The organism is Streptomyces sp. NPDC023481 (assembly GCF_055560195.1).
On sequence record NZ_JBVHJE010000018.1, the window covers coordinates 1 to 193,347 of the forward strand.

The following is a 193,347-nucleotide window of genomic DNA, read 5'->3' on the forward strand; positions in this document are numbered from 1 at the left end:
CGTCGCAATCCACACCGAACCGGAAGGCCCTCACCCGTTCAAGATCCCTCAGCCGAGATCTGACTCACCCGTCCACAACCTCCCCGGACAGAACAACTAGTCCTCGACGGCGACACCGTGCCGGACGACCTGGCCCGCCAGGCTCGGCACGGAACCGCTGACGTCATGGCCGCACCACCGCCGAACTCGCCCGGCGCCCGAGGGGTGGGTGTCAGCTCAGGTGTCGAGCGAGGAACCGGACCGCGCTGTCGGCCTCGAACCTGGGCAGCTCCTTGTGCTTGCCGGAGTTGACGTGCAAGGACTTCTCCTTCGAGGCGAAGGCGTCGAACAGCGCGAGTCCCTCCTCGCGCGAGATGTGCTCGTCGTCCCACTGCAGGTCGAACTCGATCGGGATGGTGATCTGCTTCGCCTTGTCGGCCAGGGCGTCGGGCCAGTGCTGACCGAAGACCGCGGCGGTGACCCTGGGTTCGACGGCCACGAACGGGACGCCGATCGCCGTGCCCATGTTGATGCCCCAGAAGCCGACCGGCCCGTCGTCGCCGATCTCCGGGAGTTCCTGGAGAGCGTCCAGCAGCGCCCGGTACTCGGGCACGGCGATCCCGGCCAGGTGGTCGTTGTAGCGCACGACGATCGGGCCTTCCGGCTCTCCCGCCGCCCTCGCCCGGAACAGCTCGGCGATCTCCGCCTCGTCGTGCGCCGTGCGCGGCCGGTCGCCGTGACCGGGTGCATCGATGACGGCGACGTGGAAGCCGCAGCCGGTCACGAGGAGCCGGGCGCGGCCGGACATCGCCGGGTGCTTCTTGTGGTTGCCGCCGCCGTGGGCCATCAGGACGAGGGGTGCACGAGCGGCCGGGCCGGAGGCCGGCGACCAGAGGACGCCGGGGACATCGCCCAGGGTGAAGTCGCGTTCGAGTACGCCGTTCGACGAGGACTCGGTGGTGAACTGCAGAGAGTGCACAGGTGGTGCCTTTCGGGAGTGCCTGGTGTCGAGGCGCTCCCGGCGGCACCTGTGTCAGTCGCCGGCCGTGACGGGAAGGGGGAGCACCCACGTGCATACAGCGTTCACGGGTCTCACCTCCTCGGGCGGTGTCACGGTCGGCTGAAAGCTACCCGCCCGGTGATCATCCGTACAACCTCTTTTTCTCCGGTACCTGTTCCGGCCTCCGCCGTGCGCCGCAGGCTGCGCCGGACCGTCCGCCGACTTCCGCTCGTTCGTTTCTGCGGTGACTTGCCGGTCCGGCACGCTTCGTCGAAGCGCATCGACTAGGGGTCGCGACTCCGTAGCCATGGCCACACCTCAGAAACCTCAGGGCTATTGATGTCCAAGCCCTTGTCTCGCGCATACCCCGCCGTTACCTTCCCCCCTGTCCATTGAAGCGCTTCGAAAGGACAGTTGGGGTGTCCCCTCCGCACCGGACCGCTCCCGCGGCCAACCCCGTGATCCCGGGCTTCCACCCCGATCCCAGCGTCTGCCGTGTGGGCGAGGACTACTATCTGGCGTGCTCCAGCTTCGAGTACTTCCCCGGCGTGCCCGTCTTCCACAGCCGTGACCTGGTGCACTGGACGCAGATCGGCAACGCCCTGGACCGGCCGAGCCAGCTGAGCCTGCCGGTGGACACTCCGTCCTCGGCCGGGATCTACGCCCCGACCCTGCGCCACCACGACGGACGTTTCTGGCTGATCGTCACGAACGTCAGCGAGGGCGGCGGCAACCTGCTCGTCACCGCCACCGACCCCGCCGGGCCGTGGTCCGATCCGGTCCGCCTGCCCGGCGTGCCCGGCATCGACCCGGACCTGGCCTGGGACGAGGACGGCACCTGCTGGTGCACGGTCGCCGGTGTCGCCCAGGTCCGCATCGACCCGTCCACCGGGCGGACGTACGGGCCGCCGCGCACGCTCTGGTCCGGCACCCCCGGCGCCAAGGCCCCCGAGGCCCCGCACCTGTACCGGATCGGCGGCTACTGGTACCTGCTCATCGCCGAGGGCGGCACCGAGCGCGGTCACGGCGTGTCCATCGCCCGCGGCCGCGCCCCCGACGGCCCGTTCGAGCCGTGCCCGGCCAACCCGGTCCTCACCCACCGCGGCACCGACCACTCCGTGCAGAACACCGGCCACGCGGACCTCGTGCAGGCTCCCGACGGCTCCTGGTGGATGGTGCTGCTCGGGGTACGGCCGCGCGGCGGCACCCCCGGCTGGCACGTGCTCGGCCGGGAGACCTTCCTGGCGCCTGTGACCTGGCAGGACGGCTGGCCGGTCGTCGGCGAGCCGGCCCTGCAGCCGCCCGCGCCCCCGCGGCCGCTCGTTCCCGGCCCCGCCGAGGAGCAGCGCGACGACTTCGACCTCGGCGAGCTGCGGCCGTACTGGATCTCGCTGCGCGACCGGCCCGCCGAGCACTGCACCACCAAGGAGCGCCCCGGTTGGCTGACGCTCCGCGCGCGGGGCGACTCACTGGACGCGCCCGACGCCGTCTTCACCGGGCGCCGCCAGCAGCACCTGGCCTGCCGGGCCCGCACCCTGGTCGACGCCCGGGAGGGCCGCGGTGGTCTCGCCGTACGGCTGGACGAGCGGCACCACTACGCCGTGGAGGCCACCGCCACCCAGGTACGGGTGATCGCGCGCGTCGGCGACCTGCGCACGGTCGTGGCGACCCGGCCCGTGCCCGCCGGGCCGCTGGTCCTCGGCGTGACGGTCACGAGCCCGCCGCTCCCGCACGGGCCGCGCACCGGGCCCGACATCGTCTCCCTCGGCGTCGAGGAAGCCGACGGCACGTTCACCGCGCTCGCCGCACTCGACGGCCGCTACCTGTCGACCGAGGTCGCCGGCGGCTTCACCGGCCGTGTCCTCGGCATGTACGCCACGGCGGCCACCGTCCACTTCGACTGGTTCGACTACGCACCCCTGCCCGACTGAGCCGCGCGAGAGCACGCCGGCGGCGCGGCCGCTCGCACCTCGTCGCCGCGCGCCCCCGGATCCGATCCCCCGCACGACCGACCGACCGAAAGGGACGACACGTGAAGGACACCGGTCAACCCGCGCGCCACCGCAGCCGTGGCCCCGGCCGCCTGGCGGCACTTCTGCTGGCGCTGCTCGTCACGCTCGGACTGTCCGCCGGCACCACGTTCGCCGCGACCGACGGCCACCGGAAACCGTCGCGGACGACGGCCGGGGTTCCGGCGCGCGCCATGGACGCCGTGGCCGCGATGCAGCCCGGCTGGAACCTGGGCAACACCCTGGACGCGATCCCCGACGAGACCTCCTGGGGCAACCCGGCGGTCACGAAGGCCCTGTTCGACCCCCTCCGCGCGCGGGGCTTCCACAGCGTCCGCATCCCGGTGACCTGGACCGACCACCAGTCCGCCACCGCGCCGTACACCATCGACGCCGCCTTCCTGAACCGCGTGAAGCAGGTGGTCGACTGGGCGCTCGCCGACGGCCTCTACGTCGTGCTCAACGTCCACCACGACTCCTGGCAGTGGATCGCGAACATGGCGACCGACCACGACACGGTGCTCGCCCGCTACAAGGCCACCTGGACCCAGATCGCCACGGCCTTCCGGGACGAGCCGCGCGGCCTGCTCTTCGAGAGCGTCAACGAGCCGCAGTTCAACAACGCCACGGACGCCCAGAAGACCGAGTTCCTCGACGAGCTGAACACCTCGTTCCACACCATCGTCCGCTCCTCGGGCGGCGGGAACACCACTCGCCTGCTCGTGCTGCCCACGCTGGGCTGCACGCCCTCCCAGGACCTGATGGACAACCTGGCCGGCACGATGAGCGCCCTGCACGACAGCAACCTGGTCGCCACCGTGCACTACTACGGCTGGTACCCGTTCAGCGTGAACATCGCCGGCGGCACCCACTTCGACGCCACCTCGCAACAGGACATGGCCGACGCCTTCGCCCGCATGCACGACACGTTCGTCGCCAAGGGCATCCCCGTCTACCTGGGCGAGTACGGCCTGCTGAGCTGGCCTGACTACACCCGTGTTGACGCCGTCGAACACGGTGAGGGGCTCAAGTACTTCGAGCAGCTCGGCTATCAGGCGCGCACCGCCAAGGTCACCACCGCACTGTGGGACGCCGGTTCGTTCCTGAACCGCTCCACGCTCCAGTGGCGCGACCCCGCCCTGTTCGCCGCGGTCAGGTCCAGCTGGACCACCCGCTCGGGCACCGCCTCCTCCGATCGGGTCTTCGTGGCGAAGTCCGCCCCGATCACCGCCCGGACGCTCACGCTCAACCCCAACGGCACCACGTTCCAGGGCCTGTGGCAGGGCGACACCCGGCTCGTCGCGGGCCGGGACTACACCCTCTCCGGCGACCAGCTCACCCTCACCGCCACCGCCCTCACCCGGCTGACCGGCGACCGTGCCTACGGCGTCGACGCGACCCTCCAGGCCCGCTTCTCCCGCGGGGTCCCCTGGCGGATCGACGTGCTCACGTACGACACCCCGGTGCTGTCGAACGCGACCGGCACGACCAGCTCGTTCGGCATTCCCACGCAGTACCGGGGTGACGTGCTGGCGACCATGGAGGCCAGGTACGCCGACGGCGGCAACGCCGGTCAGGCCGACTGGACGCCGTACCAGGAGTTCAACAGCGCCTTCACCCCCGACTACCCGGGCGGCAGGCTCGTCCTCACCGCCGACTTCCTGAACGCGCTGCACGACGGCGCACCGGTGACGCTCACCTTCCACTTCTGGAGCGGCGCCACCGTCACGTACCAGGTGACCAAGTCCGGCGGTGCGGTGACCGGCACGACGTCCTGACCGACCGGCCCCAAGCCCTGGTCGCCCCACCCGGGCGGCCAGGGTTCACCGGCACACCCTGAGGGCAGCCTCGGCCAGCACGACCCGCGCCGGGCGGCCGGCACCCGGAGGCCGCACCCCTGTGAATCGGCGGCACGGTCATTGACGGGGGCATGACCGCACACCTACGGTCCGACCGGACAACCGAACCGCGTTCGGCATACCGACCATCCTGGATCTCTCCGTCTCGCCCTGGAGCACCCATGACCCGCGGACCCCACCTCTCCCGGCGCTCCTTGCTCGGCATGGCCGCCGCCACCCCCCTCGCCGTCACCGGTGTGCTGGGCGCCGGAGCCGGCACCGCCCACGCGGCCGGCACGGCGTACGCGATGGCCTACTTCACCGAGTCGCCGAACGGCACCGGCAGCGACTACGGCCTCCACCTGGCCGTCAGCACCGACTCGCTCAACTGGATGCCACTGAACCAGAACAACCCCGTTCTCACCCCCACCGAGGGCGCGCTCGGGCTGCGCGACCCGTTCATCCTGCGCAAGCAGGACGGCACGTTCGTCGTCCTCGCCACCGACCTCAAGGGCACGGACTGGAACTACGTCAGCCAGTACGTGCACGTGTGGAACTCCACCGACCTGCGGACCTTCACCGGCTACCACCGGCTGAAGGTGCACGACATGAACACCCACGCCTGGGCCCCGGAAGCCTTCTGGGACGCGGGGCGGCGCCAGTACGCGCTCATCTACTCCGCCGTGAACTCCAGCGGCCACAACGTCATCATGGTGAACTACACCACCGACTTCGTCACCGCCTCCGCCCCGCAGGTCTTCTTCGACCCCGGCTACGACGTGATCGACGGGGACATGGCGGTGGGCGTGAACGGGGTCAACTACCTCTACTTCAAGAAGGACCAGACACTGGTCGGCGCCCGCTCCACCAGTCTCGCCCCGGGCAGCTTCACCGAGTTCAGCACCGGCGTCGCACACGGCGGCACGGAGGCACCCACCCTGGTCAAGGCGCCGAACGGCTGGTACCTCTGGGGAGACACCTACACGCCCAACGGCGTCTTCTACGCCTGGCAGACCGGCGATCTCGCCTCGGGCACCTGGACCGCCCTCGACCAGAAGGCCTACACCCAGCCGGTCAACTCCAAGCACTGCGGGATCACCCCCCTCACCACCACGGAGTACGACAACCTCGTGGCCCGGTGGGGCGCCCCCGCCTGGAACCGGCTCAAGTCCTACAACTACCCGGCCCGTTACGTCCGCCACGCCGACTACGTCGGCCGCATCGACGAGTACCCCTTCGACCCGTACCGCGACTCGCTGTGGCAGCTCGTTCCCGGCCTCGCCGACAGCGGCGGCGTCTCCTTCCGGTCGGTCGACCAGCCCACCCGCTATCTGCGCCACTACGACTACCAGCTGCGCCTGGACGTCAACGACGGCACGTCGACGTTCGCGGCGGACGCCACCTTCCACCGTACGGCGGGCCTGGCGGACGCGAGCTGGTCGTCGTTCCGCTCGCACAACTACCCCACCCGCTACCTCCGCCACTCCGACTACGTCCTGCGGATCGACCCGGTCGCGACGGCCACCGACCGGCAGGACGCGACGTTCCGCGTCGGCTACTGACCCGCCACCGGCGCCGGCAGGCCGATCCACGCCATCGCGCGCACGAGGGTGGCGGGCGCGCGATGCTGGGGAGCGGACGTCCCCGAGGAGGCCAGGAGGCTCGGCCGGTGATCGCCGTCAACCCGTTGGACAGCGCCTCGGTGCTGGCCGCCTTCGGCGCGCTGGGCGTGCTGGCGGTCGTCTTCGCCGAGTCGGGTCTGCTGGTCGTCGGCTTCTTCCTGCCCGGGGACACTCTGCTGTTCCCGGCCGGGGTGCTGTGCGCGGGCAGCGCCGACCAGCCCCCGCGGCTGGCGCTGTGGCAGGTGCTGGTGTGCGCGGCCGTCGGGGCGGTGGCGGGCGGACAGGTCGGCTATCTGATCGGGCGGCACGGCGGCCGGGCGCTGCTCGCGCGCACCTCCCACGGCCGGGTGAAGGCGGCTGTGGCCCGGGCCGAGCGGCTGCTGGCGCGCTACGGCCACGGCAAGGCGCTGGTGATCGGCCGCTTCGTACCGCTGCTGCGCTCGGTACTGCACCCGGTGGCCGGCGTCCTCGGCGTGCCGACCGGCATCTTCACCCTCTGGCAGACGGTGGGCGGGGTGCTGTGGTCGCAGACCCTGGTGCTCGCCGGGTACACCCTGGGCGCCTCGGTCCCCCACATCGACGACTACCTGCTGCCGCTGGTCGCCCTGGTGGTCGTCGTGTCGCTGCTCCCCCTGCTCCCGGCGGCCCTGCGCGCCCGCCGCGAGCGACGCGACTCCCCGCGCTGAACCGGTCGGCCCGGCCACGGCCCACCGCAGGCCGACGCCTGCCGGGGCTCGGCCGGCTCGGCGGTCCACGGCCAGGCGGCCTCGCGGCCGGCCTCCGCGAGGACGACCATCCGGAACGCGGCGTCCGTCAGACCGCCGAACGTGTGCCGGTGGGGGCCCGTGGGGCCGTGGGCCGGCCGGTACCCCGCCAGGTTCCACGTGTAGACGGGGACGTCGGCCGGGACCGGGTCGGCCGGTCCGCCGGGGTGGTCGGGGGCGGCCTGTTCGTCGGTGACGATCAGGACCCGGTCGTGTCCCCGGTAGTGCGTCCGCACCGCCTTGGTGGTGCATGTGCCCCCGAGGGCGTGGAACCGTTGCAGTACCTCCAGCACCGGCTCACCCGGCTCGAACGGCACCTGTGCGCTGTTCCAGCCGAACTCCACCAGGTCCGCGTGCTCGGCCCGCAGGGCCGGCGCGGTGCCGAACACGGCCGCCGCGTCCGCCCGGGTGAGCCGGGAGCGCTCGGAGACGGTGTCCCAGAACATCGAGTCGGACCGGTCCACCAGGATCAGGGTCCGGCCGGGGAGGGACGGCACATTGGCCAGGGAGTGGCCCAGGGCCCGTTCCAGCGCGGCGGCCCAGCGCGGCGACGGCGCGTGCCGGTGGGCGGCCAGGTAGCGGAAGGGGAACTGCGCGCCGACGAACCCGGCGAACTGCTCGCCCACGAGGGCGGCGGCGTCACTTGGTCGTCAGAAGGAAGTAGCCGCAGCCGGGCGCACCGCGGGCGCGGTCGCGCCGCCCACCGTACAAGGGCCACCGGGCCGCCCACCAGCGATTAACGGCCGGCGACTTGACGACGGGCACGGCCCCGCCGGCATCCGGCGCCCCGGCGCCGCCGCGGTGTCGCGTCGCAGGCACCCGAGGGGGTGCGTTTTCTCACCCGTTCCGGCGTCATCATCTCCGGAACGGCCACCCGGCCACCCGAGTCTGGTGCACTGCCCCTGCGGACAGATCAGCTGACGAGACTTCAGGGGACAGGGTGACGAGACGTCGAAGGCGTTCGGCAGCGGGCAGAACGGTTCTCACGGTGGCCACGGCGTTCGGTGTGCTGGCCGGCGCGTCCCTGGCGGGTGCGGCACCGGCCGGTGCCGCACTCGCGGGCAGACGGCTCGCGCCCGGCGTCACCTACCGGCAGTTCGACGTCCCCGCGGCCGCGGGCACGGCCCGCGGCCACCTGGTCACGGTGGACCTCGCCGATCCGCACGTGCGCGTGGACCTGCTGCACCCGGGCGCGGTGGCGGCCCGGGCGACGGTCTCCCGGATGGCGGACGCGGCCGGGGCGGTCGCCGGGGTGAACGGGGACTTCTTCGACATCACCGAGACGCAGCACCCGGGGGTGGAGGCCACCGGCGCCCCCGTCGGACCGGCGGTGGCCGGCGGAGAGGTGCTCAAGGCGGCGGTGCCGAACGGCCAGCGGTTCGGGCCCGCGCTGCCCACGGGCGGCAGCACCCGGGACGTGTTCGGGGTGGGCAGCGACGGCCGGGCCCGGCTGGACCGCCTCTCCCTCACCGGCTCGGTCGGCACGCCGCAGGGACGGCTGCCGCTCAGGGGGCTGAACCAGTACGCGCTCCCCGTGGGCTCCGTCGGCGCCTTCACCGCCCGCTGGGGCAGCGCCTCCCGGGTGCGGGCCGTGTGCGGCACCGACAGCCGGCGGTCGGCGCCGTGCAGCGATGACACGTACGAGGTGAAGGTGCGCGGCGGCAGGGTGGTCTCCGCCTCCGACGCCCCGGGAAGCGGCACGATCCCGGCGGGCACCACGGTCCTGCTGGGCCGCGAGGCGGGCGCGCGGGAGCTGCGCGAGCTGTCGGTCGGTGACCCGGTGGACGTCGCGCACACCCTGGTGGCGTCCTCGTCCGCGACGCCGTACACGTTCGCGATCGGCGGCTTCCCGATCCTGCGCGCCGGCACTCCGCTGTCGGGCCTGGACACCGCCTCCTCGGCGGTGCGCACGGCCGTCGGCTTCAAGGACGGTGGCCGGCGGTTGCTGCTCCTGGTACTGGACGGCGCGGCGGCCTACCGTACCGGGCTGACCGTCGCGGAGGAGGCGCGGACCATGCGGTCCCTGGGTGCCACCGACGCCTTCAACCTCGACGGGGGCGGCTCGGCGGAGCTGGTCACCCGCGGCTCCGGCGCGTCCGCCGTGTCGGTGCGCAACCACCCGAGCGGCGGCGCCGAACGCCCGGTGCCCGACGGCATCGGCGTCTTCTCGACCCCGTGAGACCCGCCGAGAGCCCCTGAGACCGGGCGCGCGGGGCGGGCGCGGGGGTTGTTCAGGGGCGCAGGCCGCTCACCAGGTCGGCGGTGGCGGTGAGCCCGCTGTGGATGGTGGGCGCCATGCTCGTGCTGGCGAGGTAGAAGCCGAGCAGCATGCATACCAGGGCGTGGGAGACCTTCAGCGCGCCGTTGCGCATGAAGATCACGGCCAGGATCAGGAGCAGCAGCACCACAGAGATGGAAATCGCCATCGGAACCTCCTCCGCCACGCCCCGTGTGCGGCGTTCGGCCGCAAGTGTGGCGTAGCGGAGGGTTCGTCCGGGCGGCTGGCGTGTCCTCCGAACGTGTGGTGTCGCCGCCGGCGGTCAGGGAGCCTGGAGGTCGGCCAGTTCGGCCAGGATCTCGCGGTGGGCGCCCGCCGTGCCGTAGGCGATGGAGTCCGCCTTGGCCCGCTTCAGGTACAGGTGGACGGGGTGCTCCCAGGTCATGCCGATCCCGCCGTGCAGCTGCAGCGCCTCCTCCGTGGCGCGTACGGCGACGGGGGCGGCGTATGCCTGGGCGACGGCCACCGTGAGGTCGGTGTCCTCGCCGGAGGTGAGCGCGTCGGCGGCAGCGCGGGCGGCGGCCCGGAGATTGACGGTCTCCAGCCACAGCTGGGCGAGCCGGTGCTTGAGCGCCTGGAAGCCGCCGACCGGCCGGTTGAACTGCTTGCGCTCCTTCAGGTACCGGACCGTCTCCGTCAACGCCCAGTCGGCCACGCCCAGTTGCTCGGAGGCGAGCAGTCCGGCGGCGGCACGCAGGGCACGGCGTACGGCGGGCTCCGCGTCGCCGACACGGCGGCCCGCCGCGCCGGCGAGGGTGACGGTGGCGAGCGGGCGGGTCAGGTCCAGGGAGAGCTGCGGGGTGAGGGTGACGGCGTCGGCGGTGACGGCGTACAGGCCGCCGTCGTCGGCCGGGACGAGCAGCACGTCGGCGACGGCCGCGTCCGCGATCCCCGTCAACTCCCCGTGCAGGGTGCCGTTCTCGACCCGGACGGCCGTGACGTCGGCGCCCGGTGCCGTGGCGAGGCCGACCGCGAGCACGCCGATGGTGCGGCCGGAGGCGAGCTGCGCCGTCAGCTCCCGGTCGCCGCAGGCCAGCAGCGCCTCGGTGGCCACGACCGCGCTGGTCAGATACGGCAGCGGGGCGACCGCACGGCCCAGCTCCTCCAGTACGACGGCGACTTCGCGGTGGGTCGCGCCCTGGCCGCCCTGTTCCTCGGGCACCAGCAGGCCGGCCAGGCCCATGCCCTCGGCGAGGGACTTCCACAGGGCGCGGTCGAACGGGGTGCCCGACTCGCCGCGGGCGATCACGTCGGCCGGTGCGCAGTGGTCGGTGAGCAGGTCGCGGACGGCGGCCCGCAGCGCCTCTTCCTCCTCGGAGTACAGCAGATCCGTCATCGGGCGAGGTCCTTCCAGGCGACGTCCTTGTCGGTGCGCGGCTCGGCGGGCAGGCCCAGGACGCGCTCGGCGACGATGTTCAGCAGGACCTCGCTGGTCCCGCCCTCGATGCTGTTGCCCTTGGAGCGCAGATAGCGGTATCCGGCGTCCCGGCCGGTGAAGTCGACCAGCTCCGGGCGGCGCATGGTCCAGTCGTCGTACAACAGGCCCTCCTCGCCGCGGAGCTCGACCTCCAGGCCGCTGATCTCCTGGTTGAGGCGGGCGAAGGCGAGCTTCATGCCGGCGCCCTCGGGGCCGGGCTGGCCGACGGTGAGCTGCTGGCGCAGGCGTTCGGCGGTGAGCCGGGACACCTCGGCCTCGACCCACAGCTTCAGCAGCCGCTGGTGCAGGTCGTGGGTGCGCAGGTCCGGGCGTTCGCGCCAGGTCCGCGCGACCGGCCCGATCATGCCGCCCTCGCGGGGCAGGGCCATGCCGCCGATGGCGACACGTTCGTTGTTCAGCGTCGTCTGGGCGACGCGCCAGCCGTCACCGACCTCGCCGAGGCGGCGGGAGTCGGGGATGCGGACGTCGGTGAGGAAGACCTCGTTGAACTCGGCCTCGCCGGTGATCTGGCGCAGCGGCCGGACCTCGACGCCCGGGTCGGTCATGTCGCAGACGAAGTAGGTGATGCCCTGGTGCTTGGGCACGTCCGGGTCGGTGCGGGCGATGAGGATGGCCCAGCGGGCGATGTGGGCGCTGGAGGTCCACACCTTCTGCCCGTTGACCACCCAGCCGTCGCCCTCGCGTACGGCCCGGGTGCCGAGCGCGGCCAGGTCGGAGCCGGCGCCGGGCTCGCTGAACAGCTGGCACCAGACCTCCTCCCCGGTCCACAGGGGCCGCAGGAAGCGTCGCTTCTGCTCGTCGGTGCCGTACTTGAGGAGGGTCGGCGCGGCCATGCCGAGGCCGATGCCGATGCGCCGGGGGTCGTTGTCGGGGGCGCCGGCGGCCTCCAGTTCGGCGTCCACGACGCCTTGGAGGGATCGCGGGGCGCCGAGGCCGCCGAGGCCCTCCGGGTAGTGCACCCAGGCGAGGCCGGCGTCGAAGCGGGCCCGCAGGAAGTCCGCCCGGGCGGTGTCGGCGGGCGGATGCGCGGCCAGCAACTCCCGTGTGCGGCGGCGCAGTTCCTGGGCGTCGGTCATGCCGCTCCCTCCATCACCACGGTGATCCGGCCGGTGGAGTGGCCGTCCGCCACCTTCTGCACGGCCACGGCGGCCTCGCCCAGCGGCACCCGCTCGCTCACCAGTGGCGCGATCGCGCCCCGGGCGGCCATGTCGGTGAGCTGCTCGTGGCACTCCAGGACCAGCTTGGGGTTCCTGGTGTTGTACAGGCCCCAGTGCAGGCCGACGATCGAGTAGTTCTTCACCAGGGCGTGGTTGAGGGCGGGGCTCGGGATGGTGCCGCTGGCGAAGCCGACGACGACGATCCGGCCCTCGAAGGCGACCAGCTTGGCGGACTGGGTGTAGGCGGCGCCGCCTACGGGGTCGTAGACCACGTCGGCGCCCCGGCCGCCGGTGGCCTCCTTGACGGCGGCGACGACGTCCTCGGCGTGCCGGTCGACCACCACGTCGCAGCCCAGCCGCCGGGCGACGGCGGCCTTGTCCGCGCCGCCCACGACACCGATGACGGTGGCGCCGGCCGCCTTGCCGAGCTGTACGGCGGCGCTGCCCACGCCACCGGCGGCGGCGTGCACCAGCAGGGTCTCGCCGGCCTCCAGGCGGGCGCGGCGGTGCAGACCGAACCAGCCGGTCTGGTAGCCGATGTGCAGGGCGGCGGCCTCGGCGTCGTCCAGCGAATCGGGCGCGGGGAGCAGGGCACGGGCGTCGGCGAGGGCGTACTCGGCGAAACCGCCGTGGGGCAGCGCGGGGTTGGCGATCACCCGGCGGCCGTCCTCGGTCTCGCCGCAGATCTCCACGCCCGGCGTGAACGGCAGCGGCGGGCGGATCTGGTACTGGCCCCGGCACAGCAGCGCGTCCGGGAAGTTGACATTGGCGGCGCGCACCCGCAGCAGCACCTGGCCGTCGGCGGGCGTGGGCGGCTCCACCTCCGCCAGGCGCATCACCTCGCTCGGCTCGCCGTTCTCGTGCACTTGCCATGCCTGCATGCGGGGCCTCCACGGGACTGCTTCGTCTGACCGGGCTCGACGGCATACTAAGCGGTCGCTTGTCGTTCAGGGAACAGTTGCGTGGGTCACGTGCGGGCGGGTCGCGCCCTCACGTGCATCCGCTCGCCCTGCGGCCCGAACAGGCTCAGGTACTCCACCGGCCCCTCCCCCGCCGCCCCGAACCAGTGCGGCACCCGGGTGTCGAACTCGGCCGCCTCGCCCGCGGACAGCACGACATCGTGGGGGCCGAGCACCAGCCGCAGCCGCCCGGCCAGCACGTACAGCCACTCGTAGCCCTCGTGGGTGCGGGGGTCCGGCTCGCCCGTCCGCGGCTTCTCGATCACCTTGTAGGCCTGGAGCCCGCCGGGCTGCCGGGTGAGCGGGTACATCGTCCGCCCGTCGCGCACGATCGGCCTGGCCCGCACCCGGGGATCGCCGACCGGCGGCGCGCCGACCAGCTCGTCCAGCGGCACCTGGTGGGCCTGGGCGATCGGCAGCAGCAGTTCGAGGCTGGGTCTGCGCAGGCCGGACTCCAGCCGGGAGAGCGTGCTCACCGAGATTCCGGTGGCCTCGGACAGCGCGGCCAGGGTCACCTCCCGCTCCCTGCGGATCCGGCGCAGCCTCGGGCCCACGTCCGCCAGGACGTCGTCGGTACTCATGACCCCAGTTTGCGGGACTGGCAAACACGCTTGTCAATCCCGCACCGCTCGGACGACCGTCGTGCCATGACCGCACACCACACCTACGAAGTCGTCATCGTCGGCGGCGGGGCCGCCGGGCTGTCCGCCGCGCTGGTCCTGGGCCGCTCCCGGCGCCGGACTCTGGTCGTCGACGCGGGCGAGCCCCGCAACGCGCCGTCCGCGCACCTGCACGGCTATCTGTCCCGGGACGGCATGTCCCCGGCCGCGTTCCTGGCCGTCGGGCGGGAGGAGATCGCCCGGTACGGGGTGGAGCTGGTCCGGGGCCGGGTCGAGGACGCGGCCCGGGATGCGGACGGGGACTTCACCGTCCGCCTGGCCGGCGGCCGGGTCGTACGGGCCCGGCAGCTGGTGATCGCGACCGGTCTGAGGGACGAACTGCCGCCGCTGCCCGGCCTCGCCGAACGGTTCGGCCGGGACGTGCTCCACTGCCCCTACTGCCACGGCTGGGAGGCCCGCGACCTGCCCACCGGCGTCCTCGCCACCACACCGCTGAGCGTCCACCAGGCGCTCCTGGTCACCCGGTGGTCCAAGGACGTACGGCTCTTCCTGCACGAGCTCGGCGAGTCCGACCTGACCGACGAGGACCTGCGCCTGCTGGCCGCCGCCGGCGTCGGGGTCGTCCCCGGCGAGGTGGCGGAGCTGGTGATCACCGGCGACCGCCTCACCGGTGTCCGGCTCGCGGACGGCACGGTCCACGACCGCGAGGTCCTGTACGCCGCCCCGCGCGCGGTCCCGAACAACGAGCTGCTCGTGCGGCTGGGCGCGCGGCTGCGCGAGACGCCCTTCGGCAGCTACCCGGTGACCGACGAACGGGGCCTGACGAGCGTGCCCGGCCTGTGGGCGGCGGGCAACGCGAGCGGCTTCGCAGAGCAGGTGGTCAACGCGGCGAGCGGGGGACACCGGGCAGGGGTGGCCATCAACGGGGAGCTGCTGATGGACGACCTGGCGGCGCGGACGTCCTGAGGTCCGGTGTGGGCGCCGCCGCGCGGGCACCACCGGCCACCACGCACCCGGCGGGCCGCTGAGGCACCATGGCGGCATGCTGCTGACCCGGTTGGCCCAGGTGTCCCGGGAGGTCGCCGCGACGGCGGCCCGGTCCCGGAAGATCGCGCTGCTCGCGGAGCTGTTCCGGGACGCGGAGGCGGACGACGTGCCGATCGTCATCCCGTACCTGGCCGGACGCCTGCCGCAGGGGCGCCTCGGGGTCGGCTGGAAGGTGCTGGGCCGCCCGGTCCCGCCGGCCGCCGAACCGTCCCTCACCGTGCGCGAGGTCGACGCCCGGCTGAGCGAACTGGGCAAGGTGGGCGGCGCCGGCTCCCAGGCGGAGCGGGCCCGGCTGGTCGGCGCGCTGATGGGCGCGGCCACCGAGGAGGAGCAGCGCTTCCTGCTCGGCCTGCTCACCGGCGAGGTCCGGCAGGGCGCCCTGGACGCGGTCGCGGTGGAGGGCCTCGCCCGGGCGACCGGCGCCGACCCGGCGGACGTACGGCGGGCCGTGATGCTCGCGGGCTCGCTGCAGACGGTGGCCCAGGCCCTGCTCGGCGAGGGGCCCGGCGCGCTGGAGCGGTTCCGGCTCACGGTCGGCCGGCCCGTGCTGCCGATGCTGGCGCACAGCGCCTCCTCGGTCGCCGAGGCGGTGGAGAAGCTGGGCGCCTGCGCGGTGGAGGAGAAGCTGGACGGCATCCGGGTCCAGGTGCACCGGGACGGCGACACGGTACGGATCCACACCCGCACCCTGGACGACATCACCGACCGGCTGCCCGAAGTGACGGCGGCCGCGCTGGAGTTGCGGGGCGAGCGGTTCATCCTGGACGGGGAGGTGATCTCCTTCGACGCGGCGGGCCGGCCCCGGTCCTTCCAGGAGACGGCGGGCCGGGTCGGCTCGCGCACCGACGTGGCGAAGGCCGCCGGGCAGACCCCGGTCTCCCCCGTCTTCTTCGACGCCCTCGCGGTCGACGGCCGGGACCTGCTGGACCTGCCGTTCACCGAGCGGCACGCGGAACTGGCCCGGCTGGTGCCCGAGCCGATGCGGGTGCGGCGCACGCTGGTCCCGGGGGCGCAGGGCATCGCGGAGGCGGAACGGTTCCTCGCCGACACCCTGGCCCGGGGTCACGAGGGCGTGGTGGTCAAGGCGCTCGACGCGCCGTACAGCGCGGGCCGGCGCGGCGCCGCCTGGCTCAAGGTCAAGCCCGTGCACACCCTGGACCTGGTGGTGCTGGCCGCCGAATGGGGCCACGGCCGCCGCACCGGCAGGCTGTCCAACCTGCACCTGGGCGCCCGCACCCCGGACGGCGGTTTCACGATGCTCGGCAAGACCTTCAAGGGCATGACCGACGCGATGCTCGCCTGGCAGACCGGCCGGCTCCGTGAGCTGGCGGTCGAGGACGAGGGCTGGGGAGTCCGGGTCCGCCCCGAACTCGTCGTGGAGATCGCCTACGACGGCCTCCAGCGCTCCTCCCGCTACCCGGCCGGCGTCACCCTGCGCTTCGCCCGCGTGGTCCGCTACCGCGAGGACAAGCGCCCCGAGGACGCCGATACCGTGGAGACCCTGCTGGCAGCCCACCCGGAGGTCACGCCGTGACGGTGCGGACGACGAAGCGCAGCGCGGGACTGTTGCTGTTCCGGCACACCGATCAGGGTCTGGAGGTGTTGCTCGGCCATATGGGCGGCCCGCTGTGGGCGAAGAAGGAGGCCGGAGCCTGGACGGTGCCGAAGGGCGAGTACGACCCGGAGGAGCCCGCCTGGGAGGCGGCCCGGCGCGAGTTCCGGGAGGAGCTGGGGGTGGCGCCGCCCGACGGGGAGGCCGTACCGCTCGGCGAGGTGGCGCAGCGCAACGGCAAGATCGTCACGGCGTGGGCGGTGGCGGCGGACCTCGACCCGGAGACGATCACCCCGGGGACCTTCACGATGGAGTGGCCGCCGCGGTCCGGCCGGCTCCAGGAGTTCCCGGAGCTGGACCGGGTGGCGTGGTTCGCCCTGGACCGGGCCCGTGAGGTGATCGTCACGGCGCAGGCCGCGTTTCTCGACCGGCTGGCGGAGCACTCGGGCTAGGAACGCGCCCCGGAGGCGACCGTGAGGCCGCCCGAGGGACCGCCGCGTTGCGACGCGCGGGGTCGCGCGCGAAGGTCGAGACAAGCCCGCTCCCAGGGAGGTCAGCCATGCCCATCGCGACGGTGAACCCGGCGAACGGCGAGACGCTCAAGACGTACGAGCCCATGGACGAGGACGAGCTGGAACGCCGGCTCGAACTCGCCGAGGCCACCTTCCGCACGTACCGGACGACCTCCTTCGCCGACCGCGCCCGACTGCTGAACAAGGCCGCCGACCTGCTGGACGAGGACCAGCCGGAGATCGGCCGGATCATGACCACCGAGATGGGCAAGCCCGTCCGGCAGGCCCGCGCGGAGGCCGCGAAGTGCGCCAAGGCGATGCGCTGGTACGCCGAACGCGCCGAGGGGCTGCTGGCCGACGAGGAGCCCCCCGAGACGGACGTGCGCGACTCCGGCGCCTCCCGGGTCCGGGTCCGCTACCGGCCGCTCGGCCCGGTCCTCGCCGTGATGCCCTGGAACTTCCCGCTGTGGCAGGTGGTCCGGTTCGCCGCGCCCGCGCTGATGGCGGGCAACGTGGGCCTGCTCAAGCACGCCTCCAACGTCCCGCAGACGGCTTTGTACCTGGAGGACCTGTTCCACCGGGCCGGCTTCCCCGAGGGCTGCTTCCAGACGCTGCTCATCGGCTCCGGCGCGGTGGACGACCTCCTGCGCGACGACCGCGTGAAGGCGGCCACCCTGACCGGCAGCGAGCCCGCGGGCCGGGCGGTCGCGTCCACCTCCGGCCAGATGATCAAGAAGACGGTGCTGGAGCTGGGCGGCAGCGATCCCTACGTCGTCATGCCCTCGGCGGACCTGGACCGCGCGGCCGAGGTCGCGGTGACCGCGCGCGTGCAGAACAACGGGCAGTCCTGCATCGCCGCCAAGCGGTTCATCGTGCACACCGACGTCTACGACGCCTTCGCCGAGAAGTTCGTCGCGGGCATGAAGGCGCTCAGGACCGGCGACCCGCTCGCGGAGGACACCGAGATCGGGCCGCTCGCCAGCGAGCGGGGCAGGACCGACCTGGAGGAGCTGGTGGACGACGCCCGGCGCAGCGGGGCCGAGGTGCTGTGCGGCGGACAGCGGCCGGACGGACCCGGCTGGTACTACCCGCCGACCGTCCTCGCCGGCATCACCCGGGAGATGCGCATCCACCGCGAGGAGGCCTTCGGACCGGTCGCCACGCTGTACCGGGCGGACGACCTGGACGAGGCCGTGCTGATCGCCAACGACTCGCCGTTCGGCCTGAGTTCGAACGTCTGGACGCGGGACGACAGCGAGGTGGAGCGGTTCGCGCGGGACCTGGAGGCCGGCGCCGTGTACGTCAACGGGATGACCGCCTCCCATCCGGCGTTCCCGTTCGGCGGGGTGAAGCGGTCCGGGTACGGGCGTGAGCTGTCCGGGCACGGAATCCGGGAGTTCTGCAACATCACCACGGTTTGGCAGGGTGCGTGAGCACCGCGCGACTACCATCCCGTTCTGTGAACCGCGAAGTGACCCTGCCTCTGATCGTCGACGACCGCGGTACCTTGCAGGTGGCCGCGGCCGACGTGAGTAAGTTGTTGCGGACCGTGGGTGCGCGGTGGCTGCACCTGGTCGAGGCCGGGGAGCAGGCGCTGGACGAGGACACGGTCGCCGCGCTGACCATCGAGCTGGCGAAACTGGCGGACCGCATCGACGTCGCCTGCATCGCGCACAGCAGCGGGGCGCCGTAACGCCCGTTTCCCTGTTTTCCCTCGTCCGGCGGCATGAATCGCCCTGCGCGCCGGACCCCCGCGTCCCCGGTTCGGAGTAATCCAACGCGAGATCGTCGTCCTCCCGGGTGACGGTGGGTGGAGCACCCACAGAGGTGAACCCACCTTCTGGCCGGGGGCCCAGGCCCTTCGGAGAGCGGAAAGCAGGGACGGTTCATGGCGACTTTGTGCAGACCCTCGGTGTCGGTCCCGGAGCACGTGATCACGATGGAGGAGACGCTGGAGCTGGCGCGCTCCCGCCACGCGGGCCACCCCCAACTGCCACTCGCCCTGAGGCTGATCGAGAACACCGGCGTCAGGACGCGGCACATCGTGCAGCCCATCGAGGAGACCCTGAAGCATCCGGGTTTCGAGGAGCGCAACAAGCTCTACGAGGCCGAGGCCAAGGCCCGCGTGCCGGCGGTGATCCAGCGGGCGCTGGACGACGCGGAGCTGCTCACCAGCGACATCGACGTGATCATCTACGTGTCGTGCACCGGGTTCATGATGCCCTCGCTCACGGCGTGGCTGATCAACGAGATGGACTTCGACAGCACCACCCGCCAGCTCCCCATCGCCCAGCTGGGCTGCGCGGCCGGCGGTGCCGCGATCAACCGGGCGCACGACTTCTGCTCGGCCTATCCGCACGCCAACGCGCTGATCGTGGCCTGCGAGTTCTGCTCGCTGTGCTACCAGCCCACCGACATCGGCGTCGGCTCGCTGCTCTCGAACGGACTCTTCGGTGACGGCATCGCCGCCGCCGTGGTGCGCGGGCGCGGCGGCACGGGCGTCACCCTGGAGCGCAACGGCTCCTACCTGATCCCGAAGACCGAGGACTGGATCGCCTACGACGTCCGGGCCACCGGCTTCCACTTCCTGCTGGACAAGCGGGTGCCCGCGACCATGGAGCCGCTCGCCCCGGCGCTGAAGGACCTGGCGGGCAGCCACGGCTGGGACGCGTCCGACCTGGACTTCTACATCATCCACGCGGGCGGGCCCCGAATACTCGACGACCTCAGCAAGTTCCTGCAGGTCGACCCGCATGCCTTCCGGTTCAGCAGGGCCACGCTCACCGAGTACGGCAACATCGCCAGCGCCGTCGTCCTGGACGCGCTGCGCCGGCTCTTCGACGAGGGCGGCGCCGAGGACCACGCCCGTGGACTGCTCGCCGGCTTCGGCCCCGGCATCACCGCCGAGATGACGGTGGGCCGCTGGGTCAACGCCGACGGGGACAGCCGATGATCGAGCAGTCCACGCTCCCCGAGACCCGGCCCCCGGTCCGGCACTGGCCGGCGCTCGACCTCACCGGCACGGACTTCGACCCGGTGCTGGCGGAGCTGATGGCCGAGGGCCCGGTCACCCGGGTCCAGCTGCCCAACGGCGAGGGCTGGGCCTGGCTGGTCACCCGGTACGACGACGTACGCAAAGTGACCAATGACCCCGTCTTCAGCCGTGCCGCGGTCATGGACCGGCAGGTCACCCGGCTCGCCCCGCACTTCATCCCCGACCGGGACGCGGTCGGCTTCCTCGACCCGCCCGACCACACCCGGCTGCGCCGCTCGGTCGCCGCCGCCTTCACGGCGAAGGGCGTCGAGCGGGTCCGCGCCCGGGCCCGCGCCGTGCTGGCCGGCATGGTGGACGACCTGCTCCTGGGCGGTCCGCCCGCGGATCTCACGGCGGCGGTCCTCGGCCCGTTCCCGATCGCGGTGATCTGCGAGCTGATGGGCGTCCCGGCCGGCGACCGGCACGCCCTGCACACCTGGACCCAGCTGATCCTGTCCGCAGCGCACGGCAGGGACGTCAGCGAGAGAGCCAAGCGGGAGATGAGCGCCTACTTCGCCGACCTGATCGCCCTGCGCGCGGACAGCACCGGCGAGGACGTCACCTCGCTGCTCGGCGCCGCCGTGGGCCGGGGCGAGGTCACACCGAAGGAGGCCGCCGGCCTCGCCGTCCTGCTCCAGATCGGCGGCGAGGCGGTCACCCACAACAGCGGGCAGCTGTTCTACCTGCTGCTGACCCGCCCCGGCCTGCTGAGGCGGCTGCGCGCGGAGCCGGAGCTGCGCCCCCGGGCGATCGACGAACTCCTGCGCTGGATCCCGCACCGCAACGCGGTCGGCCTGTCCCGGATCGCCCTCGCGGACGTGGACGTCGGCGGCGTCCGCATCCGCGCCGGCGACCCGGTGTACGTCTCCTACCTGGCCGCCAACCGCGACCCGGCCGTCTTCACCGACCCCGACACCCTCGACCTCTCCCGCAGCCCGAACCCGCACGTGGCCTTCGGCTTCGGCCCGCACTACTGCCCCGGCGGCATGCTGGCCCGACTCGAGGAGGAACTGCTGATGAACGCCCTGCTGGACCGGATACCGGGCCTCAGACTGGCCGTACCACCGGATCAAGTGACGTTCCGCAAGGGCGCGTTGATCCGGGGGCCGGCGTGCCTCCCGGTGACCTGGTGAGCCGCTCATGACCGGGACCGAGGGACTGTACGTGCCGCCGGGCCACGGCCGTGTCGTGGCGACCCCGGCCCAGCGGGTGACGTTCAAGGTCACCGGCGTCCACTCGCGGATGGCGTCCACCTTCGAGGTGGAGGTGCCGCCCGGCTTCGACGTGGGCGCCCATGTGCACACGCGCAGCGAGGAGTTGTTCTACGTCCTCGAAGGCGAGCTGGACGTCCTCGCCTTCGAGCCGCGCGTGCGCACCCCCGACAACTGGCGCTCGTGGGAGTCGCGTTCGGGCAACCGGGTGGTCCGTGCGACACCGGGCACCGTCATCGTCGTACCGCCCGGCTGCCCGCACGCCTTCGCCAACCCGACGGAATCCCCGGCCAAGATGTTCTTCCAGGCCTCTCCCCCGCCGGATCACGAGCGCTACTTCGAGGAACTGCTGGAGATCCTGGCCGACGGCGGGCCGCCGGACCACGAGGCGATCGAGGCGCTCAGGGCCAAGTACGACATCGAGCAGCTCACACCGCTCAGACACCGCTGAGCGCCCGGAGGGGACCTAGCGGATCGGCATCCCGGACAGGGTCCGCGCGATGACGAGCCGCTGGATCTCGCTCGTGCCCTCGAAGATCGTGTAGATGGCCGCGTCGCGGTGCATGCGCTCGACCGGGTACTCGCGGGTGTATCCGTTGCCGCCCAGGATCTGGATGGCCTGGGCGGTCACCTTCTTCGCGGTCTCGCTGGCGAACAGCTTGGACATGGAGCCCTCGGCAGCGGTGAACGGCTTGCCGTTGACCGCCATCCAGGACGCCCGCCACACCAGCAGACGCGCGGCGTCGATCTGCGTCCGCATGTCCGCGAGCTGGAAGGCGACCCCCTGGTTGTCGATGATCGGCCGGCCGAACTGCTCCCGGGTCCTGGCGTAGTCGAGGGCGACCTCGTACGCGGCGCGGGCGGTGCCGACCGCCATGGCGCCGACGGCCGGGCGGGACGCCTCGAAGGTGGCCATCGCCGCGTTCTTCACCCGCTCGCCCCCGGCGGCCCTCGCCTTCTCCCGGGCGCGGGCCAGCCGCTGGTCCAGCTTCTCCTTGCCGCCGAGCAGGCAGGAGCCGGGCACCCGCACGTTGTCGAGGACGACCTCGGCGGTGTGCGAGGCGCGGATGCCGTGCTTCTTGAACTTCTGGCCCTGGGACAGCCCGGCCGTGCCCGGCGGGATGATGAAGGAGGCGTGGCCCTTGGAGCCCAGGTCCGGGTCGACCACGGCGACGACGACGTGGACGTTGGCGATGCCGCCGTTGGTGGCCCAGGTCTTCGTGCCGTTGATCACCCACTCGTCCTTGGCCTCGTCGTACACCGCACGGGTGCGCATGGAGGCGACGTCGGAGCCGGCGTCGGGCTCGGAGGAGCAGAACGCGGCGACCTTGACGTCGTTCGGGTCGCCGTACATCTGGGGAATCCAGGTGCCGATCTGTTCCTCGGTACCGTTGGCGAGGACGCCCACGGCGGCCAGGCCGGTGCCCACAATGGACAGGGCGATGCCCGCGTCGCCCCAGAACAGTTCCTCCATGGCCATCGGGATGCCGAGGCCGGTGGGGTCGAAGTACTGCTGCGCGTAGAAATCGAGGGAGTAGATGCCGACCTTCGCGGCCTCCTGGATGACCGGCCAGGGCGTCTCCTCGCGCTCGTCCCACTCGGCCGCCGCGGGGCGGATCACCTCCGCGGCGAAGCCGTGGAGCCAGTCGCGTACTTCCCTCTGTTCCTCGTTCAGCTCCATGGTGAACTCGGCCATGTCCCCTCCAGCGGCGGCAGTGCGATGTTACTAGCGGTAACGCGAGTCTGTTACTGATCGGTAGGAAAAGTCAACCGGTGATGACATCTCCGTATCCCGTTCGATGTCAGGGGCACGGTCAGTGTTAGTTTGCGCAGGCGTCACCGAATCAGCACGGGTGGGGAGAGCACATGGACACCACGCAGCGGACCGAGCAGCAGCGGTCCGCCGACCGCCGACGGCGCGAGCTGCTGGAGGCCGCCGACCGGGTGGTGCTGCGCGACGGCCCGCAGGCGTCGATGAACGCGATCGCGGCGGAGGCGGGTATCACGAAGCCGATCCTCTACCGGCACTTCGGCGACAAGGGCGGACTCTACGCCGCGCTCGCCAAGCGGCACACCGACGCGCTGCTCGACTCCCTGCGGGCGGCGCTGGACGCACCCGTCGACCGGCGCGAACGGGTCGAGTCGACGCTGGACACCTACCTCGCCGCGATAGAGGCGCGACCCCAGGTGTACCGGTTCCTGATGCACCCGGCGGACGGCAACACCGGCGGCGACCAGGGCTTCGACGTCGGCAAGCACAGCGTTCCGCTGCTCCGGCGGATGGGCGAGGAGCTGGCCCAGGTCATCGAGGAGCGGGTCGACCTGGGCCCGGGAAGCCAGCGGCTGGCCCGGGTCTGGGGGCACGGGATCGTCGGGATGATGCACGCGGCCGGGGACTGGTGGCTGGGTGAACGCCCCTGCTCCCGGGCCGAGTTGGTGCGCTCCCTCGCGGACCTGCTGTGGGGGCGGCTCGCGGCCGCGGGCGACCGGGTGGGGGGCCCGGGGTTCTGACCCCTCGGCCGGGCGCGCCTGTCCGGTTCCGGGACGCCGGGTTCCAGACGCCCGGCTCCAGGACGCCGGGTTTCAGGACGCCGGGTTTCAGGACGAGCGGTTCCAGGAGGCCCGGGAGACCTGCCGCGCCCATCGGCGCCTGCGCCACCCCGTGAGGTGGTCCGCGTACACCCGGCCCTCCAGGTGGTCGCACTCGTGCTGCAAGCACCTGGCGAAGAAGCCGGTGCCGTGGACGGTGACCGGTTCGCCCGCCACCGTGAAGCCCTCGACGACCGCGTGGTCGTAGCGCTCGGTTCCCGCTTCCAGGCCCGGCAGGGACAGACAGCCCTCCGGGCCCCGGACCACCACACCGTCGGCCTCGACCAGCCGTGGGTTCACCACATGGCCGAGGTGGCGGACGTCCTCGTCGTCGGGGCAGTCGTACACGAACACCCGCGAACCGACCCCGATCTGGTTGGCCGCCAGACCCACCCCCCGCGCCGCGTACATCGTGGCGAACAGGTCCTCCACGAGGGCCGCGAGGGCGGGGCCGAAGTCGGTGACGTCCCGGCAGGGCTCGCGCAACGCCGCGTCGCCGAGCAGGGTGAGAGGCCGGACGCGCCCGCGGGCGCCCGGAATGGAACCGTGTCGCATGGCGGCAAGGGTACGGTTCGTATCGCCCATGCCCGCCGCCCAGGGCCCGGACCGGGATTCGGGTGTGGGAACGGATCTCGATAGGCTGAGGTTCACACCACGTTGCCGGATGGCCCCAGGCGCGGCGCGTACGCAAGGAGGATCGAGATCTGATGGCAGGCAACTCGGACCCGCTCTCGCCGCGGGCCAAGCTGGCCGTGACCGCGGGCAAGGCGGTCGCTGCGGCATCGCGCGCAGCGGGACGCGGCAGCGGGTCGGTGATCGGTGGCCGGGTCGCGCTGAAACTCGACCCCGATCTGCTCGCCCGGCTCGCCCAGAACCTGGACGTCGTCCTGGTGTCGGCGACCAACGGCAAGACCACGACCACCCGGCTCATCGCGGAAGCCCTGCGCGCCGCGGGCCCGGTCGTGTCGAACGCGCTCGGCGCCAACATGCCGGCCGGTATCACCTCCGCCCTGGCGGGCGGCTCGGACGCCAAGTTCGGCGTCATCGAGGTCGACGAGAAGTACCTGGCCGGTGTGGCCCGGGACACCAGTCCCAAGTGCATCGCCCTGCTGAACCTCTCCCGCGACCAGCTCGACCGCGCCGCCGAGACGCGGATGCTCGCCGAGAACTGGCGGGAGGGCCTGGCCGGGTCCAAGGCCGTCGTCGTCGCCAACTGCGACGATCCGCTGGTGGTGTGGGCCGCGTCCTCGTCCCCGAACGTGATCTGGGTCGCCGCCGGACAGATGTGGCTGGACGACGCGTGGTCGTGCCCGGCGTGCGGTGGCGTGATGCAGCGCCCCGGCGACGACTGGTTCTGCGGTGAGTGCGGCTTCCGCCGGCCCACGCCGACCTGGGCTCTGTCCGGGGACCACGTGCTGGACCCGCACGGCTCCGCCTGGCCGATCCACCTGCAGCTGCCGGGCCGTGCCAACAAGGCGAACGCCGCCTCCTCCGCGGCCGTCGCCGCCGTCTTCGGGGTGCCGCCGCAGGTCGCCCTGGAGCGGATGTACCAGGTGCAGGCGGTGGCCGGCCGGTACGACGTCGTCCAGTTCCAGAACCGCGACCTGAGGCTGCTGCTGGCCAAGAACCCGGCCGGCTGGCTGGAGACGTTCTCCCTGATCGACCCGCCGCCCGCGCCGGTGATCCTGGCCGTGAACGCCCGCGGCGCCGACGGCACCGACACCTCCTGGCTGTGGGACGTCGACTACACCCGGCTGACCGGCCACCCGATCTTCGTCGTCGGTGACCGGAAGCTGGACCTCGCCGTGCGACTGGAGGTCGCGAACCAGCACTTCCAGGTCTGCGACAACCTCGACCAGGCCGTGCAGCTGTGCCCGCCGGGCCGGATCGAGGTCATCGCGAACTACACCGCGTTCCAGGACCTGCGCCGCCGCGTCGGCAACTGATCTTCTGATCCTCGAAGGGCGATCACCTCATGAGCGACAACCAACTGCGGCTGGTGTGGATCTACCCGGACCTGCTCAGCACCTACGGCGACCAGGGCAACGCCCTGGTCGTGGAGCGCCGGGCCCGGCAGCGCGGCCTGGACGTGGCCCGGCTCGACGTGCGCAGCGACCAGCCGATCCCGACCTCCGGCGACATCTACCTGATCGGCGGCGGCGAGGACCGTCCGCAGCGGCTCGCGGCCGAGCGGCTGCGCCGTGACGGGCACCTGCACCGGGCGGTGGAGAACGGCGCGATCGTCCTGTCGGTCTGCGCCGGCTACCAGATCCTCGGCCACGAGTTCATCAACGACCTCGGTCAGCGCGAGCCGGGCCTCGGCCTGCTCGACGTGGTGTCGGTGCGCGGCGAGGGCGAGCGGTGTGTCGGCGACGTGCTGGCCGACATCGACCCGCAGCTGGGTCTGCCCCCGCTGACCGGTTTCGAGAACCACCAGGGCGTCACCCACCTCGGCCCCACCGCCCGGCCCCTCGCCCGTGTGCAGATCGGCAAGGGCAACGGCACCGGGGACGGCACGGAGGGCGCGTACAACGGGACGGTCTTCGGCACGTACATGCACGGGCCGGTGCTCGCCCGCAACCCGCTGATCGCCGACCTGCTGCTGAAGCTGGCGCTGGACGTCAACGCCCTGCCGCCGATCGACGACCGCTGGTACGAGGCGCTCCGCAACGAGCGCATCGCGGCTGCGCAGCAGCCTGCGTAGACACTGTTGCGCAGCAGCCTGCGCGGAGAGCTGCTGCGCAGCAGCCTGCGTAACCTGTTCTTCAGCGGGATTTCAACGTGGTCCGGCAGACTCCCGGTGGGCCCGCCTGACGGCTCGTCCGCTCACATGTGCGGGCGCGTCCAGCAGGCGGACGCCCGCTACGGAGCCACCCCCTCGCGCCGGTAGGGTGACCGGGAATCCGCCGGACGACGTGGTCCGGTTACCCGGCCCACGTTGAGAAGGTATTCGGGCTATGCGCATTGGTGTCCTCACGTCCGGCGGCGACTGCCCCGGCCTGAACGCCGTCATCCGGTCCGTCGTGCACCGTGCCGTCGCCGACCACGGCGACGAGGTCATCGGTTTCCGGGACGGCTGGAAAGGCCTCCTGGAGTGCGACTACCTGAAGCTCGACCTCGACGCCGTCGGCGGCATCCTGGCCCGCGGCGGCACCATCCTCGGCTCCTCCCGGGTCCGCCCGGAGCACCTGCGGGACGGGGTGGAGCGGGCCAGGGGCCATGTCGCGGAACTCGGTCTGGACGCGATCATCCCGATCGGCGGCGAGGGCACGCTGAAGGCGGCCCGGCTGCTGTCGGACAACGGGCTGCCCATCGTGGGCGTGCCCAAGACCATCGACAACGACATCGCCGTCACCGATGTCACCTTCGGCTTCGACACCGCGGTGACCGTGGCGACGGAGGCCCTGGACCGGCTGAAGACCACCGCCGAGTCGCACCAGCGGGTGCTGATCGTGGAGGTCATGGGCCGGCACACCGGCTGGATCGCGCTGCACTCCGGCATGGCGGCCGGCGCGCACGCCGTCGTCGTGCCCGAGCGGCCCTTCGACATCGAGGAGTTGACGCGGAAGGTCGGCGAGCGGTTCGAGGCGGGCAAGCGGTTCGCCATCGTGGTCGCCGCGGAGGGGGCCAAGCCGCGGCCCGGTTCCATGGAGTTCGACGAGGGCGGCAAGGACGTCTACGGCCACGAGCGGTTCGCCGGTATCGCGCGGCAGCTGTCGGTCGAGCTGGAGCAGCGGCTCGGCAAGGAGGCCCGTCCGGTGATCCTCGGGCATGTGCAGCGAGGCGGCACGCCGACCGCGTACGACCGGGTGCTGGCGACCCGTTTCGGCTGGCACGCGGTGGAGGCCGTACACCGGGGCGAGTTCGGCCGGATGACGGCGCTGCGCGGGACGGACATCGTGATGGTGTCGCTGGCGGAGGCGGTGGAGACGCTGAAGACGGTGCCCACCGAGCGGTACGACGAGGCGGAGTGCGTCCTCTGACCCGGTGGTTCGGATGAGAACAAACCGGCCCCGGTCACCGTGGTGACCGGGGCCGGTTCTACTCTGGGTGCGGACACAGACAGCTGTGGACAGACACCGCACAACCCCCACGAACCAGGAGCCGCCGGATGGATCACAGCGGGCACGGCATGATGATGGATCTGCCGCCGTTCACGCTGGGGCGGGGTCTTCAGTGGTCGGCGGACCCGTTCTTCCTCGTGGCCTGCCTCGCCGGTCTGGCACTCTACGGCTGGGGTGTCGTGCGGCTGCGGCGGCGCGGGGACGCCTGGCCGGTGTCGCGTACGGTGTCGTACGCCGTCGGCGTGCTCACGGTCGCGCTGGTCATGTGCACCAGGCTCAACGACTACGGCATGGTCATGTTCAGCGTGCACATGGTGCAGCACATGGTGATCAGCATGCTGTCACCGATCCTGATCCTGCTCGGCGCCCCGGTCACCCTGGCCCTGCGCGCGCTGCCTGCGGCCGGCAAGGGCCGCAAGGGTCCGCGCGAGCTGCTGCTGATGCTGCTGCACAGCCGGTACATGCAGATCATCACGCACCCCGCGTTCACGATCCCGCTGTTCATCGCGAGCCTGTACGGCCTGTACTTCACCCCGCTGTTCGACTTCCTGATGGGCTCGAAGACCGGGCACGTCGCGATGATGGTGCACTTCCTCGCGGTCGGTGTCGTGTTCTTCTGGCCGATCATCGGTGTCGACCCCGGCCCGCACCGGCCCGGTCACCTGATGCGGATGCTGGAGCTGTTCGCGGGCATGCCGTTCCACGCGTTCTTCGGCATCGCGCTGATGATGGCCTCGACGCCGATGGTGGGGACCTTCCGGAACCCGCCCGCCTCGCTCGGCATCGACGCGCTGTCCGACCAGAACGCGGCGGGCGGTATCGCCTGGGCGTTCAGCGAGATCCCGTCGGTGCTGGTGCTCATCGCACTGCTGTTCCAGTGGTACCGGTCCGAGCAGCGGCAGGCCAAGCGCACGGACCGGGCCGCCGACCGGGACGGCGACAAGGAGCTGGAGGCGTACAACGCCTACCTGGCCTCGCTGAACGCGCGCCAGGGCTGAAGGCCGTCGCGTCCCGGGAGGCGCCGTGTGCCGGGATCCGGGGCACCATGGTCTGTGAGACGGACCATGAGGAGGGTGTCGCGATGCCCGGTTCCATGAACGGTTCCACGCACGCTTCCACCAGGGCGATGGGTGCGCTCACGGTCGGCGGTCTGGTCCTCGTGACCGCCTACACGGTCGCGCTCGGCAGCAACGGCTGGCTGTGGTTCGGCTGGGTGGTGCTGGGGCTGCTGACCCTCACCCTGCTCGTCACCCAGTCCTGAGCCGCGCGGCCCGGGCGGGGCTGGCTACAGTGCCCGCATGAACAGCAGGACGCCCTCGTTCGACGAGCTGGACCGGCAGATCATCACGGCGCTCATGGCGAACGCCCGGACCAGTTTCGCCGAGATAGGGGCGGCGATCGGGCTGTCCGCGACGGCGGTCAAACGGCGCGTGGACCGGCTGCGCGAGACCGGGGTGATCACCGGGTTCACGGCGACCGTCAAGCCGTCCGCGCTGGGCTGGCGCACGGAGGCGTACGTCGAGGTGTACTGCGAGGGCGCCGCCCCGCCCCGGCGGCTGGCGGAGGTCGTCCGCAACCATCCGGAGATCGCGGCGGCGATGACGGTGACCGGTGGCGCCGACGCGCTGCTGCACGTGCGGGCCCGGGACGTGGACCACTTCGAGGAGGTGCTGGAGCGGATCCGTGCCGAGCCGTTCATCCGGAAGACGATCAGCGTGATGGTGTTGTCCCATCTGCTCCCGGAAAGCCCGGAAGCCGGCGCCACCCATGCGGCCCCACAGTGACGGCGGAACGCGCAGGTAGCGTGCGCGCCACTCCGAGAGAACGCAGCGATGCTGCGCATGTACGCAGCTCTTCGCACTTGTCGTCCGCATTCCTCCCTTCCTACCGTGGTGTCACCTCTCAGTGACACACAGGAAAGCGGAGGAAACCCTCTGTGTCCGATCGTCGTGTGCCGCGTTCCCGGCGCTTCCTCGTCTGTGAACCCAGACACTTCGCCGTCCAGTACGCGATCAACCCCTGGATGCATCCCGACCGGCCCGTCGACGTGGACCTGGCCCAGGAGCAGTGGCAGTCGCTGATCCGCGCCTACCGCGCCCACGGCCACACCGTCGACGCCGTCGAGCCGGTCCCCGGCCTGCCGGACATGGTGTTCGCCGCGAACGCGGCGTTCGTCGTCGGCGGCCGGGTGTTCGGCTCCCTGTTCCACGCCCCGCAGCGCCGCCCGGAGTCCGAGCACTACGACACCTGGTTCAAGGCGGCCGGCTACGACGTCCACCGGCCCGAGTCGGTCACCGAGGGCGAGGGCGACCTGGTGTGGACGGGTCGTTACGTGCTCGCCGGCACCGGATTCCGCACCACCCGCGAGGCGCACCGGGAGGCGCAGGAGTTCCTCGGCCACCCGGTGATCGGCCTGACCCTGGTGGACCCGTACTTCTACCACCTGGACACGGCGCTGTTCGTCCTGGACGACGACAACGTCTGCTACTACCCGGAGGCGTTCTCCCCGGGCAGCCGGGAGGTCCTCAGGCGGCTTTACCCGGACGCGGTCCTCGCGACCCGCGAGGACGCGCTGGCGTTCGGCCTGAACTCCGTCTCCGACGGCCGGCACGTCTTCATCGCACCCCGCGCCGAGGCGCTCGCCGAACGCCTCGGCGACCACGGCTATGTCCCCGTCCCCGTCGACCTGTCCGAGTTCCACAAGGCCGGCGGCGGCATCAAGTGCTGCACCCAGGAGATCCGCTGATGACCGCACCCGCGCGCACGCGTACGTCCGCCGACCTGATCCGCGCGGAGGAGCCGGTTCTCGCGCACAACTACCACCCGCTGCCGGTGGTCGTGGCCCGGGCCGAGGGCACCTGGGTGGAGGACGTCGAGGGCAACCGCTACCTCGACATGCTGGCCGGCTACTCGGCCCTCAACTTCGGTCACCGGCACCCGGCGCTCGTCGAGGCGGCCCACCGCCAGCTCGACCAGCTGACGCTGACCTCCCGCGCCTTCCACAACGACCGGCTCGCCGGCTTCGCCGAGCGGCTCGCGGAGCTGACCGGCCTGGACATGGTGCTGCCGATGAACACCGGCGCGGAGGCGGTGGAGAGCGGCATCAAGGTGGCCCGCAAGTGGGCGTACGACGTGAAGGGCGTCCCGGCCGGGCAGGCGACGATCGTGGTCGCGGCGGAGAACTTCCACGGCCGGACGACGACCATCGTCGGCTTCTCCACGGACGAGACGGCCCGCGCCGGATTCGGCCCGTTCGCGCCGGGCTTCCGGGTCGTGCCGTACAACGACCTGGCCGCGCTGGAGGCGGCGGTCGACGACACGACGGCGGCGGTACTGATCGAGCCCATCCAGGGCGAGGCCGGCGTGATCATCCCGGACGACGGCTATCTCACCGGGGTACGCGAGCTGACCCGCCGCAAGGGCTGCCTGTTCCTCGCCGACGAGATCCAGTCGGGCCTCGGCCGCACCGGCCGTACCCTCGCCGTCGAGCACGAGGACGTCACACCGGACGTGCTGCTGCTCGGCAAGGCCCTGGGCGGCGGCATCGTGCCGGTGTCGGCGGTGGTGGCCCGGCGCGAGGTGCTGGGCGTGCTGCACCCGGGCGAGCACGGCTCGACGTTCGGCGGCAACCCGCTCGCGGCGGCGGTCGGCACGGCCGTGGTCGAGCTGCTGGAGACCGGCGAGTTCCAGCGCCGGGCGGCCGAGCTGGGCGTGGTCCTGCGGGACGGGCTGACCGAGCTGGTGGGCAGGGGCGTGACCGGGTTCCGCTCGCGCGGCCTGTGGGCCGGCGTGGACGTCGACCCGGCACTCGGCACCGGCCGCGAGATCAGTGAACGCCTGATGCGCGAGGGCGTCCTGGTCAAGGACACCCACCTCTCCACGATCCGGCTGGCGCCGCCGCTGACCATCACGGCGGAGGAGCTGCGGTCCGCGCTGGGCGCGTTGGAGAAGGTGCTGGGCTGAGGGACGGGCGGGCGGGGGCCGTAGCCGCACCGGCCCCCGCCCACCGTGCCGTCACTTCTCCCCGAGCAGCCGCCCCATCTCGTCGATCTCGGCGTTCTGCGCGGTGACGATGTCGTCGGCCATGGCCTTGGCGGCACCGGAGCGGCCCTTCGTGCGCTCGGTGGTGGCCATCGTGACGGCGCCCCGGTGGTGCTCGACCATCAGGGTCAGGAACCGGGTGTCGAAGTCCTTGCCGGTGGCCTTCTTCAGGGCCGTCATGTCGGCCTCGCTCATCATGCCGGGCATGTCCGGCATCCCGGCGTGGCCGGAATGGTCCATGCCGTCCATGGGGACGTCCTCGCCCCAGGACCGCAGCCAGCCGGTCATAGTGCGGATCTCCGGGTCCTGCGCCTTCTCGATGCGCGAGGCGAGGTCCTTCACCCGGGCCGACGCGGCCCGGTCGGCGGCCTGCTCCGCCATCTCCAGGGCCTGCCGGTGGTGCGGGATCATGCCCTGCGCGAAGGCGACGTCCTGCGCGTTGTGCGGGGCGACGTCCCGCGCGCCGTGGGAGGCGGCGGGGGCGCCCCGGGTGGCGGAGGTGCCGTGGCCCGTGCTGCCGCAGGCGGTGAGGGCAAGGGCGCCCACCACGGCGAACGCGGCACGGCGGATCGGGAAACGGGGGGTCATACGGGAACTCCTGGTGTTCCGAGAGGATGTGGGCACGCGTGAGCACGACCGCCGGGCGGTCGGCGCGGCCTCTAGATCCGCAGGAGTTGGAGTTCGGCCAGGTCGGGTGGGGCCCTGGCACTGTCCGGTGCCGGGAGCAGAGCGGACCGCGGGCAGGGCGCCGGCACGGAGGCCGCCACCGGTGCGGGCAGCTGCGGGGCGCCGTCCAGCGCGCCCGAGGCACAGCCGGCGTCGGCGTGGTGCAGCCGGTGGCCGGCGTCGTCCGGGCAGTCGTCCGCTGCGATGACGGCGGCCGAGGCGTGCGCGCCCCCGGCGTGTCCGCCGTGCGCCATCCCTCCGCGGGGTGCCATTCCCCCACCGGGTGCCAGGGCGTGCATGCCGAACACCCCGGCCAGCACCGCCAGCACGAGCAGCACGCGCCACAGGGGCGGTCGCGGGGCGTGCGCTCGGGTACCGGTCACCGGGCCATCGTACGGCGGCCGGAGCCGACCGCCGCACTGTCCGCCCGGAGGCGAAGGTCTCTTCGCCGAAGGACGCCTCGCCGCGGAAGGCCGCCACCCCGTGCGCCCGGCAGGGAGCGCCACCGTCACCGTGCCCCACCTCACCGGCGAGCACGTCGAACGCCTCCGCGCCGGCCTCCGCATCCGCTGACGGCCCATCAGCCGGCTCGGCGAGGTCAGCATGAGACCGCCCGGACCTGGCTACAGATGACGACAGGTACCGGTCGAGCGGAGGAGCGAGCCGTGTTCTACTACCTGCTCAAATACGTGTTCCTGGGTCCGCTGCTCAGGCTGGTGTTCCGGCCGCGGATCGAAGGGCTGGAGCATGTGCCCGCGTCGGGGGCGGCGATCGTCGCCGGGAACCATCTGTCCTTCTCCGACCACTTCCTGATGCCGGCGATCCTGAAGCGCCGTATCACCTTCCTCGCCAAGGCGGAGTACTTCACCGGGCCCGGGGTGAAGGGCCGGCTGACCGCGTTCTTCTTCCGCAGTGCCGGTCAGATCCCGGTGGACCGGTCGGGGAAGGAGGCGGGGCAGGCCGCGATCCGTGAGGGACTCGGGGTGCTGCGCAAGGGTGAACTGCTCGGCATCTATCCGGAGGGGACGCGGTCGCACGACGGCAGGCTGTACAAGGGCAAGGTCGGGGTCGCCGTGATGGCCCTCAGGGCCGGGGTGCCGGTGGTGCCCTGCGCGATGATCGGCACGTTCGAGGCGCAGCCGCCCGGCAGGGTCGTACCGCGGATCCACCCGGTGACCATCCGGTTCGGCGAGCCCCTGGACTTCTCCCGCTACGCCGGCATGGAGAACGAGAAGGCCGTGCTGCGGGCGGTCACGGACGAGATCGTCTACGCCATCCTGACGCTGTCGGGGCAGGAGTACGTCGACGAGTACGCGGCCGACGTGAAGGAGCGGCAGGCGGCACAGCAAGCGGTACGCGAGCGCAGGTTCCCGCGGGCGCCGCTCGGCTGACGTCCGGCCCGCGGCGAGGCGGCCGTACGGCGGAGGGGCGGCCGGAAAGGTCCGGCCGCCCCTCGTCACCGTGCCGGTGGGGTTACGGCTGGGGCGTGGCGTGCGGGGCGCACGTCACGTCCTTGCCGTCCAGCGTGCCGTCGAGCAGATAGGCGTCGACGCGCTGGTTGATGCAGGGGTTGACCAGGCCGGTCACGCCGTGGGAGCCCGCGTCCCTCTCGGTGATCAGGCGGGAGCCCTTGAAGCGCTTGTGCAGTTCGACGGCGCCGGCGTACGGGGTGGCGGCGTCGCGGGTGGACTGCACGATCAGGACCTTCGGCAGGCCCTTGTGGGTGGTGACCGCGACCGGGGTGAGCTGCCTTGTGGACCAGGTGGCGCACGGCAGGTTCATCCAGGCGTTGGCCCAGGTCAGGAAGGGGTAGTCCTTGTTGAGCCGGGTGTTGTCCCGATCCCACTTCCGCCAGCTGGTGGGCCACTTGGCGTCGGCGCACTCGACGGCCGTGTAGACGGCGTTGCTGTTCTCCGCGGCGATGTTGCCGGCGGTGTCCGACAGGTTCGGGGCGGCCGCGTCCACGAGCGCCTGGGTGTCACCGGCGAAGTACTTGCTGAACACGGTGGCGACCGGCACCCACGAGGAGTCGTAGTACGGAGCGCTCTGGAAGAAGGAGATCAGCTCGGCCGGGCCGACGACCCCGCCGATCGGGTGCTTCTTCGCGGTGGCCCGCAGCTGGAGCCACTTGGCCTGGACGGCGGCGCGGGTGGTGCCGAGGTGGAAGGCGGCGTCGTGGGCGGCGACCCAGTTCTGCCAGTCCTTCCAGCGGCCCTCGAAGGCGACGTCCTGGTCCAGGTTGGCCTGGTACCAGATGTTGTCCTGCCTGGGGTTGACGACGCTGTCCACGACCATGCGGCGCAGGTGGCCCGGGAAGAGGGTGCCGTAGACGGCGCCGAGGTAGGTGCCGTAGGAGACGCCGAGGTAGTTGAGCTTCCGCTCGCCCAGGGCGGCGCGGATGACGTCCATGTCGCGGGCGGTGTTCGGCGTGGTCATGTGCGGCAGCATCGCGCCGCTGCGCTCGGCGCAGCCGTCGGCGTACTGGCGGGCCAGCTTGCGCTGCGCGGTCTTGTCGGCGCGGCTGTCCGGCACCGGGTCCATCTTGGGTGCCTTGACGAACTCCTGCGGGTCGATGCAGGAGATGGGCGTGGAGTGGCCGACGCCACGCGGGTCGAAGCCGACGAAGTCGTAGGCCTTGGCGACGTTCGCCCAGATGGCGTTGTGGGTGGTGACGCGGCGCGGGAAGCGCAGGCCGGAGCCACCGGGGCCGCCCGGGTTGTAGACGAGCGCGCCCTGGCGCTCCTTCTTGGTGCCGGTGTTGCCGATGCGGTCCACGGCGAGCTTGATCTGCTTGCCGTAGGGGTGCGCGTAGTCGAGCGGCACGCTGACCCAGCCGCACTGGATGGGCTTCTCCAGCCCCCAGTCGGCCGGGCAGTCCTGCCACGTGACGCCCTCCTTGGCGGCGCGGGCGGCCGCGATCTCGGCGCCCTTGGCCTCCCGGTCCGGCACGGTCCGTGCGGCGGCACCGGCCGTGGGCGCCGACACGACGCCGGCGATCAGAGTCGCGGTGACGAGTGCTCCGGCGGAACCGAGTGCCAGCAGGCGGCTCTTCGGTCTGTTCTCCCTCAAGTGGGCCCCTCCCCCTACCTCGCTGTGAGTGGTCAGGCGGGATCCTCTCGGCTGTGAGGCCGCTGAGAACAGGGTTTGCCGGGCTTCTTTACCAATCCGATAACCGGATGATCATGTTCGTGCGCGGACCGTCCGCCCCGGTTCAGCCGAGCCTGGTCAGCGCCTCGTCCAGGATCCGCCGCAGCCGCAGGGCGTCGGGGGCGACGGCACTGACCAGGACCGCCGGGCCGGCCAGCGGCATCAGGGCAGCGCCCTCCCCCAGTACCCGCGCCTCGACCGGAGACTGCGCGAACGCGGGTCGCACGACGACCAGTTGGCCTACCGCCCGATGCCCGGCCAGCACCGCCGGCCCGTCCCAGCCGCCCGGGGCGCCGGGGCCGCAGGACAGCTCCTGGTCCAGTACGGTACGGCCGGCGACCCGCACGGTCAGCCGGCTGGTGAGCCGGCCGGGCTGCTCCCCGGTCCGCCCCAGCACCTGCTCCTCGCGCAGCACGAGCCGGGCGCCGGCGGCGAGTTCGGCCCGGGTGGCGACGTACAGGTCGCTGCCGCCGGCGGAGATCAACTGCTCGGGCAACCAGTGCAGTTCGGCCCCGTCGGCCACGTCGAGCCGGACGTCGTAGCGGGCTTCGCCCTTGGCCTGGCCCGGCAGGGCGAGGGTGGCGGCGGCGGATCCGACGTGCAGCCGGGCGCCCTCCTCCACCCGGGCGGACAGCGTGAAGCGGTCGCCGCCGAGCGGTCCGCTCATCGCGCCGACGACCATGACCTTCGTCCCGGGTCCGGTCGACCGGGTGCGGCGCAGCGCCAGCGGGCCCTCGCCGTCCAGGACGGGCAGGGCCGTACCGCCGCGGCCGTCGGCGCGCGCGACGATCCGGGCGCTCGCCCGGACCCCGGTGACGGTCACGCCGTCCACGCGGCGAGCCGTTCGCGGACCCAGGCGGCCACCTCCGCGACCCCGCTCTCACCGCGCAACGACTGCAGGATCACGGGGAGTTCGGCCCGCTGCGCCTTGGCGTCGGCGGCCATCCGGGCGAGGTCGGAGCCGACGTAGGGGGCGAGGTCGGTCTTGTTGACGACGAGCAGGTCGGCGGTGGTGACGCCGGGGCCGCCCTTGCGCGGGATGTCGTCGCCGCCGGCGACGTCGATGACGAAGATCTGGGCGTCCACGAGCCCCTTGGAGAAGGTGGCGGTGAGGTTGTCGCCGCCGGACTCCACGAGGATCAGATCGAGCGGGCCGACGGCGTCCTCCAGGTCCTCGACGGCCTCGAGGTTGGCGGAGATGTCGTCGCGGATCGCGGTGTGCGGGCAGGCGCCCGTCTCGACGGCGGTGATCCGCTCGGGCGGCAGGACGGCCTCCCGGAGCAGGAACTCGGCGTCCTCGCGGGTGTAGATGTCGTTGGTGACGACCGCGAGGGACAGCTCGTCGCGCAGCGCCCGGCAGAGCGCGGCGACGGTGGCGGTCTTGCCGGACCCGACGGGGCCGCCGAGCCCGATGCGCAGGGCGCGGCGGGTGCCGTCCGGACGGTGGGCGTCCGCGCTGACGGCGGCGGGGCCGGAGTGGGCGTGGTCGAGATGCATGTACGGCTCCTTGTGCGAGTGGTGGCCCGGGGCCGGCCGAAGCCACTCTTGGTCTGCGGGAGTTGGTCTCTACGGGTGGGTGGGGTCAGGACGCGGACAGCCGCACGGTTCAGGACGCGAACAGCCGCACGGGCCAGGCCGCGTGGGCCTCGGCCATGGCCTCCAGCAGCGGTGCCGAGGCCGCCGGCAGGGCGTCGGCGCCCTCGTCGGCCACCCTGAGCGCGGCCTCCACCGCGGCGTCCGCGACCCGGTCCAGTTCGGGGGTCAGCCGGGCGAGGACCCCGGTCGCGTCGAACGGGTCCAGGCTCAGCAGCCGCACGGTGGCCGTCGCCGGTCCGCTGACGCTCTCGTACGCCGCGCAGTGTGCCGCGTCCACGGGCCCGAGTCCGGCCGCCCGGGCGGCGAGCCCGAGCACCACCGGCTGATGAGCGCCCTTGGGGAACCGCCTTGCCAGGGCGTCGAGTTCGGCGGAAGGCCAGGTCGCCCGCGCGGCCCGTACCAGTTGCCGGCCGAGGCGCCGCGCGGCGGCCCGCAGGGCCGGGGACGGGGTGCGGGCGTCGGCCGCCGCGTCCAGCTCGGCGGGGTCGGCGCCGAGCACGGCCGCCGCCGCGAGGGCTCCCGCGACGAGCCCGGCGGTGTGCAGCCGGCCCCGGCAGAAGTCCTCCAGGCTCGCGGCGTCGGTGACGCGGCCGGCCTTGACGGCGGCCTCCGCTCCGCCGGAGTGCGCGTGCCCCCCGGCGGGGAAGCGGCCGTCGGCCAGGACGAGAAGCGCTGCCCGGCTCATCAGAACAGGAAGTAGCGCTGGGCCATGGGCAGTTCGGCGGCCGGTGTCGCCTCGACCAGTTCGCCGTCGATGTGCACGGCGAAGCTGTCGGGGTCGATGCGGACGTCCGGCAGGGCGTCGTTCTCCCGCATGTCGGCCTTGGTGACCGCGCGCGTGGACTCGATCGCCACGAACCGCTTGCCGAGTGCCAGCCGTTCCGGCAGCCCGTCCTCGATCGCCGACCGGCTCACGAAGTTCACCGAGTTGGCGGCCGGGGCCCGGCCGATCGCGCCGTACATCGGGCGGGGCAGGATCGGCTGCGGGGTGGGGATGGAGGCGTTGGCGTCACCCATCTGCGCGTACGCGATCTGCCCGCCCTTGATGACGAGGAGCGGCTTGACCCCGAAGAACGCGGGCTCCCACAGCACCAGGTCGGCGAGCTTGCCGGTCTCGACGGAGCCGATCTCGGCGGCGAGGCCCTGGGCGAGCGCCGGGTTGATCGTGTACTTGGCGACATAGCGCCGTACCCGGTGGTTGTCGGCGCGGCCGTCGCCGGGGAGCGCGCCGCGTCGGCGCTTCATGACGTGCGCGGTCTGCCAGGTCCGCAGGACGACCTCGCCCACCCGGCCCATGGCCTGGGAGTCGGAGGAGATGATCGAGATCGCGCCGAGGTCGTGCAGGATGTCCTCCGCGCCGATGGTCGACGGGCGGATCCGGGACTCGGCGAAGGCGAGGTCCTCGGGGACGGCCGGGTTGAGGTGGTGGCACACCATCAGCATGTCGAGGTGTTCCTCGGTCGTGTTGACGGTGAAGGGCCGGGTCGGGTTGGTGGAGCTGGGCAGCACGTTGGGTCGCGAGACGACCGTCATGATGTCGGGAGCGTGGCCGCCGCCGGCCCCCTCGGTGTGGTACGAGTGGATGCCCCGGCCCGCGATCGCGGCGAGGGTGTCGCCGACGAAGCCCGCCTCGTTCAGGGTGTCGGTGTGGATGGCGACCTGGATGCCGGTCCGGTCGGCCACGGTCAGCGCGGCGTCGATGACGGCCGGGGTCGAGCCCCAGTCCTCGTGCAGCTTCAGGCCGACGGCGCCGCCGCGGATCTGGGAGAGCATCGCCTCGTGGCTGACGGTGTTGCCCTTGCCGAGGAGGCCGACGTTGACCGGGTAGGCCTCCATCGCCTCCAGCATCCGGGCCAGGTGCCAGGGGCCGGGGGTGACGGTGGTGGCCTTGGAGCCCTCGGCGGGGCCGGTGCCGCCGCCGACCAGGGTGGTGATGCCGGAGGCCAGCGCCTCGTCGGCGACCTGCGGGCAGATGAAGTGGACGTGCGCGTCGATGGCACCGGCGGTGAGGATGCGCCCGTTGCCCGCGATGACCTCGGTCTCGGGGCCGATGACGAGGTCCGGGTGGACACCGTCCATGGTGTCCGGGTTGCCGGCCTTGCCGAGGGCGGTGATCCGGCCGTCGCGGATGCCGACGTCGGCCTTGACGACGCCCCAGTGGTCGACGACGACGGCACCGGTGATCACGGTGTCGGGGGTGCCCTCGGCGCGGGTGGCGCGGGACTGGCCCATGGACTCGCGGATGACCTTGCCGCCGCCGAAGACCGCCTCGTCGCCGGAGCTTCCGGGGCCGCCGGAGCGGTCCTCCTCGATCTCGATCAGCAGATCGGTGTCGGCGAGCCGGATCCGGTCGCCGGTGGTGGGGCCGAACAGGTCGGCGTAGGCGGCGCGGGAGATCTCAGGCATCGAGGGCTCCTCGGGTCTGGCCGCGCAGTCCGGGCACGATCCGGGCGCCGGTCAACGGGACGAGCTCGACGTCCACGGGGATGCCGGGCTCGAAGCGGACGGCGGTGCCCGCGGCGACGTTCAGCCGCTTGCCGTGCGCGGCGCCGCGGTCGAACTCCAGACCGGGGTTGGCCTCCGCGAAGTGGTAGTGGGAGCCGACCTGGACGGGCCGGTCGGCGGCGTTGAGGACGGTCAGCCGGGTGACCTCGCGGCCCGCGTTGCAGACGACGGGGTCGTCCGCGAACAGGATCTCTCCGGGAATCATCGCGGCCCCCTCAGATGATCGGCTCGTGGACGGTGACGAGCTTGGTGCCGTCCGGGAAGGTCGCCTCCACCTGCACGTCGTGGATCATCTCCGGGACGCCGTCCATGACGTCGTCCCTGGTCAGGATCTTGCGGCCGGAGGACATCAGTTCGGCGACGGTACGGCCGTCACGCGCGCCCTCCAGGATGTGCGACGTGATCAGGGCGACCGCTTCGGGGTGATTGAGCCTGAGCCCACGGGCCCTGCGCTTCTCGGCCACGTCGGCCGCCACGTGGATGAGCAGCCTCTCCTGCTCGTGCGGGGTCAGTTGCACGTCCCACCTCACCGTCCTTGCTCCGGACCGTGCGGGGTCCGGTTGCCGCAGCCACCGCGACGGGGACAGGTGTAACACACAGACAAATCCCCGGATCATCGTCAATCCGGGCAGAAAAACCCCTGGTGGCGTGGATCGGCAGGCTAGAACGCCGGAGTTTCAACGACGTTAACCAGACCTTGGGTGACGCATGACCGGTCGATGGGCTTCCGCAGAGGCGGGCGGCTCAGGGCGCGCCGGGCCCCCGGTGCTCCGCCGCGATGCCGAAGCGCCGCTGGTCGTGGCGTACGGAATCGGCCTCGTGGACCCGGGACACCGAGCTGACGACCTGCTCCTCGGCCGGCTCGTCCAGCGCGTCGAGCCGTTCCAGGTCGGCGGCCGAGACCAACGCCACCAGCGGCTTGCCGTGCCGGGTCACGACGACGCGCTCACCGCCGTACACGACGCGGTTGATCAGGTCGGCGAGCTCAGCCCTGGCTTGCGTCACCGGAATCTCGTAGGCCATGCCTCCATCATAACGTGACGTACGTCCTGTACATTTTTTACAGAAGCCGAGGCCTACGGGGCCTCGTCATGAGGAGGGGTATGTCCATGCACCGACCCGCCGCCCGCCATGTGCTGCCCGAGTTCAGCGAGCGCACCGGGAGCACCGTCCGCACGCTCGACCCGTACGCGAGGCTCTTCGAGGACCGGATCGTCTTCCTCGGTACGCCCGTCGACAACGCGGCGGCGAGCGATGTGACCGCGCAGCTGATGTACCTCGAACACGCGGCCCCGGACCGGGACATCACGCTGTACGTGAACTCGCCGGGCGGCTCCTTCGAGGCCATGACGGCCGTCTACGACACGATGCGGTACGTCGGTTGCGACGTGACGACCTACTGCCTGGGCCAGGCCGGCGGCTGCGCCGCGGTGCTGCTCGCGGCCGGCGCCCCCGGCAAGCGGTTCGCGCTGCCGGGCGCCCGCGTGGTGCTCGAACAGCCCGGGCTGCCCGAACCGGTGCGCGGCCGGCCCAGCGACCTGTTCGTCCAGGCCGAGGAGATGGCCCGCACCCGCGCGACCCTGGAGCGGATGCTCGTCGAGCACACAGGGCGCACGGCCGGACAGGTCCACGAGGATCTCGATCGTGACCTGATCCTGGACGCCACCGGAGCCGTCGCCTACGGTCTGGTGGACGGCATCGTGCCCGGCCGCCGGGGCACGCACGGCGCACCGGACGAGAGGTGAGCCGCCCGTGCTGCCGGACCTTCCGCCGCTGCCCGCGCTGACCCGCGCCGAGGGCGAGTTGATCGACTGCTACCTGGAGGCGGTCGACCTGCTGGGCCGCGTCAACCCGGCCCGCCCAGGGGACACCTACCGCGGGCTGCGTGCGGCCCAGGCCCTGGTGCGCAAGGCGGCGGAGCTGCGGGACGCGCTCGCGCTGATGCACCGGCGGGGCGAGACGGAGCTGCACGGGGACACGCTGGCACGGGCGCTGCGGGTGCTGGACGGTGAGCGCCGGGCCGCTCGCGTCGCGCTCCCGCCGGACGGCGTCGGCTGAGGCGGACGCCCGTCCGGCCCCGCGGGTCCCGGGCGTCGACGCGCGCCGCGCCGACGGGACAGGAAACGGCCCGAACGACGTACCGCCGACCGGTGTATATCCGGAGCGGTTTCCGGGCCTCCCGAGTTGCGCGGTGCGCGGGTCCATGGGTCGCCGGGAGGGGCTTCGGCCCAGGTCGCGGGCTACGCCCGGGACTTGACGGGGACTCGGGCGGAGCAGTGTCCACCCGAACGGCTGAGTGGTGAGTAACCCCACAAACACCCGCTTCCGTTGGGATTTTCGGACAGTCGTGAGTCAAGATCCCTGTCTGACGACAAGCCCCCGCCACCGCGGCGGGGCGGTCCGGGCGGACGCCGAGTCCTGCCGCCGCCCGGATGACCGGTCGACAGGAGTGGATCGGCAGGAGTGGAGGACCCAAGCAAGACGGGTCGCCGGACCGGATGCACGTCTGTTCGACACGGACGGGTGTCAGGCTCCGAGCAGCCCTTGGGGTGAAGCCGCGGCAACGCGGCCGGGCAACTTCGCCAGCCCGAATCCGACAGGTCATCCTTCACAGGCGGCTGACGAAGGGTTGCGCATGACTGCGCTCAATCGTGTCCCGTCGCTGATGGCCCGGGCCGGCACGGCCTCGGCTCTCACCCTCGCCGCCGTGGGCGGCTCGATCGCGGTGCCCGGCCTCGCCACCGACGCCTCCGCCGCGACCCTGGCGACGAAGGCGCTCCAGATCGCGGCGTCCAAGAAGGGCGCCCCCTACGCGTGGGGAGCGACCGGGCCGCGCAGGTTCGACTGCTCGGGGCTGACGCTCTACTCGTTCAAGAAGGCCGGCAAGAAGCTGCCGCGCACCGCCGCCCAGCAGTACAACAAGACGCACCACATCTCCGCCCGCAGCCGCAGGGCGGGCGACCTGGTCTTCTTCCACTCGGGTTCCAGCGTCTACCACGTCGGCATCTACGCCGGCCACGGGAAGATCTGGCACGCCCCGAGGACCGGGGACGTGGTGAGGCTCCAGAAGATCTGGACGAAGAGCGTCTGGTACGGCCGGGTCGGCTGACCCGTCCTCAGGCCGGGAGCGGCTCCAGCAGCAGGGCCGCTCCGAGCGCCGTCAGCGCCGCCCCGGTGGCCGCCTGGAGACCACGGGCGGCCCGGGGCCGACGCAGCTCCCCGCCGAGCCACTCCACCAGCAGGCCGACCGGCCGGAACCAGGTGAGCGCCGGCGCGCAGCGTGACGCACGCCTGCCGAAGCGGATGGGCGACCTCGGCCACGGTCCCCTCGACGGCCGGGGCTGACCGCCGTAGCGCCCACAGGGCAGGCACGCCCGGGTGCGGCACCACAGGCGCCGCCCAGCAGCCGGAGCGCCCCCTCTCGGCTGTCGCCGGTGCCGGTCCTCGGGCCCGTCGTCCGCAGGGCCACAGGTTTCCGACGTGGTCCGACGCCTCGGGGAAGCTGCCGTGCGCCACCTGTTCGGTGGGGCGGCGTGGTGCGTCGCGAGGGTTACGGCTCCTGTCGGCCCGCCGCCGGGACCGGTGCGGGCGGGATCGCCCAGGGGAGTTCGATGGAGACCGTCTTGCCACCTTCGCGGGTGGGGCGGATGCGGAGCCGGCCGCCGCACTCGGCGGTGAGACACCGGATGATGACCATGCCACGCCCGTTGTCCTGCTGGACGGCGGCGGGCAGTCTCTTCGGGAAGCGGGGGTGGCTGTCCGTGACGCCGATGCGCAGGTGTTCGTCATGGTGCAGCGCGATGTCGACCGTGAAGGTGGGTGACTGGCCGAAGGTGTGCTGTACGGCGTTCGTGGCGAGTTCGGAGACGATGAGCCGGACGGTGTCGGCCGTGTCGGTGTCCGCCGGCAGGCCCCACTCCGCCAGGGTGCCCACGACGTAGGAGCGGGCGGCGGCGACCGAGGCGGGATCGCTCGGCAGAGTGACGGATGCTTCCAGGTGGTCTGCCATGGCGACGTCGTCCCTTTCCCACGGGACCGCGGTCCGACAGACGGCGGGGGGTTCGAGTACGGTCCCGGACTGGTGCTTGTTCGCCAGACTGCCATCAACGGCTCGGGCACGCGGTGCGATCCACCAAGATATGCATATATCTGTCGCCCGAAGCGGTGAACTCTGCGACGCGAGACCGTATTCGGGTGGCCCGGAAGGAGTAGGGAGAAGCCCATGCAGAACGGTCCGGCGGTGCGGCGCCGCAAACTGGGCGCCGAACTGCGCACGCTGCGTACCGGCGCCGGACTCACGAGCGGCGACGCGGCCCGGCTGGTGGGCTGGCACCAGTCCAAGGTGAGCCGCATCGAGACCGGTGCCAGCGGGGTGAAACCGGCCGATCTGCGGTTACTGCTGGACGCCTACGGGGTGCGGGACAGACAGCTGCGCGAGTTGCTGCTGATGCTGGCGGGGTCGGAGGACGCGGGCGGCCGGCACCGCTGGTGGCACGCCTACCGCGGGGTGCTGCCGCCCACATACCGCGATTTCATCAGTCTGGAGTCGCAGGCCGGCGCCATGCGCACCCTGGAGACCACGGTCGTGCCCGGCCTGCTGCAGACCGCCGAGTACGCCCGCGCGGTGACCCGGGCGGCCGTGAAGGACCTGGACGAGGAGCGCCTGGACACGCTGGTGGAGGTGCGTCTGGCCAGGCAGGACGTGCTCCGAGCGGACCCGCCGCTGGTGCTGAGCGCCGTACTGGACGAGGCGGTGCTGCGCCGCGAGGTGGGCGGTCCGGAGGTGATGGCCCGGCAGCTGGAGCGGCTGACGGAGGCGGCGCGGCTGCCCCAGGTGCGGCTGCAGGTCCTGCCGTTCGCCGCGGGAGCGCATATCGGCCTCACCGGCCCTTTCGTTATCTTCTCATTTCCGCGCACTTCTGATCTGGACGTGGTTGTTCTAGACCAGTTGACGAGTAGCCTCTATCTGGAACGGAAAGAAGACCTGATGGCCTACTCCGAGGCCTTCGACACCCTTCAGTTCCACGCCCTTTCCCCCGAGGAATCGTTGGACTACATCGCCGGGATAGGTGACGGCGCGTAAGGAGGCACCATGTCAGCTCTGCCTCGGAACGTCCCTGCCAGTACCGACCTGCACGACGTGCGCTGGCTGCGCAGCAGCTACAGCACGGGAGCCAACAACTGCGTGGAGACGGCACGGCCGCGCTCCGGCCGCGCGGCCGGACTGCTCGCCGTGCGCGACTCGAAGCAGCCGGCCGGTCCCGCCCTGCTCTTCTCCCCCGCGAGCTGGACGGGCTTCCTGACCGCAGTCTGATCAAAATCGATCAATCTCTGACCGCTCTCGGGCGACGCACGGCCGTGTCACGCCGACTCATGGTCGCGTTTCGCCGATGACTCGTACAGCGCGTTCGATCTCCGCCCCGGAGAGGTCCGCGCGGGCGGTCAGCCGCAGCCGGGAGATGCCGTCGGGCACGGAGGGAGGGCGGAAACAGCCCACGGCCAGGCCCGCCGTACGGCAGTCGGCCGCCCAGCGAACCGCCTGCTCCGGGGACGGGGCCCGTACGGAGACCACCGCGGCGTCCGGACGCACCGCGTCCAGGCCCGCGGTGGTCAGCCGTGCGTGCAGCTCCGCGGCCACCTCGCGGGCCCGCGCCGCCCGGCCGGGCTCGCGCTCCAGCAGCCGCAGCGCCGCCAGCGCGGCACCGGCCGCCGCCGGGGCGAGACCCGTGTCGAAGATGAACGTCCGGGCCGCGTTGACCAGGTGGTCGATCACCCGGGCCGGGCCCAGCACCACGCCGCCCTGACTGCCCAGCGACTTGGACAGGGTGGCCGTGACGACCACGTCCTCGGCCCCGGCCAGCCCCGCCGCGTACGGCGCGCCCCGGCCGCCCTCGCCCAGGACGCCCAGTCCGTGCGCGTCGTCCACGACCAGTCCCGCGCCGTGCTCCCGGCAGGCCGCGGCCAGCCCGGCCAGCGGGGCCCGGTCCCCGTCGACGGAGAACACCGTGTCGGACACGACGATCGCCGGACCCTCGTGCGCCGCCAGGGCCTTGCGCACGGCCTCGGGATCGGCGTGGCCGACGACCTGCCGTTCGCCCCGGGCGAGCCGGCAGCCGTCGATGAGCGAGGCGTGGTTGCCCGCGTCGGAGACGATCAGCGAGCCGTACGGGCCGAGCGCGGTGACCGCGGCCAGGTTGGCGGCGTATCCGGAGGAGAACACCAGGGCCGCCTCGAAGCCGCAGAAGCCGGCGAGCGCGCGCTCCAGCTCCGTGTGCAGCCCGGTGGTGCCGGTGACCAGCCGGGAACCGGTGGCGCCGCCGCCCCAGGTCCGGGCGGCCGCGGCCGCGCCCTCGGTGACCTCCGGATGGCGGGTCAGGCCCAGGTAGTCGTTGCTCGCCAGGTCCAGCAGCGGCGAGCCGGCGGGGCGCGGGCGCAGGGTGCGCACGAGTCCGGCGCGGCGGCGCGCCTCGGCCTGCTCGTCGATCCAGCCGAACACCATGGGTCCTCCGGTGCTTTTGTAGGTAGCGGACAGACCCTAGCGGTACGACCTGCCACCCAGGGTGTGGCAATACCCACACGGTGAACCGGCTCTGTTGTGCGAAGTCTCCTTGGCCCGGGGCGGTCCCGTAGGACAGGATCAGGGCTCATGGACCTGCTGAACACGCTGGTGGACAAGGGGCTTCGGCGCGAGCTGCCGACCCGCGAGGAAGCACTCGCCGTGCTGGCCACCTCCGATGACGACCTGCTCGACGTGGTGGCCGCGGCCGGCAAGGTGCGCCGGCACTGGTTCGGGCGCCGGGTGAAACTCAACTATCTGGTCAACCTCAAGTCGGGCCTGTGCCCCGAGGACTGCTCGTACTGCTCCCAGCGGCTCGGCTCCAAGGCCGACATCCTGAAGTACACCTGGCTCAAGCCGGACGAGGCCTCCCAGGCCGCCGCGGCGGGCCTCGCGGGCGGCGCCAAGCGGGTCTGTCTGGTGGCCAGCGGGCGCGGCCCGACGGACCGGGACGTGGACCGGGTCTCGCAGACCATCAAGGCCATCAAGGAGCAGAACGAGGGCGTCGAGGTGTGCGCCTGTCTCGGCCTGCTCTCCGACGGCCAGGCCGAACGGCTGCGCGAGGCCGGCGCGGACGCCTACAACCACAACCTCAACACGTCCGAGGGGACGTACGGGGACATCACGACCACCCACACGTACGCCGACCGGGTGGACACCGTACAGAAGGCGCACGCGGCCGGCCTGTCCGCGTGTTCGGGTCTGATCGCGGGCATGGGCGAGACCGACGAGGACCTGGTCGACGTGGTGTTCTCGCTGCGGGCGCTGGACCCGGACTCGGTGCCGGTGAACTTCCTGATCCCGTTCGAGGGCACCCCGCTGGCCAAGGAATGGAACCTCACCCCGCAGCGCTGCCTGCGGATCCTGGCGATGGTCCGGTTCGTCTGCCCGGACGTGGAGGTCCGCATCGCGGGCGGCCGCGAGGTCCACCTGCGCTCGATGCAGCCGCTGGCGCTGCACCTGGCGAACTCCGTCTTCCTCGGCGACTACCTGACGAGCGAGGGCCAAGCCGGCAAGGCCGACCTGGAGATGATCGCGGACGCCGGCTTCGAGGTGGAGGGCGCCGACCAGGTGACGCTGCCGGAGCACCGGGCGGCGGCCGTCGGCGGCTGCGGGTCGCACGCGGAGGCGGGCTGCGGGTCGCACGAGGCCGGCGCCGGCTGCGGGTCGCACGCGGGTGGCGGCGTGTGCGGTACGGCGGCTGCCGGCACGGCTGCGGCCGCTACGCCGGCTGACGGTACGGCCGCTGCCGGTACGACTGCTGTCGCGGCGGCCGCCGAGCCGCGCACGGATCTGGTAGCGGTCCGCCGCCGAGGCGCCGGAACGGACCTCGCGCCCAATGCCTGACCTCGCCGTGCCGGAACTGCTGGAGCTGGACCGGCGGCATGTGTGGCATCCGTACGGTCCGATGCCCGGGCGCGTGGAACCGCTCGTCGTGGAGGCGGCGAGCGGGGTCCGGCTGCGGCTGGCCGACGGCTCCGGCGAACTGGTCGACGGCATGTCGTCGTGGTGGTCGGCCATCCACGGCTACCGCCACCCGGTCCTCGACGAGGCCGTGCGCGCGCAGTTGGGCCGGATGAGCCATGTCATGTTCGGCGGGCTCACGCACGAGCCCGCCGTCCGGCTCGCGAAACACCTTGTCGACATGTCGCCAGAGGGGCTGGAGCACGTGTTCCTGGCCGACTCGGGGTCGGTGTCCGTCGAGGTGGCGCTGAAGATGTGCCTGCAGTACTGGCGTTCGCTCGGCCGGCCGGGCAAGCGGCGGCTGCTGACCTGGCGCGGCGGCTACCACGGGGACACCTGGAACCCCATGTCGGTGTGCGACCCGGAGGGCGGGATGCACGAGCTGTGGAGCGGTGTGCTGCCGCGCCAGGTGTTCGCGGACGCGCCGCCGACCGCGTACGAGGAGTCGTACGCGGAGCATCTGCGCGAGATGGTCGGACGGCACGCGGACGAGCTGGCCGCGGTGATCGTGGAGCCGGTGGTGCAGGGCGCCGGCGGCATGCGCTTCCACTCCCCCGGCTATCTGCGGGTGCTGCGCCAGGCGTGCGACGCGCACGACGTGCTGCTCGTGTTCGACGAGATCGCCACCGGCTTCGGCCGCACCGGCGCGCTGTTCGCGGCGGAGCACGCGGCCGTCAGCCCGGATGTGATGTGCGTGGGCAAGGCGCTGACCGGCGGCTATCTGACGATGGCGGCCACCTTGTGCACCGCGCGGGTGGCCGACGGCATCTCGCGGGGCGAGGTGCCGGTGCTCGCGCACGGGCCCACGTTCATGGGCAACCCGCTGGCGGCGGCCGTGGCCTGCGCCTCCGTCGAGCTGCTGCTGGGGCAGGACTGGCTGTCCGAGGTCAAGCGGATCGAGGCGGGCCTGCGGGAGGGTCTGGCGCCGGCACGCGACCTGCCCGGGGTGCGCGATGTCCGCGTCCTCGGGGCCATCGGGGTGGTCCAGCTCGACCACGCGGTGGACATGAAGGCCGCGACCGACGCCGCCGTACGGGCGGGCGTGTGGCTGCGCCCGTTCCGGGACCTGATCTACACGATGCCGCCGTACGTCACCTCGGACGAGGACGTGGCACGGATCGCGCGCGCGGTGTGCGCCGCGACACAGGAGGGTTGACATGCCGGTACTGGTGATCACGGGGACGGGCACGGAGGTCGGCAAGACCGTCACCACGGCCGCCGTCGCCGCCGTGGCGCTCGCGGCCGGCCGTTCGGTGGCCGTGCTGAAGGCGGCCCAGACGGGTGTACGGCCGGACGAACGCGGGGACGCCGACGAGGTCGCGCGGCTCGCCGGTCCGGTGACGGCCACCGAACTCGCGCGGTTCCCGGAGCCGTTGGCGCCTGGTACGGCGGCCCGGCGGGCCGGGATGGCGCCGGTGCACCCGCACGAGGTGGCCGAGCGGGCCGCCAAGCTGGCCACCGAGCACGATCTGGTGCTGGTGGAGGGGGCCGGCGGGCTGCTCGTCCGGTTCGACGCGGCGGGCGGGACGCTGGCCGACACGGCCCGGCTGCTGAACGCGCCGGTGCTGGTCGTCGTGCAGGCCGGGCTCGGCACGCTCAACGCCACGGAACTGACCGCACGCGAACTGCGGCGCCGCGAGCTGGAGTTCGCCGGGGTGGTGATCGGCAGCTGGCCCGACGCCCCCGACCTGGCCACCCGCTGCAACGTGGCCGACCTCCCGGAGGTCGCCGACGCCCCCCTCCTGGGCGCACTCCCCGCCGGCGCCGGCTCCCTCACCCCCACGGCCTTCCGCGGCGCGGCCCCCACCTGGCTGGCCCCCCGCCTGGACGGCGTTTGGGACGCGGAGGCGTTCCGGGCACGGGAGGCGCGGTAGCGGTTCGGCCGCGCCGGGCCGGCCCGCTGCGCGGCAGGCGCCGTAGCGGCGGCCCGGTCCGGCGGACGCGGTCGCCTGCGGGAGTCGTTCCGTGGGGGTGGGCGGGCGTGTGCCGGGGGAGACTCCTTTCAGGACCGTGCTGTCCAGGGAGGTTGCCATGCGGCTGCTGTCCACCCGTTCCGGCCGGGTCGCGCGCAGTCCCGTCCACCATCCGGTGTTCGCCCGCTACTACGCCCGGATCAGCGTGGGCGCGGAGTCCCGGCTCGGGATGGCCGGGGTGCGCGAGCGGCTGCTCGCCGGGCTGTCCGGGCGGGTCGTCGAGATCGGCGCGGGCAACGGGCTGAACTTCCACCACTACCCCGGCACGGTCGCGGAGGTCGTCGCGATCGAACCGGAGCCCCGGCTCAGGCAGCTGGCGCTGGAGGCCGCGCTGCGCGCCGAGGTGCCGGTCGACGTGGTACCGGGCGCGGCGGAGGCCCTTCCGGTCAAGAGCGAGGCCTTCGACGCGGCCGTGCTGTCGCTGGTGCTGTGCAGTGTGCGGGATGTCGAGCGGGCGCTCGGCGAGGTACGGCGGGTGCTCCGGCCCGGCGGCGAGGTGCGGTTCTTCGAGCACGGGCGGGGCGGCGGACGGGCGATGACGCTGACCCAGCAGACCCTGGACCGCACCCTGTGGCCGGTCCTGAACGGCGGCTGCCACCTGTCCCGGGAGCCGCTCGCCGCGCTGCGCGCCGCCGGGTTCCACCTCGGCCCGCACCGGCGGGTGCTGTTGCCGGAGAAGGGACCGACGCTGCCGACGTCGTACTGCTCCCTCGGCGTCGCCTGGCGCCCGCCCGAACCGGACGCCCACTGACGCCGGGGGCGGCGCCGTGCGCCCACGCGGACGAACGGGTGGCGTACGCCGACCCGGGGTGGCGGGAGCCGGCGGAGCCGCACGCCCGCGGGCCGGAACAGGCCGAGCTCCCCGGGACGGACGAAGCCGCCCGCCCACCGGAACCGACCCGGCCGACTCCCCCGCCCCCGGTCCCAGGGAGCCGTACGCTCGTTCGTGGTGGCGTTTCGGTGATCGGGAGGCGGGCTTGTCGACACCTGCTGGGCAGCACGTACCGGACGGCGGGGTCGCGGCCCGGGCCCGGGGGCTGAGCAAGGCGTACGGCTCCGGAGAGGCGGCCGTGCTCGCCCTCGACGCGGTGGACGTGGACATCGCGCGGGGCGGGTTCACCGCCGTGATGGGCCCCTCGGGGTCCGGGAAGTCCACGCTGATGCACTGCCTCGCGGGCCTGGACACCGTGTCCGCCGGCCGGGTCTGGATCGGCGGCACCGAGATCACCGGGCTGCGGGAGCGGGAGCTGACCCGGCTGCGGCGGGACCGGATCGGGTTCGTGTTCCAGTCGTTCAACCTCGTCCCGACGCTGACCGCGGCCGAGAACATCACCCTGCCGATGGACATCGCGGGCCGCAGGCCGGACCCGCGGTGGCTGGACCAGGTCGTCGACCGGCTCGGGCTGCGGGACCGCCTCACGCACCGGCCGGCCCAGCTCTCCGGCGGCCAGCAGCAGCGGGTCGCGTGCGCGCGGGCGCTGGCCTCCCGGCCGGAGCTGATCTTCGCCGACGAGCCGACCGGCAACCTGGACTCGCGGGCCGGACTCGAGGTGCTGGGCTTTCTGCGCGCTGCCGTGGACGACCTCGGGCAGACCGTCGTCATGGTGACGCACGACCCCGGTGCCGCCGCCCACTCCGATCTGGTCCTCTTCCTCGCCGACGGGTGGATCGTGGACGGGATGCCCGAGCCGACGGCCGAGGCCGTACTGGAGCGCATGCGGGTCCTCCCCGGGGGACGGCCGCCGGGCCCCGAGGCCGACGCGGCCCGGGGCGCGGCCGGCGACGGCCGCTCCACCGGGGAGGGGTGAGGCGGTGCTCAAGGCGACCCTACGGAGTTTCCTGGCGCACAAGGGCCGGCTGGCGCTGTCCGCGCTGGCCGTGGTGTTGTCCGTGGCGTTCGTCGCGGGCAGCCTGATCTTCTCCGACACCGTCACCCGCACCTTCGACCGGCTGTTCGCCTCCACCGCCGCCGATGTGACGGTCCAGCCCCGGCAGGACCTCCGGTCGGCCGCGCGGGCCAGCGGCGCGGTGCAGACCGTGCCGGCCGCCCTGCGGGACCGGGTGGCCCGGGTCGACGGGGTGGCGGCGGCCCGCGCGCAGGTGTCGGTGCAGAACGTGGTGGTGGTCGACCGCCGCAACCGTTCCGTCGGCCCGACCACCGGCGCCCCCACCGTCGCCGCCGCCTGGTACGCCACCGGCCGCAGCCCGGTGCGGCTGACCTCCGGCCACGCGCCGCGCGGGCCCGGCGAGGCCCTGCTGGACGCGGACACGGCCGGCAGGAGGCACGTGCGGATCGGTGACACGCTGACCGTGCAGGCGCAGCCGGGCACCTTCCGGGTCCGGGTCGTCGGCATCGCGGGTTTCACCACGACCAATCCGGGCGCGGCCCTGCTGTACGTCGACCCGGCGGTGGCCGGCCGGGAACTGCTCGGCTCGTCCGCGCGGGCGACCGGCATCGCGGTGGACGCGGCACCGGGCGTGTCCGACGCGGAACTCAAGCGCCGGGTCGGCGCGGCGGTCGGCACCGGCACGTACGACCTGAAGACCGCCGGGGAGCAGGCCAAGTCGGCCGCGGCCGCGCTCGGGTCCTTCCTCGACGTGGTGAAGTACGTGATGCTGGGTTTCGCCGGTGTCGCCCTGCTGGTCGGCGTGTTCCTGATCGTCAACACCTTCTCCATGCTGATCGCCCAGCGCACCCGGGAACTGGGTCTGCTGCGGGCGCTGGGCGCGGACCGCCGCCAGGTGCGGCGCTCGGTGCTCACCGAGGCGCTGCTGCTGGGACTGGTCGGCTCGACGCTCGGGCTGGGCGCCGGGATCGGGCTGGCGTTCGGGCTGATCCGGCTGATGAGCGCGTTCGGGATGAACCTGCGCGCCACGGAGATGGTGATCGGCTGGGGGACGCCGGTGGCGGCCTATGTGGTCGGCCTCGGCGTGACCTTCGTGGCCGCCTACCTGCCCGCGCGGCGCGCGGCGGGCGTGTCGCCGATGGCGGCGCTCGCCGGTGACGGGGGTGGTGAAGTCGGCGGTGCGGACCGGCCGTTGCGGGTGCGGGCGGTCGCCGGCGCGGTGGTCGGGGCGGTCGGCGCGGCGGCGCTGGCCGGGTGCGCCACGGCGACGCGGACCGCGCAGGCCGCGACGCTGCTGGGTGTCGGTGTCGTGCTGACGCTGATCGCGACCGTGGTGGCCGGCCCGCTGCTGGTGCGGCCGGTGATCCGGGTGCTGGGCGCGGCCTTCCCCGCGCTGTTCGGTGCGGTCGGCCGGATGAGCCGGCGCAACGCGTTGCGCAATCCGCGCCGGACCGGTGCCACGGCCGCCGCGCTGATGGTGGGCCTGGCCCTGGTGGGCGGGATGTCGGTGGCGAGCGCCTCGATGTCCGCGTCGTTCGACCGGCAGATCGACCGCACGCTGGGCGCCGACTTCGTCGTCCAGAACGCCGGCTTCCTGCCGTTCACAGGGCAGATCGCGGACCGGGTGGCCGCGACGCCCGGGGTCGGGCTCGTCGTACGGCAGCGGATCACTCCCCTCGTCGTACGCCTGCCGGACGGCCGGCGGGTGACGACGTCGGCCGCCGGATACGACCCGCGGCTCGACGAGGTCGCGCACATCACGTACGCGCGGGGCGGCTCGGCGGCCGCCCTGGCCGACGGGCACCTCGCCCTGGACGCCGGCTACGCGCGGGACCACGGCGTACGGGTCGGCAGCGCGTTGCCGGTCGAGTTCCCGGGCGGGCGCCGGACGGAGCTGACCGTCGGGGCGCTGACCGACCAGGAGACGGCCGACGGCTTCGGCAACCAGGGCGGCCTCTTCCTGGGCCTGGCGACCCTGGAGAGGTACGTGCCGAACGGGCAGGACGCGGCCCTCTACGTCAACGCGGCCCCCGGCACCGGCCCGGCACGGCTGCGGCCCCGCCTGGAGGCGGCGCTGCGGCCCTTCCCGCAGGTCCAGGTGCGCGACCAGGCCGACTACAAGGACCTAATCCACGACCAGATCGCCGTGCTGCTGTACCTGGTGTACGCGCTGCTCGGGCTGGCCATCGTCATCGCCGTCCTCGGTGTGGTCAACACCCTCGCCCTGTCGGTGGTGGAGCGGACCCGGGAGATCGGGCTGCTGCGGGCGATCGGGCTGGGACGGCGGCAGTTGCGCCGGATGATCCGGCTGGAGTCGGTGGTGATCGCGGTGTTCGGGGCGGTCCTGGGGCTGGGCCTGGGCCTGGTGTGGGGGGTGTGCATGCAGCGGGTGCTGGCGCTGCGCGGTCTCACGGCGCTCGCGATCCCCTGGGGCACGATCGTCGCCGTGGTGGTCGGCTCGGCGGTGGTGGGTGTGGTGGCGGCCCTGCTGCCGGCGCTGCGGGCGTCCCGGATGAACGTGCTGGCGGCGATCGCCCACGAGTGAACGCGCCCCGCCGATCGGGGCGGCGCGGACGTGAGGGAGTCGGATCCGGCGCGCCCTGTGCCGTCGCGCCGGGGAACCGGGCTACGACGTGATCCTCGTCCCTGCGGGAGGAGTCCGCAGGATGGAATCCCGGGCGGTACCGGGGACCCGGCGATCACCATGGCGACATGACTGATCTGCGCGTACGTGCCGCCGGGCCCGACGATCTCGACGCCGTCCTCGCCTTCTGGAAGACGGCCGCCGAGGGGACGAGCATCAGCGACGACCGCGCCGGCGTGGAGCGGCTGGTCGACCGGGACGACGAGGCGCTCCTGCTGGCCGAGCTGGACGGTGCACTGGTGGGCACGGTGATCGCCGGTTTCGACGGCTGGCGGTGCCATCTGTACCGGCTCGCGGTTCACCCGGAGCGACGGCGCCGGGGCATCGGCTCGGCGCTGCTGGCCGCCGCGGAGGAGCGCTTCGCGCGGCTCGGCGGGCGGCGCGCGGACGCGATGGTGCTGGTGCGCAACGAGACCCCCGGGCAGCACGCCTGGCGGGCCGCCGGTTACGGGCCGGAGGAGCGGTGGCGGCGCTGGGTGAAGCCGCTCACCGACTGAGGGCGCTACGCCGGCGGCGAACCCCCTCGCGGACTTCTTTGCCCATCCTTTACCCTGGAGGGAGCACTCGGCCCTCTATGAAAGGTTGTGAGCGTCCGCCCATGGGCGAGCCTCCCAGTCCGCGGCACCGCGCGATCCGTCCCACCCTGTCCGATCATGGGACGGGGGTGACCCGATGACCGAAGTGCTCCTCCTCCTGGTGGCGATCCTGCTGTCGCTGGCCTGCGGCGCCTTCGTGGCGGCCGAGTTCTCGCTGACCACGGTGGAACGCGGTGAGCTGGAGCGGGCCGCCGCGCGTGGCGAGCGCGGCGCCGCGGGCGCCCTGAAAGCGGTACGGAACCTGACCTTCCAGCTGTCCGGCGCCCAGCTCGGCATCACCGTCACCAACCTGGTGGTCGGCATGCTCGCCGAGCCGTCGATCGCCAAGCTGCTCGCCGGCCCCTTCACCGCGCTGGGGCTGTCGCGGACCACCGCGAGTTCCGTCGCGCTGGTGCTGGGCACGGCCCTGTCGACGGTGTTCCTGATGGTCGTCGGCGAGCTGGTGCCGAAGAACTGGGCGATCTCATCGCCGCTGACCGTGGCCCGGCGGGTGGGCAGCGCGCAACGCTGGTTCAGCGCCGTCTTCCGGCCCTTCATCGCCCATCTGAACAGCACCGCCAACCGTTTCGTCCGCCGGCTCGGCATCGAGCCCGCCGAGGAGCTGGCCTCCGCGCGCGGGCCGCAGGAACTGGCCGCGCTCGCCCGGCACTCCGCCAAGGAGGGCGCCCTGGAGCCGGACACCGCCGAACTGTTCGTGCGGACGCTGAACCTGGCCGACCTCACGGCCGAGAACGTGATGACCCCGCGCGTCCAGGTCATCGCCCTGGACACGCAGGCGACCTGCGAGGACGTGGCCAACGCGACCCGGGCGACCGGGCTGAGCCGGTTCCCGGTCTACCGGGGCAGCCTGGACTCCGTCGTCGGCACCGCCCACATCAAGGACGTGCTGGCCGTCGCCGCGGACCAGCGGCGCCACCGCACGGTCGCGCAGATCATGCGCGAGCCGCTGCTGGTGCCCGAGTCCCTCAGCGTCGACCGGCTGCTGGACCGGCTCGGCGGCCGGCGCACCATGGCCGTCGTCATCGACGAGTACGGCGGTACGGCCGGCGTGGCCACCCTGGAGGACATCGTGGAGGAGGTCGTCGGCGAAGTGCGGGACGAGCACGACCCGCACGAGACACCCGACCTCGCCCCGGCCGGCGCGGACGAGCGGGGCCGGGCCCTGTACGAGGCGGATGGCGCCGCCCGCACCGACCAGCTCGCGCGCGTGGGGCTGCGCGTGCCCGAGGGGCCGTACGAGACACTGGCCGGCCTGGTCGCCACCGAGCTGGGCCGGATACCCGCCGTGGGCGACAGCGTCGAGGTCGCCGGCTGGCGGCTGGACGTGGTCGACGCCGCGGGCCGCCGGGCCGCGCGGGTGCTGCTGCACGCGCCGCTGGACGACGAGCGCACCCAGGGCACCGAGCCGGCCCGCGGGACTCGGGAGGGCACGCGATGACCGCCGTACAGCTGCTGATCGGACTGGCGACCCTTGTCGTCAACGCCTTCTTCGTGGGCGCCGAGTTCGCGCTGATCTCCGTGCGCCGCTCGCAGGTGGAGCCGCTGGCCCAGGAGGGCGACCGGCGCGCGAGGAGCGTGCTGTGGGGTCTTGAGCACGTGTCCGCGCTGCTGGCCGCCGCCCAGCTCGGCATCACGCTGTGCACGCTGGTGCTGGGCGTGGTCGCCGAGCCGGCGATCGCGCACCTGCTGGAGCCGGTGTTCCACACGCTGGGCGTGCCCGTGGGCGCCGGACACGCCGTGTCCTTCGTGATCGCGCTGGGCCTCGCCACCTATCTGCACATGCTGCTCGGCGAGATGGTCCCGAAGAACATCGCGCTGGCCGAACCGGTGCGCAGCGCGCTGCTGCTCGGCCCGCCGCTGGTCGCGCTCTCCCGGGCGCTGCGGCCGGTGATCTTCACGGTGAACGCGTTCGCGAACGGGCTGCTGAAGCTGCTGCGGGTGGAGGCGAAGGACGAGGTCGCGGCGACCTTCACGGACACCGAGCTGGCCGAGATCGTCAAGGACGCCAGCGAGGCGGGCCTGATCGACGACCGGGCGCAGGAACGGCTGCACGACGCCCTGGAGCTGGGCAGCCGGCCGGTGCGGGACGTGGTCGTACCGCTGCAACGTGTCGTCTACGCGCGCGTGGGCGTCACTCCCGAGCAGCTGGAGCGGTTGTCGGCCGAGTCGGGCTTCTCCCGGTTCCCGGTGGTCGACACCGGCCGCCGGATCGTGGGCTACCTGCACGTCAAGGACGCGCTGGACGCCTCACCGCGGGACATGGCGTTCCGGCTGCGGGACATGCGCCCCATCGCGCGGGTCCGCGAGGGCACCCCGCTGGACGACGTCCTCACCGCGATGCGCGGCAGCCGCACCCACCTGGCCGCCGTTCTCGGCGACGACGGCCGGCTGGCGGGCCTGGTGACGATGGAGGACGTGCTGCGCCAGCTCTTCGGCCAGCCGGCCCCGAGCTGAGAGCGGTGACGCGTCTCCCGGGGCTGACCGACCGGCTGGTATCGGCCCCGGGATACCATCGCTGTCGCCATGCAGACGAATCCCACACCTCCCGCCCACACCAGCCTGGTCGCGGTCGGCGACTCCTTCACCGAGGGCATGTCGGACCTGCTGCCCGACGGCTCCTACCGGGGCTGGGCCGATGTGCTCGCCGCTCGGATGGCCGCCCGTACACCCGGCTTCCGGTATGCCAACCTCGCCGTGCGGGGGAAGCTGATCGGGCAGATCGTCGACGAGCAGGTGGAGGTCGCGGCGGCCATGAACGCCGACGTCGTCACCCTGGTCGGCGGTCTCAACGACACCCTGCGCCCCAAGTGCGACATGGGCCGGGTCCGGGGACTGCTCACCGAGGCCGTGGAACGGCTGGCGCCCTCCTGCAAGCAGCTGGTGCTGATGCGCAGTCCCGGCCGGCAGGGCCCGGTGCTGGAGCGGTTCCGGCCGCGTATGGAGGAGCTGTTCGCCTGCGTGGACGAGCTGGCCGCCCGGCACGGCGCGGTCGTGGTCGACCTGTACGGGGCGCCCGCGCTGGCCGACCCGCGGCTGTGGGACGTGGACCGGCTGCACCTGACCGCCGAGGGGCACCGCCGGGTCGCCGAGGCGGTGTGGCAGACGCTCGGGTACGACCCGGAGGACACCGACTGGCACCTGCCGATGCCCGCGACGCTCCCCCCGGGCTGGCTGGCGCGGCGGGTCGCCGACGCGCGGTTCGCCCGACAGCACCTGCTCCCCTGGATAGGCCGGCGCCTGACCGGCCGCTCCTCGGGCGACGGCCGCCCGGCGAAGCGCCCGGACCTCCTGCCGTACGAGGACCCGGCGCGGCCCGGGCTGGACGGCGTGACGCGGCTCTCGTAGCTTCCGCCGAACCCACCCATGGCGTTGGCCTGCACGAACCGCCAGTAGACTCTGGACACGTGACTTCTGCGCCCGCCAAGCCCCGCATCCCGAACGTCCTCGCCGGACGCTACGCCTCCGCCCAGCTCGCCACGCTCTGGTCGCCCGACCAGAAGGTGAAGCTGGAGCGGCAGCTCTGGCTCGCCGTGCTGCGGGCCCAGAAGGACCTCGGCATCGACGTGCCGGACGAGGCGATCGCCGACTACGAGCGGGTCCTCGACACCGTCGACCTGGCCTCGATCGCCGAGCGCGAGAAGGTCACCCGGCACGACGTGAAGGCGCGGATCGAGGAGTTCAACGACCTCGCCGGGCACGAGCACGTGCACAAGGGCATGACCTCCCGTGACCTCACGGAGAACGTCGAGCAGCTGCAGATCCGCCTCTCGCTGGAGCTGATGCGGGACCGTACGGTGGCCGTGCTGGCCCGTCTCGGCAGGCTCGCGGGCGAGTACGCCGAGCTGGTCATGGCCGGCCGCTCGCACAACGTGGCCGCGCAGGCCACCACCCTCGGCAAGCGGTTCGCGACGGCCGCCGACGAGCTGCTGGTGGCCCACGGCCGCGTCGAGGAGCTGCTCGGCCGTTACCCGCTGCGCGGCATCAAGGGCCCGGTCGGCACCGCGCAGGACATGCTCGACCTGCTGGGCGGAGACGCGGGCAGGCTGGCCGAGCTGGAGAACCGGATCGCCCGGCACCTGGGCTTCTCGCAGGCCTTCACCTCCGTCGGCCAGGTCTACCCGCGCTCGCTGGACTACGAGGTCGTCACCGCCCTGGTGCAGCTCGCGGCGGCGCCCTCCTCGCTGGCCAAGACCATCCGGCTGATGGCCGGGCACGAGCTGGTCACCGAGGGCTTCAAGCCGGGCCAGGTCGGCTCCTCGGCGATGCCGCACAAGATGAACACCCGCTCCTGCGAGCGCGTCAACGGCCTGATGGTGATCCTGCGCGGCTACGCCTCGATGACGGGCGAGCTGGCGGGCGACCAGTGGAACGAGGGCGACGTGTCCTGCTCGGTGGTGCGCCGGGTGGCCCTGCCGGACGCCTTCTTCGCGCTGGACGGCCTGCTGGAGACCTTCCTGACGGTCCTCGACGAGTTCGGCGCCTTCCCGGCCGTCGTCGCCCGCGAGCTGGACCGCTACCTGCCCTTCCTCGCCACCACCAAGGTGCTCATGGGCGCCGTGCGGGCCGGGGTCGGCCGCGAGGTCGCGCACGAGGCGATCAAGGAGAACGCCGTGGCGACCGCGCTCGCGATGCGGGAGCAGGGCGCCGAGCGCAACGACCTGCTCGACAAGCTCGCCGCCGACGAGCGGCTGCCGCTGGACCGGGCGCGGCTGGGCGCGCTGATGGCCGACAAGCTGTCCTTCACCGGTGCCGCCGCCGACCAGGTCGGTGTGGTCCTCGCCCGGATCGAGGAGATCGTCAAGCAGCACCCGGAGGCCGCCGGCTACACCCCCGGAGCGATCCTCTGAGCCGCGCACCGCGCTCTCCCCGCCCCAGCCGGGCGGACCTGGAGGCCGCCCGCGACCGCCTCGTCCCGGACGTGGTCGCGGACGGTCTCCACGTGCTGTTCTGCGGCATCAACCCCGGCCTGATGACCGCCGCGACCGGCCACCACTTCGCCCGCCCCGGCAACCGGTTCTGGCCGGTGCTGCACCTGTCCGGCTTCACCCCCCGGCTGCTGCGGCCGGCCGAGCAGCAGGAGCTGCTGTCCTACGGCCTCGGCATCACCAACGTGGTCGCCCGGCCCACCGCGCGGGCGGACGAACTGAGCGCCGAGGAGTACGCCGAGGGCGGCCGGCTGCTGACCGCCAAGGTGGCGCGGCTGAGGCCGGGATGGCTGGCCGTGGTCGGTGTGACCGCCTACCGGGCCGCCTTCGCCGACCGCACCGCCCGGGTCGGCCCCCAGCAGCGCACGATCGGCGGCACCCGGGTCTGGGTCCTGCCCAACCCCAGCGGCCTGAACGCCCACTGGACCGCGGCGACGATGGCGCAGGAGTACGCCCGGCTGCGGGAGGCCGCGGGCCTGGACGGTCACCTGCCCGGATGACGTCCGCGGCGGCGCGGGTCAGGGCGGGTCCGTCCGCGTCACCACGCCGAGCAGCCGGAACGGCAGGTGCTCGTCCCACCGGAAGCCGCCGGGGGCGAGCCGGCGGTCCGTGCGCGGGAGTCGCCACAGCCGATGAGGGCCAGGCACTGCACGATCGGTGTCCATGCCGTCCACTAGAGCGGGCACCACTGACAACTGGCGGTCCGTCAGGCCGCCCTGCCCGGCGTCAGGCGTCCCTGCGGCACAGGCTCCACGCGCCCGCCAGCAGGGCCGCCGCCGTCCACAGCGCGGTCACCGCGAGGCCGGTCCAGGGGCCGAGGGCGCCGTCCCAGGTGCTGTGCAGGGCGACCTGGCCGGCCCGGTCGGGCAGGAAGTCGGCGACGCCGCCCGACAGGTCGCCGACGACGAAGGAGACGACCAGCAGGAACGGGATCAGCAGGGAGAGGGTCGCCACGCCGCTGCGCAGGACCGTGGCGAGGCCCGCGGCGAACAGGGCCATCAGCGTCAGGTGCACACCGCAGCCGACCGCGCCGCGCACCCCCTCGGCCCAGCCGGGCGCGGACGCTGCGAGGACCGACCGGCCCACCAGGAGCGTGACGAAGCCGGTGAGCAGCCCGACGGCCAGCGCCGGCAGGGCGATCGCCGTCGCCTTCGCCGCGAACCAGCGTCCCCGGTCGGGCACCGCGGCGAGCGTCAGCCGCAGCGCGCCGCCCCGGAACTCCGACGAGACGGCCGTCGTACCGAACGCGATCGCGGCGACCTGGCCGAAGCCGATGCCGAAGAACACCGAGAACAGCGGGTCGCGGTCGTCGGCGTCGGCCGCGGCGAGCGCCGAGAACGCGACGGTGCAGAGGAGGATCGCGGCGAGGGCGCCCAGCAGGGAACGCAGGGTACGGATCTTGATCCACTCGGCGTGGAGCACGGGTGCGAAGGGCATGGTCAGGCCTCCTGGCGGGGTGCGGTGAACTCGGCCTCGGCCGCGGTCAGATCGAGGTAGGCCTCCTCCAGGGTGGCCTCACCGGCGGCGAGTTCCAGGACGGGGACGCCCGCCTCGGACATCAGCCGGCCGAGGTCGTCCACGCGCGCGTGCCGCACGGTCCAGGTGCCGTCCTCGTCCCGGGAGGCGTCGTGACCGTGCCGGGCGAGGAGGTCGCCGAGGGCGGCGGGATCGCTGGTGCGGACGCGGACGTGGGGCCGTACACGCGCGTGGATGAAGTCTCGCACCGGTGTGTCGGCGAGCAGGCGGCCCCGGCCGAGGATCAGCAGGTGGTCGGCGAAGGCGGCGGTCTCGCCCATCAGATGGCTGGAGACCAGGACCGTGCGGCCCTCGGCGGCGAGCCGGCGCAGCAGGGTGCGGATCCACACGATGCCTTCGGGGTCGAGGCCGTTGGCGGGTTCGTCGAGCAGGACGACCTCGGGGTCGCCGAGCAGGGCCGCGGCGATGCCGAGCCGCTGGCGCATGCCGAGGGAGTACGTCCGTACCCGGCGCCGGGACACGGCGGCGAGGCCGGTCTCCTCCAGGACGGTGTCGACCCGGCGGGCCGGGATCCGGTTGCTCGTGGCGAGGGCGAGCAGGTGGTCGCGGGCGGTGCGGGAGCCGTGGGCGGCGCGCGCGTCGAGCAGGGCGCCCACCCGGCGCAGCGGTGCGCGGAGTTCGCCGTAGGCGTGGCCGCCGACGGTGGCGGTTCCGGCGGTGGGCCGGTCGAGGCCGAGGACGAGGCGGAAGGTGGTGGACTTGCCGGCGCCGTTGGGGCCGAGGAAGCCGGTGACCCGGCCGGGGTGCACCCGGAAGGTGAGCCGGTCCACGGCCCGCCGGCCGGCGTACTCCTTGGTGAGGTCTCGTACGTCGATGCTGGTCATGGCAACAGCCTGGCCGGGAGACGGAGTCGGCTCCTCCCCCGCCGGTGGAGACCGTCTCCCCCGTGCGGGGGAGGCCCGTTGTCGGTGCCGCCTGCGACGATGAGGTCATGGCCCGCTTCCTGCGCCCGCTGCTGAGCGGGACGACGTACACGCGCCTGCTGCATCTGTGGGTGCCGATGCTGGTGGTCAGCGTCTGGCTCTTCGTCGACCCGTCGACCCCGTGGGTGCCCGCGCTGCTGCTCGTCCCGCTCGGACTGGTGCCCGCGGTGCGGCGGGGCGAGGGCGTGCAGGCGCGGCTGCTGCTCACGCCCGGCGAGCCGGACCCGGGCATCTCCGAGGCGCCGGCGGCGACCTGGCGGGACCGGCTGCGCACGGTGCTGTGGCTGGAGCTGCGCATGGTGCTCGGCGCCGCGGCCGTGTTCGCGTCGGTGTGGCTGCCCGTCAGCTGCTTCGAGCTGGCCCGGAGCGCGTGGGACGCGGCGCCGGCCGGTACACCGCTGCTGGACCGGCTGCCGCCGCACCCCGCGTGGGCGCTGCTGGCACCGCTGCCGCTGCTCGCCCTGTACGGGGTGGTCGTCGGCCTCGGCGCGCTGCTCACCGCCGCCGCGCGCCGGCTCCTCGGGCCGTCGGCGGCCGAGCGGCTGGCCGCGCTGGAGGAGCGCACCGAGCAACTGCTGGAACGCACCCGGATCGCGCGGGAGTTGCACGACTCGATCGGGCACGCCCTGACGGTGGCGGTGGTGCAGGCCGGTGCCGCGCGCGCGGCCGGCGACCCGGAGTTCACCGACCGGGCGCTGGCCGCCGTCGAGGAGACCGGCCGGGCCGCGCTGGCGGACCTGGAGCGGGTGCTGGGCGTGCTGCGGGAGGCCGAGCGGCCGGTGAGCGCGCGGCCCACTCTGGCCGACGCCGGCCGGCTGCTGGAGTCGGCGCGGGCCTCCGGCGCCAAGGTCGACGCCGAGGTGACGGGCGCGGTCGAGGCCGTGCCGGGCCCGGTGTCCCGCGAGGGCTACCGGATCCTGCAGGAGGCGCTCACCAATGTGCTGCGGCACGCGGGGGCCGTCCCGGTCCGGGTCCGCGTCGCGGTCACCGGCGGGACGCTCACCCTGGAGGTCCGCAATCCGCTGCCGGGGGCGATAGCCGGCCCCGGGCGGGGCAGCGGCCTGCGGGGCATACGGGAGCGGGCCGCGCTGCTCGGCGGCAGCGCGCGGACCGGCCCGGACGAGGGCGACTGGCAGGTGCGCGCGGTGCTGCCCGCCGGCTGATCTACGCTGGCCGGATGCCGGTCACCGTACTCCTCGTCGACGACGAACCCCTGGTCCGCGCGGGTATGCGGGCCGTGCTGGCGGCGCAGCCCGACATCGAGGTGGTGGGCGAGGCGGCCGACGGCGCGGCGGTCATCCCGCTGGTACGGCGACTGCGGCCCGACGTGGTCGCGATGGACGTGCGGATGCCCCTGATGGACGGCATCGAGGCCACGCGCGCGGTGCTGCGCACGGTGCCGGAGCCGCCGAAGATCCTGGTCGTGACGACGTTCGAGGACGACGAGTACGTGTACGAGGCGCTGCGCGCGGGCGCCGACGGGTTCCTGCTGAAGCGGGCCCGTCCGGCCGAGATCGTGCACGCGGTGCGGCTGGTCGCGGAGGGCGAGTCGCTGCTGTTCCCGGCGTCGGTCCGGCGGCTCGCCGCCCGGTACGGCGACGGGGACCGCCCGGCGCGGGCCGTGCTGGAGCGGGCGCGGCTGACCGAGCGGGAGGCGGAGGTGCTGCGGCTCATGGCGCGGGGGCTGTCGAACGCCGAGATCGCCGCCGGGCTGGTGGTGGGCGCGGAGACGGTGAAGTCGCATGTGAGCGCCGTGCTGGCCAAGCTCGGCGCGCGGGACCGCACCCAGGCGGTGATCGCGGCCTACGAGTCGGGGTTCGTGGAGCCGGGCTGAGCCGGGGGTCGGGCCGCGGGCGCGGCCCGGCACTCGCCGGGGTGCGCCGGGCCGAGTACGATCCGGCCAACACGCCCGCGAGCTGGGAGGACGGACGGTGGGGCAGCTGACCGGTGGCGATCCCTCGCTGCTGCGAAGGATCAATTCCGCGGTGGTGCTGCACGCGCTGCGTGCCACGGACTGCGCGACGCTCACCGAGATCACCGGCGTCACCGGACTGTCCCGGCCGACCGTCGAGGGTGTCGTGGAGGGGCTCATCGAGGGTGGGCTGGTGGTGGAGGCGGTGGCCGACGACGGCGGCGTCCGCCGCCAGGGGCGGCCCGCCCGGCGGTTCCGGTTCCGGGCCGAGGCGGGGCATCTGCTGGGCCTGGAGGTCGGGCCGCACCGGGTCGCCGCGCTCCTGTCCGACCTGGACGGGCGGGTGCTGGGCGCACAGGCCAGGGAGGTCGACGAGTCGGCCCCGGCGGACGAGCGGCTCGACCGGCTGCGCGGCGCGGTCGCCGAGCTGCTGCGCCGGGCCGGGGTGGCGCGCAGCTCGCTGCGGGCGGTGGGCGTGGGCACGCCGGGCATCGTGGACGCGGACGGAACGGTACGGCTGAGCACGGCGCTGCCGCAGTGGACGGGGCTGCGACTCGGGGAGCGGTTGAGCCGTTCCTTCCGCTGTCCGGTGCTGGTGGAGAACGACGCCAACGCGGCGGCCGTCGCCGAGCACTGGAAGGGCGCGGCGACCGAGACGGACGACGTGGTGTTCGTCCTGGCCGGGCTGAGCCCCGGGGCCGGCGCACTGATCGGCGGGCGGCTGCACCGGGGCTACGGCGGCGCGGCCGGGGAGATCGGCGCGCTGCACCTGCTGGGCCGGGAGGCGACGCCGGAGGCGCTGCTGTCCACCACCGACGAGCCGCTGCACCCGCTGGACGAGCAGGCGGTCGCCGAGGTGTTCACGCTGGCCCGGAAGGGCGACCAGCGGGCCCGTGCAGCCGTGGAGCGGTTCCTCCAGCGGCTCGTGCACGATGTCGCCGCGCTGGTGCTGGCGCTCGATCCGGAGCTGGTCGTGATCGGGGGCTGGGCGGCGGGTCTGGACGGCGTCCTGGAGCCGTTGCGGCGGGAGCTGGCCCGCTACTGCCTGCGGCCGCCCCGGGTGACGTTGTCCCTGCTGGGCGAGGCGGCCGTCGCCACGGGGGCGCTGCGCCTGGCCCTGGACCGGGTAGAGGAGCAGTTGTTCGCCGTGGAGGGCACGGGGACGCGGCGCTGAGCCGCACGCGGACGCGGCGCTGAGCCGGACGCGGACGCGGCGCTGAGCCGGACACGGACGGGACACTGAGCCGGACGCGGAGAGGCCGCCGAGCCGCACGCGGACGGGGCACTGAGCCGCATGCGGAGGGGGCGCGGGTCGTCGTAGAGCCTGGTGACCGCTCGTGCCCGCGCGGCGGAGCCGCACATCGGGTGCGGCCCCGCGCCCGTGGCGGGGCCGGCCCGGTCCGCAGCCGGGAAGAGCCCGGTGTGCGGGCCGCCTCACGGCTCAGGAAGCCCGCTGCTCCGGGTCATGGTGTATCTCCACGCCCGCCGATTCGCCGAAGGTGAGCCGGCAGGTGTCGGCGCGGTAGGTCGCCACCGACAGTGCGGCGGTGCGGCCCTGGACGAGGAAGCGGGTGGTGACGACCAGGACGGGCGAGCCGGGGAGGCGGTCGAGTTCCCGGGCGTCGTCCGCGCGGGCGGAGCCCAGCTCGACGGCGCGCTCCTCGCCCTCCAGCGGCAGGTGCTGGAGCTCGCGCAGCACCGCACGCGCGCGTGCCGCGCCGGAGGGGGCGTCGATCGCGGTGAGGCCGGGCACCGAGGCCGCCGGGATGTAGAGCAGTTCGGTGGCGACCTGCTGGCCGTGCGACATGCGGGTGCGGCGGACGGTGTGGACGGGCTCGTCCGCGCCGGTCTCCAGGGCGGCGGCGACGACGGCCGGCGGTGTCGCCAGCTCACTGTCGGCGGGCTGCCAGGCGTCTCCGGCGGCGCCGGGCCAGGCGTGCTGCTCGGTACCGACGGCCACGCCCACGCGCGGGGGCGCGACGGTCGTACCGACACCGCGGCGGCGCTGGAGCCGGCCTTCCAGCTCCAGCTGTTCGAGGGCCTGGCGGAGCGTGGCCCGGGCCACGCCGAAGCGGGCGGCGAGGTCACGTTCGTTCGGCAGGATCTCGCCGACCGAGAACTCGGTGTCGAGTGCCTCGGTGAGCACGGTCTTGAGATGCCAGTACTTCGGTTCCGGCACCGGTTCCAGCTGCGTGGTCCCCACCCTGTCCTCCGCGAGTGCCGTCGTCCGGCGGTTTTTGGCGCCCTTGTTTATTAAAGGTTGTTGCACTTCTCTGCGACGATAGGGCGGCCGTCACCCTTGGTCAAGACCAATCCTCGGTCCGGTGCGCGGCGGAACGGCGGGCCGCGGCGGAGCGTTCACGAGGCGTTCGTGTGCGGCGCGGTGTGTGACATCGCGGCAAAGCCCCCGTCGCACGGCGAAGCCCCCGCCGTACGACGGGGGCTTCGGGCGGGGCGGTCGGGTCAGTGGGCGGCGAGGTGCCGGAGCTTGTCCGGGTTGCGGACGATGTAGACGGAGGTGATCCGGCCGTCGGCGATGTCCACCTGGACCAGGCTGTCGGGCTTGCCGCCGGACAGGATCAGCAGTGCGGGGCCGCCGTTGGCCTCCACGGGGCGGAGGGACAGGTCCGCCGGTGTGGTGCGCGCGGCGCCGACGAGGAAGCGGCCGACCTTGTCGGCGGTGTGCAGGACGCGCAGCGGAGCCTTGGCCTTGCCGCCGCTGTCGCCGATGAGCCGGACGTCCGGGTCGAGCAGGGACAGCAGGCCCGCCAGGTCGCCCCCGGCCGCGGCGGCGAGGAAACGCTCGGTCAGATCGCGGCGTCGGGCCGGGTCGACCTCGTACCGGGGGCGCTTTTCGGCCACGTGCCGGCGGGCCCGGCCGGCGAGTTGCCGTACCGCCGGTTCGGCCCGGTCGAGCAGCGCGGCGATCTCGGCGTAGGGGTAGCCGAAGGCCTCGCGGAGCACGAACACGGCGCGCTCCAGCGGGGAGAGCGACTCCAGGACGACCAGGACGGCGAGGGAGACCGTGTCGGCGAGCACGGCACGGTCGGCGGAGTCCGGCGCGGTGTCGGCGAATTCGGTGAGGTAGGGCTCCGGCAGCCACTGGCCGACGTACGCCTCGCCGCGGGCCTGCACCTGGCGCAGCCGGTCGATGGCCAGCCGGGTGGTGACGCGGACCAGGTAGGCGCGCGGTTCGCGGACCTCGGTGCGGTCGGCCTGGTACCAGCGCAGCCAGGCCTCCTGGACCACGTCCTCGGCGTCGGCGATCCGGCCGAGCATGCGGTACGCGACCCCCGTGAGCAGGGGCCGGTGTTCTTCGAAGACGTCGGTGGCGAGGTCGGCGGTCACGGGTCCATCCCAGCCGACACGCCTGCCGCTGTCCACCCGGAATGCCCGGCTCCGCGAGCGGTCCGGATCACAATGACGGCGGACCGCCGGGCGGCGGCGGCCGGTGACCGTGAGGTGGGCGATGCGGTACGCGGTGCTGGGCACGGGCGAGGTGGGCCGCACCCTGGCCGGCCGGCTGCTGGAGCTGGGGCACGAGGTGACCCTCGGTTCCCGCACCCGCGACAACCCGGTGGCGGCGGAGTGGGCGACGGCCGCCGCCGGGCGGGCGCACGCGGGGACGTTCGCGGACGCGGCCGCGGCGGGCGAGGTGGTCGTCAACGCGGTGGGCGGCCGGGTGGCGCTGGATGCGCTGCGGGCGGCGGGCGCCGAGCACCTGGACGGCAAGGTGCTGGTGGACGTCTCCAACCCGCTGGCGTTCGAGGACGGGCAGCCGCGGCTTGATCCGGTGGATTCGGACAGCGTGGCCGAGCAGATCCAGCGGGCGTACCCGCACACGCGCGTGGTGAAGACGCTGAACACCGTCAACTGCCGGGTGATGGTGGATCCGGGGCGGGTGCCGGGCGAGCACCACGTGTTCGTGTGCGGGGCGGACGCCCGGGCCAAGGAGCGGGTGGCCGGCCTGCTCGTGGAGTTCGGCTGGCCGGCCGGGCGGGTGCTGGACCTGGGCGGCATCCGGTCGGCACGCGCGATGGAGATGTACCTGCCGCTGTGGCTGACCCTGTTCCGCGGCTTCGGGCACGCCGACTTCAACATCGAGGTGCGCCGGGCGCGTTGAGGGGGCGGGCGGGACGCGCAAGGCGGACGGGGTGCTCGGCATCCGGGGGCTACCGGTCGGTAGCAATTGCTGACAAGCTGTCTACGGCGTCCGTCAGCAGCTCAGACGAGGAGCACCCATGTCCGCCACCGTCTCCTTCGAGGTCCCCACCGCGCACGGCCCGGGCGAGGTGACCGTGTCCTACGCGCGCGTGGGCCGCGGCGAACCGCTGGTCCTGCTGCACGGCATCGGCCACCACCGGCAGGCCTGGGACCCGGTCGTGGACATCCTGGCCACCGAGCGCGAGGTGATCGCCGTCGACCTGCCCGGCTTCGGCGCGTCCCCCTCCCTGCCGGACGGCCTGACCTACGACCTGCCCACCGCGAACTCCGTGCTGGGCGCCCTGTTCGAGGCACTGGAGCTGGACCGCCCGCACGTCGCCGGCAACTCGCTGGGCGGACTGTTCGCACTGGAGCTGGGCCGGGAGAAGCTCGTACGGTCCGTCACCGCCCTGTCCCCGGCCGGTTTCTGGAGCGAGGCCGAGCGGCGGTACGCGTTCACGCTGCTGCTCACCATGCGGGGCATCGCCCAGCGGATGCCGCTGCCCCTGGTGCAGCGGCTGGCCCGCACGGCGGCCGGCCGCACCGCGCTGACCAGCACCATCTACGCCCGCCCCGGTCGCCGTTCGCCGGAGGCGGTGGTCGCCGAGACGCTCGCCCTGGTCCACGCCACCGGCTTCGACGCGACCCTGCGGGCGGGCTCCGCCGTACGGTTCACCGACGAGCTGGCGGGCCTGCCGGTCACGGTGGCCTGGGGCACCCGGGACCGGATCCTCCTGCGCCGCCAGGGCGTCCGGGCCAAGCGGCTCATACCGCACGCCCGGCTGGTGCGGCTGCCCGGCTGCGGCCACTGCCCGATGAACGACGACCCGGCGCTGGTCGCGCGGGTCATCCTGGACGGCAGCCGCTGAGCACCGCCGGCCGCCCGCCGGAGTTCACCTCCGGTTCGGGTGCGCGCCGCGGCACCCCGGTAGGAGTGGCTGAGCACACCGGCCGGATCCCGTCCCTGGAGGCGCAGCCATGTCCCACCGTCCGCTCCCCGGTCGCCGCAGCGTTCTGCGCGGCTCCCTCGCCGCGTCGGCGGCCCTGACCCTGCCCGTGGGCCTCGGCGCGGCCCCGGCGTTCGCCCGCTCCGGACGCCCCGAGGCGGGCTGGGGCGTGCAGACCGGTGACGTGACCGCCGACTCCGGCCTGGTGTGGGTGCGCGCCGACCGGCCGGCCCGGATGATCGTGGAGACCGCGGCCACAGAGTCGTTCCGCGACCCGCGCCGGTGGCACGGCCCGCTGCTGGGCGCCGGCACCGACTTCACCGGCACCACCCGGCTGCACGGCCTGCCCTCCGGGGAGCAGATCCACTACCGGGTGCTGCTCGCCGACCCCGACGACCCGCGCCGCACCGGCGAGCCCGTGGCCGGCACCTTCCGTACCGTCTCCCGGCGCCGCCGGGACGGTGTGCGGTTCCTGTGGTCGGGCGACCTGGCCGGCCAGGGCTGGGGCATCAATCCCGACCGCGGCGGCTACCGCATCTACGACGCCATGGCGAAGCTGGACCCTGACTTCTTCCTGTGCAGCGGCGACAACATCTACGCCGACGGCCCGATCACGGCCACCCAGGCGCTGCCCGACGGCGGCACCTGGCGCAACGTCACCACCGAGGAGAAGGCGAAGGTCGCCGAGACCCTCGCCGAGTACCGGGGCAACTTCCGCTACAACCTGCTCGACGGGAACCTGCGGCGGTTCAACGCCCAGGTGCCCTCGGTCGTCCAGTGGGACGACCACGAAGTGCGCAACAACTGGTACCCGGGCGAGGTGATCGCCTCCAGCGACACCCGGTACACCGAGAAGAGCATCGACGTGCTCGCCGCGCGCGCCCGCCGGGCGTTCGGGGAGTACTTCCCCGTCTCCACACTGCGACCGGGCGCGAAGGAGGGCCGGGTCTACCGGGTGCTGCGCCAGGGTCCGCTGCTGGACGTGTTCGTGCTGGACATGCGCACCTACCGCAACGCCAACTCACCGGACGACCAGACCGTCGACCCGCAGGGCATCCTCGGCCGGGAGCAGCTGGAGTGGCTCAAGCGGGAGCTGGCCCGGTCGCGCGCGGTGTGGAAGGTGATCGCCGCCGACATGCCGCTCGGTCTCGTCGTACCGGACCCGATGGAGAACAAGCCGGACTTCGAGGCCGTGGCCCAGGGCGACCCGGGTGCCCCGCTCGGCCGTGAGCTGCAGATCGCCGAGCTGCTGCGGTTCGTCAAGCACCGGCGGATCACCGGCACGCTGTGGCTGACGGCGGACGTGCACCACACCTCCGCGCAGCACTACCACCCCTCCCGGGCCGCGTTCACCGACTTCGAGCCGTTCTGGGAGTTCGTCTCCGGGCCGCTGAACGCCGGCGCCTTCCCGGCGAGCGCGCTGGACGGCACCTTCGGGCCGGAGCGGGTGTTCGTGAAGGCGCCGACCGCGCAGAACGTCTCGCCCGCGGGCGGCTACCAGTTCTTCGGCGAGGTCGACATCGACGGGGACAGCGGGGAACTGACGGTACGGCTGCGGGAGCAGGACGGCACGGTACTGTTCACGCGGACGCTGCGGCCGGGGCGGGTCGGCCAGTGAGGGCGCCGGCGTGAAGAGGCCGGGCGGTCGGCCGTAGAATATGCAACAAATGGGACGGAGCATACTTTACCCATCGGTCACAATCAGTTCGTGATCACGCAACACCCTTCGTCCACAGTGGCAGCATGACTTTGGACATGCCTGATGTGACCCGCGCCAAGCACGGGCGCCCCGTGCACCACTGGCGGCGCGACATCGTCGAACTCGCCGCGCTCTTCACGGCCGTGGCCGTCGCCGACGCGGTGGCGAACCTGGTCGGACACGGGCCCGACGGCCCGGCCCTGCTGGTGATCTCGGCGATCGTGCTGGCCGCGACGGCGGGATTCCACGTGTGGTGGTCACGCCGCCACGGACACGCGCCGCCGGTCAGCGATACCGGTGCCCGGCCGGCCGTCGAGCCGCGGCCGGCCGGGCCCTCCGAGCAGAGCGCCGCCTACGGGATCGGCGGCACGCTGTGGCGGATGCGGACGACCGTGAAGGACGAACCGGGCTCGCTGGCCGCCCTGTGCACGGCGCTCGCCGAACACCGGGTGGACATCCTCAGCCTGCAGACGCACCCGCTGGCCGACGGCACGGTGGACGAGTTCCTGCTGCGGGCGCCGGGCGCGCTCCCGGCGGCCGAGATCACCCGGGCGGTCGCGCTGGCCGGGGGCACGGCCACCTGGATCGAGCGGGCCGACGCGCACGACCTGGTCGACGTGCCCACCCGAGTGCTCGGCCTGGCCGCCCGCACCGCCCTGGACACCGCCGAACTGCCGCTGGCGCTACGTCAGTTGCTGGGTCGCTGCACGATCCGGTCGCTGCCCGGCCGGCCGGCCGGCGGCGGCCACGGCCCGGAGCCGGTGCCGGTCGAGGGGGTCCTGGACGACACGGTGATGCGGTTGCCGGCGCCCGAGGGCGGTGTGCTCACCGTGGAGCGGCCGTATCTGCCGTTCACCCCCACGGAGTTCGCCCGCGCGCGGGCGCTGGTGGCGTTGGACAGCCGGCTCGGGCCGCGCATCCCAGACGGCGAGGACGTGCTGACGCTGCCCGAGGGCGCCGACATCACCGTGCGCCGGGTCGACACCGGGGACCTGCCCGCGGCCCGGGCGATGCACGACCGGTGCTCGCCGGGCACCCTCGGCCTGCGCTACCACGGCCCGGTCGGCGACGCGGACCGCTACCTCAACCACCTGCTCAGCCCCCGCTACGGCCGCACCCTGGCCGCGTGGACCGCCTCCGGGCGGATCGTCGGCCTCGGGCACCTGCTGTGGGACGGCGACGAGACGGAGGTCGCGCTGCTGGTCGAGGACGAGTGGCAGCAGCGCGGCATCGGCGGCGAACTGCTCGGCCGGCTGGTGGCGATGGCGGCGGAGGCCGGCTGCGCGAGCGTGTACGCGGTGACCAAGGCGTCCAACACCGGCATGGTGGCCGCGATGCGCGGCCTCGGCCTGCCGCTGGACTACCAGGTCGAGGAGGGCACGCTGGTGATCACGGCCCGGCTGGACCCGACCCCGGTCACCGCCACGACCGTCCCGCCCCACCTCGGCTGAACGGCACGGGCGACGGGGCCGCACGGCCGAAAGCCTCGTGGCCGAGGGCACCCCACGGCCGAGGGCACCCCACGGCCGAGGGCACCGCTCAGGTGCGGGCGCCTCGAAGGCCAAGGCGCCCGCCCCGCACCGCCGGGAAGACCGCTCGGCACCGCCGCCGGTCGGGGTGGCAGTGCCGGTCCCTCAGCGCACCGCCTCCCGCAGTGCCGTCACCCGCGGTTCGCGCCCGGCGCCCAGGGCCTGGTCCAGGTCGGCCCACAGGTCGTCCACGTCCTCCAGGCCCACCGACAGCCGCAGCAGCCGGTCGCTCACCCCGGCCCCCCGCCGGTCCTCGGCGTCCACGATGCGGTGGCTGATGGACGCGGGGTGCTGGATGAGCGTGTCGACGCTGCCCAGGCTCACCGCGGGAGTGACGAGCCGGACCCGGGAGATCACCTCGTGCGGATCACCGTGCACCTCGAAGGCGATCATCGCGCCGCCGAGCCGCGGGTAGCGGACCCGGGCCACGCGCGGGTCGGCGGCGAGCCGGCGGGCCAGCTCGGCGGCGTTCGCGGAGGCGGCCCGCACCCGCACGGGCAGTGTGGACAGCCCGCGCAGCAGCAGATAGCCGGCGAGCGGATGCAGGACTCCCCCGGTGGCGAACCGTATCCGACGCAGCCGGCCCGCGAACTCCTCGTCGCAGGCGACCACCCCGGCCAGCACATCGCCGTGTCCGCCCAGGTACTTGGTCGCGCTGTGCAGCACCAGCCGGGCGCCCTGCTCGGCCGGGCGCTGGAGCACGGGTGTGGCGAAGGTGTTGTCGGCCAGCAGCGGCACGGAGCCGCAGGCGTGCGCGAGGGCCCGCAGGTCGAGTTCGGCGAGGGTCGGGTTGGCCGGGGACTCGACCATCACCAGGCCCGTGTCGGGGCGCAGCGCCTCGGTGACGCCGGCCGGGTCGGTCCAGGTGACCTCCGTGCCGAGCAGCCCGGCGGTCAGCAGGTGGTCGCTGCATCCGTACAGCGGCCGTACCGCCACGACGTGCCGCAGGCCCATGGCGGACCGGGCGAGCAGGACCGCGCTGAGGGCGGCCATGCCGCTGGCGAAGGCGACCGCGGACTCGGTGCCCTCCAGGCGGGCGAGGGCGGTCTCGAAGCGGGCGACGGTCGGGTTGCCGAGGCGGCCGTAGACCGGCGGTCCGACCGGGTCGGCGCCGTCGGCGGCGAAGGCGTCGATGCGGGCGGCCTCGGCGCGGCTGTCGTAGGAGGGGTAGGTGGTGGACAGGTCGATCGGCGGGGCGTGCAGACCCTGGCGGGCGAGGTCGTCGCGGCCGGCGTGCACGGCCTCGGTGGCCAGGGCTCTCGTCGCGGTGCGTACGTCGTCGTAGGCACCGGTGCTCGCTGTGTCCATGGGCGGAAGGGTGAACATCGAACGGTTCACCGGAGTCGAACACCGTGCTACGTTCGGCTCATGGCCGAATCCGTCGTACTGGATCCGGTCGATCTGCATCTGCTGCGGCTGTTGCAGAACGACGCCCGGACCACCTACCGCGACCTCGCCGCGCAGGTGGGCGTGGCGCCGTCGACCTGTCTGGACCGGGTGACCCGGCTGCGCCGCTCGGGCGTGATCCTCGGCCACCGGCTGCGGCTCGATCCGGCCAGGCTGGGGCGCGGACTCCAGGCGCTGCTGTCGGTGCAGGTACGGCCGCACCGGCGGGAGCTGGTGGGACCGTTCGTGGAGCGGATCCGGGCGCTGCCGGAGGCGCGGTCGGTGTTCCACCTGACCGGGCCGGACGACTACCTCGTGCATGTGGCGGTCGCGGACATGGCCGACCTCCAGCGGCTGGTGCTGGACGAGTTCACGGCGCGGCGCGAGGTGGCCCGGGTGGAGACCCGGCTGATCTTCCAGCAGTGGGAGTGCGGGCCGCTGCTGCCGCCCGGCCACGCCCAGAGCTGAATCCCCTTATTCCCGGGTGACGCGGAGATCCTCCGCGTACGAGGATGGGCCGCATGTCTGAGACCCAGAGCCCCCTGCCCCGACAGGTCGCCGACGCGTACGTGGACGGCCTCATCGCCCTCGACCCGGTCACCGGTACGTACCTCGGTGTGAAGGAGAGTTCGAGCAGGCTGCCCGACTACTCTCCGGCCGGTCAGGAAGCCCTCGCGGAGCTGGCGCGGGCGACCCTCGCGAAGCTGGACGAGGCGGAGCGGCGGCCCGGTGCCGACACCGACGTGGAGCGCCGCTGCGCACGCCTGCTGCGGGAGCGGCTCACCGCGGAACTCGCCGTCCACGACACGGAGGAGCACCTGCGCCGGGTCGGCAACATGGACACCCCCGGCCACGCGGTGCGGGAGATCTTCACGGTCACCCCGGCGGACACGGAGGAGGACTGGGCGGCGATCGCGGAGCGGCTGCGCGCGGTGCCGGGCGCGCTCGCGGGCTACCGTGCCTCGCTCGAACTCGGCCTGGAACGCAAGCTGTTCGCGGCGCCCCGGCCCACGACGACCTTCGTCGACCAGCTCACCGAGTGGACGGACACGGACGGTGAGGGCCGCGGCTGGTACGAGGACTTCGCCGCCGCCGGACCCGAGTCGCTGCGCGCGGAGCTGGACGAGGCGGCGCGGGAGGCGACCGGCGCCCTGGTGGAACTGCGGGACTGGATGCGGGACGTGTACGCGCCGGCGATCGAGGGCGCCCCGGACGTCGTCGGCCGCGAGCGGTACGCGCGCTGGTCCCGCTACTTCAACGGCACGGACCTGGACCTGGACGAGGCGTACGCGTACGGCTGGGCCGAATTCCACCGCATCCTGGGCGAGATGAGGCGGGAGGCGGAGAAGATCCTGCCCGGCGCCGAGACGCCCTGGGCGGCGCTCGCGCACCTGGACGAGCACGGCCGGCACATCGAGGGCGTGGACGAGGTCCGTGAGTGGCTCCAGGGCCTGATGGACCAGGCGATCGAGGAGCTGGACGGCACCCACTTCGACCTCGCCGAGCGGGTGCGCCGGGTGGAGTCGCGCATCGCCCCGCCCGGCGGCGCGGCGGCCCCCTACTACACGCCCCCGTCGGAGGACTTCTCCCGGCCCGGCCGCACCTGGCTGCCCACGATGGGCCAGACCCGCTTCCCGGTCTACGACCTCGTCTCGACCTGGTACCACGAGGGCGTGCCCGGTCACCACCTCCAGCTCGCGCAGTGGACGCACGTCGCCGAGGACCTCTCCCGCTACCAGGCGACGGTCGGCATCGTCAGCGCCAACGCGGAGGGCTGGGCGTTGTACGCGGAGCGGCTGATGGACGAGCTGGGCTATCTCACCGGCCCGGAGGAGCGGCTCGGCTACCTGGACGCGCAGATGATGCGGGCGACCCGGGTGATCGTGGACATCGGTATGCACCTGGAGCTGGAGATTCCGGCGGACTCGCCGTTCCACCCCGGTGAGCGGTGGACGCCCGAGCTGGCACAGGAGTTCTTCGGCGCGCACAGCAGCCGGCCGGCGGACTTCGTGGAGAGCGAGCTGACCCGCTACCTGACGATCCCGGGCCAGGCGATCGGCTACAAGCTGGGCGAGCGGGCCTGGCTGCTGGGCCGGGACAAGGCGCGTGAGCGGCGCGGCGAGGCGTTCGACCTGAAGGCCTGGCACATGGCGGCGCTGTCACAGGGTTCGCTGGGCCTGGACGACCTGGTGGACGAGCTGTCCCGGCTCTGACGGCCTGCCGCGGGGAGGCTTCCCTCGGCCGTACGGGCGTCTCCCGGTGGCGGGGGGCCGGGGCGGGCGGCTAGCTGGTGCCCAGGGTCGATGCGGAAGGCGGGCCGGGCATGCGGGAGCAGCAACCGGGACGGCGGGTACTTCGGACACCGGGCGCCGCGGGGCTGGCCGGGGTGGTCTTCGCGCTGCTCCTGGCGGCGGCGATGGTGCTGTTCCGGGTGGCGCTTCCGGAAGGCGGCGGCGCGGGCGCCGCGCAGGCGTTCACGGACTCCGGGCGGCGCGGCGCGCTGCGCGCGGCCCTCGCGCTGGTGCCGTTCGCCGGCATCTTCTTCCTGTGGTTCGTGGGCGCGGTCCGCACGCACGTCGGCGCGGGTGAGGACAAGTTCCTCGCCACCGTCTTCCTCGGCAGCGGGCTGGTCTTCACGGCGACGCTGTTCGGTGCCGCCGCGGCGGCGGAGGCCGTGCTCGCGGTGGCCCACCGGGCCGGCCTGCCGCCGCCGCCGGCCGCCTGGGACTTCGGCCGCCACTTCGCGTACACGCTGATGACGGAGTACGCCACGCGGATGGCGGCCGTCTTCGTGTCGTCCATGTCGGTCATCGGCCGCCGCCTCGGGGTGCTGCCGCGCTGGCTCACCACGCTGGGCTTCCTCGCCGCCCTGACGCTGCTGGTCGCCTCGTCCAACGTGCCCTGGGCGGAGCTCGTCTTCCCCGCCTGGTCGCTGCTGCTGGGCGTGCACATCCTCGTGGCGAACCGGGGCGGCCCGGCCCGGCCGGACGAGGCGTAGACCGCCGGCGCTCACGTCACTCGATCGGCGTGCCCGACGCGCGGGCGCCTCGCCCCGGCTCGCATGCTGGCCTGCGGGGGGACGACCGCCGTCCGGACCCGTGCCGCTCGCGCCGCGCGGGACGACCGGACCTGGCCAGTGGAAGGGCGGAGCGTCGATGAGGATCGTCGTCGATCTCAACAAGTGTCAGGGGTACGCGCAGTGCGTGTTCCTCGCGCCGGACGTCTTCGCCCTGCACGGCGAGGAAGCGCTGATCTACAGCCCGCGCGCGGACGACGAGCAGCGCGAACGGGTGGCGCGGGCCGTCGCCGCCTGCCCGGTGCAGGCGATCACCGCCGACGCGACGGACCGTACGGCCGAGGCCCGGGAGGCGTCCGATGGCCGCTGACTACGTGGAGTGGCTCAGGCGCGAGGGCCGGATCGTGATCGTCGGTGCCTCGCTGGCCGGTCTGCGGGCCGCCGAGACGCTGCGCGCCGAGGGCTTCGCCGGCGAGCTGACGCTGATCGGGGACGAGCCGTACGAGCCGTACGACCGGCCGCCGCTGTCCAAGTCCGTGCTGCTGGGCATGGCGTCCCCGCACCACACCGACCTGCCCCGGCGCTGGGAGATCGACGCCAAGTGGCGTCTCGGTGTCGCGGCGAGCGGGCTGGACCTGACGGCCCGGCGGGTCCGGCTGGCCGACGGTGACGAGGTGGAGTACGACCGGCTGCTCATCGCCACCGGGGTGCGCGCCCGGCCCTGGCCGAAGCCGGAGGAGGCCCGGCTGGACGGCGTGTGCCTGCTGCGCACGCGGGAGGACGCGGCCGATCTGTACCGGCGGCTGAAGGCGGGGCCGCGCCGGGTGTTCGTCATCGGCGCCGGGTTCGCCGGTTCGGAGGTGGCCTCGGCGTGCCGGGAGATGGGGTTGCCGGTCACCGTGGCGGAGCGGGCGGGGGCGCCGCTGGTGGGGGCGCTCGGCGGGGTCGTCGGCGCGGTCGCGGCGGACCTGCAGACCGAGAACGGCGTGGACCTGCGCACCCATGTGACGGTGACCGCGCTGGAGGGCGACACGGCGGGCCGCGTGCGGGCCGTCCACCTGTCGGACGAGAGCGTCGTCGAGGCGGACGTGGTCGTGGTCTCGCTGGGGTCGCTGCGGAACACCGAGTGGCTGAACGGGTCGGGGCTGGGCGCCGGGCCCCGGGGCATCGCCTGCGACGCGGGCTGCCGGGCCTTCGACTTCCGGGGCATCGTCACGGACGACGTCTTCGTGGCCGGTGACGTCGCGCGCTCCCCGCACGCGCTCTTCGGCTACCAGTTCCTGTCGCTGGAGCACTGGGGCAACGCCGTCGCCCAGGCGGAGACCGCCGCGCACAACATGATCTGCCACGGCGCCGACCGGCGCCCGCACCTGTGGATGCCGGCCTTCTGGTCCTCGATGTTCGGTGTGAACATCAAGTCGGTCGGGGTGCCCCCCATGGGCGAGGAAATCATGATCACGCAGGGTTCGCTGGCCGAGCGCCGGTTCGCCTGCGTCTACGGCTACCAGGGCCGGATCGTGGCCGCCGTGACCTTCGACAACACACGGTGGCTGGAGTTCTACCAGGCACAGATCGAGCGGGGCGCGCCGTTCCCGGTGGAGTTCCCGACGATGGACCGCCGTCCGGAGAACCGGCAGCCGGTGCCGGCCGGCTTCCCGGACCCGTCCCTGCCGACGCACGGCCCCATGGTGACCCTCAGCGGTTACTCGCCGGCCGACCAGCAGCTGGTCTTCCACCCCGCCCGCCACTGACCGCCGCCCGCGGCCCGCACGCCCGAAGGACCCGCCATGCCGCACGCCTCGATGTTGAGCCAGATCACCGACTTCGCCAACCGTGCCAACCCCTATCCGGTGTACGCGGAACTCCGCCGGACGCCGGTGCTCCACGAGGAGGAGGACGGCCCGTACATCATCAGCTCGTACTACGACATCAAGGCGCTCCTCCACGATCCGCGGATCAGCTCCGACGCCACCAACCTGGCCGCCGCCGGGGTGGACGAGCTGGACCAGGCGGAGGAGACGGGAGGGCTGCCGCCGTCGTTCCTGCGCCTCGACCCGCCCGAGCACGACCGGCTGCGGCGCATCGCGAACAGCGCCTTCGGGCCGCCGCACCGGCCCCGGCGGATCGACGGCCTGCGCGGCGAGATGCGGGAGATCGTCACCGCCCTGATCGACGGCTTCGGGGACGCGCGCCGGATCGACCTGGTCGACCAGTTCGCCTACCCCTTCCCGGTCACCGTGATCTGCCGGCTGCTCGGGGTGCCCCGGGAGGACGAGCCGCGCTTCCGGGCCTGGGTCGATCCGCTGGTCGCGACCCTCGACCCCGAGGTGCGGCAGGGCGCGGACGACGAGTTCCGCAAAAAGGCGCAGGAAGCACGGATGCAGCTCGGCATGTACCTGGCCGGGCTGGTCGAGCAGCGCACCAGGGAACCGCGCGACGACCTGTTGTCCGACCTGGTCGACAGCCGGGGCCCGGAGGGCTCGATGACCATGATGGAGGTGCTCAGCACCTCGGTGCTGCTGCTGATCGCCGGTCACGAGACGACGGTCAACCTGATCACCAACGGCATGCTCACCCTGCTGCGCCACCCGGAGGTCCTGGAGCGGCTGCGCACCGACCCGGGTCTGTCCGTCAACATCGTGGAGGAGCTGCTGCGGTACGAACCGCCGGTGCAGCTGGTACCGCAGCGCACCTGCATCGCCGACATCGAGGTGCGCGGGGTCACCATCCCCAAGGGCTCGCGGATCTGGCTGGTGCTCGCCGCCGGCAACCGGGACCCGGAGCGGTTCAAGGACCCCGAGCGGTTCGACCCGGACCGCGGGGACATCCAGCACCTCGGGTTCGGCAGCGGCATCCACAGCTGCTTCGGCGCGCCGCTGGCCCGGCTGGAGACGCAGCTGGCCCTGTCCGAGCTGGCCCGGCGGCTGGAGGGCCCCCGGCTGGTCGAGGACCCGCCGCCGTACCGGCAGAACGCGGTGCTGCGCGGCCCCCGGCATCTGGAGATCGCCTTCGACGGGCTGCGCTGAGCCGTCACGCGCGGCCGGGCGGCGGCCGGGGTCTCCACCTGGCTGCGGGCTGCCGCCCGGCTATGGGGTGGACGGGGTGCCGCCCGGCTGTGGGCTGCCGCCCGGCTAGCCGGTGCGGTTGGCCGGCAGCACCACGCAGACCTCGTAGCCGCCGTCGTCCGTGGGACCGGAGGTCATGGTGCCGCCGAGGAGTTCGGCGCGCTGGCGCAGGCCGATCAGGCCGTGGTGCGCGCCGGGCAGCGGCAGGGGCGGCTGGGTCGGCGCGGTGTTGGTGACCCGGACTCGTACGGAACCGCCCGTGTGCAGCAGGTCGATGCTCGCGGTGGCGCCGGGGGCGTGTTTGCGGGTGTTGGTCAGCGCCTCCTGGACGGTGCGGTAGACGGCGCGCTGCACGGTGGCCGGAAGTCCCTCGGGCAGGTCCATCGTCAGCCGGGTCTCGATGCCGCAGTTGTCGGCCAGCCGCCGGATGTCGGCGAGCGCCGGCTGCGGGGTCAGTTCCGTCGGGTGGCCGCCGGAGGCACGCAGGACGCCGACCATGTGGCGCAGCTCGTCCAGCGTCTGCACGCTCAGCCGCCGGATCGTCGCCGCCGCGTCCTTGGTGTCGGCGTCGCGCGCGCCGACCTGGAGCGCCCCGGCCCGTACGGCGATCAGGCTGACCTGGTGGGAGACGACGTCGTGCATCTCGCGGGCCAGCTGGGCGCGCTCCTTGGCCAGGACGGCCTGGGCCGTCAGCAGCTGCTGGTGGTCGCGCGCCTCGGAGATCTCGGTCAGCCTCAGCGACAGGTCGCGCCGGGTCCGCACCAGCTGGCCCAGGAAGATGGCGGCGGCCGCCGTGGCGGCGCTGTAGCCGAACGAGATCAGTTTCCGGGGGTCGGTCAGGTCCAGGTGCGGTGACGGCAGGGACGCCGTGTCGCAGAACGCGAAGACGAGGGCGCACAGCGGCAGCAGCGCCCTGAGGCGGCTGAGCGAGGCGAGTGTGTACAGCGCGGCCAGGCAGGCGACGACCGCGTCGGACAGCAGGACGGCCGGGAGGGTGAGGAGGTAGGTGAGCATGGGCTGCCGCCGGCGCAGCAGCAGGACGACGGCGGCGCCCAGGCCGCAGGCCATCCGCAGCGGCTCGGTGATGTCCCAGTGGGCCCACACGTCGAGGAGGGCCAGGGCCACGGCCGCGCCATCCAGCAGCAGCGGGGGTGGGCGGCGGGTCATCCGGTCTCCTCCGTGAGGAGGCCAGCCCGCTGGGCGAAGAGGGCGGCCTGGACCCGGCCGCTGACCTCCAGCTTGGTGAGGATCGCGCTGACGTGGTCCTTGACCGTGCCGGTGCTCAGGTGCATCCGGGCCGCGATGTCGGCGTTCGACAGGCCCTCGGCGATGAGGACGAGCACCTCGCGCTCCCGGCCGGTCAGCCGGCCCAGGGCCTTGGGCGGGCGCTCCTGCGGCCCGGCGCTCAGGTAGCCGTCCACCACCGCGCGGGTGACCTTGGGCGAGAGGACGGTGCCGCCGCGGGCCAGGCTCTGCACCGCCAGCGGCAGCGCCTCGGGGTCGGTGTCCTTGAGGAGGAAGCCGGCGGCGCCCGAGCGCAGGGCCGTCTCGACGTACTCGTCCATGTCGAACGTGGTCAGCATGGCCACCACGGGTGGCTGCGGCAGCCGGCGGATGTCACCGAGGACGGTGAGGCCGTCGACGTCCGGCATGCGGATGTCCAGCAGCACCACGTCGGGGTGCTGCTCGCGCACCGTCCGCAGGGCCTGCCCGCCCGACACCGCCCCGACGACCTCGATACCGTCGGCGGCGGCCAGGATGCGCTGGAAACCCGTGCGGATCAGGGCTTCGTCGTCGACCACCAGTACCCGGATCACGTGCGCTCCAGCCTCGACGGAACCACTGTCCGATTCGTACCACGCCCGGGGCGGCTTCGCCGCCGGGCGCCGTGGTCGTGGCAGCGCGATCCGGTCCTGTCCGGTCAGGGCCGGCCGGTGAGGCACAGATGCCGGCGCGTGACCGGCATGGCCGGCACCGCGACGGTCTCGGAGCCGTCGGCCGGGGGCCGGTGCCGCGGGGCGGCCGGCGCGGCGGGCCGGACGTTCCACCGGCCTTCGCGCAACGTCAGGGTGACGGCGGGTGGCACGTCCAGGTAGCGGAACGCGCGGGCGGGCAGGGACAGCGCGTGGACCAGCGCCGCCCGGACGACGGACTCCTCGGCGATCACGAGGACGGCCCCCGGGCCACCGGGCAGCGCCTCCAGCCAGTCGGCCGTCCGACGGCACAGCCCGCGGACGCTCTCGCCGCCGTGCGGTGCGGCGTCGGGATCCGTCAGCCAGACGGAGAGGGCATGGGGGGCCACGGCCGCGATGTCGGCGGCCGGGCGGCCCTCCCACGTGCCGTGGTCCAGGCCGCGCAGGGCTTCCTCGGGCGTGGCGTCGACCCCGAGGGCCTCGGCGGTCCGCGCGCAGCGGGCGGAGGGGCCCCGCAGGGTCAGGGCGTACGGCGGCGGGGCCGCTGTGACGGGCACGCCCGGGGTGCCGTCCCCGAGGACCCGGTCCTGGCCGCCGTGCACGGCGGTCGCGCAGAACATCGTCAGTCGCACCGTCACCGTCCGACCTCCTTCTCCGATCGGGAGGACCACTCCACCGGGGCGGAGGAGTTTCCCTTGGACACCACATTCCAGGAAGGGTGCCCCGCGAACCTCCAGCAGGTGGCCGGAGCACCCCCGCCGGTCGGCGGGACTTGTGGGCGGGAGGGTCGGGGGTCGGGGCCGCTCGTGTCCTACGACCGCGGTCCAAGGTCGCACTGGTACCAGGTGCCCCGCTCACCGCCCAGGTCGGCCGGGTCGGCCGGTCCGACCGGGATGAACCCGGATTTGACCAGCACCCGGTGGGACGCGGCGTTCCGGTGGCTGGTGGCCGCCCGCAGGGTGCGCAGTCCGTACCGCTGCGCCGCCAGCCGGCACACCTCCCGGACCGTCTCGGTGGCCACACCCCGGCCGGCGACGTGCTCGGCGACCCGGTAGCCGAGTTCCGCCGTGTGGTCGCGGATGTTGACCAGGTTGAACCTGCCGAGCACCGCGCCGTCCTCGCCGACGAGTACGTAGCAGGCGCAGGTGCCGGTCTCCTGCTCGGCCAGCAGGTCGTTGTACCGGTCGGTGAACCGGTCGAAGTACTCGTCCCCGCGGTCGGAGATCGAGGCGGCGAAATAGGCGCGGTTCGACAGCTCGAAGGCCAGGACCGCGTGGGCGTGGCTGGCGTGCAGCCGCTTCAGCTCGGGCACCGCCCGACTGTACCCGGACGGGCAGCCCGGTCCGCGTGTTGTCCACCGACCGGGTGCCGCGGCGCCCGGGTTGCGGCGCGGGAGGCCGGGACGATCCGGAGGAGAGGGCTTAGGTCCGGCCGTATCTCCGTGGCACTCCATGACGGGAGGGCCTGAATGACAGCGACTGCAGCTGGAGGGACCAGTTCTGTACGGGGTAGGCGTATACCGCCTCGAGGGCGGCCTGGCCGCGTCGGCGACGGCGAGGACCCTGCCGCCGCTTCCGGAGGAAAGTGGAACTTCTCCGTCAGCGTTGCTGTCTCAGCCCTGAGCGCTCGCGGCTCTTTGTGCTGGGCCAGCCATGTCGCGGGAAGTTGGGGAAGTCGGGAAGTTGGGGAAGCGGAGGGACACTACGCTGCAAGCCATGACCGAAGGGACAGAGGGACGCCAGGTCCGGGACGCCTGGCGCCGGATCGAGGCGTGGCTGGAACAGTACGCGCCGGCCACGTACGCGGCACTCGGCCCCGGAGCGGACCCTGAGCAGATCGACGCGGTTGAGAGCGCCTTGGGGCTGCTCGTTCCCGTTGGGCTGCGTACCCTGTGGGGGCTCGTCTCCGCCGGCAATGTCGGAGAATTCGGAATGCTGCGTGAAAACAACGCGCTGATCCCCCTGGAAGAGGTCGTCCCGCTCTACCAGATGATGATGAGCGTCCAGGAAGAACTGGACGCTGGCTACTCTTCTCCGGGCGCACCCGGGCAAGGCGACGTGATTGCCTGGCAGCGTTCCTGGATACCGGTCTTCTCCCTCGGGCCGCACGATACCGTCCACGGAACCTTTCTCGACAGCGCGACCGGCCTGATGTGGAAGTGGACGAAGACCGCCTACCAGCCCCCCGGTGATGACGATCCGCAGGATTCCCTCGTGACGTATTTGGAAGACCTGGCCGACTCCCTCGAATATCCCGGTCTGGGGCAGGAGCGGCCCGGCACGGTGAACGGTGCCCTCGTGTGGCAGTCCCGCACGTACGAGGATCTGGACTGGCGGCCAGCTGGTAACTGAGAACGGAAGCGGGGAGAGGCCAGTGCTGAGGGCGCGCGAGCGTGGTACCAGCAGCTGGAGTACGGCTTGTACGCCCTGGGAATCACGCCGTTTCTCACTGTGATCTACGATCCGGGTCGCCATCGGAGGCCGACGACCGGCGACGGTCTCACCAGCTGACCCACCGACGCCGCAATAATGCCGGGATCCGCCATACTGCCCGGCCCGATGGCCACCGTACTCCTGTGGTCCTCGAGCCGGGTGAGGCAGCTCTGCGCAGGTTGTCAGATCCCCACGGTCCCGGCTCCGAGGTCGCGACGCGGCGGTCCTGGAAGCGGAGGTTGGAGCAGGCAACCTGGAGGCCTTCATCGAGGGGGCGATTGTCGGCGGTGAGCTGCCGGGCTCCCTATTCGAGGGCGCGCGTGCGCGCCAGGTTGCCCCGTGTTCGTTGTTCTGGTCGACGAGCACCCCCGACCGACGTTCGCCGGCCTCCGTCCTCGACGCAGCGATGGCAGCCCGGGCATACAAATCCATCCCCCACGGGCCGCAGCATTGAGGCGACAGGTGGAGGTTCACACGCCCTCAGACCCCCCGCTGCCGCACGGTCGACCCCGCCCTTCCCTTGACGACCTCCAGCTGGGCGTGGATGCGGCGGCGCAGGTCCGGGACGTGGCTGACGATGCCGACGCTGCGGTCGCGTTCGCGCAGGGAGTCGAGGACGTCCAGGACCTCGTCCAGGGTCTGGTCGTCGAGGCTGCCGAAGCCCTCGTCGATGAAGAGGGTGTCCAGGCGGACGCCGCCCGCCTCGTCGGTGACGACGTCGGCGAGGCCGAGGGCGAGCGCCAGGGAGGCGAAGAAGGTCTCGCCGCCGGAGAGGGTGGCGGTGTCCCGCTCCCGTCCGGTCCAGGCGTCGACCACGTGCAGCCCGAGGCCGCTCCTGCCGCGGCCGGTGCGGTCGTCGGAGTGGACGAGGGTGTAGCGGCCGGACGACATGCGCTGCAGGCGTACGGTCGCGGCGGCGGCGACCTGTTCGAGTCGGGCCGCCAGGACGTACGACTCCAGGCGCATCCGGCGTTCGTTGTCGGCCGAGGTGCCCGCGGTGAGGGTGGCGAGCCGGGCCACCCGGTCGTACTCCTCGCGCAGCGGGCCCAGCCGGCGTACGGCCCCGGTGGCGCGGGCGGAGAGGCGGTCCAGCTCGGTGCCGCAGCGGGCGGTGGCGTCGCGCGCGGAGGCGGCCTCGCGCAGCCGGCGTTCCGCGTCGGCCGCGGCGCGCTCGGCCGCGGCCGGGTCGGCGGGCGGCTGCTGGGCGGCGGCCGCGGTGCCGGGCTCGGTGAGGACCGCGCGGACGGCGGCCTCCTCCTGCTGCCAGGCGTCCAGCCGGTGCTGGAGCTCGCGGTGGGCGGCGGGGTCCAGCAGGGCGTCGGCGGCGGCCTGCGGGGTGTCGAAGCCGGCCCGGTAGGCGGCGTCGGCGAGCCGGGCGTCGGCGTCCTTCAGCCGCTGGGCGGCGTCCTCGGCGGCGCGCACGGCGTCGGCGGCGTCGGTCAGCCGGGCCGCCTGCCGCTCCAGTTGCGCGGCGCGCGCGGCCACGCTGTCGGCCGTGCCCCGCGCCTGCGCCAACTCGGCTTCCAGCTGAGCCTGTTCGCGCTCCAGGGTCTCGCGCCGGGTGAGCCGGGAGGCGGCCCGTACGGCGGCCTGCTGGCGGTCGGCGAGGCGCTGCTCGCGTTCCCGCTCGGCGCCCCGCAGCTCCTCCTGGGCGGCGTGCAGGCCGGAGGCCGCACGGCGGGCGCGGGTGTACTCCTGCTCCAGTGCACCGGCCTCGGCGGCGAGCCGGTCGGTGGGCGTGTCGCCGGCCTCGGCGGTGGCGGCGGCCACGGCCTCGCGGACCTCGCCGAGGCGCCGTTCGTCCTCGGTGTGCCGGTCCTCTGCCCGCTGGTACGCGGCGAGGGCGGTGTCCTCGGTCTCGCGGTCGACGTGTCCGGCGACCTTGCGGGCGGGGGCGGGGTGTTCGGTGGCTCCGCAGACCGCGCAGGGCTCGCCGGCGGTGAGGTGGGCGGCCAGTTCGGCGGCGATGCCGTTCAGGCGCTGTTCCTTCAGGTCCAGCCAGTGGGTGCGGGCGTCGAGGGCGCGCTGCCGGGACTCCTCGGCGCGCTGCCGGGCCTGTGCCAGGTCGGCGGCGAGCCGGTCGCGGGTGCGGGCCGCGTCGAGCCGGCGCTGCATGGGGGCGCGCTGGACGGCGAGTTGCTCGGCGCGGGTGGCGGCCTCCTGGGCGGCGTCGACGCGGGTCTGGAGGGCGGCGCGGGTGCTGTCCCAGTCGGCGAGCCAGGTGTCGGCCTCGCGCAGGACGTCGTCGTCGGCGCGCTCCTGCCGGTCGAGTCCGGTGCGTTCCTCGGTGAGTTCGGCGAGCCGGCGTTCGGCGCGCCGGGCCGCGTCCAGGCCGCCCAGTTCCTCGGCGGCCCGGCGGGCGGCGGCGGCGAGTCCGCTCGCGTCGGCGCCGGCATGGGAGTCGGGCAGCAGGGCGCGCGCCCGGGCTTCGGCCGCGGCGGCCCGGTGGTGTTCCGTCTCGGCGGCCTCCCGCAGTTCCAGCGCGGGGGCGACGGCCTCCGCCTTGCGGCCCCGCTGCATGCGTTCCTGTGCCTCGCGGTGGGCGCCGGCCCGTTCCCGGAGGCGCTCGGCGCGCTGCCGGGCCTCGGCGAATCTGCCCTGGAGGCGGGCGAGTTCGCGCGCCTCCTCCAGGGCGCGGCGGGCCGCGGCGTGGGCGGACTCGGCGGCGGAGAGCCGGCAGTGGGCGACGGTGAGGCGTTCCCGGGCGGTGCTGCGGGCGACGGCGGCGGCGGCGAGGACGGCCTCGGCCAGGCCCGGGTCGCCCGCGGCCAGCTCGGGCAGCTCCATGGCGTCGCCGGCCTCCTGCTGCATGCGGTGGGCGTCGGCGAGCAGGGCCGTGTCGCCCTCGCGTACGCGTGCCTCGGTGGTGCGGCGGCGTTCGGCGAGGCGTTTCTCGACGTCGGTGAAGCGCTGGGTGTCGAAGAGGCGGCCGAGGAGCCTGCCGCGGGCCTCGGCGTCGGCGCGCAGGAAGCGGGCGAAGTCGCCCTGAGGCAGCAGGACGACCTGGCAGAACTGCTCGCGGCTCATGCCGAGCAACTGCTCGATCTCGGTGCCGGTCTCCTGGTGGGAGCGGCTGAGGTCCTTCCAGGCGCCGGCCCGGGCGTCGTACTCGCGCAGCCAGGTCTGCGCCTTGTCGACCGTGGTGCCCTTGCCGCGCAGCTTGCGGCGCTCCCACGGGGGCTGGCGGGTGATCTCCAGCCGGCGTCCGGCGACGGTGAGTTCGAGGCGGACCTCGGTGCGGGTGCCCGGCTGGGCGTGGTCGCTGCGCAGGTGCGTGCCCTGGCTGCTGTGCCGGGCGCCGGGGACGGAGCCGTACAGGGCGTAGCAGACGGCGTCCAGGACGGAGGTCTTGCCGGCGCCGGTGGGGCCGTGCAGCAGGAACAGCCCGGCGGTGGACAGCGCGTCGAAGTCGACGCTCTGGGCGCCGCCGAAGGGACCGAAGGCGGTGATGTCGAGCCGGTGCAGCCTCACCGGGCCACCTCCCGCACGGCGTGGTCGGCACGCACGCCGTCGAACGCCTCGCGCAGCACGGCCGTCTCGTGCTCGTCGGGTCCGGTGCCGCGCACATGGGCGACGAAGTCCTGGGCGATCTGCTGGTCGCTGCGGCCCGCGAGCCGCCGGGCGTACGACACCTGGGGGTCGTCCGGGGCCCGTTCCGGGGCGAAGACCAGGCTGAGGGTGTGCGGGAAGCGCTCGGTGAGCCGGGCCATGGGGTCGGCCGGGCGGACCGGGTCGGTGAGGGTGGCCTCGACCCAGGCGTCCTCGTGGCGGGTCAGCGCCGGGTCGGCGAGGAGGTCGTCCAGGGTGCCGCTGATCCGGGCGAGCGGGCGGGGCACCGGGCAGTCGAGGCGTTCGGCGGTGACCGCGCCGTCCGCGTCCAGGTCGATCAGCCACATGCTCTTGCGGTGGCCGGCCTCGGAGAAAGAGTAGGCGAGCGGCGAGCCGGAGTACCGCACGCGTTCGGTGATGGTCTGGCAGCCGTGCAGGTGCCCGAGCGCCGCGTAGTCGACGCCGTCGAAGACTCCGGCCGGTACGGCGGCGACCCCGCCGACGGTGATGTCCCGCTCGCTGTCGCTGGCCTGGCCGCCGGTGACGAAGGCGTGGGCGAGGACGACGGAACGCGTGCCCCGCGCACGCGTGGCGAGGTCGGCGCGGACGCGGTCCATGGCGGCGCCGAGCACGGTCTCGTGGCCGGCCTTGTCGACGCCGAACTCGTCCTTCACCAGGGCGGGTTCGAGGTACGGCAGCCCGTAGAAGGCGACGTCCCCATGGGTGTCCCGGAGCACGACCGGGGTGCCTGCGGCGGCCGGTTCGGTACGCAGGTGGATGCCGGCGCGGCCGATGAGTCCGGCGCCGACACCGAGGCGGCGGCCCGAGTCGTGGTTCCCTGAGATCATCACCGTGGGCACGCCGAGGTCCGCGAGCCGGTGCAGCGCGTCGTCGAACAGCTCGACCGCGGCGAGCGGCGGCACCGCGCGGTCGTACACGTCGCCCGACACGACCACCGCGTCGACCTCGCGCTCACGCACGGTGGTGACGAGGTGACCGATGAACTCGGACTGGGCCCCGAGCAGGTTCACCCGGTGGAAGGCCCGGCCGAGGTGCCAGTCGGACGTGTGCAGGAGTCTCATGAGCCCCGAGACTAACGGCCGGATCTGACATCACGGGCGGTTGCTCCCGTATCGCCACCACGGCCGGGGCGTTACCCGGGAGATATGCCCGATACACGGCAATAGTCAGGCGTCTCCGTAGGCTTCGCCGCCGAGTTGGAAGCCGGCCGTGCCCGCCGTCACATCGGCGAGCCAGGCGCGGAAGGCGTCCACCTCGGTGTCCGGCAGGCCGATCTCCAGGGTGACGGCCTCGCCGTAGCGGACGTCGCGCACCTGGCGCCCCGTGGCGCGCAGGTCGTTCTCGACCTTGCCGGCGCGCTGGTGGTCGACGGTCACCGTGGCCAGCCGGAAGCGGCGCCGGGTGATCGTGCCGAGCGCGTCCAGGGCCTCGCCGACCGAGCCGCCGTAGGCGCGGATCAGCCCGCCGGCGCCGAGCTTGACACCGCCGTAGTAGCGGGTGACTACGGCCACCACGTACCGCATGTCGCGGCGCAGCAGCATCTGGAGCATGGGCACGCCGGCGGTACCGCCCGGTTCGCCGTCGTCACTGGCCTTCTGCACGGAGGCGTCGGCGCCGACGACGTACGCCCAGCAGTTGTGACTGGCGTCGGCGTGCTCCTTGCGCACGGCGGCGACGAAGTCCTGCGCCTCCTGCTCGCTGGCGGCCGGGGCGAGGGCGCACAGGAAGCGGGAACGGTTGACCTCGGTCTCGTACACACCGGCGCGGGCGACTGTGCGGTACTCGTCCTGCATCACGCCAGCCTAATCCAGGGTGTAGGCGGTTCGGTCTGGTCCTCACAAGGGGCTGACGGGCGGCTTTCGACGGACGGCGGAACGCCTTCGGCCCTCACCCGAGCCTCCGGCAAGAAACGCTTCGTCGGCCGCCGCTTCGTCAAGAACAACCGGCTCATGCACGCCGGCTTCCTCTGGGCATTCTCAGCTCTCCAGGCCTCACCCGGAGCCAACGCCCCCTACCGCCCGCCGGCGCGAGCACGGCGACTGGCACAACGCCGCCCAATGCCACCTGCTCAACCGCTTCCTCGGACAACTCCACCGCTGCCTCCAGACCCGGCTCGGGAGATGGGCACAGGCTGCGTCAGCGAGTGCCTGACACCCCTCCTTGCGGGGCTGCGCCATCCGAACGCTGAGATTCGGTGAAGGTGCGAAGGTCAGCGTCCAGCATGCGGATCAACTCGCCGACCCGTCCCCCGCCATCCGGCGCCGTCGGGAAGCGTTTGAGCACGTCAACGACGACCGGTGTGGCACGATGCATCATCCGCTTGAGGTGTTCAGCACCGACGCTCCGATCGTCGTCGGCGACGATTTCGGCCGCTCGGGCTGCGTAAGCGCCGGCTCCGAGAATGTGCTTGACCTGGGTGGCCTTGGCCAACGGATGCAGATAGGCGGCGCCTGCCGCAGACATCGCTGCCCACGCTGCCTGGCGCGCGGCCGCGGTTTCCGCGCTCTTGGCTGCCTTGAGAGCCGCCGACGCTGTCTCGCGCAAGGATTTCCCCCGCTCGCCGCCCCGGGCGAATGCCCACGCGGCACTGATGGCGTCTCGAGGTCGCGAGTCGTCCGGCTGATCAGCCTCGAATACGTCCAAAACGACCTCCGCGCATGCCGCAGCGAACGCGGTGACCTCACGAAGATCCTGCTTGCTCAGAACGATCTCGCTCGCTTCCCCTGTCATGCCCACATCCTCGATGATGCCCACCGGACAACGCGGCGGGACGGCCGTCTTGGCCGCTCCTGCTACCTGGCCTCCGAAGCAGACAGGATCGTCGGACTTGACTTCTCAACCACCTGAGACGTCATCCGAGCGCGTCAGCCGTGCTTCCTCCCGCGTGGGACCGTGAAGGAGGTGAGCAGGGCCGTGCCGGGGCGGAGGGCCGGCCAGTGTGCGCCGTGCCAGGCGAGTACGGCGAACGCGGCGGTCGGGAACTTCACGCGCACGCGCTCCAGTGTGTCGTCGAGGCCGTCCGCGGCCAGCGTCAGCACCAGGTCCTCCAGGCCCGGGTTGTGCCCGACCAGCAGGAGCGTGCGCACCTGCTCGGGTGCCTCGTGCGCCACCTCCAGCAGTTCCGGTACACCGGCCGCGTACAGCCTCCGGTCGTAGCGCACCGGCGGTGGCGTGGCCCACTCGGCGGAGGCCAGCTCCCAGGTACGGCGGGCCCGTACGGCGGTGGAGCACAGGGCGAGGTCGGGCAGCGAACCGGCGGCGAGGGCCCGCCCGGCGGCCGGCGCGTCCCGCAGCCCGCGCGGCGCGAGCGGCCTGCGGTGGTCCTCGACCCCCTCGGGCCACGCGGACTTGGCATGCCGCAACACCACCAGCCGCCGCAGGGGCCCGGCACCGGCCACCGGGCTCACCGGCCGCTCCGGTCCATCGGGCAGCGCCCGGGCCGCCGCGTCCCGGGACCGAGTGCCACCGGCCGGCCGCCGGCGGCCGACGCGCCCCCTGGGGCGCCGGGCCCGCGCTCCGCGTCGCCCCGGGCACCCCCGACCCCGACGCCGGGCCCGCGCTCCGCGTCACGGACGACACCGCGTACCGCGGGCACACCCGGACCGCCCCCCGCCCCCCTCACACCGGCCCCCCGACATCCAGCGTCAGGCCCAGGGCCAGCAAGCGGTCGGCATAGGCGAACGTCTCGAACCGGGCGCCCTCCGGGACGTCCGGCGCGCTCTCCACGTCCCGCAGGACGCCGAGCACCGCGGGGAGATCCAGGTCGTCGTCCCAGGCGGCGCGCAGCCGTTCCCGTACCTCGCCGGGGACCGGCCGCGAGGGCCGCCGCGCCCAGTCGGCGACGGACCGCCGCCATCGGGCGAGGCTCCGCGCGGCGTCCTCCAGCACGGCCGCGTCCAGCCGCACGGGTTCGCTCCGCGGGACGGCGAGCAGGGCGAGCCGGAGGGCCGCCGGGTCGGAGAGCAGCGCCGGAAGCGGGGAGGGGTCGGCGGGCTCTTCCGCCGCTTCCGGGGCGTCACCGGTGGCGCGCCCACCGACGCCGGCGCCCGCGTCAGCACCCGGTCTCGCTTCGGCCGCTCCGCCTGCGCGCCCGGTCTCCCCGACCGCCCGCCCCCGGCCGTCTCCGGCCGGTCCCGGCTCCTGCGGCCCCGGCTCCTCCTCCCACTCCACCGCCCCCACGGAAACCACCGGCCCCTCCCCGACCCTGTTCTCCGATCCCCGTTGCGCCACATGGATGGCCTGGGACTCGCCGAGGCCCGAGGCGAGGTCGTGGGCGTCTTCGAAGGGGCGGATGGCGAGGCGGGTCGCGGCGGTGCGGAGCTCCGGATGGTCGCGGGGGGAGGTGAGGATCGTCCAGACGGGGGTGCCGCCCAGTTCCAGCGCGCGCACGAGCAGGTCGGCGGTGAGCAGCACCCGCAGGGCCGTCGGGTCGAGACGCCAGGCGTGGGCCTCGATGCGGGTCAGGCCGCGGCGGGCGGGCGCGGCGGGGACGGGCTCACCGGTTCGGGCGTCGAGGATGCGCAGCACGGGCTGAGCGTAGGCGGGCGAGCGGCCGTATGCAGCGGCTTGCACCGATTCCGGACAGCGTGGCGGAGTACGGCGGGAATCCGCACCCGCCGGGCCGCTGTTGCCCGGATGCACAGATCCCCGCAGCCCGAGGAGGCGGCCGATGTACGGCGACGAGGCGACGATCCGCAGGATTCTGACCGAGCTGGGCGACACCTGGGCGGTGGTCGGCCTGTCCTCGAACCGGCACCGGGCCGCCTACGGGGTGGCGCGGGTGCTGCAGCGGTTCGGCAAGCGGATCGTGCCGGTGCACCCGAAGGCCGAGACGGTGCACGGCGAGCAGGGCTACGCCTCCCTCGCGGACATCCCGTTCGGCGTGGACGTGGTCGACGTGTTCGTCAACAGCGAGCTGGCCGGACCGGTCGCGGACGAGGCCGTGGCGAAGGGCGCGCGGGCGGTGTGGTTCCAGCTGGGCGTCGTGGACGAGGCCGCGTACGCGCGGACCCGGGCGGCCGGTCTGGAGATGGTGATGGACCGGTGCCCGGCGATCGAGATCCCCCTCCTCGGCTGACCGCGTACCGGCCCGGCTCCGTCGCGTGCGGTGTTCCGCCGCTCCTCCGGCCCACGGGACACCGCCGTCCCCGGCCGACGGGACACCGCCGGCCCCGGCTGACGGGACACCGTCATAATTGCCCGTGTGACGTTTCCCTCCCCCCACCCCCACTCCCCCACCGCTGCCCGCTTCCCGGTCGTCGTCGTGGGCGCCGGGCCGGCCGGCCTGACCGTCGGGAACATCCTGCGGGCCGCCGGTGTCGACTGCCTGGTCCTGGAGACCGAGAGCAGGGCGTTCATCGAACAGCGGCCGCGCGCCGGTGTCATCGAGGAGTGGGCCGTACGCGCCCTGGAACAACGCGGCCTGGCCGGTGGCCTGCTGGAGCGGGCCGAGCGGCAGTCCGTGTGCGAGTTCCGCTTCGACGGTCAGGGCTACGGCTTCGCGTACACGGAACTGACGGGACGTCACCACTGGGTCTACCCACAGCCGTTGCTGGTGACCGACCTGGTGCGCGAGTACGCCGACGTGCGCGGCGGCGAGATCCGCTTCGGGGTACGGGACGTACGCCTGCACGACCTGGACTCGGACCGGCCCGCGGTCTCCTACACCGACCCGGACAGCGGTGAACGGGTGCTGGCGCACTGCGACTTCGTGGCCGGCTGCGACGGGGCGCGCGGGACGAGCCGGGCCGCGCTGCCGCCGCGGGCGCGGATATCCCGGCACGACTACGGCATCGGCTGGCTGGCCCTGCTGGCCGAGGCCCCGCCGTCCGCCGACCGGGTCCTGTTCGGCATGCACCCCGACGGGTTCGCCGGGCACATGCCCCGCGGTGCCGGGATGACCCGCTACTACCTCCAGTGCCCGCCCGGCGACGACCCGGACGCCTGGTCGCACGAGCGCGTCTGGGACCAGCTCCAGCGGCGCCTGGAGGCCGCGGACCGGCCGCCGTTGACGGAGGGGCCGCTGCTGGAGAAGCGGGTGCTGGACATGCACACCTACGTGGTCGAGCCCATGGTCTTCGGCCGGCTCCTCCTGGCCGGCGACGCCGCGCACCTCGTCGCACCGATCGCCGCGAAGGGCATGAACCTGGCGCTGAACGACGCGTTCCTGCTCGGCGACGCCCTGGCCGCGTATCTGACCAAGGAGGACCCCGCGGGCCTGGACGGCTACTCGGCCGCCTGTCTGCGCCGGGTGTGGGAGTACCAGGAGTTCTCGGAGTGGCTCTCCGAGATCTACCACGGCGCCTCGCACGGTGACCCCTACCGCGCGGGCACCGCGCTGGCCCGGCTGCGCCGGCTGTTCACCTCGCCCGCGGCGGCGGCCGCGTTCGCCGAGCAGTACCTCGGGACGGCGGACACCTTCTGACCCGGCTCCCCGGCGGCCGGTACCGTCAGCGCGCCGCCGGGCCGTCCCGTTCGGCGAGACGGTGGTCGGCCGTCCTCAGCGCCTCCTCGACCAGCCGCCGCAGATGCCCGTGGCGCAGTGAGTAGATCACCCGGCGGCCCTCCTTGCGGGTGTCCACCAGGCCGGCCAGCCGCAGCCGGGCCAGGTGCTGGCTGACGGCCGGACGGGCGGCGCCGCACGCCTCGGTGAGCGTGCCGACGTCGGCCTCGCCGGCGGTCAGGGTGTGCAGAAGGGCGAGCCGGGTGCGGTCGCCCAGCAGGGCGAGCAGCTCGGCGGCGAGCGCGAACTGCTCCTCGCCGGGGCTGCGCTCGTGCGTATGGTGCGCAGGTGACAGGTGCATGCGTGCGCTCATACGCACATAATGGTCCGGTGGGCGCGGTGCGTCCACTCCCGTACCGGAAGGGGATCGACGTGACCGACGTGAGCGACCGGCACTCTCATCACCACCCCGAGGGTCTCCCCCACCGCCTCGCCCATCTCCTCACCCCGCACTCCCACGAGAGCGCCGGGAAGCTGGATCCGGCGCTGGAGTCGTCGGCGCGGGGCATGCGGGCGCTGTGGGTGTCGCTGGCCGTGCTCGGGGCGACCGCGTCGGCGCAGGCGGCCGTGGTGACCGTCTCCGGGTCGGTGGCGCTGCTCGGCGACTCGGTGCACAACGCCGCCGACGCGCTGACCGCCGTCCCCCTCGGCATCGCGTTCGTGCTGGGCCGCCGGGCGGCGACCCGCCGGTTCACCTACGGCTACGGCCGTGCCGAGGACCTCGCGGGGCTCGTCATCGTGCTGACCATCGCCGCCTCCGCGGCCTTCGCCGCGTGGGCGGCGGTCGGGCGGCTGCTGGAGCCGCGTCCGGTCGCGCACCTGCCGGCGGTCGCGCTGGCCGCGCTGCTCGGTTTCGCCGGCAACGAGTGGGTGGCCCGGTACCGGATCCGGGTGGGTCGTCGGATCGGCTCGGCCGCACTGGTCGCCGACGGGCTGCACGCCCGTACCGACGGCTTCACCTCGCTGGCCGTGCTGCTGGGCGCCGTCGGGTCGGCGCTGGGGTGGCGGTGGGCCGACCCGGTCGTGGGGCTGGCGATCACGGCGGCGATCGTGCTGGTGCTGCGGGACGCGGCGCGGGAGGTGTTCCGGCGGATGCTGGACGCCGTCGACCCGGCGCTGATGGACCGGGCCGAACAGGCGGTGCGCGCGGTGCCGGGGGTGCGCGGGGTGGGCGAGCTGCGGCTGCGCTGGATCGGGCACCGGCTGCGGGCCGAGCTCGCGGTGGTGGTGGACGGGGAGGCGACGCTCCGGCAGGCGCACGCGGTCGCCGTCGCGGCCGAACACGCCCTGCTGCACGCCGTGCCGCGGCTGACGGCCGCCCTGGTGCACGCCGATCCGGCTCCGGTGCCGGGTGAGGCGGACCCGCATCTGGCGCTCGCGCACCACACGGCGGCCTGAGGTCAGGCGGTGACGCCCAGTCCCTCCAGGACGATCGCGCCGGGCAGTTCGGCGAGGGCCTTGCCGGGCACCAGGAGCTTGCCGCGCCGGCGTCCGCTGCCGACCAGGACGTAGGGCAGGTCGACGACGGCGGAGTCCACCAGGACCGGCCAGCCGGTGGGCAGTCCGAGCGGGGTGATGCCGCCGTACTCCATGCCGGTCTCGCCGGTCGCCGTTTCCATCGGGGCGAACGAGGCCTTGCGGGCGCCCAGTTGACGGCGTACGGCCCCGTTGACGTCGACCCGGGTGGAGGACGGCACGACGCAGCCCGCCAGGGTGGTCTCGCCGGCCCGCTTGCCCACGACCACCACGCAGTTCGCCGAGCGCTCCAGCAGGTCCCGGCCGTAGTGCTCCACGAAGACGGCGGTGTCGGCCCACTGCGGCTCGGTGTCGACGTACAGGATCCGGTCGGCCGGGACCGCGCCCTGCCAGTGGCGTACGGCGTCGGCGACGGGGGCAGTCAGCTCGTCCAGGCAGTCCGGGGCGGGGGTGGCGGTGTCGAAGTCTCCGATGGGTGCGCGCATGGCCGCACGCTAGCAAGCCGCCCCGGCCCGCCGTAGCGGTGTCTCAGGGCACGGGCGGCACGGAGACGGCCATCACCATCTCCATCGGCTCGTCGCCCCGGTTGCCGTACCGGTGGGGGACGTTGGCCTCGAAGGAGACGCTCGCTCCGGCCGGGACGCGGTACTCCTCCCCCTCCACGGTGAGGGTCAGCTCACCCGCGGTGACGTGGACGAGTTCGACGGTGCCTCCGGGGTGCGGCTCGGAGGGGCTGCTCTCCCCCGGCATCAGCCGCCAGTCCCACATCTCCAGCGGTCCGGGGGCCTCGGTGCCGGCGAGCAGCCGGTTGTAGCTGCCGGCCTCGGTGTGCCAGAGCCGTACGGCGCGTTCGGCGGGGACCACGCGGACCCTGGGGCCCTGCTCGTAGTCGAGGAGGGTGGTGATGCTGACGCCGAGCGCGTCGCCGATCTTGACGACCGTGCCGATGCTGGGGTTGGTGCGGGCCTGCTCGATCTGGATGAGCATGCCGCGGCTGACACCGGCCCGGGCGGCGAGCACGTCCAGCGTGAAGCCGCGCACCGAGCGCCAGTGCCTGACGTTGCGCGCCAGGGACTGGGTCAGGAGGTCGAGGTCCGACACGTTGCGTCCATTGTCCGGAAAGTTCGGTATTCACGAGGGGGCGGTGCGGTGAACGGCACTACGGTGAGGTGCACCCGGGCGTTCACCGAACTGTACTGCGAGGCCCTGCCGGCCCGCGTCAGCCCTCGGGCTCCAGGGCGGCCAGCCGCGCCACCGCCGCCTCGTCCAGGTCTGCCAGCGCCCGCAGCTGCTGCGGAGTCGTACCGTCCGGGATCGGCACCGGGGCGGGCGTCCGCAGCGGCGGCTGCCAGCCGTCCTCCGCCGTCCAGCGCCGTACGACCCGGGCGGGCGCCCCCGCCACCACCGCGCGGTCCGGCACCGTGCCCCGGACCACCGCGCCGGCCGCCACGACCACGTTCCGGCCGATCCGCGCGCCCGGCAGGATCACCGCGCCGGTGCCGATCCAGCAGCCCGGGCCGATCTCGACCGGCTCCATCCGCGGCCACTGCCGGCCGATGGGCTCGTGCGGGTCGTCGTAGGAGTGGTTGGTGGAGGTGACGTAGACGTACGGCCCGAAGTAGCAGTCGCTGCCGATGGTGACCGTCGTGTCCGCGATGACATGGCTGCCGCGGCCGAGGACCACGCCGTCGCCGATGCGCAGGATCGGGTCCGGGCCGAGGTCCAGGCCGGGCATCAGGCCGGCGGTGAGGGTGACCTGCTCGGCGATGATGCAGTGGGAGCCGAGCCGGATCCAGGGCTCGCCGAAGACCGTGCCGAGCGGGAAGGCCAGCCGGGTGGCTTCGCCGATCGCGCCGAAACGCAGGCCCGCGGGGTGCTCGGCCGTGACGGAGCCGTTGCGCTGGACCCAGGACCAGGCGGCGTGTACGGCTCGCTGGGCCAGGCCCTGCCGCCAGGATGAGAACGTGTTCTTGCGCTTCGGCACGGGGTCACGTTACTCACCGGTCGCCTCCGGCGCAGAGGGCGGGCCGCTGTGATCTTTGCCCCACCCGGTGTCGTACCGTGCCGTGGACGGCCCGACACGAGGAGACGGTGATGAGGCGGAAGGCGCTGATCGTGGGTATAGGGGGCAGGGAGCCGCGGGTCGACCCGGAGGCGTTCGTGGCCCCTACGGCGTCCGTGATCGGGGACGTCACGCTGCACGCGGGGGCCAGTGTCTGGTACGGGGCGGTCGTGCGCGGGGACGTCGAGAAGATCACCGTGGGGGCGCAGGCCAATGTGCAGGACAACGTGACCCTGCACGCCGATCCCGGGTTCCCGGTGACCGTCGGGGAGCGGGTGTCCATCGGGCACAACGCGGTGGTGCACGGGGCGACCGTGGAGGACGACTGCCTCGTCGGGATGGGGGCGACCGTGCTGAACGGGGCGGTGATCGGAGCGGGGTCGCTGGTCGCGGCGCAGGCCCTGGTGCCGCAGGGGATGGTGGTGCCGCCGGGGTCTTTGGTGGCCGGGGTGCCGGCGAAGGTGAAACGGCCGCTGTCGCAGGAGGAGCGGGCGGGGGTGACCCTCAACGGCACGCTGTACGCCGAGCTGGCGAAGGCGCACGGCGAGGTGCACGAGCACGGGTAGGTCCGCCGGGCGGCTTCCGGGGGCTTCGGGCGGGCTTCAGTCCCCCGCGCCCACGGGTTCCGCTTCCCGGTGCTCCTGCTGGGCCTTCTTCGCCTTGCGCTTGATGATCAGCATGGAGGCCAGGCCGATCAGGACCGCCGCGGCCAGGCCCAGGTACGAGAAGCGCTTCAGCCAGTCCTCGGCGACCATACCGACGTAGTAGACGACGGCCGTGGTGCCGCCGGCCCAGCAGATGCCGCCGAGGACGTTGGCGATCAGGAACTTCCAGTACGGCATGCGGAGGACGCCGGCGAGGGGGCCGGCGAAGATGCGCAGGAGGGCGACGAAGCGGCCGAAGAAGACCGCCCACATGCCCCACTTCTGGAAGGAGCGCTCGGCGGTGGCCACATGGCCCGCGCCGAAGTGGCGCGGGAACCTCGCGCCGAGCCAGGCCAGCAGCGGGCGTCCGCCCTTGCGGCCGATGGCGTAGCCGATGGAGTCGCCGACCACGGCACCGGCGGTCGCGCAGACGCCGAGGACGACCGGGTTGACACCCGAGTGCTGGGAGGACATCAGCGCCGCGGAGACCAGGACGATCTCGCCCGGCAGCGGGATGCCCAGGCTCTCCAGGCCGATCACCAGGGCCACCACGGCGTAGACGGCGGCCGCCGGCACCGAGTCGAGCCATTCCTGGACGTGCACCGCCGGTTCCTCCCCTGTCGCTGTCGTGCCCTCCGGCCTGCCGGGCCGCCGCGTACGAAGCGGCCCTCAGGGAAGGCTACCTGGTCGGCGTTCCCTGCCCGCCCGCACGCGCCCTCCCCCGGCCTCGCGGACGGTGCCCGAGGCGTCACTCCCTGCGCGCGACCAGGCGGTAGGCGTTGGACAGGCCGAGGCGGTGGGAGAGCGGTCGTACGGCGAAGCGGTCGAGGAGGGTCGCGGTGAGCAGGGCGGGGACGCCCGCCAGGAGGAGGGCGGTGCGTGCGGTCCTGCGCAGGGGGCCGGGGCGGGCCGGGAGCCAGGGGGCGTCCTCGCGCGGGGCGGTGTGGTCGAGCGCGAGCCAGACGGCGGCGAGCAGGTCGACCGGGTCGTGCGCCTCGGCGTGCTGTTCGGCGACCACCGTGAAACCGAGGTCGGCGAGCCGCCGGCGCAGGTTGGCGACCGGTATGAAGTGCAGGTGCTGCGGCTGGAGCCAGGGCAGCCACCAGCGGCCGAGCAGCCGGGCGTAGCGGCTCTCCGGGTCCGGTACCTCGATCAGGAGGTGACCGCCGGGGCGTACGGCCTCGTGGGCGGCGCGGAGTTCGCGGTCGGGATCGGTGCTGTGCTCCAGGTAGTGGAACATGCTCACCACGTCGTAGTGGGCGGCGAGTTCGGGGGCCAGGTCGGGGAAGGCGCCACGGTAGGCGTGGTCCACGCGGCCCTCGCGGGCGCCCAGTTCGACGCCGTCCGTGAAGTCGAGGCCGTCGAAGACCGTGCCGGGCAGGACGGTGCGGGCGGTCGCGCAGAAGTGACCGTGTCCGGTGCCGACGTCCAGCCAGGTCTTCGGCGCGGGGTCGTGCGGCAGCATCGCCTCGGCACGCCCCCGGTACATCGCCGTACGCCCCCCGAAGGTGCCGCTCATCCGCTGCTCGCCGAGGCCGTCGTAGAAGTCCCGGTAGTAGAACTCCAGTCCTTCTTCGGTCAGTCGGGGGTTCTGGAAGACATGCCCGCAGTCGTCACACCGGTCCAGCGTGAACCGTCCCGGCTTGTGCTGGAGCAGATCGGCGGTCCGCAGCCGGGGGGACAGCCGACCGGAGGAGCACCAGGGGCAGGTGTCACGCCGGGGCGCGAGGAAGCGGTCGACACCGGCGCGGATGTCGGCCTGGTAGGCGGAACGGAGGGCGGCGATACGGGCTGTCCTGTCGTCGGCGGGCGGTGCGGGGGCGTCGGTGGTTCCGGAGGCGGTGTTCCGGCCGTCGGGTTCTCGCCCGTCGGCGTCCCGGCCGGCTCCCTTCGGGGTGCTTCGGTCGCCGTCGTCCTGGGGGTCGGGGGCTTTCGTGTCGGTCATGGGGGCTCCGCTGCCAGGTGTTCGAGGTGGGTCGCCGCGGTCCGGGCGCCGCCGGCCGCGTGGAACGCGGTGCCGACGCGGGCGGCGGCGGACCGGTGGGCGGGGTCGTGCAGGACGGTGTCGAGGGCCTCCCCCAGGCGGGGCGCGGTGACCCGGCCGAAGCGGACCCGGACTCCCGCGCCGGAGTCCACGACCTGGGCCGCCACCACCGGCTGGTCGTCCCGGATCGGCGCGACGACGAGGGGGACGCCGTGCCACAGCGCCTCGCAGACGGTGTTGTGGCCCGCGTGGCAGACGACGGCGTCCATCCGTGCCAGCAAGGGGAGTTGGGGAACGGACGGCAGGACCAGGACGTCCTTGTCGTCCGGCGCCACGGGCAGCGTGCCGTCCGGGTCGGCGATCACCGCCTGGATCCGGTCGGCGCGGTCCCGCAGCGCGGCCAGGCACATGGCGAGGAAGCGGCCGCCGGCGTCGGCGTTGGCCGTGCCGAGGGTCACCAGGACCTTGGCCCGGCCGTGGTCGAGCCGTTCCCAGGGGAAGTCCTCTCCGGCCGGGCGGCCGGCGAGCGAGGGGCCGACGTAGTGGATGTGCGCGGCCAACGGGGCCTGCGGGCCGATGAGTTCGGGGGTGCTGAACACCAGGAGCAGGTGGGGTGAGGAACGCGGGTCCGCGGTGCCGGCGGGGTCGCCGATGCGGGCGCGCAGCTCGGCCAGGCGCTGCCGGATCCAGTCGGCGACCTTGGGCAGGCCGTCGTAGGCGCCGCTGAACTCGGCGGACGTGGTCGCCGAGGTGGCCCACGGCAGTCCGAGCCGCTCGGCCACCAGCGCGCCGGCGAAGGCCTGCTGGTCGGCGACGACCACGTCCGGGCGGAACGCGGCGACCGCCTCGCGGACCCCCGGTGCCATCGCGTCGGCGAGCGGCAGCAGGTACCACTCCCACAGGAACCGCAAGGCCTCCGCGCCCCGCAGGCCGGGCGGCCGTACGGCGCCCGGGCCGCCCGGCACCGGCCCCGCGCACCCGAACACCTCGGTGTCCGCCCCCGCGAGCCGCCGCACCAGCGCCGGGTCGGCACACGCCCAGGCCACCCGGTGGCCGCGCGCCCCGAGTCGGGCGGCGACGCCCACGGCGGGGTTGATGTGGCCGGTCAGCGGCGGTACGACGAAGAGGAACCCGCTCACCGGACCGCCGCCCCCGCCGAGACCAGGTCGAGGATGTGCGCGCCGACCGTTCCGGGCGCCTCGACCAGCACCGAGTGCTCGTGCCCGGGCAGGACGACCGCCCGGAAGTCCGCCAGCAGCCGCCGCTGCACCGGCACCAGTTCCGCCAGGTCCGAGTCGCCGCCGTACACCCCGAGGACCGGGCAGCGTACGGTGCCGATCTCGGCCTCGGTGAGGACCCGGCTGGCGGGGATGTCCCGGCCCAGGGTGGTCTCGCGGGCCAGCCGGGCGGCGCCCTTGGCGAGGCGGGCGGTGTTGTGGCCGCGGTGAGCGGTGATCCAGGCGATCGCTTCGGGCTCGTTGTACGCGAGTTCGCTCACCACCCGGCGCAGGATGCCGCCGAGTTTCGCGGCCCAGGCGGCCGTCGCCGGCTCCGACTCGATCAGGGTCAGGCTGGCCACGCGGCCGGGGTGGCGGGCCGCGAAGCCGAAGGCGATCGTGCCGCCGTAGGAGTTGCCGACGAGGTGCACCGGACCGGTCACGGCCAGCCGGCCGAGGAGCGCCTCCAGGTCGGCGATGTTGTGGTCGAGGGTGTAGCCGTGCGGCGGGCGCTCGCTGCGGCCGTGGCCGCGCAGGTCGTACATGACGACGTCCAGCCCGGCCGCCGCGAACGCGGGTGCCACGGTGAAGTAGTAGCTGGCCAGGCTGTCGGTGAGCAGTCCGTGCACCAGGACGACGGTGGAGTGCGGGGTGCGGCCGTCCGTGGGGCCGGTGCGCTGGACGTGCAGCCGGATGCCGCCGGCGTCGACCATCGCCATCGTTCAGCCCGCCCGGGTGGCGCGCAGGCTCCCCACGACGTACTCCACGAGCCGGCCGACGGTCAGCTCGATGATCTCCTCGAACTCCATGCCGGCCAGGAACTCGGCGAGGCTGACCCGCTGCCCGTACCGCTCCTCCAGCAGTCCGGCCAGGGTGACGAGGTCGATGCTCTCCAGTTCCAGGTCGCGGTTGAAGGTGGTGGACATGTCGATCACCACGTCGTCGTCGCCGTACTCCGCCAGGACCGTGCGGAGCATGCCGGTGACGTCGGCGAGCACGGTCTCGGCGGTGGGGTCGGCGGTGGGCTGCGGCGGGGCCGGCTGGGTGGGGTTCATCGGGGGGACTCCTCGGCTGCTGAGTCGGCGGGTGCGGCGGCTTGTTCGGCGTGGGGTTCGGCGGGAGGTTCGGCGGGGGGCGCGCCGGCTGGTGCGTCTTGTGCCACTTGTGCGTCGGGTCCGGCGTCGGCGGGTTCGGTGTCCGGTCGGCCGGGTGGGTCGTCGTCGGCTGCGGGTCCGGTCGTCCAGGCCACCACGTAGGCGCGCCTGGGCAGGCCGGGCGGGTTGGCCGCCGGCGCGCAGTGCACGGTGTAGGCGCGTTCCAGACGCCCGGAGACCAGGAGCCGGCTGCCGTCCGGGGCGGCCTCCAGCACGGCGAAGTCCCGGGGGCGGCCGCCGAGTCCGACGCCCTCGGCCTTGGCGACGGCCTCCTTGGCGGCCCAGAAACGGGTGAACCACACCGCCCGCGCAGCACCGCCGTCCGCGCACAGGGCGTGCAGGAGCCGCAGTTCGGCCGGGCCGAGCGCGGTGGTCAGGGTCGCCGGGTCGCGGTCGGCGACCTCTTCGATGTCGATGCCGGGCCCGGGCTGCGGGCGGTGCGGCCGGACGATCGCCACGGCGGCCTCGGACCGGTGGGCGAGCGAGACGTCCAGCGGCGGCAGCTCGCGGCCGTGCACACCGGTGACGTAGGGGCGGCCGAGTTCGTCGTTGCCGACGCGCAGCTCCGCCGGGAAGACCGGCCCCTCGCCCCGCTGCCACAGCCAGTGCCGTACGGCGTCCTTGACCGCGATCCTGCCGAGCAGCCACTGCCGGCGCCCGCGAGGCGGGCGCTCGGCGTACTCCCAACGCTCCGCGCCGCCCAGCGAGTTGCGCATGATCAGCTCGCGGGAGGCGAGGTCCGGCCACCGCTCGTGCACCAGTGTCCGGCCGCCGGGCAGGGCCGTGGAGAGAGTGTGGCGTTCGGGGAAGCGTTCGACGGGCCGGGTGGTGGGGTCGTTGTCGAAACGGCGGTCCTGCCAGCCGGTCAGCCGGGCCCAGACCCGGCCGGCGACGGTCAGCTCGGCGTCCGCCTCCAGCACGGTGTCCGTGAGGGACGTGATCCGCAGCAGGCAGTGGACCTCGGTGCCGGGCTCGGGGTGCGGTCCGTGGAACCGCGCGCCGCCCAGTTGCACCGGGAAGACGACGGTCCGCCGGGTGCGGGTCGCCATGATCCAGTAGCCGAGCAGCTGGCCCACGTTGTCGAGCAGGGCGCCGGGGGCCGCGGGGGTGGTGATCACTCCGCGGATGTGCCGCTCGCCGAGCGCGGTCAGCTCGGTCAGGCCCTGGAACCGCGGGCCGTGGAACATCCAGCGGTCGCGGTAGAGCTGGGCGGCGCTGTGGTCGGGGACGCGTTCGGGCTCGGCCGCGAGGGGGTCGGGCGGGGGCGGTGCCGGGTGGTGCGGGGCGAGTTCGACCACGGCGCGGGCGGTGGGGCCGAAGGTGACGGTGACCCGGTCGTCCGGGCGGGCGGGGTCCGGTGCGACGGTGACCGGGACGTCGACGGCGGGTACGGCGGTGAGCCAGCGGTCGAACCGGGCGCCGTGCACGGCGACCGCGCGCAGGCCGGGGGCGGCCGCCTCCGCCGCGTCCATCATGTGCCGCACGATCGTGGTCGCCGGGACGACCGGCCAACGGTCCTCCAGGTCGGGCCAGTTGGCGCGCTGCGGGAAGAAGCAGTGGTCGAGGAGGTAGGGCATGGTGTGGGGGGAGACGTGGAGGACTGTGGTGGTGGGACCGGGGACCACAGGGGAGGCGCCCGAGGCGGCGCTGGTCGTTGCCGGTGCCGGAGGCCTGGCCGCTGCGGGGGATGTTCGGGGGGCGGCTCGGCGGCTCGCGGTGATCAGTTCCGCCGCCGTCGTGGCGGTGTCGCGCAGCAGGGCGGTGAGTTCGGCGGCGGCCGGGTGGTGGGCGGCGAGGGCGTCGAGGGCGGGGGCGCCGGAGGGTGCGGGCCCTGCTGGGGCCGGCGTCGGGCGTAGCTGGGCGCGCAGGGCCTCGCGGGTCGGGCCGTCCAGGGAGACCAGGGCGCTGCCGAGGTCGAGGCGGACGGGTGGCCGGGCGGGTGCCGGCCGGGCTGCCGGGGCCCGGGGTGGTGCGTACGGCGCCACGGCCGCTCCAGAGGTCCACAACGCGGTGGCCACGCGACGGAGTTGGGCCAGGCCGCTGTGGTGGGGCGCGTTGGCGGCGACGGCCAGGTGGTCGCGGTCGCCGAGGGTGTCGCCGATGAGGGAGGGCAGCCGGCCGGGGCCGGTCTGGACGAAGACGCGGTGTCCGGCGGCGTACAGGGCCTCGGTCAGCTCGCGGAAGCGGACGGGTTCCAGCAGGTGCCGTACGAACAGTTCGCGGACCGCCGGTTCGTCCCTGGGGAAGGGTGCCGCGGTCGTCCCCGACCACACGGGCACGGTCGGCGGGTGGAGCCGGAAGCGGTCGGCGGCCTCCTTGATGGGCGCGAGGTACGGTTCGAGCATCGGCGTGTGGAAGCCGGACCGGAACGGCAGTACCTGGCAGAGGACGCCCTCGGCGCGGAGGGCCCGTGCGAACTCCGCCACCGCCGGGCCGGGGCCGCAGACCATGGACTGGCGGGGCGCGTTGTCGTGGGAGAGGACGATCCCGGAGTCCGCCCAGGTGCCGGCGAGCGCGGCGCCGACGTGGTCGGCGGAGGTGCCGACGGCGGCGAAGGCGAGGCCGGGGACGGTGACCGAGTCCGGGTCGAACCCGGCCATGAACGCGTCCACCTGGGCCGCCGAGTAGAGCCCGGCCGCGGCCATGGCCGTCCATTCGCCGACGCTGTGCCCGGCGACCGCGTCCGGTACGACGCCCATGTGGCGCAGGGCCTGGTCCAGCAGGCGGCCCACGCCGACGACCCCGAAGCCGTGCCGGCCGACGTCGCCGACCCGCACGTCCGGACCGGCGCCGGCGACCGGGGGCAGGCCGAAGTGGGCGGCGATGTCGTCGGTGCGGGGCGTGAAGTCGGCCTCCAGGCCGGGGAAGACGAACACGGTCTTCCCGCGCAGCGGTCCCGGCCGGAACCACACGTCGCCCCGGCCGTGCCAGGCGCGGCCCTTGGCGACCGCGCGCCGGGCCAGGGCGAGCCGCTTCGCGGTGGGGTCCACGACCCCGAGCCGCACCGGCCCGGCGTCACCACCCGGCCGCGCGGGATCGAGCCCGGCATCGAGCACGGCCCCGTCCTCCGCATCGACAAGCGCGGCGAGACCGTCCACGTCATCGGCCGCGAGCAGCAGAACGCGCTCGGGTTCGGCGACGCGAGCGGGGTGCCGTCGGGCCGCGGTGCCGGGCGCGGGGCGGCCGCCGGTGGCCGCGATGCCGCGTACCGGGCCGACCTCGGGGGCCTCGGCGCCGGGCGCCGGACCAACCCCGGTGCCGGACTTCGAGGCACCGGCAGCGGGCGAGGCCGTAGCACCGCCCTCCGTCAGGAGCCCTGTGTCCGCCTCGGTCACCGTCGCTGCGCCGACTCCGACTCCGGCCAAGGGCGCCGTCCCCGCTCCACCGACCGCCCTCGCCCCGGTTCCCGCTGTACGCTCCGCCGCTCTCCCCCTCCGCGCGCCCCTGGAACGTTCGCCCGGCGCCTCCTCCAGCACCACGTGCGCGTTGATCCCCCCGAAGCCGAACGCGTTCACCGCGGCTCGGCGGATCCGGTGGGGGGTGTCGGTTTCCCAGGGGTGAGCGCGGTCCAGGGTGTGGAAGCGGGTGGCGGCGAGGGCGGGGTGGGGGTCGTCGCAGTGGAGGGTGGGCAGGAGGGTGCGGTGGTGGAGGGCGAGCGCGGCCTTGACCAGGCCGGCCGCTCCCGCCACCGGCATGGTGTGGCCGATCATCGACTTCACCGAACCGAGCACCGGCCGGCCCGCGTCCCCGACCCCGCCCGGGAGCGGCCCGAACACCTGGACCAGCGTCATGAGTTCGGCGGCGTCCCCGGCCGGCGTGGCGGTGCCGTGCGCCTCCAGCAGGCCGATCGAGTCCGGTGCGGCGGGGTCGAGTCCGGCGGCCCGCCAGGCCTGGCGCACGGCACGGGTCTGCCCGCCCGGGTCGGGGGTGACCAGTCCCGCCGTACGGCCGTCGCCGGCGACGCCCGTGCCGCGGATCACGGCGTACACGCGGTCGCCGTCGCGTTCGGCGTCCGCGAGCCGTTTCAGTACGACGACCCCGGTGCCCTCGCCGATGAGGATGCCGTCGGCGTCGCGGTGGAAGGGGCGGATGCGTTCCGTCGGGGACAGGGCGCGCAGCTGGGAGAAGACGCTCCACAGGGTGATGTCGTGGCAGTGGTGCACTCCCCCGGCCAGCATCAGGTCGCAGCGGCCGGTGGTGAGCGCGGTGACCGCCTGGTCGACGGCGACCAGGGAGGAGGCGCAGGCCGCGTCCACGGTGTAGGCGGGGCCGCGCAGGTCGAGGCGGTTGGCGATGCGTGAGGCGGCGAGGTTGGGGACGAGGCCGATCGCCGCGTCGGGGCTGTCGGGGCCGAGCCGTTCGGTGAACGCCGTCCTGACCCGGTCGAGTTGGCTGGGTGCCAAGTCGGGGAGCAACTCACCCAGCGTACGGGTGAGTTGGTGGGCGGTGCGCACTCGCTGGTCCAGCCGGGCGAGGCCGGGGGTGAGGTAGCCGCCGCGGCCGAGGACGACCCCGATCCGGTGCCGTTCGGGCAGCCGCCCTTCCGCGCCGCCCGCGTCGTCGAGCGCGGCAGCGGCCACCTCCAGGGCGATCAGCTGGTCGGGTTCGGTACCGGGCACCGAGGCGGGCATGATGCCGTGCCGGGTGACCTCCACCTCGGCCGACCCGTCCACGAATCCGCCGCGCCGGCAGTACACCTGGCCGGCGACGGCGGGTCCGGACGCCGCGCCGGGATGGTAGTAGTCGGCGTCCCAGCGGTCGGCGGGGACCTCGGTGATGGCGTCGGTGCCGTCCCGCAGGTTGCGCCAGTAGGCGTCCAGGTCCCGGGCGCCGGGCAGCAGCACCGCCATCCCGACCACGGCGACGGGTGTTTGACGTCCCGTCATGTCACCAGCCCGACGCGGTGTAGACGACGGCGCGGGCCGCCGGGTCGCCCCAGGCGAGTTCGCGGAGCAGGGCGGCGGTGCCCTCGTCCGGGTCGATCAGCGCGACCCCGCGCCGGGCGTAGGCGCGGCCGAGTTCGACGCCGACCATGCCGGGGTGGCCGTCTGCCGGTGCCCAGGGCCCCCAGTGGACGGTCAGTGCCCGTCGGCCGGTGCGGGCGGCCCAGTCGGCGCCGAGGGTCTGGAGGGCGTCGTTCGCTGCGGCGTAGTCGGCCTGGCCCCGGTTGCCCAGGACGGCGGCGACGCTGCCGAACAGCACGGTGAACGCCGGTGCGGCTGGCAGCTCGTCCAGCGCGGCGAAAAGCGCGCCGGCCCCGGCCGTCTTCGTGCCGTAGACCCGCTGGAAGGACTCGGGAGTCTTCTCGGCGATCAGCCGGTCCTCGATCACCCCGGCGGCGAAGACGGCACCGTCGAGCCGGCCGTGCTCGGCGTGGATCTCCTTGACGGCCTGGAGGACGGCGTCCCGTTCGCGGAAGTCCACCGAGCGGTAGCGGGCGGGGCTGCCGAGGGCGGTGAGTTCGGCGAGCGTGGTGGTGATCTCCCGCTGGGCGAGGATCAGTTCGGTGGCCCGGTTGATCTCGTCGGGTCTCGGGGCGCCGGGGCCGGCGGCGAGCGCGGCCCGCAGCTCCACGGGGGTGCGGGCGGCGGCGGTGTGCGGGGCCTCCGGTGCGGTGGGTGCGGGCGTACGGCCGAGCAGCTCGATCCGGCACCGGCAGGCGGCGGCCAGGGTGGCCGCGAACCGTGCCGTGATGCCCCGGGCCCCGCCGGCCAGCAGGACCACGGAGTCCCGGTCGAGCCCGAGCGCGGCGGCCTCGGCGGCGCCGTCCCCGGCGGGTCCGGCGCCGGTGCTGCCGAGGAGGCCGAGCGGCGCGGGCACCAGGTCGAGGCCCCGGCGCTGTCCGGGGGCGGTGTGCAGCACGACGGGGGCCGGGTCCGGGGCGCGCAGCTCGGCGAGCACCGCGTCGGCGACGGCCGCCGGGCCGGTGTCGCCCACCGCCAGCACGCGTGCCAGCAGGTCCGGGTACTCCCGGCCCACGCTGCGGATGAGGCCGTCCAGCCCCGCCGACCGCAGCGCCCCGGCGCCGTCGGCGGCGCGCACGGCCAGCAGTACGCGCGGCGCGCACGCCAGCGCCGCCCGGAGCACCGGGAAGGCGTCCGGCAGTACCGGGTGGTCCGGGCCGGGCAGCGCGCCCAGGTACAGCACGCCGTGGAGCGGGCCGTCGGCCGCGCCGAGGAGGTGGTCGCCGTCGCGGAGCAGGGTGTCGGCGCCGGACTCGGCGAGCCGCGTGGCGACCGCGGCCGCCGCGGCCGCGGTGCCGCCGAGGAGGACGAACCGCTTGCCGGTCAGGTCGGCGGCGGGGCCCGGGTCGGGCAGCGGGACCGGCCGCAGCTCGCAGCGCTGGGGGGCGACACCGGCGGCCGGCTCCGACTCCGTCTCGGGGGCGACCACGTGACCGTCTCCGGTGGGTGTTCCCGTCCGTGCGGTCAGCCACGCCGTGACGGCCGCCGCGGTGCGCGCCCTGGCCAGTTCCTCCAGTTCGGCGTCGTCCAGCAGTTCCGCGCCACCCGCGATGCCGAGGCGCCGGGCGAGTTCGCCGGCGATCTCGGCACGCTTGATCGAGTCGATGCTGAGGTCGGCTTCCAGGTCGAGGTCGGGTTCGATCATGTCGACGGGGTAGCCGGTGCGTTCGCTGATGATCTCCCGTACGACCCGTTCGACGTCGTCCGGCGAGACGGGCTCGGGAGCACCGGTCGGCGGTGCCGGGACGGGTGGTTGGCGCACGGCCTCCACCGGTGCCGACACCGACACGGGCCCGGTCTCCGACGGTTGCGAAACGGCCACCGGCGCCGTCTCCAGCGGCTCCGGCACCGACTCCGGCCCCCGAACCCGCCCGGGCGCCCCCGGCACGACGGGCCCCGGTGCCGTGGCGCCGAAGTAGGTCAGCAGCACATCGCGCTGCGCGGCGATCATCTCCCGGCTGGTGCGCAGGAATTCGGAGATCAGCGCGTCCCGGTCGGCGGGGGCGCCGTTCGGCTGGTCGGTCGTCACAGTCGTCTCCATGACGCGTCGGGCCGGCGCGAGCGCACCGGGCAGGAGGGCTCCGTCGGCCGTACGGACGAGGTGTCCGTCGACCGTCCAGCCGGGCCGCTTCGGCGCCGGGGTGCGCAGCGCGTCGACGGCGTCACGGCCCCGCAGGAGCCAGGCGGTGCGCACCGGTTGGCCGGAGACGGCGAGCTGGGCGAGGGCGTCGAGCCAGCCGGCCAGGCCGCTGTCCGCCCGGGGTTCGCAGGCGACCGTGCGGTGCGGGCGGTCGCCGAGGATCCGGCCGACGAGCCGGGTGAGGACCGTACCCGGGCCCGCCTCGACGAAGATCCGCGCCCCTGCCTGGTACATCGCCTCGATCTGCGCGGCGAAGGCCACCGGGGCGCCGATCTGGGCGGCGAGTCCGGCGCGGACGGCGTCGGGGTCCGGCGGGTACGGCGTGGCGGTGCGGTTGGCCCAGACGGGGAACTCGGGGGCACGGACCGGTTTGTCCGCGAGGACCTCGGCGAACCGCTCCCCCGCGGCGGCCACCAGCGGGCTGTGGAAGGCGCAGGCCACGGGGATGCGGCGGGCGCCGAGCCCGGTGGCGCGCAACGCCCGTACGGCGGCGTCGACATCCGCCGTGGGTCCGGAGATCACGGTCTGGTCGGGCGCGTTGACGTTCGCGACGACGACCGACTCGGGTGCCCCGGCCTCACGGAGGGCGCCTGTGACGGTGTCGGCGGGGGCGCCCACGGCGGCCATGGTGCCGGGCTCGTCGCCGGCCGCCGCGAGGATCGCCGCGGCCCGCTCGGCGCTCAGCTCCAGCAGGGTGTCCGGGTCCAGGGCGCCGGCCGCGGCGAGGGCGGCCAGTTCGCCGTAGCTGTGCCCGGCGGCGAGGTCCGGGTGGACGCCGGCCGAGGTGAGGAAGGCGTGGGCCGCGAGGCCGGTGATCCCGAGGGCGGGCTGGGCCGTCCGGGTGTCGGTGAGCGCGGCCCGGTGGCGGTCGCGGGTGGTGTCGTCGAAGGCGGCCGGCGGGAAGAGCCGGTCGGCGTGGGCGCGGCCGAGGTGCAGGTAGTGCCGCAGTTCGGGCAGGGTGACCAGCAGTTCGGCGAGCATGCCGGTGCGCTGGCTGCCCTGGCCGGGGAAGAGGAAGGCGATCTGTCCGGCGACCGGGTCCGCCAGGTGTGTGCCCGCGCCCGGGTCCGGTTCACCGGAGAGCACGCGCCGCAGGTGCGCGACCAGTTCTCCGGTGTCGCGGGCCACGAACGCGGCCTGGACGGGTTCGTGGGAGGTGTCGGCGCGGTGGGCCGCGGCGAGGGCGAGGTCGCGCAGCCGCCAGGGTCCGCCGTCGGACTCGGCGGCCCGGAGGAGGTCCTCGGCGCCGCGGCGGGCCGCCGCGAGGTCCCGGCCGCGCAGGAGGAACAGTTCGGCGGGCCAGGCGTCCAGGGCCTGCCGGGGCGGTGGCGCGTCCGGGTACGCGGCCAGTACGGCGTGGAAGTTGGTGCCGCCGAAGCCGAACGCGCTGACTCCGGCGAGCCGTTCGGCGGCCGGTGCCGGCCAGGGCTGGGCGCGGGTGTGGAAGACGAACGGGCCGGCGTCCTCCTCCCAGGCCGGGTTGGGCCGTTCCAGGTGCAGGGTGGGCGGCTTGACACCGGTGTACAGCGCCAGGGTGGCCTTGATGAGTCCGGCGAGTCCGGCGGCGCACTTGGTGTGCCCGATCTGCGACTTGACCGAGCCGAGCGCGCAGGCGCCGTTCGTGGCCCCGGCCTCGGCGAACACCTCGCTGAGTACGGCGAGTTCGGTGCGGTCGCCGACGACGGTCCCGGTGCCGTGCGCCTCCACCAGACCGACCGCGGCGGGCGGCACACCGGCGTTGCGGTACGCCCGCTGGAGCGCGGCCCGCTGGCCTTCGGGGCGGGGGGCGGTCAGGCCGAGGGAGCGGCCGTCGCTGGCGGAGCCGAGGCCCTTGACCACGCCGTAGATCCGGTCGCCGTCACGTTCGGCGTCCGCGAGCCGCTTGAGGACCACACAGGCCACGCCCTCGCCGAGGGCGATGCCGTCGGCGGAGGCGTCGAAGGCGCGGGACCGGCCGGTCGGGGAGAGCGCGTGGACGGAGGAGAACAGGACGTAGTCGTTGATGCCGTTGTGCAGGTCGGCGCCGCCGCACAGCACGAGGTCGCTGGTGCCGCAGACGAGTTCCTTGCAGGCGACGTCCAGTGCGGCGAGCGAGGAGGCGCAGGCGGCGTCGACGGTGTAGTTGGCGCCGCCGAGGTCGAGGCGGTTGGCGATCCGGCCGGAGATGACGTTGGCGAGCATGCCCGGGAAGGAGTCCTCGGTGAGCCGGGGCAGCTGCTCGTCCAGGGCGTCGGGGACCGTGCCGTAGTAGGACGGGAGGACGGCGCGCAGGGTGACGGCGTTGGACAGGTCGCTGCCGGCTTCGGCGCCGAAGACGACGGAGGTGCGGGAGCGGTCGAACTCCCGCCCCTGGCCGCCGTATCCGGCGTCGTCCAGTGCTCTGCTCGCCGCCTCCAGGGCCAGCAGCTGGACGGGTTCGATGCTGCCGAGGGAGGCGGGCGGGATGCCGTAGCGCAGCGGGTCGAAGGGGACGGGCGGCAGGAAGCCGCCCCATCGGGATGCCGTGTGGCCGGCGTCGTGGTGCACGGCGGGGTCCCAGCGGTCGGGCGGGACCTCGGTGACGGCGTCGCGTCCGGTGACGATGTTCGCCCAGAAGGCGGCGAGGTCGGGGGCCTGCGGGAACATGCACGCCATGCCGACGATCGCGATGTCGAGCGGCGGGGGCGGCGGGGGTTCGGGGGTGGCGTTGGGGCCGGGGGCGGCGCGGGGGCCGGAGTGTGCGGATCGGACCTGCGCGGCCTGCGCGGCCTGCGCGGCCTGTGCGGCCGGGGTCGCTTGGGTGTCCCCGCTGTCGTGTACGGTCCGTGCGGTCAGGAAGTCGGCCGCGCCGTCCGTCACCGCGTGGTGGAGGGCCGCCACGGTGGTGGGTGCCGAGCGCAGGACGGCGACCTGGCCCGCCATGAACAGCCCGTCGTTCAGTTGCCGTTCCTCGTCGACGTCCCGCAACTCGCCCCCGTCGGCGCGGGTCAGGCCCTTGCTGGCGAGGCGCAGCCGTCCGACGTTGAGTCGCTCCAGCCGCTCCCACACCTCCCGGTCGGGCAGGCCTTCGGCCCGTAACGCGGCCTCCCGGTCGCGGTAGTCGCGGGTGAACGGGCTGGGCACGCATCGGGTGGCGTGCCCGGGCGCGGTCTCCAGCAGGGCGGTCCCGGTGGCGGCGAGGACCTGGTGCTGGAACAGCGGTCGGACGGCCCCGTGGGTGACGGCCTCCTCGGTGAACAGGTAGGCGGTGCCCATGAGGACGCCGACGGCGGCGCCCCGGGCGGTGAGCGGGGCGGCCAGCGTGGCGACCATGGCCGCGGACCGCTCGTCGTGGACACCGCCGGCGAAGAACAGCTCGATCCGCCGCGCCGACTCGTCGCCGGTCCCGTCCAAGAAGTCCTCGATGACGGCGAGTTGGGCCTCCCAGAGCGGAAAGGAGGCCCGGGGGCCGACGTGTCCGCCGCATTCGGAGCCCTCGAACACGAACCTGCGCGCGCCCGCGTCGAGGAACTGGCGCAGCAGCCCCGGCGAGGGCACGTGCAGGAAGGTGCTGATCCCGGCCCGCTCCAGCGCCTCGGCCTGGGCGGGCCGGCCGCCCGCGATGATCGCGTGCGTGGGCCGCAGCTCCCGTACGGCGTCCAGCTGGGCGGCGCGGATCTCCTCGGGCGCGAAGCCGAGCACGCCCACGCCCCAGGGCCGGCCGTCGAGCGCGGCCCGCGCCTCGGTGAGCAGCGCCCGGGTCCGGGCGCCGTCGGCCAGGGCCAGCGCGAGGAACGGCAGCGCCCCGGCCGCGGCCACGGCGGCGGCGAATCCGGCCTGGTCGCTGACCCGTGTCATGGGCCCCTGCGCGACGGGCAGCCGGGTGCCGAGCGCCCGGCTCATGGCCGACCCGGGCCGCAGGGCCGTACCCGCCGGTGGCGCCCCGGACCCTACGGCCCCGTGGATCGCCGCCGTCAGCCCCCGCACGACTCCGCGTACGTCGCGCCACCGCTCGGCGAACCGGGCGGCGAGGCAGCCGTCCTGGCCCACCGGGAGCAGCCGGCCGCGTGGCTCGCGGGCGCCCAGCAGGGCGGCGACCGCCGCGGGGTCGTCGGCGGGCGGCTGGGGTGCGCCGGGGCCGCGGCGCCGCAGTACCCGGTGTCCGCCGAGCAGGACGGTCTCCGAGCCGTCCAGGGACCGCAGTACCGCCCGGGTCTCCTCGGGCAGCCCGGACTCGGCGAGCAGGGCCAGTTGACTGTCGAGGACGACGCCGGCCGCGCCGCCGGCCACGGCGGCCGCGGCCGTGCGCGGGCCGACGCCTCCGCAGGCCCAGACGGGCAGGCCGGTCAACTCCTCGTCCGCGAGCAGCTGTTGGAGGAGGACGAAGGTGCTCAGCTCACCGACCCGGCCGCCGCTCTCGCAGCCCCGGGCGATCAGTCCCCGGGCGCCCGCACGGGCGGCCGTACGGGCCTGGCCGAGGTCGGTCACCTCCGCCAACACCCGGCTGGACGGCGCGAGTTCGGCTGTCTGCCAGGGCGCGTCCGGGGTCAGGACCACGGTGTCGACGGCGCCGCCGAGGTCGGTGGGGCCGAGGGCACAGCGTCCGGTCACCCGTACGCCGAACGGGCCGGATGCGGCCTGTCTGAGCCGGGACAGCTGCTCGCGGGATCTTCGGTCTCCGGTGCCCAGGTCCAGGACGCCGAGCGCGCCGGCCGCGGTCGCGGCGGCGGCGAGAGCGGCGTCCGGCTCCCCGAACGGGGTGAGGCACAGGATCAGGTCATGGGCACGCACAGGGGAGGTCATGATGCTCCGGCACGATCGGCGGGGACGGCACGTGGGGGGTACGCGCGGCGAGACACTCTGGTGCGAGGGCAACGGAAACTAGCGAGGTCCTTACTCGCGGGTCAATAACGGTGCGTCCATTGCGCGCCCGGGGGCGCCGATCCGGCCAGCGCGCCGAATTCCCCGCAAGCGGCGGTAAAACCCGCGATTCCCTTCACGGGCGCGGGCGCGGAACCGCCCGGCCGTGCACGCGGCACCGGCACAAGCCCGGCAAACCGTCCGGCTTCCCCACCGCGCGGTCATCCCGCGCCGCGCGAGCGGTCAGACGGCCGCCTTCTGTAAATTCCGGATCACGTCGGCCCGGTGGCTCGAACCGGGCCGACGGGAAACGGACAAGGGGCACGGGGCGCCGTACGAGCGCGACGCCCCCGTGCCCCTCACCCTCGTCCGCAGGTCAGCCGAGCACCGCCCGCACGGCCCCCACCACGGCACCGCCGTCACCGGACCCCGCCAGAGCACCGCCGTCGCCGGCGACCGGCTCGGTCAGCGTGCCGACGACCGGGGCCACGAGGCCCTTCGCCTCCCGTACGGCCCCGGCTCCGGACCCGGCTCCGGCCGCGGGTGGCTCCGCCCGCGTGGCCCGGATCTGCACGACCCGCGTCCCGCCCCGCTCCCCCGAGGTCCCCGGCGTCCCGCGCGAGGTGCCGTGGCCCTCCGGCTCGCGCCCGGTCCCGCCCGCCGACGGCTCCGGCCGCCCGGCGCCGGGCCGGCCCTCCTCGGTGAGCGCGTCCGGTGCCGCGTCGGTGCGCGGCCGTCCGCCGGCCGCCGCCGGCTCCAGCTCCCAGCGCTGCCGGGCCGAGCCGTCGCGTTCCGCCACTTCGACCCGGGTGCCGGAACGGCCGGATCCGGTCGCGAGGGCCAGCCCCTGGTGCCAGCGCAGCAGGATCTCACCGCGGACCGTGAAGTCGTACGACACCTCCCCGGCGGCCACGACACAGCGGGCCAGCGCGACGCTCTTCGTACCGGGGTCGGCGGCGAGGCACAGGGTGGGGTCGGCGGCGCTGTGCAGCAGGCCGTCGTCCTGGTACGACCACTGCTGCGCGGGGGCGTCCGTGCACAGCGCGAGGCGGACACCGGCGCCCGCCTCGACGCGCCGGCCACGCACCTCCAGGCAGCGCCCGGAGGCCAGCGCGCGCAGGGTGCCGTGGGCCGAGACGACGGGCCCGCCGACGGAGGCGGTGGCCGGTGAGGGCGCGGGACGGGCGCCGCCGCCGCTCGACCGCGGGGTGCCGGCGGCGGGGGCGCCCCAGGTGGCGGCGGGGTCGGGGACACCGTTGTCATGGGAGCGGTCGCGGATCACGAGGACGGTGGCGAGCAGGGCCAGGGAGGTGAGTCCGACGCCGAGCGCGACGGCCTTGCGGTGGCGGTGCTCCGGTCCGGTGCGGTGCCGGCCGCCGGAGACCGGCGGTGCGCTCGGCGGCGTCTGCGGCGGCGGGGACGGAGTCGGCCACTCGTCGGGGGCGCCCCGGCCGGGCCGGGAGTCGAGGTAGCGGCGGGCGCCCCAGCCGAGCACGGTCTCGGCGAGCAGCAGCGGCAGGGCACCGTCGAAGTGGGCGAGTTGCTCGGCGGCGTACCGGCAGTGGCCGCAGTCCGTCAGATGGCGGCGCACGTCCGGCAGCAGGGTGCCGCCCCGGCGGATGGGCACGTCGATGAGCCGGTTGTAGAAGCGGCATTCCTGGGTGGGCGCGAGTTCGCGGTGGGCGCGTACGCAACCGGCGCGGAATTGCTCACGCGCTTGTTCGAGGGCCGTCGTGGCGTCGGCCGGGTCCATGCCCAGCAGAACGGCCGGTATGTTTATGGGTTCGGCCTCGACCTCGGTGTGCCAGAGAAGGCATTGCGCGGCGCCGGGAAGGGCCCGGAATGCGCGGGCGGCGAGCAGTCTGCTTTCCGGCGGCCCGGGCTTCGTGGCGCGCAGGCCGCGCCCTCCGGTGGTTTTGCGCAATTCCGGCAGGGCGATGCAGGCGACGTCGTCCGCGGCCCAGGCCCGGACGACGTCCCGGACGGCGACGAGCAGATGGGGGCGCAGGGCGCCGCCGGTCACTCCGCTCGGCATGCGGCCGAGCATGTGGTGGAAGGCCGCGGTGGCCACGAGTTGGGCGGTGGGCCCGGCGGCGGCGAGGCAGACCACGGCGTAGTCGCGGGTGGCCCGCCAGTGCCGGGCGAGCAGCAGCGCGACGGCGTGGTGGCGGCCGTCGTCCGGGCCGCTCAGCCGGGCGACGAGAGCGCGGTCGGGCTCCCCGGTCGGGCCGGGCAGCGGGGGGTGGGGCGGACGTGGGGGGTATGGGGACTGCACGGAACCATTTCCTTTCCAGCCGCAGGACCGCGTGCGCAATGAGATCCCGTCGGAAAGCAGTGCCTGATTGGTGCATACCTGAAGGGCCGGCCTCGACGTCGACGTCTGCCTTTGCCCTTCGCGTGGGGGTGGCTCACCTTGGCACACGCTGCTCACAGGAAACAAGAAGTGGGAATGCCCTCGGCGGCAAAGTCGGGGAATTACCCAATGGTTACCGCCGGTATCCCCTTCGGGGGAAGCCGGAAGGTGGTCAACTGCCGCCCCGCAAAAGCCGGATGCCGCCTTCCGGCGGCCCGGTGGGGTGGCGTGAACGCGGTGTGAAAGCGGTGTGGGGCGGCCCCGAAGGACCGCCCCACACCGGACAGGAGGAACGACGACCGTGGTCCCTCGGCTCACTTCCCCTGGTCGGTCGGCCGGAGCGTCCACAGGACGCTCATCTCGCCCGTGACGGCGCCGTCCGCGCGCCGGATCTCGATCGACACGGGGAACTCGGGGCGCTGCCCCGCGTCCAGTTCGGCGACGACCTCGGCGGCCGGGCGGCCGAGCGTGGCGGTGGCGGTGACGTCCCCCATCGCCAGCTTCCGGTAGGCGATCTCGGCCCGCACGGCGAGCGGTACGGCGCGCGAGAGCTGGTCCCCGAAGGCGGCCAGCACGATGGCGCCGCTGGCCGACTCCCCGAGGGTGAACATCGCACCGGCGTGCGGGCCGCCCACGTGGTTGTGGTACTCGCCCTGGTCCGGCAGGGACACCACGGCCTTGTCGGGAGTGGTCTCCAGGAACCGGAGGTTCAGCGTCCGGGCCATGGGCACGGTGGCGGCGAGCATCTCGCCGATCGACATCTGGTCTGCGCTCATACCCGACATGTTACTCACGAGTAGCGAAGGCTGGCCAGTGAGGGGACTAGGGTTACAGGCCATGTGGCCAGATCAGCAGCCGCCAGGGGGCGCGCAGAACCCGCAGCACAACCAGCAGAACAGTCCGCAGAACCCGTATCAGCAGCCGGGCTACCAGCAGCCGAACCCGTACCAGCAGCCCGGGTACCAGCAGTACCCGCAGGCCGGCGCGTACGGGCAGCAGGCGCAACCCGGTCCGTACGGGCAGCAGCAGTGGGGGCAGCCCCCGACGGCGCCCATGCCCGGGCCCCCGCAGGGCGGCGGCGGCCGTACCAAGCTGATCGCGATCATCGCGGCCACGGCCGTCGTGGTGACCGCCGCCGTGACCGGCTACCTGGTGCTGGGCGGCGGCAAGCACGACGAGGCGGACAACGGCAAGGGCGGACAGAGCACGAGCCCGTCGCCGACCGGTTCCGCGCCCGACTCGCCCACCTCGACCGCGACCGACAACCCGCGCTCCGGCGAGGCGGAGAAGCCGACCGTCCCCGGCTGGAAGGTCGTGGTCAACCCCAAGTACGGCACGGCGTTCGACGTGCCGGCCGACTGGGAGGTGGAGCGGCCCGGCACCTTCTCCTTCTTCGAGGACGAGAAGAAGGGCGACGGCTCGGCGTACATCGGCTTCTCCGGCGCCACGTTCCTGCAGCCGGACTACTGCACCTCCGACGCCGGCGGCTACAAGGAGTCGCACGCGCTCGCGGGCAGCGGCACCAAGGGCGAGAACGGCGCCAAGGACACCCCGAGCATCGCCCGCGGCGACTCGGCCACCTTCGCGTTCGGCGGGTACACCGACCAGTCGGACGCCGCCAAGAAGTACCTGCGGATCGGCAAGGCCAAGCCCTTCACGACGGCATCGGGCGTCAAGGGCAGCGTCGCGACGTCGTACGTCACCGGCGTGCCGAAGAAGAAGAAGTGCGACACCGACGGCAAGGCCGTCACCTTCGCCTTCAAGAACTCCACGGGCGACTTCGTCTCCTGGACGCTCTACGGCGCCAAGGGGGTCAAGGACGAACTGTCCGACGCGACCATCGACAAGATCCTCGCCACGGTACGGCTGCACGGCGACCCGACCGTGGACTGACCGCGTCCCGGGGCCGGCCCGGAGGGGTCAGCCGATGCCGAACGCCCCGGCGGGAGGTTCGGGCGAGGGCACCGCGTCCGTGTCCTCGACCGGCCGGGCCGAGCCGATGAACTCCCCTACCGCCGGCCCGTGTTCGACGCGCGCAGGGAAGGCGTCGGCAGCGGCCCGGCGGGCCACCGCGGCGACGTCCAGCGGCCGGTGCGAGGCCACGACCACCGCGTTGCCGAACCGCCGCCCGCGCAGCACCGCCGGCTCGGCGATCAGCGCCGTCTCCTCGAACACGGCGGCCAGGTTGGCCAGTTGGGAGCGGAGGAAGCCGAACGGCGCCGCGTCCGCGAGGTTCGCGACGTAGACCCCGCCGGGCCGCAGCACCCGCTCGGCCTGGCGGACGTAGGGCAGCGTGGTCAGATGGGCCGGCACCCGCGACCCGCCGAACACGTCGGCGACCAGCACGTCGGCGTGGTCGTCCGGCGCCTTCTCCAGCCAGGCCCGGGCGTCGCCCGCGTGCAGGACGACGCCCGAGCCCGCCGGCAGCGGCAGCCACTCGGCGACCAGTTCCAGCAGCCCCCGGTCGGCCTCCACCACGTCCTGCCGGGACCCGGGCCGGGTGGCGGCCACATAGCGGGGCAGCGTCAGCGCGCCCCCGCCGAGGTGCACCACGTCCAGCGGCGCACCCCGCGTGGCGACGGCGTCCAGGACGAAGCCCAGCCGCCGCGCGTACTCGAACTCCAGGTACTCCGGGTCGTCGAGATCGACGTACGACTGCGGCGCCCCGTCGACGGTGAGCAGCCAGGCCCGCTCCCGGTCCACATCGGGCATCAGCTTGGCGGTGCCGTGGTCGGTGGTGCGGGAAACGGGTATCTGCTCGGTCACCCGTTCATTGTGACGTGCGCGGAGACGGCGGGGAGACGGCACGGGGAGCCGCGGGGCCGGGCCGGGCCGGCCCCGCGGCTCCCCACGCGTCCCCGCCTCACTCCACCGTGATCACCGTTCCCGCTCCCACCGTGCGCCCGCCCTCGCGCACGGCGAACCCGAGCCCCGGCTCCAACGGCACCTCCCGCCCCAGCTCGACGGTCATCTCCACCGTCTGACCGGGCCGGGCGACCGCCGCCTCGCCGAGGTCGACCTCCCCGACGACGTCCGCCGTCCGGATGTAGAACTGCGGCCGGTAACCGGTGGAGACCGGCGTGGTACGGCCCCCCTCGCGCCCGGAGAGGACGTACACCCGCGCGGTGAAGCGGCGGCTCGGCACCACGCTCCCCGGCGCCGCGACCACGTGCCCGCGCCGCACGGCGTCCCGGGGCACGCCCCGCAGCAGCAGCGCCACGTTGTCCCCGGCCTGCGCCTCCTCCATCGGCTTGCCGAAGGTCTCCAGGCCGGTCACCACGCTCTGGACGTCCGCGCCGAGCACGTCGACCCGGTCGCCGACCCGGACCACCCCTCTCTCGACGGCACCGGTCACGACGGTCCCCCGCCCGGTGATGGTGAGCACGTTCTCGACGGGCAGCAGGAACGGCGCGTCGAGGTACCGCTCCGGCATCGGCACGTACGTGTCCACCGCGTCGAGCAGCGCCTCCACGGACGCCGTCCAGCGCGGATCGCCCTCCAGGGCCCTCAGCCCGGAGACCCGTACGACGGGTACGGCGTCACCCGGATAACCCTGGGCGGTGAGCAGGTCGCGGACCTCCAGCTCGACCAGGTCGGTCAGCTCCTCGTCCCCGGCGTCCGCCTTGTTCAGCGCGACCACGATGTGGTCGACGCCCACCTGCCGGGCGAGCAGCACGTGTTCGGCTGTCTGCGGCATGATCCCGTCGAGCGCGGAGACGACGAGGACGGCCCCGTCGAGTTGGGCCGCACCCGTGACCATGTTCTTGACGTAGTCGGCGTGACCGGGCATGTCGACGTGGGCGTAGTGCCGGGTGTCGGTCTCGTACTCGACGTGGGCGATGTTGATGGTGATACCGCGGGCGGCCTCCTCCGGGGCCCGGTCGATCCGGTCGAACGGCACGAAGGTGCCGGTGCCGCGCTCGGCGAGGACCTTGGTGATGGCGGCGGTCAGGGTCGTCTTGCCGTGGTCGACGTGACCCATGGTGCCGATGTTCAGGTGCGGCTTGGTGCGCACGTAGGCCGTTTTGGACATGGCTGTACCTCGAAGCCTCTTCAGGGTGATGAAGGACGCGGGACCCCGGGGACCGGCCGACCCTCCCCCTGCGGGGTCCGCCGGAGCAATCCGGAGAGGGTCAGCTTCGGGCGCCGTCGACAGCGGCCACGAGGAGGGGGACGGCAGCCTTCGGCGCATCCGCGACGGCGGATGCTGCGAGGAGGAAGGCGTACCGGAACATGGGGTCGATCATCGCCGACGGCCCGTCCGGCGTCGACTGGTTTTCGGGGCGGGTGAGTTCGGGCTCACGGCGCTCACACCCGATCGTCGGTTAGGGTCGCCGGATGCTCGATGCCAACCGCTCTGGCACCGCCGCGGCCTCTCCCCGGGCCGCCGCCACCCTGCTGTCCCCCTACGCCCGCCTGACACTGCTGCTCGTGCTGCTCGCCGGCGCCGCGGTCTGCGTGCTGCTGTTCGAGCCGCAACGGCTGCTGACGCACGGCCTGCCACCCGGGCTCGGCGGGGCCGCGGCGGCCCTCGTGTTCGGGGCGGCGTACGGGCTGTGCACGGTGGCGTTCGTGCCGCGCCCCCTGCTGAACCTGGCCGCGGGCGCCCTGTTCGGCTCCCAGCTGGGTCTGGCGACGGCGCTCGCGGGCACGGTGCTCGGTGCCGGGGTCGCGTTCGCACTGGGCCGGATGCTCGGGCAGGACGCGCTGCGCCCGCTGCTGCGGGGCCGCTGGCTGAAGGCGGCCGACGGGCAGCTCAGCCGGCACGGTTTCCGGTCCATGCTGGCCCTGCGGCTCTTCCCGGGCGTGCCGTTCTGGGCGGCGAACTACTGCGCGGCCGTCTCCCGCATGGGCTGGCTGCCGTTCCTGCTGGCGACGGGGCTCGGCTCGGTCCCCAACACGGCCGCCTACGCGGTCGCCGGCGCCCGCGCCTCGGCGCCGACCTCCCCCGCCTTCCTGGCCGCGATGGCCTGCATCGCCGTACCGGCGCTGGCGGGCACGGTGGTGGCCTGGCGCAAGCGCCACCAGCTGCGCGGCCGGTGACCGAGATGTGGTCCAGCGTCATCGCCGTGGCCGGCACGCTGCTCGGCGGGGCGTTCACCGCGCTGCTCCAGTCCCGTCGTGAGCGCACCGCCCGCGCCGAGCGGAGGGCGGAGGCGCTGCGGGTGGCACTGGGCGAGCTGGTCGCGGCCCTGGGCGATCACCGGCGGGCCCTGTGGCACCGCGAGGAGCTGCGGCTGAGCGGTGCGAGCGCGGAGGCCGTCGAGGCGGCGCGGGCCGCGTCGCACGCCACCCGGTCCGCCGTGACCGCGCCCCTGGTCGCGGTCTGCATCCTCGAACCCGCCCTGACCGAACCGGCCCGCCGGGCCGCCCTGGCCGCGTTCGGCCTGCGCGACGCCCCCGACCACACCTTTCTGGCCGACCGCCGCGAGGCCGCCATCACCGCGACCGACGACCTGGTGACCGCCGCCGGCCGCGCCATGGCCCGGTAGTCGTCCTCGGCTGTTCTCCTCGTCGGGGGCGTCCGGGGTGCGGTTGCCGCTCGGGGCGCATGCACGACTCCTGTGAGCGGACCGGCCTGATCCGTGAGTGGTGCGCGCTCACGCCGACGCTGCGGGGAGCGCGGCGAGGAACTCGCGTACGTGGCGGAGCCAGGTCGACCGGTCCGCCGGGCTCAGGATGTGAGCGGCGCCGGGCAGTTCGATCAGCTGGGCTCCCGGGATGCCGGCCGCCAGACGGTACGAGCTCTCGGGCAGCACCAGTCGGTCGCCGGTCGGCGCCAGCACCAGGGTGGGGGCGGACACCTTCGCAAGGTCGGCGCGGACGTCCACGCGGGACACCAGGTCGAAGTGGTCCAGCAAGCCCGGCGGCATCGCGGTCAGGGTATGGGCGACCCGTTCGTCGAGGGCGGCCGGTTCGAGATCCGCCAGGTCCGCCAGGTCCGCCGGGGACAGGCAGGACAGGAGGGCGAGCCGTGCCACGTCCTCCCACTGGTCCGCGGCCGCCAGGGATTTGATCAGCTGGGCGGCAAGCGCCAGGACGGGATCGGCGGCAGCGAAGCCGGCGGTGAGGACGAGGGCCCTGACACGGTCGGGGTGCCGTGTGGCGATCCGGACGGCCACGGCGCTGCCGAGGGACTCCCCGAGAACCGCGAACGAGTCCTGGCCGGCCGAGACGGCGGCCGCGACCAGGCGGTCGGTGAGGTCGTCGAGGTCCAGGGGTTCGACGGCCACGGGAGAGCCACCGGCCCCTGGGTAGTGCGGGCCGACGAGGGTGTGGTCCTGGGCGAGGTCGTCGAGCACGAGGCCGAAGTTCGCCTCGATGCCGCCGCCGGCGCCGTGAGCGAGCAGAAGTGCGGGGCCGCGCCCCCGCACGAGGACGTCGAGGTCGGCGGCGGAAAGCGGATGATCGGTGGTCATGACGCCGACGCTAAACTCCGACACCGGTGTCAGAGTCAAGTCACCGTATGGGCAGGAACGCGGCGATGGGGGAGCGGCATGCGCATGAAGGAGATGGTGCGGCGTACCGGAGTCCATGAGCGGCTGCTGCGCTACTACGAACAGCAAGGACTCCTGACGCCCGACAGACTGCCCAGCGGCTACCGCGTCTACAGCGAGTCGGACGTCCAGACGGTGCACCGCATCCGCTGTCTGCTGGCGGCGGGCCTTCCGACCGCGCGGATCGCCGAGGTCCTGCCGTGCGTCCGGACGGATGGCGAGCGCCTCGTACCCACCTGCCCGGACCTGCTCGCCCGACTGCGCCGGGAGCGCGAGCGGATCAACCGCGCCATCGAAGATCTGCAGACGTCGCGCGCGATCCTCGACACCGTCATCACCGCCGGGGCTGACCTGAGGGAACGCTCAACTCTCTCTGATCAGGGCGCGGAGGCCGGAGGAGGGCCTCGCCCTGGCCACGCCACGAGGTGTGCGCGCTGAGCTCCTCGAACACTGCGGACTGGAACTGCTCGACGTGGAGAATCTCCGCGAACACTTCGTACCGACCTGGCCAGCATGGCGGGAGAACCTCGAACGCCGCAGTAGCCGAGGCGGCAGGCCGGCCGCCTTCGGCCACGGCGCCCGCAAGCAGCGCAACACCGTCGAGCGGTGCTTCAACATGCTCAGGCGATGGCGAAGGAAACGGCCCAACCCAAGTGCCGCGCAGTCCGCGGGGACCGCTACGCTTCGTCCGTCACATGATCATCTCGTCTTCGAACAGCGCTTGGACGCCACACCTCCATGTCTTGGTTTGAATCCCTCGTCCTCGGACTCGTCCAGGGGCTGACCGAGTTCCTGCCCGTCTCCTCCAGCGCGCACCTGCGGCTGACCGCGGCGTTCTCGGGCTGGAAGGACCCGGGGGCGGCCTTCACGGCGATCACGCAGATCGGCACGGAGACCGCGGTCCTCATCTACTTCCGCAAGGACATCGGCCGGATCCTCTCGTCCTGGTTCCGCTCGCTGTTCGACAAGGCGCGGCGGCACGACCACGACGCGCAGATGGGCTGGCTGGTGATCGTCGGCTCCATCCCGATCGGGGTGCTGGGCGTGACGCTGAAGGACCAGATCGAGGGGCCGTTCCGCGATCTGCGGGTCACCGCCACCATGCTCATCGTCATCGGCCTGGTCATCGGCGTCGCCGACCGGCTGGCGGCCCGGGACGAGACCGGCGGCCGGCACCGGGCGCCCAAGCAGCGCAAGACGCTGGAGCACCTCGGGGTCAAGGACGGCCTGATCTTCGGCCTCTGCCAGGCCTGCGCCCTCATCCCCGGCGTCTCCCGCTCCGGCGCGACGATCAGCGGCGGCCTGTTCATGGGGTACAAGCGGGAGGCCGCGGCCCGCTACTCGTTCCTGCTCGCCATCCCGGCCGTCCTCGCGTCCGGCGCCTTCGAGGTGAAGGACTCGCTGGACGAGGGCCACGTGGACTGGCCGCCGACCCTGTTCGCGACGGTGATCGCGTTCGCCTCGGGATACGCGGTCATCTCGTGGTTCATGAAATGGATCTCCCAGAGGAGCTTCATGCCGTTCGTCTGGTACCGCGTCGCCCTCGGCATCGCGATCATCGCGCTGGTCGGCGCGGGCGTGCTGAGCCCGCACGCGGCGGAGTCGACGGGCTGAGGGCCGTCCACCCTCACGGTTTCGGACATCTTCCGCGCCCCGGCGGCCCGCCTATGACCTGGGCAACTTCCAGGAACCGCACGGCAGTTCGCCGATACGGACGGACGAGCGGGCGGCACCGGTGACCAACGCCGTACCTTCTGCGTAGCCACGCGGTAGCGCACCGTCAGTGCTTGCCCCTAGGCTGTGCCGCATGTCCCCCGAATCCCCGTCCCCTGGTTCCGTGCGGTCTGCCGCCGAGGTGAACGAGCAGATCCGGGCGCTGTGGCTGCGTGCGGGCGGCACCCTGTCGACCCAGGAACGCGCGGAGTACGAGCTGTTGGTGATCGAGTGGGCCGAGGCGATCCGCGTCCGGATCATCGAGGCGGCCTGACCCCGGCCACCCGCCGGCGCCCCGGCCAAGACCGGCACCGGTCAAGCCCCGTGGCACCGCTAGACCGGCACCGGTCAAGCCCCGTGGCACCGCTCACGCCGCCGGTTCCCGCGCAGCCCCTCACGCCCCCAGGTGCGCGAGCGCCCCGTCGGCCAGCGGATACGGCGGTTCCACCGGCAACAGCGCGCCCGCCCGCTCCCGTTCCCCCGCCCGCACCAGCGCGTGGATCTCGGTGGCCAGCGGGGTGACGTCCTCGATGCCGACGATCCACTCGTCGGCGTACCGCGCCGCCGCCTCCCCGGCGAGGCCGAGCTGCAGGGACCGGTGCGGCAGCGGGTTCAGGTGCAGGTCCCGCTCCGGGTCCCACTGCACACGGGCCGGGCTGCGCGCCAGTTCCCGCTTCCAGGCGGCCCGGTCCGCGTGCAGGGCGGCCACGTAGTGGGACAGGCAGGCGTGGCCGAGGGCCCACTCGAAGCCCTCGCGGCTGATCTCGACGGCGAGGACGGTCTCCTGCCCCTCCTTGGTGCCCCAGCCGCAGCGGTACATCATCCACAGGAAGGACGGCTTGATCCAGGTCATCCGCTCCCGCTTCCAGGCGGACGGGAACCGTCCGGTACGGGCGGCGGGGCGGCCGATCTCCGGGCGGTAGGCCTGGTACACGGTGACCGTGGCCGGCGTGTGCCGGGCGCGGACGCGGAACTCCGGCTCGGGGGTGGTCGTAGGGGGCGTGGTGGTCGTTTCCTCGTGCACGGGGACAGAATCGGCCGCCGCACGCGCCCCGCACCACCGAATATTCACCGCGCACACCACTTGGCTCCGCGCCCGCCGTGCCCAAGACTGTGCCGATGACGCAGCGTGCGGAGTTCGCGACCGTGAGAGACCGACTGGCCGTGGACGACCTGGTGACCGCGTACGCGGTGGCGGTGGACGACGGCGACTGGAGGGCTTACCGGGACCTGTTCACGGCGGACGGACGCGCCGACTACCGCTCGGCGGGCGGCATCGAGGGCGGCGCGGACCGGGTCGCCGCCTGGCTCGCCGAGAGCCTGGCCCTCTTCGCCATGCGCCAGCACCTGATCGTCAACCGGCAGGTGCGCTTCGGCGCCCTCGACCACGACACCGGCGACACCGCCCGGGTCCGCGCCGACTACGTCAACCCGCTGCGCCTCGCCGACGCGAACGGCTCCGCCGCACCGGACCTGGTGTGCGGCGGCCGGTACGACTTCGGGCTGCTGCGCACACCGGACGGCTGGCGGCTGAGCGAGGTCGTCGTCCACGAGAAGTGGCGCAGGGGCGGTGGCCCCCGGGAGCGCGAGGCGTAGGCGCGACCAGCCGCTTCGCCCCCGCGTGGCCGCCGGACGACCGGCCCCGCCCGGTCCGGAACGCGCGCGGCCGTCCCCTCACCACGCACACTGGAGCCATCGGTGGGTAGGGGAGGTCCTTATGAGGATGATCAACCGCTGGCTGGCCTCCCCGTGGCGCCGCTCGGCCGCCGCCGCTCTCGCCGGGGCCCTTCCCGTGCTCGCGTTCCCGGCCCCGTCGCTGTGGTGGTTCGCGTACGTCGCCCTGGTGCCATGGATCCTGCTGGCCCGCTCCGCGCCGACCGCGCGGCGGGCCGGGTACGACGGCTGGTGGGGCGGCATCGGCTTCCTGATCGCCGTACACCACTGGCTGCTGCCGAGCCTGCACGTGTTCATCTTCGCGATCGCCGCCCTGCTCGGCCTGCTCTGGATCCCGTGGGGCCGGCTGGTGCGCCGGTTCCTGGGCGGGGCACCGACACCGGGCCGGGCCGCCGCCGCGCTGCTGGTGCTGCCGTCGGCCTGGCTGGCGGTGGAACTGGTCCGGTCCTGGCAGGGCCTCGGCGGGCCGTGGGGCATGCTGGGCGCCAGCCAGTGGCAGGTGGGCCCGGCGCTGCGGCTGGCCTCGGTCGGCGGGGTGTGGCTGCTCAGTTTCCTGGTGGTGGCCGTCAACGTGGCGGTGGCCATGCTGCTCACCGTGCGCGGGACGCGGGTGCCGGCCGTGGCCGTGGCCTCGCTGGTCGCCACGGCCGCCGCGACCTCGGCCGCCTGGGTGTGGGCGCCGCGCCCCGGCGTCGACGGACGGGTGCGGATCGCCGTGGTGCAGCCGGGCATCGTGGCCGGGCAGGAAAGCGGCGACAGGCGGTTCGCCCGGGAGGAGCAGCTGACCCGGCGGCTCGCCGGGCAGGGCGCCGACCTGGTGGTGTGGGGCGAGTCCAGCGTCGGCTACGACCTGGACGACCGCCCCGACCTGGCCCGGCGGCTGGCCGCCCTGTCCCGCGACACCGGCGCCGACCTGCTGGTGAACGTGGACGCCCGACGCTCCGACCGGCCCGGCATCTACAAGAGTTCGGTGCTGGTCGGCCCGCACGGCCTGACCGGTGACCGGTACGACAAGATGCGGCTGGTCCCCTTCGGCGAGTACATACCGGCCCGCTCGCTGCTCGGCTGGGCCACCTCGGTGGGCCGGGCCGCGGGCGAGGACCGGCAGCGCGGCACCGCACAGACCGTGATGAACGTGGGCCACGGGCTGCGGGTCGGCCCGCTGGTCTGCTTCGAGACCGCGTTCCCGGACATGAGCCGGCACCTGGCCGCGGACGGCGCGGACGTCCTCCTCGGCCAGTCGTCCACCTCGTCCTTCCAGCACAGTTGGGCGCCCGAGCAGCACGCCTCGCTGGCCGCGCTGCGCGCCGCCGAGACCGGCCGCCCGATGGTGCACGCCACGCTCACGGGCGTCTCGGCGGTCTACGGCCCGGACGGGCAGCGCCTCGGCCCGTGGCTCGGCACCGGGGCGAGCACCGCGCGCGTGTACGACGTACCGCTCGCGCACGGCGTTACGCCGTACGTCCGCTACGGGGACTGGCCGGTGCAGGGCGCGCTGCTGGTGCTGGCGGCGCTGGCCGTGACGGAGGGGGTGCGGGCGCTCAGGCTGCGCCGCAGCGGTCCTGAACCGCTCGCACCACCCGTTCGCAGAGTTCGTGAGTCGCCAGCGCGTCCCGGGCGCTGAGCACCTGACCGGCCCGTACGGCGTCCAGGAACGCGAGGGCCGCCTGCTCGATGCCGCGCTGCCGGGCCACCGGCACCCAGTCGCCGCGCCGGCGCACGGTCGGCTGCCCCTTGTGGTCGATCACCTCGGCGAGGTTGACCACCTGGCGCTTGGTGTCCTGCCCGGACACCTCCAGGATCTCCTCGGTGGAGCCGCTGAGCCGGTTCATCAGCCCGATGGCGGTGAAGCCGTCGCCGCCGAGCTGGAGCACGACGTGGTGGAGCAGACCGTCCTCGACGCGGGCGCGCACCGTCACGTCGTCCACCGGGCCGGGCGCCAGGAAGCGCAGGGTGTCGACGACGTGGATGAAGTCATCCAGGATCATCGAGCGGGCCTCCTCGGGCAGCCCGATCCGGTTCTTCTGCATCAGGATCAGCTCGCGCGGGTGGTCCCGGCACTGGGTGTAGCCGGGGGCGTAGCGGCGGTTGAAGCCGACGAACAACGAGACCCCCCGGCGCTCGGCCAGGGCGACCAGCCGCTCGGAGTCGGCGAGCCGGTGGGCGAGCGGCTTGTCCACGTAGGTCGGCACGCCGGCCTCCAGCAGCCGGGTGACGATCTCGGGGTGGACGGCGGTGGGCGCGTGCACGAAGGCGGCGTCCAGGCCGGCGGCGAGCAGCGAGTCCAGGGTGGTGTGCCGCTGCTCGCGGGGCAGGTGCAGTATGTCCCCGACCCGGTCCAGGGTGGCGGGGGTGCGGGTCTGCAGGTGCAGGTCGACTCCCGGCTGGGTGCCGAGCACCGGCAGGTACGCCTTCTGCGCGATGTCCCCGAGTCCGATGCAGCCGACCTTCACGTGCTCTCCCCTACGGCTTGCCTGCGTGGTGCCTGCCGGAAGCATACGGGGGCCGCCAGTCGGCGATGCCGTCGAAGCCGCGCAGGAGGAGCGCGGGTCCGGCCGGCGACAGGGCCGTGACGGCGGTGTTCCGCAGGGCCACGACGGCCCGGCTGCCGGCCATGTTGAGGCGGGCGACCCGGACGGCCCGGCGGGCGAGGGCGGTCGTGCGCGGGAGGCGGTCCGCGGTGTAGGCGGGCAGGTCGCCGCCGTGGTGGGCGAGGACGACGGCGTCCTCGATGGCCTGGTTGCCGCCCTGCCCGAGGGTCGGGGGCATGGCGTGGGCGGCGTCGCCGAGGAGGGCGGTCCGGCCCGCGTGGTAGGCCGGCAGGGGCCGGTCGAGGTGGTGGACGTCGTGCCGGAGCACGTCCTCGGGGCGGGCGGCGGCCAGCACGGCGGGGACGGGGTGGTGCCAGTCGCCGTAGCGGCGCAGGAGTTCGGCCTTCTCGTCGTCCGGGGCGTGCTCCCCCGCCGGGACCCTGGCCGCCCCGTAGGCGTACACCCGGCCGTCCCGGAGGGGCTGGGTGCCCCAGATGTGGCCGCGGCCCCAGGTCTCGTGCGGGGCGAAGTCGGTGCCCGGCAGGGGGATCAGGACGCGCCAGGTGGTGAATCCGGCGTACACCGGTCCCGGGTGCGCGGGGAACAGGGCGGCACGGACCCGGGAGCCGACGCCGTCCGCGCCGACGACCAGGCCGGCCTCCAGCTCCTCCGCGCCCACCCTCACGCGGGCGGGGCGGTCGCGGTCGCCGGGGTCGGTGAGGGTGGCGGGCGTCCCGGTGCGGACGGCGCCGGGCGGGAGCAGGGCGGCGAGCCGGTCGACGAGGACGGCCCGGGGCAGCAGGACCAGGGGGCCGCCGAAGCGGGCCGCCGCGGCCTCGGCGTTCGAACGGGCCAGCCAGCGTCCCCCGGGGTGCGCAGTCCGCCGTCGCCCTGCCAGGCCGCCAGGTCGCGGATCTCCTCGCCGATACCGAGGACGTCCAGGGCCCGCAGGGCGTTCGGGGCGAGGGAGATGGCCGCGCCCACGGGCTTGAGGGCGGGAGCGCGCTCCAGCACGGTCACCGCCCGGCCCCGCTGGTGCAGGGCGGCCGCCGCGGCGAGTCCTCCGATCCCGCCGCCGATGACGATCACGCGGGCATCCTCTGCCATGACCCCTCCTTGACTACGGCTGTAGTACGCGTGACTGTACTACAGCCGTAGTGAGACGGATAGGGTTCCCCCATGGCCGCACACTCCCCCGGCGCCTCCCGCGCCGATCTCGTCGCCGACGCCGCCCTCGCCCTGCTCGCCGAGCGCGGCATGCGCGGACTGACGCACCGTGCGGTGGACGAGGCGGCCGGGCTGCCGCCGGGCTCGACGTCGAACGTGGCGCGCACCCGGCAGGCGCTGCTGGAACTGGCGGTGCGGCGGCACGCGGAGCGGGAGGCACGGGTGCTGGCGCTGACGGAGCTGCCGGACCCGCGCGGCGGCCCCGAGGCGCTGGCGGACGGGCTGGCGCTCGCGGTCCACCGCTCTCTGACCCGCCACCGCGCGTTGCTGATAGCCCGGTACGAACTGGCTCTGGAGGCCACCCGCCGCCCGGAACTGCGCGCCTACTACGACCGCACCGGCGCCGTCTTCAGGGAGCAGCTGACCGCGCTGCTCACGGCCGCGGGCTCACCCGAGCCGGACCGCCACGTGCTGTCCCTGGCCGCCTGGGCGGAAGGGCTGTTGTTCTCCTGCGCGGCCGGTTCCTTCAACAGCCGGACGCCGGACCTGGAGGAGATCCGCACGGGGCTGCGGGAACTGCTGGTGAGCCTGCTGGGATCGCGACCCGGCGGCTGCTGACGTCCCGCCCCGGCACGAACCCGGCCACCGGAGCCATACCACTGACGCGGCGGCACCCAGCCCTCGCCCCGACACCGCGGATGACCGGGACGGCGCGGGGATGTGGCCGGTGGTCGGCTGGGCGAGAAGGCCTGCTGGACCGCGGCACAGCGCAGCCGGCCGACGGCACGGCCCCGCACCGCACCGCACCGAGCACCCCACCCGACCCGCCGGAGACTAGCGCTGGCGCGGCGGCGTCCAGCCCTCGTCCCCCGGGCCGACGTCCTCCCCCAGCCGCGACGCCAGCCGGCCGATCGCCGACCGCACGCCCGCGCCGTAGCCGTCGTCCGCGAGGGCGCCCGCGGTGCTGCGGGCCCGGCGCAGGTGGCTGCGGGCGGCCTCGGCGCGGCCCAGCCTGTGATAGTCCGCGGCCAGGTTGAGATGGAGGGAGGGGAGGAAGCCCTGGACGCTCGACGGGTCGCCGGCCGCCCGGCCGTCGGCCAGTTCCTCCGCCGCGGACAGCGCCCGCAGGTCCCAGGCGAGTTCGTCCGCCGGGTCGTCCTGGGTGTCGGCCAGGTAGTGGGCCAGGGTGCAGCGGTGCAGCGGGTCGCCGTCCTCGCCGATCTCCGCCCACAGGTCCAGGAAGCGGCTGCGGGCCTCCTCGCGGTCGCCGCCGTGGTGCAGCATCACGACCTGCCCGATCCGCGTCAGCACGGCGTCCGGCGCCGCCTGTTCCTGTCGCTCCGCCACGGGGCCCTCCGGGCTGTCGACCGTTGTGTGCCTTCCGACGCTAGACGGCGCCGCCGGGATTCCCGAGGAGGCGGCGCCGTGGTGCGGTGCGCCGGTGGCCGGCCGGGTCGCGTCCGCGTGACCCGGTCCTGCACGGGTACGGCCCCGCGCCCCCGGGGAGTTGCGCCCGCGCCGGTGCGGGGGCGTCTGCCGCGCTCAGCCCAGGTTCGGGATCCGCCAGTCGACCGGCTCGTGCCCCTGCGCGGCGATCGCCTCGTTGATCTGCGTGAACGGACGCGAACCGAAGAACTTCCGCGCGGACAGCGGCGAGGGGTGCGCACCCTTGACCACCACGTGCCGGCTCTCGTCGATCAGCGGGAGCTTCTTCTGCGCGTAGTTGCCCCACAGGACGAAGACCGCCGGGTCGGGGCGGGAGGCCACCGCGCGGATCACCGCGTCCGTGAACTTCTCCCAGCCCTTGCCCTTGTGCGAGTTGGCCTCGCCGGCGCGGACGGTGAGGACCGCGTTGAGCAGCAGCACGCCCTGCCGGGCCCACGGCATCAGATAGCCGTTGTCCGGGACGGGCAGGCCCAGCTCGTCCTGCATCTCCTTGTAGATGTTGCGCAGCGAGGGCGGGGTCTTCACGCCCGGGCGGACCGAGAAGCACAGCCCGTGGCCCTGGCCCTCGCCGTGGTACGGGTCCTGGCCGAGGACGAGGACCTTCACCCGCTCGTACGGCGTCGCGTCCAGCGCGGCGAAGACCTCCTCGCGCGGCGGGTAGACGGGACCCTTCGCCCGCTCCTCCTCCACGAACTCCGTCAGCTCCTTGAAGTAGGGCTGCTGCAGTTCGTCGCCCAGAACCCCGCGCCAGGACTCGGGCAGCATGGCGATGTCGGTCACGTCAACGTCCTCACGGTGTCGATCAACTACGGCGTGCGGTCACTTCCCGGTTCCAGAACCTACAGGCGACCACTGACAACCGGTGCCGTGAGGGCCGTCCACCGGTCTCACCAGCTGGTTTTGCGGTGCAACGTCCACATCATCATGATCGTCGACGGGTCGAGGGCCTGCTCGCCGCCGGAGATGTCGACGCTGGCCGCCACGAACTGCCGGCCCTGCCAGAGCGGGATGAGCCGGGCGTCGTCCACCATGATCTGCTGCGCCGCCTCCATGTCCTTGACGGTCCGGGCGCGGTCGCTCTCCGCGCGCGCGTGGGGCAGCAGTTTCCCGGTGATCTCCTTGCGCGGGTAGGGCGTGCCGAGGGCGTTGTGCTCGCCGACGAACGGGGCGATGAAGTCGTCCGCGTCCGGGAAGTCGGGGAACCAGCCGCGCCCGAACACCGGGTACTCGCCCTTCTGGTAGCCGACCACGTAGGTCTTCCAGGGGCGGCTCCTGAGCGTGATGGTGAACAGGCCGGAGGCGTCCAGCTGTCGCTTCAGCTCCCGGAACATCAGGGCGGTCTCGGAGCCGTAGCGGTCGGTGGTGTACCAGAGGGTGAGCGGGACGGGGTGGGTGATGCCGGCGTCGGTGAGGATCTTGCGGGCCTTGGGGACGCTCGGTTCGCCGTAGTCGTCGAAGAAGCCGGTGGCGTGCCCGGTGAGGCCCTTGGGGACCATGGAGTACAGCGGGTCGACGGTGTCCTTGTAGACCTTGTGCGCGATCGCGCCCCGGTCCACGATCTGCGCGACGGCCTTGCGCACGGCGGGCTGCCGGGCCCAGGGGTCCGTGGGGTTGAAGACCAGGTAGCTGATGTCGGTGCCGGCGCCGTCGACCAGTTGCAGGTCCTCGCTCTCGTGTTCCTGCAGGGCGAGGATGTCGTCGGCGGCGAGCCCCCGGTAGGTGACGTCGATCCGCTTGTCCCTGAGCGCCTTGACCATCTGGGCGGAGTCCTTGAAGTAGCGGATGGTCACCGCGTCGTTCCGCGGTTCGGCGAAGCCCCGGTAGGTGCCGTTGCGGACCAGGACGGCCTGGGAGCCCTCCTCGTAGGAGCGCACCTGGTACGGCCCGGAGCCGTGCACCGAGGCGTCCTTGCGCAGCGAGGTGGCGGGGTAGTCGTCCGGGTCGACGATCGACATGGCGGGGGTGGCCAGCACGAACGGGAAGGTCGCGTCCGGCTGGTTGAGGTGGAAGACGATCCGGCGGTCGCCGGAGGTCTCGACGCGGTCCAGGCTGCCGAGCAGCCCGGCGGGACCGCCGGGGGCGTTGATGGTGCGGACGCGGTCGATCGAGTACCGGACGGCGTCGGCGGTCAGCGGGTCGCCGTCGGCGAACTTCAGGCCCGAGCGCAGCTCGCAGCGGTAGGTGCGGCTCGTGGAGTCGGTGAAGGAGCAGCTCTCGGCGGCGTCGGGCTGGGGGGTGGTGGCACCGCTCGGGTAGGCGAGGAGCGTCTGGAAGATGTTCCGGTACAGCTCCCAGGAGCCGTCCCAGGCGCCGGCCGGGTCCAGCGTGCTGGGGGCGCTGGTGGTGCCCACGACGATCGGCCCCTTGGCGCCGGGGCCGCCGTCGGACAGCAGACCGCATCCGGCCGCCAGCGAGATGGACGCGATCGCCGCGACTGGCCGCAGGAATCGGTTCCGGTTGAACACGCGCACGCTCCTCGATCCGCCGTACCAAGGGTCGGCAGACCATACCGCAGCGTCCGGGATACCGAACCTCTCCCGAAATCGGCCTTGTTGATCGTCGGAACCATGACGACGTTGTCAGTCCGCTGTGCGGATCCGGTACGGCCTTCCGGGCGCCGATCCGTCCGAAAACCGGCGCCCGGAAGAGATGCCCTTTCTCAGCCGACGCCGGCGTTGAGGAAGATGCCGCCGTCCACGACGAGAGTCTGACCGGTGATCCAGTCGGACTGCTCGGAGGTGAGGAACGCGGTGGCCCCGCCGATGTCGGAGGGCACCCCGAGCCGGCCGAGCGGGTAGGCGGCGGCCGCCTCCTCCTCCCGGCCCTCGTACAGGGCCTGCGCGAACTTCGTCTTGACCACGGCCGGGGCGATGGCGTTGACCCGTACCCTCGGCGCGAACTCGTGCGCCAGCTGCTGGGTCAGGTTGATCATCGCGGCCTTGCTGACGCCGTACGCGCCGATGAACGGCGAGGGCGCGAGGCCGGCCACCGAGGCGATGTTGACGATCGCGCCGCCGTTGTCCTTCTGCCAGGCGTGCCAGGTCTTCTGGGCGAAGCCGAGCGCGGAGATCACGTTGGTCTCGAAGACCTTGCGGGCGACGTTCAGGTCGAGGTCCGCGATCGGGCCGAACACCGGGTTGGTGCCCGCGTTGTTGACCAGGAAGTCGACCCGGCCGAAGGCCTCCATGGTGCGCCCGACGACCTCGGTCTGGTGGTCCAAGTCGTGCGCCTTGCCGGCGACGCCGATGACGCGCTCGGCGCCGAGCCGCTCGACGGCCTCCTTCAGGGCGTCCTCGCCCCGGCCGGTGATGCACACGCGGTCGCCGCGGGCGACCAGCGCCTCGGCGACGCCGTAGCCGATACCGCGGCTGGCGCCGGTGACGATCGCGACCCTGCCGGACGGCTCCGGGAGTTCAGTCATGTCCGTGTTACCCCTGAGTCCGTTAGTCGAGCGGTCCGCCGGCGACGTACAGCACCTGGCCGGAGACGAAGCCGGCCGCCTCGCCGGTGAAGAAGGCGATGGCGCCCGCGATGTCCTCGGGCTCACCGACGCGCTGTACCGGGATCTGGGTGGCGGCGGCCTTCTTGAAGTCGTCGAAGTCCATGCCGACGCGGTCCGCGGTGGCCTTGGTCATCTCGGTGGCGATGAAGCCGGGGGCGACCGCGTTGGCGGTGATGCCGAACTTGCCCAGCTCGATGGCGAGGGTCTTGGTGAAGCCCTGGAGACCGGCCTTGGCGGCGGAGTAGTTGGCCTGGCCGCGGTTGCCGAGCGCCGAGGAGGAGGAGAGGTTGACGATCCGGCCGAAGCCCGCGTCCACCATGTGCTTCTGGACGGCCTTGGTCATCAGGAACGAGCCGCGCAGGTGCACGTTCAGGACGGTGTCCCAGTCGGAGACGCTCATCTTGAACAGCAGGTTGTCGCGGAGCACCCCCGCGTTGTTGACCAGGATCGTCGGGGCGCCCAGCTCCTCGGTGATCCGGGCGACGGCGGCCTCGACCTGGGCCTCGTCGGAGACGTCCGCGCCGACGGCGATGGCCTTGCCGCCGGCCGCGGTGATCTTCTCGACGGTGTCCTTGCAGGCGGCCTCGTCCAGGTCGATCACGGCGACCGCACGGCCTTCGGCGGCCAGTCGTACGGCGGTGGCGGCGCCGATTCCGCGCGCCGCGCCGGTGACGACCGCGACCCGCTGTTCAGTGGTGGACATTGCTGCTTCTCCTCGCCCTTGAGAGAACCTGTCGGGCCCCTGGAGGGGCCCTCGATGCGGTGAGCGACCGCTTAGTACCTTCAGCACCCGTGACGCTAGAAGCCCTGGCACCCGGTGTCAACGGCACATCCGGCCGGTGTGATCCATTACCTCACCAGGAGGTCGAGCAACCGCTCCGTCTCGGCGGCCGGGTCGGCGGTCAGACCGGTGTGCACGGGACCGGGCTGGACCACGGTGGAGCGCGGCGCGACCAGCCAGCGGTAGCGGCGCCCCGCGTCGTCGCCGGCCGCTTGCCCGGCCTGCTCGCCGCCCGCACAGTGCCGCTCGATCGCAGTGAGCGCGGCACGCACCCCGGCCACGTCGGCGGCCGGGTCCAGCGCGAGCAGCCGGGCCTCGTCCAGGTGGGTGAGGGCGCCGACGTACCCCCGGGCGCGGCAGTACACGACCACGCCCGCGTTGATGCACTCCCCGCGCTCGACCCGGGGTACGACGCGCAGCACCGCGTACTCGAACACGTCCCGGTCGCCGCCCTGGCCGGCCCGGGTGATGTGTCGCTCGGTCACATGACCGGCCATGTGGATGTGGCGCTCGCTCACTTGCCCTCCTCGGTTCCGGAGCCGCCGGCGGCGTCGAGGCCGGTGATCCGCTCGGCGATGACGGCCGCCCGGGCGAGCAGCGGCCGCGCGTAGGCCCTGCGCAGCTCGTCGGGCGTGTCGAAGCCGGGCTCGTCGGCGAGCCAGGCCTCGGGGATCGCGGCGGTGACCTCGGCGAGCAGGTCCTCGGTGACCCGGGGTACCAGCTCGGCCGCGGCGGCGGCGACGTCCGGGGCGAACCGGGCGAGGGCGTGGTCGGAGGCGTCGTAGGGACGCGCGGCCGAGGCAGCGGCGGCGGGCCAGTTGTGGTGCCAGATCATGGTGGCGCCGTGGTCGATGAGCCACAGCTCGCCCCGGTGCACCAGCAGGTTGGGGTTGCGCCAGGAGCGGTCGACGTTGTTGATCAGCGCGTCGAACCAGACGATCCGGCCGGCCTCCGCCGCGTCCACCGGGAAGGCGAGCGGGTCGTAGCCGAGGGCGCCGGACAGGAAGTCCATGCCGAGGTTGGTGCCGCCGCTGGCCCGGAGCAGGTCCTGCACCTGCTGCTCGGGCTCGCCGAGCCCGAGGACGGGGTCCAGCCGGACCGTGACCAGCCGGGGCACGCGGAAGCCGAGGCGGCGGGCGAGTTCGCCGCACACCACCTCGGCGACCAGGGTCTTGCGGCCCTGCCCGGCACCCGTGAACTTCACGACGTAGGCCCCGAAGTCGTCGGCCTCGACCAGCCCCGGCAGCGAGCCCCCCTCACGCAGCGGCGTGACGTAGCGGGTCGCGGTGACCTCTTTCAGCATTTCTCCGGGCCGTCCATCTCTTCAGCCGTGCACGTGCGGCCGTCGGCGGCCGTCCGCCCCTCGGTGCCGGCCTCGGGCATGAAGAGAGAATAGTAACCGCGGGTGATCACAGGCGAGGAGCAGCGGGCCGACGCGCCAGGGGGCGGTCCCGGTCGGCCCGGTGGAGGGCGGAACGCGGTGCACCGGCCGCGCCGGGGCGCGCCACCCGGCTCACTGCGGCAGTGGGCGGACGCGCAGCGCGCGGCAGGCCGGACCGGAGATCTGCGTGCCGTCGTCGGTCAGGTCGAAGGACGAGTGGTGCAGCGGGCACACCAGGCGGGTCGCGGCGGCGTTCACGTGGGCGTGCCGCAGCAGGCCGCCCCGGTGCGGGCAGCGCGCCTCCACGAGCACGCCGTCCCGGCCGTCGGGGCCCTGCCGTTCCACGGCCACCGTGTCGGCGTCGAGTTGGCGCAGCCGTGGCCGCCCGGCCGCCCGCTCCGCGCCGCTCACCGGCCGGCCTCCGCGCGGGCCCGTCGTACCGCCGCCTCGGTGGCGCGGGCGATGGTCGCACTGGTCAGTTCGACACCGGCCCAGACCCGGTCCAGGTCCGCGCCGTGCTCCCGGTCCCAGGCGCGCAGCGCGGTCAGCATCTCACGGCTGTGGAACGCGTCGATGTGCAGGTGCTCGTCGTAGTACTGGCCGTTGGCGATGCCCAGCCGGGCGCAGGCCGTGGCGTAGCAGCGGAAGCCGAAGAGCACGCTGGACTCGAAGTAGGCGTAGGCGCCCAGGAAGTAGTCCGGGGTGGGCGCCCGGGAGGCCAGCCAGTGGAAGAGGTTGACATAGGCGAGCGTCTCCTCGCAGGCCCTGGCGGCGTGGTGGAAGGGATCGGTGGACAGCCCCAGCTCCACCATCAGCCGCTCGTACAGCCGGGCGTGCTCCTGCGCCTCGTTGCCGCACCCGAACTCGTCGATGAGCACCCGCATCACCGCCATGCGGGCCCGGGGCGTCAGCCGGGGCAGCACGCCCAGGTGGGACTGGGACTCCACCAGCCCGTCCACGGCGAACTGCCCAGCGACACAGGCGAACTCGGCCGCCGTCGCCCGCTCGGCCAGGTACCGCTCGCTGGGCGAGGGATCGTCCTCCTCGCGGCGCAGGCGCTGTTCCAGCGCGCCGAGGAGGTCGTCCAGCGAGCCGAAGGCGGGCGCCGCGTCCGCCAGCGCGTCCGCCTCCGCGCGCGGCCAGACCGCCTCCAGCGCGAGCAGTTCGGCGTATCCGGCGGCGTCGGGGACGGTGCGGTTGTGCCAGTACAGCCGTTGCTGCACGGTGGCGGACCGCGGCAGTGCGGGGGCCCCGCCCGTCCTCGCGGTCACGGCGCCGCCTCCCCGGCCGCGCGAGCGTCCCGGGCCGTGGTGTCCGTGCCGATGACGCCCCGCGCCACCAGGGCGCGTTTGACGTGCAGGTACCAGTCGTCGCGCAGGATGCCGTACGTCTCGCACGCGGTGTCGACCTCGGCCTGGAGCGCCGGCGTCGGGTGGCGCAGCAGTGCCGCGCACAGGGCCGGCTCCAGGTTGGCCAGCGGGCCGATGAACCCCGCCACGCCGGGGACCTGGAACAGCAGGTTCTCCCAGCCCTCGAAGACCGGCACGCCCAGGCCGGCCGCCACCAGCCGCCGGGTGAACGCCGGGTCCCCGCTGGACTCCTTCACCCCGACCACGCCCGGGAGCCGGCAGATCCGTGCCAGTGTCCCGGCCTCGATGCGGTTGCCGGACAGGGCCTCCTCGTTGTAGACGAGCACCGGCGGCCCCGCGTCGAGGACCCGCTCGTAGTGGGTCACGATGTCCTCCTGACCGACGCCCGCGCCGAAGGGCGTGGTGACCGCCACCGCGTCGGCGCCCAGCTCGGCGGCGAGCCGCGACCGGGCCACCACGGCCTCGGTGTCCGGCAGTTGGACGCCGGCGATGACCGGCAGACCACCGGCGCAGCGGACGGTGGCCGCCACCATGTCGCGCCACTGCGCCTCGGACAGCAGCCAGCCCTCGCCCGAGCTGAGGGTCGGCATCAGCGCGGTCACCTCGGCGCGGACCGAGTCGACCAGCCGTGCCACGTCGTCCGCGCGTACCCGGCCCTGCCGGTCGAGCGGGGTGACCAGCGGCACGACCACGCCGGACAGGGGGGCGCCCGCGCCCCGCGTCCGGCCGGTTTCCAGGGCGACGCCGGAGGCCGGCCGCGCCGGGGGGCTCTGCGGGGTCTCAGCGTTCGTCATGGGGAGTCCACATCGTCGTCGGGGCAGGAAAGGCGGTCCAGCGCGGCCAGGTCGACGCGCAGGGCCAGCGACCGGCGGTACAACTCCTCCAGCCGAGCGGGGAACGCCTCCTCCGGGCCGTCCGGGGGTGCGCTCAGGAGCGCCGTGGCACCGGGGCGTCCCCGCAGGCGCGGCGACACGCTGTGCAGCCGGCCGCCCCGGTGCACGGCCGGGGCCAGCAGCAGCGCGTCCGCGATCGGTACGTCCCTGAGCGCGGCGGCCTCCAGCGCGGTGCGCACGTCGCCGCGCCGCAGGCCGAAGCGGGCGATCCGCAGTTCGCTGTGCAGGTTGTCCATGAAGGGGTAGTAGGCGTCCTGTTCCGCGCGCGGCCGCCGCCAGATCAGGTCGTCGCACAGTCCCACCTGCTCCAGCGTCATGGCCAGCGGGCGGCGCGCCGCCAGCTGGCGGACGAAGAAGTTCTTGCAGGCGGTCCTGACCCTGTCGTCGGCGCTGTGCATGCCCATGAACAGCGAGGCGTCGATGAGCGTCCCGAGGCCCGGGACGGCCCCCGGGAGCGGGGCGCCCGTCCCACCGCTCGGCGGAGTGCCGGTCTCACCGCTCATGGGAGGCGGATTCCAGCGTCTCGCGGATGACCGTCGCGGCGGCGGCGAACTGCTCGGGCGGGCGCGCCAGCGCGATCCTCACGTACCGCTCGCCCCGGCCCGGGTTGTCCCAGTAGAAGTAGGTCCCCGGCAGCACGTAGACCTCGGCCTGGAGGAGCCGCGCGTGGACGTCCTTCGCGGTGAGGCCGGAGGGCAGGATGCGCAGCCAGGCGACGCTGGTGTCCACCCGCGCGTCCAGCAGTTCGAGGACGGAGCCGGGCAGTTCGCGCCGCAGGGTGGCCCGGTTGGTGTCGATCACCTCGCGCACCGAGGCGAAGGAGTCCGCGACGGAGTCCTCGACGTACTGGGTGAGGAAGTTCAGCACGAACGGGGAGACGTTGAGCAGCACCGAGGTGTGCAGGTTGTACACCTCCTCGTGGATGTCCGCGCTCGCCGTCAGCAGGGCGCACTTGGCGTCCTGGACCGGCCATGTCTTGCCCGTGTCCTCGATGGCGAGGTAGCTGACGCCGGACTCCTCCAGCATCCGGTACACGTCGGGGCGCTGGGCCAGGCCGTTGTGCAGGGCGAAGGAGGCGAAGCAGAAGTCCAGTACCAGCAGCTTGCGCTGGTCGCGGCAGAACCGCAGGACCTCCTCGAACCCGCGGCCGCCGTCGGTGAACAGCGTGAATCCGGTGGGGTTGTTGGGGTCGACCAGGTACAGCGCGTCCGTCCGGACCAGACGGGTCAGCTCCGCGTACACGGTGTCCGGGTCCGCCAGCGCGTCCTCGGGCAGCGCGGCGGGCGGCGCCCCGAGATACCTGAGGAGGTCCACCAGGTTGTCGAAGCAGGGTTCCACCAGGGAGACGGTGAGATCGTGCCGGCGCAGGTACATCGCCGCGACCATGGTGGACACGCTGGCCGCGTACGACAGCAGGGTGCGGCCCAGGGCGGGCGCGGTCGTCTGGCCGTGCAGGCGGAAGAACGCCTCGGTGAACTGCCGCTCGAAGTGCGCCTGCTGTCGTTCCTCCGACTCGTACCACAGCGTGGGCAGCCGCGAGACGATCTTGTCCTGGCTGCCGGACTGCCGCTGGTGCGTATGCGCGTCGGCCAGATTGTACCGAGTGCGCAGTGCCTTGATCTCGTGCTGGGTGAGGTCGATCAATTTCTGGGGTGACATATCCGCTCCTCGCACAGGACGGCATTCGTATGCTGATGAAGCCGATGACGCCTGGAATGGTAGGGAGCGCGAGCGGCCGGGACCACGCCAGAAATGATGAGGAACCATTGGCGGAGCCAAACGACGGGCTATCCGAAAGTACGCTGGTGGAATAGCGTGTTCCGCCAATAACCTGCCCGCATGACCTCAAGTGAATCGGGCGGGGCCGGACGGCCGGCGGCGGGAACGGCGCCTTCTCGGACCGTGGGGGCGCTTTACGCGGCGCTCGGCACCGCGCTGGCGGGCACCTCCTTCGTGGCCACGAGCCTGCTGACGGACTATCCGTTCCTGAGCGGCCAGACCCTGCGGTTCGCTCTGGGCGCGCTGAGCCTGTCGCTGCTGTCCGTCGTGGGGCGCGTGCGCTGGCCGCGGCCGACCGGACGGGAGTGGGCGCTGCTGGCGCTGCTGGCCGGGACCGGTCTGGTCGGCTTCAACCTGGCCTGCCTGGCCGCACTGGGTTCCGCCGAGCCCGCCGTACTCGGCGTGATCGTCGGCGCGACCCCGCTGCTGGTGGCGATCGCCGGTCCGCTGCTGAGCCGGCGCCGGGTGTCGGGGCGTCTGATCGCCTCGGCCGCCCTCGTGGTCGCCGGTGCCGCCGTGCTGGTCGGTTTCGGGCGCGGCAGCGCGGGCGGCTTCGGGTTCTCCCTGCTGGCCCTGCTGGGCGAGGTCTCCTTCACCCTGCTGGCGGTGCCGCTGCTGCCCCGGCTGGGGGCGATCCCGGTGGCGACCTACGTCTGCGTCCTGGCGACGGTCGAGATGGGCGCCCTGACCGCGGCGGTCGAACTGCCCGCCGGGGCGCTGCGCCGGCCGGACGCGCGCGAACTGGGCGCCCTGTGCTACCTGGCGGTGGCGGTGACCGCGGCGGCGTTCATCTTCTACTACCTCGGCCTGCGCGCCCTCGGCCCGGAGGCGACCAGCCTGTTCGCCGGGCTCATCCCGGTCATGGCGGCGTTCACCGCACCGATGGTCGGCAGCGGCACGCTCGGCGCGGCCCAGGTCACCGGCAGCATCCTGGTCGGTACGGGGCTCAGCGCGGGCCTGTCCGCGCCGGCCCGGGACGCCGTACCCGCGCCCGCGGCGCCCGCGTCCGAAGGGCCGCCGACCGGTCCGGCGGATCCGAAAGTGCCGGTACCGACGGCGGATGACGACGGCTGAACATTCGTCATTTCGCCTGGTACCGGGCCAGGAGCCGCATTTCTAGCATGAGGGGGCCAGGTCCTTTCTTCCGGCCGGCAGGATCCGCAAGAGAGGGCCCAGGCCCCGCAGGACCGCGTCCGGCACTTCCGGCGCCACCGCGCCGCATCTCCTTCCCTCTCCCGTGAGGATGCGAAATCCATGACCACCACGCATGTCGTCCTGAGCGCCGCAGACCTTCCGGACCACTGGTACAACATCGTTCCCGACCTGCCGGCGAGCCCGCCGCCCGCGCTGCACCCGCAGACGCTGGAGCCGCTGCGTCCCGAGGACCTCTCGGGGCTGCTGCCCCAGGGCGTCATCGAGCAGGAGTTCTCCGAGCAGCGCTGGATCGAGATCCCGGACCGGGTGCGCGAGCTGTACCAGATCTGGCGGCCCTCCCCGCTGCACCGGGCGACGCGGCTGGAGCGCGCGCTGGACACCCCGGCCCGGATCTACTTCAAGTACGAGGGCGTCTCACCCGCGGGGTCCCACAAGCCCAACACCGCCATCGCGCAGGCCTTCTACGCGGCCGAGGACGGGGTGCGCCGGCTGACCAGCGAGACCGGGGCCGGACAGTGGGGCTCTGCGCTGTCCTTCGCGGGCTCGCTGTTCGGTCTGGAGGTCACCGTCTACATGGTCCGCTCCTCCTTCCGGCAGAAGCCCTACCGGCGCATCCTGATGGAGACCTGGGGCGCCGAGGTGCACCCGTCGCCCAGTGCGCGCACCGAGGCGGGGCGCGCGGTGCTGGCGCAGACCCCCGACTCCCCGGGCTCGATCGGCATCGCCATCAGCGAGGCCGTGCAGGACGCGCTCAGCCGCGAGGACACCCGCTTCGCGCTCGGCTCCATCTCCAACAACGTACTGATCCACCAGTCGGTGATCGGCCTGGAAGCCAAGAAGCAGCTGGAGATCGCCGACGACTACCCGGACGTGGTGGTGGGCTGCGTCGGGGGCGGCTCCGGCTACGCCGGCCTGTCGTACCCGTTCCTGTACGACACCCTGACCGGCAAGCGCTCCGGCACCCGCTTCGTCGCCGTCGAGCCGGACGCCTGCCCCAGCCTCACCCGGGGCACCTACGCCTACGACTATCCCGACACCGCCTCGCTCGGCCCGGTGCTGCCCATGTTCACCCTCGGGCACAACTTCATGCCCGCCCCCATCCACGCCGGCGGTCTGCGCCACCACGGCAGCTCCCCGACCATGGGGACGCTGGTGCAGCACGGCCACGTGCAGGCGCGCTCGGTGTCGCAGACCGACATCTTCAGCGCGGCCGTGCTCTTCGCGCGCAACGAGGGCTTCGTGATGGCCCCGGAGTCCGCCCACGGCGTCCGCGGGGCCATCGACGAGGCGCTGGCCGCACGGGAGGCGGGCGAGGCGCGGGTGATCCTCGTCCACGTCTCCGGGCACGGCAACTTCGACATGGCGGCCTACGACTCCTACCTGGCCCAGACCCTGACCGACCACGAACCGGACCAGGCGGAGATCGAACGGGCCCTCGGTGAGCTGCCGTCGGCGAAGATCCCGGTCTGAGACGGGGCCGGGCCGCGCACCCGTGAGCGGGTGCGCGGCCCGGCCGTGGTCAGTCGACCAGCCCGGTCGCGGTCAGTCGACCAGCCCGGCCTCGACGGCGTACAGCGCCGCCTCCACGCGGTTGCGCAGCCCCAGCTTCGCCAGCAGGTTCTGCACATGGGACTTCACGGTGCTCTCGCTGAGCGTGAGTTGCGCGGAGATCTCGGCGTTGGTGCGGCCCCGGCCGAGCAGGCGCAGCACGTCGTGCTCCCGGGGCGTCAGCGAGTACGGCGTGCAGGCGGAGGCCTGCTTCGGCACCGTGGCGGAGGACAGGGCCGCCGGCGGGAGCCGGCGCTCGGCCGGCCCGGCCGCCGCGACCGGTGCCGGGAAGAGGGAGTAGCCGGCCACGAGCATGTGCAGCGCGGCGACCAGGTCGTCCACCTGCGCGCTGCGCAGCAGCGTTCCGTCGGCGTCCTTCCCGATGAGGCCGATCGTCGCGGAGTCGCACAGGGAGTCGCTGACCAGTGCCAGCACCTTGCCCTGCCAGCCCTCGGCCTGACGCAGCGTCGCCGAGCAGCAGCCGTTGGGGCTCTCGACGGTGTGGACGACGACGTGCGGCTTGGTCTCGGCCATCAGCGTCACCGCCTCGTGGTGGTCGCACGCCTCGGCCACGACGTCGATACCCGACTTGCAGCGCAGTACCGCCCGCAGGCCGCTGCGGGTGATCGGCGACGCGTCCAGAATGAGGACGCGAATAACAGTGATCTCCGGCGATTGTTGTGACTTTAAGTTCTCCATGTGCCCGATTCCCCCGTCTTTTCTGAAGAAATGGATCTTCACCTGCTCGAACGCGGTCGAAAGCGCTTTGGTGCGGGAACCCCGAGGTCGAAGGATAGACGACGAGCAGCCGAATCCCACGGGTGCAGCGGTAAACGGTCCCGAAAATCCCCGTGCGGCTCGTTGCCCGTAACCGCCGCCCGAGAAATGCGGGGCCCGCATCCGCGGGGAGGCGGCCCGGCAAGGTTCCGGACGCCCGTCTGAACGGCCGCGCTCCCCCGCCCGTACCCCATGGCGGACCAGGAGAAGCTCCGCGGAAGGGAATCCACACATGACCAGCGCATCGCTCCACCCCGCAGCCGGACCGGGCCGCCGTACCGTCGTGGCGGCGGCCGGAGCGGCGGGGCTCGCCGCCGCGCTGACCGCCTGCGGCTCGGGCGACGACTCCTCGGCCACCGGGTCGGGATCCACCGGGACCACGGGCACCGGGGCGACGGGCACCACCGGGGCCACGGGGTCCACCGGGTCGGCGCAGGGCGGCGGTTCCGCGGCCGGCGGCGCCGCGCTCGCCAAGACCGCGGACATCCCCGAGGGCGGCGGTAAGATCTTCAAGGACCAGGGTGTCGTGGTCACCCAGCCCACGGCCGGCACCTACAAGGCGTTCTCGTCCAAGTGCACCCACCAGGGCTGCGCGGTGGGCAGCGTGGCGGACGGCGTGATCCGGTGCCCCTGCCACAACAGCGAGTTCTCGGTGGCGGACGGCAGCGTGAAGAAGGGGCCCGCCACGCAGGCGCTTCCGGCGGCGCGGATCACCGTCTCCGGCGACGAGATCAAGCTGGCCTGAGCGGGCCTCAGCGCCGCTTCCGCGGCCCGGCGAGGCAGCCGAGCACCTCGTCGGTGGTCGTGATGGAGGCGACCAGCGCGAGGGTGTTGCGGATCATCGCGGGGGTGTACTCGGCGGGCACCCCCGCGACGGCGTCCGCCGGGACGACGGCGGTGTAGCCGAGGTTGACGGCGTCGAACACGGCGTTGGGGACGGCGACGTTCGCCGAGACACCGGTGACGACCAGCGTGCGGCAGCCCAGGTTGCGCAGCAGGGCGTCGACCTCGGTGCCGTGGATCGGGGACAGCCCGTGCAGCCGTCGTACGACGATGTCCTCCTCGGCGACCTCGATCGGGGGCGCGACCCGGACCGCCGTACTACCGGCCAACTGCTGCGCGGGGAGCCGTTCGGCGGCCCGGAACAGGCGGGCGTTGCGGTTGGCGCCCCGCCCGTCGGGCCGGCGCTCGGCGATCGCGTGGACGACCTGCATCCCGCTCTCGTGCGCGGCGGCGACCAGCCGGGCCACGTTGCGCAGGGCGCCCGAGGAGCGTGCCTCGCGGGCGAGTTCGGGCAGGGCGCTGTCCGGTCCGACGACTCCCCGCTGGCACTCCACGGTGAGCAGGACGGTGCTCGCGGGGTCGATGAGTGAGGGGAGTTGCTCGTACGACCGCATGGCGGGTGCCCCCTGGTGGACGACGGCTTCTCTTTTCTGACGTGATGTCAGAGGATCACCATAGTTTTCTGACACGACGTGGGAGAAGAGGGCCGCATGTCCGTCACTCAGCAGCGCCGGGGCCGGAAGATCATGATGACGCCCGGTGAGCTGGACGAGTTCCTGACCACCCAGCGCACCTGCCGGGTGGCGACCGTCTCCGGCGACGGCACACCGCACGTCAGCGCGCTGTGGTTCGCCTGGGACGGCACCTCGCTGTGGCTGTACTCGGTGGTGCGCAGCCGTCGTTGGGCCCAGCTGGGCCGGGACCCGCGGGTGGCCGTCGTGGTCGACTCCGGCGAGGAGTACGACCAGTTGCGCGGGGCCGAGCTGACCGGCCGGGTGGAGTTCGTGGGCGAGATACCGCGCCGGGGCGAGCTGTGCGCCGAACTCGACACCGCCGAGACGCTGTTCGCCCGCAAGAACTTCGGCCTGGACGAGATGCCGCACGACGGCCGGCACGCCTGGGCCCGGCTGACCCCGGACAAGATCGTGTCCTGGGACTTCCGGAAACTGGGCGGGACGTGACGGGGACCGGGGTCGTCAGCCCAGCTGCCGGGCGGCGCCGCGCAGCGCCTCCACCGCCGCGCGGATCGAAGGCCTGCGGTCCGCGTCCGCCCGCCAGACCACGTACACATGGCGGCGCACCCGCTGCCTGAGCGGCACCAGGACCACCCCCTCGGGCACCGGGTGCCGGCCCAGCAGTGGCGCGATGCACACACCCAACCCTGCTGCCACCAGGCCGAGTTGGGTGTGCGTCTCGCCCGCGCGGTGGCCGACGATCGGCTCGACGCCCTTGGACCGCAGGGTGAACATCAGCCACTCGTGGCAGAACTCGCCCTCGCCCCAGGTGATCCACTCGTCCTCGGCGAACTCGGTCAGCTCCACCTCGTCCCGGTCCGCGAGCCGGTGCCCGACGGGCATCGCGACATCGGCCGGGTCGTCCAGCAGGTGCGCCTTGACGAGGCCGTCGGGCAGCGGCATCGGCTTGTTGTACCAGTCCAGGACCACCGCGAGGTCGAGGTCGCCGCGGACGACACCGGCGATGCCGTTCTCCGGCTCCAGCTCGCTGGAGCGCACGCGCAGCCCCGGGTGCTCGGCGCGCAGCGCGCCCAGCGCGGCGGGGAAGAGACCCCGGGCGGCGGTCGGGAACGCCGAGAGCCGCAGTTCGCCGACGACCTGGCCGCGGTGCGCCTCCAGGTCGGACTCGGCCAGCTCGACCTGCGACAGGATGCGTGACGCGTGCTCCGACAGCAGCCGGCCGGCGTCCGTGAGTCGTACACCCCGGCCGTTCCTGGCCAGGAGCTGCTGGCCGATCTCCCGCTCCAGCTTGCCCAGCTGCTGCGAGACCGCGGACGTGGTGACGTGCAGCGCCTCGGCGGCGGCGCTGACCGAACCGTGCCGGGACAGTGCGTCGAGGGTGCGCAGGCGCTCCAGATTCAACATGTAAGTGATTCTAAGAGATACCAGGTGAGAAATCTCGATTGTGCTACGAGATCGCTTCCCGCACAGTGATGGGCATGAGCACGGTTACCACGTCATCCCCCACCCGGTCCCCCGCACCCGCCCGCCCCCGCGCCCGCCTCGACTGGCGGCTCCGCTTCGGCGCCCTCTCCATGATCTGGGGCTTCAGCTTCCTGTTGATCAAGGTGGGGACCCAGGGGTACGCCCCCTTCCAGGTCACCCTCGGACGCCTGGCGTTCGGTACGGCGGTCCTCGTGACGGCGATGGCGGTCAAACGCGAGCGGCTGCCGCGCGGGGCCCGGCTGTGGGGGCACATGGCGGTCGCCGCGTTCCTGCTGAACGCCCTGCCGTTCTCCCTCTTCGCCTACTCCGAGCTGACGATCCCGTCCACCCTGGCCGGCATCTGCAACGCGACCTCCCCTCTGTGGGGCATGGCCCTGTCCCTGGTCGCCCTCTCCGAGGACCGGCCCACCAGGGTGCGCGTGGCCGGGCTCGGCCTGGGCTTCCTGGGCGTCCTCACGGTGCTGGGAGCCTGGCAGGGCTTCCACGGCCTGGACGCGACGGGCACGGCGATGGCACTGCTGGCCTCGCTCAGCTACCCGGTGGGCTGGATCTACGTCCGCCGGACCCTGGCCGGCACGGGTAACTCCCATCTGTCGATGACCGGCGGCCAGTTGCTGCTCGCCACGGTGCAACTCGCCCTCGTCACCCCCTTTTTCACCCACGTGCCCGAGCACTTCGCGCTCGTCCCGCTGCTGGCCGTCGCCGGACTGGGCGTGCTGGGGACGGGGCTGGCGGTCCTCCTCCAGTACGGGCTGGTCGCCGAGGTCGGACCCACCACCGCCCAGATGGTCACGTACTTCATCCCGGTCATCGCGACGGCCGCGGGCGTGGCGATCCTCGGCGAGTCGCTGCGCTGGACGACCCCGGTGGGCGCGGTGATCGTACTGGCGGGGGCCGCGCTGACACAGGTGCGGGGCAAGGGGGCCTGAGGCGTCACGGCAGGGGCTCGTAAGGGGCGCCCGTCCCCTCCCCCGATCGCCGTCAGCCGTACACCCGCGCAGGAGACGGCCGTACCGCCGCCGCCACCGCGTCGGCCAGGGGAGGGATGTCCGCCACGGCGAGCGGTGAGACCGTGATGCGGACGGCCTGCGGGGAGGCCAGGCGGAACCGGGCTCCCGGGGCCACCGCCCAGCCCCTCTGCAGCAGGCGGGCGAGGGCGCCCGTCTCGTCGGGGACCGGCACCCAGACGTTCATGCCGCTGCGGCCGTGGGCGACGACCCCCCGCTCCGCCAGCGCGTCGACCAGCCCCGCCCTGCGGTCACGGTACGACCGCGCCACCGCCGCCCGGTCCACCGCGCCGTGCGTCCACAGGTGGGCCACGGTCCGCTGGAGGACGAGGCTGACCCAGCCGGGGCCCAGGCGCAGCCGGCCCCGGACCCGGTCGACGGTGACGGGGTCCCCGGCGAGGACGGCGAGGCGCAGGTCGGGGCCGTAGGCCTTGGCGGCGGAGCGGACGAAGGCCCAGTGCCGGGTGACGCCGGCGAGGGGGTGCAGGGGCAGATCGACGATGCCGTGGCCGTGGTCGTCCTCGATGAGCAGGGTCTCCGGGTGGTCACCCAGCACCGCGCGCAGGGCACGCGCTCGGGCGGCGGTCACCGAGGCGCCGGTGGGGTTCTGCGCCCGGCCGGTGACGATCAGGGCACGGGCGCCGGCATCCAGGGCACGGCGCAGGTCGTCGGCGCGCGGTCCGTCGTCGTCCACGCCGACCGGGGCGGTGTTCAGGCCCAGCGCGGGGACGAGGTCGAGGAGACTGCCCCAGCCCGGGTCCTCGACGGCGACCGTGTCACCGGGCCTGAGGTGGGCGGTGAGGACGCGTTCGATGGCGTCGAGGGAGCCGGAGGTCACGGTTAGCGGGCCCGCGGGAACGGAGTCGGCGTCGAGTTCGGCGCGGGCGACGCGGGCCAGGTCGGCGTCCACCGGGTCGTCGCCGTAGCGGACGGGTCGGCGGTCGCCCCGCTCGGCCGCCGCGGCGAGGGCCGGGGCCAGGCGGGGCAGCAGGGCCGGGTCGGGGTTGCCCGTGGAGAGGTCCCGGCCTCCGGGCGGCACCTCCACGCGCAGTTCCTCGCGGCCGGTGGTGGCCGGCCGGGGGCGGACACGGCTGCCCCGGCGGCCGGCCGTCTCGATCACCCCGCGCTCGCGCAGGATGCGGTAGGCGGCGGCCACCGTGTTCGGGTTCACGCCCAAGTGGACCGCCAACTCCCTGAGCGGAGGCAGGGCTTGGCCCGGCCGCAGCTCCCCGGCGCCGACCGCGCGCTCGACGCCGGCCGCGATGTCGGCTGCGCCCCGCCCTTCGATCCGATACTCTCCTAGCACAAAGCCAATTATGCACTAGTACAAACACCGCCGCAATGGAGGGATCGCCGTGCAGCGCACGACCGAGGACACCCGGGCCGCCGCCTACTCACCGACCGACCGGACCGTGCCCACGCGCTCCGCGGAACGGGCTTCGTACGACAAGGAGTTGGTGCACGCCATACTGGACGAGGGGTACGTCTGCCACCTCGGCTTCGTCCGCGACGGCGCCCCGGTGGTGCTGCCGACGCTGTACGGCCGGGTCGGCGAGCGGCTGTACGTGCACGGTTCCACCGGTTCCCGCCCGCTGCGGATGACCGGCGCGGCCGACCCGGGCCTGCCGGTGTGCCTGACGGTCACCCACGTCGACGGGCTGGTGCTGGCCCGTTCCGCCTTCCACCACTCGATCAACTATCGCTCGGTCGTGGTGCACGGCGTCGCGCACGAGGTCACCGACCCCGAGGAGCGGCGCATCGCCCTGGACGCGCTGGTCGACCACGTCGTCCCGGGCCGGGCCGCCGACTCCCGGCCCGCGAACAAGAAGGAGCTGGCCGCCACCGCGGTGATCCGCCTGGACCTGGAGGAGGTCTCCGCCAAGGTCCGCACCGGCGACGCCAGCGACGAGCCGGAGGACGTCTCCCTGCCGCACTGGGCCGGGGTCGTCCCCCTGCGCAAGGGCTACGACGCCCCGATCCGCAACGCCGACCTGGCACCCGGCATCGAACTGCCGGACTACCTGCGGACCCGCTGACGACACCGCCCCCACCGGAACGGGCCTCCCGCCGGACCGGTAGCCACGGGCGGACGAGGAGGACCGGCCGCCGAGGCCCGCGGAGCCGCCGCCCGGAATGCATGGCCGCTCTCGGCCGCCCGGGGGTGTCAGCCTTGGCGGCTGGGGAGCATGGCCAAGGCCCGGGAGCGCTGCGCGACGAGGTTGGCATAGGTGCCGTCGCGCTCGGCCCAGCGGTGCATGAGGACGCCCTTCACGAGGAGTGCGTCCTCAAGCGTGGCCCGGTCGGTGGCCCTGCCGAGGCCCTGCGCCTCGTGCCAGGCGGGGTCTTCCCCATCGGTTGGCCACACTTTGTTGTACGAGCGGCGCAGGGTGGGCCCGGCACCGCCGGCGTCCCGTCCCCCGCCCGTTCCCGGGGACGTCCCCGGTGTCCCACGGGACGGGGGAACGGCATTCTGACAGCTCGTCATGGAAACGCTTGCTGTCGTGATCACGGTGCGTGGTCACGAGAACGACAGCCCGGAGGTTTCCATGATCCGACGGACCCTGCAGAGCGGCATGCTGGCCGCGGTCGCGGTGCTCGCCATCCTGCCCACGGCGGCCGGCGCCGCCCCGACGGGCGGCACCACCCCGTACCCCACGCCCGCCACCGGCGTGCGGCACACCCTCCCCTCGCTGCTGCCCGCTCCCGCCCAGCACCAGTCGGCGAAGCACCGTACCGCCCGCCACCACAGCAGCGTCCACCGCGTGCACGGCAAGCACCACGCCGGGCGCCGCCTCCACTCGGCGCACAGCACCCACCGGCTCCGCCGCGTCATCGTGCACACCGCGTCGTATCGGCGTGGCATCCCCGCCGTGGGCCGTGTGGTCACGCACCGCCTCGCGTTGAACGTCCGCTCCGGCCCGGGCACCGGCTACCGGGTGGTCGGTCACCGGCACCACCGCCGGCTCGTGGCCCTCACCTGCAAGCGCTACGGCACCGGGGTGTACGGCAACCACACGTGGTACCGGCTGTCCCACCACCGGGGCTACGTCTCCGCCCACTACGTCAGGGTCGGCACCGCGCTCCCGTGGTGCTGACGGTCCCCCACCGCCGTACCCCTTGAACCACCGTCCACCCCTACCGTCGAGGCCTGTTCGGGACCACGTATCCCCGAACGGGCCTTCGACGCGCTCATGTGCCTCACCCTCCTCACACCTCACCGAGTGTTGCAACCGCCTTCCCCTCGGGAAGCCATTCCGACATCAAGGGCGAAATGCCCATAGTGGAAGAGGAGTCGAGGGACGCACCATGCCCCACCCCGAGAAACCGACCGCGCCCGACGAACCGTTGGTGGTCAGACTGCGGGAACTGAAGGACGGTACGGGGCTGAGCCTGGCGGCGCTGGCAGCGCGCACCCCGTACAGCAAGTCCGCCTGGCACCGCTACCTGACCGGTGCTCAGCGGCCGCCGCGCCCCGCCGTGGAGACGCTCACCCGGCTGGCCCGCGTCGATCCCGACGCGGTGCTGGCCCTGTGGGAGGCCACCGAGCACACCGCCGACGATCCGTCGCCCGCCCGCACCCCGGACAGGATCGAGCCCCGGCGCTCGCGCGGGCGGTGGCTGCCACTGTGTGCGCTCGCGCTGGCGGGGGTGGCGGCCGTGGTGGGCGCCGCCGTCTCCGCGCACGACCAGAGCGGTTCGACCGATACGCCGGTCGTGATGGCGGTCCCGCACTGCTACAGACCCTCCTGCCGGGGCGAGTTGCCCGACGTGACGGCCTGCGCCCGCGACGCGCGGACCACCAGCACCGTCACCGACCCCGCCTACACCGTCCGGCTGCGCTACTCCCCGGCCTGCGGTACCGCCTGGTCGGAGGTGCGGGTGCGCTCCCCGCACGCCCGCGAGGTCTCGGTACGCGCGGGCCGGGACGTCCTCTCCACGACCTACCCGGCCGACGACACCACCGGCTACACGAGCCCGATGCTCTCCGTGCGCTCCCCCCGGGGCGTCGAGGCCTGCGCAGAGGTGGCCGAACAACTGGCCTGCACCGGCATGGACGTACAGGATCCGGACGAGGGCTGAGCCCCTGCCCGGGGCGGGCGACGGTCCACCCGCCGGGCTCCCGCGATGCCCTCGGGCTGGCAGTCCCTCCTTCAGGAGCCGTCAGCCTGGACCGACGTCGTCCGTCCGCACGACTGCCCGTCATGCCACCGCGCCCTGTGACGGCGTCGACGAGGGCCTCGGTGATGACCCGCACTTGTCCTTCCGCCACAACCGAGCACCCCGACGTAGGGCTCGTCTGCGATGCCGGTCATGCGGTCACCCATCCGAACGCAGCCCGGAAGGTTCGGGTCACGCCCACCCACGTGATCCCCTCGATGGAGAGGTCCGCGGCGTGCCCGAACGTTTCGGCCCGACGGTTGAGATTGCGCTCCAGCGGCACCGGCATGGCACGCAGCCTGTGAACATGCCCCGTGTCTCGCGGAAGTAACTCCCACTTCGCGGGCTTGTCAGCGGCAGGTAAGGGCATCCGGTGGCCAGGAGGTTGATAACAATGGTTCCCCTGCTTCTGGTTCTTCTGCTGGCCCTGATCCTCTTCGGCGCGGGCTTCGCGCTCAAGGCGTTGTGGTGGATCGCGGTGATCGTGCTCATCGTGTGGCTGCTTGGCTTCGTCGTCCGCACAGCGGACAGCGGCGGCCGCAAGGGCCGCTGGTACCGCTGGTAGACGACAGACATGTCAGGCGCGAGGAACGCGCCACGCACGAGGTGATGGGGCCCGGCCGGATACGGCCGGGCCCCACTCACGTAAGAAGCGTTTTCGCGCGCCTGGCGGGGAGAGATCGGGCGTATCGGGCGCATCGCCGGGTACGTGAGTGATGCAGCGGCCCCGCAGGCCCAGCAGTGGAACCCTGCTCCTCCTGTCTGCGGGGCCGCTGCGCACATCTCTGTCGACGGGTCCCGATGCCGGCCGCCGCGCGCCGCCGCCCGGATGCCGTCGGACATCGGTCGCCGTTGGCGCGGTCGCTGCGGTCCGCGGTCCTGCCCCAGGCGGAGCGTCGCGCGCCGTCCGTGTCGCCGTGCAGGCCCGGCTGTGGGCGGGTTCGCCGGGCCGTTCCGGAGCGTCGGGCGAACTGCGCTCACACAAAGGCTTGTTGTGCTCGTTGACATGTCATCAGCACAGGCGTTTCACTCGACATCCATGCATGGCAACGTTGTCAGGCCGTGGAAGCGACCGGGAACCGTTGCCTGTCGCCGGCGTTCCGGGGTTCTTCGGCGCGTCGGCACCTGATGTCCGAGGCGCTGACCGCTGCGGAGGCAACCGATGGTGAAACCCCGAAGTTCAGATGTGCCACCCGACCGAAAGACATGCCGGCGACGCATGGCCGTGGTCTGCGTCCTGGGCATGGCCGTGCTCGCGGTTCCGCCGATCGAGAGCGCCCATGCCGCGAGCGCTACGACGCCGGCCTTCGTGAAGGATCCGGCATCCCTCGTCAACCCTCTCATCGGCACCTCCGGTGCGGTGGACACCTTTCCCGGTCCCGACATGCCGGCCGGAATGGTGCAGTGGGGTCCCGACACCACACCCCACCGCGCCGACGGCGGCGGATACGAGTACAAAGACAACAAGATCTCCGGCTTCAGCCTCACCCACCTTTCCGGACCCGGCTGCCCCGTCGCGGGCGACCTGCCCGTCCTGCCGGTGACCGGCGCGCTGTCGGGTGACCTCGGCAGCAGATCCGTCGGCTTCAGCCACGACGACGAGCAGGCCCGCATCGGGCACTACAAGGTCACCGACGCGGGCGGCGTCAGAACCGAGCTGACCGACACCAGCCGCGCCGGCCTGGGCACCTTCACCTTCCCCGCGGGCCGACAGGCGAACCTGTTGTTCAAGCTGAGCGGGGGCGCCACACAGGTCGACGGAACCCGCGTTCAGGTGGTGAACGACAAGGAGATCAGGGGCGCGATCGACAGCGGTCACTTCTGTGGCGCGAAGAACAGGTACACGCTGCACTTCGACGTCAAGTTCGACCAGCCGTTCACGGCGAGCGGCACCTGGGTGGGCAGCACCATCAACCCTGGTGCCAGGTCGCTGAAGGCGGGCACGGTGCGTCCGACCTCGCAGGCACCCAGGTCGGCCCCGCTGAAGGAAAGGCACTTCACCGTTCCGGCGAGGCCGTCCCCGACGATCCACGAGAGCGGTGACAAGGTCTCCGGCACACCCTCCCCGGTGCCGGGCTCCGGCGCGGTGCCCCGCTCGTCCACCGGTGGCAAGGCCGCCCAGCCTCCTACGACGGATGCGAACGGCATGTACCTGACTTTCGACACCTCGTCGGATCCGACGGTGAGCGCGAAGGTCGGCATCTCGTACACGAGCGACGCAGGCGCGGCAGACAACCTCACCAGCGAGATCAGGAACTGGAACTTCGACGCCGTCGAACAGGCGAACCACGACGCCTGGAACGCGGTGCTCGACAAGATCCGGATCGGCGGCGGGTCCCGTGACCAGCAGGTGCAGTTCTACACCGCGCTGTATCACGCACTGCTGCACCCGAACGTCTTCTCGGACCACAACGGCCGGTACATGGGCATGGACCACCAGGTCCACAAGCTGGCCAAGGGGCAGAAGGCCCAGTACGCCAACTATTCCGGCTGGGACACCTACCGTTCCCAGACCCAGCTGATGGCGATGGTCGAGCCCAAGGTCGCCGACGACGTCGTCACCTCGATGCTCAATGGCTACGACCAAACGGGCCTGCTGCCCAAGTGGGCCTCGAACAACGGCGAGAGCTACGTGATGGTCGGCGACCCGGCCGCCGGTATCATCGCCGGCGCCTACGCCTTCGGCGCGACTGACTTCGACACGGACAAGGCGCTCGCCGCCCTGCAGCACGAGGCCACCACGCCGAACAACGACCGTCCCGGTGAGCCGGTGCGGGACGCCAAGGGCTACCTCCCTCTGGACGAGAACGACTACGGCTGCTGCAACTTCTACGGCCCGGTCTCCACACAACTGGAGTACGACTCCGCCGACTACGCCCTCGCCGGCTTCGCGAAGTCGCTGGGCAAAACGGCCGCCTACAAGAAGTTCGCCACCCGCGCCCAGGACTGGATGAACGTCTTCAACCCGCAAACCGGCTACATGCAGGCAAAGAACAAGGACGGCCAGTTCGCGGGTGGTTTCACCCCGGGCACCTCGAACGGCTTCGTGGAGGGTACCTCCGCCCAGTACACGCCCATGGTCCCGTTCAACCTGCAACAGCTCATCCAGGCGCGCGGCGGCGCCAAGGCGTACTCGTCCTTCCTGGACAGCCTGCTCGACGACATCACCCACCCCGGCAACACCGACGCCGACCTGAGCAACGAGCCCAGCGTGGAGATCCCCTGGGAGTACGACTACACAGCCCAGCCCTGGAAGACCCAGAAGGCCGTCCGCGAGGTCCAGCAGAAGCTGTACTTCAATGCTCCCGTCGGTTCGTTCGGCAACGACGACCTCGGAGCCATGAGTTCCTGGTACGTCTGGTCCGAGCTCGGCGTGTATCCGGAGACCCCGGGCACCGACACCCTGGTGCTGGGCAGCCCGGTCTTTCCGGCGGCCGAGGTGAACTTCGGCCACGGCAGGACAGTGCGGATCAACGCGCCGCAGGCCGCGCCGAACGCACCGTACGTGCAGTCTCTCGATGTGAAGGGCAAGGAGTGGAAAACCTCCTGGCTGACGTACCAGCAGTTGAAGAACGCGGGCACGGTCGACTTCACCCTCGGCACCCGACCCGACACGTCCTGGGCGTCGGACCCGTCGGCGGTGCCGCCGTCGGACACCACCGGCGGCGACCGGGTGCTGGCCACAACAGGTCCCTCCAGCGATGGGCTGGTGCTGCAACCGGGAGCGTCCGGTGACAGCACGCTCGACGTGACCAACCTCGGCGGCAGGACCGTCACGGTCGACTGGAAGGCGACGGTACCCTCCGGCGTCACGCTGGACGCGGTGTCCGGCTCCCTGACGGTGCCCGCCTCGGGCTCCACCGAGGCGAAGGTGCACGTGACGGCGGGCGACCACGAGGGCACGTTCCCGGTCACCTTCGCGTTGACCGACCACAGCACTGGCGTGGCGCTGAGCGGCGCGACCCTCCGCGTCGCCGTGGCCAAAGCCGGTGCGCTGTGGCCGTACGACACCAACGAGGGCATCTACCCCGACGGCGTGAAGTTCTCGGGCGGCTTCGACGGCGGCGGTTGGGCGCTCTCGCAGAACGCGCTGTCGGCGGCGGGCGTCACGGGCGGCTCGACCCTCACCGCCGACGGCGTCTCCTACACATGGCCGGGCGTGACGTCCGGTCAGCTCGACAATCTGGAGATGGCCGGCCAGACCATCCCCATGCCGACGGGCACGTCGGGCGCGTCGCTGGGTCTGCTGGGCGCGGCGACCGACGCGCCGACGGACGGCAGCGGGGTCTCGGGGACAGTGACCGTCACCTACACCGACGGCACCGCCTCGAAGGCGACGGTCGGCTTCTCGGACTGGACGCTCAACGGCGGGTCCAGCAAGCCGCTCGCGGGTGACACGACGGCCGTCACGACGGCCTACCGGAACACCGGAAGCGGGGGCCGGGACAACGTCAAGACCTACGTCTTCGCCACGAAGGTCCCGCTGGATCCGTCCAAGCAGGTGGCGTCGATCACGCTACCGGTGACGGGCTCGTCGGGGACCGACCACCTGTTCGCCTACGGCTTCGGCCAGTGAGAGGCGGCGCACGGTAGGCGCTCACGACGGCTGAGCAGGCGGGCCTGCCGGCGCAGTGGGCGGTGGTCGTCGAGCCGGGAGACCCGGCACGTACCGGACGACTCGCCTTCCGCAGCCCCGACGGCCCGCCCGGCGCCGGGGGGGACGGTCTCGCCGAGTTCCAGGCCGCGCAGAGCGCCGGTGACGAGGTCCCCCGCGCTCATGCGGGGGACGGCGCTCAGGTCCATACCCTGGGCGGATGACCAGACCAACGATCGGATGATCGGAAAGACACCCTCTAGGCGGCGGTGCCTCGGGCGGACATCTCTCTTTCCGGGCCGCCGGAGGCGACCGGTTCCGGGGAGCCCTTGGCCGGGGCGGCGGACTGGGCGATGAACGCGCCGACCAGCACGACCGCGCCGCCGGCGACCTGCGGCGCGGACAGGTGCTCGCCGAGCAGCACCCAGGCCAGCACGGTCGCCACGACCGCCTCCAGGCAGGCGACCACCCCGGCGACCTGCGGCGACAGCCGGCGCACCGACAGCACGCCGGTGACGTACGCGATCACCGTGGCGACGAGCACGATCCAGACGAGCAGGGCGACGGCCGGTACGGAGGTGCCGTCCAGCCGTGCGGAGCCCGCCAGCACGGACCAGTCCATGCTCCAGGGGCGGGCCAGGGCGGTCAGCACGGCGGCGCCGACGAGGAGGCCGTAGGCGATGACACCGAGGGGGTCCGGTGCCGAGTCGCCCGCGTCGCTGCCCTGGTCGGACAGGACGAAGTAGCCGACCTGGCAGCAGGCGGCACCGAGGGCGAGCACGAGGCCGAGCGCGTCGAAGCTCAGCCCGGACCAGATCTCGACCACGCAGGCGAGACCGCCGGCCGCGAGGATCACGCCGAACGCGGCGGCGCGGGTGACGGGCCGCCGCTGCACGAACCGCACCCAGCCCAGCACCAGGGCGGGAGCCAGGTACTCGATGAGCAGGGCCACGCCGACCGGTATGCGGGACAGCGCGGCGAAGTAGCAGGCCTGGACCCCGGCGACGGCGAGCAGCCCGAACCCGGCGAGCAGGGCGGGCCGGCGGCGCGGCAGGTCCCGGTGCCGTACCGCGACGGGCAGCATCACCAGGGCGGCGCCCGCCACCCTCAGCCACACCACGTGCAGCGGGTCGAGCCCCGCCTCGATCAGCGGCTTGGCGGCCACTCCGGACCCGCCGAAGGCCAGCGCCGAGGCGAGTGCGAGGCCGAGCCCGGCTCCCTTGCCGGGGCTGTGGTGACTGCTCACAGACGTATGCACCGGCACATGATGACAGGCGTCGACAGGAGCGTCACTCCCGTTGACACCTGTCTCAGCTGGTGGACGGCACGGCGGGGGGCGGGCCGGGCTCGTCGGCCTGCCCGGCGGCGCCGGCCTCGATCCGTGCGATCAGCTCGTGGGCGGGGATGCCGGCGTGCTCCAGGACCTCGACGGCCCGGGACGCCGGGTCCGCGGCGAGCGCCGCGAGCAGATCGGTACCGCTCACCCGGGCCGCGCCCCGCCGCGCGGCCCGCGCCGCCGCGTCCGCGAGCGCGGCGGCCGCGGCCGGCGACCAGCGCTCGGGACCGCGGGCGGACTGGCACCGACCGCCGTGCAGGGCGGACGGTACGCCGGAGTCGGACCGTGCGGGCGGAACCGCCCCTACCCCAGGCTCGGAGCGGACGCCGGAGTCGGGGCACGCGGCGGAGTTCTCGACACCGGTCTGCCAGCGCAGGCCGTAGCCGATGCTGCGCTGCACGAGGTATCCGAGGAGTCGGGCGAGCCGCGGGCCGCCGACGGCGCCCCGGGCGTCGGGGTCGTGTTCCAGCAGGGCGTGGAGCAGATGGGCGGTGTCGGTCTGCCGGTCCCGGTCCCGGACGGCCCTGCGGCGGGCAGCGGCGACCACCGCCGCCAGCTCGGCACCGAGCCCGGCAGCGCCGTCCGCGTGCGGAACCGCTCCGTCGTGGGCGGCCCGGTGGGCTGTACGGGATTGCACATCCTCTACCTCACCAGCCCCAACGGCAGGGGACATCCACGAGGGGAACCATTTCGGCGTCCCACGCGGAGTGCACATCGCCGCCCCGGATCTCATCCTTACGGAGGAGATCCGGCCGATCCCGCGTATTGAATGTTCGCGCCCCCGCGGCTACGTTCCGCGCACCGTAGCCCGATACGCCCGATCCGAAGGGGTGGTCGCATGGCCGAAGTCAGCGCGGAGGCACGCATCCAGGCGCCGGCCGACAAGGTGTGGGCGCAGCTCACCGACTGGCCGTCGTACGGGGCGTGGAACGCGACCCACACCAGCTTCCCCCGGGGCGGTCCCGAGACGCTGGCGGTGGGCGGGACGTTCCAGGAGAACATGAAGCTGATGGGCTTCCCGGCGGAGGTCGACTGGACCATCGAGGAGCTGGAGCCGGCCCGGGTGTTCGCCATCCGCGGGAAGGGCCCGATGGCGGTGACCGTCGCCACCCGGTACACGCTGACCCCCGACGGGCACGCCACGACGGTCCGGATCGACGGCGAGTTCACCGGCGCCGCGGTGTCGTTGATGGCGGGCAGGCTCAGGGACTCGGCGACGGCAGCGCTGAACGAGTCGCTGCGCAGGCTCGACGGCCTGGTGACCTGAGCCGGACACGCGGAGGCGCCCCGCGCGATGGTCACGCGGGGCGCCCGGGCCGCCGTACGGGGACGGACGGCATCCGCCTACGGCTCAGTGCTCGTCGGCGAGGATGAGGTACAGCTTCTTGCGGGCGTCGTTGAGGACGGTCAGCGCCTTCTCCCGCTGTTCCTTGCTGCCGGTCTTCCAGACCTGGCCGAAGGCCTCCATCAGACCGAAGCCGGCCTGGCGGATCTCGGTGAGGGCCTCCCAGTCGACCCCGCGCGAGGCCTCCTCCCAGGGGGCGTCGGCACCCTCCTCGGCGGCGGCGCTTCCGGCCTCGGTGAGGGAGAACAGCTTCTTGCCGCCCTCGCTCTCGCTGGTGATCAGGCCCTCGTCCTCCAGCAGTTGGAGGGTCGGGTAGACCGATCCGGGGCTGGGCTTCCAGGCACCGCCGGTGCGTTCGGCGATCTCCTGGATCATCTCGTAACCGTGCATGGGCCGTTCCCTGAGCAGGGCGAGGAGGGAGGCGCGGACGTCACCGCGCCGCGCCCGTCCTCGCGGACCACCTCGCCCGCGCGGCCCCCAGGGCCCCGGCCCGAACCCGGGCCCGCCGGGCCCGAATCCCGGACCACCCGGCCCGAAGGGCCCGAACGCGCCGCGCCGCCCCTCTCCCCGCCGCCCGGGACCCTCATGCCGATGCCCACGCTCGAATCCGTGGCTGCGCATCTCGATCACTCCATTCCATCGCTGATCTGTCATATCAATATCACGTATCGTTCGCGATGCTTCAACGATATATCGCAACGACTGCCATGACAAGCCTGCCCCTGTGGATCGGATGCGCACCCCCAGCTACGCCTCGACCCGCGCCTCAACCCGGCCCCTGCCGGCTCTGCCGCAGCCCGTGCCGGAGGCCCCGTTACGGTTGCCGGGGTCGCGGACCTCGATGCGACGAACCCGGCCGACCACCTGTTGGAGGACGGGGTCCGGCTTGCCTCCGGCGCCCGGCTGGAGCAGTTCGCGCGGGCGGGTTCAGGGGACGCGTTCTGCTTCGTCGGCGAGGGCGGCGAGGAACGCCCGGTCGTGTACGTCAGCCTCGACGGCGAGGCCGGACTGCTCGCTCTTGGCCTGCTGGAGCTGGTGCGGCTGTGTCTGGTGGCACCATGGTGGCGGGATGCTCCCGGACGGACGGCCGGCGAACTCCAGAGGGTCGCCGACGAGTACCGGGAGGACATACCCGACCTCGACCAGCGACGCGACCGTGCGGCCCCCACCCGGCCGGCCCCCGCAGGCGAATTCAGTCCGACACCTCTCGATTGGCCTTGGTGCGGCGCCCGTCGCACCCGCTAGCGTCAGCCCATGCGCATTCGAATCGTGGACGCCTTCACCGACCGCCCCTTCGCCGGCAACCCGGCCGGAGTCCTGCTCCTGGACGACGTCTTCCCGGACGACGACTGGCTCCAGAACGTCGCCATGGAGGTGAACCACGCCGAGACGGCGTTCGCGCACCGGCTGCCCGGGGGCGGCGAGGCGGACTGGGCCCTGCGCTGGTTCACGCCCCTCACCGAGGTCGCGATGTGCGGGCACGCCACCCTCGCCACGGCCCACGTGCTGCACACCACCGGCGCCCACGAGGGCCCGGTGCGGTTCGCCACCCGCAGTGGCGTGCTGATCGCCACGCCCGCCGCGGACGGCTCGATCACCCTGGACTTCCCGACCGCCCCGCTCACCCCGGTGGAGATCCCGGCCGGGGTCGCCGAGGCGCTGGGCTCGCAGCCGGTTGCCGTCTTCGACACCGGCCCGAACGTCGGGGACCTGCTGGTGGAACTGCCCGACGAGAAGGCCGTCCTCGACCTCACCCCCGACCACCGGGCGCTGCGCGCCTACTCCTCCCGCGGTGTCATCGCCACCGCCCGCGCCGACGACCCGGACCGCGGCTACGACTTCGTCTCCCGCGGCTTCTTCCCGAACGTCGGCATCGACGAGGACCCGGTGACCGGCAGCGCCCACACCGCGCTCGCCCCGCACTGGTCCGCCCGCCTGGGCCGGGACGACCTCACCGGGCTCCAGGCCTCCCGCCGTACCGGCGTGGTCCGCACCCTGCTGCGGGGCGAGCGGACCCTGCTCACCGGCCGCGCGGTGACCGTGATCGAGGGCGAACTGCGCGCCTGAGGGCCCGTTCAGGCGGTCGGCAGCCAGCCCACCTTGCCGGCGAGGAGGGCGTAACCGACGAAGGCCCCGATGTCGAGCAGGGAGTGCGCGACGACCAGCGGCCCGACCCGGCCCCAGCGGCGGTACAGGTACACGAACACCACGCCCATCACCAGGTTGCCGAGGAAACCGCCGACGCCCTGGTAGAGGTGGTACGACCCGCGCAGGACCGCGCTGGCCACCAGTGCGGTCCCCGGGGTCCAGCCCAACCGGTCCAGCCTGCGCAGCAGATAGCCGACGACGATCACCTCTTCGAGGACCGCGTTCTGCACCGCGGACAGGATCAGCACCGGATACTTCCACCACACGGCCGGCAGTGCCTCGGGGACCACGGTGAGGTTGAAGCCGAGGCCGCGGGCGGCGAGGTAGAAGGCGATACCGGTGCTGCCGATCACGGCCGCGACACCCGCGCCCCGGGCCAGGTCGGGCCAGGGCCGGGTGCGGTCGAAGCCGAGGGTGCGCAGGCTGCCGCCCTCGCGCAGCAGCAGGTGGGCGACGAGGGCGACGGGGACCAGCGCGGTGGCGATGCCGAAGAGCTGCCAGGCCAGGTCGAGCCAGGGGCGGCCTGGGGCGGCCGAGGCGTTCAGGGTGGCCGCCTGGTCCTTGAGACCGCCCGGTTTGGTGACCGAGCCGATGAAGCTGATCAGCGCGGACACCCCGCTCGCGCCGAGCGAGAGCGCGAGGACGAGCAGTGTCTCGTCCCGCAGGATCCGCCGCGGGTCGCGCTCCCGCGCCGCGGAATCGGCCACCGAGTCAGCCTCCACCTGCACCCCTGCCTCCAGCCGGCTCACGGGCCCCTGGCCCACCTTCGCCTGGCAAGGATCGCAGACCGAGCCGTACGACCCGGGAACCGGTCCCGGCCCGTACGGCTCAGCCTCGGCGGCCGGCCCGCCTCACCCCAGCGGCACCGGATCCGGCAGCCCCACCGGCCACATGTGCACCGGCTCCCCCACATGCATCAGCTCGGCGTACCGGCGCGTGGTCGCGGCCAGGGCCGCCTCGCGGGACATCCCCTGTTCCAGCGCCCGGTGGAAGGTCGCCGCCTGCCAGGACGCCCCGTTCACCCGGCGCCGGCAGCGTTCCTCGATCACGCCGAGGTAGAGGTCGCGGTCGGCGGCCTCCACGCCCCACGCGTCGAGCCCGGCTGCCGCGAGCGGGAGCAGTTCGTCGCGGACCAGCGTGACCGCGTCGACCTCGCCCGTGCCGCCGTGGCGTCCGCGCCGGGGCCACAGGAAGCGGGCGTCGATGCCGTACCGGCACGCCGCGTCGAAGTTGGCCTCGGCCGCTTCGAACGGCAGCCGCGTCCACACCGGCCGGGGCTCCTCGGCGAGGGCACGGACGAGGCCGTAGTAGAAGGCCGAGTTCGCGATCACGTCGGTGATGGTCGGGCCGGCCGGCAGTACCCGGTTCTCCACCCTGAGGTGCGGGACGCCGTCCGCGATGCCGTACACCGGCCGGTTCCAGCGGTAGATCGTGCCGTTGTGCAGGACGAGTTCGGCGAGCTTGGGCACCCCGCCGGCCTCGATGACCTCCAGCGGATCCTCGTCGTCGCAGATCGGCAGCAGGGCCGGGAAGTAGCGCAGGTTCTCCTCGAACAGGTCGTACGCCGAGGTGATCCACCGCTCGCCGAACCAGGTGCGCGGCCGGACGCCCTGGGCCTGGAGTTCGGGCGGCCGGGTGTCGGTGGACTGGAGGAACAGCGGGGGCCGGGACTCGCGCCACAGCTCGTGCCCGAAGAGGAACGGTGAGTTCGCGCCGACGGCGATCTGCGCGGCGGAGGCCGCCTGGGCCGCGTTCCACACGTCGGCGAACCGGCCCGGCGTCACCTGCAGGTGCAGCTGTACGGAGGTGCACGCGGCCTCGGGCACGATCGACTTCGAGGTGCAGACGAGGTGCTCCACGCCCTCGATGTCGAGCCGGAAGTCCTCCCCGCGCGCGGCCACGATCTGGTCGTTGAGCAGGGTGTAGCGGTCGGCCTCCGAGAGGTTGGAGGAGACCAGGTCGTCCCGGCCGAGGGTGGGCAGGATGCCGATCATCACGATGCCCGCGTCCACCTCACCGGCCTTCCGGTCGGCGTAGGCGAGCGAGGTGCGCAGCTCTTCGGCGAGCCGGTCGAATACCCGGCCGCCCAGTCGGTGTGGGGCTATGTTGACTTCCAGGTTGAACATGGCGAGTTCTGTTTGGAAATCGCGGCTGGCGATCCGCTCCAGAACCTGCCCGTTCAACATTTTCGGCATACCGTCGGACCCGGCGAGATTCAATTCGATCTCGACGCCCATGAGGTTCTTGGGGCGATCGAACCGCTTCTCGCGCAGCAGCCGCTCCAGTCCCGTCAGGCACGACTGGAGCTTTTCTCGGTAGCGCTGGCGATCGGACAGGTCGAACTGGCCTGCCACGACCTTCTCCCCCATCGAAGTTTCCCTCCTCGGATGGGCGGGCCGACGATCCGGCCGCCGGGCTCCCGGGTCAGGGGGGATGATGCCCAGCCGAAGCGATCGATAACGTCCCGCGCGGGCGTGTGACCCGCTACTCTTACGTATGTTCCCTGCGGCACATTCACGGGGCATGCCGCATCGTGCACCTCCGGGTGCCCCGAACGCCTCGTGAAAAACGCCGATGACATTCGGCCGACCGCTACTGGCGCGTATGACGAGGTCAGAGCCGGGGTCCCGGCCCGGAAATCGGGATAATTTCCGCAAAACGACGCCTTAATTCGGCCTTGTCCGGCCGACCGGAATCGGATAGCCGAAACAACCGGCGAACACGCGTCGTATAAACTCCGTCCACAAGGCGGAAGGTTGGCGCCCTCGGTTCTGGTTTCCGCGGTGTTCCCGCCGTCCCGGTTGAGGGGCGGCATATCGAGCCGCAGTCTCTTCCCCGCCGAACCGGGCCCCCACCTCTCCGGCCTTCCCCGTGAGCTGACAGCGCCGTCCGCCCCACCCTCCTCGCGCCGCCGCGCCTGTCGAACGAGAGGCGACCCACATGCCGCTGCACGTGCCCCCTGCCCCCGCGCCCGCCCTGCGCTCCGTCCTGACAGCCCTCGCTTCCCCCACCGCGGTCCGTGAGGCCCGCACCCCCTCCCTGCGCGCCGCGCAGGGTCCCGCCACCGCGGAACTCCCGCTGCCCGTCCACGTACTGGACCGGATCACCGCGCAAGGCCTGTCCGCGACGCGGCTGACCGGCTGGCGCTTCCTGATCCGGTGCGGCGACCGCGCGGTGGCCGCGGCCGAGACCATGCTCACGCCCGACGGCTGGGCCTTCTCCCATTTCTTCGAGGGCCCCTACGTCGCCTCCACCGAGCGCGCCCTGCACCAGGCGGAGACGCTGCAACAGCCGTACCAGGCGCGTCTGCTGTCCGTGCCCGGTCTGTACATGCTCACCCTGTGGCTGCACGGCGACTGCTCCGGCGACGGCACCGAGGGGCATCCGGCCGCCGGCGACCTGCTCGTGCCGCTGGCGCCGGCGCCGCCCGGCATCCCGGCGCACCGTCCGTTCCGGGTCGCCGAGTTGCTTCCGGTGCTGACCCATCGGGCGACTCCTCTTCCCCTGCTCGGCTCACCGGTGCTCGGTTCGCCCGCCTGACCCCGCACGCGTACCCCGCTCCCCGGAAGGGAAGCGGGGTACGGCCATGCCGGGGGGTTTCTGCGCCCGGGGCCATCCGGCCTAGTCCCATCCGGCCACCGTGGACCACCCGGAGGGTCGCCGCGAACCATCCGAAGGGACCGTGCAGTTGGGCTGAACCGTCCGCGCGGGTGACGCGTCCTGAACCTGTGAGAAGCGGTGCCGTGAAATCCCTGCGGAACGACGCCCAGAGGACAACACTGGACTCCGACCGACTCACCACCACGGGGGACGGACATGATCACATCAGAGCGAAAGATCCCGCCCATGTGCCAGCACCAGCCGCCGTGCCCGCCAGCCGAATCCGCCGACCGGGAGTCCGCCCGTCTCGTGGCGCACCACCCGGAGCAGGGGTGGAGCCTGCTGTGCAACGGCGTCCTGCTCTTCGAGGACACCGGCGAGCTGCTGCCCGACGGCCGCATCATCGCCCCGCACCGCCCACTCGGTGCGGACCGGGTGATGACCGCCGCCTGAGCACGGCACAGTGACCCGAGGGGCCGGCCGCACGCACCCGGTGCGCACCGGCCCCGAAGCGCGTCCGGCACCGGCCGCGCAGCGTAGCGGGGTGCTAGCGCAGCGCTTCCCGCAGCGCCTGGTAGGCGGGCTTGGGGCGTAGCTCCTCGTCCCACGGCAGGGCGGCGCCCTCGCCCGGGAAGACCGCCGGTATCCAGGAGTACTTGTCGGTGTAGTCCCAGATGGTCACGCCCACGCAGCGGCGTACGGCCAGGCAGGCCCGGGTGAGGTTCCGGTACCAGGTCGCCTGCTCGGCGAGCTTCTCCTCGGTCGTGGGCAGCTGCATCCGTACGTCGACCTCGGTGAGCGCGGTGTCCAGGCCCAGCCGGGAGAAGCGGCGGAGGTTGTCCTCCAGGGTGGTGGGATAGCCGTACTGGAGCGCCAGATGGGCCTGGAAGCCGATGCCGTCGAGGGGCACGCCCCGGGCCCTGAGGTCCTTGGCCAGCCGGTAGTAGGCGTCGCTCTTCGGGCCGGTCGCCTCGATGTTGTAGTCGTTGAGGTAGAGCTTGGCGTGCGGGTCGGCCTGGTGGGCCCAGCGCAGCGCGTCGGCGATGTAGCCGGGGCCGAGGGTCCGGTACCAGAGGGTGTCGCGGTAGCTGCCGTCCTCGTTGAAGGCCTCGTTGACGACGTCCCAGGAGTACACCTTCCCCCGGTAGTGCCGTACCTCGGTGGTGATGTGCTTCTTCAGCACGGCCCGCAGGTCGCTCGCCGTCCACTGCCGCGAGGTGAGCCAGTCGGGCAGCTGGCTGTGCCAGACGAGGGTGTGCGCGCGGACCTTCTGGTGGTGCTCGCGGGCCAGGTCGACGATCTGGTCGCCGTTGGCCCAGTCGAAGACGCCCTGCCGCGGCTCGGTGGCGTACCACTTCATGCCGTTGCCGGGGGTGATCATGTCGAACTCGTCTCCGAGGAGCCGGGTGTAGGCGGTGTCGGTGAGTTCGGGATTGTCGGTGGCGCTGCCGAAGTAGCGGCCATGGCGTTCGGCGAGGGCGGCGAGGGTGGTCGGGTGTGCCCGGTCCGGTGCGGCCTGTGCGGTGGGTCCGGTGGCCAGGCCGGCGGTCACCAGCACGGCGGCGAGGGCGCCGGCGAGTCTCAGACGCATGGTGGGGCTCCTGTTCCGGGGTCGTGGAAGGGTGCGGTTCAGCCCTTGGTGGCGCCTGCGGTGAGGCCGCCGACGAGCTGGCGTTCGGCGACCGAGTAGAAGGCGAGGGCGGGGACCATGGCGAGCACGAGATAGGCGAAGACCCGGGCGTACTCGGCCGAGTACTGCCCCTGGAACTGCTGGACGCCGATGGGCAGGGTCCACCAGGTGCTGTCGGTGAACACCAGCAGCGGCAGGAGGAAGTTGTTCCAGCTGGTGACCACGGCGAGGACGGAGACGGTGCCGAGCGCCGGCCGGGCCATGGGCAGCAGGACCCGCCAGAAGAACCCGAAGGCGCTGCATCCGTCGAGCGTGGCGGCCTCCTCCAGTTCGCCGGGGATCTGCCGGAAGAAGCCGCGCAGGATGATGATCGTCATCGGCAGCCCGAACGCGGCCTGCGGGAGGATCACCCCGAGCGGGTTGTCCAGCAGGCCCAGGGAGCGCAGCAGCAGGAACAGCGGCAGGGCGGCCACCGCGAAGGGGAACATCAGTCCCATCGTGAAGACGGTGAACAGCACCTCACGCCCGCGGAAGGCGAACCGTGCGAAGGAGAAGGCCGCGAGCGCGGACACCGCGACCACGAGCACGGTGGTGCCCACCGCGATCAGGGTGCTGTTGCCGACCAGCCGCCAGAACCCGCCCGAGCCGAGGATGCCGGTGTAGTTGCCGGTCAGCCAGTGCTCGGGCAGCCCGAACGGGTTGCGGGACAGCTCGTCGGTGGACTTGAAGCCGGACAGGACGGCGTACAGCAGCGGTACGACCATCACCGCGCCGACCGCCAGGAGGATCAGGTGCAGCGGCAGCGTGCGGACGCCCCCGGTTCTGCGGGTCACGTGCCGTCCCCCCTCATGGTCGTGGTGGCCCCTTCGAGGTCGCGGCGGAGCACGAACCGCTGGTAGGCGAGGGCGAAGACGAGGCAGATGCCGAACATGACCACGCTGATCGCGCTGGCGTAGCCGACCTGGTAGCGCTTGAAGCCGTACTGGAACATGGTCACGGCCATCGTCTCGGAGTGGTGGTCGGGGCCGCCCTGGGTGATCACCCACACGAGGTCGAACAGCTGGATCGCCCCGATCACGGACAGGAAGACGCTGATGCGCAGGGTGGGCGCGAGCAGCGGCAGGGTGACGTTGCGGAACCGCTGCCAGGGCCCGGCGCCGTCGATCAGCGCCGCCTCCGTCAACTCGGCCGGGATGGACTGGAGTCCGGCCAGGTAGAGCATCATGTGGAAGCCGAAGTACTTCCAGGTCATGACGAGGAAGAGGGCGGCCATCACGGAGGAGGGGTCGGCGAACCACTCGCCGCCCAGGCCGTCCAGGCCGACGGCGCCCAGGACGTGGTCGGCCAGTCCGTCGTCCGGGGCGAAGACCATACCGAAGAGCACGCCGGTGATGGCCTCGGACAGCACGTACGGCGCGAAGAACAGCATCCGGTACACGGCCCTGCCGCGCAGCCGCTGGTTCAGCAGCACCGCCATGGCCAGCGCGAACGGCAGTTGGAGCACGAGCGAGAGCGCCACCAGCACCAGGCAGCGCCACAGGTCGCCGAGGAAGACGTCGTCCTGGAAGAGGCGGGTGAAGTTGTCGCCTCCGACGTAGTCGGAGGGCATGCCGAAGCCGCCCCAGCGGAAGAAGGCGGCGTACAGCGCGAACAGCATCGGCAGCAGCACCAGCCCGATGAACAGGGCTAGCGCGGGCAGTTGGAAGCCGACCGCGGTGAGCCAGTTCAGCGTGCGCCGCCGGGTCCGGCCGCGGTCCGCGCGGGCGGCCGGGAGCGGGGGGCCCGCGGCGGGGCCGCTGCGCTTGTCCGGGAGGAAGGTGGAGGTCATCGCCGGTTACTGCGCTTCCTTGGCGGTCCGGGTGATCGACTGCGCGACCTGTTCGGCGGACTTGGACCCGGCGATGAGCGCGGCCACGCTGTCGTTGATCTCCTGGCCGACGGCGGGCGCGTAGGCCTGGTCGAGGTAGAGCTGGAAGCCGGTGGCGGCCTTCAACTGAGCCTGAACGGCCTTGAGGTTGGGGTCGGTGAGGACGGACTCGGCGGCCGGGACGACCGGCAGGACCCCGGTCTTCTTCACCAGTTCCCGGTCGGTGGTCTGGGAGGCGAAGAACTCCAGGAAGTCGACGGCGGCCTGCGGGGCTCCTCGGCGCAGGGCGTGTCCGCCGCCTCCGCCGAACACCTCGGTGATCTTCCCGTTGCCGCCCTCGACCTCGGGGAACGGGAAGAAGCCCAGGTTCGCGCCGAGGCCCTTGCCGGCGTCGGCCTCCACGACGGGCGCCCACTGGCCCATGAGTTCCATGGCCGCCTTGCCGTTGCCGACGCTCGCGGCCTGGCCGGTCGGGGTGGAGTACGCGGCGCCGAGGTAGCCCTTCTGGAACGGCTGGAGGTCCACCAGCTCCTTCAGGTGCTGTCCGGCCCGCACGAAGCCGGCGCCGGTGAAGTCCTTGGTGTCGCTTGCCTTGCGGAGCGCGTCGACCCCGGCGGTGCGCATCGCCAGGTAGGCCCAGTAGTACATGCCGGGCCACTTCTCCTTGCCCGCCAGGGCGAGTGGTGTGACGCCGGCGGCCTTCAGCTTCCGCACGGAGTCCAGGAAGCCGCTCCAGGTGGTCGGGGGCGTGCCGATCCCGGCCTTCTTGAAGAGCGCCTTGTTGTACCAGAAGCCGATCATGCCGATGTCGAACGGGATGCCGTACACCTTGCCGTCCAATAGGTACGGATCCTTCGCCACCGGCAGCAGACCGTCGGCCCAGGGCTTGGTGCGGTCCGTGAGGTCCTCGACCAGTCCCGCGTCGACCTGTTGCTTCAGCACACCCCCGCCCCAGGTGTGGAAGATGTCCGGCAGCTTCCCGGAGGCGATGAGCGCGGTCATCTTCGACTTGTAGGCGTCGTTCTCCAGCTGGACGATCTTTATCCTGACCTTGGGGTTGTCGCTCTCGAACTTCCTGGCCAGGGCCGCCCACACGGTCTTGGCGGGCTGCGTGGTCGAGATGTTCCACCACTCGACCGTGGTCGTCCCCGAGGACGACCCTCCGTCCGAGTCGCCGCCGCAGCCGCTGAGCGCGGCCGCACCGAGGCCGGCGCCGACGGAGGCCGCCAGGAAACCGCGGCGGGACAGTGCAGGGTCGCCCATCATGCGCTCCTTCGAAACTTTCGAGTTGCTTCGGAGAGGGTCCCGGCTGAGAAAACCGGGCACCACCGAGAGTCGCCGACGCGTTCGCCGGTCACCGGTGAGCCGAAACATTCGAGTGATTCCTCGAACGTTCCGAACGGCGACTCTAGGAAGGCACATGGGGAGCGTCAAGGTGTCGTGCACGAGGTGACGGGCATACGGCCGAACCGACGGCAGACGGTACGCCCCTGGGAGAGATCGAATGTTTCGTTCGCGGGCCCGAATCCAGGCGGGCCGACGGAGACGGTCGTGCCCTCCGGCTGGTCGGATCCCCGGTGCGGGAGTGGGATGGAAGGGAGCGAGACCTTGCCCGGAACGGTGGAGTCATGTCCGGTAACGACGCCTCTTGCGTCGCCCGAGTGGTCGTCGGTGTGAGCGGCTCCCTGAACAGCGTCACGGCCCTGCGCCGGGCCACCGCGCTGGCCCGCCGGCTGGGAGCCGAGCTGTGGCCGGTGCTGGCCTGGGAGCCACCGGGCGGCGACCCCGCCGCGCGCCGCGCCCCCGCCGCCGGCCCGCTGCTGGAGGAGTGGCGGCGGCTGGCCAGGCAGCGGCTGGCCGCGGTCCTGTACGAGATCTTCAGCGCGGAGAGTCCCGGCGTACCGGTGCACGCCGTCGTCGTCCACGGCGCCCCGGGCCCGGCCCTGGTGGCGGTCGCCGACCGCGAGAGCGACGTCCTGGTCGTCGGCACGGGCCGGCGGGGCCTGCGCCGGCCCTTCGCGGCCCGGGTCTCCCGGCACTGCGTGTCCCACGCCCGCTGCCCGGTCCTGGCGGTCCCGCCGTCCCCGCTGGAGTCGGAACTGCTCTCCGTCCACCGCCGCAACACCTGGCACCTGCGGCTCGACACCCGGGAGCTGTGACTCCGGCGCGGCCCTGTCCACGGCCACCCCGCTACCGTCGCGTCAAGAACGCCCGCACCGCCGTCAGGGCGCCGTCAAGGTGCGGGGCGCCGCTCCGTCGGCGGTCTACCGTTTTCCCCATGGAGCACCGCGACCGCATCCGCCCTCGGCCGACCGGCTCGTACCCGTCCGGCACCGGGGCCGTGGCGTACGACCGGAACTGGGCCGGGGAGGGGCGCAGTGCGGGCCGGTGTGCCGGCGCGCTGTTCGGGCTGCTGCTGGGCGTGGACCAGGTGGCCGGCTCGCTGACCTGGGCGCGGGCCGCCCTGTGGCTGCTGCTGGCCCTGCTGCTGCTCCTCGTGCTGTACCCGGCGCGCGTCTCGGCCGGCCCGGGCTGGCTGGCGAGCCGCCGGCTGCTGCGCACCCGTCGCGTGCGCACCGATCTGCTGACCGCCGTGAGCCCGCTGGACGGCGTCACCCCGCGCCTGGTGCTGCACGACCTCCTCGGCAACCGGGTGGAGATCGACCCCGAGATCCTCGTCCGCAACCCGGACCTGTGGTACCGGCTGGACGAGGGCGCCCGCGCCGCCGAGGCGGCCGGCACCCTGCGGTGCGGCACGACCGCCCTGCACAGCCTGGCCCGCCGCGTGGACCGGGAGACGGCCCTGGGCGTGTTCCGGGCGTCGGGCCTGGAGTGACGCTCGGTGGTCGGCTCCCTCCCGGGAGCGGACCGGCCACGGCCCTTCTCCGCTACGGCCGCCCGCGCGGCCTTCCTGATGTGACCGCCCTCTCACCGGCCATTCTTAACGCAAGCTTGACGCCTCCCGAGCCCTGATCCACAGGCCCGGGCATCACGCTCTGTTTACGCTTGTGCCGCCGTCCGTGTGATGGCCGAGAACAGCTGAGCCGCACATCAGGAGCACGCCGATGGCCACGACCGAGCGCCCTCCCAGTACCAGCCGCCTGCGCGCCTGGATGCTGGAGGGACTGTCCGACATGGGCAAGGGCGGTGGCCACACGGGACCGCACGCCGAGCCGGAGCCGCCGCACCAGGGACAGCGCTGGTGGCGGGTGATGTGCCTGACCGGTGTCGACTACTTCTCCACCCTCGGCTACCAGCCGGGCATCGCGGCCCTGGCGGCCGGTCTGCTCTCCCCGGTGGCGACCATCGTGCTCGTCGTCGTGACCCTGGCCGGTGCCCTGCCGGTGTACCGCCGGGTGGCCGAGGAGAGCCCGCACGGCGAGGGCTCCATCGCGATGCTGGAGCGCCTGCTGTCCTTCTGGCAGGGCAAGCTCTTCGTGCTCACCCTGCTGGGCTTCGCGGCGACCGACTTCCTGATCACCATCACGCTCTCCGCCGCCGACGCCTCCACCCACCTGGTGGAGAACCCGCATCTGACGGACGCCCTGGCCGGCAAGCAGATGCTGATCACGCTGTTCCTCGTGGCGCTGCTCGGCGCGGTCTTCCTCAAGGGCTTCCTGGAGGCCATCGGGGTCGCGGTCGCCCTGGTGGGCGTGTACCTCGTCCTCAACCTCGTCGTCGTGTTCACCGGCCTGTGGCACGTGGCCACCGCCGGCCACGTGATCACCGACTGGAGCAGCGCGCTGACCACGCAGCACGGGAACGTCTTCGTGATGATCGGCGTGGCGCTCATCGTCTTCCCGAAGCTCGCCCTGGGCCTGTCCGGCTTCGAGACCGGCGTCGCCGTCATGCCGCACGTCAAGGGCGACCCGGGCGACACCGAGGAGCGGCCGAGGGGCCGTATCCGCGACACGAAGAAGCTGCTGACCACCGCCGCGCTGATCATGAGCTGCTTCCTGATCGCCACCAGCTTCATCACCACGCTGCTGATCCCGGAGAAGGAGTTCAAACCCGGCGGCCAGGCCAACGGCCGCGCGCTCGCCTACCTCGCGCACGAGTACCTGGGCAACGCCTTCGGCACGGTCTACGACGTCTCGACCATCGCCATCCTGTGGTTCGCCGGCGCCTCCGCCATGGCGGGCCTGCTCAACCTGATGCCGCGCTACCTGCCCCGCTACGGCATGGCCCCGCACTGGGCCCGCGCCGTACGCCCCATGGTCATCGTCTTCACCCTGATCGCGTTCCTGGTGACCTGGATCTTCGACGCCAACGTGGACGCCCAGGGCGGCGCCTACGCCACCGGCGTCCTGGTGCTGATCAGCTCGGCCGCGATCGCGGTGACCATCGCCGCGCGCAAGGCGGGGCAGCGCGGCTGGACCGTCGTCTTCGCGGTGATCTCGGCGGTGTTCCTCTACACCACCGTCGTGAACGTCATCGAGCGCCCGGACGGTGTGAAGATCGGTGCCTGTTTCATCGCGGGCATCATGCTGGTCTCGCTGCTGTCCCGGCTGGCCCGCGCCTTCGAGCTGCGGGTGACCAGTGTGTCGCTCGACCCGATGGCGGAACGATTCGTCCGGGACCTGGCCAGCCGTAGGATGCGGTTCATCGCCAACGAGCCGGACCGGCGCGACAACGCCGAGTACCGCGACAAGATCGAGCAGATCCGGGCCGACAACGACCTGCCCGAGCAGGAGGACTTCGTCTTCCTGGAGGTCACGGTCACCGACCCGTCCGAGTTCGAGGCGAGCCTGACCGCGCGCGGCGAGGTGCTGCACGGCCGCTACCGGGTGCTGACGCTGGAGTCGGCCTCCATCCCGAACGCCCTCGCCGCACTGCTGCTGCACGTGCGGGACCTCACGGGCTGCACCCCGCACATCTACTTCGAGTGGACCGAGGGCAACCCGTTCGCCAACTTCCTGCGCTTCTTCCTCTTCGGCCAGGGCGAGGTCGCCCCGGTCACCCGTGAGGTGCTCCGCGAGGCGGAACCGGACCGGGCCCGCCGGCCCCGCGTCCACACGGGCTGACGGCGGCCCGGGACGCGCGTCACGTCGTACCGGCGGTGGGTCCCGCCTGCACGGTCCGAGCCGCGTGGCCCTATCGTGACCGGCATGCAGTCCTACACGATCGGCCAGGCCGCCCGGCTGCTCGGTGTCAGCCCGGACACCGCCCGCCGCTGGGCCGACGCCGGCCGGGTGACCACCCACCGTGACGAGTCCGGGCGGCGGCTCATCGACGGCAGGGACCTCGCCGCGTTCTCCGTCGAACTGGCCAAGAGCGGCGCCACCGAGGAGGACGCCTCGCACACCTCCGTCCGCAACGCCTTCCCCGGCATCGTCACCGCGATCAAGCTCGGCGACGTCGCCGCCCAGGTGGAGGTCCAGGCCGGCCCGCACCGGCTGGTCTCCCTGCTCACCCGGGAGGCCGTGGAGGAGCTGGGCCTGGAGGTCGGCATGGAGGCCACCGCCCGCGTGAAGTCCACCAACGTGCACATCGACCGGGCCTGACCCGGATCCATCTCCCGCAGGGCCTACGCCTCCCCAGAGGCCCGTAGTAACGCACATGCGAGGCCCACATCACAACTGTGTGGCTCATGCGATGCGACAGCAGACCTACACCTCGCAGATGCGGCATTATCGTCGCCGCGGGCCGTCACCGGCCGTGCAGGGCGCGACACCTGTTCGACAGAACCGAGGAGTAGATCCGTGATGACCCGTTCCGTGCACCGGACCCGGCGGATGTGGCAGCTGGCCGGTGCGGGAGTCGCCGCCCTGACGGCCCTCAGCGCCTGCTCCTCCTCGTCGGACTCCCCCGACTCCTCCGGCAGCCCGGCCGGCTCGGGCGCGCCGGCCGACGCGAAGGTGTCCGGCACGGTCACCGTGTTCGCGGCGGCCTCCCTGCAGGAGAGCTTCACGGCCCTGGGCAAGAAGTTCGAGCAGGACCACCCGGGCACCAAGGTCAGCTTCAACTTCGGCGGCAGCGACAGCCTCGCCGCGAGCATCACCGGTGGTGCCCCGGCGGACGTGTTCGCCGCTGCCAGTCCCAAGACCATGGCCATCGTCACGGACAAGGAGGACGCGGCCGGCGCCCCGGCCACCTTCGTCCGCAACCAGCTGGAGATCGCCACCGTGCCGGGCAACCCGCACAAGGTGTCCTCCCTGAAGGACCTGACCAAGTCCGGTCTCAAGGTCGTCCTGTGCGACAGGACCGTGCCGTGCGGCGCCGCCGCCCAGAAGGCCCTGGACGCCAGCAAGCTGAAGCTCACCCCGGTCTCCTACGAGCAGGACGTCAAGGGCGCCCTGACCAAGGTGGAGCTGAAGGAGGCCGACGCCGCCGTCGTCTACAAGACCGACGTGCACGCCGCGGGTGGCAAGGTGGAGGGCGTGGAGTTCCCCGAGTCCGCCGACGCGATCAACGACTACCCGATCGCCCTGCTGAAGAACGCGCCGAACGCCCAGGCCGCCAAGGCGTTCATCGCCCTCGTCCGGTCCGCCCAGGGACAGCGGGTGCTGAGCGAGGCCGGGTTCCTCAAGCCGTGACCCGGCTCGACGAACCCGGCGCCGCGGCCGGCCCCCGCACGGGCCGCCCGCGGCGCCGCCGCGTCGGCACGAGGAGCCGGCCGGGGGCGCCGCTGCCGCTGCTGCTCCCGGGCGCGCTGGCCCTGGCGTTCCTGCTGCTGCCGCTGATCGCGCTGCTGGTCCGCGCGCCCTGGCGCAGCCTGCCGGCCGAGCTGACCAGCACCGGGGTGTGGCAGGCACTCCAGCTGTCCCTGACCAGCGCCACCGCGGCGACGGCCGTCAGCCTCGTCCTGGGCGTGCCGCTCGCCTGGCTACTGGCCCGTACGGAGTTTCCCGGCCGTGGGTTCGTACGGGCCCTGGTGACGCTGCCCCTCGTCCTGCCCCCGGTCGTCGGCGGAGTGGCCCTGCTGCTGGCCCTCGGCCGCAACGGGGTGGTCGGCCGGTGGCTGGACTCCTGGTTCGGGATCACCCTGCCGTTCACCACGGCCGGGGTCGTGATCGCGGAGGCGTTCGTCGCGATGCCGTTCCTGGTCATCAGCGTCGAGGGCACCCTGCGCGCCGCCGACCCGCGCTACGAGGAAGCGGCGACCACCCTCGGCGCCTCCCGCTTCACCGCGTTCCGCCGGGTCACGCTGCCGCTGGTCGCGCCGGGCATCGCGGCCGGTGCGGTGCTGGCCTGGGCCCGGGCGCTCGGCGAGTTCGGCGCGACGATCACGTTCGCGGGCAACTTCCCCGGCCGCACCCAGACCATGCCCCTCGCGGTCTATCTCGCCCTCCAGGACGACCCCGAGGCCGCCATCGCCCTCAGCCTGGTCCTCCTGGCCGTCTCGATCACGGTCCTGGCAGGTCTCAGGGACCGCTGGATGACACCATCATGACGAACGACGCCCAGCCCGCCCCGGCCCAGGACCGGTCCCCCGCCGCGCTCCCGCCCCCCGGGCTGCACGCCCGCCTCGTGGTCGACCGTCCCGGCTTCCGTCTGGACGTGACCCTCACCGCCGCCCCCGGCGACGTCCTGGCCCTGCTCGGCCCCAACGGCGCCGGCAAGACCACCGCCCTGCGCGCCCTCGCCGGCCTCACCCCCCTCACGGACGGCCACCTCCACCTGGACGGCACCCCGCTGGAGCACACGCCCCCCGAGTCACGCCCGGTCGGCGTGGTCTTCCAGGACTACCTGCTCTTCCCCCATCTGTCCGCCCTGGACAACGTCGCGTTCGGCCCCCGCTGCCGGGGCGCGAGCAGGGCCGAGGCCCGCGCCCGCGCCGCCGCCTGGCTGGAGCGCATGGGCCTGACGCAGCACGCGGGCGCCAGGCCGCGCCGGCTCTCCGGCGGCCAGGCCCAGCGCGTCGCGCTCGCCCGCGCGCTCGCCACCCGGCCCCGGCTGCTCCTGCTGGACGAGCCGCTGGCGGCACTGGATGCCCGTACCCGCCTGGAGGTCCGCGCACAACTGCGCCGCCACCTGGCCGAGTTCGAGGCCGTCTCCGTCCTGGTCACCCACGATCCGCTGGACGCCATGGTCCTCGCGGACCGGCTGGTGGTCGTGGAACACGGTCGGCTCGTCCAGGAGGGCACCCCGGCCGAGATCGCCCGCCGCCCGCGCACGGACTACATCGCCCAGCTCGTCGGCCTCAACCTCTACCGCGGACAGGCCGCCGGGCACACCGTACGACTGGACGCCGGGCCCGCGGTCACGACCACGGAGGAGCTGTCCGGCCCGGTATTCGTGGCGTTCCCGCCGTCCGCCGTGTCCCTGTTCGTGGACCGCCCCTCCGGCGCCAGCGCCCGCAACCTGTGGCGCTGCGAGGTCGCCGGGCTGGAGACGCACGGCGACCAGATCCGCGTCGACCTCACCGGTGAGCTGCCGCTCGCGGCGGACCTGACGACGGTGGCCGCCGCCGAGCTGGACCTGCGCCCGGGTGCACCGGTGTGGGCGACGGTCAAGGCGACGCAGACCCACGCGTACCCGGCCTGAGCACATCCGCGCTCTACGGTGGGTGCCCATGACTCTGAGCATCCGCAACCAGCTGCCGGGCACCGTCACCGAGGTACACCTCGGCCAGGTCATGGCCACCGTGAAGATCCGCCTCACCGGCGGTCAGGACCTCACCGCGGCCATCACCCTGGAGTCCGCCCGGGAACTCGCCCTGGCCGAGGGCGCCACGGTCCGCGCCCTGGTGAAGTCCACCGAGGTGTCCCTGGCCACCGCGCCGGTCCAGCACGTCTCCATCCGCAACCAGCTGCCCGGCACCGTCACGCGCGTGTCCTCGGGCGCCGCCATGGCCACCGTGAAGATCGGCATCGAGGGCGGCGAACTGACGTCGGCCATCACCCAGGAGTCCGCCGCCGACCTCGGCCTCACCCCCGGCTCCCCCGTGATCGCCCTGATCAAGTCCACCGAGGTCGCCCTGGCCACGGCCTGACGAGGGCCCGGGGGCCGGCCTGTCATCGGCTTGACGACGGCCTGACACGGTGAAGCCCCCTCCGGACGCGGAGTCCGGACGGGGCCCTTCACCGTTCGCTCAGTCCTCGTAGGCGTCCAGCGGCGGGCAGGAGCACACCAGGTTGCGGTCGCCGAAGGCCTGGTCGATGCGGCGCACCGGCGGCCAGTACTTGTCGGCGGCCGAGACACCGGCCGGGAAGACGGCCTCGTCGCGGCTGTAGGCGTGCGTCCACTCACCGGTGAGCGCGGCGGCGGTGTGCGGGGCGCCCCGCAGCGGGTTGTCCTCTGCGGGCCACTCGCCGGAGCCGACCTTCTCGATCTCCGCGCGGATGGCGATCAGCGCCTCGCAGAAACGGTCCAGCTCGGTGATGTCCTCCGACTCGGTCGGCTCGATCATCAGCGTGCCGGCCACCGGGAAGGACATGGTCGGCGCGTGGAAGCCGTAGTCGATCAGGCGCTTGGCCACGTCGTCCACGCTCACGCCGGTCGCCTTGGTCAGCGGGCGCAGGTCGATGATGCACTCGTGCGCGACCAGGTTGCCGGGGCCGGTGTAGAGGACCGGGTAGTGCGGCTCCAGGCGCTTGGCGATGTAGTTGGCGGAGAGCACGGCCACCTGGGTGGCCCGCTTGAGGCCCTCGCCGCCCATGAGGCGGACGTACGCCCACGAGATCGGCAGGATGCCCGCGCTGCCCCACGGGGCCGCCGAGATGGGGCCGACGCCCGTCTCCGGGCCGGCCTCCGGCTGGAGCGGGTGGTTGGGCAGGTACGGCGCCAGGTGCGAGCGGACCGCGACCGGGCCCACGCCCGGACCGCCGCCGCCGTGCGGGATGCAGAACGTCTTGTGCAGGTTCAGGTGGGAGACGTCACCACCGAAGTGGCCGGGCTTGGCGAGGCCGACCAGGGCGTTGAGGTTGGCGCCGTCGACGTACACCTGACCGCCGGCCTCGTGCACCTGGGCGCAGATGTCGGCGACGTGCTCCTCGAACACGCCGTGCGTCGACGGGTAGGTGATCATCAGCACCGACAGCTCGTCGCGGTACTGCTCGATCTTCGCCCTCAGGTCCTCGACGTCGATCTCGCCGTCCTCGGCGGTCTTCACGACGACGACCTTCATGCCGGCCATCACGGCGCTGGCCGCGTTGGTGCCGTGCGCGGAGGACGGGATGAGGCAGACGGTGCGCTGCTCGTCGCCGTTGGCCCGGTGGTAGCCGCGTACGGCGAGCAGGCCGGCCAGCTCGCCCTGCGAACCGGCGTTGGGCTGGAGCGAGACCTTGTCGTAGCCGGTGACCTCGGCGAGACGCTCTTCCAGCTCGCGGATGAGCGTGAGGTAGCCCTGCGCCTGCTCGGCGGGCGCGAACGGGTGCAGCTGCCCGAACTCGGGCCAGGTGACCGGCTCCATCTCCGTGGTCGCGTTGAGCTTCATGGTGCAGGAGCCCAGCGGGATCATGCCGCGGTCGAGCGCGTAGTCACGGTCGGCCAGCTTGCGCAGGTAGCGCAGCATGGCCGTTTCGGAGCGGTGCTGGTGGAAGACCGGGTGGGTCAGGTAGGCGTCGGTGCGCAGCAGCGCCTCGGGCAGGGTGTCCTCGGCGCTCGCGTCCAGCGCCTCGATGTTCCCCTCGACACCGAAGGCGGCGAAGACGGCCGCCAGCTGGGCCCGGCCGGTGGTCTCGTCGCAGGCGGCCGAGACGTGGTCGGCGTCGACCAGCCGCAGGTTGACCCCGTTGGCCCGCGCGGCGGCGACGACCTCGGCGGCCCTGCCGGGCACACGCGCGGTGACGGTGTCGAAGTAGGCGCCGTGGACGATCTCCACGCCGCCGGCCTTCAGCCCCTCGGCGAGGATCGTGGCGTACCGGTGGGTGCGCCGGGCGATGGTCCTGAGCCCGTCCGGGCCGTGGTAGACGGCGTACATGCCGGCCATCACGGCGAGCAGCACCTGCGCGGTGCAGATGTTGCTGGTGGCCTTCTCGCGGCGGATGTGCTGCTCACGGGTCTGCAGGGCGAGCCGGTAGGCCCTGTTCCCGTCGGCGTCCACGGAGACACCCACCAGCCGCCCGGGCAGGCTGCGGGCGAACTTCTCGTGTACGGCCATGTAGCCGGCGTGGGGTCCGCCGAAGCCCATCGGCACACCGAAGCGCTGGGTGGTGCCGACGGCGATGTCCGCGCCGAGCTCACCCGGCGAGGTGAGCAGGGTGAGCGCCAGCAGGTCGGCGGCGACGGTGACGAGGGCACCCAGCTCGTGGGCCTGGTCGATGACCGGCTTGATGTCGCGTACGGCACCGGAGGCGCCCGGGTACTGGATCAGCACGCCGTTGATCTCGCGCTCGGCGATCTCCGCCGGGATGCCGTCGCCGAGGTCGGCGACGACCACCTCGACGCCGGTCGGCTCGGCACGGGTCTCGATCACGGCGATGGTCTGCGGCAGCGTGTCCGCGTCGACCAGGAACAGGCCCTTCTTGTTCCTGCCCATCCGCCGGGACAGCGCCATGGCCTCGGCCGCGGCCGTGCCCTCGTCCAGCAGGGAGGCGCCGGAGGTGGGCAGACCGGCGAGGTCGGCGACCATGGTCTGGAAGTTCAGCAGGGCCTCGAGTCGCCCCTGGGAGATCTCCGGCTGGTACGGCGTGTAGGCCGTGTACCAGGCCGGGTTCTCCATGACGTTGCGCAGGATGACGGGCGGGGTGAACGTGCCGTAGTAGCCGAGCCCGATCATGGAGCCCAGCACCTGGTTGCGGTCGGCGAGCGAACGCAGCTCGGCGAGCACCTCGGCCTCCGTGCGGGCGCCCGGCAGGTCCAGGGCATCGGCGTTCTTGATCACATCCGGGACCGCGGCGGCGGTCAGCTCGTCGAGCGAGCCGTATCCGACCTGCGCGAGCATCTTGGCCCGCGCCTCCTGGTCGGGCCCGATGTGGCGCTGCTCGAACGGGATGCCGGCTTCGAGCTCGGAGAGCGGAGTGCGATGGACGGTCATTGCGGAGGCCTCCTGGTCTGACGCGACCTTCGAGGGGCACCCCGGTACGGATACCCCGACGGCCTCCCCCTCTGTCATCTCAACCTGAGAGCTTCACCGGCGACCCGCGGGCGCCGGCTTTCACCGTCGGTGAGGGCGGGAGCCGTCGACACCCGCCCTGCTTTCCAGAGTGACCTCGTCCGTGCGGTACGTGGGCCTGAGAGATTCCGGGGAGGATTTGCTCCTTCGGCGCCTCCGAGGTGGTCGGAGGACTCTCCCGCACGGGGTCAGCAGCCGCTGTCAGCCTACCAGCGAGGTCAACGCCGGGGCCTTCGAGTGGCCGCCTCGGTGAATGTGCTCTTTTGTAGTGCTTACGGATGAGTTGCGACCACGTGGAGGGAGAGGGACCGTGCAGACCGACATCGATCCGCGCAACCTGATCGGCCGCAAGGCGTTCGACCGCAATGGCACCAAGATCGGCACCATCGACGAGGTGTACCTGGACGACGCCACCGGCGTACCCGAGTGGGCCGCCATACGAACCGGCCTCTTCTCCCGGGACGCGTTCGTCCCCCTGGAGCCCAGCGAACTCGTCGACGGCTCCCTCCACGTCCCCTTCGACCGCGCCCTGATCAAGGACGCCCCCGACTTCGGCGTGGGCCGCCACCTCTCCCCCGCCCAGGAACTCCAGCTCTACCACCACTACGGCCTCGACGCAGGCCCACCCCCCACGGTCCCGGACCACACCTTCGGCAAACTGGCCGGCCCGGAGAACCCCTGACCCCACCCCGCCCCACGCCTCCCTCTCGACCGGCCCTCCACTCGCCGCCCGGCCTGTACGCCTGGCCTGTACGCCTGGCCCGCGGCGATTCGCCCTACCCCGCGTCCTGCCCCACCCCCTGGACCCGGCCCGCATCCACGGCCCGCTCCCCCTCCGAGTGACCGCCCAGGCGCTCCTCCGAGCCCAGACCCGTGTGCGAACCCCCGGTCCCGCCCAAGGGCTCCTCGGACCGGCTCTCCTGCGGGGCCGGGGGGCGGGGCGGAGCCTGGGGAGGGGGGCGGGTCGGGACCAGCGGCAGCGGCTCGGACTCCTCCAGCGCGGGGTCCGCGACGAAGAACGTCCGCACACGCCCCGGCAGGGACAGCGGCGTCTCGAACCGCACCGTCACCCGGCCCAGCCCACTGCCCTGCACCCACCCCGGCCCGTACTCCGCGTGCCGCACGTCCTGTCCGGCGCGCCAGTGCCGTTCCACCGGCTCGGGCCGCTCCACGACGCCCTCGGCCGCGGGCTCCTCCGGCACCTCCGCCACCTCCCGCGAGGGCATCGCCTGCGCGAACAGGTCCTCCTGCGTGTAGTCGGCGAGCCCGGACACCCCCACCCCGAGCAGCCGCACCCCACCCGTGGTGTCCACGGAGTCCAGCAGCCGCGCGGCCGCCTCCCGGATGACCGCGGGATCGTCCGTCGGCCCCCGGAGCGTCTCGGAGCGGGTCAGCGTGGAGAAGTCGTACCGTCGTACCTTCAGCACGATGGTCCGCCCCGACAGCCCCGCCTCGCGCAGCCGCCGCACGCACCGGTCGGCCAGCCGCTGCACCTCCAGGCCGACCCGCAGCCGGTCGTGGATGTCCACGTCGTAGGTGTCCTCCACCGACACCGACTTCGTCTCCCGCTCGGCCACCACGGGCCGCTCGTCCCGGGCCTGGGCCATCGCGTACAGCGCGTGCCCGTGCGCCTTGCCGAGCAGCCGGACCAGCTCGTCCTCACCGGCCTCGGCCAGCTCCTGCACCGTACTGATCCCGGCCCGGCGCAGATGATCCCCGGTGGCGGGCCCCACCCCCGGCAGGGTCCGCACCGACAGCGGCCCCAGCATCGCCCGCTCGGTGCCCGGCTCTATCAGCACCAGACCGTCCGGCTTGGCCTGCTCGGACGCGATCTTCGCCAGCATTTTCGAGGCGGCGAGTCCCACCGAACCGGTGAGCCCGGTGACCGCCCGGATGTCCTTGCGCAGCGTCTCCCCGGCCCGCCGCGCCGACTCCTCGTCCCAGGCCGCTCCCCCGGCCTCCAGGTCCACGAACGCCTCGTCCAGGCTCAGCGGCTCCACCAGCGGTGACAGCTCCCGCAGCAGCGCCATCACCTGCTCGCTGACCGCTCGGTACAGACCGAAGCGCGGCACCAGATAGGCGGCGTTGGGCGCCAGCCGGCGCGCCTGGGCCATGGGCATCGCCGAGTGGACCCCGAACACACGTGCCTCGTACGACGCGGTGGCCACCACCCCACGCGGTCCGAGCCCGCCCACGACGACCGCCTTCCCGCGCAGGCTCGGCTTGGAAGCCTGCTCCACCGAGGCGAAGAAGGCATCCATGTCGAGATGCAGGATCGTGGGCGCGTTTCTCACATCTCCGATGCTGCACCATGCCACTGACAATGCGGTGGTGCCGGAGCGCCCCGGTGAGGTTCCGGCGGTCAGACCGCCCGGTTGCGGCGCCGCGCCAGCTCGTCCCCGGGGTTGTGCCCGAGGAGCGTCTCGCCGGTGTCGATGCGCTCACCGTGCAGCTGGGAGAGGGCGCTTTCCACGTCACGCCACACCACGCCGACGGCGATCCCGAAGATGCCCTGACCGCCCTGGAGCAGGGCGTGGACCTCGTCCGGCGAGGTGCACTCGTACACCGTGGCACCGTCGCTCATCAGGGTCATCCGCTCCAGGTCACGGAAACCGCGTTCCCTGAGGTGCTGGACGGCCGTACGGATGTTCTGCAGCGACACCCCGGTGTCCAGGAACCGCTTTACGATCTTCAGGACGACGACGTCCCGGAAGCTGTACAGCCGCTGGGTGCCCGACCCGTAGGCGGGCCGCACGCTGGGCTCGACCAGACCGGTACGCGCCCAGTAGTCGAGCTGCCGGTAGGTGATACCGGCCGCCGCGCACGCCGTGGGCCCCCGGTAGCCGATCTGCTGCTCGGACGTCATGGCCGCCACCCCTCCACCGTTCGGCACCGCCGTCGGCAGCTGCGGAGCGTGATCCACCACGCTGCCCGGACGGGGGTGTCCCCCATCTGAGCGAAGTCGCGGGCTCGGGGGCGCGTACGGACCGCTCTCCCCGAAACTGCGTCCGGGGGCACCCCCAGCCGTACCGTCGCCGCTGGTTCTCACGCCGACCTCCGTCCTTGACCTGCCTTCTCGACGGTAGGCAGTCACCAGGGGTGCGTCAACGATCGCCACACTCGGCACGCCGAGTGATAATCACCCTAGGAGTGGTTTCCCGTGTCCCACCGCGGGGAAAGGCTAGCCGAATGCGCTCGCGGCGGGCCGTAGGACGCTCTCACTGGCCGCAGGCAAATGCCGGGGCGACCAGCCGCGCGGCGCCTCCGTCCGCCCCGAGAAACAGGACCCGGCAGGTTCGGCGGACCCGCCCCCGCCGCTCACTGGCTGCTGGTGCCGAAGTCCTCGGGCGAGATCTGGTCGAGGAACTCGCGGAACTTCTCCACCTCGTCCTCCTGCTCGTCCGGAATGGCGATACCCGCGTCGTCCAGCACCGTGTCGCTGCCGTAGATCGGCGTTCCGGTGCGCAAGGCCAGCGCTATGGCATCGGAGGGGCGGGCGCTGACCTCGACCCCGCTGGCGAACACCAGCTCCGCGTAGAAGACCCCTTCCCGCAGATCGGTGATGCGCACCTCGGTCAGCTCCTGGCCGACGGCCTCCAGCACGTCCTTGAACAGGTCGTGGGTCAGCGGGCGCGCGGGGGCCATGCCCTGCTGGGCGAAGGCGATCGCCGTCGCCTCCCCCGGCCCGATCCAGATGGGGAGGTAGCGGTCGCCCCCCACTTCGCGCAGGAGCACGATCGGCTGGTTGGAGGGCATTTCGACCCGGACACCTACGACATCGAGCTCGTTCACACAGCAACCCTAGGCCGTGCCCGGGACGTTTGGGTAGTCGGGCCGGGAACAGGTGCCCGATCCGGCCGTCCCGCGGGCCCGCCGGGTCAGGGCAGCCGCACTCCCAGAGCGGTCTGCACCAGCGCCGCGTGCAGCCTCACCGCGAGGGCCGCCAGCTCCTTCGTACGGGCCTCGGCGTGGGCCCTGGTCTGCGGGTTGCGGTGGCGCTTGAGCGGGGCCATCACCTGGTCGACCAGCCCCGCCTCCCGGTCCGCGGCGGCCTTCATCACCCGGAGGTGGCGTGGCTCGATCCCGAACCGGCCCAGCTCGGCGATGAGCGAGGCCACGGTCACGGCCTCGGCGTCGTACGCCCCGTCCTCCAGGGGAGTGAGCAGCCCGTAGGACTCCCACTCGCGCAGTTCGTCCTCGCCGATGTCCGCCGCGGCCAGCAGCTGGGCCCGGCCGATCCTGGTCACCGTGCGCGCTTCCGCCGGCACCGGCACGTCGTCCGGGGTGCGCTGGCGCCCCACCAGGGGCAGCGGGACGGCCTCACCCCGCGCCATGGCGTCCAGATGCTCCCTGATCACCTTGAGCGGCAGGTAGTGGTCCCGCTGCATCCGCAGGACGTGCCCGAGGCGCTCGACGTCCGCGGCGCTGAACTTGCGGTACCCCGACGGGGTCCGCTGCGGTTCGATGAGCCCCTCCGACTCCAGGAAGCGGATCTTGGAGATGGTGACTTCGGGGAACTCGTCGCGCAGCACGTTCAGCACCGTGCCGATGCTCATCAGGCCACTGTCCCTGGCGGCGGTACCGCTTCCGGCACCGCCGCTCGGTGTTTGAAGCATGGACCTTCCCTGGGGGTCCCCCCGGACATCGGTCCGGGGGCGGTCAGATGCCCTGCCGACTCGCGTAGAACACCAGCCGGTACTTGCCGATCTGCACCTCGTCACCGTTGGCCAGAGCGACCTGGTCGATGCGCTCGCGGTTGACGTACGTGCCGTTCAGACTGCCCACGTCGGCCACCGTGAAGGAGCCGTCGAGGGAGCGCCGGAACTCCACGTGCCGCCGGGAGACCGTCACGTCGTCCAGGAAGATGTCGCTCTGCGGATGGCGGCCGGCCGTGGTCAGGTCGCTGTCCAGCAGGAAGCGGCTGCCCGAGTTCGGGCCGCGGCGCACCACCAGCAGCGCCGAGCCCATCGGCAGCGCGTCCACCGCGGCCTGCGCCTCCGGGGAGAGCGTCGGCAGCGGCGACTGGCCGGTCACCTCGGAGTCGTACGCCTCCAGGCCGGAGATCGAGATGGTGGACGTCGTCTCGGAAGCCCGCTCGGGCGCCACCCCGGGACGCAGCGGCGCCCCGCAGTTGGAGCAGAACCGGGCGTTCTCCGCATTCCGGTTACCGCACCTCGTACACACCAGGACCGACATCGACGGATCCTCCTGCCGCGGCTGCCCCGCCGGGGCGTTGGACGCGTACGGTCCGGAGGCAAACCCTCCACCCGTACCTGAGGTTGACGGTTGCCCGAAACCTATGCCGCCGGACTGGGCAGGGTCAACAGACGCCGCGCCCTGACCACCGGAAATGTCACCGCCCGGACCAGCGACCTGGTCCCGGAACAGCGGGCGCTGGCCCTCCGCGTCAGGCTGTGCGCGATGACGAGCGGTCGCGTTGTCGCGGCCCTCTCGCGCGCTCTTGCCGAACAACTTCGCAAACAACTTCACGGGCGATTCCCCTTGACCGAAACAGACCCGCCCGTGGGGCAGGACGAACCCTGATTGCCTACACCGGCCGAGCCGGACATTCTCACAACGTCCGTAACCACCAGACAGTTTCCACCACGCACCACCCCTTCGATGCGCCGACCCCCCGCAACCTCATGCCCCTGCGCGACGCCCCCCATGCACCACCGGTTCACTGGGAGGACGACCGAGCGTAGTCAGGCCGCTTCGCCTGTCGCAAGGCATCCACAACGATCTTGTCCGACCGCTCGACGGTCACCGTGGCCTGCTCCTTCTCCAGAGTCTGCACCACGCCTCCCGGGATGTTCAGCGCGGGCTCGAGGTCCTGCGGCTTGCCGATGACCTTGAAACGATAGGGGGCGTTGATCTTGTTCCCGTCGACGCTGACGGCCCTGCCCGAGTCGGTGACGTAGGTGCCGGCGACCACCCGGACCCCGTTGACCTCGATCGCCTCCGCGCCGGCCGCGCGCAACTCCTGGATCGCGTCGAGCAGCATGTCCGCCTGGACCGTCCCCTTCGTGTCCTCGATCGTCATGGTGATGCCGGGACCCTGCGCCGCCACGGTCCCCGCCAGGATGCCGAGTTGCCGCTCCTTCTCGGCGGTCTGCTTGCGGGCCTCGGCGGCCTGGTCGGAACTGGACTGCAGCTCCTGACGCTGCTTTTCGAGTCCCTGCTTCTCGTCCTCAAGACGCTGCGTACGGGAATCCAGTTCATCGAGGATGCGAACAAGATCTTCCTGACGCGCGCCGCGCAGCGCGCTGTCGGTGTCGCTGTTGGACGCCACCTGGACGGCCAGGCCGAAACCCAGGCCGAACAGCAGCAGCGCGACGATGAGTTGGGCCCGGGTGAAACGCGGCGGCCACAGGCCCTTGACGAGCCGCTGCCTGCCCGTCAGCGACTGGTGGGGCTGCTCCTGGCCCCACCGCCGCTCCCGGCCCTGCGGCTGCCCGGCCTCGGGCGCGGGCACGGACGCGGGCGCCGGCACGTGCGCTGGCGCGGGCACCTCGGCCGGCAGCTCCCTGCGCAGCGGGATCTCCGGCCGGTCGTTGCGGCCGGCCCGGTCGTCACGGTCGCTCTGTTCGTTCTCTGCGTTCTGTTCGCTCATCGGTCTCACGCCCGGAACACGTGCCGCCGGATCGCCGCGGCGTTGGAGAAGATGCGGATGCCCAGGACCACGACGACGCCCGTGGACAGCTGCGCGCCCACGCCCAACTTGTCGCCGAGGAACACGATGAGGGCGGCGACGACCACGTTCGACAGGAACGACACCACGAAGACCTTGTCGTCGAAGATGCCGTCCAGCATGGCCCGCAGGCCGCCGAAGACGGCGTCCAGCGCCGCGACGACGGCGATCGGCAGATACGGCTCGACGACCGCCGGAACCTCGGGCCGGACCAACAGGCCGGCCACGACTCCCACGACGAGGCCCAGTACGGCGATCACGATGTGCCCTTCCCGGTCTTCTCGGACTTCGGCTGTGCTGTACGTACGATCACACTGGGGGCGGCCGGCAAGCGGACGTCACCCTCCGTGGAGATGGTGGCGCGGACGCCGTAGTTCTCCTCCAGAGCATGGAGATACAGGCCGTCGGCGCCGTTCTGGAACCTGGTGCTGAGCCTTGACCCATCCCCCACCGCCAGCACCGTGTACGGGGGTACCAGCGGCCTGTTGTCGACCAGTATCGCGTCACCCGCGGCCCTGATCGCGGACAGGGCGGTCAGCCGCTGCCCGTTGATGGAGATCGCCTCGGCTCCGGAGGCCCACAGGCCGTTGACCACGCGCTGCATGTCGCGGTCCCGCACCCGGCCGGTGTCGGAGAAGCCCGAGGTCTCGCGGGGGTTGCTGCCGTCCCCGCCGCCGGTGGCCTCCTTGGCGTCGTCCACGACGAGCTTGACGCCGGGGCCGTGCACCGCGGTGGCCCCCGACAGCAGGCCCACCAGGTCCGCCTCGGCGCTGCCGCCGCTGGACCTCAGGGCCGCCCGCTGGCGCGCGCTGACGTCGTCGCGCAGGGTGTCCACGGCGCTCTCCAGCTTGTCCGCGTCCGCCGTCTCGGCGTCGATGCGGTCGATCAGCTCCTGGCGCTCCTTGGCCACGACGGGCGCCGTCACCCGCGCCTGCGCCGCTCCCACGGTCACCACCAGCGCTGCCAGGACGAGCCCCGCGGCCAGGCCCAGCTTGGCCCGGAGCGTCTTGGGCAGTCCGCCCTCGCCCTGGGACCTCCTACGGGCTGCTGCCTCGGCGTATCCGTCATCGAGGCTGTGGTCCATGACGTTGGTGATCAACGACATGGAGGCGTCCGGGCGCCCCGGCCGCGTGGGGCTGCTCCGAACGGGGGGTTGCTGCGGCATGCCGCACATCGTCGCATGTCGTGCCGGGTACCTCCGAACGGCCCCACCCAGCGTGCCGGACCGGCCCCGTCGGGGGCACGTGTCCGGCACGCGTGCGTACAGCCGCTTTCCGCCGTTCCCGGCTGTCGGGGCCTACCGGCCGGCGCTGTCCACGACCGCCGCCCACTCGTCCAGCAGGGCCTGCGCGGAGGCGTCGTCGGGCCCCTCGGCCCACAGGTGGGTCACGGCCTCGGCCGGGTCCGGCAGCACCATCACCCAGCGGCCGTCGGTCTCCACGACCCGCACACCGTCGGTCGTGTCGACGGAGCGGTCCCCGGCGGCCTCGACCACCCGCCGCATCACCAGACCCTTGACGGCCCACGGCGTCGCCAGGTCCCGCTTGAGGACGTGCGCCCGCGGGATCCGGGCGTCGATCTGGCTGAGTGTGAGCTGCGTCCGCGCCACCAGCCCGATGAGCCGTACGAAGGCCGCCGTGCCGTCGTAGACGCTGCTGAACTCGGGGACGATGAAGCCGCCCTTGCCGTCACCGCCGAAGATGGTGCCTTCCTCGCCGCCCACGCGCGTGAGGTCGTCGGGCGAGGTGGTGGTCCACTCGACCTGCGTGCCGTGGTAGGCGGCCACCTGCTCGGCGATCCGGGTCGTGGTGACGGGAAGCGCCACGCGCCCGCTGCGCCGCTCGGCGGCCACCAGGTCCAGCATGACCAGCAGCGCCCGGTCGTCCTCGATGATCCGGCCCTTCTCGTCCACGAGCGAGAGCCGCTCGCCGACGGGGTCGAACCGCACACCGAACGCGGCACCCGAGGACGCCACGATCTCACCGAGCCGCACCAGTCCCTTCCGGCGCATCTCCTCGGTCTCCGTCGGCCTGGACTCGTCGAGACCGGGGTTGATGGTCAGCGAGTCCACACCGAGCTTGCCGAGCAGGCTGGGCAGCACGAGCCCGGCGCTGCCGTTGGAGGCGTCCACGACGACCTTGAGACCCGATTCCGCTATCCCGGTCGTGTCGACGTTGCGCAGCAGCGATCCCGTGTACGAGTCGAAGACGCTGGCCGGGAAGTACAGGTCGCCGATCTCGCCGGGGAACGCCCGCCGGTACTCCTGACGCGCGAAGACCCGGTCCAGCTTGCGCTGGCTGCCCTGCGAGAGGTCCGCGCCGTTGCCGTCGAAGAACATGATGTCGACCGAGTCCGGCACACCGGGCGAGGTCCGGATCATGATTCCGCCGGCACTGCCCCGCGCGGTCTGCTGCCGGGCCACGGGCAGGGGTACGTTCTCCAGGTCGCGTACGTCGATGGCGCTGGCCTGGAGCGCGGAGATCACCGCCCGCTTGAGCGCCCGGGCACCCCGGGAGTGGTCGCGAGCCGTGGTGACCGTGGAGCCCTTCTTCAGGGTCGTGGCGTAGGCGCCGGCGAGCCGCACCGCCAGCTCGGGTGTGATCTCCACGTTGAGGATGCCGGAGACACCGCGGGCGCCGAACAGGTGGGCCTGGCCCCGCGACTCCCAGATCACCGAGGTGTTGACGAAGGCACCGGCCTCGATGGTCTTGAACGGGTACACGCGGACGTTGCCCTGGACGATCGATTCCTCACCGATCAGGCACTCGTCACCGATGACCGCGCCGTCCTCGATCCGGGCGGCCCGCATGATGTCGGTGTTCTTGCCGACGACGCAGCCGCGCAGATTGCTGTGCTGTCCGACGTACACGTTGTCGTGCACGACGGCCTTGTGCAGGAAGGCGCCGCTCTTGACGACCACGTTCGATCCGACGACGGTGTGCTCGCGGATCTCCGCGCCGGCCTCGACCTTGGCGTAGTCGCCGATGTACAGCGGTCCGCGCAGTACGGCGTCGGGGTGCACCTCGGCGCCCTCGGCGACCCACACGCCCGGGGAGATCTCGAAGCCGTCGATGTCGACGTTGACCTTGCCCTCGAGGACGTCGGCCTGGGCCTTCACATAGCTCTCGTGGGTGCCGACGTCCTCCCAGTAACCCTCGGCGACATAGCCGTAGATCGGCTTGCCTTCCTTCATCAGCTGCGGGAAGACATCGCCGGACCAGTCGACGGGCACATCGGCCTCGACGTAGTCGAAGACCTCGGGCTCCATGACGTAGATGCCCGTGTTGACCGTGTCGGAGAAGACCTGTCCCCAGGTCGGCTTCTCCAGGAAGCGCTCGACCTTGCCTTCCTCGTCGACGATGGTGATGCCGAACTCCAGCGGGTTGGGCACGCGGGTCAGACAGACCGTGACCAGCGCACCCTTCTCCTTGTGGAAATTGATCAGGTCGGTGAGGTCGAAGTCGGTCAGCGCATCGCCGGAGATGACGAGGAAGGCATCGTCCTTCAACGCCTCCTCGGCGTTCTTGACGCTTCCGGCGGTACCGAGTGGCTTCTCCTCATTGGCATACGTGAGCTCCATGCCCAGCTCTTCGCCGTCGCCGAAATAGTTCTTGACGAGCGAGGCCAGGAACTGCACGGTGACAACGGTCTCGTTGAGCCCGTGCTTTTTGAGCAGCCGTAGCACGTGCTCCATGATCGGGCGGTTGGCCACGGGCAGGAGCGGCTTGGGCATGCTAGAGGTCATGGGGCGCAGGCGTGTGCCTTCGCCCCCGGCCATCACGACGGCCTTCATGTCGGAAGCGTCCTCCTCCAAGAGACGACGGTCTAGCCGACTTCACCCGTCCAGATTGTCCCGCACTTTTCCACCGCGGGCCATCGAGGCGTTACGTCCGGACAATCGCCGAGCTCAATCGGACGTGGCATCCGCGCGAACCAATCGGCGGACTTGTACCACGTAGAGCACTCCTGCCCACCAATAGAGGGTTGTACCCCATCCGGCGAACGCCCATCCGAAAATAGCAGCGAGTGACGCGATCCAACCACTTCCGCCACTGAGGAGGAGGAGCGGGAAGGCGTACATCAAGTTGAACGTGGCGGCCTTCCCGAGGAAGTTCACCTGCGGCGGCGGATACCCGTGCCGGCGGAGGATGCCCACCATCACCAGGAGCACCAGCTCTCGCAGCAGCAGCAGGCCGGTCAGCCAGAACGGCAGGATCTCCCGCCAGGTCAGGCCGAGCAGGGTGGAGAGCACGTAGAGGCGGTCGGCGGCGGGGTCGAGGAGCCGGCCGAGGCTGCTGATCTGGTTCCAGCGCCGGGCGAGCTTGCCGTCGAGGTAGTCGCTGACCCCGCTGAACGCCAGCACCAGGAGGGCCCAGCCATCGCTGTTGGGGCCGCCGAACTCCGGCCTGAGGATCAACCACAGGAAGACGGGTACGCCGACGAGGCGCGCCATGCTGAGGATGTTGGGGATGGTGAGGACCCGGTCTGTCTGGACGCGGGTCTCCTGGACCTCCACCCGGGGGCCTCCTGTGCGAAACGAGCCAACGATGCCCCCTGACCCTACCTCAACGCAAAAAAGCTCCGGCTCTTGGGCAGTGCCCAAGAACCGGAGCTGTAAAAGGAGTTCGGCGGTGTCCTACTCTCCCACAGGGTCCCCCCTGCAGTACCATCGGCGCTGTGAGGCTTAGCTTCCGGGTTCGGAATGTAACCGGGCGTTT

General features: G+C 73.0%; 181 protein-coding genes, 1 rRNA gene, 5 pseudogenes and 1 riboswitch. Of the genes and pseudogenes, 92 read left to right on the forward strand and 95 right to left on the reverse strand.

Annotated features, from left to right (window positions below):
- Positions 1-211 precede the first annotated feature (211 nt).
- A complete protein-coding gene (locus ACZ3ZD_RS29615; RefSeq protein WP_467403768.1) occupies positions 212-958 on the reverse strand; it encodes an alpha/beta hydrolase family protein in 747 nt (248 codons plus the stop codon).
- A 440-nt stretch (positions 959-1,398) separates the two neighbouring features.
- On the opposite strand from ACZ3ZD_RS29615, the gene ACZ3ZD_RS29620 reads away from it, so the two are divergent.
- From ACZ3ZD_RS29620 to ACZ3ZD_RS29635, 4 genes are all read left to right on the forward strand, one after another.
- Complete coding sequence (locus tag ACZ3ZD_RS29620) at positions 1,399-2,910, forward strand: glycoside hydrolase family 43 protein (protein ID WP_467403771.1); 1,512 nt, start codon at positions 1,399-1,401, stop codon at positions 2,908-2,910.
- A gap of 101 nt (positions 2,911-3,011) precedes the next feature.
- A complete protein-coding gene (locus tag ACZ3ZD_RS29625) occupies positions 3,012-4,766 on the forward strand; it encodes a cellulase family glycosylhydrolase (protein WP_467403773.1) in 1,755 nt (584 codons plus the stop codon).
- 242 nt (positions 4,767-5,008) lie between these two features.
- Positions 5,009-6,388: a glycoside hydrolase family 43 protein gene (locus tag ACZ3ZD_RS29630; RefSeq protein WP_467403776.1), complete on the forward strand. Its 1,380-nt coding sequence runs from the start codon at positions 5,009-5,011 to the stop codon at positions 6,386-6,388.
- A gap of 107 nt (positions 6,389-6,495) precedes the next feature.
- Entirely contained in the window at positions 6,496-7,134 is a 639-nt protein-coding gene (locus ACZ3ZD_RS29635; RefSeq protein ID WP_467403780.1) for a DedA family protein, read from the forward strand.
- A gap of 59 nt (positions 7,135-7,193) precedes the next feature.
- Here the strand turns inward: ACZ3ZD_RS29635 and ACZ3ZD_RS29640 are convergent.
- A pseudogene (locus ACZ3ZD_RS29640) lies at positions 7,194-7,805 on the reverse strand (TROVE domain-containing protein); the annotation flags it as partial.
- A 395-nt stretch (positions 7,806-8,200) separates the two neighbouring features.
- On the opposite strand from ACZ3ZD_RS29640, the gene ACZ3ZD_RS29645 reads away from it, so the two are divergent.
- Positions 8,201-9,391: a phosphodiester glycosidase family protein gene (locus ACZ3ZD_RS29645; protein ID WP_467403783.1), complete on the forward strand. Its 1,191-nt coding sequence runs from the start codon at positions 8,201-8,203 to the stop codon at positions 9,389-9,391.
- Positions 9,392-9,443: 52 nt separating this feature from the next.
- On the opposite strand, the gene ACZ3ZD_RS29650 is transcribed toward ACZ3ZD_RS29645, so the two are convergent.
- The 5 genes from ACZ3ZD_RS29650 to ACZ3ZD_RS29670 all read right to left on the reverse strand — a co-directional run bounded on the left by ACZ3ZD_RS29650 (position 9,444) and on the right by ACZ3ZD_RS29670 (position 13,625).
- Positions 9,444-9,638, reverse strand: coding sequence for a hypothetical protein (locus tag ACZ3ZD_RS29650; protein WP_467403786.1), 195 nt, complete (start codon positions 9,636-9,638; stop codon positions 9,444-9,446).
- Positions 9,639-9,752: 114 nt separating this feature from the next.
- Positions 9,753-10,826, reverse strand: coding sequence for an acyl-CoA dehydrogenase family protein (locus ACZ3ZD_RS29655; RefSeq protein ID WP_467403789.1), 1,074 nt, complete (start codon positions 10,824-10,826; stop codon positions 9,753-9,755).
- Positions 10,823-12,004 carry an acyl-CoA dehydrogenase family protein gene (locus ACZ3ZD_RS29660; protein WP_467403791.1) on the reverse strand — a complete coding sequence of 394 codons (1,182 nt, stop codon included), beginning with the start codon at positions 12,002-12,004 and terminating at the stop codon, positions 10,823-10,825. The genes ACZ3ZD_RS29655 and ACZ3ZD_RS29660 overlap by 4 nt, the downstream gene beginning before the upstream one ends.
- Entirely contained in the window at positions 12,001-12,966 is a 966-nt protein-coding gene (locus ACZ3ZD_RS29665; protein ID WP_467403795.1) for an NADPH:quinone oxidoreductase family protein, read from the reverse strand. Before ACZ3ZD_RS29665 ends, ACZ3ZD_RS29660 begins: the two co-directional genes overlap by 4 nt.
- An 86-nt stretch (positions 12,967-13,052) precedes the next feature.
- Positions 13,053-13,625 (reverse strand): helix-turn-helix domain-containing protein, encoded by a 573-nt coding sequence (locus ACZ3ZD_RS29670; protein WP_467403798.1) that lies wholly within the window; start codon positions 13,623-13,625, stop codon positions 13,053-13,055.
- 66 nt (positions 13,626-13,691) lie between these two features.
- Here ACZ3ZD_RS29670 and ACZ3ZD_RS29675 point away from each other — a divergent pair, with 66 nt between their 5' ends.
- From ACZ3ZD_RS29675 to ACZ3ZD_RS29710, 8 genes are all read left to right on the forward strand, one after another.
- Positions 13,692-14,630 carry an NAD(P)/FAD-dependent oxidoreductase gene (locus ACZ3ZD_RS29675; RefSeq protein WP_467403801.1) on the forward strand — a complete coding sequence of 313 codons (939 nt, stop codon included), beginning with the start codon at positions 13,692-13,694 and terminating at the stop codon, positions 14,628-14,630.
- A gap of 76 nt (positions 14,631-14,706) precedes the next feature.
- Positions 14,707-16,245: an ATP-dependent DNA ligase gene (locus ACZ3ZD_RS29680; protein WP_467403804.1), complete on the forward strand. Its 1,539-nt coding sequence runs from the start codon at positions 14,707-14,709 to the stop codon at positions 16,243-16,245.
- Positions 16,242-16,715: an NUDIX hydrolase gene (locus tag ACZ3ZD_RS29685; RefSeq protein WP_467403808.1), complete on the forward strand. Its 474-nt coding sequence runs from the start codon at positions 16,242-16,244 to the stop codon at positions 16,713-16,715. The genes ACZ3ZD_RS29680 and ACZ3ZD_RS29685 overlap by 4 nt, the downstream gene beginning before the upstream one ends.
- Positions 16,716-16,822: 107 nt before the next feature.
- Positions 16,823-18,208 carry an NADP-dependent succinic semialdehyde dehydrogenase gene (locus ACZ3ZD_RS29690; RefSeq protein ID WP_467403811.1) on the forward strand — a complete coding sequence of 462 codons (1,386 nt, stop codon included), beginning with the start codon at positions 16,823-16,825 and terminating at the stop codon, positions 18,206-18,208.
- A gap of 26 nt (positions 18,209-18,234) precedes the next feature.
- Entirely contained in the window at positions 18,235-18,468 is a 234-nt protein-coding gene (locus tag ACZ3ZD_RS29695) for a DUF6213 family protein (protein WP_467403814.1), read from the forward strand.
- 195 nt (positions 18,469-18,663) lie between these two features.
- Positions 18,664-19,728, forward strand: a complete 1,065-nt coding sequence (locus ACZ3ZD_RS29700) for a type III polyketide synthase (RefSeq protein ID WP_467403816.1) — start codon at positions 18,664-18,666, stop codon at positions 19,726-19,728.
- Positions 19,725-20,942: a cytochrome P450 gene (locus tag ACZ3ZD_RS29705; protein ID WP_467403820.1), complete on the forward strand. Its 1,218-nt coding sequence runs from the start codon at positions 19,725-19,727 to the stop codon at positions 20,940-20,942. Before ACZ3ZD_RS29700 ends, ACZ3ZD_RS29705 begins: the two co-directional genes overlap by 4 nt.
- A 7-nt stretch (positions 20,943-20,949) precedes the next feature.
- Entirely contained in the window at positions 20,950-21,471 is a 522-nt protein-coding gene (locus ACZ3ZD_RS29710) for a cupin domain-containing protein (protein ID WP_467403822.1), read from the forward strand.
- A 15-nt stretch (positions 21,472-21,486) separates the two neighbouring features.
- Here ACZ3ZD_RS29710 and ACZ3ZD_RS29715 read toward each other — a convergent pair whose 3' ends face one another.
- Positions 21,487-22,716 (reverse strand): acyl-CoA dehydrogenase family protein, encoded by a 1,230-nt coding sequence (locus ACZ3ZD_RS29715; protein ID WP_467403826.1) that lies wholly within the window; start codon positions 22,714-22,716, stop codon positions 21,487-21,489.
- A 170-nt stretch (positions 22,717-22,886) separates the two neighbouring features.
- Here ACZ3ZD_RS29715 and ACZ3ZD_RS29720 point away from each other — a divergent pair, with 170 nt between their 5' ends.
- Complete coding sequence (locus ACZ3ZD_RS29720) at positions 22,887-23,531, forward strand: TetR/AcrR family transcriptional regulator (RefSeq protein ID WP_467403830.1); 645 nt, start codon at positions 22,887-22,889, stop codon at positions 23,529-23,531.
- Positions 23,532-23,618: 87 nt separating this feature from the next.
- Here ACZ3ZD_RS29720 and def read toward each other — a convergent pair whose 3' ends face one another.
- Positions 23,619-24,164, reverse strand: a complete 546-nt coding sequence (gene def / locus ACZ3ZD_RS29725) for a peptide deformylase (RefSeq protein WP_467403834.1) — start codon at positions 24,162-24,164, stop codon at positions 23,619-23,621.
- 152 nt (positions 24,165-24,316) lie between these two features.
- Between def and ACZ3ZD_RS29730 the strand changes: the two genes are divergently transcribed.
- The 8 genes from ACZ3ZD_RS29730 to rocD all read left to right on the forward strand — a co-directional run bounded on the left by ACZ3ZD_RS29730 (position 24,317) and on the right by rocD (position 31,636).
- Positions 24,317-25,555, forward strand: a complete 1,239-nt coding sequence (locus tag ACZ3ZD_RS29730; RefSeq protein WP_467403836.1) for a DUF1727 domain-containing protein — start codon at positions 24,317-24,319, stop codon at positions 25,553-25,555.
- Between the two features lie 29 nt (positions 25,556-25,584).
- Positions 25,585-26,313: a type 1 glutamine amidotransferase gene (locus ACZ3ZD_RS29735; RefSeq protein ID WP_467403839.1), complete on the forward strand. Its 729-nt coding sequence runs from the start codon at positions 25,585-25,587 to the stop codon at positions 26,311-26,313.
- 253 nt (positions 26,314-26,566) lie between these two features.
- Positions 26,567-27,592, forward strand: a complete 1,026-nt coding sequence (locus ACZ3ZD_RS29740; protein ID WP_467403841.1) for a 6-phosphofructokinase — start codon at positions 26,567-26,569, stop codon at positions 27,590-27,592.
- Positions 27,593-27,720: 128 nt separating this feature from the next.
- Positions 27,721-28,671 (forward strand): cytochrome c oxidase assembly protein, encoded by a 951-nt coding sequence (locus tag ACZ3ZD_RS29745; RefSeq protein ID WP_467403844.1) that lies wholly within the window; start codon positions 27,721-27,723, stop codon positions 28,669-28,671.
- Positions 28,672-28,754: 83 nt separating this feature from the next.
- Positions 28,755-28,934: a hypothetical protein gene (locus tag ACZ3ZD_RS29750; RefSeq protein ID WP_467403846.1), complete on the forward strand. Its 180-nt coding sequence runs from the start codon at positions 28,755-28,757 to the stop codon at positions 28,932-28,934.
- Positions 28,935-28,971: 37 nt separating this feature from the next.
- On the forward strand, positions 28,972-29,457 hold the full coding sequence (locus tag ACZ3ZD_RS29755; RefSeq protein WP_467403849.1) for an Lrp/AsnC family transcriptional regulator: 486 nt from the start codon (positions 28,972-28,974) through the stop codon (positions 29,455-29,457).
- Between the two features lie 152 nt (positions 29,458-29,609).
- Entirely contained in the window at positions 29,610-30,419 is an 810-nt protein-coding gene (gene ddaH / locus ACZ3ZD_RS29760; protein ID WP_467403851.1) for a dimethylargininase, read from the forward strand.
- On the forward strand, positions 30,419-31,636 hold the full coding sequence (gene rocD / locus ACZ3ZD_RS29765) for an ornithine--oxo-acid transaminase (protein WP_467403855.1): 1,218 nt from the start codon (positions 30,419-30,421) through the stop codon (positions 31,634-31,636). The genes ddaH and rocD overlap by 1 nt, the downstream gene beginning before the upstream one ends.
- Positions 31,637-31,687: 51 nt before the next feature.
- Here the strand turns inward: rocD and ACZ3ZD_RS29770 are convergent, their stop codons facing one another.
- The gene (locus ACZ3ZD_RS29770; protein WP_467403859.1) at positions 31,688-32,302 is read right to left on the reverse strand and encodes a DUF305 domain-containing protein; all 615 of its coding nucleotides are present in this window, start codon (positions 32,300-32,302) and stop codon (positions 31,688-31,690) included.
- 71 nt (positions 32,303-32,373) lie between these two features.
- Complete coding sequence (locus ACZ3ZD_RS29775; RefSeq protein WP_467403862.1) at positions 32,374-32,763, reverse strand: DUF6153 family protein; 390 nt, start codon at positions 32,761-32,763, stop codon at positions 32,374-32,376.
- A 282-nt stretch (positions 32,764-33,045) separates the two neighbouring features.
- On the opposite strand from ACZ3ZD_RS29775, the gene ACZ3ZD_RS29780 reads away from it, so the two are divergent.
- Positions 33,046-33,771, forward strand: a complete 726-nt coding sequence (locus tag ACZ3ZD_RS29780; RefSeq protein ID WP_467403866.1) for a lysophospholipid acyltransferase family protein — start codon at positions 33,046-33,048, stop codon at positions 33,769-33,771.
- An 82-nt stretch (positions 33,772-33,853) separates the two neighbouring features.
- On the opposite strand, the gene ACZ3ZD_RS29785 is transcribed toward ACZ3ZD_RS29780, so the two are convergent.
- The 8 genes from ACZ3ZD_RS29785 to ACZ3ZD_RS29820 all read right to left on the reverse strand — a co-directional run bounded on the left by ACZ3ZD_RS29785 (position 33,854) and on the right by ACZ3ZD_RS29820 (position 40,651).
- Positions 33,854-35,449 (reverse strand): alpha/beta hydrolase, encoded by a 1,596-nt coding sequence (locus tag ACZ3ZD_RS29785; RefSeq protein WP_467403869.1) that lies wholly within the window; start codon positions 35,447-35,449, stop codon positions 33,854-33,856.
- 142 nt (positions 35,450-35,591) lie between these two features.
- Positions 35,592-36,359: an urease accessory protein UreD gene (locus ACZ3ZD_RS29790; RefSeq protein WP_467403872.1), complete on the reverse strand. Its 768-nt coding sequence runs from the start codon at positions 36,357-36,359 to the stop codon at positions 35,592-35,594.
- On the reverse strand, positions 36,347-37,024 hold the full coding sequence (ureG, locus tag ACZ3ZD_RS29795; protein WP_467403875.1) for an urease accessory protein UreG: 678 nt from the start codon (positions 37,022-37,024) through the stop codon (positions 36,347-36,349). Before ureG ends, ACZ3ZD_RS29790 begins: the two co-directional genes overlap by 13 nt.
- A gap of 109 nt (positions 37,025-37,133) precedes the next feature.
- On the reverse strand, positions 37,134-37,808 hold the full coding sequence (locus ACZ3ZD_RS29800) for an urease accessory protein UreF (RefSeq protein ID WP_467403877.1): 675 nt from the start codon (positions 37,806-37,808) through the stop codon (positions 37,134-37,136).
- Positions 37,808-39,529, reverse strand: a complete 1,722-nt coding sequence (locus tag ACZ3ZD_RS29805; protein WP_467403880.1) for an urease subunit alpha — start codon at positions 39,527-39,529, stop codon at positions 37,808-37,810. Before ACZ3ZD_RS29805 ends, ACZ3ZD_RS29800 begins: the two co-directional genes overlap by 1 nt.
- Positions 39,522-39,833, reverse strand: coding sequence for an urease subunit beta (locus ACZ3ZD_RS29810; RefSeq protein ID WP_467403883.1), 312 nt, complete (start codon positions 39,831-39,833; stop codon positions 39,522-39,524). Before ACZ3ZD_RS29810 ends, ACZ3ZD_RS29805 begins: the two co-directional genes overlap by 8 nt.
- A 10-nt stretch (positions 39,834-39,843) precedes the next feature.
- Entirely contained in the window at positions 39,844-40,146 is a 303-nt protein-coding gene (locus tag ACZ3ZD_RS29815; RefSeq protein ID WP_030339960.1) for an urease subunit gamma, read from the reverse strand.
- 226 nt (positions 40,147-40,372) lie between these two features.
- Positions 40,373-40,651, reverse strand: a complete 279-nt coding sequence (locus ACZ3ZD_RS29820) for a type II toxin-antitoxin system Phd/YefM family antitoxin (protein WP_467403888.1) — start codon at positions 40,649-40,651, stop codon at positions 40,373-40,375.
- A gap of 86 nt (positions 40,652-40,737) precedes the next feature.
- Here ACZ3ZD_RS29820 and ACZ3ZD_RS29825 point away from each other — a divergent pair, with 86 nt between their 5' ends.
- From ACZ3ZD_RS29825 to ACZ3ZD_RS29835, 3 genes are all read left to right on the forward strand, one after another.
- Positions 40,738-41,373 (forward strand): ATP-dependent Clp protease proteolytic subunit, encoded by a 636-nt coding sequence (locus ACZ3ZD_RS29825; RefSeq protein ID WP_467403890.1) that lies wholly within the window; start codon positions 40,738-40,740, stop codon positions 41,371-41,373.
- A 7-nt stretch (positions 41,374-41,380) separates the two neighbouring features.
- The gene (locus ACZ3ZD_RS29830; protein ID WP_467403893.1) at positions 41,381-41,686 is read left to right on the forward strand and encodes a hypothetical protein; all 306 of its coding nucleotides are present in this window, start codon (positions 41,381-41,383) and stop codon (positions 41,684-41,686) included.
- A gap of 577 nt (positions 41,687-42,263) precedes the next feature.
- Positions 42,264-42,737 (forward strand): C40 family peptidase, encoded by a 474-nt coding sequence (locus ACZ3ZD_RS29835; protein ID WP_467403895.1) that lies wholly within the window; start codon positions 42,264-42,266, stop codon positions 42,735-42,737.
- Between the two features lie 441 nt (positions 42,738-43,178).
- On the opposite strand, the gene ACZ3ZD_RS29840 is transcribed toward ACZ3ZD_RS29835, so the two are convergent.
- Entirely contained in the window at positions 43,179-43,637 is a 459-nt protein-coding gene (locus ACZ3ZD_RS29840) for an ATP-binding protein (protein WP_467403897.1), read from the reverse strand.
- Between the two features lie 213 nt (positions 43,638-43,850).
- Here ACZ3ZD_RS29840 and ACZ3ZD_RS29845 point away from each other — a divergent pair, with 213 nt between their 5' ends.
- Both ACZ3ZD_RS29845 and ACZ3ZD_RS29850 read left to right on the forward strand, forming a co-directional pair.
- Entirely contained in the window at positions 43,851-44,711 is an 861-nt protein-coding gene (locus ACZ3ZD_RS29845; protein WP_467403900.1) for a helix-turn-helix domain-containing protein, read from the forward strand.
- Between the two features lie 9 nt (positions 44,712-44,720).
- Positions 44,721-44,942, forward strand: coding sequence for a DUF397 domain-containing protein (locus ACZ3ZD_RS29850; RefSeq protein ID WP_467403902.1), 222 nt, complete (start codon positions 44,721-44,723; stop codon positions 44,940-44,942).
- Between the two features lie 57 nt (positions 44,943-44,999).
- Here the strand turns inward: ACZ3ZD_RS29850 and ACZ3ZD_RS29855 are convergent, their stop codons facing one another.
- A complete protein-coding gene (locus ACZ3ZD_RS29855; protein ID WP_467403905.1) occupies positions 45,000-46,127 on the reverse strand; it encodes an 8-amino-7-oxononanoate synthase in 1,128 nt (375 codons plus the stop codon).
- 147 nt (positions 46,128-46,274) lie between these two features.
- Here ACZ3ZD_RS29855 and bioB point away from each other — a divergent pair, with 147 nt between their 5' ends.
- The 12 genes from bioB (at position 46,275) to mug (ending at position 60,133) form a co-directional block, all read left to right on the forward strand.
- Positions 46,275-47,531 carry a biotin synthase BioB gene (gene bioB, locus ACZ3ZD_RS29860; RefSeq protein WP_467403907.1) on the forward strand — a complete coding sequence of 419 codons (1,257 nt, stop codon included), beginning with the start codon at positions 46,275-46,277 and terminating at the stop codon, positions 47,529-47,531.
- Positions 47,524-48,804 (forward strand): adenosylmethionine--8-amino-7-oxononanoate transaminase, encoded by a 1,281-nt coding sequence (locus ACZ3ZD_RS29865; RefSeq protein ID WP_467403911.1) that lies wholly within the window; start codon positions 47,524-47,526, stop codon positions 48,802-48,804. Before bioB ends, ACZ3ZD_RS29865 begins: the two co-directional genes overlap by 8 nt.
- A 1-nt stretch (position 48,805) precedes the next feature.
- Positions 48,806-49,522 (forward strand): dethiobiotin synthase, encoded by a 717-nt coding sequence (gene bioD / locus ACZ3ZD_RS29870; protein WP_467403913.1) that lies wholly within the window; start codon positions 48,806-48,808, stop codon positions 49,520-49,522.
- A 157-nt stretch (positions 49,523-49,679) separates the two neighbouring features.
- Entirely contained in the window at positions 49,680-50,372 is a 693-nt protein-coding gene (locus ACZ3ZD_RS29875) for a class I SAM-dependent methyltransferase (RefSeq protein WP_467403915.1), read from the forward strand.
- A 226-nt stretch (positions 50,373-50,598) separates the two neighbouring features.
- Complete coding sequence (locus tag ACZ3ZD_RS29880; protein WP_467403918.1) at positions 50,599-51,429, forward strand: ABC transporter ATP-binding protein; 831 nt, start codon at positions 50,599-50,601, stop codon at positions 51,427-51,429.
- A gap of 4 nt (positions 51,430-51,433) precedes the next feature.
- A complete protein-coding gene (locus ACZ3ZD_RS29885) occupies positions 51,434-54,013 on the forward strand; it encodes an ABC transporter permease (protein ID WP_467403924.1) in 2,580 nt (859 codons plus the stop codon).
- A gap of 167 nt (positions 54,014-54,180) precedes the next feature.
- Entirely contained in the window at positions 54,181-54,609 is a 429-nt protein-coding gene (locus ACZ3ZD_RS29890) for a GNAT family N-acetyltransferase (protein WP_467403926.1), read from the forward strand.
- 175 nt (positions 54,610-54,784) lie between these two features.
- Entirely contained in the window at positions 54,785-56,146 is a 1,362-nt protein-coding gene (locus tag ACZ3ZD_RS29895) for a hemolysin family protein (protein WP_467403929.1), read from the forward strand.
- Positions 56,143-57,162: a hemolysin family protein gene (locus ACZ3ZD_RS29900; RefSeq protein WP_467403932.1), complete on the forward strand. Its 1,020-nt coding sequence runs from the start codon at positions 56,143-56,145 to the stop codon at positions 57,160-57,162. Before ACZ3ZD_RS29895 ends, ACZ3ZD_RS29900 begins: the two co-directional genes overlap by 4 nt.
- A gap of 69 nt (positions 57,163-57,231) precedes the next feature.
- Positions 57,232-58,053, forward strand: coding sequence for an SGNH/GDSL hydrolase family protein (locus ACZ3ZD_RS29905; protein WP_467403934.1), 822 nt, complete (start codon positions 57,232-57,234; stop codon positions 58,051-58,053).
- A gap of 59 nt (positions 58,054-58,112) precedes the next feature.
- Positions 58,113-59,555 carry an adenylosuccinate lyase gene (gene purB, locus ACZ3ZD_RS29910; RefSeq protein WP_467403937.1) on the forward strand — a complete coding sequence of 481 codons (1,443 nt, stop codon included), beginning with the start codon at positions 58,113-58,115 and terminating at the stop codon, positions 59,553-59,555.
- Between the two features lie 71 nt (positions 59,556-59,626).
- Positions 59,627-60,133, forward strand: coding sequence for a G/U mismatch-specific DNA glycosylase (mug, locus tag ACZ3ZD_RS29915; RefSeq protein ID WP_467403939.1), 507 nt, complete (start codon positions 59,627-59,629; stop codon positions 60,131-60,133).
- An 18-nt stretch (positions 60,134-60,151) separates the two neighbouring features.
- Here the strand turns inward: mug and ACZ3ZD_RS29920 are convergent, their stop codons facing one another.
- The 3 genes from ACZ3ZD_RS29920 to ACZ3ZD_RS29930 all read right to left on the reverse strand — a co-directional run bounded on the left by ACZ3ZD_RS29920 (position 60,152) and on the right by ACZ3ZD_RS29930 (position 61,993).
- Positions 60,152-60,280 (reverse strand): hypothetical protein, encoded by a 129-nt coding sequence (locus ACZ3ZD_RS29920; protein ID WP_467403942.1) that lies wholly within the window; start codon positions 60,278-60,280, stop codon positions 60,152-60,154.
- Between the two features lie 79 nt (positions 60,281-60,359).
- A complete protein-coding gene (locus tag ACZ3ZD_RS29925) occupies positions 60,360-61,070 on the reverse strand; it encodes an ABC transporter permease (RefSeq protein ID WP_467403944.1) in 711 nt (236 codons plus the stop codon).
- 2 nt (positions 61,071-61,072) lie between these two features.
- Positions 61,073-61,993: an ATP-binding cassette domain-containing protein gene (locus ACZ3ZD_RS29930; RefSeq protein WP_467403948.1), complete on the reverse strand. Its 921-nt coding sequence runs from the start codon at positions 61,991-61,993 to the stop codon at positions 61,073-61,075.
- 107 nt (positions 61,994-62,100) lie between these two features.
- Here ACZ3ZD_RS29930 and ACZ3ZD_RS29935 point away from each other — a divergent pair, with 107 nt between their 5' ends.
- The 3 genes from ACZ3ZD_RS29935 (at position 62,101) to ACZ3ZD_RS29945 (ending at position 65,178) form a co-directional block, all read left to right on the forward strand.
- Positions 62,101-63,255, forward strand: coding sequence for a sensor histidine kinase (locus ACZ3ZD_RS29935; RefSeq protein ID WP_467403950.1), 1,155 nt, complete (start codon positions 62,101-62,103; stop codon positions 63,253-63,255).
- Between the two features lie 14 nt (positions 63,256-63,269).
- Positions 63,270-63,926, forward strand: a complete 657-nt coding sequence (locus ACZ3ZD_RS29940) for a response regulator transcription factor (protein WP_467403956.1) — start codon at positions 63,270-63,272, stop codon at positions 63,924-63,926.
- Positions 63,927-64,023: 97 nt separating this feature from the next.
- On the forward strand, positions 64,024-65,178 hold the full coding sequence (locus ACZ3ZD_RS29945; RefSeq protein WP_467403959.1) for an ROK family protein: 1,155 nt from the start codon (positions 64,024-64,026) through the stop codon (positions 65,176-65,178).
- Positions 65,179-65,445: 267 nt separating this feature from the next.
- On the opposite strand, the gene ACZ3ZD_RS29950 is transcribed toward ACZ3ZD_RS29945, so the two are convergent.
- Both ACZ3ZD_RS29950 and ACZ3ZD_RS29955 read right to left on the reverse strand, forming a co-directional pair.
- The gene (locus tag ACZ3ZD_RS29950) at positions 65,446-66,207 is read right to left on the reverse strand and encodes a GntR family transcriptional regulator (protein WP_467403962.1); all 762 of its coding nucleotides are present in this window, start codon (positions 66,205-66,207) and stop codon (positions 65,446-65,448) included.
- A gap of 260 nt (positions 66,208-66,467) precedes the next feature.
- Positions 66,468-67,352 (reverse strand): RNA polymerase sigma-70 factor, encoded by an 885-nt coding sequence (locus tag ACZ3ZD_RS29955; RefSeq protein WP_467403966.1) that lies wholly within the window; start codon positions 67,350-67,352, stop codon positions 66,468-66,470.
- A gap of 121 nt (positions 67,353-67,473) precedes the next feature.
- Here ACZ3ZD_RS29955 and ACZ3ZD_RS29960 point away from each other — a divergent pair, with 121 nt between their 5' ends.
- The 4 genes from ACZ3ZD_RS29960 (at position 67,474) to ACZ3ZD_RS29975 (ending at position 72,304) form a co-directional block, all read left to right on the forward strand.
- Entirely contained in the window at positions 67,474-68,127 is a 654-nt protein-coding gene (locus ACZ3ZD_RS29960) for an NADPH-dependent F420 reductase (protein ID WP_467403970.1), read from the forward strand.
- 118 nt (positions 68,128-68,245) lie between these two features.
- Complete coding sequence (locus ACZ3ZD_RS29965; RefSeq protein WP_467403973.1) at positions 68,246-69,076, forward strand: alpha/beta fold hydrolase; 831 nt, start codon at positions 68,246-68,248, stop codon at positions 69,074-69,076.
- A gap of 109 nt (positions 69,077-69,185) precedes the next feature.
- Entirely contained in the window at positions 69,186-70,772 is a 1,587-nt protein-coding gene (locus ACZ3ZD_RS29970; protein ID WP_467403977.1) for an alkaline phosphatase D family protein, read from the forward strand.
- A gap of 125 nt (positions 70,773-70,897) precedes the next feature.
- Complete coding sequence (locus ACZ3ZD_RS29975) at positions 70,898-72,304, forward strand: GNAT family N-acetyltransferase (protein WP_467403979.1); 1,407 nt, start codon at positions 70,898-70,900, stop codon at positions 72,302-72,304.
- A gap of 183 nt (positions 72,305-72,487) precedes the next feature.
- Here ACZ3ZD_RS29975 and ACZ3ZD_RS29980 read toward each other — a convergent pair whose 3' ends face one another.
- Entirely contained in the window at positions 72,488-73,690 is a 1,203-nt protein-coding gene (locus ACZ3ZD_RS29980) for a trans-sulfuration enzyme family protein (RefSeq protein ID WP_467403981.1), read from the reverse strand.
- A 60-nt stretch (positions 73,691-73,750) separates the two neighbouring features.
- On the opposite strand from ACZ3ZD_RS29980, the gene ACZ3ZD_RS29985 reads away from it, so the two are divergent.
- From ACZ3ZD_RS29985 to ACZ3ZD_RS30010, 6 genes are all read left to right on the forward strand, one after another.
- Positions 73,751-74,236 carry an Lrp/AsnC family transcriptional regulator gene (locus ACZ3ZD_RS29985; RefSeq protein ID WP_467403986.1) on the forward strand — a complete coding sequence of 162 codons (486 nt, stop codon included), beginning with the start codon at positions 73,751-73,753 and terminating at the stop codon, positions 74,234-74,236.
- Positions 74,237-74,289: 53 nt separating this feature from the next.
- Entirely contained in the window at positions 74,290-75,981 is a 1,692-nt protein-coding gene (locus ACZ3ZD_RS29990) for a DUF885 domain-containing protein (protein WP_467403988.1), read from the forward strand.
- Between the two features lie 110 nt (positions 75,982-76,091).
- The gene (locus tag ACZ3ZD_RS29995) at positions 76,092-76,766 is read left to right on the forward strand and encodes a hypothetical protein (RefSeq protein WP_467403991.1); all 675 of its coding nucleotides are present in this window, start codon (positions 76,092-76,094) and stop codon (positions 76,764-76,766) included.
- Positions 76,767-76,923: 157 nt separating this feature from the next.
- Positions 76,924-77,154, forward strand: coding sequence for a ferredoxin (locus ACZ3ZD_RS30000; protein ID WP_467403994.1), 231 nt, complete (start codon positions 76,924-76,926; stop codon positions 77,152-77,154).
- Complete coding sequence (locus ACZ3ZD_RS30005) at positions 77,144-78,535, forward strand: NAD(P)/FAD-dependent oxidoreductase (RefSeq protein WP_467403996.1); 1,392 nt, start codon at positions 77,144-77,146, stop codon at positions 78,533-78,535. Before ACZ3ZD_RS30000 ends, ACZ3ZD_RS30005 begins: the two co-directional genes overlap by 11 nt.
- Positions 78,536-78,571: 36 nt before the next feature.
- Positions 78,572-79,810 (forward strand): cytochrome P450, encoded by a 1,239-nt coding sequence (locus ACZ3ZD_RS30010; RefSeq protein WP_467403998.1) that lies wholly within the window; start codon positions 78,572-78,574, stop codon positions 79,808-79,810.
- Between the two features lie 105 nt (positions 79,811-79,915).
- Here ACZ3ZD_RS30010 and ACZ3ZD_RS30015 read toward each other — a convergent pair whose 3' ends face one another.
- The 4 genes from ACZ3ZD_RS30015 to ACZ3ZD_RS30030 form a co-directional block, all read right to left on the reverse strand.
- Entirely contained in the window at positions 79,916-81,016 is a 1,101-nt protein-coding gene (locus ACZ3ZD_RS30015) for a sensor histidine kinase (RefSeq protein WP_467404000.1), read from the reverse strand.
- Positions 81,013-81,666, reverse strand: a complete 654-nt coding sequence (locus tag ACZ3ZD_RS30020) for a response regulator (protein ID WP_467404002.1) — start codon at positions 81,664-81,666, stop codon at positions 81,013-81,015. Before ACZ3ZD_RS30020 ends, ACZ3ZD_RS30015 begins: the two co-directional genes overlap by 4 nt.
- 104 nt (positions 81,667-81,770) lie before the next feature.
- Positions 81,771-82,400, reverse strand: a complete 630-nt coding sequence (locus ACZ3ZD_RS30025; protein ID WP_467404005.1) for a histidine phosphatase family protein — start codon at positions 82,398-82,400, stop codon at positions 81,771-81,773.
- Between the two features lie 173 nt (positions 82,401-82,573).
- Complete coding sequence (locus ACZ3ZD_RS30030; protein ID WP_467404007.1) at positions 82,574-83,074, reverse strand: GNAT family N-acetyltransferase; 501 nt, start codon at positions 83,072-83,074, stop codon at positions 82,574-82,576.
- Positions 83,075-83,477: 403 nt separating this feature from the next.
- On the opposite strand from ACZ3ZD_RS30030, the gene ACZ3ZD_RS30035 reads away from it, so the two are divergent.
- Positions 83,478-84,113, forward strand: a complete 636-nt coding sequence (locus ACZ3ZD_RS30035; protein WP_467404011.1) for an SMI1/KNR4 family protein — start codon at positions 83,478-83,480, stop codon at positions 84,111-84,113.
- A 561-nt stretch (positions 84,114-84,674) separates the two neighbouring features.
- Here ACZ3ZD_RS30035 and ACZ3ZD_RS30040 read toward each other — a convergent pair.
- The 3 genes from ACZ3ZD_RS30040 to ACZ3ZD_RS30050 form a co-directional block, all read right to left on the reverse strand.
- Positions 84,675-87,665, reverse strand: coding sequence for an AAA family ATPase (locus tag ACZ3ZD_RS30040; RefSeq protein ID WP_467404015.1), 2,991 nt, complete (start codon positions 87,663-87,665; stop codon positions 84,675-84,677).
- Positions 87,662-88,825, reverse strand: coding sequence for an exonuclease SbcCD subunit D (locus tag ACZ3ZD_RS30045; protein ID WP_467404019.1), 1,164 nt, complete (start codon positions 88,823-88,825; stop codon positions 87,662-87,664). The genes ACZ3ZD_RS30040 and ACZ3ZD_RS30045 overlap by 4 nt, the downstream gene beginning before the upstream one ends.
- A 105-nt stretch (positions 88,826-88,930) precedes the next feature.
- Positions 88,931-89,557, reverse strand: coding sequence for a YigZ family protein (locus tag ACZ3ZD_RS30050; RefSeq protein ID WP_467404024.1), 627 nt, complete (start codon positions 89,555-89,557; stop codon positions 88,931-88,933).
- Between the two features lie 93 nt (positions 89,558-89,650).
- Here ACZ3ZD_RS30050 and ACZ3ZD_RS30055 point away from each other — a divergent pair.
- Positions 89,651-89,915, forward strand: a pseudogene (locus ACZ3ZD_RS30055) (hypothetical protein); the annotation flags it as partial.
- Here ACZ3ZD_RS30055 and ACZ3ZD_RS30060 read toward each other — a convergent pair.
- The 3 genes from ACZ3ZD_RS30060 to ACZ3ZD_RS30070 all read right to left on the reverse strand — a co-directional run bounded on the left by ACZ3ZD_RS30060 (position 89,901) and on the right by ACZ3ZD_RS30070 (position 92,291).
- Complete coding sequence (locus tag ACZ3ZD_RS30060) at positions 89,901-90,518, reverse strand: putative immunity protein (protein ID WP_467404027.1); 618 nt, start codon at positions 90,516-90,518, stop codon at positions 89,901-89,903. The pseudogene ACZ3ZD_RS30055 and the gene ACZ3ZD_RS30060 overlap by 15 nt on opposite strands.
- Before the next feature lie 110 nt (positions 90,519-90,628).
- Positions 90,629-91,171 (reverse strand): SixA phosphatase family protein, encoded by a 543-nt coding sequence (locus tag ACZ3ZD_RS30065; RefSeq protein ID WP_467404029.1) that lies wholly within the window; start codon positions 91,169-91,171, stop codon positions 90,629-90,631.
- A 211-nt stretch (positions 91,172-91,382) separates the two neighbouring features.
- Positions 91,383-92,291, reverse strand: coding sequence for a hypothetical protein (locus ACZ3ZD_RS30070; RefSeq protein WP_467404030.1), 909 nt, complete (start codon positions 92,289-92,291; stop codon positions 91,383-91,385).
- A gap of 142 nt (positions 92,292-92,433) precedes the next feature.
- On the opposite strand from ACZ3ZD_RS30070, the gene ACZ3ZD_RS30075 reads away from it, so the two are divergent.
- Together ACZ3ZD_RS30075 and ACZ3ZD_RS30080 are read left to right on the forward strand one after the other, a co-directional pair.
- Positions 92,434-92,841 (forward strand): CoA-binding protein, encoded by a 408-nt coding sequence (locus ACZ3ZD_RS30075; protein ID WP_467404033.1) that lies wholly within the window; start codon positions 92,434-92,436, stop codon positions 92,839-92,841.
- A 126-nt stretch (positions 92,842-92,967) separates the two neighbouring features.
- Positions 92,968-94,188 carry a 4-hydroxybenzoate 3-monooxygenase gene (locus ACZ3ZD_RS30080; RefSeq protein WP_467404036.1) on the forward strand — a complete coding sequence of 407 codons (1,221 nt, stop codon included), beginning with the start codon at positions 92,968-92,970 and terminating at the stop codon, positions 94,186-94,188.
- 25 nt (positions 94,189-94,213) lie between these two features.
- Here ACZ3ZD_RS30080 and ACZ3ZD_RS30085 read toward each other — a convergent pair whose 3' ends face one another.
- Positions 94,214-94,579 carry an ArsR/SmtB family transcription factor gene (locus ACZ3ZD_RS30085; protein ID WP_467404038.1) on the reverse strand — a complete coding sequence of 122 codons (366 nt, stop codon included), beginning with the start codon at positions 94,577-94,579 and terminating at the stop codon, positions 94,214-94,216.
- Positions 94,580-94,647: 68 nt separating this feature from the next.
- Between ACZ3ZD_RS30085 and ACZ3ZD_RS30090 the strand changes: the two genes are divergently transcribed.
- Positions 94,648-95,664, forward strand: coding sequence for a cation diffusion facilitator family transporter (locus tag ACZ3ZD_RS30090; protein ID WP_467404273.1), 1,017 nt, complete (start codon positions 94,648-94,650; stop codon positions 95,662-95,664).
- A gap of 2 nt (positions 95,665-95,666) precedes the next feature.
- Here ACZ3ZD_RS30090 and ACZ3ZD_RS30095 read toward each other — a convergent pair whose 3' ends face one another.
- The 3 genes from ACZ3ZD_RS30095 to ACZ3ZD_RS30105 form a co-directional block, all read right to left on the reverse strand.
- Positions 95,667-96,227 (reverse strand): YbaK/EbsC family protein, encoded by a 561-nt coding sequence (locus ACZ3ZD_RS30095; protein WP_467404041.1) that lies wholly within the window; start codon positions 96,225-96,227, stop codon positions 95,667-95,669.
- Positions 96,228-96,270: 43 nt separating this feature from the next.
- Entirely contained in the window at positions 96,271-96,843 is a 573-nt protein-coding gene (locus tag ACZ3ZD_RS30100; RefSeq protein ID WP_467404043.1) for a helix-turn-helix domain-containing protein, read from the reverse strand.
- Between the two features lie 118 nt (positions 96,844-96,961).
- On the reverse strand, positions 96,962-97,726 hold the full coding sequence (locus tag ACZ3ZD_RS30105; protein WP_467404045.1) for an acyltransferase: 765 nt from the start codon (positions 97,724-97,726) through the stop codon (positions 96,962-96,964).
- Positions 97,727-97,836: 110 nt separating this feature from the next.
- Here ACZ3ZD_RS30105 and ACZ3ZD_RS30110 point away from each other — a divergent pair, with 110 nt between their 5' ends.
- Positions 97,837-98,370 carry a gamma carbonic anhydrase family protein gene (locus ACZ3ZD_RS30110; RefSeq protein WP_467404048.1) on the forward strand — a complete coding sequence of 178 codons (534 nt, stop codon included), beginning with the start codon at positions 97,837-97,839 and terminating at the stop codon, positions 98,368-98,370.
- Positions 98,371-98,406: 36 nt separating this feature from the next.
- On the opposite strand, the gene ACZ3ZD_RS30115 is transcribed toward ACZ3ZD_RS30110, so the two are convergent.
- The 9 genes from ACZ3ZD_RS30115 to ACZ3ZD_RS30155 all read right to left on the reverse strand — a co-directional run bounded on the left by ACZ3ZD_RS30115 (position 98,407) and on the right by ACZ3ZD_RS30155 (position 117,839).
- The gene (locus tag ACZ3ZD_RS30115; protein WP_467404049.1) at positions 98,407-99,051 is read right to left on the reverse strand and encodes a DedA family protein; all 645 of its coding nucleotides are present in this window, start codon (positions 99,049-99,051) and stop codon (positions 98,407-98,409) included.
- Between the two features lie 145 nt (positions 99,052-99,196).
- The gene (locus tag ACZ3ZD_RS30120; RefSeq protein ID WP_467404276.1) at positions 99,197-100,234 is read right to left on the reverse strand and encodes a class I SAM-dependent methyltransferase; all 1,038 of its coding nucleotides are present in this window, start codon (positions 100,232-100,234) and stop codon (positions 99,197-99,199) included.
- Positions 100,235-100,389: 155 nt separating this feature from the next.
- On the reverse strand, positions 100,390-101,571 hold the full coding sequence (locus ACZ3ZD_RS30125; RefSeq protein ID WP_467404051.1) for a glycosyltransferase: 1,182 nt from the start codon (positions 101,569-101,571) through the stop codon (positions 100,390-100,392).
- Positions 101,568-102,368: an alpha/beta fold hydrolase gene (locus ACZ3ZD_RS30130; RefSeq protein ID WP_467404054.1), complete on the reverse strand. Its 801-nt coding sequence runs from the start codon at positions 102,366-102,368 to the stop codon at positions 101,568-101,570. The genes ACZ3ZD_RS30125 and ACZ3ZD_RS30130 overlap by 4 nt, the downstream gene beginning before the upstream one ends.
- A gap of 3 nt (positions 102,369-102,371) precedes the next feature.
- Positions 102,372-102,704: an acyl carrier protein gene (locus ACZ3ZD_RS30135; RefSeq protein WP_467404057.1), complete on the reverse strand. Its 333-nt coding sequence runs from the start codon at positions 102,702-102,704 to the stop codon at positions 102,372-102,374.
- Positions 102,701-107,689 carry a beta-ketoacyl synthase N-terminal-like domain-containing protein gene (locus tag ACZ3ZD_RS30140; RefSeq protein WP_467404060.1) on the reverse strand — a complete coding sequence of 1,663 codons (4,989 nt, stop codon included), beginning with the start codon at positions 107,687-107,689 and terminating at the stop codon, positions 102,701-102,703. Before ACZ3ZD_RS30140 ends, ACZ3ZD_RS30135 begins: the two co-directional genes overlap by 4 nt.
- 1 nt (position 107,690) lies before the next feature.
- Positions 107,691-114,668 carry an SDR family oxidoreductase gene (locus ACZ3ZD_RS30145; RefSeq protein ID WP_467404062.1) on the reverse strand — a complete coding sequence of 2,326 codons (6,978 nt, stop codon included), beginning with the start codon at positions 114,666-114,668 and terminating at the stop codon, positions 107,691-107,693.
- Positions 114,669-115,101: 433 nt separating this feature from the next.
- Positions 115,102-117,000, reverse strand: a complete 1,899-nt coding sequence (locus tag ACZ3ZD_RS30150) for an RICIN domain-containing protein (protein ID WP_467404064.1) — start codon at positions 116,998-117,000, stop codon at positions 115,102-115,104.
- 392 nt (positions 117,001-117,392) lie between these two features.
- Positions 117,393-117,839: a DUF4442 domain-containing protein gene (locus tag ACZ3ZD_RS30155; RefSeq protein ID WP_467404279.1), complete on the reverse strand. Its 447-nt coding sequence runs from the start codon at positions 117,837-117,839 to the stop codon at positions 117,393-117,395.
- A gap of 76 nt (positions 117,840-117,915) precedes the next feature.
- Between ACZ3ZD_RS30155 and ACZ3ZD_RS30160 the strand changes: the two genes are divergently transcribed.
- Positions 117,916-118,971 carry a DUF8017 domain-containing protein gene (locus ACZ3ZD_RS30160; RefSeq protein WP_467404067.1) on the forward strand — a complete coding sequence of 352 codons (1,056 nt, stop codon included), beginning with the start codon at positions 117,916-117,918 and terminating at the stop codon, positions 118,969-118,971.
- Positions 118,972-118,998: 27 nt separating this feature from the next.
- Here the strand turns inward: ACZ3ZD_RS30160 and ACZ3ZD_RS30165 are convergent, their stop codons facing one another.
- Both ACZ3ZD_RS30165 and tuf read right to left on the reverse strand, forming a co-directional pair.
- Positions 118,999-119,844 (reverse strand): spermidine synthase, encoded by an 846-nt coding sequence (locus ACZ3ZD_RS30165; RefSeq protein WP_467404070.1) that lies wholly within the window; start codon positions 119,842-119,844, stop codon positions 118,999-119,001.
- 97 nt (positions 119,845-119,941) lie between these two features.
- Positions 119,942-121,111 carry an elongation factor Tu gene (tuf, locus tag ACZ3ZD_RS30170; protein WP_467404072.1) on the reverse strand — a complete coding sequence of 390 codons (1,170 nt, stop codon included), beginning with the start codon at positions 121,109-121,111 and terminating at the stop codon, positions 119,942-119,944.
- 305 nt (positions 121,112-121,416) lie between these two features.
- On the opposite strand from tuf, the gene ACZ3ZD_RS30175 reads away from it, so the two are divergent.
- Together ACZ3ZD_RS30175 and ACZ3ZD_RS30180 are read left to right on the forward strand one after the other, a co-directional pair.
- Entirely contained in the window at positions 121,417-122,121 is a 705-nt protein-coding gene (locus ACZ3ZD_RS30175) for a TVP38/TMEM64 family protein (RefSeq protein WP_467404075.1), read from the forward strand.
- A gap of 5 nt (positions 122,122-122,126) precedes the next feature.
- The gene (locus ACZ3ZD_RS30180) at positions 122,127-122,570 is read left to right on the forward strand and encodes a protein kilB (RefSeq protein ID WP_467404283.1); all 444 of its coding nucleotides are present in this window, start codon (positions 122,127-122,129) and stop codon (positions 122,568-122,570) included.
- Between the two features lie 108 nt (positions 122,571-122,678).
- Here ACZ3ZD_RS30180 and ACZ3ZD_RS30185 read toward each other — a convergent pair whose 3' ends face one another.
- A complete protein-coding gene (locus tag ACZ3ZD_RS30185; protein ID WP_467404079.1) occupies positions 122,679-123,497 on the reverse strand; it encodes an alpha/beta fold hydrolase in 819 nt (272 codons plus the stop codon).
- A 78-nt stretch (positions 123,498-123,575) separates the two neighbouring features.
- Here ACZ3ZD_RS30185 and ACZ3ZD_RS30190 point away from each other — a divergent pair, with 78 nt between their 5' ends.
- From ACZ3ZD_RS30190 to ACZ3ZD_RS30200, 3 genes are all read left to right on the forward strand, one after another.
- Positions 123,576-124,013, forward strand: a complete 438-nt coding sequence (locus tag ACZ3ZD_RS30190; RefSeq protein ID WP_467404082.1) for a MerR family transcriptional regulator — start codon at positions 123,576-123,578, stop codon at positions 124,011-124,013.
- A gap of 300 nt (positions 124,014-124,313) precedes the next feature.
- Positions 124,314-125,189 carry an undecaprenyl-diphosphate phosphatase gene (locus ACZ3ZD_RS30195; protein WP_467404087.1) on the forward strand — a complete coding sequence of 292 codons (876 nt, stop codon included), beginning with the start codon at positions 124,314-124,316 and terminating at the stop codon, positions 125,187-125,189.
- Between the two features lie 193 nt (positions 125,190-125,382).
- Positions 125,383-125,562 (forward strand): hypothetical protein, encoded by a 180-nt coding sequence (locus ACZ3ZD_RS30200; RefSeq protein WP_467404091.1) that lies wholly within the window; start codon positions 125,383-125,385, stop codon positions 125,560-125,562.
- A 120-nt stretch (positions 125,563-125,682) separates the two neighbouring features.
- Here ACZ3ZD_RS30200 and ACZ3ZD_RS30205 read toward each other — a convergent pair whose 3' ends face one another.
- The gene (locus ACZ3ZD_RS30205; protein WP_467404094.1) at positions 125,683-126,312 is read right to left on the reverse strand and encodes a DUF4291 domain-containing protein; all 630 of its coding nucleotides are present in this window, start codon (positions 126,310-126,312) and stop codon (positions 125,683-125,685) included.
- A gap of 95 nt (positions 126,313-126,407) precedes the next feature.
- Between ACZ3ZD_RS30205 and ACZ3ZD_RS30210 the strand changes: the two genes are divergently transcribed.
- Together ACZ3ZD_RS30210 and lnt are read left to right on the forward strand one after the other, a co-directional pair.
- Complete coding sequence (locus tag ACZ3ZD_RS30210; RefSeq protein WP_467404097.1) at positions 126,408-126,884, forward strand: nuclear transport factor 2 family protein; 477 nt, start codon at positions 126,408-126,410, stop codon at positions 126,882-126,884.
- 121 nt (positions 126,885-127,005) lie between these two features.
- Positions 127,006-128,586: an apolipoprotein N-acyltransferase gene (gene lnt / locus ACZ3ZD_RS30215; protein WP_467404101.1), complete on the forward strand. Its 1,581-nt coding sequence runs from the start codon at positions 127,006-127,008 to the stop codon at positions 128,584-128,586.
- On the opposite strand, the gene ACZ3ZD_RS30220 is transcribed toward lnt, so the two are convergent.
- Together ACZ3ZD_RS30220 and ACZ3ZD_RS30225 are read right to left on the reverse strand one after the other, a co-directional pair.
- Positions 128,504-129,415, reverse strand: coding sequence for a Gfo/Idh/MocA family protein (locus ACZ3ZD_RS30220; RefSeq protein WP_467404103.1), 912 nt, complete (start codon positions 129,413-129,415; stop codon positions 128,504-128,506). The genes lnt and ACZ3ZD_RS30220 overlap by 83 nt on opposite strands.
- A 10-nt stretch (positions 129,416-129,425) precedes the next feature.
- Positions 129,426-130,600: pseudogene (locus tag ACZ3ZD_RS30225) on the reverse strand (FAD-dependent monooxygenase).
- A gap of 72 nt (positions 130,601-130,672) precedes the next feature.
- On the opposite strand from ACZ3ZD_RS30225, the gene ACZ3ZD_RS30230 reads away from it, so the two are divergent.
- Positions 130,673-131,278 carry a TetR/AcrR family transcriptional regulator gene (locus ACZ3ZD_RS30230; protein ID WP_467404106.1) on the forward strand — a complete coding sequence of 202 codons (606 nt, stop codon included), beginning with the start codon at positions 130,673-130,675 and terminating at the stop codon, positions 131,276-131,278.
- 216 nt (positions 131,279-131,494) lie between these two features.
- Here ACZ3ZD_RS30230 and ACZ3ZD_RS30235 read toward each other — a convergent pair whose 3' ends face one another.
- From ACZ3ZD_RS30235 to ACZ3ZD_RS30290, 12 genes are all read right to left on the reverse strand, one after another.
- Positions 131,495-132,007 (reverse strand): hypothetical protein, encoded by a 513-nt coding sequence (locus ACZ3ZD_RS30235; protein ID WP_467404110.1) that lies wholly within the window; start codon positions 132,005-132,007, stop codon positions 131,495-131,497.
- Positions 132,008-132,202: 195 nt separating this feature from the next.
- Positions 132,203-132,886: a uracil-DNA glycosylase gene (locus ACZ3ZD_RS30240; RefSeq protein ID WP_467404112.1), complete on the reverse strand. Its 684-nt coding sequence runs from the start codon at positions 132,884-132,886 to the stop codon at positions 132,203-132,205.
- Positions 132,887-132,993: 107 nt separating this feature from the next.
- Entirely contained in the window at positions 132,994-134,571 is a 1,578-nt protein-coding gene (locus ACZ3ZD_RS30245) for an ABC transporter substrate-binding protein (protein ID WP_467404114.1), read from the reverse strand.
- A 194-nt stretch (positions 134,572-134,765) separates the two neighbouring features.
- Complete coding sequence (locus ACZ3ZD_RS30250; protein ID WP_467404116.1) at positions 134,766-135,527, reverse strand: SDR family oxidoreductase; 762 nt, start codon at positions 135,525-135,527, stop codon at positions 134,766-134,768.
- A 22-nt stretch (positions 135,528-135,549) separates the two neighbouring features.
- Positions 135,550-136,311 carry a 3-oxoacyl-ACP reductase FabG gene (gene fabG, locus ACZ3ZD_RS30255; protein ID WP_467404120.1) on the reverse strand — a complete coding sequence of 254 codons (762 nt, stop codon included), beginning with the start codon at positions 136,309-136,311 and terminating at the stop codon, positions 135,550-135,552.
- A 146-nt stretch (positions 136,312-136,457) separates the two neighbouring features.
- Positions 136,458-136,907, reverse strand: coding sequence for a DUF3037 domain-containing protein (locus tag ACZ3ZD_RS30260; RefSeq protein ID WP_467404123.1), 450 nt, complete (start codon positions 136,905-136,907; stop codon positions 136,458-136,460).
- Positions 136,904-137,692 (reverse strand): HipA family kinase, encoded by a 789-nt coding sequence (locus ACZ3ZD_RS30265; RefSeq protein WP_467404125.1) that lies wholly within the window; start codon positions 137,690-137,692, stop codon positions 136,904-136,906. The genes ACZ3ZD_RS30260 and ACZ3ZD_RS30265 overlap by 4 nt, the downstream gene beginning before the upstream one ends.
- Before the next feature lie 210 nt (positions 137,693-137,902).
- Entirely contained in the window at positions 137,903-138,181 is a 279-nt protein-coding gene (locus ACZ3ZD_RS30270) for a Rieske 2Fe-2S domain-containing protein (RefSeq protein ID WP_467404128.1), read from the reverse strand.
- A complete protein-coding gene (locus tag ACZ3ZD_RS30275; protein WP_467404131.1) occupies positions 138,178-139,041 on the reverse strand; it encodes an iron-containing redox enzyme family protein in 864 nt (287 codons plus the stop codon). Before ACZ3ZD_RS30275 ends, ACZ3ZD_RS30270 begins: the two co-directional genes overlap by 4 nt.
- Positions 139,038-139,934 carry a dihydrodipicolinate synthase family protein gene (locus ACZ3ZD_RS30280; protein ID WP_467404133.1) on the reverse strand — a complete coding sequence of 299 codons (897 nt, stop codon included), beginning with the start codon at positions 139,932-139,934 and terminating at the stop codon, positions 139,038-139,040. The genes ACZ3ZD_RS30275 and ACZ3ZD_RS30280 overlap by 4 nt, the downstream gene beginning before the upstream one ends.
- Positions 139,931-140,536, reverse strand: coding sequence for a DUF6190 family protein (locus ACZ3ZD_RS30285; RefSeq protein ID WP_467404136.1), 606 nt, complete (start codon positions 140,534-140,536; stop codon positions 139,931-139,933). Before ACZ3ZD_RS30285 ends, ACZ3ZD_RS30280 begins: the two co-directional genes overlap by 4 nt.
- Positions 140,526-141,692 (reverse strand): aminotransferase class I/II-fold pyridoxal phosphate-dependent enzyme, encoded by a 1,167-nt coding sequence (locus tag ACZ3ZD_RS30290; protein WP_467404139.1) that lies wholly within the window; start codon positions 141,690-141,692, stop codon positions 140,526-140,528. Before ACZ3ZD_RS30290 ends, ACZ3ZD_RS30285 begins: the two co-directional genes overlap by 11 nt.
- A gap of 243 nt (positions 141,693-141,935) precedes the next feature.
- Here ACZ3ZD_RS30290 and ACZ3ZD_RS30295 point away from each other — a divergent pair, with 243 nt between their 5' ends.
- Entirely contained in the window at positions 141,936-142,886 is a 951-nt protein-coding gene (locus tag ACZ3ZD_RS30295) for a DMT family transporter (protein ID WP_467404144.1), read from the forward strand.
- 180 nt (positions 142,887-143,066) lie between these two features.
- Complete coding sequence (locus ACZ3ZD_RS30300; protein WP_467404146.1) at positions 143,067-144,437, forward strand: TrpB-like pyridoxal phosphate-dependent enzyme; 1,371 nt, start codon at positions 143,067-143,069, stop codon at positions 144,435-144,437.
- 72 nt (positions 144,438-144,509) lie between these two features.
- Here ACZ3ZD_RS30300 and ACZ3ZD_RS30305 read toward each other — a convergent pair whose 3' ends face one another.
- Positions 144,510-145,214: a LuxR C-terminal-related transcriptional regulator gene (locus ACZ3ZD_RS30305; RefSeq protein WP_467404149.1), complete on the reverse strand. Its 705-nt coding sequence runs from the start codon at positions 145,212-145,214 to the stop codon at positions 144,510-144,512.
- Between the two features lie 310 nt (positions 145,215-145,524).
- Between ACZ3ZD_RS30305 and ACZ3ZD_RS30310 the strand changes: the two genes are divergently transcribed.
- On the forward strand, positions 145,525-146,037 hold the full coding sequence (locus ACZ3ZD_RS30310) for a Rieske (2Fe-2S) protein (protein ID WP_467404151.1): 513 nt from the start codon (positions 145,525-145,527) through the stop codon (positions 146,035-146,037).
- Between the two features lie 7 nt (positions 146,038-146,044).
- Here the strand turns inward: ACZ3ZD_RS30310 and ACZ3ZD_RS30315 are convergent, their stop codons facing one another.
- Entirely contained in the window at positions 146,045-146,689 is a 645-nt protein-coding gene (locus tag ACZ3ZD_RS30315; RefSeq protein ID WP_467404153.1) for a cysteine hydrolase family protein, read from the reverse strand.
- 96 nt (positions 146,690-146,785) lie between these two features.
- Here ACZ3ZD_RS30315 and ACZ3ZD_RS30320 point away from each other — a divergent pair, with 96 nt between their 5' ends.
- Positions 146,786-147,256 (forward strand): pyridoxamine 5'-phosphate oxidase family protein, encoded by a 471-nt coding sequence (locus ACZ3ZD_RS30320; protein WP_467404155.1) that lies wholly within the window; start codon positions 146,786-146,788, stop codon positions 147,254-147,256.
- Between the two features lie 15 nt (positions 147,257-147,271).
- Here ACZ3ZD_RS30320 and ACZ3ZD_RS30325 read toward each other — a convergent pair whose 3' ends face one another.
- Positions 147,272-148,174: a LysR family transcriptional regulator gene (locus ACZ3ZD_RS30325; RefSeq protein ID WP_467404160.1), complete on the reverse strand. Its 903-nt coding sequence runs from the start codon at positions 148,172-148,174 to the stop codon at positions 147,272-147,274.
- A gap of 74 nt (positions 148,175-148,248) precedes the next feature.
- On the opposite strand from ACZ3ZD_RS30325, the gene ACZ3ZD_RS30330 reads away from it, so the two are divergent.
- Complete coding sequence (locus ACZ3ZD_RS30330) at positions 148,249-149,184, forward strand: DMT family transporter (RefSeq protein ID WP_467404162.1); 936 nt, start codon at positions 148,249-148,251, stop codon at positions 149,182-149,184.
- A gap of 52 nt (positions 149,185-149,236) precedes the next feature.
- Here ACZ3ZD_RS30330 and ACZ3ZD_RS30335 read toward each other — a convergent pair whose 3' ends face one another.
- Complete coding sequence (locus ACZ3ZD_RS30335) at positions 149,237-150,568, reverse strand: aminotransferase class I/II-fold pyridoxal phosphate-dependent enzyme (protein ID WP_467404165.1); 1,332 nt, start codon at positions 150,566-150,568, stop codon at positions 149,237-149,239.
- A gap of 49 nt (positions 150,569-150,617) precedes the next feature.
- On the opposite strand from ACZ3ZD_RS30335, the gene ACZ3ZD_RS30340 reads away from it, so the two are divergent.
- Positions 150,618-151,298, forward strand: a complete 681-nt coding sequence (locus tag ACZ3ZD_RS30340; RefSeq protein ID WP_467404167.1) for a pyridoxamine 5'-phosphate oxidase family protein — start codon at positions 150,618-150,620, stop codon at positions 151,296-151,298.
- Positions 151,299-151,426: 128 nt separating this feature from the next.
- Here ACZ3ZD_RS30340 and ACZ3ZD_RS30345 read toward each other — a convergent pair.
- Positions 151,427-151,540 (reverse strand): annotated as a pseudogene (locus tag ACZ3ZD_RS30345) (oxidoreductase); the annotation flags it as partial.
- Positions 151,541-151,808: 268 nt separating this feature from the next.
- On the opposite strand from ACZ3ZD_RS30345, the gene ACZ3ZD_RS30350 reads away from it, so the two are divergent.
- Positions 151,809-152,357 (forward strand): hypothetical protein, encoded by a 549-nt coding sequence (locus tag ACZ3ZD_RS30350; protein WP_467404169.1) that lies wholly within the window; start codon positions 151,809-151,811, stop codon positions 152,355-152,357.
- A 211-nt stretch (positions 152,358-152,568) separates the two neighbouring features.
- Positions 152,569-153,342 (forward strand): XRE family transcriptional regulator, encoded by a 774-nt coding sequence (locus ACZ3ZD_RS30355; RefSeq protein ID WP_467404172.1) that lies wholly within the window; start codon positions 152,569-152,571, stop codon positions 153,340-153,342.
- Positions 153,343-153,571: 229 nt separating this feature from the next.
- On the opposite strand, the gene ACZ3ZD_RS30360 is transcribed toward ACZ3ZD_RS30355, so the two are convergent.
- Entirely contained in the window at positions 153,572-153,709 is a 138-nt protein-coding gene (locus tag ACZ3ZD_RS30360) for a hypothetical protein (protein WP_467404174.1), read from the reverse strand.
- Positions 153,710-153,814: 105 nt separating this feature from the next.
- Between ACZ3ZD_RS30360 and ACZ3ZD_RS30365 the strand changes: the two genes are divergently transcribed.
- Together ACZ3ZD_RS30365 and ACZ3ZD_RS30370 are read left to right on the forward strand one after the other, a co-directional pair.
- A complete protein-coding gene (locus ACZ3ZD_RS30365) occupies positions 153,815-153,985 on the forward strand; it encodes a hydrophobic protein (protein WP_093682652.1) in 171 nt (56 codons plus the stop codon).
- A gap of 654 nt (positions 153,986-154,639) precedes the next feature.
- Positions 154,640-157,996 carry a GH92 family glycosyl hydrolase gene (locus ACZ3ZD_RS30370; RefSeq protein WP_467404178.1) on the forward strand — a complete coding sequence of 1,119 codons (3,357 nt, stop codon included), beginning with the start codon at positions 154,640-154,642 and terminating at the stop codon, positions 157,994-157,996.
- 277 nt (positions 157,997-158,273) lie between these two features.
- On the opposite strand, the gene ACZ3ZD_RS30375 is transcribed toward ACZ3ZD_RS30370, so the two are convergent.
- Positions 158,274-159,278 (reverse strand): EamA family transporter, encoded by a 1,005-nt coding sequence (locus ACZ3ZD_RS30375; RefSeq protein WP_467404182.1) that lies wholly within the window; start codon positions 159,276-159,278, stop codon positions 158,274-158,276.
- Positions 159,279-159,324: 46 nt separating this feature from the next.
- The gene (locus tag ACZ3ZD_RS30380) at positions 159,325-159,987 is read right to left on the reverse strand and encodes a Clp protease N-terminal domain-containing protein (protein WP_467404184.1); all 663 of its coding nucleotides are present in this window, start codon (positions 159,985-159,987) and stop codon (positions 159,325-159,327) included.
- A 201-nt stretch (positions 159,988-160,188) separates the two neighbouring features.
- Between ACZ3ZD_RS30380 and ACZ3ZD_RS30385 the strand changes: the two genes are divergently transcribed.
- The gene (locus ACZ3ZD_RS30385) at positions 160,189-160,617 is read left to right on the forward strand and encodes a type II toxin-antitoxin system Rv0910 family toxin (RefSeq protein ID WP_467404187.1); all 429 of its coding nucleotides are present in this window, start codon (positions 160,189-160,191) and stop codon (positions 160,615-160,617) included.
- Positions 160,618-160,701: 84 nt separating this feature from the next.
- Here the strand turns inward: ACZ3ZD_RS30385 and ACZ3ZD_RS30390 are convergent, their stop codons facing one another.
- Complete coding sequence (locus ACZ3ZD_RS30390) at positions 160,702-161,316, reverse strand: PadR family transcriptional regulator (RefSeq protein ID WP_467404190.1); 615 nt, start codon at positions 161,314-161,316, stop codon at positions 160,702-160,704.
- 201 nt (positions 161,317-161,517) lie between these two features.
- On the opposite strand from ACZ3ZD_RS30390, the pseudogene ACZ3ZD_RS30395 reads away from it, so the two are divergent.
- Together ACZ3ZD_RS30395 and ACZ3ZD_RS30400 are read left to right on the forward strand one after the other, a co-directional pair.
- Positions 161,518-161,859 (forward strand): annotated as a pseudogene (locus ACZ3ZD_RS30395) (hypothetical protein); the annotation flags it as partial.
- A 90-nt stretch (positions 161,860-161,949) separates the two neighbouring features.
- Positions 161,950-162,762, forward strand: a complete 813-nt coding sequence (locus ACZ3ZD_RS30400; RefSeq protein ID WP_467404193.1) for a PhzF family phenazine biosynthesis protein — start codon at positions 161,950-161,952, stop codon at positions 162,760-162,762.
- Between the two features lie 8 nt (positions 162,763-162,770).
- Here ACZ3ZD_RS30400 and ACZ3ZD_RS30405 read toward each other — a convergent pair whose 3' ends face one another.
- Positions 162,771-163,571 (reverse strand): CPBP family intramembrane glutamic endopeptidase, encoded by an 801-nt coding sequence (locus ACZ3ZD_RS30405; RefSeq protein ID WP_467404287.1) that lies wholly within the window; start codon positions 163,569-163,571, stop codon positions 162,771-162,773.
- A 123-nt stretch (positions 163,572-163,694) separates the two neighbouring features.
- Positions 163,695-165,212, reverse strand: a complete 1,518-nt coding sequence (locus ACZ3ZD_RS30410; RefSeq protein ID WP_467404196.1) for a glutamate-cysteine ligase family protein — start codon at positions 165,210-165,212, stop codon at positions 163,695-163,697.
- Between the two features lie 571 nt (positions 165,213-165,783).
- Between ACZ3ZD_RS30410 and ACZ3ZD_RS30415 the strand changes: the two genes are divergently transcribed.
- On the forward strand, positions 165,784-166,383 hold the full coding sequence (locus tag ACZ3ZD_RS30415; RefSeq protein ID WP_467404200.1) for a hypothetical protein: 600 nt from the start codon (positions 165,784-165,786) through the stop codon (positions 166,381-166,383).
- Positions 166,384-166,689: 306 nt separating this feature from the next.
- Positions 166,690-166,896, forward strand: coding sequence for a DUF5999 family protein (locus ACZ3ZD_RS30420; RefSeq protein ID WP_353756501.1), 207 nt, complete (start codon positions 166,690-166,692; stop codon positions 166,894-166,896).
- 94 nt (positions 166,897-166,990) lie between these two features.
- Here the strand turns inward: ACZ3ZD_RS30420 and ACZ3ZD_RS30425 are convergent, their stop codons facing one another.
- From ACZ3ZD_RS30425 to ACZ3ZD_RS30440, 4 genes are read right to left on the reverse strand one after another with little or no spacing between them, the layout of a single operon-like run.
- Positions 166,991-168,034: an endo-1,4-beta-xylanase gene (locus tag ACZ3ZD_RS30425; RefSeq protein WP_467404205.1), complete on the reverse strand. Its 1,044-nt coding sequence runs from the start codon at positions 168,032-168,034 to the stop codon at positions 166,991-166,993.
- A gap of 38 nt (positions 168,035-168,072) precedes the next feature.
- Positions 168,073-168,906, reverse strand: coding sequence for a carbohydrate ABC transporter permease (locus ACZ3ZD_RS30430; RefSeq protein ID WP_467404208.1), 834 nt, complete (start codon positions 168,904-168,906; stop codon positions 168,073-168,075).
- Positions 168,903-169,901: a carbohydrate ABC transporter permease gene (locus tag ACZ3ZD_RS30435; RefSeq protein ID WP_467404211.1), complete on the reverse strand. Its 999-nt coding sequence runs from the start codon at positions 169,899-169,901 to the stop codon at positions 168,903-168,905. The genes ACZ3ZD_RS30430 and ACZ3ZD_RS30435 overlap by 4 nt, the downstream gene beginning before the upstream one ends.
- A gap of 6 nt (positions 169,902-169,907) precedes the next feature.
- On the reverse strand, positions 169,908-171,203 hold the full coding sequence (locus ACZ3ZD_RS30440) for an extracellular solute-binding protein (RefSeq protein WP_467404213.1): 1,296 nt from the start codon (positions 171,201-171,203) through the stop codon (positions 169,908-169,910).
- A gap of 365 nt (positions 171,204-171,568) precedes the next feature.
- Between ACZ3ZD_RS30440 and ACZ3ZD_RS30445 the strand changes: the two genes are divergently transcribed.
- From ACZ3ZD_RS30445 to ACZ3ZD_RS30480, 8 genes are all read left to right on the forward strand, one after another.
- On the forward strand, positions 171,569-172,099 hold the full coding sequence (locus ACZ3ZD_RS30445) for a universal stress protein (RefSeq protein WP_467404216.1): 531 nt from the start codon (positions 171,569-171,571) through the stop codon (positions 172,097-172,099).
- A 119-nt stretch (positions 172,100-172,218) separates the two neighbouring features.
- Positions 172,219-172,776: a hypothetical protein gene (locus ACZ3ZD_RS30450; RefSeq protein ID WP_467404218.1), complete on the forward strand. Its 558-nt coding sequence runs from the start codon at positions 172,219-172,221 to the stop codon at positions 172,774-172,776.
- A 229-nt stretch (positions 172,777-173,005) separates the two neighbouring features.
- Complete coding sequence (locus ACZ3ZD_RS30455) at positions 173,006-174,964, forward strand: APC family permease (RefSeq protein WP_467404221.1); 1,959 nt, start codon at positions 173,006-173,008, stop codon at positions 174,962-174,964.
- Positions 174,965-175,048: 84 nt separating this feature from the next.
- Positions 175,049-175,444: a TOBE domain-containing protein gene (locus tag ACZ3ZD_RS30460; protein ID WP_467404225.1), complete on the forward strand. Its 396-nt coding sequence runs from the start codon at positions 175,049-175,051 to the stop codon at positions 175,442-175,444.
- A 201-nt stretch (positions 175,445-175,645) separates the two neighbouring features.
- Positions 175,646-176,476 carry a molybdate ABC transporter substrate-binding protein gene (gene modA / locus ACZ3ZD_RS30465; protein WP_467404228.1) on the forward strand — a complete coding sequence of 277 codons (831 nt, stop codon included), beginning with the start codon at positions 175,646-175,648 and terminating at the stop codon, positions 176,474-176,476.
- Complete coding sequence (gene modB, locus ACZ3ZD_RS30470) at positions 176,473-177,333, forward strand: molybdate ABC transporter permease subunit (RefSeq protein ID WP_467404230.1); 861 nt, start codon at positions 176,473-176,475, stop codon at positions 177,331-177,333. Before modA ends, modB begins: the two co-directional genes overlap by 4 nt.
- Positions 177,330-178,427: an ABC transporter ATP-binding protein gene (locus ACZ3ZD_RS30475; RefSeq protein ID WP_467404234.1), complete on the forward strand. Its 1,098-nt coding sequence runs from the start codon at positions 177,330-177,332 to the stop codon at positions 178,425-178,427. The genes modB and ACZ3ZD_RS30475 overlap by 4 nt, the downstream gene beginning before the upstream one ends.
- 28 nt (positions 178,428-178,455) lie before the next feature.
- Positions 178,456-178,875 (forward strand): TOBE domain-containing protein, encoded by a 420-nt coding sequence (locus tag ACZ3ZD_RS30480; protein ID WP_467404235.1) that lies wholly within the window; start codon positions 178,456-178,458, stop codon positions 178,873-178,875.
- A gap of 99 nt (positions 178,876-178,974) precedes the next feature.
- Here ACZ3ZD_RS30480 and gcvP read toward each other — a convergent pair whose 3' ends face one another.
- Complete coding sequence (gcvP, locus tag ACZ3ZD_RS30485) at positions 178,975-181,860, reverse strand: aminomethyl-transferring glycine dehydrogenase (protein ID WP_467404239.1); 2,886 nt, start codon at positions 181,858-181,860, stop codon at positions 178,975-178,977.
- Positions 181,861-182,034: 174 nt separating this feature from the next.
- Positions 182,035-182,129, reverse strand: a riboswitch (glycine riboswitch).
- A gap of 119 nt (positions 182,130-182,248) precedes the next feature.
- Here gcvP and ACZ3ZD_RS30490 point away from each other — a divergent pair.
- Positions 182,249-182,620: a PRC-barrel domain-containing protein gene (locus ACZ3ZD_RS30490; protein ID WP_467404241.1), complete on the forward strand. Its 372-nt coding sequence runs from the start codon at positions 182,249-182,251 to the stop codon at positions 182,618-182,620.
- A 94-nt stretch (positions 182,621-182,714) separates the two neighbouring features.
- On the opposite strand, the gene ACZ3ZD_RS30495 is transcribed toward ACZ3ZD_RS30490, so the two are convergent.
- From ACZ3ZD_RS30495 to rrf, 11 genes are all read right to left on the reverse strand, one after another.
- Positions 182,715-184,232, reverse strand: coding sequence for a DNA polymerase IV (locus tag ACZ3ZD_RS30495; RefSeq protein WP_467404244.1), 1,518 nt, complete (start codon positions 184,230-184,232; stop codon positions 182,715-182,717).
- Positions 184,233-184,300: 68 nt separating this feature from the next.
- Complete coding sequence (locus tag ACZ3ZD_RS30500) at positions 184,301-184,987, reverse strand: MerR family transcriptional regulator (RefSeq protein WP_467404247.1); 687 nt, start codon at positions 184,985-184,987, stop codon at positions 184,301-184,303.
- 269 nt (positions 184,988-185,256) lie between these two features.
- Entirely contained in the window at positions 185,257-185,730 is a 474-nt protein-coding gene (locus ACZ3ZD_RS30505) for a bifunctional nuclease family protein (protein WP_026253112.1), read from the reverse strand.
- Positions 185,731-185,816: 86 nt separating this feature from the next.
- Positions 185,817-186,554, reverse strand: coding sequence for a transcriptional regulator FtsR (gene ftsR / locus ACZ3ZD_RS30510; RefSeq protein WP_467404251.1), 738 nt, complete (start codon positions 186,552-186,554; stop codon positions 185,817-185,819).
- Positions 186,555-186,597: 43 nt separating this feature from the next.
- Positions 186,598-187,428: an FHA domain-containing protein gene (locus ACZ3ZD_RS30515; protein ID WP_467404253.1), complete on the reverse strand. Its 831-nt coding sequence runs from the start codon at positions 187,426-187,428 to the stop codon at positions 186,598-186,600.
- A gap of 190 nt (positions 187,429-187,618) precedes the next feature.
- Positions 187,619-188,551, reverse strand: coding sequence for a DUF881 domain-containing protein (locus tag ACZ3ZD_RS30520; protein WP_467404256.1), 933 nt, complete (start codon positions 188,549-188,551; stop codon positions 187,619-187,621).
- Between the two features lie 5 nt (positions 188,552-188,556).
- Positions 188,557-188,889 (reverse strand): small basic family protein, encoded by a 333-nt coding sequence (locus ACZ3ZD_RS30525; protein WP_003988855.1) that lies wholly within the window; start codon positions 188,887-188,889, stop codon positions 188,557-188,559.
- Positions 188,886-189,734 carry a DUF881 domain-containing protein gene (locus tag ACZ3ZD_RS30530; RefSeq protein WP_467404259.1) on the reverse strand — a complete coding sequence of 283 codons (849 nt, stop codon included), beginning with the start codon at positions 189,732-189,734 and terminating at the stop codon, positions 188,886-188,888. Before ACZ3ZD_RS30530 ends, ACZ3ZD_RS30525 begins: the two co-directional genes overlap by 4 nt.
- Before the next feature lie 192 nt (positions 189,735-189,926).
- Positions 189,927-192,422, reverse strand: coding sequence for a sugar phosphate nucleotidyltransferase (locus ACZ3ZD_RS30535; RefSeq protein ID WP_467404263.1), 2,496 nt, complete (start codon positions 192,420-192,422; stop codon positions 189,927-189,929).
- A 114-nt stretch (positions 192,423-192,536) separates the two neighbouring features.
- A complete protein-coding gene (locus ACZ3ZD_RS30540) occupies positions 192,537-193,145 on the reverse strand; it encodes a CDP-alcohol phosphatidyltransferase family protein (protein WP_467404268.1) in 609 nt (202 codons plus the stop codon).
- Positions 193,146-193,252: 107 nt separating this feature from the next.
- Positions 193,253-193,347 (reverse strand): 5S ribosomal RNA (gene rrf, locus ACZ3ZD_RS30545); the annotation flags it as partial.

What these genes read in the sequence shown, in the direction of transcription:
- ACZ3ZD_RS30085 (WP_467404038.1), bottom strand. Translation starts at nt 94,579, where the DNA reads ATGAGCGCACGCATGCACCTGTCACCTGCGCACCATACGCACGAGCGC.
- ACZ3ZD_RS29850 (WP_467403902.1), top strand. Translation starts at nt 44,721, where the DNA reads ATGTCAGCTCTGCCTCGGAACGTCCCTGCCAGTACCGACCTGCACGAC.
- ACZ3ZD_RS29745 (WP_467403844.1), top strand. Translation starts at nt 27,721, where the DNA reads ATGGATCACAGCGGGCACGGCATGATGATGGATCTGCCGCCGTTCACG.
- ACZ3ZD_RS30000 (WP_467403994.1), top strand. Translation starts at nt 76,924, where the DNA reads ATGAGGATCGTCGTCGATCTCAACAAGTGTCAGGGGTACGCGCAGTGC.
- ACZ3ZD_RS30035 (WP_467404011.1), top strand. Translation starts at nt 83,478, where the DNA reads ATGACCGAAGGGACAGAGGGACGCCAGGTCCGGGACGCCTGGCGCCGG.
- ACZ3ZD_RS29900 (WP_467403932.1), top strand. Translation starts at nt 56,143, where the DNA reads ATGACCGCCGTACAGCTGCTGATCGGACTGGCGACCCTTGTCGTCAAC.
- ACZ3ZD_RS30290 (WP_467404139.1), bottom strand. Translation starts at nt 141,692, where the DNA reads ATGTCACCCCAGAAATTGATCGACCTCACCCAGCACGAGATCAAGGCA.
- ACZ3ZD_RS29715 (WP_467403826.1), bottom strand. Translation starts at nt 22,716, where the DNA reads ATGGCCGAGTTCACCATGGAGCTGAACGAGGAACAGAGGGAAGTACGC.
- modA (WP_467404228.1), top strand. Translation starts at nt 175,646, where the DNA reads ATGACCCGTTCCGTGCACCGGACCCGGCGGATGTGGCAGCTGGCCGGT.
- ACZ3ZD_RS29630 (WP_467403776.1), top strand. Translation starts at nt 5,009, where the DNA reads ATGACCCGCGGACCCCACCTCTCCCGGCGCTCCTTGCTCGGCATGGCC.
- ACZ3ZD_RS29930 (WP_467403948.1), bottom strand. Translation starts at nt 61,993, where the DNA reads ATGACCAGCATCGACGTACGAGACCTCACCAAGGAGTACGCCGGCCGG.
- ACZ3ZD_RS29875 (WP_467403915.1), top strand. Translation starts at nt 49,680, where the DNA reads ATGCGGCTGCTGTCCACCCGTTCCGGCCGGGTCGCGCGCAGTCCCGTC.
- ACZ3ZD_RS30285 (WP_467404136.1), bottom strand. Translation starts at nt 140,536, where the DNA reads ATGAGCGGTGAGACCGGCACTCCGCCGAGCGGTGGGACGGGCGCCCCG.
- ACZ3ZD_RS30415 (WP_467404200.1), top strand. Translation starts at nt 165,784, where the DNA reads ATGCCGCTGCACGTGCCCCCTGCCCCCGCGCCCGCCCTGCGCTCCGTC.
- ACZ3ZD_RS29730 (WP_467403836.1), top strand. Translation starts at nt 24,317, where the DNA reads ATGGCAGGCAACTCGGACCCGCTCTCGCCGCGGGCCAAGCTGGCCGTG.
- ACZ3ZD_RS29650 (WP_467403786.1), bottom strand. Translation starts at nt 9,638, where the DNA reads ATGGCGATTTCCATCTCTGTGGTGCTGCTGCTCCTGATCCTGGCCGTG.
- ACZ3ZD_RS29675 (WP_467403801.1), top strand. Translation starts at nt 13,692, where the DNA reads ATGACCGCACACCACACCTACGAAGTCGTCATCGTCGGCGGCGGGGCC.
- ACZ3ZD_RS30410 (WP_467404196.1), bottom strand. Translation starts at nt 165,212, where the DNA reads ATGGGGGAGAAGGTCGTGGCAGGCCAGTTCGACCTGTCCGATCGCCAG.
- ACZ3ZD_RS30365 (WP_093682652.1), top strand. Translation starts at nt 153,815, where the DNA reads ATGGTTCCCCTGCTTCTGGTTCTTCTGCTGGCCCTGATCCTCTTCGGC.
- ACZ3ZD_RS30140 (WP_467404060.1), bottom strand. Translation starts at nt 107,689, where the DNA reads ATGACGGGACGTCAAACACCCGTCGCCGTGGTCGGGATGGCGGTGCTG.
- ACZ3ZD_RS29975 (WP_467403979.1), top strand. Translation starts at nt 70,898, where the DNA reads ATGACTTTGGACATGCCTGATGTGACCCGCGCCAAGCACGGGCGCCCC.
- ACZ3ZD_RS29660 (WP_467403791.1), bottom strand. Translation starts at nt 12,004, where the DNA reads ATGACCGACGCCCAGGAACTGCGCCGCCGCACACGGGAGTTGCTGGCC.
- ACZ3ZD_RS30230 (WP_467404106.1), top strand. Translation starts at nt 130,673, where the DNA reads ATGGCCGCACACTCCCCCGGCGCCTCCCGCGCCGATCTCGTCGCCGAC.
- rocD (WP_467403855.1), top strand. Translation starts at nt 30,419, where the DNA reads ATGACCGCACCCGCGCGCACGCGTACGTCCGCCGACCTGATCCGCGCG.
- ACZ3ZD_RS30390 (WP_467404190.1), bottom strand. Translation starts at nt 161,316, where the DNA reads ATGCGCAGCCACGGATTCGAGCGTGGGCATCGGCATGAGGGTCCCGGG.
- ACZ3ZD_RS29990 (WP_467403988.1), top strand. Translation starts at nt 74,290, where the DNA reads ATGTCTGAGACCCAGAGCCCCCTGCCCCGACAGGTCGCCGACGCGTAC.
- ACZ3ZD_RS29925 (WP_467403944.1), bottom strand. Translation starts at nt 61,070, where the DNA reads ATGCCCTTCGCACCCGTGCTCCACGCCGAGTGGATCAAGATCCGTACC.
- ftsR (WP_467404251.1), bottom strand. Translation starts at nt 186,554, where the DNA reads ATGCTTCAAACACCGAGCGGCGGTGCCGGAAGCGGTACCGCCGCCAGG.
- ACZ3ZD_RS30455 (WP_467404221.1), top strand. Translation starts at nt 173,006, where the DNA reads ATGGCCACGACCGAGCGCCCTCCCAGTACCAGCCGCCTGCGCGCCTGG.
- ACZ3ZD_RS30330 (WP_467404162.1), top strand. Translation starts at nt 148,249, where the DNA reads ATGAGCACGGTTACCACGTCATCCCCCACCCGGTCCCCCGCACCCGCC.
- ACZ3ZD_RS29970 (WP_467403977.1), top strand. Translation starts at nt 69,186, where the DNA reads ATGTCCCACCGTCCGCTCCCCGGTCGCCGCAGCGTTCTGCGCGGCTCC.
- ACZ3ZD_RS30075 (WP_467404033.1), top strand. Translation starts at nt 92,434, where the DNA reads ATGTACGGCGACGAGGCGACGATCCGCAGGATTCTGACCGAGCTGGGC.
- ACZ3ZD_RS30460 (WP_467404225.1), top strand. Translation starts at nt 175,049, where the DNA reads ATGCAGTCCTACACGATCGGCCAGGCCGCCCGGCTGCTCGGTGTCAGC.
- ACZ3ZD_RS30010 (WP_467403998.1), top strand. Translation starts at nt 78,572, where the DNA reads ATGCCGCACGCCTCGATGTTGAGCCAGATCACCGACTTCGCCAACCGT.
- ACZ3ZD_RS29670 (WP_467403798.1), bottom strand. Translation starts at nt 13,625, where the DNA reads ATGAGTACCGACGACGTCCTGGCGGACGTGGGCCCGAGGCTGCGCCGG.
- ACZ3ZD_RS30530 (WP_467404259.1), bottom strand. Translation starts at nt 189,734, where the DNA reads ATGTCGTTGATCACCAACGTCATGGACCACAGCCTCGATGACGGATAC.
- ACZ3ZD_RS30385 (WP_467404187.1), top strand. Translation starts at nt 160,189, where the DNA reads ATGGCCGAAGTCAGCGCGGAGGCACGCATCCAGGCGCCGGCCGACAAG.
- ACZ3ZD_RS29960 (WP_467403970.1), top strand. Translation starts at nt 67,474, where the DNA reads ATGCGGTACGCGGTGCTGGGCACGGGCGAGGTGGGCCGCACCCTGGCC.
- ACZ3ZD_RS29750 (WP_467403846.1), top strand. Translation starts at nt 28,755, where the DNA reads ATGCCCGGTTCCATGAACGGTTCCACGCACGCTTCCACCAGGGCGATG.
- ACZ3ZD_RS30160 (WP_467404067.1), top strand. Translation starts at nt 117,916, where the DNA reads ATGTGGCCAGATCAGCAGCCGCCAGGGGGCGCGCAGAACCCGCAGCAC.
- ACZ3ZD_RS29980 (WP_467403981.1), bottom strand. Translation starts at nt 73,690, where the DNA reads ATGGACACAGCGAGCACCGGTGCCTACGACGACGTACGCACCGCGACG.
- ACZ3ZD_RS30145 (WP_467404062.1), bottom strand. Translation starts at nt 114,668, where the DNA reads ATGACCTCCCCTGTGCGTGCCCATGACCTGATCCTGTGCCTCACCCCG.
- ACZ3ZD_RS29710 (WP_467403822.1), top strand. Translation starts at nt 20,950, where the DNA reads ATGACCGGGACCGAGGGACTGTACGTGCCGCCGGGCCACGGCCGTGTC.
- def (WP_467403834.1), bottom strand. Translation starts at nt 24,164, where the DNA reads ATGCGACACGGTTCCATTCCGGGCGCCCGCGGGCGCGTCCGGCCTCTC.
- ACZ3ZD_RS30135 (WP_467404057.1), bottom strand. Translation starts at nt 102,704, where the DNA reads ATGAACCCCACCCAGCCGGCCCCGCCGCAGCCCACCGCCGACCCCACC.
- ACZ3ZD_RS30015 (WP_467404000.1), bottom strand. Translation starts at nt 81,016, where the DNA reads ATGACCCGCCGCCCACCCCCGCTGCTGCTGGATGGCGCGGCCGTGGCC.
- ACZ3ZD_RS29740 (WP_467403841.1), top strand. Translation starts at nt 26,567, where the DNA reads ATGCGCATTGGTGTCCTCACGTCCGGCGGCGACTGCCCCGGCCTGAAC.
- ACZ3ZD_RS29890 (WP_467403926.1), top strand. Translation starts at nt 54,181, where the DNA reads ATGACTGATCTGCGCGTACGTGCCGCCGGGCCCGACGATCTCGACGCC.
- ACZ3ZD_RS29700 (WP_467403816.1), top strand. Translation starts at nt 18,664, where the DNA reads ATGGCGACTTTGTGCAGACCCTCGGTGTCGGTCCCGGAGCACGTGATC.
- ACZ3ZD_RS30300 (WP_467404146.1), top strand. Translation starts at nt 143,067, where the DNA reads ATGACCACCACGCATGTCGTCCTGAGCGCCGCAGACCTTCCGGACCAC.
- gcvP (WP_467404239.1), bottom strand. Translation starts at nt 181,860, where the DNA reads ATGACCGTCCATCGCACTCCGCTCTCCGAGCTCGAAGCCGGCATCCCG.
- ACZ3ZD_RS29800 (WP_467403877.1), bottom strand. Translation starts at nt 37,808, where the DNA reads ATGAGCCGGGCAGCGCTTCTCGTCCTGGCCGACGGCCGCTTCCCCGCC.
- ACZ3ZD_RS29865 (WP_467403911.1), top strand. Translation starts at nt 47,524, where the DNA reads ATGCCTGACCTCGCCGTGCCGGAACTGCTGGAGCTGGACCGGCGGCAT.
- ACZ3ZD_RS30535 (WP_467404263.1), bottom strand. Translation starts at nt 192,422, where the DNA reads ATGAAGGCCGTCGTGATGGCCGGGGGCGAAGGCACACGCCTGCGCCCC.
- ACZ3ZD_RS30045 (WP_467404019.1), bottom strand. Translation starts at nt 88,825, where the DNA reads ATGAGACTCCTGCACACGTCCGACTGGCACCTCGGCCGGGCCTTCCAC.
- ACZ3ZD_RS30280 (WP_467404133.1), bottom strand. Translation starts at nt 139,934, where the DNA reads ATGACGAACGCTGAGACCCCGCAGAGCCCCCCGGCGCGGCCGGCCTCC.
- ACZ3ZD_RS30315 (WP_467404153.1), bottom strand. Translation starts at nt 146,689, where the DNA reads ATGCGGTCGTACGAGCAACTCCCCTCACTCATCGACCCCGCGAGCACC.
- ACZ3ZD_RS29720 (WP_467403830.1), top strand. Translation starts at nt 22,887, where the DNA reads ATGGACACCACGCAGCGGACCGAGCAGCAGCGGTCCGCCGACCGCCGA.
- ACZ3ZD_RS30370 (WP_467404178.1), top strand. Translation starts at nt 154,640, where the DNA reads ATGGCCGTGGTCTGCGTCCTGGGCATGGCCGTGCTCGCGGTTCCGCCG.
- ACZ3ZD_RS29735 (WP_467403839.1), top strand. Translation starts at nt 25,585, where the DNA reads ATGAGCGACAACCAACTGCGGCTGGTGTGGATCTACCCGGACCTGCTC.
- ACZ3ZD_RS30175 (WP_467404075.1), top strand. Translation starts at nt 121,417, where the DNA reads ATGCTCGATGCCAACCGCTCTGGCACCGCCGCGGCCTCTCCCCGGGCC.
- ACZ3ZD_RS29840 (WP_467403897.1), bottom strand. Translation starts at nt 43,637, where the DNA reads ATGGCAGACCACCTGGAAGCATCCGTCACTCTGCCGAGCGATCCCGCC.
- ACZ3ZD_RS30130 (WP_467404054.1), bottom strand. Translation starts at nt 102,368, where the DNA reads ATGGCGATGGTCGACGCCGGCGGCATCCGGCTGCACGTCCAGCGCACC.
- ACZ3ZD_RS29995 (WP_467403991.1), top strand. Translation starts at nt 76,092, where the DNA reads ATGCGGGAGCAGCAACCGGGACGGCGGGTACTTCGGACACCGGGCGCC.
- bioB (WP_467403907.1), top strand. Translation starts at nt 46,275, where the DNA reads ATGGACCTGCTGAACACGCTGGTGGACAAGGGGCTTCGGCGCGAGCTG.
- ACZ3ZD_RS29705 (WP_467403820.1), top strand. Translation starts at nt 19,725, where the DNA reads ATGATCGAGCAGTCCACGCTCCCCGAGACCCGGCCCCCGGTCCGGCAC.
- ACZ3ZD_RS30265 (WP_467404125.1), bottom strand. Translation starts at nt 137,692, where the DNA reads ATGCTGAAAGAGGTCACCGCGACCCGCTACGTCACGCCGCTGCGTGAG.
- ACZ3ZD_RS29985 (WP_467403986.1), top strand. Translation starts at nt 73,751, where the DNA reads ATGGCCGAATCCGTCGTACTGGATCCGGTCGATCTGCATCTGCTGCGG.
- tuf (WP_467404072.1), bottom strand. Translation starts at nt 121,111, where the DNA reads ATGTCCAAAACGGCCTACGTGCGCACCAAGCCGCACCTGAACATCGGC.
- ACZ3ZD_RS29820 (WP_467403888.1), bottom strand. Translation starts at nt 40,651, where the DNA reads ATGGCCTACGAGATTCCGGTGACGCAAGCCAGGGCTGAGCTCGCCGAC.
- ACZ3ZD_RS30310 (WP_467404151.1), top strand. Translation starts at nt 145,525, where the DNA reads ATGACCAGCGCATCGCTCCACCCCGCAGCCGGACCGGGCCGCCGTACC.
- ACZ3ZD_RS30110 (WP_467404048.1), top strand. Translation starts at nt 97,837, where the DNA reads ATGAGGCGGAAGGCGCTGATCGTGGGTATAGGGGGCAGGGAGCCGCGG.
- ACZ3ZD_RS30440 (WP_467404213.1), bottom strand. Translation starts at nt 171,203, where the DNA reads ATGGGCGACCCTGCACTGTCCCGCCGCGGTTTCCTGGCGGCCTCCGTC.
- ACZ3ZD_RS29655 (WP_467403789.1), bottom strand. Translation starts at nt 10,826, where the DNA reads ATGACGGATCTGCTGTACTCCGAGGAGGAAGAGGCGCTGCGGGCCGCC.
- ACZ3ZD_RS30250 (WP_467404116.1), bottom strand. Translation starts at nt 135,527, where the DNA reads ATGACTGAACTCCCGGAGCCGTCCGGCAGGGTCGCGATCGTCACCGGC.
- ACZ3ZD_RS30350 (WP_467404169.1), top strand. Translation starts at nt 151,809, where the DNA reads ATGATCCGACGGACCCTGCAGAGCGGCATGCTGGCCGCGGTCGCGGTG.
- ACZ3ZD_RS29835 (WP_467403895.1), top strand. Translation starts at nt 42,264, where the DNA reads ATGACTGCGCTCAATCGTGTCCCGTCGCTGATGGCCCGGGCCGGCACG.
- ureG (WP_467403875.1), bottom strand. Translation starts at nt 37,024, where the DNA reads ATGCATCTCGACCACGCCCACTCCGGCCCCGCCGCCGTCAGCGCGGAC.
- ACZ3ZD_RS29855 (WP_467403905.1), bottom strand. Translation starts at nt 46,127, where the DNA reads ATGGTGTTCGGCTGGATCGACGAGCAGGCCGAGGCGCGCCGCCGCGCC.
- ACZ3ZD_RS30195 (WP_467404087.1), top strand. Translation starts at nt 124,314, where the DNA reads ATGTCTTGGTTTGAATCCCTCGTCCTCGGACTCGTCCAGGGGCTGACC.
- ACZ3ZD_RS30005 (WP_467403996.1), top strand. Translation starts at nt 77,144, where the DNA reads ATGGCCGCTGACTACGTGGAGTGGCTCAGGCGCGAGGGCCGGATCGTG.
- ACZ3ZD_RS30475 (WP_467404234.1), top strand. Translation starts at nt 177,330, where the DNA reads ATGACGAACGACGCCCAGCCCGCCCCGGCCCAGGACCGGTCCCCCGCC.
- ACZ3ZD_RS29825 (WP_467403890.1), top strand. Translation starts at nt 40,738, where the DNA reads ATGCACCGACCCGCCGCCCGCCATGTGCTGCCCGAGTTCAGCGAGCGC.
- ACZ3ZD_RS30355 (WP_467404172.1), top strand. Translation starts at nt 152,569, where the DNA reads ATGCCCCACCCCGAGAAACCGACCGCGCCCGACGAACCGTTGGTGGTC.
- ACZ3ZD_RS30095 (WP_467404041.1), bottom strand. Translation starts at nt 96,227, where the DNA reads ATGCGCGCACCCATCGGAGACTTCGACACCGCCACCCCCGCCCCGGAC.
- ACZ3ZD_RS30305 (WP_467404149.1), bottom strand. Translation starts at nt 145,214, where the DNA reads ATGGAGAACTTAAAGTCACAACAATCGCCGGAGATCACTGTTATTCGC.
- ACZ3ZD_RS30420 (WP_353756501.1), top strand. Translation starts at nt 166,690, where the DNA reads ATGTGCCAGCACCAGCCGCCGTGCCCGCCAGCCGAATCCGCCGACCGG.
- lnt (WP_467404101.1), top strand. Translation starts at nt 127,006, where the DNA reads ATGAGGATGATCAACCGCTGGCTGGCCTCCCCGTGGCGCCGCTCGGCC.
- ACZ3ZD_RS29680 (WP_467403804.1), top strand. Translation starts at nt 14,707, where the DNA reads ATGCTGCTGACCCGGTTGGCCCAGGTGTCCCGGGAGGTCGCCGCGACG.
- ACZ3ZD_RS30325 (WP_467404160.1), bottom strand. Translation starts at nt 148,174, where the DNA reads ATGTTGAATCTGGAGCGCCTGCGCACCCTCGACGCACTGTCCCGGCAC.
- ACZ3ZD_RS30400 (WP_467404193.1), top strand. Translation starts at nt 161,950, where the DNA reads ATGCGCATTCGAATCGTGGACGCCTTCACCGACCGCCCCTTCGCCGGC.
- ACZ3ZD_RS30450 (WP_467404218.1), top strand. Translation starts at nt 172,219, where the DNA reads ATGGAGCACCGCGACCGCATCCGCCCTCGGCCGACCGGCTCGTACCCG.
- ACZ3ZD_RS30360 (WP_467404174.1), bottom strand. Translation starts at nt 153,709, where the DNA reads ATGCCGGTGCCGCTGGAGCGCAATCTCAACCGTCGGGCCGAAACGTTC.
- ACZ3ZD_RS29690 (WP_467403811.1), top strand. Translation starts at nt 16,823, where the DNA reads ATGCCCATCGCGACGGTGAACCCGGCGAACGGCGAGACGCTCAAGACG.
- ACZ3ZD_RS29665 (WP_467403795.1), bottom strand. Translation starts at nt 12,966, where the DNA reads ATGCAGGCATGGCAAGTGCACGAGAACGGCGAGCCGAGCGAGGTGATG.
- ACZ3ZD_RS30445 (WP_467404216.1), top strand. Translation starts at nt 171,569, where the DNA reads ATGTCCGGTAACGACGCCTCTTGCGTCGCCCGAGTGGTCGTCGGTGTG.
- ACZ3ZD_RS30520 (WP_467404256.1), bottom strand. Translation starts at nt 188,551, where the DNA reads ATGAGCGAACAGAACGCAGAGAACGAACAGAGCGACCGTGACGACCGG.
- bioD (WP_467403913.1), top strand. Translation starts at nt 48,806, where the DNA reads ATGCCGGTACTGGTGATCACGGGGACGGGCACGGAGGTCGGCAAGACC.
- ACZ3ZD_RS30185 (WP_467404079.1), bottom strand. Translation starts at nt 123,497, where the DNA reads ATGACCACCGATCATCCGCTTTCCGCCGCCGACCTCGACGTCCTCGTG.
- ACZ3ZD_RS30425 (WP_467404205.1), bottom strand. Translation starts at nt 168,034, where the DNA reads ATGCGTCTGAGACTCGCCGGCGCCCTCGCCGCCGTGCTGGTGACCGCC.
- ACZ3ZD_RS29935 (WP_467403950.1), top strand. Translation starts at nt 62,101, where the DNA reads ATGGCCCGCTTCCTGCGCCCGCTGCTGAGCGGGACGACGTACACGCGC.
- ACZ3ZD_RS30320 (WP_467404155.1), top strand. Translation starts at nt 146,786, where the DNA reads ATGTCCGTCACTCAGCAGCGCCGGGGCCGGAAGATCATGATGACGCCC.
- ACZ3ZD_RS29965 (WP_467403973.1), top strand. Translation starts at nt 68,246, where the DNA reads ATGTCCGCCACCGTCTCCTTCGAGGTCCCCACCGCGCACGGCCCGGGC.
- ACZ3ZD_RS30480 (WP_467404235.1), top strand. Translation starts at nt 178,456, where the DNA reads ATGACTCTGAGCATCCGCAACCAGCTGCCGGGCACCGTCACCGAGGTA.
- ACZ3ZD_RS29805 (WP_467403880.1), bottom strand. Translation starts at nt 39,529, where the DNA reads ATGCCTGAGATCTCCCGCGCCGCCTACGCCGACCTGTTCGGCCCCACC.
- ACZ3ZD_RS29940 (WP_467403956.1), top strand. Translation starts at nt 63,270, where the DNA reads ATGCCGGTCACCGTACTCCTCGTCGACGACGAACCCCTGGTCCGCGCG.
- ACZ3ZD_RS29845 (WP_467403900.1), top strand. Translation starts at nt 43,851, where the DNA reads ATGCAGAACGGTCCGGCGGTGCGGCGCCGCAAACTGGGCGCCGAACTG.
- ACZ3ZD_RS30210 (WP_467404097.1), top strand. Translation starts at nt 126,408, where the DNA reads ATGACGCAGCGTGCGGAGTTCGCGACCGTGAGAGACCGACTGGCCGTG.
- ACZ3ZD_RS29905 (WP_467403934.1), top strand. Translation starts at nt 57,232, where the DNA reads ATGCAGACGAATCCCACACCTCCCGCCCACACCAGCCTGGTCGCGGTC.
- ACZ3ZD_RS29810 (WP_467403883.1), bottom strand. Translation starts at nt 39,833, where the DNA reads ATGATTCCCGGAGAGATCCTGTTCGCGGACGACCCCGTCGTCTGCAAC.
- ACZ3ZD_RS29895 (WP_467403929.1), top strand. Translation starts at nt 54,785, where the DNA reads ATGACCGAAGTGCTCCTCCTCCTGGTGGCGATCCTGCTGTCGCTGGCC.
- ACZ3ZD_RS30435 (WP_467404211.1), bottom strand. Translation starts at nt 169,901, where the DNA reads ATGACCTCCACCTTCCTCCCGGACAAGCGCAGCGGCCCCGCCGCGGGC.
- ACZ3ZD_RS29770 (WP_467403859.1), bottom strand. Translation starts at nt 32,302, where the DNA reads ATGACCCCCCGTTTCCCGATCCGCCGTGCCGCGTTCGCCGTGGTGGGC.
- ACZ3ZD_RS30050 (WP_467404024.1), bottom strand. Translation starts at nt 89,557, where the DNA reads ATGCAGGACGAGTACCGCACAGTCGCCCGCGCCGGTGTGTACGAGACC.
- ACZ3ZD_RS29755 (WP_467403849.1), top strand. Translation starts at nt 28,972, where the DNA reads ATGAACAGCAGGACGCCCTCGTTCGACGAGCTGGACCGGCAGATCATC.
- ACZ3ZD_RS30190 (WP_467404082.1), top strand. Translation starts at nt 123,576, where the DNA reads ATGCGCATGAAGGAGATGGTGCGGCGTACCGGAGTCCATGAGCGGCTG.
- ACZ3ZD_RS30180 (WP_467404283.1), top strand. Translation starts at nt 122,127, where the DNA reads ATGTGGTCCAGCGTCATCGCCGTGGCCGGCACGCTGCTCGGCGGGGCG.
- ACZ3ZD_RS30155 (WP_467404279.1), bottom strand. Translation starts at nt 117,839, where the DNA reads ATGTCGATCGGCGAGATGCTCGCCGCCACCGTGCCCATGGCCCGGACG.
- ACZ3ZD_RS30200 (WP_467404091.1), top strand. Translation starts at nt 125,383, where the DNA reads ATGTCCCCCGAATCCCCGTCCCCTGGTTCCGTGCGGTCTGCCGCCGAG.
- fabG (WP_467404120.1), bottom strand. Translation starts at nt 136,311, where the DNA reads ATGTCCACCACTGAACAGCGGGTCGCGGTCGTCACCGGCGCGGCGCGC.